Origin of the sequence: Peribacillus sp. Bi96, assembly GCF_918698115.1 — a bacterium.
In the GTDB taxonomy this organism is placed as follows: Bacteria; Bacillota; Bacilli; order Bacillales; family DSM-1321; genus Peribacillus.
Genome location: NZ_CAKKLV010000001.1, coordinates 346,029 through 514,296, shown reverse-complemented (window position 1 = coordinate 514,296; position 168,268 = coordinate 346,029). Strand labels below are relative to the sequence as shown.

At 38.5% G+C, this 168,268-nt stretch carries 167 protein-coding genes, 2 pseudogenes, 1 riboswitch and 1 other annotated feature (1 of these 171 running past the window's edge); of the genes and pseudogenes, 37 read left to right on the top strand and 132 right to left on the bottom strand.

Annotation, left to right across the window (positions count from 1 at the left end; all coding sequences use genetic code 11):
- Window positions 1-251, bottom strand: a 251-nt coding sequence (locus LQ203_RS02495; protein ID WP_230155323.1) for a transposase, incomplete at its 3' end; no start/stop codon positions are given.
- A 207-nt stretch (window positions 252-458) separates the two neighbouring features.
- Between LQ203_RS02495 and LQ203_RS02490 the strand changes: the two genes are divergently transcribed.
- From LQ203_RS02490 to ispG, 3 genes are all read left to right on the top strand, one after another.
- Window positions 459-611, top strand: coding sequence for an anti-repressor SinI family protein (locus LQ203_RS02490; RefSeq protein ID WP_356713726.1), 153 nt, complete (start codon window positions 459-461; stop codon window positions 609-611).
- A gap of 104 nt (window positions 612-715) precedes the next feature.
- Window positions 716-1,048 carry a hypothetical protein gene (locus LQ203_RS02485; protein WP_230155322.1) on the top strand — a complete coding sequence of 111 codons (333 nt, stop codon included), beginning with the start codon at window positions 716-718 and terminating at the stop codon, window positions 1,046-1,048.
- A 212-nt stretch (window positions 1,049-1,260) separates the two neighbouring features.
- Window positions 1,261-2,373, top strand: coding sequence for a flavodoxin-dependent (E)-4-hydroxy-3-methylbut-2-enyl-diphosphate synthase (gene ispG / locus LQ203_RS02480; protein ID WP_230155393.1), 1,113 nt, complete (start codon window positions 1,261-1,263; stop codon window positions 2,371-2,373).
- 106 nt (window positions 2,374-2,479) lie between these two features.
- Here the strand turns inward: ispG and LQ203_RS02475 are convergent, their stop codons facing one another.
- Window positions 2,480-2,947, bottom strand: a complete 468-nt coding sequence (locus tag LQ203_RS02475; RefSeq protein ID WP_230155321.1) for a DUF308 domain-containing protein — start codon at window positions 2,945-2,947, stop codon at window positions 2,480-2,482.
- A gap of 169 nt (window positions 2,948-3,116) precedes the next feature.
- On the opposite strand from LQ203_RS02475, the gene LQ203_RS02470 reads away from it, so the two are divergent.
- A complete protein-coding gene (locus LQ203_RS02470; protein WP_230155320.1) occupies window positions 3,117-3,701 on the top strand; it encodes a hypothetical protein in 585 nt (194 codons plus the stop codon).
- A gap of 36 nt (window positions 3,702-3,737) precedes the next feature.
- Here the strand turns inward: LQ203_RS02470 and LQ203_RS02465 are convergent, their stop codons facing one another.
- Genes LQ203_RS02465 through LQ203_RS02455 form a run of 3 tightly spaced genes read right to left on the bottom strand, consistent with a single transcriptional unit; the run spans window position 3,738 to window position 5,798 of the window.
- Complete coding sequence (locus LQ203_RS02465; RefSeq protein ID WP_230155319.1) at window positions 3,738-4,163, bottom strand: Fur family transcriptional regulator; 426 nt, start codon at window positions 4,161-4,163, stop codon at window positions 3,738-3,740.
- A 15-nt stretch (window positions 4,164-4,178) separates the two neighbouring features.
- Complete coding sequence (locus LQ203_RS02460; RefSeq protein ID WP_230155318.1) at window positions 4,179-5,012, bottom strand: metal ABC transporter permease; 834 nt, start codon at window positions 5,010-5,012, stop codon at window positions 4,179-4,181.
- A gap of 21 nt (window positions 5,013-5,033) precedes the next feature.
- Window positions 5,034-5,798: a metal ABC transporter ATP-binding protein gene (locus LQ203_RS02455; protein ID WP_230155317.1), complete on the bottom strand. Its 765-nt coding sequence runs from the start codon at window positions 5,796-5,798 to the stop codon at window positions 5,034-5,036.
- Window positions 5,799-6,012: 214 nt separating this feature from the next.
- Here LQ203_RS02455 and LQ203_RS02450 point away from each other — a divergent pair, with 214 nt between their 5' ends.
- The gene (locus tag LQ203_RS02450; protein ID WP_230155315.1) at window positions 6,013-6,273 is read left to right on the top strand and encodes a DUF2624 family protein; all 261 of its coding nucleotides are present in this window, start codon (window positions 6,013-6,015) and stop codon (window positions 6,271-6,273) included.
- Between the two features lie 79 nt (window positions 6,274-6,352).
- Here LQ203_RS02450 and LQ203_RS02445 read toward each other — a convergent pair whose 3' ends face one another.
- Window positions 6,353-7,249, bottom strand: coding sequence for a deoxyribonuclease IV (locus LQ203_RS02445; RefSeq protein ID WP_230155313.1), 897 nt, complete (start codon window positions 7,247-7,249; stop codon window positions 6,353-6,355).
- Window positions 7,250-7,261: 12 nt separating this feature from the next.
- A complete protein-coding gene (locus LQ203_RS02440; protein ID WP_230155311.1) occupies window positions 7,262-8,575 on the bottom strand; it encodes a DEAD/DEAH box helicase in 1,314 nt (437 codons plus the stop codon).
- Window positions 8,576-9,013: 438 nt separating this feature from the next.
- Between LQ203_RS02440 and LQ203_RS02435 the strand changes: the two genes are divergently transcribed.
- Together LQ203_RS02435 and LQ203_RS02430 are read left to right on the top strand one after the other, a co-directional pair.
- Window positions 9,014-9,700, top strand: coding sequence for a YqfQ family protein (locus LQ203_RS02435; RefSeq protein ID WP_230155310.1), 687 nt, complete (start codon window positions 9,014-9,016; stop codon window positions 9,698-9,700).
- Between the two features lie 128 nt (window positions 9,701-9,828).
- Window positions 9,829-10,773, top strand: coding sequence for a 4-hydroxy-3-methylbut-2-enyl diphosphate reductase (locus LQ203_RS02430; RefSeq protein ID WP_230155308.1), 945 nt, complete (start codon window positions 9,829-9,831; stop codon window positions 10,771-10,773).
- A 48-nt stretch (window positions 10,774-10,821) separates the two neighbouring features.
- Here the strand turns inward: LQ203_RS02430 and LQ203_RS02425 are convergent, their stop codons facing one another.
- From LQ203_RS02425 to rpsU, 26 genes are all read right to left on the bottom strand, one after another.
- Window positions 10,822-11,940 carry a Nif3-like dinuclear metal center hexameric protein gene (locus tag LQ203_RS02425; RefSeq protein ID WP_290370509.1) on the bottom strand — a complete coding sequence of 373 codons (1,119 nt, stop codon included), beginning with the start codon at window positions 11,938-11,940 and terminating at the stop codon, window positions 10,822-10,824.
- The gene (locus LQ203_RS02420; protein WP_230155306.1) at window positions 11,937-12,644 is read right to left on the bottom strand and encodes a tRNA (adenine(22)-N(1))-methyltransferase TrmK; all 708 of its coding nucleotides are present in this window, start codon (window positions 12,642-12,644) and stop codon (window positions 11,937-11,939) included. Before LQ203_RS02420 ends, LQ203_RS02425 begins: the two co-directional genes overlap by 4 nt.
- Before the next feature lie 216 nt (window positions 12,645-12,860).
- Window positions 12,861-13,229, bottom strand: a complete 369-nt coding sequence (gene cccA / locus LQ203_RS02415) for a cytochrome c550 (RefSeq protein ID WP_230155304.1) — start codon at window positions 13,227-13,229, stop codon at window positions 12,861-12,863.
- Between the two features lie 238 nt (window positions 13,230-13,467).
- Complete coding sequence (locus tag LQ203_RS02410; protein WP_230155302.1) at window positions 13,468-13,995, bottom strand: hypothetical protein; 528 nt, start codon at window positions 13,993-13,995, stop codon at window positions 13,468-13,470.
- Between the two features lie 232 nt (window positions 13,996-14,227).
- Entirely contained in the window at window positions 14,228-15,361 is a 1,134-nt protein-coding gene (rpoD, locus tag LQ203_RS02405; protein WP_230155300.1) for an RNA polymerase sigma factor RpoD, read from the bottom strand.
- Between the two features lie 35 nt (window positions 15,362-15,396).
- The gene (gene dnaG, locus LQ203_RS02400) at window positions 15,397-17,202 is read right to left on the bottom strand and encodes a DNA primase (RefSeq protein ID WP_230155390.1); all 1,806 of its coding nucleotides are present in this window, start codon (window positions 17,200-17,202) and stop codon (window positions 15,397-15,399) included.
- Window positions 17,203-17,253: 51 nt separating this feature from the next.
- A complete protein-coding gene (locus LQ203_RS02395) occupies window positions 17,254-17,733 on the bottom strand; it encodes a YaiI/YqxD family protein (protein ID WP_230155299.1) in 480 nt (159 codons plus the stop codon).
- A gap of 504 nt (window positions 17,734-18,237) precedes the next feature.
- A complete protein-coding gene (locus LQ203_RS02390) occupies window positions 18,238-19,047 on the bottom strand; it encodes a pyruvate, water dikinase regulatory protein (RefSeq protein WP_230155386.1) in 810 nt (269 codons plus the stop codon).
- Window positions 19,048-19,075: 28 nt separating this feature from the next.
- Window positions 19,076-19,714 carry a helix-turn-helix transcriptional regulator gene (locus LQ203_RS02385; RefSeq protein WP_290370508.1) on the bottom strand — a complete coding sequence of 213 codons (639 nt, stop codon included), beginning with the start codon at window positions 19,712-19,714 and terminating at the stop codon, window positions 19,076-19,078.
- Window positions 19,715-19,878: 164 nt separating this feature from the next.
- A complete protein-coding gene (gene glyS / locus LQ203_RS02380; protein WP_230155295.1) occupies window positions 19,879-21,945 on the bottom strand; it encodes a glycine--tRNA ligase subunit beta in 2,067 nt (688 codons plus the stop codon).
- Window positions 21,932-22,828 carry a glycine--tRNA ligase subunit alpha gene (gene glyQ, locus LQ203_RS02375; protein ID WP_230155294.1) on the bottom strand — a complete coding sequence of 299 codons (897 nt, stop codon included), beginning with the start codon at window positions 22,826-22,828 and terminating at the stop codon, window positions 21,932-21,934. Before glyQ ends, glyS begins: the two co-directional genes overlap by 14 nt.
- Before the next feature lie 100 nt (window positions 22,829-22,928).
- Window positions 22,929-23,106: a binding site (T-box leader), on the bottom strand.
- A 57-nt stretch (window positions 23,107-23,163) separates the two neighbouring features.
- Entirely contained in the window at window positions 23,164-23,916 is a 753-nt protein-coding gene (gene recO, locus LQ203_RS02370; RefSeq protein WP_230155293.1) for a DNA repair protein RecO, read from the bottom strand.
- 31 nt (window positions 23,917-23,947) lie between these two features.
- Complete coding sequence (locus LQ203_RS02365; RefSeq protein WP_230155292.1) at window positions 23,948-24,091, bottom strand: YqzL family protein; 144 nt, start codon at window positions 24,089-24,091, stop codon at window positions 23,948-23,950.
- A gap of 99 nt (window positions 24,092-24,190) precedes the next feature.
- Window positions 24,191-25,120 (bottom strand): GTPase Era, encoded by a 930-nt coding sequence (gene era / locus LQ203_RS02360; RefSeq protein ID WP_230155291.1) that lies wholly within the window; start codon window positions 25,118-25,120, stop codon window positions 24,191-24,193.
- Window positions 25,113-25,511 carry a cytidine deaminase gene (cdd, locus tag LQ203_RS02355; protein ID WP_230155384.1) on the bottom strand — a complete coding sequence of 133 codons (399 nt, stop codon included), beginning with the start codon at window positions 25,509-25,511 and terminating at the stop codon, window positions 25,113-25,115. Before cdd ends, era begins: the two co-directional genes overlap by 8 nt.
- A 39-nt stretch (window positions 25,512-25,550) precedes the next feature.
- Entirely contained in the window at window positions 25,551-25,928 is a 378-nt protein-coding gene (locus LQ203_RS02350) for a diacylglycerol kinase family protein (RefSeq protein ID WP_063233011.1), read from the bottom strand.
- A complete protein-coding gene (ybeY, locus tag LQ203_RS02345) occupies window positions 25,906-26,382 on the bottom strand; it encodes an rRNA maturation RNase YbeY (protein WP_230155382.1) in 477 nt (158 codons plus the stop codon). Before ybeY ends, LQ203_RS02350 begins: the two co-directional genes overlap by 23 nt.
- A gap of 14 nt (window positions 26,383-26,396) precedes the next feature.
- Window positions 26,397-28,553 carry an HD family phosphohydrolase gene (locus tag LQ203_RS02340; RefSeq protein ID WP_230155290.1) on the bottom strand — a complete coding sequence of 719 codons (2,157 nt, stop codon included), beginning with the start codon at window positions 28,551-28,553 and terminating at the stop codon, window positions 26,397-26,399.
- 192 nt (window positions 28,554-28,745) lie between these two features.
- Complete coding sequence (locus tag LQ203_RS02335; protein ID WP_230155289.1) at window positions 28,746-29,708, bottom strand: PhoH family protein; 963 nt, start codon at window positions 29,706-29,708, stop codon at window positions 28,746-28,748.
- Window positions 29,709-29,711: 3 nt separating this feature from the next.
- A complete protein-coding gene (gene yqfD / locus LQ203_RS02330) occupies window positions 29,712-30,899 on the bottom strand; it encodes a sporulation protein YqfD (RefSeq protein ID WP_230155287.1) in 1,188 nt (395 codons plus the stop codon).
- A 15-nt stretch (window positions 30,900-30,914) separates the two neighbouring features.
- Window positions 30,915-31,199, bottom strand: coding sequence for a sporulation protein YqfC (gene yqfC / locus LQ203_RS02325; RefSeq protein ID WP_230155285.1), 285 nt, complete (start codon window positions 31,197-31,199; stop codon window positions 30,915-30,917).
- Between the two features lie 122 nt (window positions 31,200-31,321).
- Window positions 31,322-31,822, bottom strand: a complete 501-nt coding sequence (locus tag LQ203_RS02320) for a hypothetical protein (protein WP_230155283.1) — start codon at window positions 31,820-31,822, stop codon at window positions 31,322-31,324.
- Between the two features lie 22 nt (window positions 31,823-31,844).
- Window positions 31,845-32,864, bottom strand: coding sequence for a flotillin-like protein FloA (gene floA / locus LQ203_RS02315; protein WP_230155281.1), 1,020 nt, complete (start codon window positions 32,862-32,864; stop codon window positions 31,845-31,847).
- A gap of 27 nt (window positions 32,865-32,891) precedes the next feature.
- Window positions 32,892-34,166, bottom strand: coding sequence for a nodulation protein NfeD (locus LQ203_RS02310; protein ID WP_230155279.1), 1,275 nt, complete (start codon window positions 34,164-34,166; stop codon window positions 32,892-32,894).
- Between the two features lie 349 nt (window positions 34,167-34,515).
- Complete coding sequence (locus LQ203_RS02305; RefSeq protein ID WP_230155278.1) at window positions 34,516-34,959, bottom strand: GatB/YqeY domain-containing protein; 444 nt, start codon at window positions 34,957-34,959, stop codon at window positions 34,516-34,518.
- Between the two features lie 14 nt (window positions 34,960-34,973).
- The gene (rpsU, locus tag LQ203_RS02300) at window positions 34,974-35,147 is read right to left on the bottom strand and encodes a 30S ribosomal protein S21 (RefSeq protein ID WP_028391853.1); all 174 of its coding nucleotides are present in this window, start codon (window positions 35,145-35,147) and stop codon (window positions 34,974-34,976) included.
- A 224-nt stretch (window positions 35,148-35,371) separates the two neighbouring features.
- On the opposite strand from rpsU, the gene LQ203_RS02295 reads away from it, so the two are divergent.
- The 3 genes from LQ203_RS02295 to LQ203_RS02285 all read left to right on the top strand — a co-directional run bounded on the left by LQ203_RS02295 (window position 35,372) and on the right by LQ203_RS02285 (window position 36,910).
- Complete coding sequence (locus LQ203_RS02295; protein WP_230155277.1) at window positions 35,372-36,304, top strand: Na/Pi symporter; 933 nt, start codon at window positions 35,372-35,374, stop codon at window positions 36,302-36,304.
- A 162-nt stretch (window positions 36,305-36,466) separates the two neighbouring features.
- The gene (locus LQ203_RS02290) at window positions 36,467-36,694 is read left to right on the top strand and encodes a hypothetical protein (protein ID WP_230155269.1); all 228 of its coding nucleotides are present in this window, start codon (window positions 36,467-36,469) and stop codon (window positions 36,692-36,694) included.
- 39 nt (window positions 36,695-36,733) lie between these two features.
- On the top strand, window positions 36,734-36,910 hold the full coding sequence (locus LQ203_RS02285) for a hypothetical protein (protein ID WP_230155267.1): 177 nt from the start codon (window positions 36,734-36,736) through the stop codon (window positions 36,908-36,910).
- 126 nt (window positions 36,911-37,036) lie between these two features.
- Here LQ203_RS02285 and deoC read toward each other — a convergent pair whose 3' ends face one another.
- From deoC to gpr, 13 genes are all read right to left on the bottom strand, one after another.
- Window positions 37,037-37,708, bottom strand: a complete 672-nt coding sequence (deoC, locus tag LQ203_RS02280) for a deoxyribose-phosphate aldolase (RefSeq protein WP_230155265.1) — start codon at window positions 37,706-37,708, stop codon at window positions 37,037-37,039.
- 157 nt (window positions 37,709-37,865) lie between these two features.
- Window positions 37,866-39,203: a tRNA (N(6)-L-threonylcarbamoyladenosine(37)-C(2))-methylthiotransferase MtaB gene (gene mtaB, locus LQ203_RS02275; RefSeq protein ID WP_230155263.1), complete on the bottom strand. Its 1,338-nt coding sequence runs from the start codon at window positions 39,201-39,203 to the stop codon at window positions 37,866-37,868.
- A 6-nt stretch (window positions 39,204-39,209) separates the two neighbouring features.
- On the bottom strand, window positions 39,210-39,962 hold the full coding sequence (locus LQ203_RS02270) for a 16S rRNA (uracil(1498)-N(3))-methyltransferase (RefSeq protein ID WP_230155261.1): 753 nt from the start codon (window positions 39,960-39,962) through the stop codon (window positions 39,210-39,212).
- Between the two features lie 139 nt (window positions 39,963-40,101).
- Window positions 40,102-41,043 (bottom strand): 50S ribosomal protein L11 methyltransferase, encoded by a 942-nt coding sequence (gene prmA / locus LQ203_RS02265; protein WP_230155259.1) that lies wholly within the window; start codon window positions 41,041-41,043, stop codon window positions 40,102-40,104.
- 36 nt (window positions 41,044-41,079) lie between these two features.
- On the bottom strand, window positions 41,080-42,195 hold the full coding sequence (gene dnaJ, locus LQ203_RS02260; RefSeq protein WP_230155257.1) for a molecular chaperone DnaJ: 1,116 nt from the start codon (window positions 42,193-42,195) through the stop codon (window positions 41,080-41,082).
- 306 nt (window positions 42,196-42,501) lie between these two features.
- Entirely contained in the window at window positions 42,502-44,337 is a 1,836-nt protein-coding gene (gene dnaK / locus LQ203_RS02255) for a molecular chaperone DnaK (RefSeq protein ID WP_230155255.1), read from the bottom strand.
- Window positions 44,338-44,374: 37 nt separating this feature from the next.
- Window positions 44,375-44,959 carry a nucleotide exchange factor GrpE gene (gene grpE / locus LQ203_RS02250; protein WP_290370507.1) on the bottom strand — a complete coding sequence of 195 codons (585 nt, stop codon included), beginning with the start codon at window positions 44,957-44,959 and terminating at the stop codon, window positions 44,375-44,377.
- 98 nt (window positions 44,960-45,057) lie between these two features.
- Window positions 45,058-46,086, bottom strand: coding sequence for a heat-inducible transcriptional repressor HrcA (gene hrcA / locus LQ203_RS02245; RefSeq protein WP_230155253.1), 1,029 nt, complete (start codon window positions 46,084-46,086; stop codon window positions 45,058-45,060).
- 123 nt (window positions 46,087-46,209) lie between these two features.
- Complete coding sequence (hemW, locus tag LQ203_RS02240) at window positions 46,210-47,361, bottom strand: radical SAM family heme chaperone HemW (RefSeq protein ID WP_230155245.1); 1,152 nt, start codon at window positions 47,359-47,361, stop codon at window positions 46,210-46,212.
- A gap of 88 nt (window positions 47,362-47,449) precedes the next feature.
- On the bottom strand, window positions 47,450-49,285 hold the full coding sequence (gene lepA / locus LQ203_RS02235) for a translation elongation factor 4 (RefSeq protein ID WP_230155243.1): 1,836 nt from the start codon (window positions 49,283-49,285) through the stop codon (window positions 47,450-47,452).
- A gap of 164 nt (window positions 49,286-49,449) precedes the next feature.
- Window positions 49,450-49,773, bottom strand: coding sequence for a YqxA family protein (locus LQ203_RS02230; RefSeq protein WP_230155240.1), 324 nt, complete (start codon window positions 49,771-49,773; stop codon window positions 49,450-49,452).
- 20 nt (window positions 49,774-49,793) lie between these two features.
- On the bottom strand, window positions 49,794-50,993 hold the full coding sequence (locus LQ203_RS02225) for a stage II sporulation protein P (RefSeq protein ID WP_230155238.1): 1,200 nt from the start codon (window positions 50,991-50,993) through the stop codon (window positions 49,794-49,796).
- A gap of 86 nt (window positions 50,994-51,079) precedes the next feature.
- Window positions 51,080-52,198 (bottom strand): GPR endopeptidase, encoded by a 1,119-nt coding sequence (gene gpr, locus LQ203_RS02220; protein WP_230155236.1) that lies wholly within the window; start codon window positions 52,196-52,198, stop codon window positions 51,080-51,082.
- 274 nt (window positions 52,199-52,472) lie between these two features.
- Between gpr and rpsT the strand changes: the two genes are divergently transcribed.
- Window positions 52,473-52,739 carry a 30S ribosomal protein S20 gene (gene rpsT, locus LQ203_RS02215; protein ID WP_034308554.1) on the top strand — a complete coding sequence of 89 codons (267 nt, stop codon included), beginning with the start codon at window positions 52,473-52,475 and terminating at the stop codon, window positions 52,737-52,739.
- A 91-nt stretch (window positions 52,740-52,830) separates the two neighbouring features.
- On the opposite strand, the gene holA is transcribed toward rpsT, so the two are convergent.
- Window positions 52,831-53,844, bottom strand: a complete 1,014-nt coding sequence (gene holA / locus LQ203_RS02210) for a DNA polymerase III subunit delta (RefSeq protein WP_230155234.1) — start codon at window positions 53,842-53,844, stop codon at window positions 52,831-52,833.
- A 342-nt stretch (window positions 53,845-54,186) separates the two neighbouring features.
- Here holA and LQ203_RS02205 point away from each other — a divergent pair, with 342 nt between their 5' ends.
- A complete protein-coding gene (locus tag LQ203_RS02205) occupies window positions 54,187-54,321 on the top strand; it encodes a YqzM family protein (protein ID WP_081108861.1) in 135 nt (44 codons plus the stop codon).
- 76 nt (window positions 54,322-54,397) lie between these two features.
- Here the strand turns inward: LQ203_RS02205 and LQ203_RS02200 are convergent, their stop codons facing one another.
- The 3 genes from LQ203_RS02200 to LQ203_RS02190 form a co-directional block, all read right to left on the bottom strand.
- Window positions 54,398-56,704: a DNA internalization-related competence protein ComEC/Rec2 gene (locus LQ203_RS02200; protein ID WP_230155232.1), complete on the bottom strand. Its 2,307-nt coding sequence runs from the start codon at window positions 56,702-56,704 to the stop codon at window positions 54,398-54,400.
- A gap of 19 nt (window positions 56,705-56,723) precedes the next feature.
- A complete protein-coding gene (locus tag LQ203_RS02195; protein ID WP_230155230.1) occupies window positions 56,724-57,284 on the bottom strand; it encodes a ComE operon protein 2 in 561 nt (186 codons plus the stop codon).
- 87 nt (window positions 57,285-57,371) lie between these two features.
- Window positions 57,372-58,010: a helix-hairpin-helix domain-containing protein gene (locus LQ203_RS02190; RefSeq protein ID WP_230155228.1), complete on the bottom strand. Its 639-nt coding sequence runs from the start codon at window positions 58,008-58,010 to the stop codon at window positions 57,372-57,374.
- A gap of 110 nt (window positions 58,011-58,120) precedes the next feature.
- Here LQ203_RS02190 and comER point away from each other — a divergent pair, with 110 nt between their 5' ends.
- The gene (comER, locus tag LQ203_RS02185; RefSeq protein WP_290370506.1) at window positions 58,121-58,951 is read left to right on the top strand and encodes a late competence protein ComER; all 831 of its coding nucleotides are present in this window, start codon (window positions 58,121-58,123) and stop codon (window positions 58,949-58,951) included.
- Between the two features lie 103 nt (window positions 58,952-59,054).
- Here comER and LQ203_RS02180 read toward each other — a convergent pair whose 3' ends face one another.
- Genes LQ203_RS02180 through LQ203_RS02145 form a run of 8 tightly spaced genes read right to left on the bottom strand, consistent with a single transcriptional unit; the run spans window position 59,055 to window position 64,070 of the window.
- The gene (locus LQ203_RS02180) at window positions 59,055-59,798 is read right to left on the bottom strand and encodes a class I SAM-dependent methyltransferase (RefSeq protein WP_230155226.1); all 744 of its coding nucleotides are present in this window, start codon (window positions 59,796-59,798) and stop codon (window positions 59,055-59,057) included.
- On the bottom strand, window positions 59,795-60,151 hold the full coding sequence (rsfS, locus tag LQ203_RS02175; RefSeq protein ID WP_101222622.1) for a ribosome silencing factor: 357 nt from the start codon (window positions 60,149-60,151) through the stop codon (window positions 59,795-59,797). The genes LQ203_RS02180 and rsfS overlap by 4 nt, the downstream gene beginning before the upstream one ends.
- Complete coding sequence (gene yqeK, locus LQ203_RS02170; RefSeq protein ID WP_230155224.1) at window positions 60,151-60,723, bottom strand: bis(5'-nucleosyl)-tetraphosphatase (symmetrical) YqeK; 573 nt, start codon at window positions 60,721-60,723, stop codon at window positions 60,151-60,153. The genes rsfS and yqeK overlap by 1 nt, the downstream gene beginning before the upstream one ends.
- Complete coding sequence (locus LQ203_RS02165) at window positions 60,713-61,282, bottom strand: nicotinate-nucleotide adenylyltransferase (RefSeq protein ID WP_230155222.1); 570 nt, start codon at window positions 61,280-61,282, stop codon at window positions 60,713-60,715. Before LQ203_RS02165 ends, yqeK begins: the two co-directional genes overlap by 11 nt.
- An 11-nt stretch (window positions 61,283-61,293) precedes the next feature.
- On the bottom strand, window positions 61,294-61,584 hold the full coding sequence (yhbY, locus tag LQ203_RS02160) for a ribosome assembly RNA-binding protein YhbY (protein ID WP_230155220.1): 291 nt from the start codon (window positions 61,582-61,584) through the stop codon (window positions 61,294-61,296).
- The gene (gene aroE / locus LQ203_RS02155; protein WP_230155217.1) at window positions 61,578-62,420 is read right to left on the bottom strand and encodes a shikimate dehydrogenase; all 843 of its coding nucleotides are present in this window, start codon (window positions 62,418-62,420) and stop codon (window positions 61,578-61,580) included. The genes yhbY and aroE overlap by 7 nt, the downstream gene beginning before the upstream one ends.
- Before the next feature lie 22 nt (window positions 62,421-62,442).
- Entirely contained in the window at window positions 62,443-63,567 is a 1,125-nt protein-coding gene (yqeH, locus tag LQ203_RS02150) for a ribosome biogenesis GTPase YqeH (RefSeq protein ID WP_230155216.1), read from the bottom strand.
- Window positions 63,549-64,070, bottom strand: coding sequence for a YqeG family HAD IIIA-type phosphatase (locus LQ203_RS02145; RefSeq protein ID WP_230155214.1), 522 nt, complete (start codon window positions 64,068-64,070; stop codon window positions 63,549-63,551). Before LQ203_RS02145 ends, yqeH begins: the two co-directional genes overlap by 19 nt.
- 465 nt (window positions 64,071-64,535) lie before the next feature.
- Here LQ203_RS02145 and LQ203_RS02140 point away from each other — a divergent pair, with 465 nt between their 5' ends.
- Window positions 64,536-64,676 carry a sporulation histidine kinase inhibitor Sda gene (locus tag LQ203_RS02140; protein ID WP_034311351.1) on the top strand — a complete coding sequence of 47 codons (141 nt, stop codon included), beginning with the start codon at window positions 64,536-64,538 and terminating at the stop codon, window positions 64,674-64,676.
- Window positions 64,677-64,744: 68 nt separating this feature from the next.
- Here the strand turns inward: LQ203_RS02140 and LQ203_RS02135 are convergent, their stop codons facing one another.
- Entirely contained in the window at window positions 64,745-65,530 is a 786-nt protein-coding gene (locus LQ203_RS02135) for a phosphatidylserine decarboxylase (protein WP_230155212.1), read from the bottom strand.
- Window positions 65,531-65,666: 136 nt separating this feature from the next.
- Here LQ203_RS02135 and pssA point away from each other — a divergent pair, with 136 nt between their 5' ends.
- Entirely contained in the window at window positions 65,667-66,206 is a 540-nt protein-coding gene (gene pssA / locus LQ203_RS02130) for a CDP-diacylglycerol--serine O-phosphatidyltransferase (RefSeq protein WP_230155210.1), read from the top strand.
- Window positions 66,207-66,485: 279 nt separating this feature from the next.
- Window positions 66,486-67,447, top strand: a pseudogene (locus LQ203_RS02125) (transposase).
- 168 nt (window positions 67,448-67,615) lie between these two features.
- Here LQ203_RS02125 and LQ203_RS02120 read toward each other — a convergent pair.
- Entirely contained in the window at window positions 67,616-69,406 is a 1,791-nt protein-coding gene (locus LQ203_RS02120) for a M3 family oligoendopeptidase (protein WP_230155208.1), read from the bottom strand.
- Between the two features lie 161 nt (window positions 69,407-69,567).
- On the opposite strand from LQ203_RS02120, the gene LQ203_RS02115 reads away from it, so the two are divergent.
- Window positions 69,568-69,870, top strand: a complete 303-nt coding sequence (locus LQ203_RS02115; protein ID WP_230155206.1) for a hypothetical protein — start codon at window positions 69,568-69,570, stop codon at window positions 69,868-69,870.
- A 192-nt stretch (window positions 69,871-70,062) separates the two neighbouring features.
- Here the strand turns inward: LQ203_RS02115 and sigK are convergent, their stop codons facing one another.
- Window positions 70,063-70,785: an RNA polymerase sporulation sigma factor SigK gene (gene sigK, locus LQ203_RS02110; RefSeq protein ID WP_230155204.1), complete on the bottom strand. Its 723-nt coding sequence runs from the start codon at window positions 70,783-70,785 to the stop codon at window positions 70,063-70,065.
- Window positions 70,786-70,973: 188 nt separating this feature from the next.
- On the opposite strand from sigK, the gene LQ203_RS02105 reads away from it, so the two are divergent.
- A complete protein-coding gene (locus LQ203_RS02105) occupies window positions 70,974-71,162 on the top strand; it encodes a hypothetical protein (RefSeq protein ID WP_230155202.1) in 189 nt (62 codons plus the stop codon).
- 220 nt (window positions 71,163-71,382) lie between these two features.
- Here LQ203_RS02105 and LQ203_RS02100 read toward each other — a convergent pair whose 3' ends face one another.
- From LQ203_RS02100 to LQ203_RS02075, 6 genes are all read right to left on the bottom strand, one after another.
- Entirely contained in the window at window positions 71,383-71,523 is a 141-nt protein-coding gene (locus tag LQ203_RS02100; RefSeq protein WP_072273247.1) for a YrzI family small protein, read from the bottom strand.
- Between the two features lie 499 nt (window positions 71,524-72,022).
- On the bottom strand, window positions 72,023-72,289 hold the full coding sequence (locus tag LQ203_RS02095) for a YrhC family protein (protein WP_230155200.1): 267 nt from the start codon (window positions 72,287-72,289) through the stop codon (window positions 72,023-72,025).
- A 115-nt stretch (window positions 72,290-72,404) separates the two neighbouring features.
- On the bottom strand, window positions 72,405-73,541 hold the full coding sequence (locus tag LQ203_RS02090; RefSeq protein ID WP_230155198.1) for a bifunctional cystathionine gamma-lyase/homocysteine desulfhydrase: 1,137 nt from the start codon (window positions 73,539-73,541) through the stop codon (window positions 72,405-72,407).
- A 2-nt stretch (window positions 73,542-73,543) separates the two neighbouring features.
- A complete protein-coding gene (locus LQ203_RS02085; RefSeq protein ID WP_230155195.1) occupies window positions 73,544-74,467 on the bottom strand; it encodes a cysteine synthase family protein in 924 nt (307 codons plus the stop codon).
- 92 nt (window positions 74,468-74,559) lie between these two features.
- The gene (mtnN, locus tag LQ203_RS02080) at window positions 74,560-75,255 is read right to left on the bottom strand and encodes a 5'-methylthioadenosine/S-adenosylhomocysteine nucleosidase (RefSeq protein ID WP_230155193.1); all 696 of its coding nucleotides are present in this window, start codon (window positions 75,253-75,255) and stop codon (window positions 74,560-74,562) included.
- A gap of 16 nt (window positions 75,256-75,271) precedes the next feature.
- The gene (locus tag LQ203_RS02075; protein WP_230155190.1) at window positions 75,272-75,910 is read right to left on the bottom strand and encodes a class I SAM-dependent methyltransferase; all 639 of its coding nucleotides are present in this window, start codon (window positions 75,908-75,910) and stop codon (window positions 75,272-75,274) included.
- Window positions 75,911-76,517: 607 nt separating this feature from the next.
- Here LQ203_RS02075 and LQ203_RS02070 point away from each other — a divergent pair.
- Window positions 76,518-76,730 carry a DUF2536 family protein gene (locus LQ203_RS02070; protein ID WP_230155188.1) on the top strand — a complete coding sequence of 71 codons (213 nt, stop codon included), beginning with the start codon at window positions 76,518-76,520 and terminating at the stop codon, window positions 76,728-76,730.
- 67 nt (window positions 76,731-76,797) lie between these two features.
- Here LQ203_RS02070 and LQ203_RS02065 read toward each other — a convergent pair whose 3' ends face one another.
- The 8 genes from LQ203_RS02065 to mltG form a co-directional block, all read right to left on the bottom strand.
- The gene (locus LQ203_RS02065) at window positions 76,798-77,550 is read right to left on the bottom strand and encodes a YrrS family protein (RefSeq protein WP_230155186.1); all 753 of its coding nucleotides are present in this window, start codon (window positions 77,548-77,550) and stop codon (window positions 76,798-76,800) included.
- Between the two features lie 87 nt (window positions 77,551-77,637).
- Window positions 77,638-79,389: a penicillin-binding transpeptidase domain-containing protein gene (locus tag LQ203_RS02060; RefSeq protein WP_230155181.1), complete on the bottom strand. Its 1,752-nt coding sequence runs from the start codon at window positions 79,387-79,389 to the stop codon at window positions 77,638-77,640.
- 122 nt (window positions 79,390-79,511) lie between these two features.
- Window positions 79,512-79,988: a transcription elongation factor GreA gene (greA, locus tag LQ203_RS02055; protein WP_230155180.1), complete on the bottom strand. Its 477-nt coding sequence runs from the start codon at window positions 79,986-79,988 to the stop codon at window positions 79,512-79,514.
- A gap of 305 nt (window positions 79,989-80,293) precedes the next feature.
- Complete coding sequence (udk, locus tag LQ203_RS02050) at window positions 80,294-80,932, bottom strand: uridine kinase (protein WP_230155175.1); 639 nt, start codon at window positions 80,930-80,932, stop codon at window positions 80,294-80,296.
- A gap of 1 nt (window position 80,933) precedes the next feature.
- The gene (locus LQ203_RS02045) at window positions 80,934-82,205 is read right to left on the bottom strand and encodes a U32 family peptidase (protein WP_230155173.1); all 1,272 of its coding nucleotides are present in this window, start codon (window positions 82,203-82,205) and stop codon (window positions 80,934-80,936) included.
- Between the two features lie 32 nt (window positions 82,206-82,237).
- On the bottom strand, window positions 82,238-83,167 hold the full coding sequence (locus LQ203_RS02040) for a peptidase U32 family protein (protein WP_230155171.1): 930 nt from the start codon (window positions 83,165-83,167) through the stop codon (window positions 82,238-82,240).
- On the bottom strand, window positions 83,154-83,819 hold the full coding sequence (locus tag LQ203_RS02035) for an O-methyltransferase (RefSeq protein WP_230155169.1): 666 nt from the start codon (window positions 83,817-83,819) through the stop codon (window positions 83,154-83,156). The genes LQ203_RS02040 and LQ203_RS02035 overlap by 14 nt, the downstream gene beginning before the upstream one ends.
- Before the next feature lie 265 nt (window positions 83,820-84,084).
- The gene (mltG, locus tag LQ203_RS02030; RefSeq protein WP_230155167.1) at window positions 84,085-85,221 is read right to left on the bottom strand and encodes an endolytic transglycosylase MltG; all 1,137 of its coding nucleotides are present in this window, start codon (window positions 85,219-85,221) and stop codon (window positions 84,085-84,087) included.
- A gap of 661 nt (window positions 85,222-85,882) precedes the next feature.
- Here mltG and LQ203_RS02025 point away from each other — a divergent pair.
- Window positions 85,883-86,038 (top strand): hypothetical protein, encoded by a 156-nt coding sequence (locus tag LQ203_RS02025; protein WP_230155165.1) that lies wholly within the window; start codon window positions 85,883-85,885, stop codon window positions 86,036-86,038.
- Between the two features lie 175 nt (window positions 86,039-86,213).
- Here LQ203_RS02025 and LQ203_RS02020 read toward each other — a convergent pair whose 3' ends face one another.
- From LQ203_RS02020 to LQ203_RS01955, 14 genes are all read right to left on the bottom strand, one after another.
- Entirely contained in the window at window positions 86,214-86,504 is a 291-nt protein-coding gene (locus tag LQ203_RS02020; protein WP_063232962.1) for a DUF1292 domain-containing protein, read from the bottom strand.
- A gap of 11 nt (window positions 86,505-86,515) precedes the next feature.
- Window positions 86,516-86,941: a Holliday junction resolvase RuvX gene (gene ruvX, locus LQ203_RS02015; RefSeq protein ID WP_230155163.1), complete on the bottom strand. Its 426-nt coding sequence runs from the start codon at window positions 86,939-86,941 to the stop codon at window positions 86,516-86,518.
- Entirely contained in the window at window positions 86,941-87,210 is a 270-nt protein-coding gene (locus tag LQ203_RS02010; protein WP_034311358.1) for an IreB family regulatory phosphoprotein, read from the bottom strand. The genes ruvX and LQ203_RS02010 overlap by 1 nt, the downstream gene beginning before the upstream one ends.
- 66 nt (window positions 87,211-87,276) lie before the next feature.
- Window positions 87,277-89,913, bottom strand: coding sequence for an alanine--tRNA ligase (gene alaS, locus LQ203_RS02005; protein ID WP_230155160.1), 2,637 nt, complete (start codon window positions 89,911-89,913; stop codon window positions 87,277-87,279).
- Window positions 89,914-90,220: 307 nt separating this feature from the next.
- Window positions 90,221-91,297 (bottom strand): AI-2E family transporter, encoded by a 1,077-nt coding sequence (locus LQ203_RS02000; RefSeq protein WP_230155158.1) that lies wholly within the window; start codon window positions 91,295-91,297, stop codon window positions 90,221-90,223.
- 225 nt (window positions 91,298-91,522) lie between these two features.
- Window positions 91,523-91,717: a hypothetical protein gene (locus tag LQ203_RS01995; protein ID WP_230155157.1), complete on the bottom strand. Its 195-nt coding sequence runs from the start codon at window positions 91,715-91,717 to the stop codon at window positions 91,523-91,525.
- Window positions 91,718-91,728: 11 nt separating this feature from the next.
- Entirely contained in the window at window positions 91,729-92,187 is a 459-nt protein-coding gene (locus tag LQ203_RS01990) for a PRC-barrel domain-containing protein (protein ID WP_230155156.1), read from the bottom strand.
- A gap of 131 nt (window positions 92,188-92,318) precedes the next feature.
- Window positions 92,319-93,095: a TPM domain-containing protein gene (locus LQ203_RS01985; protein WP_230155155.1), complete on the bottom strand. Its 777-nt coding sequence runs from the start codon at window positions 93,093-93,095 to the stop codon at window positions 92,319-92,321.
- Window positions 93,095-93,661 (bottom strand): LemA family protein, encoded by a 567-nt coding sequence (locus LQ203_RS01980; RefSeq protein WP_230155151.1) that lies wholly within the window; start codon window positions 93,659-93,661, stop codon window positions 93,095-93,097. Before LQ203_RS01980 ends, LQ203_RS01985 begins: the two co-directional genes overlap by 1 nt.
- Before the next feature lie 100 nt (window positions 93,662-93,761).
- Window positions 93,762-96,191, bottom strand: a complete 2,430-nt coding sequence (locus LQ203_RS01975) for an ATP-dependent RecD-like DNA helicase (protein WP_230155150.1) — start codon at window positions 96,189-96,191, stop codon at window positions 93,762-93,764.
- Between the two features lie 15 nt (window positions 96,192-96,206).
- Window positions 96,207-96,872: a tetratricopeptide repeat protein gene (locus tag LQ203_RS01970; RefSeq protein ID WP_230155149.1), complete on the bottom strand. Its 666-nt coding sequence runs from the start codon at window positions 96,870-96,872 to the stop codon at window positions 96,207-96,209.
- 120 nt (window positions 96,873-96,992) lie between these two features.
- Window positions 96,993-98,108: a tRNA 2-thiouridine(34) synthase MnmA gene (gene mnmA / locus LQ203_RS01965; RefSeq protein ID WP_230155148.1), complete on the bottom strand. Its 1,116-nt coding sequence runs from the start codon at window positions 98,106-98,108 to the stop codon at window positions 96,993-96,995.
- Window positions 98,109-98,137: 29 nt separating this feature from the next.
- The gene (locus tag LQ203_RS01960; RefSeq protein ID WP_230155141.1) at window positions 98,138-99,283 is read right to left on the bottom strand and encodes a cysteine desulfurase family protein; all 1,146 of its coding nucleotides are present in this window, start codon (window positions 99,281-99,283) and stop codon (window positions 98,138-98,140) included.
- A 60-nt stretch (window positions 99,284-99,343) separates the two neighbouring features.
- Complete coding sequence (locus tag LQ203_RS01955; protein WP_034308657.1) at window positions 99,344-99,763, bottom strand: Rrf2 family transcriptional regulator; 420 nt, start codon at window positions 99,761-99,763, stop codon at window positions 99,344-99,346.
- A 1,043-nt stretch (window positions 99,764-100,806) separates the two neighbouring features.
- Between LQ203_RS01955 and LQ203_RS01950 the strand changes: the two genes are divergently transcribed.
- Window positions 100,807-102,078, top strand: coding sequence for a replication-associated recombination protein A (locus tag LQ203_RS01950; protein WP_230155139.1), 1,272 nt, complete (start codon window positions 100,807-100,809; stop codon window positions 102,076-102,078).
- 29 nt (window positions 102,079-102,107) lie between these two features.
- Here LQ203_RS01950 and LQ203_RS01945 read toward each other — a convergent pair whose 3' ends face one another.
- Both LQ203_RS01945 and LQ203_RS01940 read right to left on the bottom strand, forming a co-directional pair.
- Window positions 102,108-102,755 carry a DUF2642 domain-containing protein gene (locus LQ203_RS01945; RefSeq protein ID WP_230155137.1) on the bottom strand — a complete coding sequence of 216 codons (648 nt, stop codon included), beginning with the start codon at window positions 102,753-102,755 and terminating at the stop codon, window positions 102,108-102,110.
- A 242-nt stretch (window positions 102,756-102,997) separates the two neighbouring features.
- Complete coding sequence (locus tag LQ203_RS01940) at window positions 102,998-103,951, bottom strand: hypothetical protein (protein ID WP_230155135.1); 954 nt, start codon at window positions 103,949-103,951, stop codon at window positions 102,998-103,000.
- A 384-nt stretch (window positions 103,952-104,335) separates the two neighbouring features.
- On the opposite strand from LQ203_RS01940, the gene LQ203_RS01935 reads away from it, so the two are divergent.
- Complete coding sequence (locus tag LQ203_RS01935; protein ID WP_356713694.1) at window positions 104,336-104,719, top strand: hypothetical protein; 384 nt, start codon at window positions 104,336-104,338, stop codon at window positions 104,717-104,719.
- A gap of 573 nt (window positions 104,720-105,292) precedes the next feature.
- Window positions 105,293-106,222, top strand: a complete 930-nt coding sequence (locus LQ203_RS01930) for a LytR family transcriptional regulator (RefSeq protein WP_230155133.1) — start codon at window positions 105,293-105,295, stop codon at window positions 106,220-106,222.
- Between the two features lie 463 nt (window positions 106,223-106,685).
- Here the strand turns inward: LQ203_RS01930 and LQ203_RS01925 are convergent, their stop codons facing one another.
- From LQ203_RS01925 to LQ203_RS01920, 3 genes are all read right to left on the bottom strand, one after another.
- The gene (locus LQ203_RS01925) at window positions 106,686-106,934 is read right to left on the bottom strand and encodes a hypothetical protein (protein ID WP_230155131.1); all 249 of its coding nucleotides are present in this window, start codon (window positions 106,932-106,934) and stop codon (window positions 106,686-106,688) included.
- Window positions 106,935-107,306: 372 nt separating this feature from the next.
- Window positions 107,307-107,438, bottom strand: coding sequence for a hypothetical protein (locus LQ203_RS27420; RefSeq protein WP_290370505.1), 132 nt, complete (start codon window positions 107,436-107,438; stop codon window positions 107,307-107,309).
- 884 nt (window positions 107,439-108,322) lie between these two features.
- The gene (locus LQ203_RS01920) at window positions 108,323-108,427 is read right to left on the bottom strand and encodes an anti-repressor SinI family protein (protein ID WP_230155129.1); all 105 of its coding nucleotides are present in this window, start codon (window positions 108,425-108,427) and stop codon (window positions 108,323-108,325) included.
- An 18-nt stretch (window positions 108,428-108,445) separates the two neighbouring features.
- A riboswitch (cyclic di-GMP riboswitch) is annotated at window positions 108,446-108,529 on the bottom strand.
- 1,023 nt (window positions 108,530-109,552) lie between these two features.
- On the opposite strand from LQ203_RS01920, the gene purF reads away from it, so the two are divergent.
- A complete protein-coding gene (gene purF / locus LQ203_RS01915; protein ID WP_230155127.1) occupies window positions 109,553-110,923 on the top strand; it encodes an amidophosphoribosyltransferase in 1,371 nt (456 codons plus the stop codon).
- Window positions 110,924-112,040: 1,117 nt separating this feature from the next.
- Here purF and LQ203_RS01910 read toward each other — a convergent pair.
- The 25 genes from LQ203_RS01910 to LQ203_RS01790 all read right to left on the bottom strand — a co-directional run bounded on the left by LQ203_RS01910 (window position 112,041) and on the right by LQ203_RS01790 (window position 142,553).
- Window positions 112,041-113,840: an ABC transporter ATP-binding protein gene (locus LQ203_RS01910; RefSeq protein ID WP_230155126.1), complete on the bottom strand. Its 1,800-nt coding sequence runs from the start codon at window positions 113,838-113,840 to the stop codon at window positions 112,041-112,043.
- A gap of 267 nt (window positions 113,841-114,107) precedes the next feature.
- Entirely contained in the window at window positions 114,108-114,590 is a 483-nt protein-coding gene (locus tag LQ203_RS01905; protein WP_230155125.1) for a lasso peptide biosynthesis B2 protein, read from the bottom strand.
- Between the two features lie 31 nt (window positions 114,591-114,621).
- Entirely contained in the window at window positions 114,622-114,927 is a 306-nt protein-coding gene (locus LQ203_RS01900) for a lasso peptide biosynthesis PqqD family chaperone (RefSeq protein ID WP_230155368.1), read from the bottom strand.
- A complete protein-coding gene (locus LQ203_RS01895) occupies window positions 114,921-115,859 on the bottom strand; it encodes an aldolase (protein WP_230155117.1) in 939 nt (312 codons plus the stop codon). Before LQ203_RS01895 ends, LQ203_RS01900 begins: the two co-directional genes overlap by 7 nt.
- A 99-nt stretch (window positions 115,860-115,958) precedes the next feature.
- Entirely contained in the window at window positions 115,959-116,084 is a 126-nt protein-coding gene (locus tag LQ203_RS01890) for a paeninodin family lasso peptide (protein WP_141521422.1), read from the bottom strand.
- A gap of 78 nt (window positions 116,085-116,162) precedes the next feature.
- The gene (locus LQ203_RS01885; protein WP_230155110.1) at window positions 116,163-118,100 is read right to left on the bottom strand and encodes an asparagine synthase-related protein; all 1,938 of its coding nucleotides are present in this window, start codon (window positions 118,098-118,100) and stop codon (window positions 116,163-116,165) included.
- A 2,205-nt stretch (window positions 118,101-120,305) separates the two neighbouring features.
- Window positions 120,306-122,204, bottom strand: a complete 1,899-nt coding sequence (locus LQ203_RS01880) for a right-handed parallel beta-helix repeat-containing protein (protein ID WP_230155109.1) — start codon at window positions 122,202-122,204, stop codon at window positions 120,306-120,308.
- 969 nt (window positions 122,205-123,173) lie between these two features.
- Window positions 123,174-124,400, bottom strand: a complete 1,227-nt coding sequence (locus tag LQ203_RS01875; RefSeq protein ID WP_230155108.1) for a nucleotidyltransferase family protein — start codon at window positions 124,398-124,400, stop codon at window positions 123,174-123,176.
- 166 nt (window positions 124,401-124,566) lie between these two features.
- Complete coding sequence (locus tag LQ203_RS01870; protein WP_230155107.1) at window positions 124,567-125,901, bottom strand: oligosaccharide flippase family protein; 1,335 nt, start codon at window positions 125,899-125,901, stop codon at window positions 124,567-124,569.
- Between the two features lie 6 nt (window positions 125,902-125,907).
- On the bottom strand, window positions 125,908-126,405 hold the full coding sequence (locus LQ203_RS01865) for a DapH/DapD/GlmU-related protein (protein WP_230155106.1): 498 nt from the start codon (window positions 126,403-126,405) through the stop codon (window positions 125,908-125,910).
- Between the two features lie 134 nt (window positions 126,406-126,539).
- Window positions 126,540-127,880: an O-antigen ligase family protein gene (locus LQ203_RS01860; RefSeq protein WP_230155105.1), complete on the bottom strand. Its 1,341-nt coding sequence runs from the start codon at window positions 127,878-127,880 to the stop codon at window positions 126,540-126,542.
- 4 nt (window positions 127,881-127,884) lie between these two features.
- Window positions 127,885-129,009 carry a glycosyltransferase family 4 protein gene (locus LQ203_RS01855; protein WP_230155104.1) on the bottom strand — a complete coding sequence of 375 codons (1,125 nt, stop codon included), beginning with the start codon at window positions 129,007-129,009 and terminating at the stop codon, window positions 127,885-127,887.
- 12 nt (window positions 129,010-129,021) lie between these two features.
- Window positions 129,022-130,185, bottom strand: coding sequence for a glycosyltransferase family 4 protein (locus tag LQ203_RS01850; RefSeq protein ID WP_230155102.1), 1,164 nt, complete (start codon window positions 130,183-130,185; stop codon window positions 129,022-129,024).
- A 71-nt stretch (window positions 130,186-130,256) separates the two neighbouring features.
- Complete coding sequence (locus tag LQ203_RS01845; RefSeq protein ID WP_230155100.1) at window positions 130,257-131,630, bottom strand: nucleotide sugar dehydrogenase; 1,374 nt, start codon at window positions 131,628-131,630, stop codon at window positions 130,257-130,259.
- A 23-nt stretch (window positions 131,631-131,653) separates the two neighbouring features.
- Window positions 131,654-132,781, bottom strand: coding sequence for a UDP-N-acetylglucosamine 2-epimerase (non-hydrolyzing) (gene wecB / locus LQ203_RS01840; protein ID WP_230155097.1), 1,128 nt, complete (start codon window positions 132,779-132,781; stop codon window positions 131,654-131,656).
- A gap of 5 nt (window positions 132,782-132,786) precedes the next feature.
- Window positions 132,787-133,896 (bottom strand): NAD-dependent epimerase/dehydratase family protein, encoded by a 1,110-nt coding sequence (locus LQ203_RS01835; RefSeq protein ID WP_230155095.1) that lies wholly within the window; start codon window positions 133,894-133,896, stop codon window positions 132,787-132,789.
- A gap of 102 nt (window positions 133,897-133,998) precedes the next feature.
- Window positions 133,999-135,030: a nucleoside-diphosphate sugar epimerase/dehydratase gene (locus LQ203_RS01830; RefSeq protein ID WP_230155093.1), complete on the bottom strand. Its 1,032-nt coding sequence runs from the start codon at window positions 135,028-135,030 to the stop codon at window positions 133,999-134,001.
- Window positions 135,023-136,267 (bottom strand): glycosyltransferase family 4 protein, encoded by a 1,245-nt coding sequence (locus LQ203_RS01825; RefSeq protein ID WP_230155091.1) that lies wholly within the window; start codon window positions 136,265-136,267, stop codon window positions 135,023-135,025. Before LQ203_RS01825 ends, LQ203_RS01830 begins: the two co-directional genes overlap by 8 nt.
- 20 nt (window positions 136,268-136,287) lie before the next feature.
- A complete protein-coding gene (locus tag LQ203_RS01820; protein ID WP_230155090.1) occupies window positions 136,288-137,145 on the bottom strand; it encodes an NAD-dependent epimerase/dehydratase family protein in 858 nt (285 codons plus the stop codon).
- The gene (locus tag LQ203_RS01815; RefSeq protein ID WP_230155088.1) at window positions 137,142-137,777 is read right to left on the bottom strand and encodes a sugar transferase; all 636 of its coding nucleotides are present in this window, start codon (window positions 137,775-137,777) and stop codon (window positions 137,142-137,144) included. Before LQ203_RS01815 ends, LQ203_RS01820 begins: the two co-directional genes overlap by 4 nt.
- Window positions 137,778-137,981: 204 nt before the next feature.
- Window positions 137,982-139,802 carry a nucleoside-diphosphate sugar epimerase/dehydratase gene (locus tag LQ203_RS01810; protein ID WP_230155086.1) on the bottom strand — a complete coding sequence of 607 codons (1,821 nt, stop codon included), beginning with the start codon at window positions 139,800-139,802 and terminating at the stop codon, window positions 137,982-137,984.
- 160 nt (window positions 139,803-139,962) lie between these two features.
- Window positions 139,963-140,121 carry a hypothetical protein gene (locus LQ203_RS01805; RefSeq protein WP_230155084.1) on the bottom strand — a complete coding sequence of 53 codons (159 nt, stop codon included), beginning with the start codon at window positions 140,119-140,121 and terminating at the stop codon, window positions 139,963-139,965.
- A 124-nt stretch (window positions 140,122-140,245) separates the two neighbouring features.
- Window positions 140,246-141,010 carry a CpsB/CapC family capsule biosynthesis tyrosine phosphatase gene (locus tag LQ203_RS01800; RefSeq protein WP_230155082.1) on the bottom strand — a complete coding sequence of 255 codons (765 nt, stop codon included), beginning with the start codon at window positions 141,008-141,010 and terminating at the stop codon, window positions 140,246-140,248.
- 146 nt (window positions 141,011-141,156) lie between these two features.
- Window positions 141,157-141,834 carry a CpsD/CapB family tyrosine-protein kinase gene (locus LQ203_RS01795; RefSeq protein ID WP_230155080.1) on the bottom strand — a complete coding sequence of 226 codons (678 nt, stop codon included), beginning with the start codon at window positions 141,832-141,834 and terminating at the stop codon, window positions 141,157-141,159.
- Between the two features lie 38 nt (window positions 141,835-141,872).
- On the bottom strand, window positions 141,873-142,553 hold the full coding sequence (locus tag LQ203_RS01790; protein WP_230155078.1) for a Wzz/FepE/Etk N-terminal domain-containing protein: 681 nt from the start codon (window positions 142,551-142,553) through the stop codon (window positions 141,873-141,875).
- Between the two features lie 518 nt (window positions 142,554-143,071).
- Between LQ203_RS01790 and LQ203_RS01785 the strand changes: the two genes are divergently transcribed.
- The 3 genes from LQ203_RS01785 to LQ203_RS01775 all read left to right on the top strand — a co-directional run bounded on the left by LQ203_RS01785 (window position 143,072) and on the right by LQ203_RS01775 (window position 148,759).
- Window positions 143,072-143,371 (top strand): helix-turn-helix domain-containing protein, encoded by a 300-nt coding sequence (locus LQ203_RS01785; protein ID WP_230155076.1) that lies wholly within the window; start codon window positions 143,072-143,074, stop codon window positions 143,369-143,371.
- A 1,835-nt stretch (window positions 143,372-145,206) separates the two neighbouring features.
- Window positions 145,207-146,418, top strand: coding sequence for an acyltransferase (locus LQ203_RS01780; protein WP_230155075.1), 1,212 nt, complete (start codon window positions 145,207-145,209; stop codon window positions 146,416-146,418).
- A 1,018-nt stretch (window positions 146,419-147,436) separates the two neighbouring features.
- Window positions 147,437-148,759 (top strand): hypothetical protein, encoded by a 1,323-nt coding sequence (locus tag LQ203_RS01775; protein ID WP_230155072.1) that lies wholly within the window; start codon window positions 147,437-147,439, stop codon window positions 148,757-148,759.
- Between the two features lie 229 nt (window positions 148,760-148,988).
- Here the strand turns inward: LQ203_RS01775 and LQ203_RS01770 are convergent, their stop codons facing one another.
- The 3 genes from LQ203_RS01770 to LQ203_RS01760 all read right to left on the bottom strand — a co-directional run bounded on the left by LQ203_RS01770 (window position 148,989) and on the right by LQ203_RS01760 (window position 149,835).
- Complete coding sequence (locus LQ203_RS01770) at window positions 148,989-149,336, bottom strand: Ig-like domain-containing protein (protein WP_230155071.1); 348 nt, start codon at window positions 149,334-149,336, stop codon at window positions 148,989-148,991.
- Entirely contained in the window at window positions 149,333-149,473 is a 141-nt protein-coding gene (locus LQ203_RS01765) for an Ig-like domain-containing protein (protein WP_230155069.1), read from the bottom strand. Before LQ203_RS01765 ends, LQ203_RS01770 begins: the two co-directional genes overlap by 4 nt.
- Window positions 149,474-149,586: 113 nt before the next feature.
- Window positions 149,587-149,835 carry a hypothetical protein gene (locus LQ203_RS01760; RefSeq protein ID WP_230155067.1) on the bottom strand — a complete coding sequence of 83 codons (249 nt, stop codon included), beginning with the start codon at window positions 149,833-149,835 and terminating at the stop codon, window positions 149,587-149,589.
- Between the two features lie 651 nt (window positions 149,836-150,486).
- On the opposite strand from LQ203_RS01760, the pseudogene LQ203_RS01755 reads away from it, so the two are divergent.
- The 3 genes and pseudogenes from LQ203_RS01755 to LQ203_RS01745 all read left to right on the top strand — a co-directional run bounded on the left by LQ203_RS01755 (window position 150,487) and on the right by LQ203_RS01745 (window position 152,223).
- Window positions 150,487-151,664 (top strand): annotated as a pseudogene (locus tag LQ203_RS01755) (MFS transporter).
- Between the two features lie 207 nt (window positions 151,665-151,871).
- Window positions 151,872-152,063, top strand: a complete 192-nt coding sequence (locus tag LQ203_RS01750) for a hypothetical protein (protein ID WP_034308728.1) — start codon at window positions 151,872-151,874, stop codon at window positions 152,061-152,063.
- A complete protein-coding gene (locus LQ203_RS01745; protein WP_230155065.1) occupies window positions 152,053-152,223 on the top strand; it encodes a hypothetical protein in 171 nt (56 codons plus the stop codon). The genes LQ203_RS01750 and LQ203_RS01745 overlap by 11 nt, the downstream gene beginning before the upstream one ends.
- A gap of 516 nt (window positions 152,224-152,739) precedes the next feature.
- Here LQ203_RS01745 and LQ203_RS01740 read toward each other — a convergent pair.
- The 3 genes from LQ203_RS01740 to LQ203_RS01730 are packed head-to-tail and all read right to left on the bottom strand — an operon-like array spanning window position 152,740 to window position 157,438.
- Window positions 152,740-154,662, bottom strand: coding sequence for a fructose-specific PTS transporter subunit EIIC (locus tag LQ203_RS01740; protein ID WP_230155063.1), 1,923 nt, complete (start codon window positions 154,660-154,662; stop codon window positions 152,740-152,742).
- Between the two features lie 14 nt (window positions 154,663-154,676).
- The gene (locus LQ203_RS01735; protein WP_230155062.1) at window positions 154,677-155,555 is read right to left on the bottom strand and encodes a ketose-bisphosphate aldolase; all 879 of its coding nucleotides are present in this window, start codon (window positions 155,553-155,555) and stop codon (window positions 154,677-154,679) included.
- Between the two features lie 17 nt (window positions 155,556-155,572).
- Window positions 155,573-157,438 (bottom strand): HTH domain-containing protein, encoded by a 1,866-nt coding sequence (locus tag LQ203_RS01730; protein ID WP_230155060.1) that lies wholly within the window; start codon window positions 157,436-157,438, stop codon window positions 155,573-155,575.
- A 438-nt stretch (window positions 157,439-157,876) separates the two neighbouring features.
- On the opposite strand from LQ203_RS01730, the gene LQ203_RS01725 reads away from it, so the two are divergent.
- On the top strand, window positions 157,877-158,260 hold the full coding sequence (locus tag LQ203_RS01725) for a hypothetical protein (protein ID WP_356713672.1): 384 nt from the start codon (window positions 157,877-157,879) through the stop codon (window positions 158,258-158,260).
- Between the two features lie 342 nt (window positions 158,261-158,602).
- Here LQ203_RS01725 and LQ203_RS27415 read toward each other — a convergent pair whose 3' ends face one another.
- The 3 genes from LQ203_RS27415 to LQ203_RS01715 all read right to left on the bottom strand — a co-directional run bounded on the left by LQ203_RS27415 (window position 158,603) and on the right by LQ203_RS01715 (window position 161,329).
- A complete protein-coding gene (locus LQ203_RS27415) occupies window positions 158,603-158,737 on the bottom strand; it encodes a hypothetical protein (protein WP_290370504.1) in 135 nt (44 codons plus the stop codon).
- A gap of 315 nt (window positions 158,738-159,052) precedes the next feature.
- The gene (locus LQ203_RS01720) at window positions 159,053-160,957 is read right to left on the bottom strand and encodes an EAL domain-containing protein (protein WP_230155058.1); all 1,905 of its coding nucleotides are present in this window, start codon (window positions 160,955-160,957) and stop codon (window positions 159,053-159,055) included.
- Between the two features lie 195 nt (window positions 160,958-161,152).
- On the bottom strand, window positions 161,153-161,329 hold the full coding sequence (locus LQ203_RS01715) for a hypothetical protein (RefSeq protein WP_230155056.1): 177 nt from the start codon (window positions 161,327-161,329) through the stop codon (window positions 161,153-161,155).
- A gap of 702 nt (window positions 161,330-162,031) precedes the next feature.
- Here LQ203_RS01715 and LQ203_RS01710 point away from each other — a divergent pair.
- Window positions 162,032-162,592: an HD domain-containing protein gene (locus tag LQ203_RS01710; protein WP_230155054.1), complete on the top strand. Its 561-nt coding sequence runs from the start codon at window positions 162,032-162,034 to the stop codon at window positions 162,590-162,592.
- A gap of 89 nt (window positions 162,593-162,681) precedes the next feature.
- Here LQ203_RS01710 and LQ203_RS01705 read toward each other — a convergent pair whose 3' ends face one another.
- Window positions 162,682-163,269, bottom strand: a complete 588-nt coding sequence (locus LQ203_RS01705) for a hypothetical protein (RefSeq protein WP_230155052.1) — start codon at window positions 163,267-163,269, stop codon at window positions 162,682-162,684.
- Window positions 163,270-163,828: 559 nt separating this feature from the next.
- Window positions 163,829-164,134 carry a hypothetical protein gene (locus LQ203_RS01700; protein WP_230155050.1) on the bottom strand — a complete coding sequence of 102 codons (306 nt, stop codon included), beginning with the start codon at window positions 164,132-164,134 and terminating at the stop codon, window positions 163,829-163,831.
- Between the two features lie 497 nt (window positions 164,135-164,631).
- On the opposite strand from LQ203_RS01700, the gene LQ203_RS01695 reads away from it, so the two are divergent.
- Complete coding sequence (locus LQ203_RS01695; RefSeq protein WP_230155047.1) at window positions 164,632-164,823, top strand: hypothetical protein; 192 nt, start codon at window positions 164,632-164,634, stop codon at window positions 164,821-164,823.
- Window positions 164,824-165,088: 265 nt separating this feature from the next.
- On the opposite strand, the gene LQ203_RS01690 is transcribed toward LQ203_RS01695, so the two are convergent.
- Window positions 165,089-165,322 carry a hypothetical protein gene (locus LQ203_RS01690; RefSeq protein WP_230155045.1) on the bottom strand — a complete coding sequence of 78 codons (234 nt, stop codon included), beginning with the start codon at window positions 165,320-165,322 and terminating at the stop codon, window positions 165,089-165,091.
- A gap of 255 nt (window positions 165,323-165,577) precedes the next feature.
- Between LQ203_RS01690 and LQ203_RS01685 the strand changes: the two genes are divergently transcribed.
- The 4 genes from LQ203_RS01685 (at window position 165,578) to LQ203_RS01670 (ending at window position 167,653) form a co-directional block, all read left to right on the top strand.
- Window positions 165,578-166,756, top strand: a complete 1,179-nt coding sequence (locus tag LQ203_RS01685) for an MFS transporter (protein ID WP_230155043.1) — start codon at window positions 165,578-165,580, stop codon at window positions 166,754-166,756.
- Between the two features lie 219 nt (window positions 166,757-166,975).
- Window positions 166,976-167,167: a hypothetical protein gene (locus LQ203_RS01680; protein ID WP_230155041.1), complete on the top strand. Its 192-nt coding sequence runs from the start codon at window positions 166,976-166,978 to the stop codon at window positions 167,165-167,167.
- A 150-nt stretch (window positions 167,168-167,317) separates the two neighbouring features.
- On the top strand, window positions 167,318-167,440 hold the full coding sequence (locus LQ203_RS01675; protein ID WP_230155039.1) for a VOC family protein: 123 nt from the start codon (window positions 167,318-167,320) through the stop codon (window positions 167,438-167,440).
- A 9-nt stretch (window positions 167,441-167,449) separates the two neighbouring features.
- The gene (locus LQ203_RS01670; RefSeq protein ID WP_230155037.1) at window positions 167,450-167,653 is read left to right on the top strand and encodes a hypothetical protein; all 204 of its coding nucleotides are present in this window, start codon (window positions 167,450-167,452) and stop codon (window positions 167,651-167,653) included.
- 67 nt (window positions 167,654-167,720) lie between these two features.
- On the opposite strand, the gene LQ203_RS01665 is transcribed toward LQ203_RS01670, so the two are convergent.
- A protein-coding gene (locus tag LQ203_RS01665; protein WP_230155036.1) for a S8 family serine peptidase crosses the window boundary here: on the bottom strand, window positions 167,721-168,268 show its 3' portion. The gene runs 1,336 nt beyond the window's last position; 548 of the gene's 1,884 nt are visible here — the last part of the coding sequence; its start codon lies beyond the right edge, outside the window; its stop codon occupies window positions 167,721-167,723.

Below are 168,268 nucleotides of genomic sequence, written 5' to 3'. Positions count from 1 at the left end.
TGTACAGCGGTCTCGTTGATTGATGCCCCATATTCGTTCATATATTTAAGTACCTCTAGTTTAAAGGGCAGAGTGTAATTTGTATAGGATGAAGCAAGTCCTTCCATCCCATGTTTTAGATAGCGAGCGACCCATCTTTTCAGAGGGGATAAACCTACATTTCTTTCTTGTGCAATGGATTTATAGGATTTTTTCCCTTCTAAGTACTCTAAAACTGCATGTAATTTTTCGTCTATCGTATATTTAGTCAAAAAAACTGCACCTCCAATTGTTAGATGTTGTCTAACAATTGGGGTGCAGTTCAATTCGTTCGGATCTTTTTGTTTTTCAAAATTATCGGGGATAATCCATGTTTTTCCTGGCATATGACTGTAGTCATCATTTTTTTACATCTCCTTAATTCGACAAAATACTCACCAAGTTATTCCTATACTGATAGTTGAATTAGTATTTAAGAGGTGATAGACGTGAAGAAGAGTAATCTTGATGTACAGTGGCTGTTACTTATAATGGAGGCAAAAGAGATAGGTCTGACTCCAAAGGAAATCAGATGCTTTCTTAACTCCAACTCAAATAACAAGGATTTTATACAACTAAAAAAGCAAAATTGAATGATGACACTTCATTTCCATTTGAAAAAGCGCCCATTTTTAGGCATAACTTTAGACCCTTCCAAGTATATATATGTTAAAGACAAGCTTGGGAGGATGGAAAATTGAAACGGCTACTGCTTTTTATCTCATTTTGTTTCACTTTATTTATCATTTATTTCGATCTGACGACGGGTACCCTGCCGACTCCCCATCCACCGGCCTCTTCAGGTGAAACGGCTGTCCCGGCAAGTAAGCCGCAATCCGCCCCAACTGCTGATTACAAAGAAATCGTCATGAAACCCGGGGATACCTTACTCTCCATCGTTGAAACGGAAAAAAGCGGATCAAATCAGGAAATTGAAACAATTATATCTGACTTTCAAAGTTTGAATGAAGGTTTAAAGCCAGAAAATATGCAGATTGGCAAAACATATAAGATTCCTGTTTATAAATAGTTTCCAAATGGGAGGGGCGCTTTTCCAAGAATCATCAAGATAGGTTTCTAAGCATCGATTATATCCAGGAATAGGGAATCATTCTTGTTGAAAAAAGATAAAACATCCTATTTCCTTGTCAAGAGGTAAGTACATTGATACAATATTTCAGAGAAGTAAATTAAAAATCAAAACTGATTTTTTCCTAAAGGAGAGAATTCCACTTGAGTGAAATCATACATCGCACCAAGACGCGGCCAATTAAAGTCGGAAACTTAACGATTGGCGGCAATAATGAAGTTATTGTACAAAGCATGACAACTACCAAAACACATGATGTTGAAGCAACTGTTGCAGAGATCCTTCGTCTTGAAGAAGCGGGATGTCAAATCGTACGTGTCGCATGTCCGGATGAAAGAGCTGCTGAAGCAATCCCTGAAATAAAAAAACGGATTAATATCCCTCTTGTAGTCGATATTCATTTCGATTATAAACTGGCACTAAAGGCAATTGAAGGTGGAGCGGATAAAATCAGGATAAATCCTGGTAATATTGGACGTCGTGAAAAGGTAGAAGCAGTTGTTAAAGCTGCGAAAGAAAAAGGAATCCCTATCCGTATCGGGGTCAATGCCGGTTCTCTTGAGAAGAAGATCCTTGATAAATACGGATACCCAACTGCCGATGGCATGGTTGAAAGTGCCTTACACCATATCAAAATCCTGGAAGATCACGATTTTCATGACATCATTGTTTCCATGAAGGCTTCTGATGTGAATTTAGCCATCGAAGCGTATGAAAAAGCTTCAAAAGCATTCGATTATCCTTTACATCTGGGGATTACGGAATCAGGTACTCTGTTCTCCGGCACCGTAAAAAGTGCTGCCGGACTTGGTGCCATCCTAAGCCAAGGAATCGGAAGTACAATGCGTGTTTCCTTAAGTGCTGACCCTGTCGAAGAGGTGAAAGTGGCAAGAGAGCTTCTAAAAGTATTTGGACTTGCTTCTAACATGGCCACTTTAATTTCCTGCCCAACGTGCGGTCGAATCGAGATTGATTTAATCTCCATCGCAAATGAGGTTGAAGAGTACATTCAGACAATTAAAGCACCAATCAAGGTTTCTGTGCTTGGTTGTGCGGTAAATGGGCCTGGAGAAGCTCGTGAGGCTGATATCGGCATAGCAGGAGCTCGTGGCGAAGGGTTATTGTTTAGAAAAGGGCAAATTGTACGTAAAGTGCCTGAAGAGACGATGGTCGAGGAACTGAAAAAGGAAATCGATAAGATTGCTGAAGAGTACTATGAAAAACAAAGAACGGAAGCTGCTGCTGCAGCTTTACTAAATAAATAAAACAAAAAAATCCCGAGAACATTATCGGGATTTTTTTGTTGTTTTCCATCATAGAAAAACCTTTTGATGTCATTTGGGAGAATGACATCAAAAGGCCTCATAAAGCTTAAAAGAACGGCAGGATGAATATGCCAACAATGATGGAGACTGCACCAATGACGATGGCCCATGTACCCATGTGCGACCCTCGGCTTCGTGCAAATATCCCTACAATGATCCCAACAATCCCTAAGATGAAGGGCATCATGAATAACGATACAATGGAGATGATCAAAGCTATGACACCAATGGCTCTACCTCTTGATGCCACATCCCCAGAATCAACAGCCCCTACTGTCTCATCATCCTTATATCTCCTGTTTTGCAGAGGTGGCGAGATTTCAGCAGACGTTTCTTCATGATACCGGTTATCCATCTGTGTAACCGTTTCACGATTATCGAAACGTCTATCATCAGCAGGTGTATCTTCATTATAATACCTCTCATGATGCTCATCATCCACAATGGATGGGTCACTGCCCTCTTTAGTCAATCGCATCTCATCGTCAATACTGGAGTATTGATCTTTTTCCATTCTTGCATCCCTCACTTTCGTTTGTAGGAGCATTTATAGTGTATGTAAATCCGCGGGAATCCACCGTGAAAATGGTTTCATATCTTGGAAATAAATACGTGTTTTTACCATAGCTATGATTGTATATGTTACACTATTACAAGTACCTGAAAATGAGGAGAGATTCATCATGAAAAAACGTTTTGGCATTGATATTGACGGGACTGTTACAAGACCGGATTCCATGGTCCCTTTTTTAAATAAAGCTTTTCAGCTGAATTTAGCTTATGAAGATATTACAGAGTATGACTTATTCCCATTCGTGAATGTTCCAAAGGAAGATTTCACTAACTGGTTCATTGAGACCGAGCCGCTCATTTATACCGAATCTTTGATGGCTGAAGGAGCGAAAGTTGTACTGGAAAAATGGACAGAACAAGCAGACCTCTATTTCATCAGTGCCAGAAGCAATCGTTTATTAGATGTAACGAAAAATTGGTTCGCGACGAATCAGGTCCTGTATGACCATATAGAGCTTGTTGGTTCACACGATAAAGTGGCTGCAGCCAAGAAGTTTGCTGTCGATCTCTTTTTAGAGGACAAGCATGATAATGCAGTCGCCATTTCGGAAGAGTGTAATATACCAGTAATTTTATTTAATACCCCTTATAACCAAGATCCGGTGCCCAAAAAGGTTATCCGGGTCAACAATTGGCAAGAGGCATCTATTTGGGTGAATAATTGGATGTCCGGAAAACCAGTACCTATAAAATGATAAAAGAAAAAACCATTGACAAAGGGTCAATGGTTTTTATACTTCTACAGAAACGCTACATGCGGGACAGCGTCCGTAAATTTCGAATTTATGCCCTGAAACATCGTAGTCCTTCAAACTTTCCTGAAGCTCCTGCATCGGGCACAATTCGATTTCTTTCGTTTTTCCACAACTCAAACAGATGAAGTGGTGATGGTGGGAAGAATGGCCGCATGTAAAACGAAAATGCTTCTCCCCCTCCAACTCGGTCGTTTCAAAAATCCCTAGTTCTACAAACAAGGAAAGATTCCGGTAAATCGTATCGAAGCTCAATCCGGGATAGTCCTGTTTCATATTCTCCAATACGTCTTTTGCCGTTAAATATTTATCGCTGGAAGAGAAAAGCTGAAGCATTTCCTCCCTCTTTCCTGTATGTTTAAAACCTTTATCTTTTAGTAATTGCATGGCAGTAGTTACGTTCAAAAAACATCACCCCATCTATCGATTTTTCCACTTATCAAACAAAATTGACAAGATGAGAATTAGCACAGCGATTATTACAATGGTCCCACCTGGAGCGAGATCGAGGTTGTATGATAAAAATAATCCCCCTATGACGGACACTTCGCCGAATAATACCGCTAGAGCGATCATCTGCTTAAAGCCCTTCGCAAAGCGGAGGCTTGCTGCTACCGGCAGCGTCATGAGCGAAGAGACCAGTAATATTCCAATGATTTTCATTGAAGCCGCAATAACCAATGCAACCATGACAATAAAAATAAAATGAATCGCTTTATAAGGTATTCCGGACGCTTTCGCATGCTCTTCATCAAATGATAACAAAAATAATTCTTTATACAATAGGGTTAGTGTCAAGGCAACGACTACCCCCACTGCCAATATAACATATAAGTCCGCCCGGCTGACTGCACTGACACTTCCGAATAAATAACTATATAAATCCGAATTGAAACCATCTGCAATGGAAATGAAAATGACACTAAGACCCATTCCGCCGGACATTATAATCGGGATTGCAAGCTCTTGGTAATGCTTGTACACCCCTCTTAATTTTTCAATGAATAATGACCCACCTACCGAAAAAGCCATCCCTATATAAAGCGGATTCAATCCAGCAAGTGAAAGAAAGCTCTTCTGAAGCAATAAACTAAACGCTATACCTGCAAGCGCTACATGACTAAGCGCATCGGAAATCATCGACATCCGCCTTACCACGACAAAAACGCCCACCAATGGCGCAATCGCTCCGATGATGATTCCGGTCAAGAATGCGTTCTGCAAAAATTCAAATTGCAATATCCCCGATATCATTGGGCTATCCTCCAAAACATTTTAATGATCATGATTTAATAATTGGACGTCATGTCCGTATATGGACGAGAGCTCGCCTTCATTCAATTCATTATATTCACAGGCATCCCCGTGAAAATGAAGCTTTTTATTTAAGCAAGCGACATGTGTGACTTTATCGGTCACAGTACCAACATCATGGGTAACTAAAATCAGGGTTATTCCTAATTTTTTATTCAACATTTCAAGCATTTCATAAAATTGGTGGACGTTCTTTGAATCAACACCGACTGTAGGCTCATCCAAGATCATCAATTCCGGCTCGCTGACAAGTGAACGAGCAATGAATACCCTCTGCTGCTGCCCTCCGGACAATTCACCAATATTTCGGTTCTGATATTCAAGCATGTCCACGGACTCCAAAGCCTTTATGACCTTTTGCCTATCCTCTTTGCTTGCAAACTTAAATAATCCAATTTTTTTGGTCATACCGCTTTGAACCACCTCAAATACAGTGGCAGGGAATCCTGAGTTGAAGGAGTTCGCCTTTTGGGAAACGAATCCGACCTTTTGCCAATCTTTAAAGCGCCTTATATCTTCCCCGAAAATCTCAATTTTTCCTTTTTGGAGCTTGAACAGACCAAGCAGCAACTTCAAAAGTGTCGACTTTCCGGATCCATTCGGCCCGACGATAGCTAAGAATGCCCCTTTAGGGATTTCAAGCGAAACATGTTCCAGCACTAGATCTTTTGTATATTTGTAAGATATATCTTCTAATTTAACTATGGGGTTTACTGCATTATCCAAAGAGATCACCTATTTTTTAAGAATCATTACGATTAACATTCGTTAGTATAAATCAAACAAGACCAGATGTAAAGAATCCTGACCTCAAAAACAAGTGCTCATAAGCATTGATCTGCTAAAATCGGCAGCAAAATCAAATTTGCGCAATTCAAAACAAAGTTAATGTTCACATACGTCGACCTCCTTCATATGTTTTAAAAAAGGAGGAGATCGTTTGAAATTATTTGAAATGATGGTCAATCATAAAATCAACAAAATACGCCCTGATGAGCTGCTTTCCCTTGCAAAGCAGCATGGAGTTGCACTCACACAACAACAAGCACAGGATATTACTGCCCTTCTAGCAGGTAAAAATATTAACATTTTTGATATACGTCAAAGACAAAATGTTCTAGGTCAAATCACAAAAGTTGCTGGAGCAAGTACAGCCAGGGAAATAGAAACACTCTTTAACAACCTTACATCCAATTTTTAAAGAATTTGAAAGACATACTTTTTACCATAAAATGAAAGGACGATTCATCCTTATCTCGATGAATCGTCCCTTTCTATGATTATTGCTGGTTCATGATCTTTTCCAGTACATCTTCTTCGAATTGATTGTTCTTGAACATATCAATTTCAAATTTATAAGGTGCCTTTTTATCTTTCTTGTCTTCCCCAACATAAGGTGTTTCCAGTATTTTTGAAACAGTGCTTAACTGTGGATGATGGACAATATCATTCAACGCTTTAAAACCAATATGACCAAATCCAATGTTTTCATGGCGGTCTTTACGCATGCCGCGTTCGTTTTTGCTATCATTAACATGTAGGACCTTGATGCGATCCACACCGATCAATTTATCAAATTCATTGAGAACACCATCAAAATCTTCGATGATATTATAACCAGCATCGTGAGTATGGCAAGTATCGAAGCATACCGATAATTTTTCATTATGGGTCACACCATCAATAATCATGGCCAACTCCTCGAAAGACCTGCCACATTCGGTACCTTTACCTGCCATCGTTTCAAGGGCAATCTGGACTTTATCGTCAGCAGTCAACACTTCATTCAAACCTTCGATGATTCTCTTGATTCCCAGTTCACTGCCTGCACCAACATGTGCACCTGGATGAAGTACGATCTGCCTTGCACCAAGCGCTTCTGTCCGATCGATTTCGCTTCGTAAGAAGTTGACTCCTAGTTCGTATGTGGCTGGATTCGTTGTATTTGCTATGTTGATGATATACGGGGCATGGACTACGATATCACTAATTCCATTTTCCTCCATATGCAATAATCCAGCTTCGATATTTAGATCTTCGATTTTTTTACGTCTTGTATTTTGTGGGGCTCCCGTATAGATCATGAATGTGTTGGAGCCATATGAAACCGCTTCTTGACTCGCAGCAAGAAGCATATTTTTCCCGCTCATTGAAACATGCGATCCAATCTTCAGCATCTGATTACTCCCTTATTTCTTTCTCTGTATACGACGTTCGCGTTTTTTAAAGTTTTCCACATCGCGTTGGATTTTTTTCTTGTAACCTGGCTTGACTTTAGTTGGCTTCTTAACATGCCTGGTCGCTTTAACATCAATATCAGATTTTTGTTTTTTACGGTTTTTTCGTTTATTACGTTCGTCTATATCAACCCAATCACCGTTTTGGATATCCGCATCACGGAATTCGATGCCCATTTTTTCAAGGCGGTTCAAAGAGTCTTCATCGGAAGTATTATAAATTGTAGCGGCAATGCCTGAATATCCTGCACGAGCCGTTCTTCCCGTCCTATGAATGTAAAAATCAAGGTCTGAAGGCAATTCATAGTTAATAATATGACTAACGCCTTCAATATCGATTCCACGGGAAGCCAAATCTGTCGCTACGATGAATTGATACTCCAAATCATTGATTTGCTTCATCATTTTTTTACGTTCACGAGGCGTTAAATCCCCATGAATACGACCGACATTCAACCCTTTTTCAATCAAGGAATTAGCCACATGATCCGCCATTTTTTTGGTGTTCGTGAAAATAATCGCTAAATATGGATTATAACGAACGATGATATCATGAAGTAACTGCTCTTTGTTCCGATGGCGAAGCGGTACCAAAACATGTTCAATTTTAGCGGCAGTCGCCTGCTTGGGATTCACTTGAACATATTTCGGATTTTCCATATATTTATTCAAAAACGGCTTTAATTTTTCCGGAATGGTTGCCGAGAAGACAAGCATTTGAATTTTTTCAGCCATACGTGATGCAAATAAATCGACATCTTCAAGGAATCCCATGTCTAGCATAAGGTCCGCTTCATCGACAACAAGCATTTTTGCTGTATACACCTGAAGCGCTTGAGCCTCAACCAAATCCTTGATTCGGCCTGGCGTTCCAATTACCAGTTGTGGCTGTGTCTTCAACTTATCGATCATACGCTGTTTATCCGTACCACCGATATAACAACGGACAGAAATCTGCTCATCTTCAGGAAAATGGTCAGCAATTTTCAAAGCTTCTTTATAGATTTGGTTCGCTAACTCACGGGTTGGTGCGGAAATAATCGCTTGAACTTCATTTTTACCAGCATCAAGCTTGTTCATAATCGGCAGCAAATAGGAATGTGTCTTTCCTGTACCTGTCTGCGACTGTCCAATTAAGCTACTTCCCTTTAAAAGCGACGGAAGCACACGTTCTTGAATTTCCGTCGGCTTATCGAACCCTAAAGTACGAACCGCATCTAGAATGTAGCTTTTCAAATTAAATCGTTCAAATTGGTTTTGTTTCATCAAAAAACTCCTTTATCCTTGTCAGTCATTAGACATGTCCTACTATTATAATAAATTTTATACAAAAAGCGCAAGCACCTTGGTCGTGCTGAAACTGGATTATACAAAAAGCGCAAGCACCTTGGTCAGCTCGTGAAGAAAATAGGGATTGACCCTTAAGGCGCTTTTTGCCTTAGGTGGTCCATCATCTTTTTCACAGCGAGCTTAAGCGCTAAGGCTAGTTCTCTTAAAATGGACTTCTGCAAACGAAAAGCCCCTGTCCTGGTCATAGCGTATCCCCCGCAGACATGGAGCTAAAAGACTTACCGTAACCATCTTACCTTCTTTCCGGTCACTTCACAACAGCGCAGTCACTCTTTGCTCAAACCTTTTTTGTCGAGCTGCATAATTTATATAGAAGAATAACACCAGCATATAAAATCAGAGGAGGTGAAACCAATGTTCCCAAATAGAAGTCATCAACCCGGACCCGGTTTTCAGCCACCCAATGGTCGAAGGATGCAGCACCCGCAAGCTCCATTCAGGCAGCCGCAGCAAAACCCCCACTCTTTTCAGCAGATGAGGCGGCCGATGGCACAAGGTAGACCCCCGGGACCACAGGGACCTCAAGGTTTCCGAGGCCCGTTCAACCAGCAGCAGCGTCAGGAATTTCCACCTGCAAAGAAAGAGGGGCTGTTGTCGAAGATACTCGGTAAGTCGAAACAAAATCCAGATTCTCGCAACTTGTTTGCACCTGCCGCTTCCCCTAACAAAAGTTCTTCAAGAAGCAGCGGAGGGGGGATTTTAGAAACACTAAAAAATCCGGATTCTCTAAACAATATGCTTACCAACACGCAAAAAGTGTTGCAGGCAGCCGAACAATTCACTCCCATGGTGGAACAATACGGACCTGTGATTAAAAATTTGCCGTCGATGTGGAAAGTTTTCCAGAGTATATCATCATCTGATGCTAGCGAAAATTCGGAAGCATCCGTTGATAGCGAGCCTAATGTAGAGGCACAAAACAATCATGAGGTAAAGCCTGAGTCGAATGAACAAGAAAAAGCTATGAAAGCTAACCCCACAGCTCAAGTTCGTACCAATACGAAAAGGCAAAGGTCATCCGGTCCCAAACTATATATTTAAAGATCAAAAAAATTTTTACCAGTTAATGATTTTAGGCAAATAGGATGTTTTGTAATATCATCTATGGTCTTATATAATAGAAAGGTATAAATAGTGAGAGTTTCTTGCCTTTGAAGGAGGACACATAGATGAAAGTGATTAAAATTTCCCCGCGCGGCTATTGTTATGGCGTTGTCGATGCCATGGTCATCGCCCGAAATGCGGCTTTAGATAAAACCTTGCCACGCCCTATTTACATTTTAGGGATGATTGTGCACAACAAACATGTGACCGATGCGTTTGAAGATGAAGGCATCATCACGTTGGACGGAAGCAACCGCAACGATATCATCGAACAAGTGGACAGCGGAACCGTCATCTTTACGGCTCATGGCGTCTCTCCTGAGATTAGGAAGATCGCTGCAGAAAAAGGGCTAGTCACCCTCGATGCAACGTGTCCCGATGTTACTGCAACTCATGACCTAATTCGGGAAAAAGAAGCGGAAGGCTTTCAAATCATTTATATTGGTAAAAAAGGCCATCCGGAACCAGAGGGTGCAGTCGGAGTAGCTCCCGATGTCGTTCACCTGGTTCAAAAGGATGAAGATGTTGAAGCTTTGACCCTGAATAGTGATAAGATCATCGTCACAAATCAAACAACGATGAGCCAATGGGATGTTTTGGATATCATGGATAAGGTCAAGGAAAAATTCCCACATGCAGAAGTCCATAAGGAAATTTGTTTAGCGACACAGGTACGTCAGGAAGCGGTTGCCAAGCAAGCTGGCGAAGCTGATGTTTTAATTGTTGTCGGTGATCCAAAGAGTAATAATTCAAACCGCCTTGCACAGGTATCCGAAGAAATAGCGAGCACGAAAGCTTATCGCATCGCTGACATTTCCGAGCTTAACCTTGAATGGCTAAAAGATGCAGAAACGGTTGCGGTTACGTCCGGGGCTTCTACACCAACACCAATCACAAAAGAAGTTATCACATTTCTAGAACAGTATGATCCAAATGTTGAATTGACCTGGAATACCGAAAAGAAAACGCCATTGAATAAAATTCTACCTAAGATTAAAGTGAAAAAATGAATGCACATACAAAAAGGGCAACCGCTTTGGCTGCCCTTTTTTGTGCTATCAAATAAATCGGAAAGGGTCCGTATTTAACTGGGATGGGATGAATTCCACATCGAAGTTCTTATCGCGGCACTTTTCTTCAAGGATTCGCGCCACGCCTTTTTTCATCACTTTTTCAACATTGTGCCCTGGATCCACAATATTCAAACCAATCATCATCGCGTCATGGGCCGTATGGTAATACATATCACCAGTAACATATACATCCGCGCCCTTGAATTTTGCAGTCGTGAAGTATTTGTTTCCATCTCCGCCCAGCACAGCCACTTTTTTTATCGGGCTTTGCAAATCACCAACGACACGTACCTTTTCAACATCAAGTGTCTGTTTCACATGTTCGCAAAATTGTTCAAGGGTCATTTCTTCAGCAAGCACACCAATCTTTCCTAATCCAAGTGACTCCCCTTTATTCTCCAGTTTATATATATCATAAGCGACTTCCTCATACGGATGGGCTTTAATCATCGCAGAAAGGACTTTCTTCTCAATATTTTCGGGGAATATCGTTTCAACCCGCATTTCAGTAACGGATTCAAGATTTCCTCTGGAGCCAATCACCGGTTCACTGCCTTCGCCTGGCAAGAAGCGTCCTGTGCCTTCCCCCGAAAACGAACAATGGCTGTAATTTCCGATTGCTCCTGCCCCTGCGCTACCAAGGGCTTCCCTCACTTTTTGTTCATCGGCCTTTGGAACAAATACGACCAATTTCTTTAGAGCTGCTTCGTAAGTTGGAATCAATACTTCTGTATCCTGTAATTGAAGCGCTTCGGCAAGTAGATCATTTACTCCGCCCTTCGCGACATCTAAATTGGTATGTGCAGCATAGACAGCGATATCATGTTTGATCAGCTTTTCGATGATACGGCCTCCGGCAACCATTGTATCGATTCTTTTCAATGGTCGATAAATAAGCGGATGATGGGCAATGATTAATTCCGCCCCAAGTTCTATCGCTTCGTCTACAACTTCTTCCAATACATCAAGGGCAATCAAGACTTTAGTAACTGGCTTATTCAGTTGTCCTACATGTAGCCCGATTGGGTCTCCCTCCATTGCATATTGCTTAGGAGAGAATTGTTCAAACATTTCAATGATTTGCTGGCCATTTAGTGTTTTCAACCTCTAAGCACCTCCTCAATTACTGAAATTTGGGATTTTAATTCATTGCGCTTTGTTTCCAACCCGCCTCGTCCGCTTTCATCCAGTTGTTCGATGATTCTTTCCAAATGTTTTTTCTCAAGCTGCCATTTTTTAATGAAAGTGTCACTGAATTGCTCCATTAAATATGGACCGAACATAAGGCCAGTTTGCATATTTGCACGATAAGGGCGAAGTGGAGCCCCTTTTTCAGCAATTAAGATTTCGTAGATCTTCTCATCTTCCTCAAGAACTTCTTCTCCACAAAGTTCCCAGCCGTTATCGATTAACCAACTACGAACATTCGCTGCACCAACATTTGGCTGAAGGATTAGCCTTTCTGCCTTGCCGAGCTTTCCTTTTCCACTTTCCAGGATACTTGATATTAAAGTCCCTCCCATGCCACAAATCGTAATGCACGTCGCTTCATCAGGATTCAATACTTCAAGTCCATCTCCTTTACGGACCTCTATCTTGCCCTCTAGTCCCGTTATCGCCACTTGCCTGCGGGCTGACTGATAAGGACCTTCTACAACCTCGCCTGCTATGGCATGGTCACACAGGCCATTATTCACCGCATAGCATGGCAAGTAAGCATGGTCGGAACCTATATCTGCAAGGATGCTTCCTTTTTGTATATGTATGGCAACATGTTCTAATCTCTTCGATAGTTTTTCATGGTTCATATTTATCAACTCTCTTATTTCAAATAATGTCTTCCTTTTAATTAGTTTCCCATTCGATTATAACAAGTTCAATCGAAAAATTACAGAAAGGAGAAATATGCTCTCCCTATCACTATACAAAAGGAAACTTCCATCTGGAACCTTTCCTTTTCCGAATAAAAGAAAAACTGACTCAAAAGCTCGCCTTCCAACGATTACTTGAGTCAGTTTTCATCATTATTTCAGTCCATGAATATATTCTGCCATGGCGTCAATGTTTTGTTCTTCGACTAAGCCAGATGGCATGGCGCCTCGTCCATTCGTGATCACGTTTTTAACCTCGTCCACCGACAGTCGATCGCCAACTCCCTTCAGAGCTGGTCCGACACCGCCTTGATAGGCGTTACCGTGACAGGAGATACAGTTTTGCTTATAGATGTCCTCAGGTGAAGCAGAGGCACTTTCCGTTTCCTCTGTTTTTCCGCCACCCTCTTTTTCCTTAGCAAGATCCTTGGCATCACCCAAACCTTTAAACGAAAGTAAAAACATAAGTCCAATACCAAAAACCATGATAATAATAAAAGGCATTACTGGATTTCGATTCATAGAATTTCCTCCCCTATGTAGAACCTAAACTTACCATATTTAATATTATATACAAACAGCTATATATTATTTTACTTGAAAAGAGTTTCAAGTAAAAGCCCAAAAATAGAAGATATTATATAATTTCTTAAAATTGTCAAAAATTTAAGTATATTTCCAAATGATTTTACTTTTTATTACATATTTTTAATAATACCCTAAATCTTCTATTTAAAACCGCTAGAGTGACCATTGATTACTATAAAAAAAAGTAGACAGTGACAACAGCTCCCAGGGCTCCTGCTATGGAAAAATGGAGCAACTTAAGTTTTTTGCCGATCAAAATCCATAGACCGCAATTAATAAACAAGAAAACATAAAGGATATTTAAGTTTCCGGGTGCTATTATTTCAGCCAAACTGACTGTTAATAAAAGCAATGATAGCGCCATTCCCATCAAGGCCATTTGAAAGATGACTTTCCTGCCCATTAAGCTGCGGGCCGCTAGCCCAAAGACAATGATTGAAATAGTTGTCACAAGCATTTGCATTCTTATGGGTATTTCAGTAAAATAATTCAAAAATACAATAAATGCAAAAAGGGCTCCAATTAACAGCCCGGTAAGAATATCTTTTTTATCATTTCCGGTTTTAGGCGAACTTGTTGGCGGTAATTCGCCTTGACAGTATAATGCAAGCAGGTAATTACAATATTGCTCAGGAAGCATACGACTTTCCTTCCAGGCGTTTATTTCTTGAATGATAATTTTCTTTCGCATCTCATCCATGAATTTCACATCCTCATGCCGATCTGTTCTTATGAGTAACGGCTTTTAGCCGCTTTTTACGGTTGGTTGGTGGTTAACAGAGAAACTTAGTTACAGTGATCTACATCTCCATTAAATAGATATCTGTATAAATATTGTTGTAACAAGGATATTTTTACATCCAAGTGTAAAAAAAAAAGCCGCTCCCGAACGCTGGGCATTCAAAGAGGGCTCTGTGAAGGGCATATATATTTTATTCTAAGAAATCTTTCAAGCGCTTGCTGCGGCTTGGGTGTCTTAGCTTCCGCAACGCTTTCGCTTCGATTTGACGGATACGCTCGCGGGTTACCCCAAACACTTTACCGACCTCTTCAAGCGTCCGTGTACGGCCATCATCAAGTCCAAAGCGGAGTCTCAAGACGTTTTCTTCACGGTCTGTCAGTGTATCCAATACGTCTTCAAGCTGTTCTTTCAATAGTTCATATGCTGCATGTTCTGATGGGGAAGTAGCATCCTGATCTTCAATGAAATCACCTAAATGGGAATCATCTTCTTCACCTATTGGCGTTTCCAAGGAAACAGGCTCCTGAGCTATTTTCAGAATTTCACGAACTTTTTCAGGAGTTAAGTCCATATCTTCTGCAATCTCTTCTGGCGAAGGTTCACGTCCTAAATCCTGAAGAAGCTGTCTTTGGACACGGATCAATTTATTGATGGTTTCCACCATATGCACCGGTATCCTTATCGTTCTTGCTTGGTCGGCAATGGCACGGGTTATGGCTTGGCGAATCCACCATGTTGCATAGGTACTAAATTTGAACCCTTTACGGTAATCGAATTTTTCTACCGCTTTGATCAGACCCATATTACCTTCTTGAATCAAATCAAGGAAAAGCATACCCCGTCCGACATAGCGTTTGGCAATACTGACAACTAGACGTAGATTGGCTTCAGCTAAACGGCGTTTCGCTTCTTCATCTCCATCTTCAATTCGCGTCGCCAGAGAGATTTCTTCCTCTGCCGATAATAGGTCAACGCGACCTATTTCCTTTAAATACATACGGACAGGATCATTAATCTTAACACCAGGAGGAACACTTAAATCATTTAAGTCAAACTCTTCTTCTTTTGCAAGTTTCTTTTCATCTGGATCATCTTCATCATCGTCTTCCTCACCATCCGTGAGAATTTCGACTCCGTTTTCTGCTAACACCTCATAGAACTCATCCATTTGATCGGAATCTAACTCAAAACCGCCAATCATTTCAGCGATTTTTTCTAAAGTTAAAGAGCCTCGTTTTTTACCTAGCTCTATTAATTTTTCTTTCACCTGTTCAAGGCTAAATTCATTATCAACTTGTTTGGAACGTGCTGGTTTTTCAGCCATTAGTTCCCCTCCTTCCAGGACTTACACCTAAACAACTACAACATTTTACGCAATTTAATGATTTCCATGGCAATTTTTGCAGCAGTGACATAATCACTTCGTCTCACTGCATCTTTTTCTTCGACTTGTTTTTCTTTTATCTTTAACAATTTTTCATATTTCAACACTTGATTTATACAATCGGTCAGTTCTTTATCGGTAACTTCCTCATTCACTGACATCATTTCTATTTCCGAAACGATCCTTCTCAAGTTTGGATCCGGTAAATAAGTAAGGAAAAAGCTTGTATCCGGTTCGTGTCCATCTTCATAGAACGCATATAAATAGGTGATGATTGCCTGATGTTCGTCTACATGAAAGACCGTTTGCCCAAGCAACTGCTGAATCTTGAAAGTCATGTCCCTGCTTTTAAGCATATGGGCAATCAACTTCGTTTCAGCATTATGATGAGCAGGCTTTAATTTATGCTCATATTGCAGTTCCATTTTCTTTTGGGCTGCAGGCTGCGGCAGTGTTCCCTTCTTACGTTCTGTAAAGAACACTTGTCGCTGCTGCTGCTCCAGCGCATCCAATGACAGGGAAAATTCAGATGATAACTGCCGCAGATAATGGTCCCTCTCCACTGCATTGGGCAATCGCGAAATTTCTTTAAGGACTTCTTCGATATATTGAATTCGATCTCCTTCATTATTTACATTTTTCCCTCGGCGCAAATAATGCATTTTGAATGCCATGTAGGTTAAACTGGCCCCTATTACTTCAGAAACAAAGCTTTTTTCACCGAATTCCTTTATGTAGTCATCGGGGTCCAAGTTATCAGGCATGAGAGCGACCTTCACTGAAAAGTCGTGGTCCTGCAACATATTAACAGCACGATTGGCAGCGTTCAATCCCGCAGAGTCCGAATCGTAGCAAATAAGTATCTGGTCAGTATTTCTTTTTAATAGCTGGATATGCTGATCCGTCAAGGCAGTCCCCATCGTAGCGACTGAATTCTCAACACCGGCACGCACAGCTGAAATACAATCGGCAAAGCCTTCAAAAATGACGACTTGTTCTTTCTTACGTATGTGAGGTCTTGCATGATGAAAATTATATAGAGTTTTACTTTTATTAAAGATTGGCGTTTCAGGACTATTCAAATATTTGGGCTCATCGTCCCCCATCGCTCTGCCTGAGAACGCAATCGTATTTCCTTGATGATCCATAATTGGAAACATGACTCTATTTCTGAAACGGTCAAAATATGACTCGTCTTTTTCCCTGAAAATTATAAGCCCTGCCTGCTCCATATATTCCGGTGGAAAACCACGTTTTAAAAGAAACTTGGAAACGAAGTCCCATGAATCCAACGAATAACCAATTTGGAACTTTTCTATCGTCTCTTCAGTAAACCCTCGTTTAAGTAAATATTCGAGAGCATCCTGACCTTCCTTCGTATTAACGAGGAGGTGATGATAAAATTTCCGCAGCAGGTCGTGGGCTTCAACCATTTGCTGCGAGCCAGCAGGCATGTTAGAACGCTTGGAATCTTTATTAATTTCAACATCCAAAGGAACATTTCCTTTTTCAGCTAAAACTTTTGCAGATTCCACAAAATTATAGCCTTCTATATCCATTAAGAAGGTAAAAATATTTCCGCCTGCCCCACAACCAAAACAGTGAAAGATTTGTTTTTCCGTTGAAACGGAAAATGAGGGCGAGTTTTCACCATGAAAAGGACAAAGGCCAAAGTAATTGCGCCCTTGTTTCTTCAGCTGGACATACTCTCCAATTAAATCAACAATGTCTACAGCTTCGCGAATTTGGTTAATTTTTTCATCTTCTATACGGCCATTTATCATTTTTCCACCTTGCTATATTGGTGATAGTTTCTAATTCGATACAGATTCCTAATTCCCTGCAATGTTCGACAAAGTTTTCAAAAGTTTATTTGTAAAACATGTACGATCTTCCTTTGTGAATGCTTTCGGCCCCTTCGTATGTTTACCCTGTCTGCGGAGTTTCGCCGATTGATAACGCATATCCAAGAGCATGAAAATATTCTCGTCAGTGTATTCTTTTCCCCTTGGTGAAAGAACATAAACGCTTTTTGGAAGTAGGGTTCCAGCCAACCCAATATCTGCAGTAACGACAATATCACCCTTTTTTACTGAATTAACTATATAAAGATCAGCCGCTTCTTTGTCTGCATCGACATACACCCATTTTCCTTCAGGGTTATTCATCATATTTTTGTATGATGCAACAAAACAGACTTCGACATCGTGTATTCGTGCACAATGAAGGATCTCGTCTTTCACCGGACATGCATCGGCATCGACATGTATGGTAGGTTTATTCATACCTTTAAATTCTACATCTTTCTGCATAATCCTTTTTCTCCCCTAAATTTTATGAAGATATCATGAATTTTAAGCATTGGTTCAGAGAACTTTTCAAAAAGAGCCAACATTATTCTTCAAAGAATATATCTCATATTTAAGTGAAATTGCTGCTTTTTCTTGAATCAGATGCGGCTCATTTAAAATTATACGGAACATGTCGAATTATTTTTATGATAAAAACCTTGACATCTCATTAACCTTTAGTTTATTCCTTATTAATTAAGTCTAAACCTTAAGATTACTTTTTTCTCACAATTTTTTATTATAGTCTATTTGATTAGAAGATGCCAACATTTAAATTCCGATGGTGTTTTCATGCAAATCAATGGGTTTTCATTTGGAAATGAGGTGGAATCATATGTAATTATTTCTAATTTTGTTCGCTATTTACCAAAAGGACCTTAGCATTAAAATGTGAGCTGACACATAAAGTGTCTAGCTCACATTTTTGTTTGCCTTAATTGTAAGAATAAAATAAAAAAACATCCATCAACGATCTTTGTTTTGAAGGATATTGATGATCAAATTGGCTGTTTCTTCCACAGCTTTATTCGTTACATCAATAATAGGACAGTTCAATCTAGATATGATTGTATCAAAGTATGTCAATTCTTCCTTAATTCGCTCCACATTTGCGTAAATCGCATGATCATTAAGCCCCAGTGACTTTAACCGTTCTTTGCGAATATGGTTCAACTTTTCCGGACTGATCTTTAAACCAATGCATTTTTCAGGAGGAACAAGGAAAAGCTCTTCTGGCGGTTCCACCTCAGGCACTAAAGGTACATTGGCCACTTTATAACGTTTGTGGGCTAAATACTGTGAAAGAGGTGTTTTTGAAGTGCGCGAAACACCCACAAGGACGATATCTGCACGTAAAATCCCTCTAGGGTCCCGTCCATCATCATATTTTACAGCAAATTCAATGGCTTCAACTCGTTTGAAATAATCATCATCCAGCTTTCTTACCAGACCAGGTTCATTAAGCGGTCCTTTTGGTGCTCTTTCCTGAAGGATGTCCATGAGCGGCCCTAAAATGTCATAAGCAGACAGGTTTTCTTTTTCCACCTGTGCTTTCATATACGCTCTAATAGCTGGCTTAACAAGGGTATACGCAATGATTGCCCCATCTAATTTAGCCAGTGAAATCACTTCATCCACGTTTTGTTCATCTTCAATATACGGTATTCGCTTTATGGAAAAAGCAGACCCCGAGAACTGGCTTGCAGCCGCTTTTGTAACCAATTCCGCTGTTTCCCCTACTGAATCCGATACAACATATATAATAGAACCGTTCATATTCTCCGTCATTCCTTTTGCAAGCCCCCTAATAGCCTTCATCAGCCAAAGCTACGAATGCTTTCGTTATATTGGTTTTTGTAATTCTTCCGATCACTTCATAGCCCTTTTCTGTTTCTTTTACGACCGGTAATGAGTCGATTTGTTTATCGATCAATTTTTTGGCAACATCAATCAAAAGGTCTTCTTTTGAACACATTGTAATATTGGGCATTCTAGTCATGATGATATTGACTGGAATGGAGTTAAGCTCTTGCTTCCCGATGCTCGCACGTAACAAGTCTTTCCTTGATAAGACACCAACGAGCAAGGCATGCTTATCGACAACAAACATGGTCCCTACATCTTCTAAAAACATCATGACGATCGCATCATATACGGAAATGCCCTCGTCAACAACGACAGGAATAGATTGGTAGTCACGTACATAAAGATGGTTTAGGCTGTCCGTCAAAAGCTGAGTTCCTGACCTGCCTGTATAAAAATATCCCACACGGGGTCTTGCATCCAGAAAACCTGCCATCGTTAAAATGGCTAGATCAGGACGAAGAGTCGCCCTTGTAAGATTCAATCTATCGGCAATATGTTCTCCAGTAATCGGACCGTTCTCTTTAACAATTTGTAAAATGAGTTCCTGACGCTTATTTAATTGGATTATAATCACCACCCCACTGCTTTCGCAGAGTAAAGTAACAAAAGTTTTTCATTTAATAATTATATACTAAATATGTAATAAAGGCATGTTTGTCCTATTGATTAACGATTTTATCTGTTTAAGAAATCGGAAACCCTTATTTAGAGGGTTTCCGATTTTCAGACACCCTTCAATTATTAAAGGATGATTTTGTTCATGGCTGCAAAACCTGCAACCAAATCACTTATTTCCTTCATAAGGGATAAACGGTTATTACGGATTGCTTCATCATCTGCCATGACCATTGTATTCTCGAAATAGGACTCGATTTCCGATTGGAGTGAAATAAGCAGTTCAAACCGTTCATTCTCAATTTTAGTTTCAGTATAACGCTTTGCTATATCTTGATATTTTTCGTATAGCGCTTTTTCTTGATCATTTTCAAAAGCATTTGAATCCACTGACACTTTATTGTCACACTTTACGGCAATGTTCATGACCCGACTTAAAGCTTCCAGGCTTTCTTTAAAACCTGCTTCGTCTTTTTTCGCATCCAAGACGTGTGCACGTTCTACGATAGAGTGAATAAAACCGATCTCATTGAACAGAACTGCGTCAATCAAATCGTAACGGATCTGCTGTTCTTGTAGTAAATGCTTGACCCGGGCTTTAAAGAAAGTGAACATATCCGCTTTAACTTCCTCAAGATCGCGTTTTAAGATGTTCTTTGATTCAAGTCCCTTAAGGCCTAAAACAATAAGCTCTTCTAAAGAAATATTCCATTTCTTCTCGGCTAGAATTTGAACGACACCACTCGCCTGCCTTCTTAAAGCATATGGATCCTGGGAACCTGTCGGTATGACACCAATAGCAAAGAATGACGCCAAAGTATCCATTTTTTCAGCTAAACTAACAACCGCTCCAATGACTGAAGGCGGCACATCGTCATCCGCATGTCTTGGCATATAGTGTTCATTGATTGCCGCGGCCACTTCTTTGGCTTCTCCTTTTAGGAGTGCATACTTCTCACCCATGTAACCTTGCAATTCAGGGAATTCATAAACCATATTACTCACCAAATCAAATTTGGCAATTTCTGCTGCACGCAGCGCCATTTCTTTTTCAGCCTTTAAATTCAGAGCATCCGCAAGGTCACCGGTCATTGCAGTAACTCGGGCAGTTTTCTCGGCCAACGTACCGATTTCTTCATGATAAACGATGCTGTCAAGCTTTTTCAAAGCATCTGAAATCTCTTTTTTCTGATCTTCTTTATAGAAGAATCCTGCATCCGAGAGGCGGGCGCGCAAAACTTTTTCATTTCCTTTAGAAACCTTATCCAAATGACGATCATCCCCGTTACGCACCGTTACAAAGAAAGCAAGTAATTTGCCGTCTTGATCTTTAACCGGGAAATAACGTTGGTGTTCCTTCATCGAAGTGATCAGTACCTCTGCAGGAAGCTCAAGGAATTCTTCTTCAAAATGTCCAAATAACGCCGTTGGATACTCTACCAAATTATTGACTTCTTCAAGCAGTTCTTCATCAACTGGGATGATCCAGCCTTTTTCCTGCTCAAGCTTTTTAATTTGATCTAAAATAACTTGTCGGCGTTTATCAGGATCCGCCATGACAAATTGTTTTCTTAATGTTTCTTCGTACTGTGCCGGCTCTTCGATGATTGCGTTATCGCCCAAGAAACGATGTCCCTTCGTTTCACGGCCCGTTTCCACATCAGCGATGGTAAATGGCACTACCTCATTACCGAACAAGGCAATCAGCCATTTAATCGGCCGGACGAAGCGGAGCTCTTGATTGGCCCAACGCATATTTTTCGGGAACGTCATGCCGCTGATGATTTCAGCAAGCTGAGACAAAAGCTGAACTGTCGGCTGTCCTTTAATGAATTTATTCACATGGACATATTCAACACCCTTAAGTTCTTTAAAATAAATATCCTCTGAAGTCATCCCTTGACCCCTGACGAATCCCAATGCTGCTTTAGACCAGTTGCCTTCGCTATCCAAAGCGATTTTCTTAGCCGGTCCTTTTGCTTCTTCTTCGATATCCTTTTGCGATGCTTCCACGTCTTTCACCAATATGGCCAAACGTCTTGGTGTGGAAAAAGCTTCAACCGTTCCGAATTCAATCGCTTTTTCCGTTAGCCATTTCTGCACTTTATCTGACAACTGTTTCATGGATGCTGTCACAAAACGAGCCGGCAACTCTTCCAATCCAATTTCCAATAACAAATCACGCTTGCTCATTTGTATTCTCCCCTTTCAATTTTAGTATCGGGAAGCCTAATTTTTCCCGCTCCTCATAGAAGGTTTTAGCAACCTTACGCGCTAAGTTACGGCACCGGGCAATATATCCGGTTCTTTCCGTCACCGAGATGGCCCCTTTGGCATCCAAAAGGTTAAAAGTATGTGAGCATTTCAAAACATAATCATAGGCTGGATGTACAAGCCCTTCTTCCATTTGGCGATGTGCCTCCTTTTCATACATTGTGAAAAGTTGAAACAGCATATCAAGGTCCGATGTTTCAAAGGTATATTTTGAGTGCTCATATTCCGGCTGTCCAAAAATATCACGTACTGTGAATCCTTCTGTCCATTCGAGGTCAAATACGTTTTCCTTATCTTGAATGTAAGAAGCAAGACGTTCGATCCCGTATGTAATCTCCACGGAAACCGGCTTACACTCAAGACCGCCTACTTGTTGGAAATATGTAAATTGTGTAATTTCCATACCATCAAGCCAAACTTCCCAACCGAGACCAGCACATCCTAGAGATGGATTTTCCCAATTGTCCTCTACAAAGCGAATATCATGTTCAAGCGGATTAATCCCTAATGATCGCAGTGAATCCAGATATAATTCTTGGATATTGTCTGGTGACGGCTTCATGATCACTTGGAATTGATGATGCTGATACAGCCGATTAGGATTCTCACCATAACGGCCGTCTGCCGGACGGCGTGACGGCTCCACGTAAGCAACGCTCCAAGGCTCAGGTCCAATGGCTCTAAGGAACGTATATGGGCTCATCGTTCCAGCCCCTTTCTCGACATCATAAGCATTCATTAAGATGCAGCCCTGTTCTGACCAATGCTTTTGTAACGTTAAAATCATATTTTGAATATTCATCGTACACCTCCAGGTTATTTAAAACGGCTCTTTGAAAAATTCGGGAACGGAATTCATACACTTTTTTGCAAACAAAAAACTCCCGTCCCTATGCGAAATGCATAGGGACGAGAGTTTACCCGCGGTTCCACCCTAATTGCCGTTTATTAAAACGGCCTCTTTTCAAAGCAATATGCTCCGGAAACGCCCTTCCCTGTAAATCCATATCCCGGCTTCCACTATCCCAGGTTCGCTTTTTATGGAGAATGACAGATACTCTTTTCCATCAACGCAATCTTCTTATTTTGATGATTAGAATTTTATACAAACTAGCTTGGAATGTCAATAGGCCAGAACTAAAACATATCTTTCATCGTATCAATCTGTTTTAGGAACTTTTTTGATTTCAAATGAAGGCCAGAATATTCCTCATAGTAAGCATCAATGATTTTCCGCAGTTCTTTTTTCGTTTCAGGCTTAACGGAAATGTTTCCGAGCCTTGATAAATCCAAATAATAAAATATCCGCAGCAATTTGACGGCTGCCGGTGAAATTTTATAATGATAGGGGTCTTTTCCCAGACAGCGGTGGCAAATAAAACCCGCCTCCCGAAGCGAGAATGAGAATTCCCCTTCCGTTTCGCCACAAACAGCACATTGATCAAGCACCGGGTTAATCCCGTTGACGGGCAGCATTTTCATTTCAAAAATGAATTTCAAAACTTCTGCATCATATTCTTCGTTTATGTAATGCAAGGTTTGCGAAAGCAATTCAAACAAATATGGATTCGGTTTTTTATCATCGACGCTTTTATCAAGCAATTCAACAATGTAAGAAGCATAGGCAGTGGCAAAAAGATCCTCCCTAATAAAACGAAGCGAGTCGACCATTTCCCCCTGCTGAAGACTTCCGAGTCCGGTTGATGTTGTTACAAGAAAATACCCGGAGCAAAAAAGCTGGGTGACGGCAGCAAGCCTACTGTTAGGTTTACTGGCTCCTCTAGCCATAACACCAATTTTTCCTAGCTCTCGGGTATATATAGTAATGATTTTGTTATTTTCTCCATATGCAGTTCGCCTTATGACAATGCCTTCACATTTTTGGAGCACCAAGACACCACCCATGCTCGCCAAGACTAACCTATGAAACAGGAAAATCAAATTCTGCTAGCTCTTCATTCAATACCAAGGGTCTCTCCTGTCTTTCGACTTCTATCTCCTTAAACAGCAAATAGGTGTCCACATTACCTGTTTCACTAAATAATTCCCAGGTAAAATCCAACATATAAAGCCCACCTTTCATTTTTAACTAGCAATATGAATATCCGACCATATGATTAGCTTGACCGTTTTCCAAACTTTCATGAAGCGTAAATTTTGCTAATTAATACTCGCTCTCATTGAAACCATAATCGCGAAGCTGGCTGGCTTTGTTACGCCAATCCTTCTGTACCTTGACCCACAGTTCCAAGAATACCTTTGAGCCCAGTAAGTTCTCTATGTCCACTCTCGCACGGCTCCCGACTTCTTTAAGCATTTTCCCTTGCTTTCCGATGACGATGCCTTTTTGTGAATCACGCTCGACAACAATCGTCGCCATGACATTAATGGTATCGCTGTTGTCCATTTTTTTAATTGAATCGATGACAACGGCCACTGAATGCGGAATTTCTTCACGTGTCAGGTGAAGTACCTTTTCACGGACCAATTCGGAAATGATAAAACGTTCCGGATGGTCGGTCACTTGGTCAGCTGGATAAAACTGTGGCCCTTCTGGCAGGTGGTCCTTTATCTGGGCAAGCAGTGTATCGACATTATTTCCTTCAAGCGCAGAAATCGGAACGACTGCCGCAAAAGGGTATAGTTGTTGGTATTTTTCAATGATCGGAAGCAATTCATCCGGGTGCATCGCATCGATTTTGTTTACTACAAGGAAAACAGGCGTTTTTACGGTTTGAAGTTTTTCAATGATAAACTCGTCACCACGTCCGTATCCTTCGGTCGCATTGATCATGAAGAGAATCAAATCGACTTCTTTCAATGTATTCGTCGCCACTTTCATCATAAAGTCGCCAAGTTTATGCTTTGGTTTATGGATGCCTGGTGTATCAATGAAAATCATTTGTGAATCGTTTTGTGTTAGGACACCCTGAACCTTATTTCTAGTAGTTTGCGGTTTATCACTCATGATGGCAATTTTTTGACCGATAACCCGGTTCAGAAACGTGCTTTTTCCGACATTAGGTCGGCCAATAATCGAAATGAAACCTGATTTGTAACCTTTTACTTGTGTTTCGTCAAATAATTTATCCATTTAAATCCTCCGGTGAAAAAGCTCCTGGAAGCAATTCCTGTACTGTTAGTTCTTTTATATCCCCATTTAAGTTGGTCAAAACAACCGGCATATCCTGTTCGCACAGTTCTGAAATAACCTGCCTGCACGCCCCGCATGGAGAGACGGGACCATCGGTATCTGCCACGACTGCAAGTTTGGTGAATGTTTTATCGTTATGGGCATAAGCGCTGAATAAAGCGGTCCTTTCGGCGCAATTACACATGCTGTATGCAGCATTTTCTATATTACAACCATGATAGACCTTGCCATCCGCGGTTAAAAGGGCTGCACCCACTTTAAATTTGGAATAAGGCACATAAGCTTTTTCCCTTGCTTTTTTAGCTTCCTCAATCAATTCATTCGTATTCAATTCACATCGTCCTTTCAAATTGAGTACCATTTTCGCCACCTACAGGCCAAACTTAGGCAAAAAGATAATCAAACCAACTATTATAGAAAATATAGCATATATGAATACAGCTCCGGCTGCAATATCTTTTGCCTGCTTGGCGAGTGGATGGATTTGATCCGTTACTAGGTCTACTACCCTTTCAATCGCTGAATTAACTAGCTCTAGCGTAATAGTCCCGGCAATGGCTGCCAAAATGAAGAGCCATTCCATCCCATTCAATGAAAAGTACCAGCCAAAGAATACGACGATTGCCGTTAACGCGAAATGAATCTTAATATTGCGCTCCGTTCGTACTGCCTCCAAAATCCCCTGACAGGCAAAAGAGAAACTTTTTAATAAAGGATACCGTTTTTTATCCTTCTCTTGAAAGTCCATATTCTTCCAAGATCTCCTTTTGTTTAGTGAACATCTCTTTTTCCTCTTCTTCATTCATGTGATCGAAGCCTAATAAATGCAGAAAACCATGCAGCGCTAAAAATCCAAGTTCACGGTCAAAAGAATGACCATATTCTTCAGCCTGCTCTTTCGTGCGCTCAATGGAAATGATGATATCGCCTAACATGCGAGGCATTTCCGCGCCGACAATTTCCACTTCATCTTCACCCATTTCTTCAAGTGCAAAAGAAATGACATCTGTAGCTGAATCTTTATGACGATATTCTTTATTGATTTCCCGAATTCTCTCATTGTTTACAAATGTGACAGACAACTCGGTATCTAATTCAATGTTTTCTTTTTTTGCTGCAAATTGCAGAATGCTTTCAACAAGCTGCTGAGCTTCTTCCGTTACTTCGTTCGTTTCATCCAATAAATCGATTTCTAAAATCATTCTTTCACCTTCTGTCATAATTTATCCGGCTCCGGATATTCAATCCTGGAGTGGAAGATACCGTTCAGCGATTCACATAAGGAATGCTTCACGATACTCAATTCTCTCATAGTAATGTCACATTCATCAAATTGACCATCTTGAATCCTGTCCTGAATAATGAAACTTACCAATTCTTCAATCTTATCCGGAGTTGGGTGCTGCATAGATCTCACTGCAGCTTCCACACTATCGGCTATGCCTATGACGGCTACTTCCTTCATTATCGCCCTCGGCCCAGGATAGCGGTAAGCTGCCTCCAGTGTGGCTTCATCCTCTTTTTTTGCCTTATGGTAGAAAAATTTCAATAATGTGGTCCCATGATGCTGCTCTGCAATATCCACAATCTCTTTCGGGAATTTATGACTGCGCAACATCTCCCCGCCATCGACGGCATGGGCAATGATGATATCCTTGCTCGTTTCCGGGAGCAGTCGATCATGAGGATTCTCCGCATTCATCTGGTTTTCGATGAAAAAATGCGGCCGCTTCGTTTTACCGATATCATGATAATAACTGCCGACCCTTGCCAGCAATCCATTTGAACCGATGGCTTCACAAGCAGATTCCGCCAAATTGGCGACCATTACACTATGATGGTAAGTCCCAGGAGCCTCAATCAAGATTTTCCGCAGTAATGGATGATTAGGATTTGCAAGTTCAATTAGCTTCATGGATGATAAGATCCCAAAACCTGCCTCGAAAAACGGTAACAAGCCCATTGTCAAAACCGCTGAACCCACTCCAGAGCCAATGGCAGCAAGAGCATAATACAAATACTCCATTCTAGTATAATGGCCGTCCATAATAAAGATGAGTGAATAGACAAAGGCCATATTTATTAAAGACAATAGCAACCCTGCAACAAGTACCTTTGATTTGAAATTAGGCCTCGATAAGATGATGATTGCCGACAATCCACCGAAAATGATAAAAAGCCCCATCGAGAAATCCAAATTGCCAGGTGTATCACCATTAAATATAATCGTACCATACGAACCTAACAAGATGATCATGGCTACCGCCAACTTATCATTCAATAATATCTTGATGAGCATCGCCGCCATCGCACCCGGGAAGACGTATTCCAAATTCGAGTTTTTCAGGTCTGCAAGAATGCTGACCGTTTTCATCGTAGCCATGGAAAGGATAAAGACAAGACTGAAGATCAATAGTTGATTATACTTGTTATCCTTATTGGAAATGGAATAGTAGAAAAAGTAATAAAATGCGGTAAATGTTAGAAAGATGAATAGCAGCAAGCCAATATATGGGTAAATCGTAGACTCCGTATTTAAAAACCCTGCAAGTTCAAGCTGCCGGTATACATCCCTATCCACTAACTGATTTTCTTCAACAATGATCTGTCCTTGGAGGATCCTGATGGGCTCCACGCTTTCGATGGCTTTCCTGCGCTGTTCCTCGGTTTTATCCTTATCGAAAAACACATTCTGGATGATTGCCGTACGGGCAAGGGAATTAGAGGCTTTTTTCATATCGCTGCTTATGCTCATATAGCCCAATTCCTCTACTACCTTTTTCTTGGCATTTTCGACGTCACTAGCTGCGATCCTGGAGCTCATCACATTATTCACGGCAGTAATGGTTGAATCCTTCGCTATTTCCAACTCATCTTCATCCGCCTGCACTAAAGCAAGGAAGACGGATTCCTCAATATTTTTATTGACTTCATCTGTCAATTTTTCTTTTAAAATGGAAACCTTTTGAGCATCCGTCTTTATGGTCTCCTTTTTATTTTCCTTACCCTCATCTTTTTTATGATCTTTATCGGGGTCCGTTTCTTTATTCACCTCGATCGCTGAATCGAAAATGGATGAGATCAGATCGACTTTATTTTTCGCATATTCTTTTTTTAAAGTATATACATCCGCCACTTGTTTTGAAATCTCTTCTTTTTCTTGTTCCGTCTTATAGGTATCCTCCACCGTCTTGGTTGAGCGAATGGTTTGTTCCGCAGGCTTGAAAAGCTCTACCTGGACCCTTTCTGGTTTAACGTTTGAAAACATTAATGCATAAGCAAACAAACCAAGTATGATAAACAAAAGCACTTGAAAAAAGCGATGGACCAATAGCCCTTTTATTTTAGTGAAAAATTTCTGGATTCGATTCAAGGAAGGTCCTCCTAAAAAAATGATGTTTATTATTCTAGATATGTAAAATCATAACAGTTTTTATGTAAATTTTCACCTTCGTATTGATAAATGTAAAGCTTCTTTCGTTCCATTACCACTTTTCCCTAAAAAAGGTATGTCATTTTAGACACATCGCGAAAAATCCGCCGATTGAAAATGGCGGATTTTTTCTTATTCCTTCGCTTGCTCGTAAGCAGTAATGATTTTGGCAACAAGCGGATGTCTTACTACATCACTTTGTTCAAAATAAACAAAGGCAAGTCCTTTAACATTCTTCAAGATCTCTTCTACCCGTACCAAACCTGACTTTATGCCTTTCGGAAGGTCAATCTGGGTCCGATCTCCCGTAATGACCATTTTCGAACCGAAACCAAGCCGGGTCAAGAACATTTTCATTTGGGCTTCCGTCGTATTTTGGGCCTCGTCCAAAATGACAAAGGCATCTTCAAGCGTACGGCCCCTCATATAAGCCAGAGGAGCTATTTCGATCGTTCCACGTTCTATCATCCTTAGGGTCTGTTCCATCCCAAGAAGGTCATGGAGAGCGTCATACAGCGGCCTTAGATACGGATCTACCTTTTCCTTCAGATCACCCGGCAGAAAACCTAGGCTTTCGCCCGCTTCTACAGCAGGGCGTGTCAGGATGATTCGTTTAACATGTCCATTTTTCAATGCATTGATCGCCATCACTACAGCCAGATAGGTCTTCCCGGTTCCAGCAGGTCCAATCCCAAATACCAGGTCTTGTTTCTTTATAGCTTGGATATAGTATCTCTGCCCGATTGTTTTGACCTTAATGGATTTTCCCTTAGCAGTTTTTGCGATTTCCTCATCATACAATTCACCGAAATACTCCAAGGTACCTTTTCTAGCCAATTCAATCGCATAAAGCACATCTCTCGAGCTGATTGCAATTCCTTTTCTAATCACTGTCAATAGAGCCTTCAGGATTTCCTGCCCCATCGTTGCCCGCTCGATATCCCCGGCAACACTCACCGCTTCACCTCGGGTAATGACGGAAATTCCAAGTTCCTCTTCAAGCACCTTTACATTTGAATCCCCATTGCCCAATAAAGCGATAGCTTCATTAGGTGATTCTATTTCCAGCTTAATTACCTTCACATCATCTGTCATTCGTTAGTCTCCTTGAATGATTGGCTGTCCAATCGCTATATCTTCAATAACTTGGTAATGTATAGATAATTTAACTTTACCATTCTCCATGCTTTCGTGCAAAATTTTTTCTCCGGCGATTTCATCTTCCTCGTCCAGATGCTTTTCCAATTCCGCTTTAGCCATTTTTCTTCCTTCCTTCACCGCTTCTTCCTTCGTGTAACTTCGAACAATATCTTCCTTGCTCCTTAAGGTCACCTGCTTATAGGAAATGGGCAATTCCCATTGAAGAAAATGAAACGGCCTCACTGTCGTTTCTTCTTCCTGTTTTTCATATCCCGGATCCTTGAATCCCCATACAGGCAAGGAAAAGTCCCCCATTTTCAAATAGTGCCTGCTCGTTTCATTTCCGTTAAAAACAGAAAACTTGGTTTTTAACGGAACTTCCACTTTCGCCTTATACCACGTTTTCCCTTTTATTACTCCCTGTGCGGATACAATTTCCTGTTTATCCTCTTTTCCAATCAAACCTGAAACAAGAAGCTGTCCTTTTCCTACATAATCATTTACATTTACTATAGATTGTCCTTTTTCAACGAACATTTCTGTGATGATCGCTTTTTTGGAAGCTACCAAATTCTGTGGAGATGTTTTCTCGACTTCTTTCGGCTGCCTTTTTTCAACGACGCGGAAATGGTACGTCGTTCCCTTGAGCTCGACCCCTACCCATGTCAATGCACCAATCCGGTCCGAAAGCTTACGCTGGATTGTATCCACATCATCAACAAAGAATTGCACTTTACCGATCTTCACACCCATCTTGTCCAATTCTTTTCGGATGGCATGCTCGGTTGCGGGCTTTGCATCTTGCACCTCGATCCCCCAAACCATATTGGAAAGGACAAAAATGCAAAGCAGGAAGGCAATGAGACCCACTAAAAACCCGCTATTTTTCATCACTCTCTTCATTAGGAAAGGGACACCCTTTCCCTGCATGAATTTCACTTTACAATCGCTCTTACGCATGACCTGACGGAGTTTCGGGATATCCCTGACCTCCATATGAAAAATTAGGGCTTCGCTGCCGACGCGCTTCACATCCCAGACATGAAGCCCTCTTCTCGTCAGCATATTAATCAGCCGTTCTGCACCTTTACCATAAGCCTTCACTTTAACATAGCCTGTATAATAGTTTGTCCATTGGTTTTTCATGGAGACCTCCCGGGATCATTCATTGATAAAATAAACCTTGTCAATTTTGCCTTCGAGCATGATTTCTTCAGGCAAGATGGTCTTTATGACAAAGGCGTTTCCCTTTATCAGCAACTGACCAGTTTTCAGCATCAATCGTACTTCGCTGTCAGTAAAAGCCAATAAGCCACGATGGTTTTCAATATAAATATGTAATTGTCCAATCATTGTAATTCGCGGCAGGTCCATCATGACATCTTGCGGAAGGTCCATTGTTTTAGTCATAAGCTGTTTCATTTTTTTTCCCCAATTCCGTGCCATAAAAAAGAACCCCCTTTCATCTCAATGTATGAAATGAAAGAGGGTTCTAGCACAAAATTATATTTGAACGGAAGTCTATTTTTTTAAGCGTAAAATAGGAGTTGAGAAAGCCCGCTGGCGAATTATCTTCTAGACCTCTGAAGACTTCGCTTCGCCCGTGGCGGTCCCAACACTTCAGACATGATGATGCCATCAATCAGCTGCTTTTTGCCAAAAGAAGGCCCCTTCCGATAAACCGGACTGCTATTATCAGATATCGCTGATGTGATTTTATCTGCCTTCGCTTTTTGATATAAACGCTCTTGGTCGTACTTCTGCTGAAGCCGTCTAAGCTCCGCAATCCTTTTGTTCGCTTCGTTCTTCGTTTCATCCATTACTTCAACAGCCTGCGTTGCCTGCGGTTCAGGTTTCCTGACAGGAGCAGGTGCAGGCCTTTGCTGCTGATTCCCTTGCCCCATTTCACCTTGAAGCTCCCGCATGACCTCCTGCCATTTCTTTTTCGGAGGTGTGTTAGGATCATTTTGCTGTTGCTGCTTTTTTTTACCTAATATGGACGATAAAATACCGATCAAGACAATGATAAGGAATGGGTTTTTGAGAAAGAAATCAATAAAATCTCCCATTTAGAGACCTCCCTTCCCCAATCTAATTATTATGGTTATTATTGTTGTTATCTTTTGGATTATCGGATATTTTACTGATGGAATCACGCATATCCGTATCAGCCGTTATATTTTGGATATTCATATAATCCATCACTCCAAGGTTTCCGCTTTTCAGCGCATCGGCCATCGCCAATGGAACTTCCGCTTCGGATTGGACAACCTTTGCTCTCATTTCCTGGACACGGGCAACCATTTCCTGTTCAAGGGCAACAGCCATGGCACGGCGTTCTTCAGCCTTTGCCTGGGCAATTTTCTTATCAGCCTCGGCTTGGTCCGTCTGTAGGATGGCCCCGATGTTTTTCCCGATATCCACTTCGGCGATATCAATGGAAAGAATTTCGAATGCCGTTCCTGAATCCAATCCTTTTGATAAAACCGTTCTTGAAATCAAATCAGGGTTTTCCAGGACATCCGTGTGCATTTTCGAAGCACCGATTGTTGATACGATCCCTTCCCCTACACGGGCAATGATTGTCTCTTCACCAGCACCACCGACTAGACGTTCAATATTGGCACGGACCGTAATCCTGGCCTTCGCTTTCACTTCGATCCCATTCATCGCCACACCAGAGATGAACGGAGTTTCAATCACTTTTGGGTTAACGCTCATTTGAACGGCTTGCAGAACATCACGACCGGCAAGGTCAATAGCCGCACCCCGTTCGAAAGGTAACACGATATTGGCACGTTCTGCCGCAATTAATGCATTCACGACGCGATCGACATTACCACCTGCAAGGTAATGACTCTCCAATTGATTCGTTGAAACATTGATGCCAGCCTTATGGGCCTTAATAAGAGGATTGACAACCCTGCTTGGTATAACTCGGCGAAGCCTCATCCCCACTAATGTAAATATACTGATTTTGACTCCTGCCGCTAAGGCGGAAATCCATAACATTACTGGTACGAATGTGAAAAACACTGCCAATACGATGATAGCAGCAATCACTGCCAGTACAATAAAGATCGTTCCTGAAGTTATCACTAAATGATTCATCCTTCCTGTATCCATTTAATTTTAAATTTAATTTGAATCCGGAATTTCCCGGACGACTACCCTAGATCCTTCAACTTTAACGATTATGATTGACGAACCTTTGGAAATGAAGCTTCCTTCAGTCACGACATCCACTCTTTCATCATTCATCAAAGCTGTTCCTGAAGGCCTTAAATCTGTGAGGGCCTTCCCGCTTACACCTAATAAATCCACGCGATTCGGATTGCTCACATATCCTTGTTCCGTTTTTGTAGCATCGGTTAAAATCATTTTCCTGAAAAATTTCATTTGTTTTCCAAACACCTTTACAAGTAGGATGAATACCAAAATGGATACGGTGATCGCAATGAGCAAGGATATGGTCATATGAACCGGATCACCTGATGCAAGGAATAAACTCCCTACAATCGCCGTGAATCCAAGCAGACCGATAATCCCCCCGGGGATAAAAAATTCAACTAGTACGAGAATGACCCCGATGATGAACATCGCTAACGATTCGTACCCGGTGATACCTGCAACAAGATGACCATAAAAGAACAATACAAGACTAGAGATCCCAATAACTCCTGGAATTCCAAAACCAGGCGAAAACAATTCAATCACAATCCCGATTCCCGCTATCGTTAATAAAATGGGAATCACAATCGGATTGGTCAAAAAGCGGGCAAGTTTCTCAGGAAAGCTTTCTTCGATGGACCGAATATCGGCATCCTCAACCCCAAGTATACTATACAGCTCCTCTTTCCCCGAGACCGTGCCTTCACTATAGCCAGCCTTTTTTGCCTGTTCAGCTGTAAATGTCAGCAGTTTTCCCCGTTCGGCACCATATTCGGGAAGGTTGATGTCATCATCCGCCATCGCCTGCGCGAATATAGGGTCGCGCCCATTTTGTTCTGCTGCAGTCTTCATGGCAGCAAGCCAATAAGACTGCGCTTTCTTACCTGCAGCGTTCCCTGCTGAATCAATTACCGCTGCCGATCCCATAGTAGCGCTTGGAACCATATAGATCTCATCTGCGCTTAGAGAAATATAGGCACCTGCAGATAATGCCCTGTTATTGACGTAGGCAACTGTCTTAATGGGTGAATCGGACAGTAACTTTGCAATTTCCCCTGCTGCATCCACAGCACCGCCAGGGGTATTCACCTCGAAAATGACAAGATCTGCATCAGCTGCTTCAGCAGTGGTCAGCGCACGCTCCAAAAAAGCCGAGAGTCCCTTTTCCACCGTTTCTTCAATCGGAACATGGTAAACGATCTTCTCTTTTGCAGAAGCCGATGATCCCCATAATGAAGACACGGTGAACAGCAATCCAAATAAGAGTACAGATAAATAACGCCAAATTTTCAGGCAGAACGCCCCCTTTCCCGTATTAAACGCTGTAAGTGCCACCAATTCCAGGAGGATACTTACCAGAAAAAATTCAGCCCGCAACTAAAATTCGAATAAGGGCAAGCGAAGCAACCCTTCACTCTGTTCTTTAGTTATTACGTATGTATATGAAAAAAGTTTCAAAAAAAGCAAATAAATTTGAGAGGTCCCTATTATCTCGGGCTTGGTTCCCATAATATACGCATAAATATCGTGAAATACACAAAAACCACAGGCAATTTGCCTGCGGTTAGGTTTCGAGTTTTAAGTTTCGAGTTTAAGATAGATGTTGTTGTACTAATTTGTTTACTAGAGAACCATCCGCTTTACCTTTAACTTTAGGCATTAAAGCTCCCATAACTCTCCCCATATCTGCTTTGGATGTTGCATTGACTTCTTCCATCGTTTGTTTAACAATGTTAGAAATCTCTTCTTCTGAAAGTTGCTCAGGCATATATGCCTCTACGTATACTAGTTCGGTGCGGACTTTATCCACGAGATCGGAACGACCTGCGTTTTCAAACTCCTGGAGGGAGTCTTTGCGTTGTTTTAATTCGCGAGAGAGCACTGTCAATTCTTCATCATCTGTTAAATCTTGTCTCTGCTTCAGAGCTTCGTTTTGAATAGAAGCTTTCAGCATCCGGATAACAGATAGTTTGTCCTTTTCCTTGTTCTTCATCGCTTGTTTCATATCATTATTTAAACGCTCGAGAAGACTCATCTTTCCACCCTCTCTTAGAATTTACGTTTTCTAGCAGCTTCAGACTTTTTCTTACGTTTTACGCTTGGTTTTTCATAAAATTCACGCTTCCTAGCTTCCTGAAGCGATCCTGCTTTAGATACAGTACGTTTGAAACGACGAAGAGCATCTTCAAGCGATTCGTTTTTACGAACGACGGTTTTAGACATCTCTTTCCCTCCCTCCGAAAACAACACACTAACTCAAGTTGTCAACATGTTATACATGTACTAAACAATTATAATATATCATCTTTAGCAGGTCAACCAATAAAACCAAACTTATTTTGAATATTATCATGTTATTATCATAATTTTTCACTAAACGATCAAGAAATCCTGTTTATAGCATGTCTCACCTAAATGGACCATAAGCTTATTATGAGGTGAGAGTCATGTATGAGCTATTTTTATTCCTTTTATTCATTGGGATATTTCTTGCAGGTATGTCGGTTTTACGAATCGGACTGTTCAATATGTCAGGTGCCGCATTAAAAACTTTCCTCTCAAAGGTAACGGATAAGCCTTGGAAAGGTTTTATCGCCGGAACCCTATTTACGGGCATCCTGCAGAGCAGCTCGGCTGTCATGGTTATGACTGTCGGCCTCGTTTCTGCAGGAAGTTTATCATTCCCTCAAACAATCGGTATTATTCTTGGAACGAATATCGGCTCCACACTTACAGCAGAGTTCATGACCTTCTCTTTGGATCGTTGGATCATTCCCGGAGTCATCAGCGGCGCTTTCCTTTGCTTCATGCCAAAAGTATTATCGAGAAGCTTAGGGATGTCCTTGATCGGCATCTCAGCGATTTTCGCGGCGATGAGTGGTTTTAAAATGCTTTCCACACCGATTGCAGCCTATCCTTCCATTCAAACGCTCATCCATTACATAGAGGGCCATATGAGTTATGCCCTATTGGCCGGGATTTTAATAACGGCACTTATTCACTCAAGTTCAGCAACCATCGGGATAGCCATGAGCTTCTTAATGAATGGGGAGTTATCCGTCGCTTCTGCCATCATCATCATGCTTGGTTCCAATATAGGCACCTGCATCACCGGATACATGGCCAGCATCGGTTCTGGCAGACAAGCTGCATTTACGGCTTATGCGCATATTTGGCTAAACGTCATCGGGGTTTGTGCATTCCTTCCTTTTGTGGACATACTGGAACGAACGGCTGCCTTTTTCACCGAAAACAAGGGGATACAACTCGCCCATGCAAGTGTCATTTTCAATATCTTGACTTCTTTGGCAGTCTTGCCTTTAGCACGCCAATTCTCAAACTTCATTCTTTTATTGCATCGTCCTCATAGAAGAAAATAAAGAGGTATCAAAAACTGATTTTTGGGACAGCCCGTAGCGACAAAAGGTGCAACCGATTATTATAATTGCTTATATAGCTTAAAAAGATCAAACCACTCAATATAAGAAATTTTACCTTCAATTCGTGAGTGAGGTCCACACCTTAATATTGTGCTTTCACTCGTGAGTTTCGCCGGTTTACTCGTGAGTTTCGATTTACCCCTCAAAATTGAGCTTTTCTTCGTAATTTTGGGGCATTTCCTTACTCAAAACCTGCGCCTTACTCGTGAGTTTTGCGCTTTACTCGTGAGTTTTGCGCTTTTACTCGTGAGTTTCGGCCGTTTACTCGTGAGTTTCGGCCGTTTACTCGTGAGTTTCGATTTACCCTCAAAATTGAGCTTTTCTTCGTAATTTTGGGGCATTTCCTCACTCAATACCTGCGCCTTACTCGTGAGTTTTGTGCTTTTACTCGTGAGTTTCGGCCGCTTACTCGCGAGTTTTGTGCTTTTACTCGTGAATTTCGGCTGTTTACTCGTGAGTTTCGATTTACCCCTCAAAATTGAGCTTTTCTTCGTAATTTCGGGGCATTTCCTTACTCGTGAGTTTTGCTCATTTCCGGGACAATAAGTACTAAAATAGCATTTTTAATGAAGGTCAATACGTAGGATGACATCATAGCAATATCTCAAGCATTTAAGGAATAAAAAAAAGGCGGAGAAAATTTATTCTCCGCCTTTTTTTTCACTTGAAAAATTAATAATCTGAGTCAGCAGTTAAGCCTTTTAAGATGGACACACCTGCACTCGCACCAATTCTCGTTGCACCCGCTTCAATCACTTTCTGGGCATCACTCGTGTTGCGGACCCCACCTGAAGCTTTGACACCGATATCCGGGCCGACCGTTTTTCTCATAAGCGCGACATCTTCAACAGTTGCACCGCCAGTTGAAAAACCAGTTGATGTTTTTACGAAATCCGTTCCCGCTTTTACGGCAAGTTCACAAGCACGGACTTTTTCTTCCTCAGTCAATAATGAGGTTTCAATGATTACTTTTGAAAGAGCCTTACCAGTAGCTGCCGCTACTACAGCACGAATATCCCGCTCTACCAACTCATCATCCTTGTCCTTCAATGCGCCGATATTGATCACCATATCGACTTCGTGAGCGCCATTGCAGATGGCATCTTTTGTTTCAAATGCTTTGGTTTCCGGTGTAGTTGCACCAAGAGGGAACCCGATAACCGTACAAACTTTTACTTCTGAACCTTCCAAAAGTTCGCTTGCATACTTCACCCAAGTTGGGTTTACGCATACGGAAGCAAAGTTATACTCTCTCGCTTCTTCGCATAATACCTTTATTTGCTCTTTCGTTGCATCTGCTTTTAATAACGTGTGGTCAATTAAACCTGCTACATTTTGTGACATTAATAATCCTCCTCAAAAAACAATCTATACCTAGTTGTACGTACCTCTCATCATACCATAGTTTCTCCACTTTGACGATATATATAGTCTTTACCCTAATGTTCCAAGATAACACATCAAATAGTGGATAAAAAAAAAGACAGCGAAAAACGCTGTCTTAAATATTAATGGCTTGTTGCAACGGAAAATCTTTGACAACCGTCACGAACTGACCTTCACTAAAAGGATAGCCAGACTTTATAATCTTCACTTTTACGATTTCACCAACCATGTCATCCGAGGCCGGGAAAACGATTTTCATGTAATTATCGGAATAGCCTTCATAAAGACCATTTTCAAGCTTCGTCTCAGGAATGACTTCAAGAACTTCCCCCTCGAATCGGGAGGCATACTCTTTTGCCAGCTGATCAGACAAAGCGATAAGTCGGTGGACGCGTTCGTTTTTAACATCTTCATCCACTTGATCTTCCATACGCGCAGCCGGAGTCCCAGTCCGTTTTGAATAAGGGAAGACATGGAGTTCGGAGAATTTATATTTTTCTATAAAGTTATATGTCTCCATGAATTCTTCTTCCGTTTCACCTGGAAAACCTACAATGACATCAGAGGTAACGGCAAGACCTGGGAGTGCAATTTTCAACTTTTCAATGCGATCACCGAAGAAATCCATCGTATATTTTCGTCTCATCCGTTTTAAAACCGTATCTGACCCCGATTGGATCGGAATATGCAAATGACGTACCACTTTTTTCGATTTGGTAAGCACTTCAATGATTTCATCCGTAATTTGACTGGCTTCAATGGACGAAATACGGATACGCTTCAACCCATCGATCTTTTCCAAGTCACGCAGCAGCATAGCCAAATTATAGTCCTTCAGGTCGTCTCCGTATCCCCCAGTATGAATTCCTGTCAAGACTAGCTCTTTATACCCTGCCTCGACAAGCTGCTCTGCTTGATGAACGACTTCCTTTGGATCGCGGGAACGCATTAAGCCACGAGCCCATGGAATGATACAGAAAGTGCAGAAATTATTGCAGCCTTCCTGAATCTTAAGTGAAGCGCGGGTACGGTCTGTAAAAGCAGGTACATCCAGCTCTTCGTAAACACGGTTTTTCATGATATTTCCGACAGCATTGATTGGTTCACGTTCAACCTTGAACTGCTCGATGTAATCAAGAAGTTTAACCCTGTCCTGTGTTCCTACAACAATATCCACACCTGGTATGGCCATGATTTCAGCTGGCGATGTCTGAGCGTAGCATCCCGTTACCGCTATGACGGCATTCGGATTTTTACGAATGGCACGACGGATGACCTGACGGCTCTTCTTATCGCCAGTATTGGTCACCGTGCATGTGTTGATGACATATACATCTGATGTGTTTTCAAACTCAACACGATCATATCCTCCAGTTTTGAATAATTGCCAAATAGCCTCTGTTTCATAATGATTTACTTTACAGCCTAATGTATGGAAAGCGACCGTTGCCATTTTTCATCACCTCAAAAGTTCTACATGATAAGAAACAGCGGAAAGTGCATATAAAGGTGCTGTTTCAGTTCTTAATATTCTTGGTCCAAGACCGCAAGCTACAAAACCGGCATCGGACAGTTTTTCGATTTCCTTCTCTGCTAAGCCACCTTCAGGACCAAACACGAACAGAATCGATTGCCCAGCGGTGATATCTTTCAAGACAGAAGCAAGAACGGAAGTTTCCCCCCGTTTTGCCTCTTCTTCAAAAGCGACTAATTTATGATCAAAACCGGAAGCATACCCAGCTATCTGATCTGCCGTCATCGGATCCTTGATGGCAGGGACAACCGTGCGGTGAGACTGCTCAGCCGCCTCTTTTGCAATCTTCTGGAGCCTCTCCAATTTCTTACCTACCTTTTTGTGGTCCCATTTTACCACCGAACGAGCAGCAATAAAAGGGATAAATTCATTGGCACCCAGTTCAGTGCCCTTTTGAACGATATATTCCAATTTATCCCCTTTAGGCAGACCGCTCGCTATTACAACCTTTACAGGAAGTTCCTTTTCTTCATTCTTCCATTCGATCACGGTTCCTATAACAGAATGATCCGTAATTTCCGAAATTTCCGTGACAGCAGCCATGCCGCTAGCTTTCACTGTAATGATCCGCTCTCCTGGTCCCATTCTCATCACCCTGGCGATATGGTGAAAATCATCGCCAGATATCGTCACCGTGTTTCCAATGATGTCTTCATCGTTAAGAAAATACCGTTGCACACTGCCACCTACTTCGTCTAGTCTAAAAAACTTACAGGCTAACAGTCCGGTTTCCCGAGTGCAAGCCGTGCAAAGATTCAAGCTAAAAAAAGGTACCCTGACTATCAAAAGACCCGATAACCAGAGTAACTTTTTTCATTTAATCATTTCTTTTCGCGATTATTGCTACCCAATCTTCCATCAAGATCGTTTCCTCAACAGTGAAGCCAGATGCTATAATCGCATCCTTCACATCTTGTTTCTTTGGTTGAATGATCCCAGAAGCTATAAAATATCCGCCAGGTTTAACCACCTTCGCCACATCATCCGTAAAACGCATGATGACTTCGGCAAGAATATTCGCCACGACGACATCCGCTTGTTCATTCACACCATCCAACAAGTTGCCTTGTGAAACGGTCACTCTATCCTGCACATTATTAAGCTCTACATTCTGTATAGCTGACTGTACAGCCACTTCATCCAAATCAAGGGACTGGATTTTTTTTGCGTCCAATAATGCAGCCGCAATGCTTAGAACGCCTGAACCCGTTCCTACATCAACAACTAAATCCCCAGAGCGTACTGTACGTTCCAGCGCTTGGATGCACATGACGGTTGTCGGATGTGTACCCGTTCCAAAGGCCATGCCGGGATCAAGTTCAATGATCAATTCGTCACTGCTAACTGGAGTGTAATCTTCCCATGTTGGCACGATGGTGAAACGCTCGGAAATCTTGACAGGATTATAATATTTTTTCCAAGCGGTCGCCCACTCTTCTTCATTCACTTCACTAATTGAAACAACATTCTTCCCAAGGTCTATATCGAAAAGAAGGAGATTATTGATTGATTCCTTAATGGCATCAACCGTTTCACCAAGGAAGCTGTTAACTGGCAAATATGCCTTAATCAATACACCTTCATCCGGATAATCATCTGGGTTCAAGTGGTAGATTTCGCCAAAAACATTTTCGCGTTCCTTGACTAATTCTAGAGGATCCTCAATGACAACACCGCTGGCACCTGCCTCATGAAGAATATTCGAAACAGGTTCAACCGCTTCATTCGTTGTTTGGATTGCAAATTCAGACCACTTCATAATCTACCAACTCCCAATTTGTTCTTTTACTTTTATTCACCTATCTTTAAAAGCACGCTTTACTTTTGAGAAAAAGCCATCATCTTGTTCATCTATATCTTGTCCGCTTATATCGCTGAACTCACGAAGCAGTTCCTTTTGTTTATCCGTTAATTTTTTAGGTGTGACCACTAACACGACGACATGCTGATCTCCTTGGCCATATCCTCTAACATTCGGAACACCTTTTCCTTTTAAACGGAAACGAGTGCTAGTTTGTGTACCAGCAGGAATTTTCAGCTTCACTTTTCCATGCAGCGTCGGTACTTCGATTTCGTCCCCTAATGCCGCTTGAGCATAAGTAACTGGCATTTCACAATAAATATCATCGCCATCACGTTCAAAGAACTCATGGCTACGCACATGGAAGACTACATACAGGTCTCCAGCTGGTCCGCCATTGATTCCTGGCTCACCTTGGCCAGTTACACGCAATTGCTGACCATCATCAATTCCGGCTGGCACCTTGACTTGGATCTTTTTACGTTTTTGTACTTTCCCGTCACCGCCGCATGTTGAACATTTACTAGGAATGATTTTTCCTGTTCCTTGGCAATGATGACATGCTCTCCGGTTCACAATCCTTCCGAACGCTGTGTTTTGTTCAACATTCAATTGACCGGTTCCATGACAATGGGAACAGTTTTCCACTTTTGTACCTGGTTTAGCGCCAGATCCTTTACATGTATCACAATTCTCTTCACGCGGAATTTCGATTTCAGTATCTTTTCCAAATGCTGCCTCTTCAAAAGAAAGCGTCATCGTATACTGTAAATCTGCCCCTTGACGAGGTGCATTAGGATCTCTCCTGCGCCCGCCGCCTCCAAAGAAGCTGCTGAAAATATCTTCAAAGCCGCCAAAACCACCAAAGTCCTGACCGCCAAAGCCCTGATTTGGATCTGTATGTCCGAATTGGTCATAATGGGCCTTTTTCTGTTCGTCACTCAATACTTCGTAAGCTTCCTTAATTTCCTTGAATTTATCCGCAGCATCGTCCGCTTTATTAATATCAGGGTGATATTGTTTGGAGAGCTTTCGATACGCTTTTTTGATTTCATCCTTCGAAGCACTCTTCGAAAGGCCTAACACCTCATAATAATCGCGTTTACTCATATCTAAAATCCACTCCCGATTCGTTTCACATAAAGGTAATATTATCACTGAACGAAGATAATAATCAACTAGAAAAGCACAAACGGCCTGAACACTTTTTTGTATCTGATCCTGCCAACATCATTTTGTACACTTTTTTCTCAGGAATCCTTTCCCCATCAGCAACTGTTGATGTCGACACTTCCTGACAATGATTCCATCCATTGTAAAAAAAAGCCAAAGTCAAGATAACCTGACTTTGACTTTTCTGTAATGGCAGGCAGAAATTCACTGCCCAATATATCAGTGTCCCACTTGGGTCACTTTTTATTTTTTCTCTTCTTCGTTAACTTCCGTGTATTCTGCATCTACTACATTATCGTCTTTTGCACCGGCTTCGCCAGCACCAGCTTCGCTAGCTTGCTGAGCTTTTGCCGCTTCTTCATAAAGCTTCATTGTCAAAGCTTGAACGATTTCGTTAAGTGCATCTTTTTTCACGCGGATTTCTTCCAGCTCATTTTTCTCGATGGCAGCTTTCAGTTCATCCTTCGCTTCGTTTGCTTTTGTTACTTCCGCTTCATCCACTTTTCCTTCTAGATCTTTAAGCGTTTTTTCCGTTTGGAAGACTAGTTGATCTGCTTCGTTACGAAGTTCAACTTCTTCTTTACGTTGTTTGTCGCTATCAGCATTTTCTTCCGCTTCACGTACCATGCGGTCGATTTCTTCATCAGAAAGACCTGAAGATGATTTGATGGTGATCGCTTGTTCTTTGTTTGTGCCAAGATCCTTCGCACGAACGTTTACGATACCATTTTTATCAATGTCGAAAGTTACTTCGACTTGTGGAATTCCGCGCGGTGCCGGTGGAATGTCACTCAATTGGAAACGGCCAAGCGTTTTGTTATCTGCTGACATCGGACGCTCACCTTGAAGAACATGGATATCAACTGCTGTTTGATTATCAGCCGCTGTTGAGAATACTTGTGATTTACTTGTTGGAATCGTTGTATTACGGTCGATTAATTTCGTGAATACTCCGCCCATCGTTTCAATTCCAAGTGAAAGTGGAGTTACGTCAAGAAGAACAACGTCTTTAACATCTCCAGTTAATACGCCACCTTGAATCGCAGCACCCATGGCCACTACTTCATCAGGGTTAACACCTTTGCTTGGTTCTTGACCGATTTCCTTTTTGATTGCTTCAACAACCGCAGGAATACGCGTTGAACCACCAACAAGGATGACTTTATCAATTTCAGATGCTGAAAGACCTGCATCTTTCATTGCTTGACGAGTAGGTCCCATTGTACGTTCCACAAGACCAGAAGAAAGCTCATCGAATTTAGCTCTAGTCATCGTTACGTCCAAGTGAAGCGGGCCAGCGTCTCCAGCAGTGATGAATGGTAATGAAATTTGTGTAGAAGTTACACCTGAAAGATCTTTTTTCGCTTTTTCAGCAGCATCTTTCAAACGTTGAACGGCCATTTTGTCTTTAGAAAGATCGATTCCATTTTCTTTCTTGAATGCTTCTACTAGATAGTCAATGATGACTTGGTCGAAATCATCTCCACCTAGACGGTTGTCACCGGCAGTGGACTTAACTTCGAATACGCCATCTCCAAGTTCCATGACCGATACGTCAAATGTACCGCCGCCAAGGTCGAATACAAGAATCGTTTGATCTTCTTCCGTTTTATCCAAACCGTATGCAAGTGCTGCAGCTGTCGGTTCGTTGATGATACGTTCCACTTCAAGACCAGCAATTTGTCCAGCATCCTTAGTCGCTTGACGTTCTGCATCATTGAAGTAAGCCGGTACAGTGATGACCGCTTTTGTCACTTTTTCGCCTAGATACTCTTCAGCGTAAGTTTTTAAGTATTGAAGGATGATGGCAGAAACTTCCTGCGGAGAGTATTCTTTTCCTTCAATGACTTCTTTATGGTTTGTACCCATATGACGTTTAATGGAAATGATCGTATTAGGGTTTGTAATCGCTTGGCGTTTTGCCACTTCCCCAACTTGTCTTTCTCCATTTTTGAATGCAACTACGGATGGTGTTGTACGGTTTCCTTCTGGATTCGGGATTACTTTTGGTTCCCCGCCTTCAAGTACAGATACACAAGAGTTTGTTGTACCTAAGTCAATACCAATAATCTTGCTCATAGTTTCACTACCTCCCAATTATTTATATGTAAAATCTTTATTCGTTCACTTTTACCATTGCAGGTCGAATGACTCGGTCTTTAAGAAGGTATCCTTTTTGGAATTCCTCGACGATGATGTTAGAACCGAAGTTTTCATCTTGAACTTGCATGACCGCTTGATGCAAACGCGGATCGAACTCTTCACCAACCGAACTGATCGGCTCGATGCCTTCTTTAGTCAATGCATCTATAATCGCTTTGTAGACCATTTCCATGCCGGATAGCAGGGATTTTGTCTGTTCATTTTCCGCTTCGATTTTTGTAGCTCTTTCAAAATTATCAAGAGCCTCCACTAAATCAATCGCAATACTTTGAACTCTATATTTTTGAGCCGCCTCCATATCAAGCTTGGCACGGCGTCTTGAATTATCAAAATCGGCCTGCAGACGAAGATAACGGTTATCCATTTCTTCGATTTTTGCCTGAAGCTCAACAATCTTATCATGAGCCAATTGAAGTTCATCTTTTTCAACCGGAGTTTCCTCCTGGTTTTGTTCCGCTTCAGCGAAAACTGCTTCTGCAGCGCTTTCCTCGATTGTTTCATTTTCCAATGTTTGTTCTTCGTTTTTATTTTCTGTCACAATCTCACCTCCCTAAAAGGGTTATACAATTTATGCTAAAGTAATATGCCAGGCTGCGGAATCTGCACTCCGCCACCTTAACAATATTACCTTTGCTCCTATTTTTGATACAGTTTTGTCATCAGGGCCGTTAAATCTTTCGAGAAAAACGAAAGCAAACTGATCACTCTCGAATATTCCATTCTCGTAGGACCCAAGATGGCCAATGTGCCCACTTGCTCCTGTCCGATTGAGTAGGTTGCGGTAATCAAGCTGCAGTCATCGAGCACTGTATTTTGATTTTCACGACCAATCTTGACGTGGATGCCAGAAGGATTTTGGGTAATGAGTTCATAAAACCCTTGTTCCTGCTCAATCATTGATAACAGTGTGCTCACTTTAGCAATATCATGGAACTCCGGCTGCCTCAGCATATTCGTTTTCCCGCCGAAAAAGATTTTTTCGGGCTTAGTATCAGTCAGCGTCTCCGCCAGGACCGATACCATCGATCCATAGTTATGAATGTGGCGGCTCAAAAGAACAGCCACTTCCTTATAAATCTTATCCTTTAGATCTATAAGCGGAACATCGACCAATCGGGCATTTAATATGTTCACCATCTTTTCGATTTCGTTTATATCAAACGAAGGAGGTAAGGAAATCATTCGATTTTCTACATGACCTGTATCAGTAATAATAATGGCGATAGCCGTTTCAGGACTCAACGGAATGATCTGAATCTTTTTCAGCTTATGTTCATTCACTTTTGGCCCTAGTACAATCGCCGTATAATTTGTCAGTTCCGAAAGGATTTTCGCTGACTTCTGAACGATTTTTTCCAATTCATAAATTCGTTCCACAAAAACGGATTTTAATAACTTCATTTCATTCTTTTTCGGAGCTTGAGGAGAAAGTAAATGATCCACATAATATCTATACCCTTTTTCAGAAGGAATTCTACCGGAAGATGTATGGGTTTTTTCTAAAAAGCCCATTTCTTCCAGATCGGACATTTCATTGCGGATTGTGGCAGAGCTGAACGTAATTTCATCTTTCTTCGACAAGCTTCGTGACCCGACTGGCTGGGCAGAATGGATAAAATCCTCGATTATCACTTGCAGAATCAATAATTGACGATCAGTTAGCATGTATGATCACCTCTGTTAGCACTCTATCTCTCCGAGTGCTAATATACTAATAAATTATCAAATGAAGCTTATGATGTCAACAATGAAAACCGCTAATTCATCGTTAAATAACAAGAGATTTTCTTATTCTGATTCAATAACGCCTAAAAACGATTGGAACACCTCATTCCCAAGCAGTTTCCCCTGCTCGGTCAAGCGTACGAACCCACCTTCAATCAATAGCAGACCTTTTGCAGATTCTTCTTCGAGCGGTTTCCTGAAAATCTCCGTCATTTCAACAAAAAATTTATTCTTGAAGTTCTCCAATGAAACTCCTTCTGTTTTCCGGAGTCCCAAAAACATCTCCTCTTCCATTTGTTCATGAAGCGGAACTGGATGTTCCTCCAATACCGGCAGCTGGTTTTCCATCAATGGTGCGATATATTTCTTCACCGGTCCATGATTGGCCACTCTTTTTCCACCAGTATAGCCATGAGCTCCGGCACCAATCCCATAATACTCCACATTATCCCAATATGTCAGATTGTGCCGGCTTTCAAACCCTGCCCGGGCAAAATTACTGATTTCATATTGGTGATTACCATGCTTCTCCATCTCTTCCATCAGCCGCTCATACATTGAAGCCTCGAGCTCCAGAGGCGGCAGATTTAATTTACCTCTTCGCATTTGATTATAAAAAACCGTCTTCGGCTCAACAATCAATGAGTAACTGGAATAGTGCGGCAATTGAAGGGCGATGGCTTTATCTAGCGTGTCCTTGAAATCTTCCATCGTTTGCCCCGGCAGCCCGTAAATCAAATCGATGCTGATATTCGTAAAGCCCACCTCTTGAGCCAAATGAATCGTTTCATATACCTCAGAAGCCCGGTGAGTCCGACCAATTCGTTTCAATAATTCATCATTGAAGCTTTGCACTCCAAAGCTAAGTCTGTTGACACCTGAACGATAAAGGATCTCGAGTTTTTCTTTCGAAAGATCTCCTGGATTGGCTTCGAAAGTATATTCAGCTTTTTTCGGATCAAATGGGAGCGTTTCATTTATTGCTTCACATAAGAATGCCAGCTGCTTTTCATCCAAAGAGGTCGGTGTCCCTCCACCGACGAAAACCGTGTCCAATCCTGTTGTCGGGTACTTGGAAAGCTGCATCACCATTTCTCTTTTCATCATCTGTAAATATTCGTCGACCGGCTGTCCCTGTAAAAACACTTTATTAAAATCACAATAGTGACAGATATGTTCACAAAATGGTATATGGAGGTAGGCGCTTTTAATCATTGTGTTCACAACCTTTAATCGTATGAGTCGATAGAAAAAGAGGCTAGATTTCCTCTACCCTCTTTTTTCTTTCTATCGTTTATTTTCATTATTTTTTTGGTGTCGTATCATCCATTTTCAAAACAGCCATGAAAGCTTCTTGCGGCACTTCAACGGAACCTACCTGTTTCATCCGCTTTTTACCTTCTTTCTGTTTTTCGAGCAACTTACGTTTACGGGATATATCGCCGCCGTAACATTTAGCCAATACGTTTTTGCGCATTGCACTAATCGAAGAACGGGCCACGATTTTTTGCCCGATAGCTGCTTGGATCGGCACTTCAAATTGTTGTCTTGGAATCAATTTCTTCAATTTTTCAACGATGACTTTACCTCGTTCATAGGCGAAATCCTTATGAACGATGAAACTTAAGGCATCGACAGTTTCAGCATTCAGCAAGATATCCATCTTCACAAGCTTGGACGGCTGGTAACCGATTAACTCATAGTCAAATGAAGCATAGCCTCTTGTATTAGATTTCAGTTGATCGAAGAAATCATACACGATTTCGGATAATGGTATTTCATAATGAATGCTTACACGAGTCTCATCGATATATTCCATATCAATGAAGTTACCGCGTTTATTTTGACAGATTTCCATGATCGTTCCGACGAACTCCGTCGGTGCCATCATCGTTGCTTTTACATATGGCTCCTCAACTCGTTCTATCTTTTGAGCATCAGGCATATTAGACGGGTTATCCACTTTCAGGACCGTTCCGTCAGTCTGGATAACATCATAAATAACACTCGGGGCTGTTGTAATCAGATCAATCTTGAATTCGCGTTCAATCCGTTCCTGGATTATTTCCATATGAAGGAGTCCAAGGAAGCCGCAACGGAAACCGAAGCCCAATGCTTGGGATGATTCCGCTTCAAACTGTAGCGCCGAATCGTTCAATTCCAATTTCTCCAAAGCATCCCGTAGATCATTGAATTTCGATGCGTCAATTGGATATAAACCGCAATATACCATCGGATTCATCTTCCGGTAACCCGGCAACGGTTCTACCGCACTATTCACGGCACCTGTGATCGTATCACCAACAGTCGTGTCACTGACGTTTTTAATGGCTGCAGTAAGGAAACCTACATCACCGACGTTCAGTTCATCCAACTGTTGGGTTTTTGGATTGAAGACACCCAATTCGGTTACATCAAATTCCTTGCCAGTGGACATCATTTTGATTTTGTCGCCCACTTTAATGGAACCTTCAACAACACGGATATAGGCAACCACACCACGATATGCATCAAACAGCGAATCGAAAATAAGTGCCTTGAATGGGGCATCAGGGTCTCCCTGCGGTGCCGGCACTAATTCTACGACCTGCTCCAAAATCTCCTCGATTCCGATTCCCGCCTTAGCCGAAGCCAAAACTGCATCAGAAGCATCCAATCCGATTACTTCCTCGATTTCTCCACGTACTCGTTCCGGATCGGCACTCGGCAAGTCAATTTTATTGATGACAGGAATGATTTCCAGGTTGTTGTCCAATGCCAAATAAACGTTTGCAAGCGTTTGGGCCTCAATGCCTTGTGCCGCATCGACAACAAGGACAGCACCTTCACACGCCGCAAGGCTTCTTGAAACCTCATAAGTAAAATCGACATGTCCCGGTGTATCAATAAGATGGAAAATATATTCTTCGCCATCTTTCGCATTATATTTCAATTGAATGGCATTCAATTTAATCGTAATTCCACGCTCACGCTCTAAATCCATGGAATCCAACAGTTGACTCTTCATTTCACGCTGAGTCATGGCGTTCGTTTTTTCAATGATACGATCCGCCAATGTTGATTTACCATGATCAATATGAGCGATGATGGAAAAGTTACGAATCTTTGATTGTCTTTTTAATTTTTCTTCTCTATTCATGACGTTCACTCCCACTAGTCGACACAATACACTATTTTTCATTATATCAATAGAAAATGCAAGATTCAACAGAATAGTTACAAAAGAAGCATCATTGTAAGGTAAAGCATCAAAAAAGGCTGCATGCCGGATTCGGATGCAACCTTTTGATAGAGCCCACTCAACTAGATCATATCTATAAGTGCTTGAAAGGCTCCTGATATGGTATCACCAAGCGTTTTGCCGATCGATGAGAAAAAGTTGAAGGCCTTCATTTCTTCAAGCTTTTCTTTTTTCGTCTCCAAATCATGACTCGTTACTTTTTGGCCAAGAATATCCGCTTCCATCTCCCCTTGGTCCGATTGGTTGATAATGAATGCACTATTCAAGGAGGGATCTTCATACCCCTTCATTTTTTTCATCCCATCGTTCGCCTGCTGCATCCCAATTAGAACACCTAAAAATAACACGAGCACAATCCCTGTACATTTCAACCAAAATCGAACCATGATCGAGAACTCCTTTCAAATTACTTCGCTTCCGATTCCCCAGTCGTTTTATCCACCGCCTTGGCATCCCAATAGAATTCACTGAAAACATCGGAAAAGGCATCGACTGTCAAGTACATTTCTTCGAAAGTATTATCGACTCCGCCAATTTCAATGAGCATGGCATTGCCTGATAAATCTTGATTATATATACCATTATGGCTAGATCCGCCCTGTTTCATAACACCGCGTGAAATACCTGGGTATTTTTTTTCCAATGCTTTATGAAGCTTATTGGCAAGCGCGGCATTTTTTTCAAAGTTCGGGTTATTGCCACCGATCACGAAGGCGATCTTGGCATACTCTTTACCATTGATTGTAATGGTCGTATTTTTTTTCCGTTTTGAATCGCGATGGATATCAATGAGATATTCCAAATCTTTATTATTGGCCATTGCAGTCTGCACGGATTTTCGGGATTCTTGATAGGATTTAGTATAATTCAATCCTTTATTATTCAGACTACCCATGATATCCGTTCTATCGAGCGAGGAACCAATCCCCTTATCAGCTAGATCTTCCACCATCCGTTCCCCGAGTTTCGTAATATTGATCTTAGAGTGGTAGGCAAGGTCCGGATTGGTCACACCTTTTAAATAAGGAAGATACGATTCCCGGTTATGGCTATGATAAATCTCAACCACTTTCCGCCCATTGGTCGTTTGTTTAGGCTGATTGGCCACTCCTTTTTCCGGTTCTTCAATCTCATCCAGGTTTTGCAGGGATGCATCCCTTTCTTCATTCAGGACGTCTAGAGGCGGCGACGATTCATACGGCATATTCGTATAATTCGTTCCTTCCCCAGCGACGAGGATCTCATTATCAAAAATTGAAAAGCCAGGAAGTTCCCGGCCAAGTAAACTTCGCGGGTCCTCCAATGAAATGTTGGTCGATACCTTTATCAACTGTTTCGTGATCACCGATTCTTGTTTCCCTTCTGGCAGGGCATTAAAAAAATAATGGTTTTCATTGGCCAGCATCGAGAACAGCATTTTCCCTGAAAATTGGTTGGCTACAGTATGTACGGAATCCGAAGATATCCGATACTCAGGTCTTAGGGAAGTCATGACCCCACTGACTGAAAAAACAAAAAGAAGCAAGGCGAGAATACCTAGAAAAGTTTTTATAATTGTTGATCCGTGAATGGCTGTTATGATCCCTGGGGAATATCTTCTTTTCATCCTTCCACCCTCTCTACAGCTTGTCTATTAATACCTATGACTTTGCTAGAAAGGGTAGAACACCATTTTTGGGCACTAAAAAGGATTTAACGGGTGTAGTAGCCAGTATTTTCTTGATTTATTGAGTTATGCAACGCTGCATTCAACCCATTAGCTATCAAATTGGCCATATCCTCAATGAAAACATCCACTTCTTTCGGTGTAACCATTAAATTTTGACCGAGCGGTGACAGCACCTCATAAATCAATTTCCGCTTCTCTTCATCAGGGAGGACACCTATCATTCCCATGAAGGTTTGGCGTTCCTTCTCCCCTGGCATATCTTCATCGGTCAGCTTTGTACGCTTTCCAAAACTGAATCCGGCGGGAGCCAACGAACGTGATGGTCTGTCCCCTTCATTCATTTCCTTGCCAAAATGCTTCAAAATATAATCAATCGTATCGCTAGCAATCGCTACAGCATCAACGACGGTAGGTATCCCAATGGCTATTACAGGAACTCCCAGTGTATCCTGACTTATTTCCTTTCGTTTATTACCTACACCAGAGCCAGGATGAATGCCTGTATCCGTAATTTGAATCGTTGAGTTTACACGATCGATCGAACGGGCAGCCAAAGCATCAACGACGATCAGGAAATCGGGGTTACTTTTCTCAATGACACCTTTTATGATGTCACTCGTTTCAATTCCTGTAATTCCCATCACGCCTGGAGAAATAGCACTGACTGGCCGATACCCTTCCTTAACGGACTCCGGCTGCAACTCGAACAAATGCCTCGTGACTACAAGGTTCTCAACGACTGCAGGCCCCAGGGCATCAGGAGTAACATTCCAATTACCCAGTCCGACAACTAAACAACTGCTTTCCTTGGTGATTTTATTCCGTTTTAAGAAATAAGCCAGTTCATCGGCAAACACCTTTTCTACCCTCTGCTGCGTATCCGTATCCTGCTGACGGATCCCCTGGACTTCGATAGTTAAATAACTGCCCTGTTTTTTACCAATTTCTTTTTCCCCCTCCGCCGTGACTTCGACTAAGGATACCTTCAGATCATCCACATCTTTTTCCTTAATGATGACCCCTTCAATATGGGATACATCCACTTCCTCAACAACACCTTTATGTTCAAGGGCAATTTCCTTTGCTTCAATCGCCAAATCTGTTCGAATTCCGTATTTACTAAGATCCAAATGTTTTTCCATAGCGCCCTCCTGCTGTTTGAATTGTATCTAATCTAGTAATTTCACTAGTCTCTCTTAAACATTCTGTCGTTTTTGCTTTTTTATTATTCATTTTTTTGGTACAATCAATTATGACGAGATGAATTTATTCCAGAAATTATAATTCCTTTTCGATTCTCAATCTGAAGTATTGCATATTCATGAGCAGTCTGATAGAATATCACTTGTGCTATTTGATATGGATTTGAAAAGTCGAGTTCATATAATCTCGATTTCTTTGTAGGAGGTGAACGGAATGCCAAACATTAAATCTGCTATTAAACGTGTGAAAATCAACGACAAAAAACGCGTTCATAACATTACTGTTAGATCAACTATGCGTACTACAGTGAAAAACGCTGAAGTTGCATTAGCTGGTGAAAACGTTGAAGCTGCTAAAGAAGCTCTTTTAACAGCTGCTGTAAAATTAGACAAAGCTGCATCTAAAGGATTAATCCATAAAAATGCGGCAGCCCGTAAAAAATCTCGTTTAGCGAAAAGACTTAACGCTCTTAACGCATAATGACAAAAAAATAAACGATCCAATAGGATCGTTTTTTTTGTGCGTGTTTTTTCGTGTAAAAAAAGGTGACAGTGTATCTGTCACCTTTTTTTTATCTAATTTTTAAGAGCAGCAACTCAAGCGTTATCGCCTTATCGGCTTGCCCAGTCTTCATTTTATAATCTGCCTCCGCTAAGTCATTCATGATGCTCAACAGCTCGCGTTCCTGGAATTTCCCCGTCTTTTCAAGTGCCAGCTTTACCCTGTATGGGTGCACCTTTAATTGTCCTGCAATTTTTTGCTGGCTATATCCTTGTCGAGAAAGCTCCTTCACTTGATACATTAACCTGACCTGTCCCGCCATAACGCTCAATATCTTAATCGGCTCTTCATTCTGGCGGAGAAGATCATGTAAAATCGTCATGGCGCTCTCCATCTTCCGCTGTAATACATGATCAACAAGCGTGAATATATTTTGCTCCAGGGATTTAGCGACTAGCTTTTCCACAACATCGACTGTTATGTGTTTATCAGCTTCTACATAAAGCACCATTTTATCCAGTTCATTCGTCAGCATCATCAAATTCGTTCCTGCAAGTTCAAGTAAAAGCTCTGTGGCCTGTTCATCTATTTGGACCGAAGAAGCTTCAACCCGCTCCTTCACCCACCCCTTTAACTCATGGTCCCCAAGCTTCTTCGCTTCAACGAGAACCGCTTTACGCTTCAGTTCCTTGGTGATTTTTTTCCGTTCATCCAGTTTTTCATAAGGAGCGGTTAATACAACAATAGAATAAGGAACAGGATCAGCCAAATATGCTTCAAGTCTTTTCACATTATGTTCAACTCTCGACTTCGTTTTTTCAGCTGTCAAAAAAAATGGGTTTTGCATGAATACAAGACGTCTTTCCCCGATAAATGGAAGGGTCTCGACATCTTCAAGCGCTGTTTCAACAGGCGTCTCTTCTAAATCAAATTGTGAAAAGTTAAAATCCATCTCATCCTCGTGAAGGATATTCTCAATCAATAGCTGCTTCGTTTCATTAATTAGATAGGCTTCCGTTCCATACAACAAGTATACTGGCGCGAATTGCCCTTTTTTTATGCTTTTCCATACGTCTAATACCAATAGAATCCGCCTCTTTTTTATGTATTCTTCTCTAATGGTATAGGTGGATGGACCATTTGACAAGCTATAAAGGGAACTAGCCCCCTAAAGGACTAGTTCCGGATCTATATGAACACTTTCAAGGAAGGCCCGGGTAATCTCCCTTGAAAGCGGGTAAAGTATTCATGTAGAACATAAATTGAGCTTTTCTTTTTTGCTTGCTTTGTTTGTACCTTTATTTTGACCTCAAAGTCCCAAACTATTTGTGACAACTCTTGTCAGTAAAGGAAATGAAGTAATGCAGCCGGTAGATTTTTTTTTGGTAATGTTTTATACTATTAGCAGAAATAGGAGGGGTAAATAATGAACGAATTCGAAAAGAATGTCCAATCAAAGACAGATGACGTCGCTGATTCCGCTATGGGATTCATCGGTTCTTTTGTATTCTTCGCTGCCATGTTCACCATAGCTGTCGTCATTAAAGCTGTCGGATCCTGATTTCATTTTAAACATGCACTTATTTTTCCGGAAGGAGGCTGCCGTTGCAGTCTCTTTCTTTTTGATTTTCTACATACTATGGAAGAGTCTTTCGAAAGGTTCCTTTCCTTTTGTAAAACTTGTAAATAATAGAACCATCTTCATCCGTCCTGAACACCCGTGTGCCATTTTCCTCCAGATTCCTGATTACGTCTCCGTGAGGGTGCCCGTATCTATTATCTTTTCCAACTGAAATAAGCGCAGCTCTTGGCTTTACCTGTTCAAGAAAGGAGGAGGAAGAAGATGTCTTGCTCCCATGGTGACCAACCTTCAAGATATCCGCCTGTATCTGTGGAAAAGTGTCCAAAAATCCCCTTTCCCCCTCTTCCTCCATATCTCCCGTTAATAACCATGACAATCCCCCAAGCTCTGCGTATATGACTATGGACGAATCATTTTTATTTTCTTCTTTTTCATGAGGATCTAGAACGGAAAACCGCGCTCCGCCCATTACCCATTGGTCTCCCCTTTTCATGACCGTTATCTTCATCTTTTTCTCTCTTGCCCTTGACACAAAATCCAAGTCTCGAAAATGCTCTTCATTCCAGCCTCCAATCACGATTTCCTCCACTTTGAAATGATCAATTAATTCTTTTGCACTGCCCACATGATCTGCATCCGCATGAGTTAAAATCAGTTTGTCCAATTGGTGAATTCCCTTACTTTTCAATAAAGGAATAATGATATCTTCCGCCGTATTGAACTTCTTTCGCTTTTTTGCCCATGTTTCGATGGGGAATGTAATTTGACCGCCCGTATCGATCAAATAATTTCCGCGGTTGAACGGCAGGATAATCAAAATGGAGTCACCTTGTCCGACATCGATCATTTGTACTTCACCAAAGGGAGAAAGCTTTTGCAAATTATATTGAAAAAGTAAAAGAACCATCATAATTCCCCACCAGATTTTACTTTTATCAAAAGATTCTTCCCAATTCAGATATAATCCTAAAAGGGTAATAACAAGAAATATCATCATGATGAAATGTGGTTTTCCAAATGAAATGGAGGATAGGGGCAAGTTCGCTGCTGCATCTGCGGCTTTATTAGAGAGTATGAAGGTGAAGTTCAATATCGATAGAAGGGGCTGTCCGATGGAAGGCATCAATAAATGAATAAAGAGGGAAATCAGTGACAAAGGAAGCAAAATGATGGAATAAAGCGGCACATACAATACGTTCAAGAACACTCCAAGAAAAGATACTTCAAAAAAGTGAAAAAGCAAAATTGGAAGTGCTGACAATTGGCAGATTGAACTGATGATGAAAAGCTGCATCGTTTTTTGGGAATAATATGAGAAAATGCGTGAAGACATGATGATTGAAAAAGTGACCGCAAATGAAAGTTGAAAACCTATATCATAGAGCATATTAGGTTGAAAAAATATCAATGCCATATAAACCGCTCCGATTGCGGCACCAGCCGAGACTCGTTTCTTGAATAGCAGGAGTAAAAACAATAGCATGGCCATTAAACATGATCTCACCACTGATGGGCTAGCTCCTGTAAGTATCATGTAAACCGGAAGGAAGATTAGGATGGCCACCGTCATCCTTTCCCGTGTAATTCCAATCCGGATGCCAAGATAAAATAACAACCCCGTTAAAAAACTGACATGAAGGCCAGAGATCGCCAGTAAATGCACCAGACTAAGTTGCTGATAATTAGTAAGGTCATTTGCATCAATATATGTCTGGTCACCGAAAACGAGAGCTGTGACGAAACCACTCGATTCTTCCGGAAAGTGTTCTCTAATATAAGCAATTCCCTTCATGCGCAGATTACGAATCGAAACGACCATCGAATTTCCATCCACAACGCATTCTTGAAATGAAATGGAATCAGCTTTAAATATCCAATGGGTGCCTTGCCGCAAAAGATAACGCTGATAATCGAATCCGTTTTCATTCCTGTGTTTGTCGGGAATTTGCAAGTTCCCTTCGGCCCGACAGGATAAGCCGATTTGCAGTAGCCTGCTCAGATTTTCCTTTTCTTGTTCGGTGGTAATTTTATAACGAAGCATTAGCCGTTCGCCTCGCTCACTTTCGATGAATCCTTTCAATGCATTTCCATCTATATTCGGTTGGTGGGTAAATGTGATGATAAAGTCGCTTTCCGATCCAGTATAGACGGTGTTGTTTCGATGATCAGCTAAGGTGGCGGCACCTAAAAAAATTGCCATGACCACTAAATGCAGGCTAAGTGCCTTCACACTCAACCCGACCGTATAATAAAGGAAACAAAGAAAAATAAGGATAACGATTAGAAACCTTACATTAAAAAATGAATGGGCCGAAACTCCAAATGTTGCCGAAATGGCTAGTAAGAGAAGGTGTCTGGCCATGCCTGCCCTCCCGTCCAATTTAATTACCGAATATCTGCTTTGCCTGCCTTTCCAGCTCCAATACTGCTTCACTTTCCATTCCTGAATGTTTAAGTTGGGCTAGCAATGAATGCACAAAGTCCAGTTTTTCTTTTCCGTTAACATCGATGGCCCCTTTCGATTCAACCTTTTCGGTCTTGACACCAGCCTGCTTGAATAATTCAAGAGCATATGGATGATTTTTGTAATCCTCCGCATAATAAACAGCTTTGATTCCAGCTTGGATGAGTGATTTACAGCATTGAAGGCATGGAAAATGCGTTACATATATTTCTGCCTTATCAGTAGGCACCCCGAATTTCGCACATTGCAATAGTGCATTCATTTCGGCATGTATCGTTCTGACACAATGGTTATCAATGACATAACACCCCTCATCAATACAGTGCGTCCCTCCTGCAATGGATCCATTATATCCTCCAGCAATGATTCGGTTATCCCTGACGATCGTCGCGCCGACAGTGAGGCGTGTGCATGTGCTCCTTAAAGCTAATAAATGGCTTTGCGCCATAAAATATTGATCCCAACTAATTCTGTTCATGTTGTTATCCCCAATCCCCTATTTCGGTTGAATGATTTTCTTCAATTTTACCCTCTTCTTGTCCTTTTGTGTAGCCTATTCAATCATTCATTTCACCGAAATGGAAGCCTGTAACCTTTCAAATGTTTTATCGCCGATCCCCGATACCTTCTTCAAGTCATCAACCTGCTCGAATTTCCCTACCGTTTCCCTATACTCCAAGATCGCGGCCGCTTTGGATGGTCCAATTCCCGTCAGGGTCTCCAGCTCTTCCTGGGTAGCCGTGTTCAAGTTCACCTGCCCACTTGACGTCCCTAGTGAAGCAGAGCCAGATGAAGCGACTTGTATATTCTCCGTTATTCCCCCGTCTTCTTCACCTACTTCCGGTACATAAATGACCATTTGGTCCTCGACAATTTGGGCAAAATTCACTTTATTCTTATCGGCCCTGTCCGTAAAACTGCCCGCAGCCGAAATCAAATCGATTACCCTGTCACCCGCCTGGGCAGTAAATACGCCTGGGGCCAGTACCGCTCCTTTTACATCGACTTTAATGATAGGAGGTTCTTCATCGATTTCACTTTCACTTTGTTCCATTCCATCCTTTTTTGCAGAAACGGCAAATATATCTTCCGGCTGCGGATTAACCGGATCCTTTCCTGGTTGCAAAAAAAAGTAAATCGCCGCTACTACAGTTGCCATTGCAGCGGCTGTCATCACCATTTTCTTTTTTGAAATTCCATCCATTTCTTTGCCTCCTTGCTAGATATCGGATAATACATTGTCATAGGACAGATTAAAAATACATAGTGTTTTTAGGAGAATCAATCGCTTTAAGAGAGAGGAGTTGATCGGCATTGAAGAAAATCGGTGTAATTGGAACCGGCAATATGGGTACCATCTTAATTGAGGCTTGGCTGGAGGCAAAAAAATTGAATCCGGCAGATTTATTGATAACGAACCGAACACTTTCCAAAGCATTAATGCTGAAAGAAAAGCACCCAGGTATCGAGGTTGCAAAAAGCGCAGTCGAAATAGCCCAACAAGCGGACTTTATTTTTATCTGTGTAAAACCATTACAAATTGATAGCCTATTACAGGGCATCAAACATCATATAAAAAAAGAACAACTACTTATCTCCATTACAAGTCCGCTTTCAGTCTCTCAGCTTGAATCGGCAGTGAGTGCCCCTTGTGCCCGTTTTATCCCTAGCATAACGAACCGTGTGGGTTCAGGGGTATCATTACTAAGCTTTGGAAAAAGCTGCAGTGTGGAGACAAAGTCTTCTTTATATGATTTGGCATCCGCCATATCGGCACCGGTCATCATTGAAAATGATATCACCCGGGTCTCTTCCGACATCGTCAGCTGCGGTCCGGCTTTCTTTAGCTATTTAGCACAAGCTTTTATTGACGCGGCCTGCCAAACGACGAAGATAGACAAGGAAACCGCTACGACTTTGACTGAGAACATGCTGATAGGCTTAGGGGAACTACTTGGGAAGGGAGTTTATACATTGCCGGCCTTACAGGAAAAGGTGTGTGTAAAGGGTGGAATAACAGGTGAGGGGATCAAGGTTTTAGAAGCTGAAACCGGGGAAATGTTCCATCATCTTTTTCAAGCGACACATGAAAAGTTTGCTGAAGATCTTCACGAAGTTGAAAAGCAGTTCGGCCATCCTTATTAATATTCGTAATCTATATCTATTTTCCTTCTTAATATAAAAAAAAGAAGAGGTCAGACCTCCACTCGTACGCGTGATGTACGAACGGAGATTCTTGACCTCTTCATTATTTACTGGCTACAAACAAGATTCTTTCGGTTTCCGTTACAAGCGGTGCTTCTTCAAGATCCGCCAGTAGTTCAGAAACCGTAAAACCTGCTTGCTGCAGCCACTTTTTATATTGTTCAACTGGATAGGTCCGTTGATAATGCAACTCATCAAAACGGTCATACAGACCACTTTCATCGTCCCTTACAAAAAAACTTAAATCATGTTCCACACTGTAAGGTTCTTCACCCGGGAAACAGTCCCAGATATAAGATACTTCTTCATCATTGACCGCAAACGTATGATTTTGAAAGACTTTTTCCATTTTATAAATGGAATGGACATCAAACAAAAATAATCCGCCATCCTTCAAATGCTCATGAACCCGGTTAAACGTTTTAACTATATCCGCTTCGTCACGAAGGTAGTTCAACGAATCACAAAAAATCGTGACACAGTCAAATTGACCAAGTCCCTCGAGTTCTGCCATATTCTGTTGGAAAAGAGGAATCGATAATCCAAGCTTGACCGCTTTTTCATTGGCAACCAGAAGCATTTCATCCGATAAATCCACGCCCGTGACTTCAAATCCGTGTTGCGCCAATTCAACGGTCATTTCCCCGGTTCCACACGCTAAATCCAGGACCTTCCTTCCGTCAATTCCGTACTGCTCCAGCTTCGCCGTAAGGATCACCAGCCATTTTTCATAGGGAGCGTCCTTCATCAATTCATCGTATACATAGGCAAAGCGTTCGTAGGTCATGTAGTCAGTTCACTCTCTAGATCCTCAAAAGGTGCATCTCCCCATAAACGTTCGAGGTTATAATAGTTTCTTTCATCCTTATGGAAAATGTGGGCCACTACATCGCCAAGATCCACTAGCACCCATTTCGCTTCGTCAAAACCTTCAAGGCGTTTTACATTGATTCCTGATTCATCAGCTTTGCTCTTCATTTCACGAGCTATGGCTTGAACTTGTTTTTCAGAATTACCGTGACAGATTAAAAAGTAATCCGCGACAAGGGATATCCCTTGCATGTTCAGTGCTACGATATCTTCGGCCCTTTTATCATCCGCCGCTTTTGCTGCAATTACAAGAAGTTCACGTTCAGTCATTACATCTTCTCCTTCAAATTCATGATCAAATCATTATATGTCTTAAATGTGTCAGGGTAAATTGCCTGATTTCTTTTCATTAAAAAAACAACTGTATTCCTTAAAGCCTGGATGACAGCATGGTCCAAATTTTGCTTGGCAGTCTGCCTGACTTCATCGACTCCGGGAAAAGAACGTCCGGGCTCAATATAGTCAGCAAGATATACGACCTTATCCAATAGGCTCATGCCAACCCTGCCGGACGTATGATAGGCAATCGCATCCAATATTTCAACGTCGGTGATACCTGCTTCCTTTTTCACGAGATAAGCCCCGACAGGAGCATGCCACAACTCCATATTATATTGGAGTAAATCCGGCGCCATGTTTTCAGAGATTATAATTTGCTCCATTTCCTCTTTCGGACGAAATTTTGCATAATCATGGAAAATTGCTGCCAGTTCCGCTTTTTTGACGTCAGCTCCATACATTTCGGCAAGTTCAATGGCTGATTCTACAACACCTAAAGTATGAATGTACCTGCGCTCGGTTATTTGCTCCTTGACCAGCGCCAATGCTTTCTCACGATTCATATAAACCATTCCCTTTAATATACTTCACCACTGGATCTGCTATTAAATATTTCACGGTTTTTCCCGTTCTTAACTTCCTGCGTATCATGGAAGATGATATGAACATCTGCGGGACTTTTACCATCGTGATTGGGTATACGGTCTTTTCATTATAGCCAGGGCGCTTCACCCCGACGAAATTGACCAGGTCCATCAGTTCTTCAATACGGTGCCAATTAGGTAAATACTCAATCATATCTGCGCCAATTATGAAATAGAACTCATTGGTTGGCTCAAGTTCTTTCAGCAATTTTATCGTATCATACGTATAAGATGTGCCTTTTCTTTCTATTTCAATACCCTCAATATAAAAAGATGGGTTTCCGGCTATCGCGTTTTCCAACATTGCCAGCCTGTCCATATCAGTTACTTCCTCCGATTTTTCCTTGTGAGGAGGAACATGATTTGGCATGAATCTAATTTCATCTAGCTCAAGAGCGTCCAGCACTTCATTCGCTATAATTAAATGACCGATATGTGGGGGATTGAATGTACCGCCAAGAATTCCAATTTTTTTCATAGATAGGTTCCTTAAGGTAATTTAAGTTGTTTGTTTTCTTTTGATTCTTTATACAGCACAATTGTGTTGCCGATAATCTGAACCAATTCCGCCCTTGCTCCTTTTGATAAAGAAAGTCCCACATCATTGCGGTCCTCTTCACAGTTTTGCAGGATGCTGACCTTGATTATTTCACGTACTTCAAGCGCCTCACCAATTTGCTTGATGAGATTATCATTGACTCCGCCTTTACCAACTTGAAAAATTGGATTCAGGTGATGGGCCTTTGATCGTAAGAATCTTTTTTGTTTTCCTGTTAACATGTGTTACCTCCTAGTTTGTTCAAGACAATATCTGTCATTCTTGCTGTATCCGGCATAATGCCTGTCCATATCTCAAAAGCGAGCGCAGCCTGGTTGATGAACATCCCCAAACCATTTTGCGTTTCCGCCCCTTTTTCCTCCGCTTCACGCAGCAGCTTGGTCTGCAGAGGGTTATAGATGATATCGCTGACGATTGCACCGGTTTTGAGCTGGTCGATCTTCAACGGTGAATGATCCACTTCCGGACTCATCCCAGAAGAAGTCGTTTGGATGATTAAATCATATTGTGATAAGCTTTCTTCCGCTTCGATAATCGAGAGTGCCTTCGATACTTTATCATATGGGCAATCAGAAACAAGTCCGGCCGCTTTTTCCTTTGTCCGATTTGCAATATCAACTTGCTTTACCCCTTCTTTTACAAGGGTAAAATAAATCGCACGCGCAGCACCGCCCGCTCCGATCACTAACGTATTTTTAGCCTTAATGTCACCTGATATTTCATCGCATAAAGATTTGAAAAATCCTTTTCCGTCTGTATTATACCCTATAAATCGACCATTTTTGTTAACAACCGTATTTACAGCCCCAATTGCAAGGGCCAGTTCATCCACTTCATCAAGGAGCGGAATGATGGAAGTCTTATGAGGAATCGTGATGTTAAACCCTTCTATACCAAGGGCTTTCATGCCTTTTACAGCATCGCCCAAACCTTCTTTCGTCACATGAAAATGGTGATAAACCGCTTCTATATTTTCTTTTTCAAATGCATCATTATGAATGTCTGGTGACATTGAATGTGCAATTGGATCTCCCATTACCCCATATATCTTTTTCATAGACTAGACGACCCCTATATATTTAGATTAATGATTTACGAACGATCACATTGACGCCTTTCGGGACATGCGCAACGATTTTCGCTCCCGGCTCATTGACCGTAACCCAGCCAAGACCAGAAAACACAATATCCATTTTACCATCTTTTAAGGAGAATTCATGTGGAATCAACTTCGGAAACTCCTCGATTTGATCAGGACGTGGGGGCGTCAATAATTCCCCGGCATGATTTTCATACAATTCATCGGCATTTTCCAATTTCGTACGGTGGATGTTCAATTCATTTGAAAGGTAGCAAGTCAGTGAACGTCTTCCCCCGGAAACATAATCCAGCCGAGCCAATCCTCCGAAAAATAACGTCTGCCCTTCATTCAATTGATACACCCTCGGTTTGATTTCCTTCTTAGGCATAATCACCTTGAAATCCCGTTTGTCCACATAATGAGCCATTTGATGATGATTAATGATTCCTGGTGTATCGATCAATGCCTGTCCATCATCCAAAGGAATCTCAATCATATCCAAAGTTGTGCCTGGGAAGTGGGATGTCGTAATGATATCACCTTCTCCACTCACTGCTTTTATAAGTCGGTTTATGAAAGTCGATTTACCTACATTCGTACAGCCCACGACATAGACATCCTTTCCTCTGCGATACCGTTCAATCGCATCAGCCGCTTCCAGTACGTGCTTTCCCTTTTCTGCACTGACAAGCAGGACATCAACCGGGTTTAGCCCCAGCTCCTTCGACGATTTCTTCATCCAATTAATCAATTTGTTCGGTTTTACTGATTTAGGCAATAAGTCGACCTTATTACCAATGAGAAGAACATCATTTCTTCCAACAAATCGATGTAGGCCCGGAAGCCAGCTTCCATTGAAATCAAAAATATCGACGATTTTGACGATTAAGGAATCGGTTTCGCCTACTTTATTCAAGATTTTCAAGAAGTCATCGTCTGTTAAGGATACATCTTGAACTTCGTTATAATGTTTCAATTTAAAGCAGCGCTGACAAACGATGCTCTCTTTTTCCAGAGCTGATTGAGGCGCAAAGCCCAACTCCTTCGGATCTTCCGTCTGGACCTTCACGCCACACCCGATGCATACTAATTCTTGATGATTGTTCAATTGTGATCCTCCCATTTTATCATTCCTTTTCGTTTAAAAAACGCCATGATCTTTCTTTCAAAATAACGATTGATTTTCGTTCTGAATTCGTCGGTTTGGGCGACAGGGACCACTAAAATCGTATGAAACCCGCCTCTGTTCCCTCCCAATACATCCGTCAATAACTGATCGCCGATTACCACTGTTTCTTCTAACTTCAGTCCCATCGTCTTACGGGCTTTATGAAAAGCTTTTGCCATCGGTTTCCTAGCCTGATGAATGAACGGAATTTGAAGCGGATCGGAAAATGACCGAACCCGTTTTTCATTATTATTGGACACAATCGTCACTAAAATCCCATGGTCCCGCATATTGTCGAACCATTTGATTAAATCAGGGGTAGCCGTTGGCCTGTCCCATTCAACGAGAGTATTATCCAAATCGGTAATGACTCCCTTAATCCCTCTTTTTTTCAATTCTTGAGGATCTATATTAAAAATGCTTTTAACATGTTCACTCGGCAAAAATAATTTAAGCATAATTGCACCTCTATATTTTCATTAAAATTTACCGTCTCCATCATATCGAATTTCCGGCTTACTTTCAAAAAAAATTAGAAAAGAATGGCTGACGGTAAAAAAACATCATAATGTAAGTTTTCTGATATGGGAAGGCATTTTTTATTAAAGAAGGAGAAATTAGTGGGTCGAACAGAACAAAAGAACTAATTATTCCCAAAAGATTTCGACAAAAAATTCATTTACCCAACCTGTGGATAACTTTACTAACATTTCCCATACTGATGTGCATCATTTCATTCACTTTGTAAACAACTTAACCACAGGTTATCCACTTTCAACTGTGGATAACAGAACGATTGTTCTCCACGTTTATTTCTGATACAGTAGGGGTACATCAAGGATGACTTATCAATATATGCAAGGAAACACCAAACTATTCCTCGCAATTTCTACTGGAGGTGAGCAGCCGTAAGTGGCGTTCTAATGCAAAAACTATCTGATGACCTGTTGCTGGAATCCTATTTTAAAGCGCAGAATTTAAAGTTAAGTACCGATTTCATCCGCCTCATAGAAACGGAAATTCATCGAAGATCCTTAACACATAAAATCCGATCAATATTTTAATATGAAATACATAGGCTGACATCATATGTCAGCCTTCTTATTTTTACTATGTGGTTAAGGTTAAACGGTTAAACGGCTCTCATGTATCCGATTGTTTCACCGACACGGACATCGGCGGGAATGGATAAATTCCCTTCCAGTTCAAAACTGCCTTTTTCAAAAAGAAGGACGACTGTCGAGCCAAAACTGAAATAGGAAAATTCCTGTCCTTTTTCCAATTTATCCGATTCATCAGTAATGACGATCGAATTGATACACATGGCACCAACTTTCACCATTGCCAAATTTCCCGCTTCATTTTGAAGCTCAGTTATTGTGCGATAATTTTTTGACAAAGGCTCTTTTCCATATTTCATCCCCCATTTATTAACGGGGTACGATTTCCTTCCAAGCGTCCAACGTTTGACCACTGAACCCTTGATTGGTGCGTGGATCCTATGGTAATGACTCGGGCTTAAGTATAACACGAGATATTTGCCGCCTAAGTACTTTTCCAAAAATAGCTCATCCCCGACCATTTCCTCCATTGAATATACTTTTCCTTTAACGACGATCTTTTTATCCGTGCGTATTTCCCCTGAATCCTCAAGAACACCATCCACGGGACATGCCACCGCAGACGGGACTGCCGTAATCGGCCTGGCTTCTGCCTTTAATTGCCTTGTAAATAGCTCGTGCAAATTGCTATACGCTTTTATATCCTTTCCAAATTCTTGTTGATTAAGGTTGAATGTTTTTACATATAGTAAAATTAAGTGCCTGCTCCAGCGCGATTGGCTAAAATGCTTTAATAAACCTGATGAATACCTTCCATTCGTCAGTTCAATAAGAATGCGATACAAAGACTGATACAAATAAAACCACTCCAAATTGTAAAATTATTCAAAAATACCTTGCATAAATTGTGTTAAATAAAATATTATTATATAATAAATACTTATGTTTACTATATTTTGTTATTATTTTGTTTCATTTGAAAGGAGTGAGAAGATGTTTTTACTACACGCCCTCGACCAAACCATTAAAAAGTTAAAAGCCCAAACAGCAAATATACTTACGTTAATGAATTTATCCCTTGGTGGATTTGCGATAATTGCCGTGATGCACGGCCAATTGAATTTAAGCCTGCTTTTAATCTTCCTGGCTGCCCTTGCAGATCGCTTTGACGGTATGGTTGCACGGAAGTTCAACATTGAATCGGAATTGGGTAAGCAACTTGATTCCATGTGTGACATCATATCTTTCGGCGTCGCACCAGCTCTATTATTATACCAAGGAATATTAATAGAATTCGGGGCACCTGGCACAATCTTCACCGTTTTCTATATTGGCTGTGGCGCATTTCGCCTTGCCCGCTTCAATATTAGTGAAAACAATGGATATTTTACAGGCGTTCCCATTACGGTTGCCGGCTGCATCGCAACGTTGAGTTATTTGGCCATCCCATATTTCCATCCGGTCTTTTTCTTATCCCTCATGATTATATTATCATTACTTATGGTCAGTCCAATTAAAATGAAGAAAGTTTAAATGGGAAAGCAGATGTCCTAAATGGACATCCGCTCAGACTGTAGCAAACTCGATGAAAATCGAGTTCGCTACAGTCTTTTTTTGCTTTTACAATTTGAACGTTGATTTCCACTCCAGGCACTCGCTTTCCGCGAGCGGTCCGGGAGCCTCCTCGGCTTACGCCTGCGGGGTCTCCCGTAGACGCGCTTATCCCGCTGGAGTCTCGTACCTTCCGTTCCAATCAACTTTGTTATAACTTTAGATAAAACCTCTTTTGCCGACAGTCTTTTTTGTTTTAAAATGGAAGTAATAAAACTTGAAGTGATTATTTTAGATCAATTGGTGCCAGCGAATCATTTGGTTCGTATAATGGAGGCTGCCATTGACTTCTCTTTCATTTATGATTTGGTGAAAAATATGTATTCAGAGGTAGGACGCCTTCAAGATGAAATAAATCAAGATCGTGAAAACCATGAAAAAAAGCCTTTTCCACCGGATAAATTTGATAAGGAAGAAACCAAAGAGATTAAAGAAAGTACAACAGATCCTGAGAGTGGCTATTATGTGAAAGATGAACGAACAAAACAGTTTGCCTATTCATTCCACGCGGCCGCAGACCGCAACGGTTTTGCATTAGGAACGATTGTAACACCTGGAAATACACATGACTGTCATATCTTAGAGCCAATTGTTGAACAAGTGATTGAGAAGGTTGGAAAACCGGAAGCAGTTGCCGCAGATGCAGCTTATAAAACGCCAGCGATTACTAACTACCTATTAAGCAAAGAAATCACACCTGCTTTACCCTATACACATCCTCGTACAAAAGAAGGATTCTTTCGCAAACATGACCATGTTTACTATGAACACTTTGATTGTTACCTTTGCCCTTCGGGCGAAATTTTAAAGTACTCAACAACAAATAAAGAGGGCTATCACGAAAACAAAGTTGTGCAACATGCTCATCTTTATCACGGTGTACAGAAAGCCAAGACCATAAAAAAGTGGTGACACGGCATATCTGGCAAGCTTATGTGGAAGCAGCAGATCATCTGCGTCATCATGAAGATGTAAAACCTATATATGCGAAACGCAAAGAAACAATTGAGCGTGTATTCGCAGATGCAAAAGAAAAGCATGGTATGCGTTGGACTACTTTAAGGGAACTTAAAAAATTGCCGATGCAGGCGATGCTTACTTTCGCTGCCATTAATTTAAAGAAGATGCCCAATTGGACTTGGCAAGGTCCAAAAATGGTCTAAAATATAGAGCTCGAAGAGCCCTCATCTCTCAACCTTTGGCGAAAATTCGCAGGAAATTTCAAAAGGGGTTCGGAATTTTTAATTCCGAACCCCTTTTGTCTACAAACTGAGCGGATGTCCTAAATGGACATCCGCTTTTTTGTTCATATTTACAGCCTGAAACGTATCTTATGCTTTTCGGACAAGGGGATCTGTCAAACGCATGAATTCTTCGACATCCTCCATGCAGGCGTGAACCGCTTCTTCCCAAAAATCCCTGGTCGTCAAATCGACGCCCAAATGTTTCTCCGCCAAATCCTCGACCTTCATTGAGCCTGTATCCTTTAAAAGGGCGATATATTTTTCCTCGAAACCAGCAGGTTCTTTCAGGGCGTTCGCGTATATGCCCAATGAGAATAAGTATCCAAATGTGTACGGAAAATTATAAAATGGGACACCAGTAATATAGAAATGGAGCTTTGAAGCCCAAAACGTTGGATGATAATCACTTAACGCATCACCATAAGCTTCTTTTTGTGCATCCATCATCAGTTCATTCAATCGTTCGGCACTGACATATCCTAGTTTCCTTTCATCATAAAATCTTGTCTCAAATAAAAATCGGGCATGGATATTCATCAATAAGGCTACGGAACGCTGGATTTTATCTTCTAAAAGAACCAGCTTTTCTTCCTCACTCGCCGCTTCCTTCACAGCTGCATCTGAAACGACCATCTCGGCAAACGTAGAAGCAGTTTCAGCCACGTTCATCGCATATGACCGATTCAATGGATGGATTTCCCTCATCGCATAAGAATGGAACGCATGCCCCAATTCATGAGCCAATGTGGACACATTCGAAGGAGTCCCCGAATACGTCATGAAGATTCTGGACTGCTTATTTAATGGGAAGCCCGTGCAAAAACCGCCTGGTCTCTTACCTGGCCTGTCCTCCGCTTCAATCCAGCGGTCTTCAAAAGCTTTTTGAGTGAAGTTTGCTAATTGAGTGCCGAATTTCGAGAATTGCTGCACGATGAAGTCTGCACCTTCTTGATAATCCATTACTTTGGACTCTGCTGTAACAGCGAGCGGTGCATCCAAATCCGCCCAACTTAATTTATCCACATCCAGTAACTCCGCCTTCCTTTGTAAAAATCTTACTAGCGGCTCCTTATGATCGGCTATTACATTCCACATGCTCTCCAGGGTTTCTTTTTTCATCCTCCCGATCTCAAGCGGTTCTTTCAGAATATCATCCCAGCCCCTTTTTTCATTCACACTTAGGCGAAATCCAGCTAAATGATTCAAAGTCCGGGCAAAAAGGTCACTTTTTTCCTCCCATGCCTGTTCCCAAGCAGTAAGCAATTCTTTACGGTCCCTTTTATCGGGTTCAGAAAATTTATTAGCCGCTTGTCCTACAGAAAGCTTTTCACCTTTATAGGAGATGGACATTGAGCCGACGATCGCATCATACATTTGGCTCCAACCCTCGAAACCATCCAATGACAATTGAGTGATTAAAGATTCTTCCTTCACGGATAGCTTTTCCTTTGCTCTATCTCGACGTTCGTTCAATACGAATTTCAATTCATTCAACGGTTCTTTATCGAGGATTTTTTGAAAAAACGCATCATCAAGCTGCAACAACTTTTCATCCAGCTTACTTAACACCATTTTTAGCGAAGCCACAATCTTCATTTGTTTAATTCGCAGCTGACCTGCCTTTTTATCCTGCGCATTTTGAGCTTCCAGGCATCCGATGAAAGCGCTCGCCTGTCTCGATTTCATATTTGTATTTTTAAAAAGATCAAAAGCAGAAATCAAACTGCTTTCATCATTTTCTTCTGAATTAATATGGCTTACAATTCGGTCGAATTCTTGTACCTCTTCATTGATTTCATCTAAAAAAAGCAGGAACTCACTTGAAGAGCTTCCTCCTTTAAAAAAGATATCCAAATCCCATGTCAAAGAATATTTCATCCTGCATTGCCCCCTTTTTATCAATAAACTTATTATAGAGGTTTTTCCAATATTTTTCTAATTAAAAGGAATTTTCAGTATTTTTTAAACATTTTTCTTTTATCCCGCATTAAAAGCATGCTATGATAAATATAATCTTGGGAAAGGGGTGGTCGATTCATATGAAATACTTTATCCACCTGGCTGCCATCATCCTTCTCCTTTGGACTCTGCCCATGCAGTTTCATCATCATGCACAGCAGCTGACCCTTGAAGAACATACCGATGTTCATCACTGGGAAAAGGCCGACAAGAAATTACCTTTGGTCCCTTTCTTCAGTTCCTGGCAGACCATTATCCTTTTTGTTATTTTCGAATTATCCATTTTAAGTTTTCTTTATTTTCACTCAAATCTTCGCCAGCGTTATCTCAGTCCAGTGTTTTTTCAGGCGAATTACGTAGCTACACACTCTGACATTTTATAAAAAATAAAATCGAGGAGTGATTCATATGTGGTTCCGACTAATTATGATAGGGGTCTTTTCTTTAACGGCTTCACGCCTGTTCCTTTTTCAGGGAATCGAGATCTATCACGCATTGGCAGATATGTTCCGAAATAAATATTAAAAAAAAGAGTGCGGGGAAATTTCCCCGCACTCTCTTTGACTGTATCATCCCTATCCTTTTGCTTTCTTTTCCTTTTCTTTTTCTGCCCTGTAAAATTCATGGAACATCTTCATCAAAGCACGTTTTTCAATTCTTGATACATAACTGCGGGAAATCCCAAGTTCTTTAGCGATTTCCCGCTGTGTTTTCTCCTTTTTTAAATCCAGTCCGAACCTGCCTACAATGACTTCCTTTTCCCGTTCATCCAAAATATCAATATACTTTTTCACTTTTTCAATTTCCATATTAAGCTGAATCGTATCGATGACATCTTCTGATTCCGATTTCAGTACATCGATTAAACTGATTTCATTTCCTTCTTTATCCTGACCAATTGGATCATGCAGGGAAATATCCTTCTTCGTTTTCTTTGTCGCCCGTAAATGCATCAAGATTTCATTCTCAATGCATCGCGCCGCATATGTTGCCAACTTCGTACCCTTTCCATCCGAATAACTTTCAATGGCTTTTATCAGACCAATCGTCCCAATCGAAATCAAATCCTCTGTATCTTCGCCCGTATTCTCGAATTTCTTGACGATATGGGCAACAAGCCTTAGGTTATGCTCGATCAAGATATTACGGGCATCACCATCACCCTCACTCATCAGTTTCAGATATCTCTTTTCATCCTGAGCGGACAAGGGCTGGGGAAAAGCATTATTTTTCACATAGGAAACTAATAAGTAAAATTCTTTAATAATATAGCCGACAGCTGTAAGTATTCCGGGCATTGGTTTCATCCCCCGTTTCTTTGGCTTCCCTATTAATACCTATGCAGCAGTGGGCTTGTTCGTGTCTGTCCCACTAAAAGAAATCAAGAAAGTATTGAAAGTTTAAAACCAGAATGGATGAATTCCCAATCGGACAAAGACAAACGGTCATAATGAAGTGAATTTTTAAGGAAAGGAGGTTTTTTAAGATGGGTTATAACTATGGACCATACGGATGCAACTATGGTTATCCGCCTCCAGTGCCATGTTATGCCAGATCCAGTTACGGATTTGGTTATGGCCTGTTTATTGTCCTCTTGATTTTATTGCTCATTTTCGGGTTTTGGTGGTTCCCGGGATGTGGGTTTGGTTTTGGCGATCCAGGTTCATGCTGTTGATGCAAAGAAAAAAACTCGGCCGAGTGCCGAGTTTTCCCTATACATATTCCTTTCGAACTTCATCATATCCCAATGACCCTGCTTCTGAATGTGCCAGTCCGTTAGCCCGTATCCTTCTCCTGCCAATAGCAACGCTTTTCTCCTCTTACGCAAACCAATTTCATCATGTTAACCTCCACCTTTCCTAAAATTTATGAATGGGATACCTACCTCGCCTATCTTAGAAAAAAGGACGATGCTTCATTGCTTTGTCTAGATGTTCTTCTCGAATCTTGTGGATTCTCTCCTGCTGCAAACATTCCTCGGCAGTCATTTTTTTCATTTTTATCGTGATAGTGAAAAAAAGCATATTCAGTGTCATAATATCACCTCCTTTTAAGGGAGCGGCCCACAAAAAGGCATAAAAAGGCCGCAGAAAGTTACGTCCTCCTGCGGGATTTTTAAGAAAATATAAAAAGGCCGCAGGATAAAAGACTTCTCCCTGCGGCCGCAATGTCCGAATGATTAATAAAGCCAAATTGCTTTAGAAATATTCCGCTTGGCACAGGTCGAATGGTATATGATTGTTATTTGAAACGGACCGGTTAATCTGATTAGAGACGACTCCATATAAATACAATTTCATTTTCTTCGACCTCCTTTGGAATATTTTTTATTACTTGGTAAGTATATCCATAAAAACGATATTTGTAAACGGCTTTTGCCCATTTTTTTGAAATTTCTTTCTTTTTCCCTAATTTTAATAGCGATTATCCACTGAAGGAGGCAATAAGAATGATGAACCTACCCAAATTACAGGCAACAACGTTAGAGATAAGAAAAAACCTGATTCTTTAAAGAATCAGGTTTGCTTCGTGCCTCTATTGTTGTAAAGAGTCCTGGTCATCCATTTCTGCCAGTGTCTTTTTATATTTATTAGATAATCGGAAAAATAGTATGGATATGCCAAGAAACATGATTGTCGCTCCCATATAGACATATGTGTCCATCATCGCTTTGTCGCCTGAGGGGAGGATGGTTCCTAAATAAAAGAACGTGCCTACACATAACAAGGTGATCGCAAATTGTTTAAAATCGACCATTTTCGAACGCAGCATTGCCGCCGATTGTTTTTTGCCGTTTTTCATGACATTCCACCTTCTTTCAAGCTAATAAGTTATCGATATCTCATTCTACCATATTTATTCCAAATGACAGGGTGTAAATAATGGCAGTTAGCTTTAAAGCGGTCCCTCTTCCAATTTACCCTTTTAGCGCTTGTTCCAAGTCTTCCAATAGGTCTTCAACGTCTTCAAGACCAACGGAAATACGAATCAACCCATCTGTTATCCCAAGCTCTGCACGGCGCTCTGCTGGAATCGAGGCATGTGTCATCATGGCTGGAACCGAAATTAAGCTCTCCACTGCCCCTAGACTTTCAGCCAGCGTGAAGTATTTCACTTTATTCAAAACGGATTCGGCCTTTTCGGCACTGCCGACATCGAATGAAACCATACCGCCGAAGCCACGCGATTGTTTTTTAGCAATATCATGGTTTGGATGGTCTTCAAGACCTGGGTAATAGATTTTCGAAACGGCTTTATGCCCGGATAAGAAACGAACGATCTGAGAGGTATTCTTTTCATGTTCCTCCATCCGGATTCCCAGCGTTTTAATACCACGCATCAGCAACCATGAATCTTGGGGCCCCAGCACGCCTCCTGTGGAGTTTTGGATGAAATGAAGGTCCTCGCCAAGTTTTTCATCATTCACCACGACAAGACCCGCTACAACATCGCTGTGCCCCCCTAAGTACTTCGTAGCGCTATGAAGCACGATATCAGCACCAAGTGTAAGTGGATTTTGCCAGTATGGCGTACTGAAGGTATTATCCACAATAGTGAGGATACCGTTTTCTTTAGCGATTTTTGAAACGGCCTCTAGATCAGTGATCTTCAATAATGGATTCGTCGGGGTTTCAATGAACAGTGCCTTCGTATTGTCTTTGATCTCGTTTTGGATCGAATGTATGTCACTCGTATTGATGAACGTAGCTTCCACTCCGAAGCGGTTCAGCACTTTTGTCATCACTCGGAAAGAGCCTCCATAAACGTCATCCGTCAGTAAAACGTGATCACCTTGACTCAACAGCATCATAACCGCCGTTATTGCTGCCATTCCTGAACCGAAAGCGAATCCTCTTTTTCCTTCTTCAAGATCCTTGATCAATTCCTCAAGGGCATGGCGGGTTGGGTTTCCTGTACGTGAATATTCATATCCTCGATCTTTCCCCAGACCATCCTGTTTATAGGTGCTCACTTGATAAATCGGCACCGACACCGCTCCCGTTTTTTCATCACCGAAAATACCGCCATGGATCATTTGTGTTTTTTTCCTCATTTTCAAAGACCTCCCTGATAAATGTTTTTGCTTAAGTAACGTTCACTGGAATCCGGAAATATCACAACGATATTCGAACCCCGGGTAGCCTTGGCTGCTTCTTTCAAGGCCGCTGCAAAAGCCGAGCCGGAAGAACTTCCAACAAGAAGTCCTTCTTTAAGCGCCAATTCCTTCACCATTTGGAACGCCTCATCGTCGCTTATCGTATGAATCTGATCAAAGTACGTTTCATCCATATAGCTTGGTAAAAATTCCATCCCGATCCCTTCTGTTTTATGGGGACCAGCTTTGCCTCCATTTATAATTGATCCTTCCGGTTCGACAATGACCGTTTTGACCGCAGGATTTTTTTCTTTTAAATAACGCGATGTACCCATGAAAGTACCCCCCGTTCCCGCACCGGCAACAAACATATCCACATTGCCAGCCAACTGCTCCCAAATTTCAGGTCCCAATGTTTTATAATAGGCATCCGGATTGGATGGGTTGGAAAACTGCTCTGGACAATAGGATCCTGGAATTTCACCAAGCAGCGCCTTCGCTTTGCGGATTGCACCTAGCATCCCTTCCTCTGTCGGGGTCTGGACCACTTTTGCTCCAAGGGCACGCATCAGTTCCTGTTTCTCGGCGCTGAATTTCTCAGGTACACAAAATATTACATTAACACCACTGTTTATCGCAGCAAGGGCTAGGCCAATCCCAGTATTCCCTGCAGTCGGTTCAATGATGGTTCCTCCCTTTTTCACATTCCCTGCCTGCAATGCTTGCGCTAAAAGTTCCTGGCCAAGCCGATCTTTCACGCTGCCGCCAGGGTTAAAGTATTCCAGCTTGGCAAAGATACGGACTTGATCCGGAAGAGGGAAGTGGGTGATTTCCATTAGTGGGGTCTCCCCAATCAACTCATGAATATTTTGATAGAACTTCATAATCGGACATCCTTTCATAGTTATCCTACCAATTTAGTATGTTATATGCAAGAAATAATCAGCGGAAAAGATTCCCGCTGATCACTGGGCACTTATTTCATTTTTTCAACCATTTTCAAAATCAGTGCCGCTGAATGAAGCGCAGCCGTTTCCAGGAATTTATCAAAGGAAATATTGGATTCCTTACCTGCTATATCAGAAAGGGAACGAATGATGACGAACGGTGTTTTGAATTGAAAGGCTACCTGAGCTATGGCTGCCGCTTCCATTTCCACCGCGTATAAGTCCGTAAACTTCCCTCTGACGAATTCAACCCGAACAGGATCATTCATGAAAGAATCCCCCGTCACGATTAACCCTTTCGCCACTTGTATATCTTCGATTTCTTTAGCCGCGTCTTCTGCGATGGCGAAAAGCTTTTCATCCGGGATGAAAGCAGCTGGCAATTGAGGGACTTGACCGTACTCATACCCAAAAATCGTCACGTCGACATCATGGTGGCGAACCTCCGTGGAAATGACCACATCCCCAACATTAAGGGCTGGATGATAACCACCGGCAGACCCAGTGTTGATCACCGCATCCGGTTTGAATTTTTCTAATAGGATCGTAGTGGACATCGCCGCATTCACTTTCCCGATTCCCGATTTAAGCAAAATCACTTCGACACCGTTCAGTGTTCCTGTATTAAACTCGGAACCGGCAATGGTCACCTGCTCCAAACCTTCCAATTTATCACGTAAAATCGTAACTTCTTCTTCCATTGCTCCGATTATGGCTACTTTCATTAGTAAAAACCTCTTCCTATAATTTTTCCGCCTCCATAATCCAGACAAATTGATTGCAGCGCTCGAAGTTCACTTTATATCCATGTGCTTCAAGTGCTTTTTCCAAAAAAGGAATGGTGGTATAATATTCCGTTTGCAAATCGTTTGCCAAATTATGAAAGCCAGCCTGCCTTGCATCAGAAATCGCTCGTTCATGCGCTTCCTTTGATTGATACATCGTATCCGCAAACACTATTTTACCACCAGTATTCAGTAACTTTCCATAGTTGGCTATCGCTTTTTCTTTTTCTTCATCGGTTAAATGATGAAACGCGTACGTACTCACGATCGAATCAACCTTTTCCGGCTTCGGAAAATCCATGAAATCGCCATCCACAATTTCTGTTTTTCCGCGCAACTTGCTTACCGCTATTTCCCTCATGGCAGGTGACGGCTCGATTCCCGATACCTTAAGGCCTTTTTTCAATAGCCTTTCCGTTAAATTCCCGGTGCCTACTCCGAACTCCAGCACATGACCATAAACCCGATTCGTGACGCTATCCAAGATCCTGTCATAATGTTTAAAAACCTCTTGATACTCTATATCGTGTCCACCTACCGTATCATCATACGATTTCGACCATTCTTCAAATAAATCTATAAATTCTCTGCCCATTTTATATACCACCCTGATAATTTTTTTTGCTAAAGTATCGTTCACTGAATCCGGGAATATCATAACGATGTTCGCCCCCGGATTATAATATTCCAGTTAGACAAAGATTCAGACTTCATAAAGAAGAAGGAAATGGGTGAATTCCATCATCGGCGTCTCCCCAATTAACTATTGGATGTTTATCAAATTTGAACACCACAACTGAGTTCTCCTACCCATTTAATGCGATTTGTGCAATATAAAATAATCGACGGAAAGGCCCTCTGTTCATTAAGATTCCCGGAACTACGACGAACTCATCACCTGACCATTAAACCCGATCCGTGACGCTGTCCAGTATCCAATCAGAATGTTTAAAAAACCTCCTGATGCTCAATATTGGGGCAACCTACCGTATCATCATTCCATTTCGACCATTCATCAAATTAATCTATAAATTCCCTGGCCATATCAATCACCTTTTTATAATTTGATAATAAAACCTATAAGCATAATATGAAATAAACACACAAACTGTTCTTGTTTTTTAGGCAAATCACTCATTCGGTTCAGATTCGGCCAAAATGGTGTTAAACTAACAGTATCTAAATGTTGGAGGGGAACAGTCATGGGTTTTCAACTAGACTTAAACTTATTCGAAGATAAAATAGAATTTTTTGAGGCAGAAAGCATTAAGAATCTTGAAGAGAAAATTCAATCACAAATTGAAATCAATAAAGCGATCATGCTGCAGGTTCACTCCGTATCACATCAAATGTATGTTAGTGAGGAAGGCAGACGTTTTTACAGTGCAGTCGTCCACTTTAAAGCAAAAAAGTGACCACCATGAAAAACCCCCGAAAAGTGGAATTCCTTTCGGGGGTTTTTCGTTACTATTTTTTTATCCATTACCTTTTATCGTTCGTCTTCAGCTCTTCGACTTTCACAGGCTTCCATCCTGATCCGTCCACCCATTCAATATGGACCCGGAAGGTTTTAGGATTGTCTCCTTCTGATACGGTACCGATTGCTGTGTTTGGCGAACCGCCGTTTTGAAGCCACCACATTCTCATGCTGCCTTCGTCGATTCCTGCTCCAGTGGCAATGGCTTTACTCATTTCATTCCAATCGACAGAGTCCTTTTGAAAGCTTGTAGTGTGTTCCCCGGATTGTTCAGTTCCAACTGGCTTCCAGCTCTCACTTGTATATGTAGCCGCGACATTGCCATCTCCGCTGCCTTCCACTTCCACAAGTTCCGCTTTCCCAGCTTTTTCTGAGTCTGTACCCTCTTCAGCCTTCTTATCGTCTGTGTCTTCCTCTGTTGCTTTATTATCTTCGTCTGTTGCTTTATTATCTTCGTCTGTTGCTTTATTATCTTCGTCTGTTGCTTTACTATCTTCGTCTGTTGCTTTACTATCTTCGTCTTCAACTTCCTTCTCTGAATCTTCTTCCCCTTTACCAGCAGGTTTGTCCACTTTGCCCTGATCTTTATCGGCAATTTGCTTTGGTTCAGTCGTGGTTTTTACTGATTCAGTGTCATCATCACTTAAGAAAATGGTGATAGCGACGATAACGATTAAAATGGAAACGATGGTGATTGCAATATTATATATTTTATTTACTTTTCTTTTTTGATCTCGCTGATTGAAACGTGAGCCCAAGGTCCATTCCTCCCTTACCATTTCTTACTGCCTCATTTTAACATGATTTCGCTGGAGATAGAAGGGAAGGGTTTCCTACACTTTTCGTCAATTCTCGCTATCCTCCTGGTTCTTCGAGTACAAGACTTTTACAATATCTGAGAAAAGTGGCGTCATGCTGGTACTGTTTTCCTTCGTTTCAAAACTTACGGTAACAAGAGCATATTTGGGATCTTTATAAGGGAAGTAGCCCGCAAACCATTTATTCAGCTCCCCTTTTTCAATATTCGTCTGAGCCGTTCCAGACTTGCCAGCGACCTCCACAGGCAAGTCTCTCAACGACGCACCAGTCCCTTTTTCCTCCGTAACGACCTTCCGTAGAAGTTGCTGCATCTTCATCGTTGTATATGGAGACAGCGTCTCCCCTTCCATGTTTTGATTAGGAAAATCGACTACGGTCGTACTATTGTTGAATTCGACCTTGGAAACCGCTTTGACCTGTTCCTTCTTACCACCGCGTGCAATCGTAGCCATCATATTTGCTATCGCAAGCGGTGTCGTTTGGACATCCTGCTGACCAATTGCGGTTTTGGCAACCATTTTAGGATCCTTTTTCAAATCATCATCGTGCCAGACCTTCCCGCTTTGTTCATGATGCAACTGAGTAACGTTCGTGTGATATACGTCCCCATTCCAGCCCGTTTCGCCAATCAACCCTAACATTTTTGCATATTTATCCAAAAAGTCAGGATCCTTCTCAGCCATTTCCTGTGACAATTCAGCAAACGTCCTGTTACAGCTTTGGGCAAAGCTATTTTCAAAATTAAGCATGCCGAGTTCCCTCTGTTTATCCGTCTTTCCGTCAATCGTCAAATTACAATTAAACGTCCTGGAAGGACTAGCCGCTTTATAATCAATGGCCGCAGCTGCCGTGACCGTTTTAAAGACGGAGCCTGGAGTTTTTTGAGTCAGCATCATATTGACGGCTCCTTCGCCATTCGGGTCTTTTATATTAAGTGCTGGACGTGATACCATGGCAACGATTTCACTTTTTTCGATATCGATCAGTACGAGGCCGCCCTTTTTTATGCCGCGTTCATCGACGAGCTTCTCCGCTTTTTCCTGAATTCCTTTATCAATCGTCGTTACGACCTTCACTGGGTAAAGAGGGTTCGCTGGTTCGACGTATTTAACATCGACACCGAACATGGGGCCTCCACTGGCGTCTACGTGAAACACGAGCTTCGATTCTCCAGAGGAAAGCAAGAACTCATCAAAGGTCCTTTGCAGTCCTGTATTGCCTATTTTCGTTTCAGGAGATAAATTCAAGTCGGGATAACGTTTTTTCTTTTCCGCATCTGATATATTCGTCGTGCCGATCAATTGTGCTGCAGGGGTTTGATCGTGATATAATTTTTCGTTCACGGCAAAGACCCCTGGGATTTTCAATTGATTGATAGCCTTCGATTGGCTGGCCGTCAATTCTATCGGTTCATCCCCGCCAAATACGAATGGTTCATCCGCTTGTTCAATTGCCCTTTTCAGCTCACTTTCCGATCTGCCGATTATCGAGGCAATTTCATCTATAGGCCATGTCATTTTGTTCAAAAATGGAAACAGGACGAGCGTCGGAATTTCTTCATGGGCTAGTGGTTCCCCATTTCGGTCATAAAACTTTCCACGTCCATCATCAATCTTTAATATTTGTGAACGCTGTTTCACGCTTGCTTCTATTAGGTTCACATCATGTTTTGAAAAAGATTCTGTCGATACAAGTTGGATGTAGGCAAGTCTGCCTATGAGCATCAGCATAAAAGTGGTCAATAAAATAGCCAGCAACCTCATTCGTTTCTTTTTCATAAAATACACCTCGTAACCATTGTTGACGAGTTGCGAATTTTTAAACAATTACGAACAAATTTCAAGCAACATTTTTCCAAAAAAAAGAGGATGCCCCTAAGGACACCCTCTTAAACCGTTGATTAGCTGATGGATACAATCTTGACGCTCATTTCGCCGCCAGGTGTTTGGATCGATACTTTGTCGCCGACCCTTTTCCCTATCAGGCTTTTCGCGATTGGAGAATCATTGGAAATTTTCCCTTCGAATGGGTCCGCTTCAACGCTTCCAACGATGGAATATGTTTCTTCGTCACCGTTTGGAAGTTCTACGAATGTTACCGACTTTCCAAGTGAAACTGTATCTGTATTCGAATCATTGCCTTCAATGATTTTTGCATTACGGATCATGTTTTCGATTGTTGTAATACGTCCTTCAACGAATGCCTGCTCTTCTTTTGCGGAATCGTACTCTGAGTTTTCGGAAAGGTCTCCAAAACTGCGGGCGATTTTAATTCTTTCCACTACTTCTTTCCGTTTAACCGTTTTTAATTGTTCCAGTTCCTGTTCAAGCTTTAACTTACCTTCTTTAGTCATTGGATATTCTTTTTCAATTGCCAAAACCCTTCACTCCTTCTAATTCTTTACAGCAAGCATTCGCTGTGACAAGTTTATGTACTATATAGTGCTTAACCCTAAAATTGAGTCAAAATATATAAGTGCGCGACTTAAAAAGTACGCGCAATCGATACCAAGAAACAATCCGTTCCTTAGTATATAAACCGACTGCGGTGAGCAGCCGGTTCATTCTGTATCAAGAATAGAGTATTGCGTTTTCCAACATTTGTCCAGTCTTTCCCAATAAATAAACGGGATTATTTAAAAAACGGAGGAAAATGGCACCTATCATTATTTATGCTATGTTATTACAAAAAAGACTTTTGTTCAAGGATTGTTTGAATTTTTGTCACCATAAGGTCAATCGCCACATGGTTCTGACCACCTTCAGGAATGATGATGTCGGCATAACGTTTCGTCGGCTCAATGAACTGATTATGCATTGGGCGGACGACACTGATGTATTGGTCAATGACAGAATCCAAGGAACGGCCGCGTTCTTGAATATCACGCGTCATCCGTCTGAGTATCCGCAAGTCTGCGTCCGTATCAACATATAGCTTCATATCCATCAAGTCTCGAAGGCGCTCATCCTCCAGCACAAGAATCCCTTCAAGGATTATGACATCCTGCGGCTCAACAGTGACGACTTCTGCTGAACGCGTATGAATCGAATAATCATAAACGGGTTTTTCTATCGTTTCATAACGAAGTAATGCGTTAAGGTGATCAATCAACAAATCATTATCAAACGCAAGCGGATGATCATAATTCGTTTTCAACCGCTCTTCAAACGGCAGATGACTTTGATCTTTATAATAATAATCCTGTTCGATCATCAAGATCGAATGTCCTTGAAAGAATTCAAAAATGGAACGGGTAACACTTGTTTTACCTGAACCCGACCCTCCTGTAACTCCGATGACCATTGGTTTTTTCCTTGTCATGTCAATTCTCCTTCCGCATCATATTGTTCACATATACTTGATTATCTACTTGAATGCGGACAATTTGAAGCGGATGGCGAGCGGCCTCCAGCTCTTTGCCTGACTCATCCCAGATCGTACCGATTTTTTGAGTGAAGTTTTCGATTTCCGGTCCAAAAAACTCCACTTCATCTCCAGGCTTGAAGAAGTTACGTTGTTGCATGGTTACCATTTGAGTTTCTTCGTTGTAATCCAGCACCAATCCTGCGAAGTCGAAGCGAGTCTTTACGGTATGATTCCCGAACATTTGCTGTTTATACCCAGGAATTTCCCCTTCCATGAACGATGATGCCGTCTCACGGTTCGCGCACTTATCAAGCTCTTCCAGCCATTCTTGTTTGATTTTGAAATTGTCCGGATCGGCACAATACGCATCGATCACTTTACGATAGACGCTGACTACTGTAGCAATATAATGTATGGACTTCATTCGTCCTTCGACTTTTAAACTATCTATGCCAATTTCGATCATGCGTGGCAAAGATTCAATCAATTTCAAGTCTTTTGGACTCATTGCAAATGGAGCATCTTCTTTCTCGAACAAGGCTTTTTCCCCATCTTGATCCAACTCATATAAATCGTAATCCCACCGGCAAGACTGACAACAGCCGCCGCGGTTTGAATCACGCGCAGTCATATGATTCGAAAGGGTGCAGCGTCCTGAATAGGCAATGCACATAGCCCCGTGAACGAAAGCTTCGATTTCGATATCGACTTTCTCCTTCATTTCACGGATTTCATCAGCACTGGTCTCACGCGCCAAAACAACACGCTCCAACCCTTCCTCTTTCCAATACTGAACGGCCTTCCAGTTCGAAAGCGATTGCTGCGTGCTTAAATGGATTTCGACGTTTGGAGCGACCCGTTTACAAGTTTCTATGATTAATGGATCGGCAACGATGATTCCATGAACACCGGCCTCCTGAAGCCCTTCGAGATATTCATCAAGGCCATCGATATTTTCATTATGTGCGAAAATATTAGTGGTTACATATACTTTAGCACCATACTTTTTGGCGAATTCGACGCCTTCCTTCATTTCCTCAAACGTGAAGTTACCGGCATTGGACCGAAGACCATATTCCTGCCCGCCAATAAACACGGCATCTGCTCCGTAATGAACGGCGATTTTTAATTTTTCCAGGTTTCCAGCCGGAGCCAGCAATTCCGGTTTTTTTACAATGACTCTCTTTCCATCAATGATCTTGGAAATTTTATCAGCAATAGCATTCAAGGCTATTCCTCCTCTTTCTCTTACCCTTTTCTTTAATAAACCGATTCTTTAAAGAAGAACCCTGTATCCAGCTCACGGCTATCCGGCTGAACTGCTTTGACTTTTTCATATAGTTCCGCTTTCATATCATCATAACGATCAGGATCTTCTGCACATACGTCAATGGCTTCCCGATATAACTTTGTCATTTCCGTGATATATTCCGGTGTTTGTAATAGCCCTTCGATTTTCAGGGAATCTATTTCCGCCTCAATCAATTCCTGAAGTTCATCAATCATGCACATGTCATTGGGACTCATGATATGTGTACCATTTTCATCCTCATAAATCGGGTATTTATTTTCACGTTCCTTATCATGCAGAAACAAATTTCTATGTTCCTTCCGATTTTCCACTTCCAATGCCTTACCCTGGTATTCAAAATAATTCCCCAGGAGTGTGCGCTTCGATTGGAACATGCACGTCATGCCGTGCACTTGCACTTCAATCTCGACTTCGGCATTTTCCTTCATTTCAACGATCTCGTCCAAACTGATTTCACGGGCAGCTAAGGCACGGACAGCACCCCGTTTTCCCCAATAATTACATGTGTACCAGTTCGTTACCGTCATCTCTGTGTTCCAGTGCAAGGGCATATCCGGCGCAACGGCACGGACAGCCATTAAGACTGCGGGATCACCGAAAATGATCCGGTCAGCACCAGCATCGGCAAGGAATGCTACATACTCTTCAAGCTCGTCCACCTTTTCATTATGAAAAATGGCGTTCATGGACACGTAGACTTTCTTGCCTGAGGCATGTGCAAGCTCAATCGCCTTCTTGACATCTTCACGGTTGAACTCCCCTGCCAGCCTTAGCGCATAACGTTGTTCGCCAATAACGAAGGCGTCAGCGCCAGTATCGATGAGTTCTGTTATATGATCGACACTTGTCGGAGTCACGAGTAATTCAGGCTTTTTCATTTTTGTCACCTCTATGTTTACTAATGGCCACACCATCACCAATCGGCAAAATCACGGTATCGAAATTTGGATGGTCATGTAACCAGATGTTAAAATCTCTGATTTTTTTGATGAGAGCTCGCTTTCTTCTCGTCATTTCCATTTCTTCAATGTTTTCAGCAACCAAGCCTTTAAATAATACATTATCAGTAATGATAATGCCAGCCTCGGCAAGGAATGGTTCAAACAGCTCAAAGAAGCGCTTGTACTGCCCTTTAGCTGCATCAACGAAGATGATATCAAACGGACCATGTTCCATGACTTTCGGTCCTGCTTCAAGGGCATCTCCTTCAATGAGGGTGATCCTGTCCGACAGGCCAGCCTTCTTGATGTTAGCTCTTGCCTGCTCAATTCGGGCTTCATTCCGTTCAAGTGTCACGATTTGAGCTTCCGGAAGGGTCTCAGCCATCCTAATGGCCGAATAGCCAATAGCCGAGCCAACCTCCAATATCGCCTTCGGCTGATGAAGCCTCAAAATCTGAAGCAGTACCTCTATCCCTTCCGGCTCCATGATCGGCACATTGTTTTCCATCGCAAAATCTTCCAACTCCTTAATCAAACCCGTACGCTCCGGAATTAAGGAATGAAGATATTGTTCTATTTTTCCGTTCAAGACGTTTCCTCCAATTATAAGAAAACCGAAAGCGCTTGATCAGTTCATGAAAAAAAGTAGACAAAAGATTTTCATCTTTTTTTATTTTACAAAGAGCTGAAACAAGTATGCTTTTTCGATCTACATTTCCTTATCTTTCAAAATAAAACCCGGCATTCGCCGAGTTACAGTCACCGATAAAAATCGGATCCAATAAATTCACTTGTACTATTCTATCATAAAAACAAGGGGAAAGTAATATCTCTCCCCCCGCAGTGGCTAAGCATTATTTATTGGAAATATGCTCTGCCTTTTTATTATTGTGGTCCTCCAATGTTTTGGAGTAAAGCACTTCCCCTTCAGGTGTCGCCAAGAAGTATAGGAAATCCGTTTTCTCGGGTTTCAATACCGCTTCGATCGATGTCGTTCCAGCATTGGCAATCGGCCCTGGAGGTAGCCCCTTGTTCTTGTACGTATTATATGGGGACTTCACCTCAAGGTCTTTGTAAAACACCTTACTTTTATGTGAACCCTTTGCATACAAGACGGTTGGATCCGTTTGAAGCGGCATATCTTCCTCGATACGATTGTAAAAGACGGAAGCTATTTTACCGCGATCGACTTGTGCCGTTGCTTCTTCTTCAACTAGCGAAGCGAAGGTCAGCATCTTGTGTACGGAATAATCGTTCTTTTTCATTTGGGGTTCGTATGCCTGTAAGGTCTCATCCGATTTCTTCAGCATCTCGATGACTATGGATTCCAATGTTGGTTTTTCCTCATAAAAATCATAAGTCGCTGGGAAAAGGTACCCTTCAAGCGGATATAAAATCTTTTCATTTTCAATTTCCGACGTCAATAGCTCCGGATAATGCTCTTGCATGGACTTTACGAATTTCTTATCATTCAATTCCTTGAAAACTTTTTTCGGATCTTGGCCCGTCTTCACTGCAATGATATCGGCGATTTGGATAAGCTGTTTCCCTTCAGGAATCGTGATCTTCAATGCCGCTTCTTTCATGAGTTTCCCGGTTTTGATGCTTGTTACAATATCTTTAATTGGCATCGAAGGTGATAATTTATACTCACCTGCCTGGAAACCGGATTCATTGCGGAATTTAATATAATATTTGAATACGCGTGCGTCCTTTATTATCCCCTGCTCTTCAAGCAGTGTCGAAATTCCGTTCACGGATGAACCGATGGGGATTTTCACTTTCTTGATGGTGTCATCATCTGGATCGACTGGTTTCATGGCAGAGTTGATATATAAAAAACCTACCAGACTAACTATACCGATTAGTAAAATAAGCGAAGCTATCGTAATCATGATAATTTTACGTACAAGCTTTGCTTCTCCTTGCCGTTCTAACAATTTCATTTGGATATGTTCCTTTTTAGATAAATTTTTATCTTTTTCATCCATTTTCATTCCCCCTGCAAACTCACACCAACTACAGAATGGTTTCTTGATGATGCTTTCTCTAATTAATCTTTGCTTCGAACATTATACTAAAATCAACAAATAATTACATGTTTTTTGCAAAACTACATTCTTCACTACTCTATTTATGGCAAAAATGCACTAGTTTTGTCAATATACAGCCGTAATTTTATAGGAAAATAGTGATATCTTTGTCTACAGTTTTTTTGAGGGGTGTAGTTAATTTACACTTCAGGCACTCACTTCCGCGGATTGTCCGCCCTCAGCGTTCTATGCTCCTGCGGGGGTCTCCCTTAAACGCGTATTTCCCGCAGGTCTCGTAGACCTGTTCCAATCAAATTTGTTTTGACATTTAGATGGAACCTCTTTTGTAACTGTCTTGAAATTCGAACGTTAATTTCCACTCCAGGCACTCGCTTTCCGCGGGAGGTCCGCCCACGGCGCTTTTGCGCCTGCGGGGGTCTCTCTTGGACGCGTATTCCCGCAGTCTCGTACACCTGTTCCAATCAGCTTAGTTTTATTTACTCAGCTTAAAAAATGCACTCAATTTGTTTCCTGTATGTACTAGGCATTTCATGAAATGACCAGGAATATTCATATACGTATGCTACTATTGATTCAATGAGAGAAAGGTGTGAATGAGATGGATAATTCTTTTTTTGTAGGTTGGGGAACGTTGGCACTCATAAACGCCGGACTTGCTCAAGGTAAAAATAGAACGGCCTTAAATTGGTTCATGCTATCATTATTCTTAGGTCCGCTTGCAACTTTTATTCTTTTATTCGTAGAGAAAAGATAAGGGGTTACTGGTACATACATGACCGCCCTTGATGGAGGTGGGTTACTGTAGTGAGGGGTTATCAATTTCGAACGTTGATTTCCCGCAGGAGGCTCCCACACCGGTTCCAAATAGAATCCCTTTTGTCTACAAACTAAAAAACTGACCTCGATGGAGGTCAGTTTTTTTCTGGTGATTATTCTTCTTCAGCTTCTTCTTGGTCAAGGAATGTATTTAGCATTTCTTCTACTAAATCCCATTCTTCTTCCGTTTCGATCGGTGTTAGTTCACCATCTTTATTATCTTCGCTTGGTACGAAAGATGAAGCGTGGATTTCAATTTCTTCCTCATCATCTTCTGCAGACATCGGATAATAAAGTACATAAGATTTGTTGAATTTATCTGAATCGAAAGTGAAAAGGATTTCGCAAAGCTGCTCATTTCCGTTTTCATCTACTACTGTAATGTTGTTTTCACCGTGTTCCATTTGCATTCACCTCATATTGAATTTGTTTGTCTGTCCAAGAAACCTTGCAGAATCATGACAGCTGCCATTTTATCAATGACTTTCTTACGTTTGCTTCGGCTCACGTCCGCCTCAAGAAGGACACGTTCAGCCGCCATGGTTGTCAACCGTTCATCCCAGAGAAACACTGGCAGCTTGAATTTATTTTCTAAGCGTTTGGCGAATTCTTGACTGATCTCGCCGCGCGGTCCTACAGTTCCATTCATATTTTTAGGTAAACCGAGGACAATCTTAGAAACTTCATGTTCTTTTATGATTTCATTGAGACGTTTTAAGCCGAAGTCATTTCCAGCTTCGTTAATTTTGATCGTTTCCAATCCTTGTGCAGTCCAGCCCATCGCGTCACTCAAGGCAACGCCGATGGTTTTTGAACCTAAATCAAGTCCCATTGTGCGCATTAGTATTCCTCTCGATGATTCTTAAGATACGACTTAACCAATTCTTCGATGATTTCATCGCGTTCAAGCTTACGAATAATGTTTCGAGCATCCATATGGCGCGGGATGTAGGCCGGGTCACCAGATAATAGATAACCGACAATCTGGTTAATCGGGTTATAACCTTTTTCCTGAAGTGCAACATAAACTTGAGACAATACTTCTTGTACATCTCTTTCGAATGGTTCTTCGGGAAAATTAAATTTCATCGTTTTATCAAAGGAACTCATTAACATGCACCTCTCCTCAGCGTCCAGAATCCACTATTACCTACATTGTACAACACTTTTCATGGATTATGAAATCGATAAGACCCATTCTTCAACAAAATTAAGTGCTGCGTCCAATTTTTCAGGGTCTTTTCCGCCGGCTTGGGCCATATCTGGACGTCCGCCGCCGCCGCCGCCGCAACGGGAAGCAACTTCTTTGATCAATTTGCCTGCATGGAAACCGCGATCGATATAATCTTTCGTCACACCGGCAATTAAATTAACTTTATCGCCTTGAGCCGATCCCAATACGATAATGACAGAATCTAGCTTTTGTTTCAAATCATCCGCCATTGCACGCAGATTATTCATGTCGGTAGCTTGAACCTTTGCCACCAATACTTGTACTCCATTTATTTCTTTTACGTTAGAAACGAGGCTTCCCGCTTCAATATTACTTAATTTTGCAGTCAGGCTTTCATTCTCACGATGAAGGTCCTTCACCTCGGCTAAGACCGTTTCAATTCTTGAAGGTACATCTTTCAAGTTCGTTTTCAATTTAGCAGCAGCGTCCTTTAATACGCCGATCTGGTCAGTCATCAATTTGTATGCGCCAGCACCCGTTACTGCTTCTATCCGGCGAGTCCCAGCTCCGATGCCGCTTTCGGAAACGATTTTGAACAAGCCGATTACCGCTGTATTCGGGACATGGACACCACCGCAAAGTTCAAGACTATAATCGCCTATTTGAACGACACGGACAATCTTGCCGTATTTTTCGCCGAACAAGGCCATTGCGCCCATCGCTTTCGCTTCTTCAATATTTTTATAATCCGTATTCACTTGCAGACTTTGCCAAATTTTTTCATTTACAATCGTTTCGATCCGCTCAATCTCCTCTGCCGTTATCTGGCCAAAATGAGAGAAATCGAAGCGAAGACGCTCAGCTTGTACGAGTGAACCGGCCTGATTGACATGTGTACCCAATACATCTTTTAATGCCTGATGCAGAAGATGCGTCGCTGTATGATTTTTCGTGATATGGATGCGGTTTTCTTGATTGACCGCAGCAACGATATCGGAATCTGACGTTAATGTTCCGGCAACCACAGTTACACGGTGCAGATTTTGGCCATTTGGCGCTTTTTGAACATCATGGACATCCACTTTCACGGATTCACTGGCCATCGTTCCTTTATCAGCGATTTGCCCGCCGCTTTCCGCGTAGAATGGAGTTTTGTTCAGAATCACCTGAACATCTTCACCTTCTTGTGCTTCCGTTACAAGCTCGCCATTTTTTATGATTGCAGCTACTTTTGCCTCAACCGCAACTTGATCATAGCCAACAAATTCACTTTCAACTTTAATATCGCCCAGTACTCCGCCTTGGATTTGCATGGAATCCACATCTTGACGAGCTGAACGGGCACGTTCACGCTGTGCATCCATTTCCTTTTCAAATCCAGCCTGATCGATCATCATGCCTTCTTCTTCTGCATATTCTTCCGTTAACTCGATTGGGAAGCCATATGTGTCATATAAACGGAATGCGTCACTGCCAGGAATGGTTGTGCTGCCTTTTTCTTTTTCCTTTTTGATGACTTCAGAAAGGATGGCAAGTCCATCATGAAGCGTTTCATGGAAACGTTCCTCTTCATTTTTGATGACTTTCGCAATGAAATCTTTATTTTTAAGTACTTCAGGGTAGAAGTCTTTCATGATTTCACCGACAACTGTCACAAGCTCGAACATGAATGGACGATTGATGTTGATTTGCTTAGCATATCGAACCGCTCTGCGAAGTAAACGGCGTAACACATAACCACGGCCTTCGTTGGATGGAAGTGCTCCGTCCCCTACTGCAAATGCTACAGTACGTATATGGTCGGCAATGACCTTGAATGCAACATCTTTTTCTGTATCGACACCATATTTCACATCGGAGATTTCTTCGACCGCCCGGATGATTGGCATGAATAGATCGGTATCATAGTTCGTCGCCACATCTTGAACGACGGATGCCATGCGTTCAAGCCCCATGCCCGTATCAATATTTTTCTTTGGAAGCGGTGTGTAAGAACCGTCCGGATTATGGTTGAATTGAGAAAACACAAGATTCCAGACTTCTAGATGCCGTTCATTTTCCCCGCCTGGATATAGTTCCGGATCATTCGGATCATCACCATATGCTGGTCCGCGGTCATAGAAAATCTCTGTATTCGGACCACTAGGGCCTTCACCGATATCCCAGAAATTTTCTTCCAGACGAATGATTCTTTCAGCAGGAACACCGATCTTTTTATTCCAAAGCTCGAATGCTTCGTCATCTTCAGGATGGATTGTCACAGCTAATTTCTCTTTGTCAAACCCTATCCATTTTTCATCCGTCAAAAACTCCCATGCCCATGTGATGGCTTCTTCTTTAAAATATTCACCAATGGAAAAGTTACCTAGCATTTCGAAAAACGTATGATGACGTGCTGTTTTCCCCACGTTTTCAATATCGTTCGTACGAATGGCCTTTTGTGCATTTGTAATCCTTGGATTTTCTGGAATCACCCGGCCATCAAAATATTTCTTTAACGTCGCAACCCCGGAATTGATCCAAAGCAAAGATGGATCTTCATGAGGAACCAATGACGCACTTGGTTCGATGGTATGGCCTTTCTCACTAAAAAAATCTAAGTACATTTGGCGGATTTGAGCACCAGTTAAATACTTCATATATATCCTCCTTCTAATAATTATGTAATTTTGAGCACACAAAAAACTCCCATCCCAAAAACAGGGACGAGAGTTAACTCGCGGTACCACCCTGATTATGGACGCAGGAAAATCCTCTGTCCATCACCTTCATAAAAGCCTTAACGCGGCATGACGGCAGGTATTAGCTGCTCTCAGGACTAGCTTTCTGCTGCTCTTCATCTGGCAATCCCTCTCAGCCTAGGGGACCCCTCTCTTCTAGATGGACTTCAGCATACTTCATCCTTCAACGAATTATCTTATGTAATGGATTATATTCACAAGGCTTTTATTTGTCAATAAGCGGCGGCTTCTTTCTGAAGTGAACACGGGCATGAAGCACAAAAACTTTCAGCACAGCCAAAATGGGAATCGAAAGGACCATTCCCGTGATACCGCCTATTTCACCTCCGGCCAATAATGCTAGCATGATGAAAAGCGGATGCATATGGAGGCTTTTACCGACTATTAACGGCGACAAGATATTCCCCTCAAGAAATTGAAGGACAAGCACGATCACCACGATGATCAACACCATTTTCACTGATATTGTCGCGGCGATTATCACGGCAGGAATGGCCCCGATAATCGGCCCGAAATACGGAATGACATTCGTTATTCCGATTATCGCCCCCAAAAGCAGCGGATATTGCATGTCGACTATCCAAAAAAGCAGCGAGGAAATCAACCCGATCACGACACAGACAATGATTTGACCGCGAATATAACCGCCAAGCGACGCATCAACATCACGAACGAATGCCCGTCCCTGTTTGCGCCATTTTTTCGGGGTCATATACCAAGCCATTTTTTTTAAAGCCGTGAAATCTTTCAGGATATAAAAAGCAATGAATGGAATCAACGCAATCAGAACGATGAAATCAATCATCTTCATGGCATACTCCATCGCTTTTTCAGACATACGATTCAACCAACCTTCAAAAAGGGTGACACCGTCTTCAAACCTTTCATGAATACCGAACGGCCATGTAGCTGTTTGATGATTGAGCTTATCTATCCTGCTCCGGTACTGTTCAACTAGTTCCGGTACGCTTTCCGACAGCTCGCGAACCTGACTGACCATCACCGGTATGCCTTTATAAACGGCAAAGCCAATCCCTCCGAAAAATAACAAATAGATGATCATAATCGAAAGCCACCGACGCATTCCTTTCTCATTTAAATATTCCACTACCGGATGCAGCAAGTAACTGATGAACGCACCAACCAAAAAAGGTAAAAGTACCGTCACACATACAGTTACAACAGGTCCCCACATAGGCTTAAGTTTCATAAAAATATAAATAACGAAAAATAAGAGCAATAAAAAACCCAGGCGATAAAACCATTTTAGACGAATACTCACACTAAACACCTCCCGCTCATTTATTCTTCGAAAGGCGGAAGGATTTCATACATAAAAAAGAGTGTCCCACGATCAGGACACCCAAACGCATTAAAATAATGACTTTAATCTTTTGCGTATCTTCTTCATACTACGTTTGATCATCTTTGAGTTCATCATGTCCGAACCCATGTTCATAAGACTATTGCGTGAACGTCTAGCCATTGTAAACACCTCTTCCGTTAATTACATACTGAAGCGGCGGTCATTTTCCTCAAACAAATCGTCCAATGAGCTTAAACTTCCATCTTCCTCGACCTGGTGCGTATTAATGATTCCTTCCGATAAGGTCATTTCAATAAAACAACTCCAACAATAATATTGATTCACGCCAATTTTCCCGACATCTTTACTGCGGCAATTCGGACATTGTATTTCCAAAATTGGACACCTCACTGTTCATAAACTGAAACAATGATGGTATCCTTCCCTAATGTAGGTGGCTGTTTTGATTCGACCACTGTCGACTCCGAGAAAAACCCATCCGTTGTTTCATACGCTATAATCGTGCCCAATTTTTCCTTGAAATATACATCCTGCAGTAAACCAAGCTCTTCGCCCATTTCTGAAAAAATCATGCGTCCCAATAATTCGTCCTTTGTTAGACAGATGGAACCGTCAGGCACTTTCCTTGGAGTTGAATCCTGTTGCATGATGACGATCCCATCTGGACCGAAAGAAGTAATATCGTCCAGTTTCAAATGGAAGGCTCTCTTGAACAATGCTTGTTGATGAATGACCAAGCCTGTTACTTGGCCCGATTCAGAAATCGATAAATCGTGGACCGTGCCGATCCTTTGTCCTTTGCTTGTAAAAACCGGCATCCCTTTCAATAAAGAAAACGTCCGCAAGGTCATCCCGCCTTTCCGAACATTTTTATTATTTCATTCATCCTGTAAATAGATGTGCTGAAAGGTTTTCCATTGTTCATCATTACGAAAAACATGGCATAAAAAAAGACCGGTTTCCCGGTCACCTCATCTTACCATCCTCTGCTGGAACCTCCGCCACCGGAACTTCCTCCGCCACCGCCTCGTGGGCCTCCACCGCCGCCACGGCCTCCGCCACCTCCGCGACTAATGAACATCAAAAGGATATTAAGTAATGTTTGAAGTAAAAATCCTTTGAAGAACTTGGCATCAAGGATGAACACAATGATGACACCGATGATGATGAGAAAAATCTGTAAACGTGATGGCTGAAAGGTATCTGACTCTGATCCTTGCTGAACGGAGAGATCTTGATGAAAATCGTCACCTAGGTCGTATTCTTTCGTGACATCGTTATACACGGCCTTATAGGTTTCCGTCAGGGCAGCATCATATTTACCCTCTTTCAGCGCAGGGATAGCCACATTATCCAAAATCTGTCCAGATTTTATATCGGTAATGGCCCCTTCCAAACCGTACCCCACTTCAATACGGATTTTCTGTTCTTCCATGGCCAGCACAATGAGGACTCCATTGTTCAGCTCGGCATCACCAAGCTTGAATGATCTAAATGCCTCGACCGAGTATTCCTCGATCTCGGATCCTTCCATCGAATCAACCGTCAAAACGGAAATCTGTGCTTTTGTGGCATCATCCAACCGTTTTCCAAGTTCGATGAGTTCGGATTTCTCCTGATCATCGAGTACTCCAGCGAAGTCCTGGACATAGATATCCCCAACAGGCTTAGGAATGTTAGGTTGTGCTGCGACTACGTTTGCTAAATTGAACATGAGAATGAAGAATAGCGCAAACACAGCGAGTTTTTTCATTATTTATCGCTCCCGAAATCAACCTTAGGAGTTTCTTTTTCTTGATCGGTCACTTCAAAATATGGTTTAGCCTCGAACCCGAACGCGCCTGCCATCATATTTTTCGGAAAGCGTTTAATGGCCTTATTATATGTGGTAACTTCATCATTATAGTCTTTTCGGGCTACCGTCAGACGATTTTCCGTTCCTTCCAAACTATCCATGAGGCCCTTAAAGTTCTCATTAGCCTTTAAATCCGGATAGTTCTCGACAACCACCAAAAGACGGCTTAAGGCCCCACTCATTTCTTGATCGGCCGCTATCGCATCTTCAGTCGAACTGGCACCAGCTAACTTCGATCGTGCATCACTCACCGCTTTAATGGCTTCCGTTTCATGCTTTGCATAGCCCTTTACCGTTTCGACAAGATTCGGAATCAAATCCGCTCTTCGCTTCAATTGATTATCCACCTGTGACCACTTATTGTCGACGTCTTCATTGGCACTAACAAGGCCGTTGTACGAAGATACCCCATAAATGATCAGTAAAACGACAACGACTAACCCTATTATCCATCCTTTTTTCATTCAAATCCCCCTACTCTTTCACATATAAGTTATATTTTATAATGGTTCCACCAAAACTATGAGTTTAAAACAAAATTTATGAAGGAACGAAACAGTCACCCTATATGAAATCATAAGGCGTGACATTTTCCATCCCGATCATCGGGTCTGCATGCATGAGGATATCAAGATAACTTGCCTGTTCCTCATGTACCTCTCCCTTTTCCACTGGCAGATCTTCTTCACTCAGAGCCTCTCGCAGCTTTTCACGCAAAGTCGTTTTCCGGCGCATCTCATCATTACGTTCGATTCCTAAACGGAATGCATCTTCTTCACCACAAAGAATCAAGAAATTTTTACTGCGGGTAATCGCCGTATACAATAAATTACGACGGAGCATCCGATAATAACTTTTCACTACTGGTAAAATGACAATAGGGAACTCGCTACCCTGCGACTTATGGATGGAGCAGCAATATGCATGTGTAATCTGGTTCAAATCCTGTTTCGTGTATGTTACTTCTATCCCCTCAAACGATATGATTACTTTATCGACATGATCGGTATTTTCTTTAGCGAACAATATGGACACGATTTCGCCCATATCCCCATTAAAGACACCCTCCTCCGGCTGATTCACCAGTTGAAGGACTTTATCTCCCGTTCTGTAGATCACGTCACCAAATTTAATTTCCCGCCGTTTTTCATTCACATTGCTATTGAAAACTTCCTGAAGCATTTTATTCAATGCATCAATCCCGGCAGGACCTCTATACATGGGAGCCAGCACCTGTATATCTTTTGCCGTAAAACCCTTCGTCCTCGCATTCGCAACCACTTTCTCAATGACTTGGGGGATTTGGCCAGTCTGGCAGCGAATGAATGATCGATCCTCTTGCTGCTTCGTGACATCATCCGGAAGTCTTCCTTTTTTGATATCATGGGCCAATTCAATGATCGATGAACCATCAGCTTGACGATAAATATGCTCAAGACTGACAGTCGGTACACAATTCGATGCAAGCAAATCCTTTAATACCTGTCCAGGGCCGACTGATGGGAGCTGATCTTCATCACCAACCAATATCACTTGGACATTTTCCGGCAAAGCTTTAAACAATTGATGGGCAAGCCATGTATCCACCATCGAAACCTCATCGATGATTACGATACGGCCATCCAACTGATTATCCTCATCATGGGAAAACCCTTCACTCCCGTTCCACCCCAGTAGACGGTGAATCGTAACGGCGGGGAGTCCTGTCGATTCAGCCATGCGTTTCGCTGCACGGCCAGTAGGAGCCGCAAGTACGAATGGAAATGGATCGCTGCCCTCTTTTTTATAATCGTGAATGTCCATCGATACGCCATGCAGCTCTGCATAGAGCTCAACGATCCCTTTGATTACTGTTGTCTTACCGGTACCCGGCCCCCCCGTCAAGATTAACATGGGTGACTGCAGGGCTGTTTGGATCGCTTCCTTTTGAGCTGGAGCATAGGATACATCTAGCCGCTCTTCCAGCTTGCCAAGTGCCAGCAAAAACTCCGATTCCGGGAACTGATCTTCATACTCGGTTTGAGAAAGCAATCTCTTGATGTTCATTATGATTCCTTTTTCGGAATAAAATAAGGAGGGCGGATAAATTCGTTGATCCTCGACAACGATTTTCCCCGCTTGCGTCAATTCGATTATTTCCGAGGAAATGTTCGTGAACTCAATCCGATCCCGTTTATTTTCCTCAAGCAGGCGCTTGACCGCTTCCAAAAGCTGCTCAGCTTCTATGTAGATATTTCCGTCCTGGAGGCATTGTGATTCAAGGGTGTACAAGCAGGCTGCCTTGATTCGGTCGGGATGACTGCCGGAAATGCCAAGCTGATTCCCAAGCTCATCCGCCCGTCCAAAACCAATCCCTTCAATATCCTCTACAAGCTTATAAGGATTTCCCTGAACCATCGAGATCGTATCCTGTTTATACATTTGATAAATCTTCATCGACAGCTGAGGACCAAAACCATATTGATTCAGGGCGATCATCACCTGCTCCAGACCTTGATGCTCCACTAATGTATCATAGAGACCCTTTGCCTTTTCCCCAGATAACTTCGGGATATCATCAAGTAACGAAGGCTGAGCCAGAATTTTGGAAATTGCCTTTTCCCCTAGTGTCTCAACAATGCTCTCGGCTGTTTTTTTCCCAATGCCTTTGAACAGGTCACCGGATAAATAGCTGACGATGCCTTCCTTGGATTGGGGTAAATCCTTGCGAAAATGCTCAACATGATATTGAAGGCCAAAACGCGGATGTTCCTTCATCGCTCCATAAAAAATATAAATCTCGTCCTCATGCATCTTTGGAAAATATCCGGTTACGACAGCTTCCTTCTCTTCATAATTCAGATTCGTTTCATGCACACGAATTCTTACAACCGAGTACATATTTTCTTCATTATGAAAGATCGTCACTAAATGACTTCCTTTCATGAACATTTTCTCTTCTGAAAACAAATCCAACGAATCTTGCTGGCTCAACGCTTCTCCCCACCTTTCCATGCATATGCCTTCTATTTACTCTGCATTCATTTCTTCCATCAGTTTCTTACCGTGCGCAGCCAGCATATGGTCAGGCTGTGCCTCCAATGCTTTATCAAAATAAGCCATCGCCGCTTGCGCATCTTCACGATACCCGGCAAACGCTACACCTAAATTATAATAGGCGTCTGCATGGCCCGGATCCTGTTCCACCACTAAATTCAGTTGATTGATCAATTCATCATACAATTCCGCATTAGCTAGACATAGCGCATATTGGAATCGCGCATCTACATCCTCAGGGCTCAACTCCACGGTTCTCTGTAAATAAGGCATCGCCAATTTCGGTTGATCCAACGCCATCAATGTCAATCCAAGCATAAAGTAAGCATCGCTGTTCTCCAGTCCCAAACGGATCGCTTTTTCAAACATATCCTTCGCTTCGACTAATTTTGCATCGGACTCATAGTATAGGTTCCCTAATGAATAGTAAGCCGCTGCTGCATTTTCATCCAGCTCAATCGCCTTTTTGTAAAACTTTACGGCTTTATCCGTTTCACCCACTGCAGTCAGTACATTCCCAAAATTTATGTAGGCAACAGGCTCATTCGGATTTTCCTCGATCGCCTCATTGAAAACTTTCGCCGCTTCTTCGTATTTCCCTTGTTGCATTAATTCAATTCCTTGTTGATTCTTATCCATGTTCATTCACACTCCATTTTTATAATAAAAAGTATAGCACAAGCCAGTGGTCTAATTCAGACCGAACCCGCAATCAAAAAGAAGTCCCCAACCGCAAACACAGCTGGGGACATGCTCATTTTACCCTACGTAAGTCAGTTTTTCACCTTTTTTAAATACTTCATCAATCGTACCGCCACCAAGGCATACTTCTCCATCATAGAATACGACTGCTTGTCCAGGTGTGATTGCGCGGACTGCTTCGTCAAAAATGACTTCGACATCACCATTTTCCATGACCTTCACTTTTACGCCGCTATCCTCTTGACGGTACCTGAACTTTGCCGTGCATACAAATTCCCCTGCAGGTATATGTTCCGCTACCCAGCTGACATTCACTGCAAGAAGGGAATTGGAATACAACACATCATTATCAAAGCCTTGACACACATATAAAACATTACGCTTCAAGTCTTTTCCCGCAACAAACCAAGGTTCGCCGCTTCCGCCTATCCCTAGACCGTGGCGCTGACCGATTGTGTAATACATCAATCCATCATGCTTGCCCATCACTTTGCCATCCATCGTGACCATATCTCCAGGCTGAGCTGGAAGGTAATTACTTAAAAACTCTTTGAAATTGCGTTCACCGATAAAACAGATGCCTGTTGAATCTTTTTTCGTTGCTGTTGCAAGACCCGCTTCTTTCGCAATTTCACGGACTTCCTTCTTATCGATGTGTCCAAGTGGAAACATGACTTTTTCCAATTGCTCTTGAGTAAGCTGATTCAAGAAGTACGTTTGATCTTTATTGTTATCGACACCGCGAAGCATTTTGTATTCGCCATCCCGGTATTCAACTTGTGCGTAATGTCCAGTTGCCACATAATCCGCACCAAGACTTACCGCATGTTCAAGAAATGCCTTGAACTTGATTTCCTTATTGCACATAACATCCGGATTTGGAGTGCGGCCCGCTTTATACTCTTCCAAGAAATATGTGAACACTTTATCCCAATATTGCTTTTCGAAATTGACCGCATAATAAGGGATGCCGATTTGATTACAAACCGCTATTACATCATTGTAATCTTCCGTTGCTGTACAGACTCCGTTTTCATCTGTATCGTCCCAGTTCTTCATGAAAATCCCGACCACATCATAGCCTTGATTCTTCAACAGCAGGGCTGACACAGAGGAATCAACGCCTCCTGACATACCCACGACGACGCGGGTATCCTGTGGTGCTTTATTCATCCTGTCACCTCATTTATTTAAAGCAAGAATTATTTTCTCACTAATCTATTAACGATTTTCACGGTTGTTTCAGCCGCTTGCCTGACTTCCTGTTCCGTGTTGTTCAAACCGAAGCTGAAACGAATCGAATTCTTCGTTCGCTCCGAATCTTTTCCAAACATCGCAACAAGCACATGCGAAGGATCGATTGACCCTGCCGTACATGCAGACCCACTTGATACCGCAACACCGGCCAAGTCCAGATTAACCAGCATCGATTCCACATTCGTACCCGGAAAACTAACATTCAGCACATGTGGCAGTGACTGCTCCATAGATCCGTTAATTTCATATTGTACATCCGCCTCGTCAAAGACGGCAAGCAATACGTCTTTAAATTGCAAGTATTGCTCCGTTTTCTTATCCATCATGCTTTGAGCAATCAAAACCGCTTCGGCAAAACCAGCAATTGCCGGCACACTCTCCGTGCCCGCACGGCGTTTTCGTTCTTGTTCCCCGCCATATAAATGTGGATTCAGCTTCAAGCCTTCACGCATATATAGGAAGCCGATTCCTTTGGGACCGTTGATTTTATGTGCTGAAACACTTAGCAAATCCACACCCAGCCCACGAACGTCGATAGAGATCAAACCATATGCCTGAACCGCATCCGTATGGAAAATGGCTTGATGACCTTTAAGGAGTTGTCCAATTTCAGCAATCGGCTGAATGGTCCCCACCTCGTTATTGCCATACATGACCGAAACCATAATCGTATCGTCCCTCAATGCCGCCTTTAAATCGTCAATTGAAATAAGCCCCGCTTCATTCACAGGTAAATATGTGACTTCAAAGCCAGACTTCTCAAGGAATTGACATGTATGCAAAACAGCATGATGCTCAATCTCCGTCGTAATGATGTGCTTGCCTTTTTCTTTATTCGCATTCGCAACGCCGATAATCGCCATATTATCCGCTTCTGTTCCACCGCTCGTGAAAATGATTTCATTCCGTCCGGCACCGACACTTGTTGCAATGCTCGAACGCGCCTCATCTAAAACATGGCGCGCCTCCCGCCCGAAAGCATGAATGCTCGATGGATTACCAAAGTCATGGCTCATGACTGTCATCATTCTATCGATCACATTCGGATGCATCGGAGAAGTCGCAGCATGATCTAAATATATTCTTTCCACTTTATTGTCGCCTCCATTAAAAAACGCAAGCGCCTACATAATAGGCGCATTGCTAATCACTTAAATATAGTACATATAAGAATCGATTTCTCCCGTATCCTTGTAGCTCGCCAAATCCATCAGCGTCGTATTATCCAATACATCCTTCACCGCATCGCGAATGCGAATCCAAAGCTGGCGCTTAACCGGCTCTTCATCCTCAATCCCTTCAACGGGGGTAATCGGACCTTCCAATACACGGATGACATCACCCGAAGTAATCTCCTGAGGATCCTTAGACAAGACATACCCGCCATACGCACCGCGGACACTCTTCACCAACCCCGCATTACGAAGTGGCGCAATCAACTGCTCCAAATAATGCTCGGACAGATTATGCGTCTGGGCAATCGATTTCAAACTTTTCGGGCCTTCTCCATAATGTTTAGCAAGCTCGATCATAATCGTTAAACCATAACGGCCTTTAGTAGATATCTTCATACATATACACCTCAAATTATTTATCCGTTTCTAAATTCTTTTGAAATTATAGCATATTCCCGCCAGAAATGCATTCACCCACCCTCCATTTGTCAAATTATCCTAATTGGAGAGATAGGAAAAATGAAATCACTAGTGTTATGGCGGACGGATTAAACGAAAGTTCGATTCTTTGATTCAGTTAGCTTCACCAAATTACAGGAAGCCAATTTATTAAAGGAGAATACTCTACTTAAATCTTTAAGGAGTGATTACCATGATCATTAAAGATTGCTAGATGCCATTAAAAATCGACATGCTAGAGGCTCTCATGAACGAAGATATCAAAAAAATCAGGGCAGGATTCAATGGTGAATACAGAGTCTTCCAATCTCTTAAAGCCCTTCCTAAAAAAGAGTATCTACTCTTTCATAACCTCCGTCTTTTCTCGACCACGCATTTAATCAACTGATCCGCACAAATCCAGATGGAAAAATCGAAGCTTTTGACGATCCAATATTGCAAGTGAACGGCAGCGCGAGCATCTGTTAGACTGGTTAAAAACAAAAAAATGAACAACCTTCCAGTTGAAACACTAGTTGTCAGTGCTAATTCTTCCACTATCATTCGGGCGGAGAAAAAGGAGGTTAATAGAAAAATAATACGCAAGGGCCGGTGTTTTCTGCCATAAATGTCATGCATATACCATAGAACGGCAAAGAAAGTGGATTTGCCATACATGTTTGGGTACTTCCATGATGCTCATATTTCGGCACTTTTAGATTATGTATATCTCGTTAAGCCTTCCATTACCAACAGCGAATTTCGAAACTCCCTCCAACTCCAATCCCCTTCCAGCGCAAAAAAATTATTACCTTCAATGAAACTGGATCATTCCGGCCAAACCAAAGGCAGAGTCTATCTACTAAGTTCACTCATAGAAAGCTAGGACGAATTATCAAGCTTGAAGGTCGGATTGAATACGAATTCACCGTCATTCACAGCATAATCAGCGCATTTCCCCCACAACTTGTGATACCTTATATAAAAAGGAGAGGTGCGCAATGAATATTAAACCGCTTGCTTTCCGGATGCGGCCTCGATCGATTGATGAGATCATCGGGCAGGAGCATCTGGTCGGTGAAGGGAAAATTATCGCGAGGATGGTTAAAGCCAAGCAGCTATCCTCCATGATTCTGTATGGACCGCCTGGAATTGGCAAGACATCGATTGCAAGTGCGATTGCCGGAAGTACGAAGTTTGCTTTCCGGACGCTGAATGCGGTGACCAATAATAAAAAAGATATGGAAATCGTCGCAGCTGAGGCGAAAATGTCTGGTAAAGTGATACTGCTACTCGATGAGGTTCATCGTCTCGATAAAGCGAAGCAGGATTTCCTATTGCCTTATCTCGAAAACGGAATGATTACTTTGATCGGTGCAACGACAAGCAACCCTTATCATGCAATCAATCCGGCAATCCGAAGCAGGTGCCAGATATTCGAGCTCAAATCATTGGAAACCACTGATATAATCAAAGCCCTGGAACGGGCACTTCTTGATGAAGAGCGAGGACTTGGTGCATATAAAACGGATGTCAGCTTTGATGCCCTTACCCATTTCGCGACTGCTTCGAACGGAGATGTCCGCAGTGCCCTTAACGCTCTAGAGCTCGCCGTCATTTCGACCGAACCTGATGAATCCGAAACGATCAACATCGATCTGCAAATTGCCGAGGAATGCATGCAGAAAAAAAGCTTTTCACATGACAAGGACGGTGATGCTCACTATGACGTCCTGTCGGCATTTCAAAAATCAATTCGAGGAAGTGATGTGAATGCAGCCCTTCATTACTTGGGTCGCTTGGTCGAAGCGGGCGATCTTGTCAGCATCGCACGCCGCTTGGTCGTCATCGCCTACGAAGATGTCGGTCTTGCCAATCCACAGGCCGGTCCCAGGGCACTCGCTGCAGTCGAAGCCGCAGAACGACTCGGTTTTCCTGAAGCCCGGATTCCACTTGCCAACTCAGTGGTCGAATTATGCCTATCACCTAAATCGAATACAGCCATTTCCGCAATTGATGCAGCCCTTGCTGACATTCGCAGCGGCCATAGTGGAGACGTACCGGACCATCTTAAGGATGCCCATTACAAAGGAGCCACGGATCTCGGACGCGGTATCGGCTACCTATATCCGCATGACTACGAAAATGGCTGGGTAAAGCAGCAATACTTACCGAACAAACTTCGCAGCAAAAAATATTACAAACCAAAAAAGAGCGGGAAATTCGAACAAGCCCTTACCTTGGTCTACGAAAATATCGAGAAAAAGAAATAACTCCGGATCGCTTCAGACCCGGAGTTTTTTTATTGTGGGAAATGAAAGCTTTTTACATGCCTCATATTGACAAAAATCTCCTCCCCATGAGCATCCGCCATCTCAATGATGCCGTTTTTCACCGTACTGATCTTCCCAATATTCTTCGGATGCATCCCTAAGTCCAGCACCACCAGCTTATTGGCTAACTTTTTTACCTGTTCCTCCAAAGTCCTTGCCCAGCTTATAGTAGAGACCTGTGCAAGTTGCTCTGCTTTGTTCAAACCGTAAGGCCCGTTTACATCATCACACACCGAAAGCCACTTCAAATGATCCATCGAGATGAACATCGTTTTGAATACAGGCGAATAAAAGACAAAATAGTTATTCATGATGCCAACGATATAACCATGGACCGAATCTTTTTTAGTGAGCATGATTTCTACAAACATCCCCTTCGCGTTCATCAACAACTTTCGGAACGATGTCTCGTCGATTTCCGGCACCTCCCCCGAACCAATCTCCTCATCGATCATGGGAAAGGAAAAATTTTTAATGTGCTTAAAAGGAATGTAGCGGTACACTTTTCCCGTGTACAAGACTATGATGTCCGAGTTAGCTTCAATTAATATCCCCGCTTCATAGATATTTCCAGTGAGCTCCAGTTCCATATACTGGTCAATATGATTTGATAACAAGTGTTGTCCTCCTTTCTATTTAAATCAATCATATCCAAAAAGCAAATAATGTTTTGTCCCATTTTTGATACTGCAGCCTTACCTATCTTTTAAAACAATTGTCTCGTTAGTTCCAATAGTAAAAAGCTGTTATGGAATGAAAGTATTAAACTCAAGAACTATATCAGTCTACAACTGCATGTCCATTCTCCATAAGAAGGCACAACAACTCTTTTTGGTTGCTGTACCTGTAGGTATTTCTTTTAACGTGTGTTTTGAGATGATGCTTTGATTAGGTTCTCAATCCATATTTGCTTGAATGCATTTGAACGAGTACGTCTGCCTCTCCCTAATCCATTTGATGCAGAGCCTTCAAATGAAGAACTACTTTCGTCTGATGAGCTGCTTTCGTCTGATGAGCTGCTTTCTTGTGTTGATCCGTTTGACGCGCCTCCATTTGCAGAACCTTCAGATTTAGCGTTTTCCCCTCCGCTCTCTTCTTTTTCCTCTTTCTCTTCCTCTCTCTTCACAGATAATCCTACGAATTGGACATGGTCAGTTGGCACATAAAATAATTCTTCATTATGCACGACGATAAGGTACGTGTCAGCCACTTCCATCAGAATGCCCTCAACCTTCTCAGGTCCTCCACCACTAACTGATACCCAGTTGTGGACTAACCGAGTTAATAGGCCATTAAGTGTATCTGTACCGTTATATACAAATTCAGGCAAGAATTCAGTGAACGATTGTTCCACCAATGTTACACTTTTAATATGGGAAATCGGGTATAAAACAAGACCTTCTTTCTCCGTGGATAACACTAAAAATTCCTCTTTCACATCAATAACCCGGCCAATTTTTGATGCCGGACCGCCGCCATTCACTTGAATGCAGCTAGTTTGAAGTGATTTTAGCACTGCTAAAAAATTTGCTGGATATACAAGTTCTTCGTCGTTGATCGGCAAAAAATCAACCTGAGCTTTCTTCGCATTCGCGACAACGATTTTCAAATGCTCGATGGCGAAATACACGATTTGATTTTGTTCTTGATTTTGTTCTTGATTTTTTTCTTGATTTTGTCCTGTTTGAATGACGATATAATCGCTTAACACTGCTAAAAGCTTGCCTTCTCTAGATTCAGGCCCGCCTTTAAACACCTTCACAAATTTCCCTGTTAAAGCTTCAAGGTACGGTAAACCAACAGTCTCTTCCATTTTTCCTTTAGCCTCCAATAGTTATTTATACTTTAGTGATATCCGTACTGCATATATATGCGCCTTCTTTCTAATACGGACTCTGCTAATCACCCATTTTGTAGTAAATCGTCGTACGCCTAGAAAACTCATTTGGAGAATCACTTTTTCCAGTCTATTCAAATTGTGAAAAAAGGCCTTACTTTTTGATGAAAAAACTCCGGAATTTTTTCCGAAGTTCCGTTCTTCATTTTGAAATGGGCATTCGGGCACTCGTTTTACCGTTCAAGGCTGTCTGTAGGGGTGAAGCATCATAATGAAAAACGCATAAACCCAACACATTTCAGATTGACTCCTTATAGATTTTGTTAGTTTAACGAATGATAAGTCAAAGGAGTGATAAATTTGAAAGTGGAAGGTATTTATACATATTTATGTGAAAATTGTTCAACACTGTTTGGAGTAGTATCTCGGTTTTCTGTTTTGGAAGATAAAATTGAGACACTGACATGCCCCAAGTGTTCTAAGAAAGAAGCAGCTTGTATTGGAGAAGGGCATATAAATTACTTGAATTATGAAAAAAGGGATGAAATAATAACGAACGATACCGATGAGTCACAACTACCTGAACTATTAACAGTAGAGCATGTGGCAGATTATTTAAATGTAAGTGAAAGAACTGCTGATGAATACATGGGAAATCCCGATTTTCCTTTAATTCGTTTAAAAAGGTCCAAGAGGGTTTTTAGGGATGACTTTTTCGACTGGGTACAGTCAAAGAAGAAATAAAACATGAAGAAGTCGTTAGGAATTTGTAAGACTAATTTGAATGGGTATTAAAAAGAGTGAGATAGACGAATTAGCTGAAATCATGATTTAAAGTACACAACGATTCCTAGAAATTAATTCAGACTTTGATTAAATAAACCCAGCTGCTTTATGAATAGCATTTGCAACACGTTAATTTATTATAGCCTGCACAGGTACTTGTTTTATTGGTTATATCAAGCAAAGTATAAGGAGGATTCATGATATGCGGCTGTATCATTATGATAACCGATGTACTAAGATAAAAACGACCAGCCGCTTCATATATCTCGCCGCTAAAAAGGAAATGAATAATATACCTACATGTTCAATTATAATCAGGTAAGCATGGATTTTCCATTTATCCACTCCTTTAGCACTAAACATCTAAACGATTTTAATTTCCCACCCTCATCGCCACTGTTCTAGTTACATAGAATAAAATTACACTAAAAAATGTCAAAGGTATTATAAAATAACAAAATATACTATTCTTTTAAAGGAAAATTAAATATAATAGAGTAAGTGGTAACAAAAAGAGGAAGGAAGTATTATATGAGACATGAAAAAAAGAAGAAAAAGAAACGGACATGGCTGAAAGTAGCTGGGATAATTGTCCTACTTTTTATACTAGCAGGGGGAGCTTTTGCCTACTCCGTTTGGAATTCTCTAACAAAAACCGTTGACACGATGCATACACCAATAGACCGGACCACGGATAAACGAACGAAAGACCTTGCACTATCAGATCAAGAGCCCTTCTCGATGCTCATGCTCGGTGTCGATGAACGTGATGGCGATAAAGGCCGTTCAGATACAATGATCGTCCTGACCGTCAATCCACAAAAGAAATCGGTCAAAATGCTAAGCATTCCGCGTGATACACGGACCGAGATCGTCGGTCATGGTACACAGGATAAAATCAACCATGCATTTGCCTTCGGCGGCGCGAAAATGTCCATGGATACCGTTGAAAACTTCCTTGATATCCCAATCGACTATTATATGAAGATCAATATGGAAGGCTTTAAGGATATCGTTGACGCAGTCGGCGGTGTGACTGTGCAAAACGATTTGGACTTCACATCTGATGGCATTCATTTTGCAAAAGGTACGCATACTCTTACTGGGAAAGAAGCCCTTGCCTATTCAAGAATGAGACATGATGATCCGAGTGGTGATTTCGGCCGTCAATCTAGACAACGTTCCATCATCGAAGCCGTCATTAAAAAAGGAGCGAGCGTTTCCTCTCTGACGAAATACGATGAAGTCTTCGATGCACTCGGTAATAATATCCAGACGAATTTGACGTTTGATGACATGATGGACATCCAAAAGAACTATCGGGATGCAAGCAAAAGCATTACCCAATCATCCATAAATGGCAACGGAACGAAAATCGACGGAATCTACTATTATATTGTGTCGGATGAAGAAAAAGAAAAGGTTCATTCCGAATTAAAAGAACAATTATCCATAAAATAAGAAAAAATGAAAAAGCTGTCCGGACCCGCATCCTGACAGCTTTTTCATTTTCCCCGTCCAATATTCTGACAAAAAACGAACACCAATTGTAGAGATTTGTTGGAATTTTTGTTGTTTATTAGGCATAAAAAGACGGTATAATCTAATATGAGCTCAAAATTCCATCTTCCCCTTGCCCCTTTCATCACTTGTCACTATTATTCTTTGGACCCGGAATTCCATCAACCATCATTCATCAACTATAATAAATAATCCTAAACAAAAGGAGTGGATTTAAATGAAAATCAAAGCAGGCAGCTGGGCTATGCTAAGCACACAGGACAAAATGTTTATTCTGAAAGCCATCAGTGATCGTTCAAGAATGAAATATGTTTCATGAGAAGTAGATCTTTGTATCATTACATGAGAGCATCACCTCTCCCTTTTCAATAAAACGAACTTGAGCCTGAAAAAGGAGAGGAATCTATTCAAACTGATAATCCCATAATATACGCCATTCGCCTTTTTCTTTGACGACATAGCAATTTTGTTTCAAAGTAAACATTCCAAAGCGAGAATTGAAGACCTGTGTAACTGGAATTTCATAGGCCGTTTTATGCAGCCTTCCACTCTTATCCAACTTCCAGTTCTTCACTTTCTTAGAACGGCCTACATCATACTGAAAGGACTCCACATCCATATGCTGTAAAAATACATGTGACCTATTTTGCACATTATCTGCCCGATTCTGAAATCTCAGTTTTGAAACGATTTTTCAACCGCTAGTCCAATGAAAAATGATACAAGCATTGGTACCAGGAGAATACTCACCAAAAACGCCTATTAGATTCTTACTTTTTCTCTTCACCTTCACAGGTTATCATTCATAAAAGACAAAAAAGAAGCATATTGTAGACATGCTCCTTCATGATATGTACCATATGAGTTCTGCAGATTCAATGGCGCCTTCTTCATCAAAACAAGAAAAGAAGATTCCTAGCAAACCGCCAGACGTGTCCAGGATGACATCCTGCCATTAAGGGGACGGCCACCGGTTAGTTTCCAAACCCCAACGTCAATAAGCCCGGGACGAAGTATCTACGGTTCATATTCTTTCAGGTTCTTCAATGATCCCACTTAATTTCTCCTTAATATCCTCCATAAGTTCATTTACAGTAACATCTTGTCCAGACTCACCCTTGGCAAAAGTGTCTTTTAAAATATCAAAAAAATCCATTAGAAATTCCCACTCCAATATTATCGAGCCGCTTCTTCATACTGTTGTCCTATTCCCTTTTTTTAAAAAAATGAGGAATATAGCTCTTTATTTGATAATCACATATATAGTAAAGAATGGCAAGTGGAAATCTACTATTTTTTCAGAAAAGTAACTAAAAATTAACATTTCCTTCATATTCAAAGTGGAAAGAAATACTACTAGTCAATATGTGTGTATAAAAAAAGGCCGATTCCTCAGCCCCTTCGATATCCCATATTATGCTTGTCCCATAAAATAAGTCATTAATGAAATCAAAACTAAAACAATAGTAATATAAGTCCCAATAAAAATTTTCTTGCTTCTTTGTTTCTTTTCATAAACTTCCTCGAACGTAATAAATTTGTGTTTTGTCATCAAATAATCTCCTTTTATTTTGATGCCAGCTATCTGACATCGCCTTCTGCGAAGTCCCTTTGCTTTAGCTCTATATGTAGTATCGGCACATTACCAAAAATATTAAGTATAAATAACTATTTTTTTATAGGCTATATTTCTTACATATGTAGTAGGTTACGACTAAAGCATTATGTACAGTAACTAAATTCTATGATTATCATGTTAAATCCTGCCTAGGTAAAATTTTAATTAAGCGCTTACTTTATAAAATTCATGATTATTTTTATCCAACCGAAAAATGACAACCATAGCGGTATACTGAATAATGTTCCCCATATTAACCCCTTCATAAAAGCATTAAGTCCATCCATAATAAAAATCCCTCTCATTTAGGTAGTATTTTTATTATTGTCCCCATGTTCTTTATTCTAGATACCTATACGGTAATTTCGTGTAATGAAAATAAAAAAAGAAGACTGTATAACAGCCTTCCCTAAGATAATTTTTCATTTTCCTTTTATGAACTCCCGCACTTCTTCAATAGATAATCCTAAACTTTTAGCCTCTGAAATTAGATAAACCCATTCTTCCCGTTCATTGTTAGCTTCCATGATAAATCCCACCCTACTTGTGGTAACACAGCCGTCTTAGCATATAGCCTTAGACCTGTAATTTTGCGTCCCTACTTTTCAATAGGTTTGCCTTTCTCAAGAATATTTCACATTAATTATTCTCCAAGATTAATAAATCCCTTGAAAAAGTCTTTCGATTCCCTAGTTCCATGGTGCTAAGTAAACCATCATGCCCTCAAAAAATACACCCTTAATTAAAACTATATTAATGTTAATTATACTTAAAAACGTAATAATAGCTCATAATACTATTCGTTTTTTTATGTCATTTTTCAACATCATTCATCAAAAAGTGACATTACAATGGAAAAACATTGGTATAATACGTTTTATATAAAACACTTTTATTAAAAATAGAGATATAATCGCTATTTAATTTTCATATTTGCTATTTCACAAAAATAATATTTTGAACTATTAATTCAGTTTTAATTAATTTCCCCTAAGAAAAAAAGCCAGCATTACAAACCATAACATGGCTGTAACCTGACTGTTCGTGAACTTCCTTCTTAACACAAAAAAAGGACTGATTTCCCAGCCCTATTAAACACCCGTTATGATTTACCAAGAAAAAAAGTCAATAATGAAATCAAGATTAAAATAATAGTAATATAAGACCCAATAAAAATTTTCTTACTTCTTTCTTTCTTTTCATAAGCTTCCTCGAACGTAATAAATTTGTTTTTTGTCATCAAATATTCTCCTTATATTTTGATGTCAGCTATCTGATAGCGCTTTCTGCGAAGTCCCTTTACTTGATCTTCATATTAAAGTATCGTCAAATCGGCAAAAATATTAACTGTATTATTCACTATTTTTATAATGGGCTAGTTCTTATAAATTAATATCTGTTCTTTACTATATAGTTTACTATAAATCATACAAATTACTTAAATTCAAAATATTCCATTATACCCAAATGTCTTTTATAGCAAGGTTTTATTCATTGATGCTAAGCAATTATCCCTATCTGTTCCATAGAACTGTTTTTATGGCTGCAATTTGTTTAATCCCATATCCATTTTCCGATTAGTAAATAAAAAGGATAGAAATTCACCTTTTGCCAAAAATAACAAAAAGGATATCAACGAGAGGAAGAGAAAAATGGATTCAGAAATGCAGGAGAAATGCGGGGTATTTGGAGTGTTTAATCACCCCAAAGCAGCCGAATTAACTTATTACGGACTTCATGCACTTCAACACCGTGGTCAGGAGAGTGCAGGCATTGTGGCTAGTGATGGGAAATCATTCAGGAATCACAGGGGAATGGGATTAGTTACCCAAGTATTTACACGGGACATCCTTGATGGACTAAGCGGAAATATGGCCATTGGTCATGTACGATATTCAACTTCTGGTGAAAGTTTACTGCAAAACGCACAACCCCTCGTTTTTAAATATAGCGAGGGGGACCTGGCTGTTGCTCATAATGGCAACCTCGTAAATGCAAGGATAGAACGGGATGTGTTACAACAGCAGGGAAGCATATTTCAAACAACAACCGATACTGAAATTATTGCTCACTTAATAGCTCGTTCAAGTAAACAGCACTTCGCAGAAAGCGCACCTGATATGCTTAAACGTATCGACGGTTCATTTGCCTTGATTATAATGACTGAAAAACAAATGCTAATTGCCCTGGATAGTCATGGGTTACGTCCGCTTAGCCTTGGAAAAATTGGTGAATCAATCGTCGCCTCCTCAGAAACATGCGCTTTAAATGCGGTTGATGCTAAGTTCTGGCGGGAAGTTGAACCGGGTGAATGGCTTCTTATAGATGAAAATGGAATTCAAACTGGAAGATTTGCGGAAAAAGGTAAGGTTTCCCTTTGTTCCTTTGAATTTGTCTATTTTGCCCGTCCGGATAGCGTTATTCAAGGAAGAAGTGTCTTAACAATCCGGAAGGAATTAGGTGAAATTCTGTCAAAAGAACATCCGACACAAGCTGATGTTGTCGTTGCAGTTCCCGAATCAAGCGTCCCTGCCGCCATTGGTTTTTCCCACCAATCAGGAATTCCATATGAAATGGGGATTATTAAAAACCCTTATGCTGGTCGTTCATTTATTGAGCCCACGCAAGAATTGCGCGACTTAGCTGTTCGACTGAAATTAAGCGCTGTTCAAGAAATTTTGGAAGGAAAAAGAGTGGTATTAGTCGATGATTCGATTGTTAGGGGAACGACAAGCAAGCGTATTGTCGAATTGATTCGGCAAGCAGGTGCCAAGGAAGTCCATGTAAGAATTAGTTCACCCATGGTTAGAAATCCATGTTTTTATGGAGTGGATATGCCAACTAAGGAAGAACTGTTTGCCAACAAACACGAACACGAACGGGCTATGGGACAGGTTATCGGGGCAGATTCATTAGCCTTTTTAAGCACCGAAGGGTTATTAGAGGTTGTAGATGTGGATCTTGGAGAAACTAGCAGCCGCTGTATAGCCTGTTTTAGTGGTGCTTACCCAACTAATATTTGAAATGATACAGCTTAAGTAGGATAAAAATGGCAGGCACCACACAAAAACAACTGTCTTTGTGTGATGCCTGTCATTTTCCTACTATTAAACCTTGGATTTTGTCACTGTTTTCTCATACCACTTACAATTACTTACCTCTCTCTTTCTTTCTCTTTCCAAATGGATACCTACACTTAACTAGACAACTTTTTTAAGGTGTTCTAGTTTAGGCTGAACCGGGATTTATGAGATTCGTGTTACTAGGAGCGGAATTAAAAAGGGTGAAGGTTTTATGCTTCTTCACCCTAATCCGAAACCAATTCTGATCAGCATTAAGATTCGTCTATAACCGATGAGCAATTACAATAATGGTCAAGGTTCCTTTGAGTCTTTCGGGCACTTGTTGTTTCATCTAGAACAAGGATCGATGGTTTATGTAAAATTCCTCGGGCTAGTACATGATGGATCTTTAAAACCACACATACTAAGGAGCCTAAATCTTTTTTATTTTAGTCTCTCAATAAACAAACTAATGACTTTTATTTAACACGCTAGATGTTCTGCTAAAGTGGTTCTCCTAACACTTTGGAGGTACATTTAGGTTAATACTCCTTATATCGAAACATATTACTTTAACCTTTTTCGATGTTGGTTAAAAACCTTGATGAAAATACTATTATCATCGGATTTAAAAAACTTAACTCCAACTAATTTTAAGGGTGTCCATATTTCTCTCATTTGGTATAAAGGCATTTTAAAAAAATTCATCCTTTCTTAATTAACCCAGTCAATAGAGCAACCGCTCTCTAGATATGAATCATAGCTTTTTAAAGTTACTATTTCTTTAATTACTTTTAACAACACCCATTATTTGATTGATTAATCTACATAATAAAAATTCATTTTTTTATTTCTATTCTTATTTAACTATGCATTGTTATGTCATATATCCCTATGTTAAACCTATTCATAAGAAAAAAGCTTGTTACTTCATAACATTCAAAGAACCTTTCGTTCTTTATAACAATAAAAAATGCTGGAAATACCATTTTTTATTGTAATGTTAATTAAATTCAAGTCCATAAGTGTCTACCCAATGTTTTAAAGAAAGGTCAGCAAATCCGCTTTATTTAGAGAATCACACACTTGATTCTATTTGGATACCTAGTAAATTGCTAAACATCCCTCTTTTTTCACTCGCTAGTTGGTTATATTCACCGACTTGAATAATTTCTCCCTGATCCATTACCAATACTTGATCCACATTACGAATTGTCGATAACCGATGAGCAATTACGATAATGGTCATCGATCCTTTTAACCTTTCGATAGCGGCTTGAATCTTCGCTTCATTTTCCGTATCTAAAGCACTTGTTGCCTCATCTAAGACAAGGATAGAGGGTTTACGTAAAATAGCTCGAGCTAGTACAAGTCGTTGTCTTTCTCCTCCTGACAGTCGAATTCCCCGATCACCAATGAGTGTATCAAGACCTTGTGGAAGCTTACTGACAAAATCATCTGCAGCGGCGAACTCTAAAGACTCCCAAATGGATTCATCGCTTGCATTAGGGTCAATAATCATCAAATTTTCCCGTATAGTCGCATTAAAGAGAAACGGATCCTGCGGTATATAACTAATTGATTTCCTTAGTGATAATAAGTGATCACTAGTAAGTGGGATATCATCTATTCTGACCTCGCCCGAATCAGGTTGATTTAATCCCATTAATAGATCAATTAAAGTACTTTTTCCCGCCCCTGATCGGCCTACAATAGCCGTCATACGGTTAGATGGTATGTTCACATTTATATTTTTAAGTGCATACGTACCTTCATTTGAATTATACCTAAAGTAGACATTACGACAATCTAGCCCATGTTTAATTTCAATAGATTTACTATTTTCATAATCTGAATTATATAACTCTCTTGCTTTCCTACATTCATTTTGTAAATCTAACAATGCCTTAAAAGATGGAAGAGTAGATCCTATTTGTTCTAAATTAGATTGGATACTTGTAAACCTTGGCCATAATCTTGAAAAAATAACCATTATCAACATTAATTGTGCTGGCTGGGCCATGAACATCTTTATCGAAAAAAAGACAAAAATCGCAATTAAAAGTGAAGAAACAATTTTGAAGATCATTTGAGAAGTTGTATTTAATGTAATTAACATAATTCTGTTTTTTTCCATTTTTTCAGTTAAGGAAAGAAACCAACTTAAATGAGAATCTTCTAATGAATTACTTTTGATATCCTTCATTCCATTAAGGTGATCCGTAATACCCGCTAAATATGTTTGTGTTAGTTGAAAATTTTCTTTTCCTAAAGACTGAGACTTTTTGATGAATTTCCTGGAGAAGAAGATTAGAATCAATCCAAAAACTATGATAAAACTAGTCATTGTAACAGATAGATAAAGTGCTATAACGATTTGAATGAAAGTAAAGATAAGAGAAGATAAGAACTGTAAGAATAAATTAATACCTGCACTCACATTAAAAGTTTCATTTGTCATAATGTTGATAATATCAGTTTTCCTCTTTTTCAGGTAAAATCCCCAATTTACTTGCAGCAAACCTCCATAGGCCTCATCTCTTAAATGTCTAATAAAACCTTGTTGGATTTTCACTCCTAATATTGTTTGATTCCTCTTAAAAATACTTTGTCCAACCATTAATAACACGTAAACTCCCAGTATCAATAAAAGACTAATCGTTTCAGGAATTCCTGTGAATAATTCATTAACCCAACTTAAAAAAGGAACTTCCTCTGTACTAATATCTAAAATACCGGTCAATCCAATCAACGGGATTAATAAGAAAATTCCTACACCCTCAAATAAACCTACTAAAATCATACAAATAAGATTGATATATAGAATTTTCCCCGAATAATCATGTATCCGCTTGGTAAAATGCAAGAGATGCTTCAAAATCATATCCTCCTATCACAGAGCTTGTTTCTTTGTTATCCCGAATGTCTACATAGCATTTTGCAATATTGCTGAATTACGACATTTGAAGGAAAGGTATTGGGGCACATTGTAGGTTTATAAGAACTTCTACTTAATGGATATAATAAACGAATGGGGTTGGTGATTCGAAGAACTAGGGATTTGTTTCGATATATACTTATAAACAATCGTTTCTGGAGGAAATCGTGTTAAACGTTCCCCCTGTTATAATATGTATCGAGAACGTTAACTAGATTCTTGTTCTTCTAGATTTTCATCACTGTTCTCTTTAGCGAATTTAGAAACGACCGTGAACCTATCCTTCACTTCAGCACCGGTTATATAAAAAGGACCGCTACGTAGCCAAGCATGTGCAATGAGTTCTCCATTCTCATCTTTAGCTGTACCTAAATAAAGAGTACTACCAATATTTCTGTTCTCAAGCATTTTCATTCCAGCCATTGCTTTTACAAGGCATTGGCTTTCCCAAAAAGTATAGCGACTCATAATATGGATAGCTCGCGATATACTGACTAAAACCTCTTTATTCGATGAATTGCAGGTATATGATGTCTCTTTCATTTGTTCACCTAGTGAAGGAGCAACTTTTGAAAATGAGATGCTCTTAAGAAAACGGGCTCTACCTAAATGTAAAAAGGCCTCAATAAGCAGCAGCTTTGTTTTATAATTCAATCGAAGAAAATTACGAGCTTTCTTTGTGATATTCATTGTTTCCTCCTAGAGCTAGAAATTCATGATACTAGGAATTGATTCTATCTTCTATTCTTACTAGGCCTTGCTCTAACAATTGATTTATAAAGTCCGTAACTTGTTCCTCACACTCGGTTTGAGCTACATCATATTGAGACTGTAATGTTGTAACTAACTCATGAATCGTAATGGGCTCCTTCAGTAGATCCCATATCTCTCCACCCAATTCACCTAAATTATAATACTTTCCTTTTTGAACACTTAACATCACTTTTTCTCCATCCATGTCACTTGCGATGTTACCCTCACTTTGTACAATCGTTTTTTCTAACGTAATTTGTTGTGTTTTCAAAATAAAGAATCCTCCTCGTTTATATTTTCTAATATTTGAGATACAAGATTATTGACTGTAAATCCTGTGTTAGGCCGATGCAATTGATACATATGGATTTTATTTAAAATATTTACCGACTCCATAAAATGCCACTCCATTAAGCCTAATCGTGGGACTAAAAAATTACGATATGTATGACAGAATAAAGTTCGGAAACGTTCTAGTTGATTTATTTTTTGTAGTGTAACTTCTCCATGCTCTGTTTTTACTAATTCAAATACAGAGCTTAATGGTAAAGGTTTATTTGAAAAACTAGACGTAACTGGTACAGAAAATTTTGTTTCCCTTTCAAATAAAGGCTGGTAATCTTTCTTTTCTATTCCAAAAGCCTGTAAACTTTCTTGCCATAGTTTTTGTTGTGGATATGAGGGAGTTATAAAGGGTTTATTGTCTTTTGATAGAGAAACAGGGATAACATCATCACTTAAAAGTTGAAATCCTTCTTTTAAAAAGGCAGCAGCAAGTGTTGATTTCCCCGCCCCTGAATCACCAATAAATGCATATGCCTTCCCATTTATATCTATTGCACTTCCATGCAAAGGTAATACTTTTTTCTGAAGTAAGATAATCCCCATACATGTTCCAAGAATATATAGTCGAATATGATCCTCATCAGAATTTGATATAGGTGAAACGGTAATTTTCTTTCCTTCTTGAATCTTAAATATGGCAATGCCAGGAACTTGAAACATAACCATATGATCCTCAACAACATATTTTTGTTTTGGCAAAAGAACTTGCTTCTCCCAAAGCTCTGATAAATCCCCGTATTCAATTTCCACATCGGTCATGTCCTTGGAAATTCCGAGTCTGGGTACTTCAGGAAGGGGTATTTCACTAAAAAGGTTCAATCCGAAAGCTCTATAACCTAAATTTTGTACAATCTCTACCATCTCTTTCACTCCAAATACTAGAAAAATTAATCAAAGCCCTTATACCTTAAAAATTGTATAAGAGCAGTTATTACTAGGGGAAAACAATCAAATCTTTAATTAACTATGGTGAACCATTTCATCTGGATCATTCTGCACACCATCAGGGATGGTTATACCAGGACCTCCCATAGTCATGTTAATGTTAAGTACTTCTAATTTTGGAGTTTGCCATTCTTTTTTCATTTTTGTCACCTCCCTTCAATGAGGTTATTTAATAGGCTCTGTTAAACTATATGGTTGATTCTCTTTTTTCACCCATCATCATAAACATTGCCTTTTAAGAAAACGATAAACAATTAAACCTCTCATTAAAATTCTAAATTCAGAATCAAAGGCAACATTAGGCTGGGGTTCTGTGCGAAACTTGTTAAGTGCCTTCTTAATTGCTCCCATATTCAAAAAATTAGCTATAAACGGATCCTGACTAAGCTGTTCCACTTCACCAATAAATGCATTCCAGTTTGGGAGCATTCTAGCAATGGTATCTGCACCCTGAACTCCCCGAGTTTTCTGGTTTAATCTAATGTCATCAGGCAAATACCCTTTTGTGGATCGTCTAATGAGTGATCGATCTAAACCATTCTGCACAAATTGTTCCAAAGGAAGGGATAAACAAAATTGAATAACTCGTAAATCATTCGTAGGGTCATGTCCCTGTAATGAATACAGCAAAGATAATTTAGTTCCACTTGTTCCCGTTGTATTCCACATATTCAGATAACCAAAGTGATTTTTCCTAATCTCATTAATCTTTGTAGGATTAACGCCCATTATATTGATTCCTTGTTCCTCTAGTTTAGAAAAAACTTTAGTTCTCCGAGCAAAATCATCATTAATTAATAATGGCGAATCATCTTGATTATTTGCTTTGATATTAGGATGAAAAGGATAAGCCTTTTTTCCAATCACTTTCATTACTCTCGATCTTTTTACTCCCAAATTTTCGCTATAAGAATTTACTTCATGATAAAGGCGGATCCATCTCATTTTTCTTAATAATAAGGCATAGTAATCAAAAGTCGGTCCCCAAGAAATTGTAAAATTTCCCCTTGCACCGTTTAACAATACTCCTATTCCAAGCTTGTTAGCCTCTTCATATATCCCCTTCACCCAGACAGAGTTTTCAAAAAACTTATAGGGCATTTCCATTATTTCTAGCCAATCATCTAGTACTGATAATGAGCTTTGGCCTTCAAACTTTAAATACTTAGCATTGATATTTCCAACATGATTAACTGTAGATTTAATAAGTGGTCTCTCATCTGCTAATCGTTGTTTTGGGGTCCAATCATCAAATTCACCAATAGGGATAGAGCTAAAGGTATATAATTTTTTGTTTTGGTTTCGGAGGGTATTTGCAGCAAAGCTGACAACCGATCCTGAATCCAATCCACCGCTTAAATTGGCTCCCACTTTACGGTGTGTACGTAATCTCGAAGTAGCTGCTCTTTGAAAAACATCTCTAAAAGCCTCTTCGTATTCGTTATTTGATTTCAAGTGCAACTTCTCACTATCTACTACGGAGCAATATCTCGTAAGCATTACTTTATTTTCTACTATTGATATTGTATGGGAGGGAGGTATTTGATCTATATTTTTATAGACTGTTGAAAAAGCATCTACAGTATCATTCATCCCTGGAATTGCTAAAAACTCCGCTAACCAGTGCTCATTCAGTTTTTTTTCGATATATGGTAATTTAAGAAGAGGTTCAATAGTTGTACAAAAAGCAAATTTCTCATGATTTTTATGATAATAAAGCGTTCTACTCCCTGCGAAATCTCTTGCCCCAAATAACTTTCTTTTCTTCTGATCCCAAATCATAAATGCAAAGTCACCGATTAAATGCTTAGGAGTTTCTTCTCCCCATTTTTGATAACTTAATAGAATAAGTTGACTATCAGTTAGAATACTTCTATCAATTTTACTAATATGTAGTTTGTCGAATAATTCTTCACGATTATCAATAATAGCGTCAGCTGTGATTGTACACTGCCTTTCAGAATCGTGGTACGGAAGCTGTTCACCTACAGATTCAGGAGTAATCCATTGAGCGTGGCAACCGAGAAAAACCTTTTCTGAATGCCATATTTGGATAGAATCAGCAGGGTATTTCTGTAAAGCCGTCATTAAATTACGACCATACTGGAGATTTACAGGCTCTTCATTTAAATGATAAATACCGGTTATAGCACTCATATTTTCCCCCTGCTTACTTTGTTAAGTATATAAATTTCATAGCGTACTAATATATTCTACTCATTCTAGAATTCTAGTAATTTAAAGTAGTAGTTTTAAATGGCCATAACCACCTACTTATCAATGACCCATATTATTTGAAATATATAATGATAGTTCAATCTAACCGGTAACTTATCGCTAATTATTATCCACTCTATTCTACCCAAGACAGTCACCATAGCTTAGAATTGTAAATTTGGGTCCCGTACTTCCCAATAGATTTTTGTTTCTTAAGTATTTGATACAGATTACTTTATTTTCCTTCGGTGTTGGTTAAAAAACTTAATGAAAATACATCTATCATCCGACCTAAAAAACTTAACCCCTACTAATTTTAAAGGTGTCCATATTTCTCTCATTTGAAATAGAGGCATAAAATTCATCCTTTTTTCATCAACTAAGTAACTGCTTTGTACTTGTGTCTTTACTCCAGTAATTTATATATCTCTCTTTATTATTTATTAGTAATCTCATTTTAGTTTAAAATATCTAAATGTTCGATTGGCTATCTGTCGAATAAACTCTAAAATTTATACATCAATTAATTTTTGCCTTTGCACTATTAGAGTTTATATATCCTAAGTGGCATCTATTTATGAACTAATCTTGTAATTTTGTACTATTTTACGAACTTTTCGTTCTTTATAGCGAATTACACAAGCTAAATTTACCATCCTTTTATACCTATGTCAATGACTTTTATAAATAACGCCTAACCTAGCCTTTGTTAATCTTCTCTGATTACTAGAATAACAATCATTCATAAATCATATAAAAAGAGTGAATTGTTACAATATCCAACTATAATATTTTTTTTCGAATATTAAATGTATATGGTCTTTTTTTGAATTATGAATTTTGCTTATTTTTGAGCCCTCATAATCTATGTTCTCCATCATTATTCATTTTCCCTCCATAAAAAGTTCAATACTATTTACTTTTTTTAATACTAATTGACATCATAAATCTTAACAGGAGAATCCTTAGAACTAAAACAACAATCAATATCATTAAACCATAAGCATATTCATCGTAGACTTAGCTATTAATGTACTTTGTATATAAACATTAGCACTTTATTATCTAGTTTGATGTCGCAATACAGGGACTCCCCTATTCCATAAATTAAATTATCCTGTACCGTAGTTCCTTACTATAAGCCTAGAATTATTTATCAAATAGGTAATGCTTTTTTCAGACTTGTTTTAGGAAAGGGTTTCCAAACTTTCACTCAGCAAAGATGTTGAACTGTTCATCTATGTTAACCTTGATATTTGGTTTATTAATTTCTTAAACTGCCCTTCCAGCTTTACACCAAATAGTTAACCTTCTCGCATGTGGCAATAGAAAATACTTCCGCAGAAGTCTTGAATAAATATCCTCTAGCCATTGATACATAATCTGAATAACCCGTTTTGTCTATAAAGAATACTCTTCCGCCCCATATAATATTTTGCATAGGGCTGTTGAAGCTGTTTTTTCCTAAAGAAAAATTTACCTTGCAGTGGGAAAACCAAATATCGGGGTAATTTACTTTTAAGATAATCCTTCTTCCTATCTATCATAAGAGCTGATTTTAGAAGAAGATATCATGTAGCTCATTTTTTGTGTGGTCTTTTCATATTTTAGTTAAATTCCCTTCTCAATATCCCCGGATGATTATAGGGAAAAATAAAGAAAAATTAGACTAATAAAGAATTTGTAGTTAAATGCCTAGAACGAGTTTGTTGTGGACAGTATTCTAGAAATAAAGGATAAAGATAATAAGTGGAGTGGTAGAGACAAGCTTCAAAAAATTTATGCATTCATCATAATTTTGAGTTATTCTAGAATGAAATAGGTGACGTTTACAACGGATATGTATTTAGAAACAGTGATGAAATGTCATATGAATGCAATTACATGGACTACTAGAATGAATACTCTATCACAATATGAAAAAAGTCCAGTTAAGATTTCTTAAAACTGAACCTTTGTGCAAACCTCATCGACCTCAAAACAAAAGAATTGGAAAGAAAAGTTCTTTTTGTAAAAAATAATTTCTTCCAAGAAAACGACATTAAACCCGCTTTATTGGAAAGACTATGATAAAATGTGAGGGTTAAGTGTTAGAAAGTGGATGTTTAAAGTCCCCTCATTTTAATGTTCCCAATTCATGTAACGTTACATCGATATAACCACATTATTTAAATTTTGCCTAATGTTAACTTGACCCGAGACTATCGTTGATTGATTAGTTATATTTCCAATAGCATTTTTTATAGAAGTTTTAGTTGATGCTAATAATAACTGTCCATTAATAACTTTGTTACCTTGAATTAAATTAATAGTTGAGGATCCCCCCAACACATGTATGGCAAATGCGATATTGGAAAAATTGTTATCAGTAATAACAATATCGGGATTTATTCCATCTAAAGCAATAACTGCGGATTTATATACTAGACCAATAGGGCCTTCCCTGTGATTATGTGAAACAGTAATCTTATCAAAATTTGAAAGCTGTAAGTTATGCTGCATTCCTGTACCGATAAATCTATTATTGTTAATAATTGCAACCTTATCACTACTTACTATCGATTTAATAATTATTGAGCCATCATTTATTGGTAAAGATGTTATTGTGTTATCTGCAAATATTATCAATCCTCTTACAAATAATCTAGATGTGTTACAAAGTCCTATAATTGTATTTTGTGATACATCCGATACTGACATATCTTGGCTGTAACAATATTCAGGGAAAGGTTCATTCAGATAGAAAACGTTTGCTCTATTATCGGGTGTACTAACATCAAACACATTATGTTTTATCAATAATGTGTGGTGTGAACCGTTTCCAGTAATTGCAGGTCCTATACTTGTTTTAAAATGACATCCTGAAACAGTTAATTCAGCAGCACGTGATGTTACTCCTAATCCCCCCAAAACTTGGCAGTCTATAACTCTCATATCCCATGCACCCTCGTGTGCAGAGAAACCAAAAGCATCTTTATGAATTACACAATCCTGATAAATAACAACAGTTTGACCTCTGGCAACATCAAACCCATGCCAACCCGAAAATGAATGACAATTAATAATATGGGTTAAATAGTTATGTGCTACTATAATCCCGTATCCAAAGCTTAGACTATTGGGTGAAAAAAGGGTATTAACATATCCTTGGTCTTTCGTAACATATCCATGATCTTTCAATCTACAATCTTTAACAAGACCGCTTCCTGAATATTGTATGTATATTCCGTTACGTTTTGAATGTTGTACTTCAATATCTTCTATAAGATACCCATCTTGACCTCTTATAGATAGTAACGTTCCTTCATCATCCCGATTAGAAGATTTTAATGTACCGTTTTTAACAGTTAATCTTTTTGCTAATTTAAAAAAAGAAACAATAATATCCCCTTTAACAGACGCAGATACTTTCTGTTCTTCTGAAATGTCTCCAACTATTAAACCATTTACGTATATAGTATTTCCATCAATATCTCCGATTGTATAATATTGAATTAAAGGTATCCCTTTAACCCAATTCACAGGTGACTGAATGGAAACCAAATCACCCTTCTTTACCCCTGTTACATCTCTTACTGTGAAGTTAGTTTTCTTTCTTTTTAAATCGCTAGCCAGTGTAGTTGTTTTAAAAGGTGTACTGCTTTTTGATCCAAGAATAATACTCCCACCACTACCAAAGTCTATAGTCGAACCCATCATATTCCAATGTAGGTGCTTTACACCTGTTGTATCAATATTAATTAATCTTTTTACAAGATATGTTTTTTGGGGATCACTAACCAATTTCCCGTTAATATTTTTCACATAATTTAATGCAGCTTCAATAGCATCGCTATCATCTACTTTACCATCACCTACTGCTCCAAATCTACTTAATGAAATACCTCTATCGGAAACTTCGTTCAGCATTTCCTTTCTATTATTAACATTATTCGATTCAACCTTTTGTAAAACCATATTTTCATCATCTTTTTTTACTGTATACCCAAAAATGAAAGCAAAAATGAAAATTATAAAATTCTGTAAGAACATTCTTCGTTTCACTGTATGACACCCCTAGTAATAATTAACGTTACACATTTGTTCACTAAATAAATGGTACGTTAATCCTGAATTTTTCCAGTGCTAATTTTGCACTTAGCATCCTGCTCACTCAATTCGAATATATAATAATATGTGCAGCACGACCACGACGTAAATATATTTCAATGATTCTAAATTGTATTCTTAACCAAATTATATTCGGAAGAAGGAATTCGGTAGAAATGGGATCAAAATAAGTAGAAAGACATAATAATCCTTTGATTCCTCGAGAAAATTGAAGGTATTAAACTTTCATCCAAGAATAACACCTTATACAAACATGAGGGATAAAAGAAACTGTTAATAGAAAATTGCCCTTTTCTTTCTACTATAAAGTCCATCAAGCTTTCTGTACTAAAAGAATATAAATTTTCTATCATTTTTCTTGTTGAAATTCAAACAATTGAAAGAATATTAATAGAAAGAGAATCAAGGAATATCCTCTTTAATTTAACACTTTATGAAGATCTACAATATTTTAAACTATGAATAAAATCAACTCAAGTTACTTATGCTCTTAATTGATTAGAATTGCTTACAGCTTTTCCTAAATTGAATGGTTAATGAACTAGGTCTATAAAATAATCTTGATTGATTGATTGATTGATTGATTTAACTTCTAACAAATATAAGTTGAGGGAAAAATATCCTTCAAGAATTAGTAAAGCCAATCACTGACAAGTAACTAAACAAGTTGGAATACAACCAATGATAGCCAGCTATAAAGGATTGGCAAATTGTGAGTATGGGCTTCAATACAGTCATCTAAAAAAACGCTTATGAAAATATGAATAGTCATAGTCCTGCAAACAGAAAAATCTGATAATTATAACGTTTATTTCACCAAATATTTTTTCACATTTCACTCTTAAAGGATTCTCTCCTACGATTAGACCATGAAAATTTTCTATATGCCCTAAGGAAAAAAAATTAAGATTTCTTTATCTTTCTCCAACCAAATAAAAATGGGCGCAGCGGAAAATATAAAAAATGAAGTGGTTTAGGCAACCACAAAGTATGTGCATCTGCAGAACTAGGATAAAATACTTTAACGATATAGAAAAGTATTTCTGAATTAGTCTGTGATGATAAAAGATATCTATTAACAAATAGAGACTTCTGAATATTAGACTTCACACGGCGAAAACGGTTATAGCACTGATTTCCAAAAAAATCTTTAGGAACGATTTTATGTAAATGCTCCGAATCATTCATATAAAATATTGCCATTTGTGCTAATCTTTTCGCGCGATTAGATTCCATTAAATTTTTCATATCTTCATTGATGGGTGTATTTAAAAGTTGAGATGCCAAAATTAGTACTTGCCCAGTAATATATTGTTTTTGGTATGCTGACGTTAATAAGTTATTGATTCTAATTGTTTTACATTTTCTTAACATCTTATCAATATCAACTAACCATCTGAGACGAAACCAAAGATGACGTGAACCATGTGAAACAAGGTACAAAAATAAATCCTCTTCTCCCAAGAAATAAATTGGATAGTTCGTAAGTTCACTTATCCTATTCCTATCCCATAAATCGTCAAATGACGGTTCCTTAGATGGATATGGTTGTAGCCTCCAATGAATCTCAAGTTGGATTTTTCTTTCAGGATGGAAATAAGATACGTGATGTTCCCTCCATTTCCGCTCGTTTAATATTGTTGCACCCTCTTCTCTTTCGTAACCATCATTCAAAAGAAGTTCTTCCGCTCTTTCTAGATTATATTTAGGAATTAGAATATCTAAGTCTTTGGAGGTGCGTAGGGATATTGCTCCATAAAGGTCAGCAGCAATTACTGGGCCTTTCAAAAAAAGTGGACGAATCTGATTTTCAGTAAATAATCTACTTATTTTTTCCATTTCTCCACTTAAAAGAAGCATTTGAAGGGTGTTCTTTTTATATTCTTGATACAAAGTTTGTATAACTTGTGAAGGAATCAAGTTTCCATCAATCATTTTTAATTTAGTATAAATTAACGGATAAACACGATGGTGTCTCGCTAAATGAAGAAATCGTCCCCAATTAATATCTATAAATAATTCCTTCTTGTTTAGAAGAAAAATTTCATTACTTTCTGTTTTTAGAATTTCAAGTAATACTCTCAATTCCTTAGGGAATAAATTTAAATTTAGTTTAAAATTGTCATTCATGTCTTATTCCTTTCATTTTATGATTTCAAAAGAAGAATTTATCTTAATATTTCAATAAATAACAACACCCTTTTAATTAGAAGTTTTAATATTTTAGGATAAACTACAAAATCTGCATTAAAATATATATTTAATGCAGATTTTAGACTATCCATTCTAAAAATAACTAAGATTTAGTAAAGTACCTAATCGTATAAATAGGTAATATAATACCAGGAACCACCAATGAAAAAATAGTTCCAAGAATAATAGCAACTACGCCTAAATCCGTGTGTTGAACAAAGTATATAGATATTGGAATATTAATAACTGCAGCTATCCCATAACATATCATTTGAATATTTAACTTACTTAGTCCATTTAAAATTACCTGGAATATATTACACCACATATGAATAATTGTAAAAATCACCATGAAAATTGTTAATTTATTTGAAACTAAAATATTAGACCCTGTCCAAACTTTTAATATTAATGGTGATAAAAAGCCTATAATTAGGACTCCTATTACTAGTAAAAAGAAAACTATTAATAGCTTAAAAAGTGTTTTTCTATTTTCATTAATATTATTTTCAGCTGTATCTCTTATAACTTTAGTCCATATAGGAGTAAGGACAATACCTAGTATTATCGTGTTTACACTTAGTAATTTATTTACCAGTTGATAAGATGTCACCTTATCAACTCCTAAATATCTACTTATTAGAAAATTATCAGTATTAAATAGGACGATAATAGCTAATTGTAATATTAAAAACTTAAGTCCTACATTGGCTATATCTTTAATTAAGGATCCATTAAAATACTTAAAACTTAAAGTTAAGTTTTGCTTGTTAAATTTAAATATCCATATTGTAGTAATTAATAATACAATAACAGACGTTCCGATATAAATTCCACCTAATAGTATTAAATCATTAACCTTCATTAAATATAGGACTGAAATAAAAATAATATTTATTACGTTAACTAATGCTTGTATGCCAGATATTAAATATGATTTAAACATGGCATGTAAAATCGCAAATATTATTGAAAAATAAAAGTTTAAAGCATATAAAATAAATACAACACAAATAAATAGAGTCAAGTATTCATTAGAAACCAAATCACCATTAACGCTAAATATTTTATTCCAATCAATAAAATCAGCAGATATTGTAGCTCCAATAATAATTATTATAGTTGGTACTATCATTAAAATATAAGTAGTACTTATATACATGTTTGATAATGTACTATCATTTTTTGATATAGATTCAGTAAGTTTATTCCTTAAACTGTTCCCCATTCCAAAATCAAAAAAGGTTATCCATGTTAGTATTGAAAAAATAGTTAACCATATTCCATTTAGAACTTCATTTGAAAAATACCTATAGATTAGTCCCACCAACAGAAAATTTGTTATTACTCCTAGAGCTCGAAAAAACCCCATTCCAAAAATATTTCTTATGACAGGACTATTTATTAAGTGATGTCTTAACTTATGCTTTAATTTCATAAAAATCTAACTCAATACTTTCTTTATTTTTGCTGGTACCCCAGCTACCAAAGAGTTTTTTTTAATATCGTTTATAACTACAGATCCAGCTGCAACAACTACCGACTCTCCTATATCAGCTCCATTAACAATTGTTACTCTAGTCCCTATCCAGGTGCCACTTTCTATTTTTGTATTACACCTTAATCCTGAACCAGCTCTTCTATGGCTATCACCAATATGATGACCCCCAGTATTTATTGTAATATGCGGAGCTAAATCGCATCTGTCTCCAATAATAACACTTCCATTACCATCAATAGTAAAATTTTTTCCTATCCAACATTCATTTCCTATCTTTATATTACTAACATAATTAATATAAAGTGGCCCAACTATTTTAGTTCCTTTTCCAACCTCTATTCCTATTATTCTAAGAAGAAAATTTTTTATTCTAAAAAATCTACTACCTTTAAGAAAGTTATTAAGGATAGCTAGAAAAGCATAAAATACTAACTTTTTCATGGTTTACTTCCTCACCTTTTTATATGTAATTATTCATAACTACTATTTTATTCAAACTCTCCACTACAAGAAGCTATTCCATAAAATTAAAAATAACCAAATTTTAATTGGTTATTTTTATAAAATGACTTTATTCAACGCTCATTAACCACCGGTTTTCTAGCGTCTATTAATACATATAGCGCAATAAACATATAACACCATATACCTATATTATTACTGCTAAAAAATACCATTTCACCCATACTAATAAGAATAGTTGCGAGTGGCAAAAAACAACTGTATTTGAAGTTGCTCTTATTTACCAAAAAGACTCTAGTTATATAGGATAAAAATAACAAAAATCCAAAAATTCCACTATATGAAAGTACTGATAATACTAAATTTCCTGGTTCAACTATAAATTCAGCACTAAATATATATGATTTATAAGGTAACACTGGAACTGCAAACCCATTACCAAACCAAGGATTATCCATAAAGTTCGAAAGAGAGTTTTCTATTTGATTAGTTCGAGAATATAGAATATTTCCTTTTTCTTGTCCTTTATACAAAAATTCAGTTAGAAAATTAATTACATTAGTACCTAAGATTATTAAAATTACTGCTATTCCTGAAAAATTGACAATAATTATTTTCAATAATTTATTGCAATTAACAAAAATTATGTAGATGAATAATAATACTAAACATGATATTAATGCAGTCCTCGATTTACTTAGAAATATCATTAGCAAAGTAACTAAAGATAGGAATAGAGATATTAATGAATATAATTTTTGTTTGTTTTTATTAATTTGAAAATACGAAAGAAATATAGCAATAAATAAAACAGCTAAGACTCCAAACATATTTGGATTATTTGTAATTCCTTGAAAAGAAGAACCATTCCTCAAGTAGCTAACTGGAAAAGGGATGATAAGGAAAGAAAAAATAATTATTAGTTTAAACATTGTTACCATCCATTTTAACCAATCATAACTTTTAAATGTATATCCCACTCCAATTAAAATACCTGAAAAAATCACTGCATAGCTAAGTAGTTTAAAAATAGAAACAATTGGTAAAGAACTGAAAACTAACGCAACAAAAATATTATATACGACAAACAAAAATAAAGGAGATAAAATCCATTTTATCTTTTTAATTTCATTTTTTTCTAATTTATTAAAAGAAAGCAATAAATAAAGTGAACAACCAAATAAGATAATCCATTTAAGATATTGTAAATTTCCAATATCGACTGCAATTCCTGGATTAATTATGGTTCGCAAAGTTATTATGTTAACTATCTTTATTGCTCCTATTTCTCTTTGTCTTAAGAATATTAATAAAATAAATAATGATACTAATAGAGTGCTAGTGCTAAGAAAACTAAATAAAGTTAAAAATACAATGAATACCCACTCAAGTGTATTTTTTTTAATTCTAAAATTACCATGTTCTATTTTAGAGATAGGTTTCTTAATTTTCATATTTTTATCCTTTATTTACTATAGATTTAAAAATATTAATATGTTTAACTGCCATTTTTTCAATTGTGTATCCTTTTATTTTCTTCAAATTTTCTATTGACATTTTTTCTGCATTTATTTCATTTTCTAGAATTTCAACTATCCGCCTTTTAAGTATACCACTATCATTGGCTGGTATTATAAACCCATTTTCATCATTATTTATTAGTTCAATCCCAGCAACACATTGATCAGTAGTAATGACTGGTAACCCGTGAGCCATAGCTTCATTTATAACTAATCCCCAAACGTCCCCTCGAGTTGGCAATACAAAAAGGTCACTTGCCTTATAATATTTTATTAATTCATCTTTAGATTTAAAATTTATAAAATGCACATTTGTTAGGTCCATTTCTTTTTTTAATCTAATATATTCTTCAGTAGGTTCTCCACCAATAATATAAACTCCAATGTTCTTAGGAAATGCTCTACAAGATTCTAAAAGGACATCGAATCCCTTTTGGTGAATAAACCGCCCAACAGAAAGTATACACTTATCTTCAGAAATATTTAGTTGCTGCTTTAATTCATTCTTCATATTTTTTTTCGTTATATTTTTCAGCACATCTTTCTCTAGTATCGATGTGAACGGGTAAGTGAAGATATTTTTTTCATGAGCGCCATAGTATAACAAATACTTTTTAGTTTCCTCCCCTGTACATAACCAGTACGTTGCACTGCTAATAAAGTATTTTTTTATGGCATATTTTATTTTAGTATCATCTTTTATAAGCCCACCATCAGTATTTAAAATAAAGGGGATTTTTCTTTGTTTTAAAATTTTTATGGCAAGCATACCTGTAGGTGTACTATAGCCACCTACAATTATTATATCAAATAGCTCTTTTTTAAGATAACTAGCAACATTAAAACAAATAGCCATATTCTTTTTAAATTTAACACCATTTAAAAATATTGCCTTGAAATTATTAAAATCATTATCATACCAAGACATATCTCTTTCTTGAGAAGTTTCTCTTTCAAATAAAACAGTTAATTCACAAGATTTACCTAATTCTTTAAAAAAATTCACTCTATAAGGTGAGGGGATGTTTACTAAAAATAGTACTCTAGGTTTTTTTCTGTCCACATTAATGTACTCCTATTTATTCATTTCATTATCGAACATTTCTATATGTTCCTTGATAGACCCTTGATTTCTAACCTTTTCCATCCCATATTCAATAGCTTTAAGAGATGCGTTTTTATAATCATTACTATCCATTAATAAGTAATGTTTGATTGCACTAAAATACTCATCTTGTTGTTCTAATGGAATATCAAAACCCACTTGAAGTTCCTTTAACCCTATCCACGGAGTCTTATTACTTATAATGACAGGACAGCCAGCTAAAAAAGCTTCCTGTATAACATGGCCAAAATTCTCACCTTGTGTTGGTAATAAAAATATATGATATTTGGAAAGTACATTGATTACATCATTATAATCAATTGGTCCTTTATAATTAATTGATATTGTGTTTCCTATTTTGTTAATTAGCGAAGAGCATTCTTTCCAGTATTCTCCATCTTCTATAGGGCCATATATATCAAAAGAAATTTCATTAGGTAGCTTATACGATTCAGCTATTTTTTTTAGAATGTTTAGAGAATAATCTAAGTTTTTTATTTTAGAAATACGAGACAAAGTAACTATCTTTAAATGTCCTATTTTTTTTTCTCTTGAAATGCCCTTTAATTCCGCTTCATTATTAACAATATTTCCTGCTGTCCATACTTTTATACTTCCGCCAAAAACATTGTTTATATCTTTTTTATCTAATAAAGAGGTGCTTGTATAAGTTACCTTCTTATGAATACCTAGTATTTTATATATCATTAAAAATATTTTCTTTTTTTTATCTTTAATCGATAAAGCTCCAGGTGAAAATTCTCCCCTAGGGGCTATTATTAGTGGCTTTTTAATGACATTAAAAAACTTCAGAAATTGAATTATTACAGAATGTTTTGAGAAGAAGCTACTGGTATACACTAAATCATAATCTAAATTTTTAATTATATTTCTAATATAATTAAAATCTTTTCCTTTTGGAATATAAAATACATTTGCTTTTCCAACTGTATTCCATGACCCGATTTCAACAGTTTTATAAGTCTCTGTAGCGTTCAAATCCCTATCTCCTGTAATTATATAAAAATTATAATAGGTGCTCAATGCTTCTACTATATTAAGAATTGATTTTACAGGTCCTCCATACAATTTACCTGGTATATACGGACCTATTATTATAATGTTTTTTTTCACTTATGCATCATCCTTCAATAAAAAACATATGAACTTTATAAAGAGAAATATATAAACATTAAAAGATTATTTTACAATCTCCAATAAGAAAAATTTGAATTCTCTGCAGTCTTCCGATTAAATATCCCTTTTATATCTATCAATACTAAGTTATTATTTTCATAACTATCTGATATAGCATTCAACTCTATTCCGGATGTTCCAACCGGGATTTTTTCTTTCCTATACATTGCTTTTAAATTTTCTAAAGAAATATCTAAAAACTCTTCATGAGGTACTGCAAATATAATTGCATCTGCATTATTGATCTCATTTTTTCGATGTAATTCAATATTGTACTCTTTAAAAACCTCATCCTTATCTGCTACAGGATCAACCACTATAATATTAACTCCATAGTCTTCTAATTCGTTAATAATATCTATCACTTTGGTATTTCTACTATCCGGACAATTTTCTTTAAATGTAATTCCAAAAATAGCAACGTTGGCCCCTTTAACTTGTTTTCCATTTTTAATAAGCTTTTTAATAGTATTTTCAGCGACGTATTTCCCCATTTCGTCATTTATTCTTCTTCCTGAAAGAATAATTTGAGAATGGTATCCTAAGGCCTCTGCTCTATATACAAAATAATATGGATCAATTCCAATACAGTGACCACCTACAAGACCTGGAGTGAAATTCAAGAAATTCCATTTAGTACCTGCAGCTTCTAAAACGGATTTAGTATCGATGCCCATTTTATTAAAAACGATAGAAAGCTCATTCATAAATGCAATATTTATATCTCTTTGGGAGTTTTCTATTACTTTTGCTGCTTCTGCTACTTTTATACTCTCGGCGCGATGAACGCCTGCTTCAATAATCATTTCGTATACTCTAGCAATTAAATCTAATGTTTCTTCATCCATACCAGATACTACTTTTACTATAGTCTCTAGTCTATGAATTTTATCTCCTGGATTAATCCTTTCAGGTGAATACCCTACTTTAAAATCCACTCCACAAATTAAACCTGATTCCTTTTCTAGAATAGGAACACATATATCTTCCGTAACTCCTGGATATACTGTAGATTCAAAAACCACCACAGATCCTTTAGTAAGATTTCTCCCCAATGTTTTACTAGCTTCTGTAACGGGTTTTAAATCAGGAGTTTTATCGTTATTTATTGGAGTAGGCACAGCAACAATATGAAACTTAGCATCTCTTAAAAACTCTTCATCCCACGTAAAAAGAGCCGTTGTTTCTTTTATCGCGTTATCCCCGACTTCTTTAGTAACATCTACTCCGCTAATATACTGCTGCACTTTTTCTTTAGATATATCAAAACCTATTACATCTGCAACTTTAGAAAAAGCCACAGCTATCGGCATACCGACATAACCTAGTCCTATTACAGAGATTTTTTCTTTTCTATAAGCAATGTCTTCATAATATACCATCTTAATTTCCCCTTAGTTGAAATCTATTTTTTTCTCCAAACTGATTCATTAATTATTTTCACATAGCTCTGAATAATCTTTATTACTTTAATTGAAACGTTCTTATCTTGATAATCATTAGCAAGAAGTGTTTCTTCTTCATTTCTCCACATAGCTCTACTTAATTCTACAGCTTGGACAATATCCTCTTCAGTAATCCCCCCGACAATAACTGTTCCTTTATCTAACACTTCTGGTCGTTCCGTAGAAGTTCTAATTAAAACACCGGGAAAGTTAAGCATAGCTGACTCTTCAGAAAGTGTACCGCTATCAGATAAAACACAAAATGAATTTAATTGTAAGTGGTTAAAATCGAAAAATCCAAATGGCTTTAGTTGTCTTACTAGTGGATGAAATTTAAACCCTCTTTCTTCTATCCTCTTCCAACTTCTAGGATGGGTAGAGTAAATAATGGGTAATTGATAGACTTCAGCAATATTATTAAGTGCATTCATTAATGAGAAAAAGTTCTTCTCATCATCAATATTTTCTTCTCTATGAGCAGAAACTAAAATATATTTACCTGACTCTAGTTCTAGATCTTTTAAAACTATACTATTCTCTATCTTATTCATATTCTTATGCAACACTTCTGCCATTGGAGAACCTGTAACAAATATATGTTCTTTCCTTACCCCCTCAGATAATAAATACCTTCTGCTGTGCTCTGTGTAGGCCATATTAACATCTGATATATGGTCTACGATTTTTCTATTTATTTCTTCAGGTACATTTTGGTCAAAACACCGATTCCCAGCTTCCATATGAAAAATTGGTATCTTCAAACGTTTTGCTGCAACGGCACTTAAACAGCTGTTTGTATCACCTAGAATCAATAATGCATCCGGCTGTTCTTGTTTTAAAATTTTGTATGATGCTGCAATGATATTCCCCATCGTTTCACCAAGATCTTCACCAACTACACCTAAAAAATGATCTGGCTGTTTTAATCCTAATTCTTCAAAAAAGATATCATTAAGACTATAATCCCAATTTTGTCCAGTGTGGACTAAAATATGGTTAAAGTATCTATCACAAGCTTTAATAACTTCTGATAATCTAATAATCTCTGGTCTTGTTCCTACTATTGTCATTATTTTCATCTTTTCCATTACATTTATACCTCCAAATATATTGTATCTGGTTTTTCTGGATCAAAACATTCATTAACCCACATTACTGTTACAAGATCGCTTTCTCCTACATTTACAATGGAATGTGTATATCCAGTAGGTATATCTACTACTTGTAATTTTTCGCCGCTTACTCTATATTCAATAATTTCATCTGAATCTATCTTTCTAAATCTAATAAGCCCTTCTCCACTTACTACTAAAAATTTTTCATTTTTAGTATGATGCCAGTGGTTTCCTTTGGTAATGCCAGGCTTTGATACATTTACTGACACTTGTCCTCTTTCAGGAGTTCTAATAAACTCTGTAAAAGAGCCTCTGTTATCACAATTCATTTTTAAATCATAGGAAAAGTTGTCTTCTGATAAAAAGCTTAAATATGTACTGTAAAGCTTCTTCGTTAAGGCGTCTTCCATATTAGGAATGCTTAACTCTACTCTACTTTCTTTAAAGCTGTTTATACGTTCAGCTAAATCCCCTAATGTAATAGTATGTGTTGTTTTCACAAAGCAATATTGATTCTTTTTAGTTGGATTTCCTTCTAATGCGTTTAAAAACTCTTCTAGAACATCATCAATATAACAGAGCGTTAATTCTGCATTTCGATTGTTAATTTGAATATCTATATTTCTAGCGATATTATAACAATACGTAGCTACAACCGTGTTGTAGTTAGGTTTGCTCCACTTTCCAAATAAATTAGGAAGTCTGTATATCATTGCTTCAGCTCCTGTTTGATGACTATATTCAAACAGGACATCCTCACCGGCTTTTTTACTTCTACCATATGAATTATCTTTTTCTGCCTGTATGGAAGAAGTAATAAGGACAGGTGACCTATTATTATGTTTTTTTAATAGTTCTAGTAATTCAAGTGTGAAATGGAAGTTACCTTCCATAAATTCTTTTTCATCACCAGGACGGTTTACTCCCGCCAAATGAAAAACAAAATCGCATTCTTTTGTATAAGTATCCAATAAAGATGATTCAGTTTCTCTCGTAACCTTAAGAATATCTTCATAGCCTTTATTTTTTAATTCCGCAATTAAATTTTGCCCTACAAATCCATTTGCTCCAGTAACGAGTATTTTCACTTTATAAACCAACCTTTCTAAGTACCTAAAAAGAAAATATAATAGATGAAGCTAATGCCTGAATACGGAGAAGGCGAAATAATTGCTTCATTCGTATTATTTTTATTTTGAAGAAAGTACCTTCATATACTTGAGTTCATTTTGTACATACTCTAATTCAAGAAGTTTTTCTTTAATCTGTTCAACACTTAAGATTTGCGTATTATGAGAGTTATATTCTTCTTCATTAGATAACTTTTTATCACCTTCAGCAAAATATTTATCATAATTTAAATCTCTTTTATCTGCTGGAACTCTAAAAAAACCACCTAAATCTTCCGCTACCACATATTCTTCTCTTGTAAGCAGGGTTTCGTATAACTTTTCTCCATGTCTTGTACCAATAACCTTAATCTCATTATCTGCCTTAAATAATTCTTTAATAGCTTGAGCTAAATCTCCAATGTAACTTGCAGGTGATTTTTGTACCATGATGTCTCCACCTACTGCATTTTGGAAAGCAAATATCACTAGCTCTACTGCTTCTTCCAGACTCATTAGATACCTTGTCATATTGGGATCTGTAATTGTTAATGGTTTACCACTTTTTATCTGTTCAATAAATAACGGTATTACAGAACCACGTGAGGCCATTACATTACCATACCTAGTTCCACAAATAAGCGTTCTTTCTGGATCAACAGTTTTTGCTTTAGCAACAAAAACCTTTTCCATCATTGCTTTTGAAATCCCCATTGCATTAATTGGATAGGCTGCTTTGTCAGTTGAAAGGCATATGACCTTTTTGACTCCATAATCTATAGCCGCTGTTAAAACATTATCCGTCCCTAAAATATTAGTTTTAACAGCTTCTAATGGAAAGAATTCACAAGAAGGCACTTGTTTAAGAGCAGCAGCATGGAAAACATAATCTACCCCATGCATTGCATTTTTTACACTCGCAAGGTCTCTAACATCCCCTAGATAAAACTTAAGTTTATCGTTATTAAATAATTTTCTCATATCGTCTTGCTTCTTTTCATCCCGTGAAAAAATCCTAATTTCTTTTATATCAGTATCTAGGAATCTTTTCATTACTGCATTTCCAAACGACCCTGTACCACCTGTAATTAGTAGTGTCTTATTCTTAAACAATTTGTTTTCCCTCCAAATTCAAGTTATCTCTAAAGTGTTTATCCATTCTGTTCAATAGTTCTTCTTTATTAAAGTTTTTATCATAGTAGTTTTTAGCATTAAAACCAATTTGCATTAATTCTTTGCTAGATTTAGAAGAAATTTCAATTATAATTTCAGAAAGCTTTTGTACATCTCCAGCAGGACTAGATAATCCGGCATTAGACTCTTTAATTATTTGACTTGTTTCACCATCAGCAGATGCAATAATTGGAATTCCACATGCCATATATGATTGGAGTTTTGCTGGAATTGTCATTGCAAATAATGGACTATTTGTCAAGCACAAAAAAGCCGAATTGCAAGCTGCCATAAATTCTGGAATTCTATTTGCCGGTTGTTTTGGTATAAAATTAAACATATCATCGACATTATTAGATTTAACCATTTCAACTAAGGTTTCCTTATACCTGCCATCTCCGACAATGTTAAAACGAATATTTCTATTTAGTTGTTTCCTTTTTATCAAAACAGCTACTTTTGGTAAAATATCTAAACCTTGTGCGTTACCAATATTACCAGCAAATATTAAATTAAAAGCATCATCATTTGGAATTTCAGCGATACTCTCTTTATCTAATGGCCTATAGAAGTCTTCAGCATATTGCGGCCAATATTCTATTAGTTCTCTAGGAACATTACGTTTTTCTATTGATTCTACAAAACTATTTGAAGTTGTAAAAATTTTAGTACACCGTGCATATATATAATCAACCATTTTTCCAATAGCACCAATAATATGCTTATTAGTGATTCCCGTTATTATTTCAACATTTTCAGGCCAGAGATCCTGCACGTATAAGTAACACGGTATTTTTTCTTTTTTCGCATACCATACACCAGGCAAGGCTTGTGTCATCGGTGATACTTCAAAAATAAAGACATAATCAGCTTTTATTTTAGTGAATAACTTCCAAAAGAAACCCGATAATACAAAAGATAGATAATTCAAAGCGAGCATAATCGAAGTATTTCCCCTAGGTATAAGGGGAATTCTAATAATCTCAATTCCGTTATACATTTCTTTTCTTTTCTTAAACATCCCATATCCATCATAATATTTACCCTGTGGGTAGTTTGGAATTCCTGTTATAACTGTTACTTTATATCCTCTATTAACCCATTCAGTACAAATATCATTAATACGAAATTGCTCAGGATAGAAGTATTGCGCAATAACTAAAATATGTTTTTTCAATTCCTTCCGTCCCTTCAACTTTATTTTTCTGTCAACTCAATGGTTTTCCGTAAATCCCCTATTTGGTAATTCTCTTTATAGAGACTCATACTTTGATCATAACTGAAGTTACCAAATACTTTATTAATAAGTTCAGACTTAAAACCTATAACCTTCAGTATTGGATTGAACAACTCTGTGAGTATGATTTTCTTACCGTGCACATCTGCAATCAATTTCACCATCTCACTTGTCTTAACATATTCTCTATTTTGCGGAAAGAACAGTCCACTTTCTTTATTATCTATCATGAATCTAATAAATTCACAAAGATTATCAATATAGAGCATACTTCTCTGATTATCGATGTCAGGAAATACAGGTAGTTTTTGAGCTGCTTTTGCAAGCTTGGGAAAATTACCTTTAGAACCTTTTCCATAAATCATTGGCGGTCTAAGAATAGCAACTTTAAAATTATCACTTTCTAAATGTTTTATTCCTTTTTCTGCCTGAAGTTTACTATTACCATAAAAATTACTCGGCGTAGGTTCTGTGTTTTTATCAATAACTCTTTTTTCACTGGTACTATCACCATACACAATCATACTGCTCATAAAAATGAACTGCTTTACTCCTTCTACTTTAGACTTTTCAGCAGTTTCAATTGTGAGATCACGGTTTACTTTATAATACATCTCTTCCATCTTTGGATCAGACGAAACATGCGCTATTCCTGCCATATGCAATACAACATCATACTCCGAAAAGTCTTGTTTCTTCCATAAATCGTTTCTTAAACTTATCGAATCTATTGAATATTTACCAGGATAGTTTCTAAGCCATTTCTTAAGACTTGTTCCTACATAGCTGCTTGATCCTGTTATCAATATTTTTTTCATTTTGATGTAGTCTCCTTAGTACTCGCTACTTCCTTTTTTCCCTTTCTTCCTGTTCCACCTTCGATAACCCCATCACTCTTAATAACACTCACTATGGTTCCAAAGAAACATTTAATATCCATCCAAAAACCTAACTTTTCAACGTATGTCCCATCAAGCTTCGCCTTTATATCAATAGGCAACTCATCCCTACCATTAATCTGCGCCCAACCTGTCAATCCAGGTGGTACATCATTGGCACCATATTTATCTCTTTCTTTTATAAGACTATATTGATTCCAAAGCGCAGGTCTTGGTCCAATGATACTCATCTCCCCAACAAAAATATTCCAAATTTGCGGGAGTTCATCCAGTGAAGTCTTTCTAAGAAACTTCCCCACCTTGGTAATGTATTGCTCAGGATTTTGTAATAAATGGGTAGGAGTGTCTTTAGGTGTATCAATACTCATTGTACGGAACTTCAAAATATTAAAATGAGTCTTATGAATACCGACGCGCTTTTGTTTAAATAATACCGGTCCTTTTGAGTCGAGTTTAATAGCTAAAATTAGCAACAAAAAAATGGACGATAAAATAATAAGTCCCAGTAAAGAAAGAATGATGTCTATCAATCTTTTTATCTTCAAATACATGCCCGTTACACTCCTTAATTGTTATATAGTAAATTAGCACTTAAGTGTCCCTCTATGGTTTATCCAATTAATTACTAATCAACTAAATATAAATTCCATATACTCCTCATACCAGCGTCAAATCATATAAAGGAAGGTCCTAGTTAAAACAGTGACGTGCCTCTAACGGCCCTTTTCTTGGTTAAAATCTAAGATAAGTTAATCCTATTTTACTTCTGAGAAAGTTTTGTTCTTTCTCCTATTAGCTAAATTTATAACGAATTCTTTAAGTTCTATAGAAGATAGAGTATCATGTGAGCTTAAAAGATACTGTATTTCCTCTTCCTGTTCCAAGACTGCTTTTCCAATAAAGATCTTAGGGAACACAGCTTCACTATGAACTTCTTTCTCCCCTAATAGTTCTTCATACATCTTCTCACCGGGCCTGATCCCAGAATATTCAATTCCAATGTCCTCAATTGAATAACCTGATAACTGAATAAGATTTGTCGCTAAATCTACAATCTTGACTGGTTCACCCATATCAAGTACGAAGATCTCTCCACCCCGCGCTAAAGAGCTAGCTTGAACAACCAACCTAGATGCTTCCGGTATAGTCATAAAATATCTCGTCATATCTGGATGGGTGACTGTTACTGGTCCACCTGCTTGAATTTGTTTCTTAAATAACGGGATAACACTCCCTCTGCTACCTAAGACATTTCCGAAACGAACGGCAACAAATTTCGTTGTGCTATATTTTGCCAACTGCTGTATGATCATTTCAGCAATTCGTTTTGTCGATCCCATTACATTTGTTGGATTAACAGCCTTATCGGATGAAATCATCACAAACGCCCCTACACCAAACGTATCTGCTGCTTCAGCAACATTCTTTGTACCTAAGATATTATTTTTCAGAGCTTCCCGTGGATTATATTCCATAAGTGGAACATGTTTGTGTGCAGCAGCATGATATACGACATTTGGTCTGTGGAAGTCCACCACTTCAAAGATTCTTTCTCGATCCTGTATATCTGCTATAACAGGTATTATTTCAATATGATCAGCATGTAATTTTTTCAGTTCCATATCTATTTGATAAATACTATTTTCACCATGTCCTAGTAAAATAAGTTTTCCAGGAGAGAATCTGCATATTTGACGACAGATTTCCGAACCAATAGACCCACCAGCCCCAGTTACTAGAATGGTCTTACCGGTTACGTATTTCGATATACTATTAATATCTAACTCAATGGGTTCTCTTCCTAATAAATCCTCTACTTCCACTTCTTTAAATTGATTAACAGCTACTTTTCCTAACATAATATCTTCAATCATCGGCATGATCTGTGTTTTGGCATTTGTTTTCACACATTCATCAAAGATGACCTTTAATTCTTTTTTACTTAAGGAAGGAATCGCAATGACAATATTATCAATATGATATTTTTCAACCATTTCAGGAATATGTTTAGAGTTACCAACAACAGGTATTCCTAAGATGTCTAATTTGTCTTTTTTCGGATCATCATCGATGAAAGCAACTGGTTTAAGTGCAGTATCATAATTATTACGAAGTTGACGAACAACCATGGTTCCTGCCGATCCCGCCCCAATTACCAATGTGTTTTTGATTTCCATTTGATTATTTACTAAGCGGTCACGCAGCATTCTCCATGAAAAACGGGAACCACCAATAAGAATGACATGCATCATCCAAGTTAACGCCATAGCTCTTACATACACATCTTGAAAAACCAAAATTTGAATGATGACTACACTGATGACTGATAAGGTTACGGCTTTTACTATGGATATTAACTCTCCAATACTTGCATACTCCCAGGCCTTTTTATACAGCTTATAAATAGAAGCAAAAATATGATGGCTAATTAATAGAGAGACTGAGCTGACTAAGAGTGCTGTTAGCTTAAATATTTCTAAATATGGATGTAGGACTAAATAACTTACATAAATCGCCGATAATACGATTAAAGAATCTAATAGCGCCAGTAGTGTTAGTCGATTTCGGTAGGCCAACCAAATTTCCCCCTTAAATAAAGTATCCAGGATACTCACTTTTAAATTCAGCAAAAAGCAGAATCCTTCAATGTTCTAAGCCTTTACTTTTCGATGAAACAGGTATTAATTTTATTCAAAAACATAACCTTGTAATTGCCAATAATATTTTAAATGACTCTCATATTTCCTTTTCCTTCTTTTGTAGAGCTTCTTTTCTTTTCTTAATAGACTTTGTCAGGCTAGTCTCTAATTGATTTAATAAGACTAAAGGAGCGTCTTGTTGTATGTAACGCAGTGCTTTCTTTATAGATTTCGGATAATCATCAAACCTTTTCAAACGAATCTATCTCCTTATTTAATACCGTTTACACTGATCCAATATTTTAAATTACCCCTACAAACTTTACACATTAACGAATATTATTTATAATAATGAAAGCGTTTCCTGATTAACTATAATACTAAAAGATTCCTAAGATCTTCTTTTTAAACTTTACTGGTTTTACAATTGAAGGACTTTGTCCTTTTATAAGCTGTTCAGCATTTTCTTTGAAATAAAATGTACGTTCGTTTCCAAATGTTTTTGTGATGGTTTCATATGCTTCTTGTAAAGAGAATCCCCTAGAGCCTACATTATGGGCATCTGTTGCGATAAAATGGGCTAAATTATGTTCCAAAATTTTTTTTGAAAATGACTTAATATTCTTTCCAAAGAGACCGATAATACTACCAGAGGTAAGTTGTGTTAAGGCCCCTTCTTGAACCAATTTAAATAATAGATCATGATTTTTTATCAATTCCTTATTTCTCTCCGGATGTACAATAATTGGTGTTATCCCTTTTAACAACAGCTCATAGATCAGTTCTTGTGTGTATGAAGGCACATGTCCTGACGGGAGTTCTAATAATAAATATTTGTAAGTATTATCAAGCGTTAGCACTTCTCCCTTTTCAAGTGATACAAATAATTCTCGATGTATTCTCAATTCTTGTCCAGGATGAACAGAAATAGGGATTTTCTCTTGCTGCAAGCACTCATTTAACTCAAATACCCGATCAATAATGTCATCCTTCACATTTACATATCTCTCATTTAAGTGATGTGGTGTGGCAAATAAATGGGTTATCCCTGCTTCTACCGCTTTCTTTGCCATGGCCATGCTTTCCTGCATATCCAGGGACCCATCATCAACTCCAGGGATAATGTGGCAATGCAAGTCAATCAAATTTCACACACTTCCTTTATATAAATGGGATAAAAGTCTCGATCACCCAGAAAACAGATAGGAATTAATACCCTGTTAATAGTAGCATAAAAAATTGCTATAAAATAGGGTATTAATTTGTATTAATTTGTCGAAAAATATTTTATTTAAGATTGATAGTAATAATAATTGCTGGTATCTGATTCCGTTCCATTCAAAACGACCCCAAGTAATGCCGTATTAGCTTTTTCTAAAAGTTCTTTTGCTTTTACTGCACTTTGTTTGTTTGTCTTACCGCTTGCCACTACCATGATCACGCCATCAGATTTATTAGCTACAATTTGAGAGTCAGTGACTACAAGAACTGGCGGTGTATCTAAAATGATATAATCATAGAAACCTTTTAGTTCATTAATAGCTGTTTCAATTGCTTTAGAATTTAATAACTCTGAAGGATTAGGTGGTATCGGGCCACTTGTTAAAATGTCTAGATTTGAAACATTTGAATTCAAGATAGTTTTTCTTAAGTTCATTTTCTTTGTCAATACGCTAGTAAGTCCATGTATATTACTAAGATTAAAAGCATAATGAATGGATGGCTTCCTTAAGTCCGCATCCACAAGTAATACTTTTTTCTCTTCTTGAGCCAGCACAATCGCTAGGTTGGCAGCTGTAGTCGATTTCCCATCATTAGGCTCCGCGGAAGTAACCACAATGGTTTTAATTTCTTTATCAACTGAAGAGAATTGTATATTTGTCCTAATTAATCGATATTGTTCAGTAATAGGCGATTTAGGATTAGTCTGCGCAATTAAATTTACTTGTTTTTCATTTTTACTTCTCATAAATCCCACTTCCTTTCTTAATGTCACTAAATGGTTCTTTATTTATGTTGCGATATTTTTTGGATGGATCCAAGTAATGGCAAGTCAAGGAGCGTCTCAATATCCTTCTCGTCTCTAATCGTATTATCCATGTACTCTAGTAGGAATGCCAAGCCTATTCCAGCCATCAACCCAACTACCACCGCAATAGCGATATTCAATAATGGAGATGGTTTTACGGGAGTAGGATTTTCCTTTACTTCTGCCTTCGCAAGAATGCTAACATTATCGACATTCATTATATCTTTGATTTCCTTTTGGAATGTACCAGACACTGAGTTTGCAATTTCAACGGCCTTCAATGGATTACTATCTTGAACCGTTAAAGAGAAGACTTGAGAATTTTCCTGGCTGTTAATCGTAATTTTTTGACTAAGTTGATCCACGCTTTGTGGAAGTTCAAGATCATCAATGACCTTCTCTAATATAGCAGGGCTTTTTATGATCACACTGTATGTATTAATCATATCAATATTAGATTGTATTTGAGTAGAATCCAATTGGTTTTCTGATTGTTTCTGATTTACTAAAATCTGTGTGGATGATTGGTAAACAGGTGTTAATAAAAAATAAGATATTGAACCACTAATCAACGCTGCAATTAATGTCAGGAGCGTTATTAACTTCCAACGTTTCTTTAATGTTTGAAAAATATCTTTAATACTAATAGTTTCTTCCATATTATCCTCCCAAAATGTTAAAAATGACCTATTGCATTATACCATAATATTACCTACATTAATGTTTTTTTTAGGAAATTTACATGAAATTTACATTGATTGATACTTTTCTAATGGCTAGATAATTTTATAAGGAAATACATGATTTCACAAAGGGAATATTCACAATTTTCCGTGTAACCATTTCACATAACCCCCCGCCTAAAAACCCATTCAGAGAATGGGTTTTTAGGCGGGGGGTTATGTAAATATTAGTAAACACTATATCCACCTTGTGTACTAATAATATTAGAAGCACTTTTGAAAAGCAAGACCTAACTAAATGCCTATAGAAACAAGAAAATCTGTTTATACATATGATTAGGTCAAGTATTTTAGTGCGTATTTATCATTAAAAATGGTAAAAAACTGTGTAGACTAAAAGAGATAGTTTCACAATAAAATTAGTAATTATTAAAGGATTTTATTGGAAATATTATATAATTAATAATACATATCAATGGTTAGGTGTGATGTAAATGATAGGTTACCGAGTTAAAATGCTTAGAGAAGAAAAAAAAATGTCAATTAGTGAACTCTCAACAAAATCCGGAGTGGCAAAATCATATATAAGCTCACTGGAAAGAAACCTTCAAACTAATCCTACTATTTTAGTTTTAGAAAAATTCGCTAGTATCCTTTGTATAACTGTTGATGCCCTCCTGTATGAACAAGTAGACCACAGTATGGATGATGAGTGGAAGGAAATCATGAAAGATATTATTGGTTCAGGAATATCGAAAGAAGAAATGCGCGAATTTATCGAGGATAGGAAATGAACTGCTCGTTAAACATGAGAAATTTTGTTTTTCTTTTTTGATTCTTTAACATCGAAAGCCCACTTTTCATTCTTATTTCAAACTAATTTCAGAGAGGGAAAAGTGATTATTACCACTTTTCTCCTATTTCACCTTTTTTGACTACTAATGGAAGCATACAAGCTATTAGCTTATTCTCCATTATCTGTATTTTTGATTTCTATACTGGAGATACAAACATATTTGTGATAGTACTCCCCTTACGTACAACACCTCGAACCATATGTAATGCCCATTCTCTTCTTTAAGTTTTTTTCAATCCCATTCATGCTATTTATATAAGTCCATTTATTTATTTATTTAATAACCCTTTTCAGAAGCTTTAATATTATCCAAATAATTTAGCACTACACCAGTTCCTGAAGTACCCTTACTGCAATAAGGGATACAAGAACCTTTTCTTGTGTAAGCAATTTGTAACCCAATTAATCTTACTCTATTAGTGGCTGCTGTTTATTACTTCCTGATATTAAACTTTGTTTCAAAGCTTACCTATCTTCTTTTTCCTTTTCTTTTATTCTTTCTTCAGCTTTTTTTCCTCTATCCCCGCTGCTTGAATCATGTTTGCCAATGAAGATGACCAAAAACCAATACTACTAAACAAATTCCAGCCATAAATAATAAACCATATTTCTTCATCTTTAACCCCCAATTTTTAAACCTTACGGACTGACATGGAAGTCCTAACATTAGAATGCTTTCTATGAGCACTCTTAAATAAACACTATTATTCTTTAGCAGGCTTGTGATTTTCTCTTTCTATCTGTTCTTCTCTTATTAATTATAAATATCGAAACAACTGAATAAAGGATAATATTCCATCTAATTACGGCATCACTCGACTTTGATAATCACCAAATCTCATTAATATAGCTATATTTAGGATTTTAAAAAACTAGCATTTCTACAGGTTACTCCAAAGCACCAATCACTTAACCGAATTCAATACTTCTAGAAATCTACCACCTAAATTATAGTTAAAAGTGACCGTCTTATCATCATGAATGTCTCCGGCATTGAGAAATATTTAGATAAAATTGTCAAGTTGTTCAGAATTTAGTTTATCATCCATAGGTTTCTTTCTACTATTTAGAGTATCTTTTTCCCTCTTCATTAATATCTTTGACCCATAATTAATTACTTTACTCTCTCTTATTCGACTGTAACATTATACCTTATTTGGTAAATGAAATGCACTTAATTAAATTTCACATTAATGATACTAACTCTTAACAATTCTTCCGAATATCCGACAGATTATTACCATTGGGCTGCACGGTAAAGATGCATTTACAACTATATTTCTTTCCTGACCCACTAAAACGTCAAAACATTAGATTCTACTTTCAACACTTCAATTAGTTCAGCCACTTTTTCCAAAATCTTTTTTCGTATTTTTGTTCTTGTTTTTTCATTAAGGTATCTTTTGGTGAGATTGCCGCTATTTTTACGGCATTGGATTCAGTGCTGTCCAATCGGCTCTTAGAGCGTGGTCTATGGAGAATAACGGTTAGTAAAGGTTAATAAATCCCAATAGAAAATACAAAGTTAGAGAGTTTAAATCTGTTACCATTACTAAAGGTAACACGCCGCCATTATTGATATAGGGGCATAGAATAATTGGTACCTTCACAAAAACAATATTAATATCTATGATTGGGTAGATAGCACAGACACAACAACCTAAGTCAAAGTGTTATGAGTGAGGCTTCCCTACAATTACTTAATATGTGTTTATTTTTATAGAATAAATGATATGATAAGCTGAGTAAAAATTTCAAAGAAAGGTCTGTTATATGAATAATTCTATAAAAAATAACATTAAAATAAACAATGGATTATTGAAGGGAAGCTCATCTTATCATTTAGATTTTATAAGAGGCGTTGCGGCAATTTTAGTACTTGTAAATCATTTTAGAAACATATTTTTTGTGAAATTTGAGGACATCGATTTTCCTAACGCAATTTTGTTGTTGCTTTATTCTATTGCGGGTTTAGGGCATCAAGCTGTAATCGTATTTTTTGTTCTTAGTGGGTTTTTCATCTCAAACAGTGTTTTAACGAAAGTCTATAATAATACCTGGTCGTGGAAATATTATTTAATAAATCGACTAACAAGGCTTTATGTAGTTTTAATTCCAGTATTAGTTATTGGTTTTATTATTGATTTGATTGGATCAAATTTCCTTGATTACAGTTTCTTTCCAAAGAATATGGATAACGGCTTAAGTTTTAGTGTTCTGGTTGGCAATTTGTTTTTTCTTCAAGAAATATTTGTCCCAGTTTTAGGTGCTAATGATCCGTTATGGAGTCTGAGTTATGAGTTTTGGTACTATATTTTATTCCCGTGTATCTTATTTATTTTTGTCAAAAAGAAAAGTGGTTTTATGGTTGGCTTATATAGCATCTTAACTATTTTATTAATGACAGTCTTAGGTGTGAAAATTCTACAATATTTCATTATCTGGTTATTAGGTGTTTTGATATTAGTATCACCGGCAATAAAAATAAAGAGTAATTTTTACAAAATTATGATTAAATCTGTAGTGTTATTTTCCTTTATTGCAGTTTTAGGGATTAGTAGACTTGGACTTTTGCCATCTGCTTTTGTCGGAGATTTATTTGTAGCAATCACTTTTTCTTCTTTTATTTATACGATTGTACATTTTGAAACGAAATTTATCACGTTCTCAAACTTAAAACTTCTTTATTATAGTTTTTCAAAAAAAATCGCAAGTTTTTCATTCACATTATACTTAGTGCATTTTCCTGTACTAATTTTCTTATTTGCTTTTATCAATAATCTTGGATTCGACCGGATGCAACCGACTTACAGTAACATGCTTATTGGGGTTGGTATTTGTTTAGGTATTATTCTTATAACGTATGTAATGTCGCTATTTACAGAAGGAAAAACAAGTCAGGTACGTGCCATTGTTATTCGTAAACTCAATCATGAAAAGGGTGATAGTAATAAACAAATATCTAAGAAAGATAAAGTTAGCTAATGATAAAATTCAATTTATTCATTTACCATTAAGGTAGGAACAAACAACGCGTTAAAAAAAAATGAAGTAATTATATATAAATGGGACATCTTTGAGGATGTTCTTTTTTTTATGTAAAAAAAGAAGTTCACTTGTTGCACATTTGTCAGATACAAAAAAAAGATTTATAACACCATATTTTATCTTGCTTCCTCCAGTAATCGGTTTGTGAACACATACTGGAATCTATAATTAAACTATCGTAAGCTATGTTCTAATTGTCAAGGGGTAAGGTTTGGACTCCCCCCTTTTATTATGAATTTCCAAAGACTCTATTAATGTGAAATGGATTATCATCGATATAAAAAGATCTAGATAGCTATTCCAATGTTATCGGAGGAGGCTCTAGGTGTTGATGGCAGTAATGTTTTTCCTTGATACCGTTGTATTGGACACTAAATCTGTTAATCGATAAGTGATCGAAATATCTTCCTTTATAAAAAAGCAAACTAGGAAAAGTTAATTAGCGTATTAGGTAATTCGTTTATATCTACAATGGCAAAGTGACTTGATTCTAACTTAAAAATACTCCCAAGATAAAATAATTGAACCAACCAAAAAAGTTAATTGTACCTGTGATAGCTGGGTAGCATTTCACAATAAGGCAACTACTAGAGTAAGCAAGAATTACTTAGTCTTACGCAAACAGGTGCCCGTACGCCTACTTTTAAACCTTTTTAAAAGAAGTAACACATCTACCTATGCAAAAACTTGGTTTGATGAATATATTATGTTAAACAGACAGATATCAAATTCATTGAGTATTTAACTAATACTCTATAATAAGCCTTATTCAGTACGGAGATTAACAACGCGATTAGCAGTGAAACAAACCTGTGTCAATCCAGCCTGCTTCTACAAACTAGGTGTCACAAGTTAAAAACAAAATAAGACATTCTCTTATTCCTCAACTACAAAATTCGGAAAGCCGTTACAAAATTTGATGGAAGCAACGAAATGAGAATGGTGGTGATAATTAATGAAAAAAGTAAATATAAATTCTTACATTCACCTTGTCAGAGATTATATGGGAATACAAGATTGGACAGTAGCAATAAAGCAAGCTATTTCTGAAGCAGAACAAGGAGATATATTACTTCTTCCAAATAATGTACTCTATAATACCTTTAGCACAATTACTGTAGATAAGGCTATTTCAATAAAGGGTGGAGCGATAATTGTTTCACATCATAATGGAGTTGCCCTTTTATTTAAGCCTACACTTTCTAGTTTCGGTAATGGTTTAGGAATTTGGGGAGCTGATTCCAATAGATTAGATGTTGATATTTCTGTAGAAAAAAAGATAAAAGACTGGAGTGATAATAGTGTAGGTGTACAGATTTTCAATAGTTACTTTGGGATTTTTAGATTTCCTAGAATCACAGGTTTTACTACCGGATTGATTGTAACAGCTGAAAAAGTATTAATAAACGCAGAAGGTTCTTCCTACAATACCTTTTATATCGGAAGAATGGAGAATCACCGATTTGGAATAGTTATGAAATCTCGTAACAATTCAGGTTGGTGTACAGAAAACACATTTTATGGAGGTTCGCTTGGAAATGGTTTTGGCGTTCCTGAAGACAATTTCCAAGTGTCTTTTGATAGTGATGAAGCAGGTTGGAACAATAGTAACAAGTTCTATAATGTAAGTTTTGAAGGGTTCTATACCAAGTGTATTATTGGCAATTTCACACTTAATAATGATTTTTATTCTTGTAGATACGAAATGCCTCATCTCACAGAATTAGTAAACTGGGGAGCAATCACACAAAATAATGGTCTGTACAACGGAATTGGTTTGGGAAGTAATTTAGAAAAAATAATCGACAAGGGTAGATATAATCGAATTAGTTCAACCTCTGGATATTATACAGGTTATGTTGAGTATTTTGATAATGAATTCTTCAGTTTTATAAAAAGTGGCTCACCAATGAAAACAATAGCTGGAAAGAAAGTTACTCCCGTTGGAAATTTACCCCAAAAAACAATTTATGTAATTGATGGTATTGTTAATTTAGACTTAACAATCGCTAGGGATTTTTATGTGCTCGCTCAATCCGACATAAGGTCTATAAATCTTATTAATGTACCGCTGAATTCAAAAGGATTGGAGTTTCAAGTTACCTTTTCTCAAGATAGTTCTATTGGATATAGTATATCAGGATTCTCGAATGCATTTAAATTTGGTAAAAGATCTGAAAAACCAACGAAACGAGCATGGGGGATGGATGGATATTCATTAAAAAACATATCTAATACGGACCCTAGTTTTATAGTTTTAAGTCAGTATACATCCTGAGATATGATTCTTTCCTCATCTGCTGTTAAAAAGGTTGGATATCACCGCCAATGTTTCACGTATAAATTTCCACTATGTTTGCAAATAATAAAGAATAAACTCGTCATGCTTCCCCCACTTCCATCCCACTCTCAATGTTTAATTCACTAGAACACTCGACAGCCAATAGATAAAAAAAGCCTCCAAGTTTTACTCATAGGCTTCGCATATTCAAAACATAATATTCTCGTCACTTTTTAACAATAACTTTTTTCAGGCACTCACATTTTTCCGCTTTATCTTCAAAGTTGTACAGGTTTTTTCCGGCTTTTTGCTTAGAAATTTTGACCGTGAAATTGCCTTTTCTCGAAGCTTTGGTAGCGCCGATGAATTTTCCAGATAGTTTAACATATACAGTAGAGCCGGCTTCTACTTTGCCGGTTACCTTTGTCGTTTTTGTTGTTAACGTATTGACTACCGGTTTAATTGGTGCTTTTTTGTCTGCAACTGTGACTGTAACTGTTTTGACCGAGCTCGTATTTCCTGACTTGTCGGTTGCTGCTACGGATAGAACTTTACCGGCCTTTTGTTTCGTCATCGTACGGCGAACGAACCATTGGACTTTGCTTTTCCGAGCGCAGTGCTGCCCATTTTGACAGTAACGGTAGAGCCTGCTTCCGCTTTGCCAGTTACTTTTGTCGAATTGTCACCTACTCCATTTACTGTGAGTTTCATAGATGCTGTTTTATCTTCTAATATCTCGACTTTGATAATAACCAAACCTCATTAATATACCTATATATAAAATCAAAAAAACCAGCATTTCTTCTGGATACTCCAAAATACAATTACTTAACCAAATTCAATACTTCTAGAACTCTACCATCCGAATTATCGTTAAAAGTGACTGTATTATCATCATGAATGTTATATGTTAAACAAAAAAACTCTCCGGTATTTGGAAATCTTTGAATAAAATCATCAAGTTGTTCAGAATTTAGTTTAACAACCATAGGTTTATTTCTACTTTTTAGAGAATCTACTTCCTCTCCATTAATTTCTCTGTACCAATAATTAACTCCTTTAATCTCTCTCATTTCCCCAACATAATATACCTTATTAAATGGAAAAAAAGGTCCTTAATTAAAATTTCACATTAATAATATGAACTCTTAATAACACTGCCTAATTTCTTACAAAGTCACCATACTTATCAAGGAAAATAATTGATTTCCATTGGGGCTGCACGGTAAAGATAGTATATTTCAACTACGTTTGTTTCGTGCATAGTGTTCTGTATAGGCAGGAACATGACCTGCGGGCAATACAATAAAAAATTGATAAGAGATTCCTGGGAATTCTTGTGTCCTTACTCACTAAAACGTTCAATCCAACAGATTCCACTTTCAACACTTCATTTCTTATTTTCAAAGAGCACCTTCATATAAGGTAATATATTGAACGAATATCCATAACTTAAAAAATCCACTTTTCACCTCATCAGTCTATTTTACTTATTTAATTTACATAAATATAAAATTTTTTTAAATTATCACAAATTAAATTTTCTGTATTCTGAATATAAAGTGACCTCCATCCTAGTTTTTTACTTCTATAATAATTTTACGGACTAACTATTAGTCAATATTACTTAGATTTATAGTGATCACTTAATTTTTATAGATTGTTCTCTATTACTTTAGTAAAGTGAGAATGATAATTACTATCAATTAAGGAGAATAACTATTATGGGTGTACCCTTGTTAAAAGAAGAACTTCCGGTTGTGAATAAAATCTGGTCGCGTGATTTTATTATGATTTTCTTGGCTAACTTTTTTGTTTTTTTATCTTTTCAGATGACTTCCCCTACCCTTCCGCTTTTTGTAAAAGAGCTTGGCGGAAATGAACGGTATATTGGGTTAGTTGCTGGCATGTTTTTATTTTCCGCCCTGATTGTCCGCCCTTTTGCTGGACAGGCTCTGGAAACAAAAGGTAGACGCTTTGTTTTCTTGTTCGGTCTAGCCCTTTTGGCTGTAGCGATTGGTTCGTTTGGATTTATGATGAGTATTTTCCTTCTATGCGCCATAAGGATTGTACAAGGGATTGGCTGGGGATATATGACCACGGCATCAGGTACGATCGCCTCCGATTTTATCCCAGCAAGGCGTCGGGGTGAGGGAATGGGATACTTCACTTTATCGGGGAATTTGGCGATGGCTTTTGGTCCTTCATTCGGGCTTTTCTTAGCGGATGTTTTACCCTTTCAACATTTGTTTTTATTTTGCGGTGTATTAAGCCTGGCAGCTTGGATCATGGCCTCAACAATTACTTATAAAAAAGTAGATCTTGCTTCTGTCCCAGTAAAAACTAATAGGTTTGACATTTATGAAAAAAGCGCTGTTGCTCCGTCCGTTCTTGTTTTTTTCATACGGTAACTTTTGGCGGGACTGCCACCTTCTTACCGCTTTATACAATCGAAAAAGGTCTGACTGGTATTCAAGGATACTTTTTTCTTTACGCTTTAGCGCTTATTTTCACACGTATGTTTGCTGGAAAGATCTATGATCAAAATGGACATCAAGCTGTCTTCATTCCGTCCACTCTTTTTATCGTAATGGCGATGCTATTGCTAGCCTGGATGCCAAGTAACATGATTCTGTATTTGGCAGCTATTTTTTATGGCATTGGATTCGGTGCTGTCCAACCGGCTCTTCAAGCGTGGTCTCTTGAACACGCGGCCCGAAATCGAAAAGGCATGGCCAATGCCACTTTCTATTCCTTCTTTGATCTTGGAATCGGTTTCGGGGCCATCCTCTTCGGACAAATCGGCTATCTTTTCGGGTATATAATTATTTACATAATGGCAGCAGTCTCTGTGGGGATTTCAATATTGGCTTACCTATGGATTTTAAGAAAAATGAAGTAATTACACATTAAAGGACATCTTTATGGATGTTCTTTTTTTCTGAAAACACAAGTGATTTTGCAGAACAGTTTATCGCATCTGCATCAGCACATTTTTTAACCCTATGTAAACTATGTTATGTTTTTATTTGTTTTAAGTAATGTTATTGTATTCCCTGTTTCCTTCTCTCTTTTTCGTTGTATGATAGAAAAAAAAGGAGTTTTGGGAATGATTATTCTGCAGTATATTGGAAAAGCTTTTTCATTCATGCATAAGGATATACCGGAAACTCATGTTAAATGCCATGTTTGTGCAGGTACAGGTGCCTACGATATTTATACAGATTGTCTTACCTGTAATGCAAAGGGATTAATTAGTAAAGTTGAGTATAATAGGAGGCTTGAAGAGGGTGAGATTTAAAAAATTTCATGAGGTCGATATATGTAAAAAAGAAGCAATATTGGCTATTGCTTCTTTTTTTGTCCAAACGGTGCCGTTTACCCCCGCCTTTAAAGGGTATTTTATTATCAGGGGGGATACATATGATAGCAATTACTCACATTGGATTGGCTGTACCTGATTTGGATGCGGCGATTAAGTTGTATGAGTAGGTGTTGGGATTCAAAGGGGAGTCCGGCGAGTAAACGAGCATTCGTAATAATTAATGAATGAGATCATCAAGAAAGCAACAACACTTGTTAACAGAGCTTAAAATAAAAAAACTTTCAAAAATGAACTGTGCCCCATTTTTCGGACAGTATAAAAAAGTAGCTATGAAAATAATAAGTGGTCCCGGTATTGTACCGGGGCCATTTTCTTTAGTCCCTATTGAAAACAAGACTCATTGTATTCTTCAATAACTCGAACAACTTCATCCTTCACATCCGTCAAATTAGTACATGTGAGGCCTTGATCAGAATGCAGGATTGCACTCGGATGGAATTCGTGATTCAGAGCCCGCCTTAGCTTATTTAAAAACGATATTCATATCTAATGACAGAATCTCTTGGGAATTTTCAAGGGTTCTACCTTTAGTTTTGTGCAAGGACTTTTCCGTAGCTTTGTAAAGTACCAATGTCATTTTCACTCGTATAAATTATACTGCTTTAATTGCTACTGTTTTATTTCCTGACTTCTCACTAGTATTATCTTGTGTCCTGTAAACAGGTTTTTTTAATACTCCAATTATACAAGCTGTAATAATTGAACCAATTAAAATACATACAATGTATAACAATGGACTGCTTGCAGCAATAGGAATTACAAAGATTCCACCATGAGGAGCCTGTAAAGAAATTCCTAATGCCATACAAATTCCTCCACCAATTGCTGAACCAACAATATTTGCTGGAATTATTCTTAATGGATCACTTGCAGCAAACGGAATTGCTGCCTCAGTAATAAAAGATGCCCCCATAATATAAGCAGCTTTTCCTGCGTTGCGTTCTTCAAGGGAGAACTTATTTTTAAATAGTGTTGTTGCTAATGCAATCCCTAATGGAGGAACCATCCCTCCAACCATTAGTGCAGCAGATGGTTCGTAAATATGATTTGCAAACATCGCTAAGCCAAATGCTGATGCTGTTTTATTGATAGGACCGCCCATATCAGATGCCATCATTCCTGCCAAAAGCGCTCCTAATAAAATTGCATTCGAACCAGTTAAACCATTTAACCAACCTTGTAACGACTCATTAATCCACGCCATCGGACTATTAATTACAAAGTGCATAATAAAGGCTGTTACAAACGTAGCTACTAAAGGAAGTATAAGTACCGGGGAAAGACTTTGTAATGAATCTGGAATGCCTTTTAATAATTTTTTCAATCCTAAGATAGTATAACCAGCAATAAAACCTGCAATCATACCACCTAAAAATCCTGAACCACCAAGGGTTGCCATCATACCACCAATCATACCTGGTGCTAAACCTGGCCGATCCGCAATACTATAAGCAATATATCCCGCTAGTACTGGAACCATTAGTGCGAAAGCTGCGCTGCCACCTGCTGTACCTAGAAAAGCAGCGAATGCATTATATTCTGAACTATTCGAGTCTGAAGCATGAATGCCAAACATAAAGGAGATTGCGATTAATATACCGCCAGCAACAACAAATGGAATCATAAAAGATACCCCATTCATTATATGGCTGTATATTTTAGGTTGTTTTAATCGTGTTTTTTCTTTTGCTTCCTTTAACTTGTTGTTCCCCTGATTTAAAACCGTACCTTTTCCAGAAACAGCATCTTCAATTAAATCCTTAGCATGATGTATCCCATTTTTAACAGACGTTTTAATAACCTTGCGATCACCGAAGACATCCATGTCCACTTTAACATCTGCAGCAACAATTATGCCATCTGCTTCATCAATATCTTCTTGAGTTAATCTGTTCTGTATTCCCGTCGATCCATTGGTTTGAACTTTTATTTGAACGCCAAGCTCCTCAGCAGCATTTTTTAATGCTTCTGCAGCCATAAATGTATGTGCTATTCCAGTAGGGCATCCAGTAATTCCGACCAATTTCTTACCAAAATACTTCTTATCATTCGTATCTACTTGTACCATTTTTTCTTCAGCATTTGCAAATAGCTGGACAACTTCATGACTATCTTTGGCAAGAATAAGCTTAGCTCTAAAGGTTTCATCCATTAGAAAAGTGGAGATTTTAGATAAAGTCTTTAAGTGCTCAGTTGAAGAATCTTTGCCGGCTGCTATCATGAAAAATAAATTACATGTTTCTGAACTATACTTAATTCCACTTAAAGATCTTCCCATAATAATAGCGGGCGATTTAACTCCAGCAGATTTTGCATGTGGAATAGCAATACCAAACCCTACTTCTGTTGGAACCTGATCTTCTCGTGCCCATATATCCTGTTTAAATTGTTCAAGATCATGTAAATAGCCGTTTGAATTTAATTTTTCTGCAAGCTCATTAATTAAGTCCTCTTTCGTTTCAGCAACTAAATCTAATATTATGTTTTCTGGCCTTAAGACACTAGAAGTCATCATATATATCCCTCCTATTAAATTTCTCCTAATTTATAGAGTGATGCTTTTCCAGTTGAACCAAATAGATCCATTTTCTTCTTTACTAATTCAATAGCTGCCTTCGTTGCTTCAGGCATTAATATATCTGGTTCGTAAGCATTTGGATTTTCATCCAGCGTAGCTCTTAATTGGTTATAAAACGCTCTCTTCATATCTGTTGATAAATTTATCTTGGCAATACCATGTTCCACAGCTTGTCTTATTTCTTCATCTGGGTTGTCTGATCCACCGTGGAGAACTAAAGGAATGTTTACTTTTTCATGAATCTTCATTAATCGATCAATTTTAATAGAGTGATCTTTCGTTTCTGGGTATAAGCCATGTGAAGTTCCAACAGCAACAGCAAGCGTATCAATCCCTGTTGTTTCAACAAAAATGGCTGCTTCATCAGGATTCGTATATAATATCTCATCTGCTCCGCCTTCTGAACTGCCCTCATTACTTCCAATAGTACCTAGTTCACCCTCTACAGACACACCTACCATATGAGCAAGTTCTACTGCTTTTTTTGTTAATGCCATATTTTCTTCAAAGGGTAAATGTGACGCATCCATCATCACAGACGTATAGCCATTTCTAATAGATCGAGTAATATCATCGATTGTTGCACCATGGTCTAAATGAATAACAAATGGAACTTTAGACTTTGACGCAGCTTCTCGTACATATGCCACAAACTCATCAGTCACTAAATTAATTTCATTCGGGTGAATTTGGAGTATAGCAGGAGATTTTTGCTCCTCTGCAGCACTTACTACAACTTTGACAAATTCGCTATTTGCTACATTAAATGACCCAACTGCAAATTTATTCTCATAAGCTACTAAAAGTAAATCTTTCATATTCATTAACATTTCTATTCCTCCTAATATTATTTGGAAGACCAAACTTCCAAAAACTCATCATAATTGGTTACATTTAATAATTTTTCTGTCATGTTTGTTTGCTTAAACACATCATGAATCTCTTCAAAAAACTTTGTATTATTTACTTTTTGATTTTTTGGAGGGATAAATAGAAAGATAATTTGAGCCATTTTGTCTCCCCACAAAATTTTTTGTTTATTTATTGCTACTAAAACCCGTAATTTTTTGTTATTTCCACAATCAAATGGATGCGGCATGGCGACTAAATTACCAATATTAGTACTCGACATCTTTTCTCTTTCATTAATGCTTGTATACAGATGTTGAATATCTCCAAACTGCGTAAGGGTTTTTAATACATCTATTTGATTCTCTTCATCTAAGAAATAAAGATCATTCGGAGATAAATAGTACTTTAGTAAGCCACGATTCAATTGAATAGAAATAGTCTTCATATCTTCATTTGTAATCATTTCACTAACACGAATATAATTTTTCACATTTAGGTGATACTCCTCAAGGATTACACTAGTAGTTACTATAGTTTCTATCTCTTCAGGAATTAAATGGATTTCATGATTTGCAAATAAACCATCAATTTTAATATTTGGGAAGTATAAATTTATTTTTCTTTCTATTAGCTTACCTACTAACGGATTTTTCCCATAAATAATTGCAATTCTTTTCCTTGTTTCTTGGGAATTTTCAATAATATTCATAATATGTAGTGTCAAGTAACCGATTTCATTTTCTGGTATCTTTATATTCAAGCAGAATTGTAATTCTTTCGCTAAAACCACTGCAATATTATAAGCATTCATATATTCCGACTTTATTTGAGAAATAAATGGATTCTCTAAAGGAAAGTAATATTTTAATGGATATAATGACTTTGTAATATGTACCAATAGCCGATTAAATAACTTTTCATTCTTTCGACTTGAAAAACCATATCGATCCCCAACATTTTTTATAACCGCTTTTACTTTTTCCTCTATTTCATCTGAGTGTTCATGCACAGTTACTTCATTTTTCTTCGGCAATATTTGTAAAGTAATTAACAGGTAGCATAAATACTGATATTCATATTCGTCAAACGGTACATTCATTTCCTTAGCTAATCGACTAAGGATTAACTTTGCTATTTTTAATTCTTCAAAGCAAGTATTATCTAACCTCATGTCTTTTTCAGCAATTTTTTGATGAAGGCCTACTCGTTTTAAACTAATAATTATGTTCACACATATTGAGAATAGTTCTTCCGAGCTTAGTAACAAATTGTACTTAGTGACTTCTTCTTCAATACAAGAATATACTAATTGAATGGAGGACTGACTAAACCAATCACCAAAATAGTATTGCAGCGCTTCATCAAGCGACATTCTCTTTAAACAATTTGTTGTTACTAATTTTTTTAGTAATAGACGTTTTTCTACTTCACTTCCCTTAAGCCTTACCCCCTGGAAGATAATTGCTTCAACCTCAATGTTCCATTTTTCGGCTTGGATTATTTGAAATAATTTTTGTACGTCTTTCCTAATTGTTTGAGTAGAAAAATAAAGTTTTTTTGCCAGTTCATCATAAGATATAAAATCAGTTTCAGATAAAAGTGTTTTTATTATATGAAAAGCTCGTTCTTCGTAATCATCTTCATTTTGCTGAATATTTGATAAATCCCCAACTAATTTATATCCTTTTTGAGTATTACCAGTAATTATTACTTTATCTAAAAAATTTTCATTTATTTCCCTAATGTCATTTCTAATTGTTCTTGTCGTTACATTAAATAGATTAGCAAGTTCGCTTCCACTTACAAAGTTGTTATCGGATTGTTCTAAATGTTCCAATAATTCAACGTAACGTTTTTTCATTAGTATTTCCTCCTCACACTTATATTAATGTAAGCGTTTTACCTTTACCAAGCTTATACATTTTCCTAATAGTTAGGAAGTTTTTAATATTAGGATGATGTTATAATAGACCAAAGAGTTTCTGCCAATGACTTAAGCCATGAACTCATCCTCCTTGATGTAATATAGAGATCATTCAGAATAATTATTTAATTTTATTTTTTAAATAATTACTGATATAAATAAATAAATTAGAGATACAAATGAATTTTTAATTTATACAAACAATAATTAAGCCCCTCTCAATTTAGAGAAGGGCTTTAACAATGGAGGAGTACCTTCGGGTAGCACAATAATAGAAGCTTGATTAGTGAAAAGCGCTTAAGCCTATCACATATCAGATTGGCTACTTATAGATTTTGTTAGTTTAACTAATGATAAGTCAATGGAGTGATAAATTTGAAAGTGGAAGGTATTTATTCTTATTTATGTGAAAATTGTTCAACACTGTTTGGAGTAGTATCGCGTTTTTCTGTTATGGAAGATAAAGTTGAGACACTTACATGTCCCAAATGTTCTAAGAAAGTAGCAGCATGTATTGGAGAAGGGCATATAAATTACGTAAATTACGTAAAAAGGGAAGAAATAATAACGAACGATACCGATGAGCTACAGCTACCTGAATTATTAACTGTAGAGCATTTGGCAGCTTATTTAAATGTTAGTGAAAGAACTGCTGATGAATATATGGGAAAACCCGATTTTCCTTTAATTCGTTTAAAAAGGTCCAAGAGGGTTTTCAGAGATGACTTTTTCGACTGGTTACAGTCAAAGAAAAAATGAAACAAAAAGAAGTCGTTTAGTTTTAATTGTATGGCTAATAGAAATTTCAAGCTGAGGTGCTACGTAATGGCAGCACCTTATTTATATTTTTCTATTAATACGAATAGCCATTTCGATAAGATCTGATTTATTGAATTTCTGTTGGTCTGCGAAGCTATCCAGCAAAGCCTAAACTTCCTGATTTATGACAATTGTTTTCCGTATCTTTTTGCCTTTAACTAAAGTCACTACCCTTTGATACAAGTCATGTCACATGAGATTATGCATCGAACAATTCTTTAATTGTAGCTTTACCTGCCTTCTTATCAGCAGTTATCTATTAGCTTTCTGAAACTTATAAAATCAGACTCTTTTGCTTCGAATCAAAAGAACCTGGGTTAAATCCTTGGTGTATAGTGCAGCTTGTAGAATCCAAGTAAGATTGCCTTTTGCACCTTTATCCAAAGTGACGATGGCAGCCTTTGTCTTAGCTCCCATTTTCCATCCACAACTAGTTTTTTATTGTATTGTTTATTTAGTTCGATTTATAGAGCTTTGATCAATTCAGTTTGAGTTTTAGGGCCATTAATTCCATTCGTTTCAAGACCAAATAAAAAAGCTCCCTACCGAAGTAGAGAACGTTGACGTCATCACTTTACTGCCGTTTAATGTTAATCTTTCTATTCTAGTATTAAAAGTTAAGTTATTATATCTCCTATACAATAAAAATCAATGAAATTGTTCTGATGCATTAGTAAAATATACGTCTTAAAATTCAAATAAATTTAAACAAAGTGAATCCTACTTTTCTATTCACATCATTTGAAGAAACCCTTTATTCCATTGATCAATCGGCAATTTCCTAATATCTTGCGGTATAGCAAATAAGTATCCCTGGACATACTTAATACCCACTTGAGTTAATTGCAAAAGATCCGATTTTTCTTCTACTTGTTCCACCATTAATTTCCTAATATACTCTCTATCTAAATTATTGGAAATCTCTTCATAGTAATGATCAACATACTTCATCTTCATCTTCACGAAGTCTGGCTTCAAGACTAAAATCTCTTCCAAATCTGTAGCGGTGTTATCACCGAAATCATCTATGGCAATACTCATCTGTTCTTCATCACAAATTTTTTTCCAAAGTTGCGGATCTTTCTTCACATGTTCTGTTATTTCAATCGTAACAGGAACAGGACATTTTTTGAGAATGCGTAGACATTCCCTTATTATTTTTTCCGGTAAATCTGCCTCCAGATTGAAAAAGACTCCGGATAAATTCAATCCCTCAAAATAACGGAAATCGCTCACTAGCTTTTGACAAGTAAGAATACTGAGTCTGTCTAATAGGTTATACCTTCTTGCTACATCAAACCATTCATCAGGTCTTTTTTTACTATCCAGAAATCTTGTTAACACCTCTACAAAATCCACTTTGCCTGTCCGAGTATTGATAATAGGTTGAGCAAACAAATCAAACTTCCCCTCTTCCAATAGTCGATTTAATTCCTGACCGTCTCGGTCAATGGGCCATTCCAAGGGCAGAGAAGACACAGTAGGAAGATCGATTTTAAGGCATCTCATTAACTCTCTGAGATTGTACGATGCATAAATAAAAGCAGCAAACCTTCTAGCTATATCTATTTTCTTCCTTCTAGCATACACCAAACCTGCGCAAAGCCCAGCAAGATAATAGGAAGGAAGGTAATCCTTAATGAACACGCTACCAACAGAATTAAGATATTCTTCACCAAAATGGGGCAGAATTTTGTCAAAAGGGGCAATACCCTCTGGTATTTCGACTTTTTGTTCAGTATCATCTTCTTTAGCAATGTCTCTCGTCAAATACTCGCATATTTGCATCCACTTATCTTGATTCTGAAAAGACTCTAACGGAAAACAATCTAATAACAGGTGGAGTTCTAAATAGCGACTATCATAATAAATATTTGTCTCGCCCTTTAATTCCGCAAAGTCTATTATGGCTAAATCCATAACTTCGTCCCGTTTATTTTTTACTATGATATTATTCCCGTGAAAATCCCCATGAACATGACCAAGATATATATCTAATTCTGTGTCTTTCCAAAGGTTTTCATTGTACAAATAAATTAAGGGATTAGGTAACACTACACCCCCAGCAAGTCCTATTAACCTACTATTTGTGTCAACGCCTAATTCCATTATCGGGGTTATGAGTTTGTCCCTCTCCCATCTTTCCTTTCCTAATGTTTCAATAATCGCGTCAAATGCACTTGTTTTTACAACCATATAATCTGTATCCCAATTGTCACGAAAACGAAGTACTTTGCACATAATTTTTTCATAATCTACGACCATTTGTCTGGTAATAGCTTCATTAAGGGTAAAACTTGAGCCACTTCCAGCAAATTCATACATCACCGCATGCATATTTTCAAATTCTTTTATATCTATAACTTTTGGAATAGAGTTAGCATATTTGTTTTCATCAGCCAATAATTTTGATGCTTTTTCGTACGCCTTTATTTCTTTAGTCCCTTCTTTGATTGACGAAATCTTGATAAGGGATGGTATTTTTTTTATTATATCATCATCTTTTTTGGTAATCTGCACTATATAAACTTCTGCGCCAGACTTTCCAGTACTTATTTTTCTATGTATTTTTGGATTTTGTTCTAATCCGAATTGATCAATACACTTCTGGTATTCTTTTTGTTCCTGACTGTTCATCTTCATCCCCCAGATTTCAAATGTAACTTTCATTTTACTTCAACTTATTCCATTACAACCTAGCAAAAAACAGTAATAGATAAATATACAAAAAATTACGAATCCTTTTCAATGCAAAAGAAACTTCTAATTCTCATAATTTAGAAGCCTCTTCTTTTTAGATATTCTTGTGTTTCATTTCATTTTTTTTTAGTATTACAATTCCAATTTCTTTATCCGGTCTTCAATGAAAACTATTTTTAATGCCATTTCACTACGATGTTCTTTTTGTTCAATAAAAATTCTTTCCACTATTTCTAATTCTTTTTTCAATTCTTCTAAATCAGTGTTCTTAGAAATTCGATTTTTAAAAACTTCCGATAATTGTTCCATTATACATTTCCCCTAGCATAATTATATTTTTCCTTTATCTTCATAGTAGTCCACTATTCATATAACTTTATACTCAACCTTTTCTATCTATACATAACATTGAGATAAAATCGTCAAAACAAGACAATCAGTGGGAATATTTTACTACACTAACATAAATTTGTCTATAACATCTACACATGTAAAAGTATTTTCTAAGGTTAACCTTCGGATTTAATTTATTCCCTCTCAAGCTTCATCCTTTTAATGCATTGAAATGGCTTAGACAGCTAACAAGTCGGTTTTGAAATAATCAAACCAACTCATGAATTACTTAGTATTGGAAAACATTATTGAAGTAAACAGGGAAATAGCATAATATTTGATAGAATATAGCCCTTTCAGAGCAGTGCAAATGGTTAGATAGCGAAGAAAATACATGTAGGTAGGAGTAACTTGAAGTAATAATAATTACCAAGATAATAGTGAATTATTGAAACCAATAATTTAAATTTGCGTGTTGTAAAATTATTGCATTAAAACCCCTCGTACTACTATACTATTCTTAGGTTAAGCCATGAGTCATCCTCTATTTATCAACAAGTTATAAATTATGGTATAAAGAAATAATAAATCGAATAAAACTATGACATGAAATAACCAGGCCTTAAGATTGTAAGAATTCATTCTCAACTTTTGGTTATTAAAAGGGATGTGGACTTAATGGATTTAATTTTTATAAATAAATTAACTGCAGTTATTGAAATGGCCGCAATAGCCCACCAAGACCAAGTACGAAAAGCAAATCAATCACCATATATCACTCATCCATATACAGTAGGAATATTATTATTAGGAGTAAACTGTTCTGAAGATACTATTATTGCAGGGATTTTACATGATGTGATAGAGGATACGAACATAGTATCCAAAGAAATAAGTGAAGTATTCGGTGAAAATGTAATGCGTTTGGTTGAAGGTTGTTCAGAACCATATAAAGAAAAGCCCTGGGAAGAAAGAAAAAAGCATACACTTAATTATCTAAAAAAGGACGCACCATTAGAAGTATGCCAAATAATTTGTGCTGATAAGTTACATAATATACTTTCCGTTAAAAAAGATCTTGATGTCCAAGGGGAAAAGGTGTGGAATATATTTAAAAGAGGAAAAGAACAACAACGATGGTATTATGAATCAATCGTAGACATACTCGGAGAAAGGATTCCAGACTTCCCTCTGTATCATCAACTTAAAATAACAGTTGTGAATACATTTAGCAATTAACTCAAGAAGGCAAACATGTATCCTTGTTTGCCTTCTTTACTGACTAGTCAATCTCTATGCCAATTATGTATAAAAAAATAATGGGTTTCTTAACCTTCTTTGTTTTTTTCTTCATACATTTTATATCCATCGACTACACGTTTACAGAATGAAACTGTATTCTGTCTCCAAGACCAATAAGATAAGTAGGAAAGCGTAGGACCTACTAGTATGATCAGGAATAAAATGATAAAAAAATGGGTAGAGTCGGTAAATTGGGTTAGTAAAAGGGCTAAAGAAAATATACTGATAATGGCAAAGTTAAAAGAAGTGGTTCTAGTAATTCGTATCTTTGTCCGAATAGAATCCAGTTGACTTGCTTGATTTTGGTCATTTGTCAGCATGATTAGCTGTCTAGAAGATTTTCCTTGTAAGATTTCATTCCTTATTTTAAATTCCCGCTTATTAAAGATTATGTCATCTACAAAGTGATCAATAATTATCCCTAACGTGTAAACAAATGGAAGAAATAAGATATAAATTGCCACCAATATATCTTTATTACTTCCTGTTAAAAATGTAAAAAAGGGCTTAAAAAATCCCACATCTAAAATACATAACAGTAACAAAACTAGTGCTACAAAAAAATGAAATCCATTTACAAGATGCTCAATAAGCATGTTTGTTGTATTACCCAAATTCTATTTCCCCCCTCTTCTTCTAAAAACTCAATCCGAGCACAAGTTCTAAGTCTTTTATAACGTACCAATAATAATATTATATACCCTTATATGTTCATTGATAAGAATTTGTTTCGACAATATTTCACATCTTTTGACCTATTCACATTATAAATTGTTACCCATTTTTTAACGCAAATCAAGAGAATTGGATCTATGTTTAAACATCACAAACCTAACTTAATGCCTATAGGAAGTAAAACTGTAAAAAGTTATGATTGAGTCAATATTTTAGTACCTTTTTATCATTAAAATGGGTGAAAATCTGGGTAAACTTTAAGGAGATAAGTGTTCAATGGCTTTGCTATATGAACAAGAAGACAAGGGCATGGATAAGAGTGGATGGAAATCATGCAGGATGTTATGGGATCAGGAATTTTGAAAGTTGAAATGAGCGAATTCATTCAAGAAAGAAAGTGTTTGTCTGTTTAAGTATTGAAAATATATGATAGCTCTCTCTTTTCAATAACTATATACGTGGATATACCCACTTTTCCCCTTTTTATTACTAAATGCACTACTTCTTCAACTTAAAATATTCGTGCATAACCTCGAAACATATGAAATGTCCTTGGTCATTGGGATGAATGTTATCATTCGTTAAAATATCAGCCAATCTCATATTCTTTGTCTTTAGCTTCTTTTCAATTCCCTCTTTACTTTTTATATTAGTCCAGTTATTCGTATTAATGACCTTCTCGGAAGCTTGAATATAATCAAAATAACTCAACCCTAAACTATTCTCTGCTTTACTATTTGCGACTGGGTTTGGTGAAATGATTAAAATCTTTGCATTCGGCAGCCCTTTCTGTAACTTCGTCATAATGTTTTCCAAATCTTCTTCGAATTTTCAAATATAATCAGATCAGGTTTATCTTGTATGACCGCTTCAATTTTCTTACCTTCAAGTAAATCCTTTGTTGAATACTCCTCATGTCCATGATTAAAAAAACTTAGTGTTTCTAGCACATCACGATCAGCGCTCAGACTCTTCTCTAAACAGTGGAAGAATTACTACTTAACTTGCGTAAGTGTTTTATAATGCAGGTAATCGATTAGCGGCTACTGTTTATTATTTTCTGGTTTTAACTTTGTATCAAAGCTTCCCTTTCTTCTTTCTCCTTATCTTTTAATTCTACTGCGGCTTCTTTAGTCTCTATCCCTGCATCACTCGACATTAACGCACTGAATCACCATCAGGCAAATCTTTAACCCCATGTAAACTATGTAATGGTTTTATTAGTTTTAAGTAATGTTCTTGTATTCCCTGTTTCCTTCGCGTTTTTTCGTTGTATGATTGAAAAAAAGGAGGTTTTGGGGATGATTTTTCTGCAGTATATTGCCAAGCTTTTTTCATTCATGCAAAAGGATATACCAGAAACTCATGTTAAATGCCATGTTTGCGCCGGAACTGGAGCCTACGATATTTATACGGATTGCCTTACCTGTAATGCAAAAGGATTGATAAGTAAAGTGGAGTATCGGAGGAGGCTTGAAGAAGGTGAAATTTAAAGGATTTCGTGCAGGACGATATTGCAGCGTAGATGAAACAACAGATGATCAAAGAAGCAATATTCGCTATTGCTTCTTTTTTTGTTCCAAAACATTATAGGGGGAACCTAATGACAGCAAATAATCAAATTCCGTTTATCTGTTCCCGATATGGATGCTGCGTTTAAGTGGTACGAGCAAGTGATGAGAAATAACTAAATATGACGAATGTCCATCAAAGTAACAGATAAAAACCAGCATTTCTGCTGGAAAGTCCAAAGTACATTCACTTAACCAAATTCAGTAATTCTAGATCTCTGCCGTTCGCATGATAGTTAAAGGTAACCGTCTTATCATCATGGATGTGATAGGTTAAACCAATAAACTCTCCGGTATTTGGAAATCTTTGAATAAAGTCATCAAGTTCTTCAGAATTCAGTTTAACAACCATCGGTTTCTTCCTACTATTTAGAGTATCTTCTTCTTCCTTCTCCATTACTGTCTCTGTAAATCTATACATAATTGACTCCTTCAATCTCTCATTTTCCCAAATGATATACCTTATGAATGGTAAATGAAAGGTCCTACATTAAAACTTCATATTAATGATAAGTTCTCTTAACAAATCTCCCAAATATTGTTTCCCTGGGGTACTAAGTAGGGAAAATCGTTCTGATGATTGTCAGACACTAATTCCTTTTGCTTATGGATTTATTCTCTATATCTTTAGTATAATGATAATGATTATCACTATCGATTAAGGAGATAAACTATTATGGGTGCACCCTTGTTAACGGAAGAACTTCCGGTTGTTAATAAAATCTGGACGCGTGATTTTATTATGATTTTCCTAGCTAACTTCTTTGTTTTTTTAACGTTTCAAATGACTTCCCCGACCCTTCCGCTTTTTGTAAAAGAGTTAGGCGGAAATGAACGGTATATTGGGTTAGTTGCTGGCATGTTTTTATTTTCCGCTCTGCTTGTCCGCCCCTTCGCTGGACAAGCCTTGGAAACAAAGGGAAGACGCTTTGTTTTCCTTTTCGGTCTAGCCTTTTTGGCTGTGGCGATTGGCTCGTTTGGATTTATGCTGAGTATTTTCCTGTTATGTGCAATGAGGGTTGCCCAAGGGGTTGGCTGGGGATATACGACCACCGCATCGGGTACGATTGCCTCCGATCTGATCCCAGCAAAGCGTCGGGGTGAGGGAATGGGATACTTCACTTTATCGGGTAATTTAGCGATGGCTTTTGGTCCGTCACTCGGACTTTTCTTAGCGGATGTTTTATCGTTTCAACAGTTGTTCTTGTTTTGCGGTGCATTAACTCTAGTCGCTTGGATCATGGCATCAACAATTACCTATAAAAAAGTAGCTCCGCCTTCTCCTAGCGCTAAAACGAATAGGTTTAACATTTATGAAAAAAGCGCTGTTGCTCCGTCGGTTCTTGTTTTTTTCATTACGGTAACTTTTGGCGGGACCGCTACCTTCTTACCGCTTTATACCATCGAAAAAGGTTTGACAGGTATTCAAGGTTACTTTTTTCTTTATGCTTTAGCTCTTATTTTCACACGAATGTTTGCTGGAAAAATCTATGATCAAAAGGGACATCAAGCTGTCTTCATTCCATCTACTCTTTTTATCGTAGCTGCTATGCTGCTGCTTGCCTGGATGCCAAGTAACACGATATTGTTTCTTGCAGCAATATTTTACGGCATTGGATTCGGTGCTGTCCAACCGGCTCTTCAAGCCTGGTCTCTCGAACAAGCTGCCCGAAATCGCAAAGGCATGGCCAATGCCACCTTCTACTCCTTCTTCGATCTTGGTATCGGCTTCGGCGCCATTGTCTTTGGACAAATCGGCTATCTGTATGGGTATAGAAGCATTTACATCATGGCCGCTGTCTCAGTGGGGATTTCTATTTTGACTTACTTATGGATCTTGAGAAAAATGAAGTAAATACACATGAATTGGACACCTTATGGGTGTTCTTTTTTATTAGAATAGAAATCGGTCGATTCTTCGAGAGCACACTAAACCTTGAATCCATAGCAGGTTCATTTAATTTTAATTCCATGTAAAGTATGTAATGGTTTTATGTGATTTAAGTAATATTATCGGATATCCTGTTTGTTTCTTCTTTTTTCGTTGTATGATAAAAAAAAAGGAGTTTTGGACATGAATTTTAAGAAGTTTATTGCAAAACTTTTTTCAATCATTCAAAAGGAAATACCAGAAACTCACGTGAAATGCCATGTTTGTGCAGGAACGGGTGCCTACGATATTTATACGGATTGTCTTACCTGTAATGCAAAAGGATTAATAAGTAAAGTGGAGTATTGGAGGAGGGTTGAAGAAGGTGAAATTTAAAGGATTTCGTGAAGGACGATATTGCGACGTAGATAAAACAACAGAAGATCAAAGAAGCAATATTCGCTATTGCTTCTTTTTTTTGTCCCGAAACAAAAGCCGTTTGTCCCCCGCCTTAAAAGGGTATTTTTATTATCAGGGGGGATACATATGACGACAATTACCCACATAGGTTTATCTGTACCTGATTTGGATGCTGCGATTAAGTGGTACGAGCAGGTGTTGGGATTCAAATTATTGGCGGGTCCCTCGTTTAATGCAGGTGATGAGTAAAAAACGAATATGACGAATGATCTTCTTGGCGATCATGTTAATAAAATGCGCAATGCTCATATTATTGAGGCTTCTGGTGGGAAGCGGCGAGGCGATGTATGGAATACATCGGAAAATAAACGCTATTATTTAATCTATTGTGAAGATCCATTCGGTAACATCATTGAGCTATACAGCCGAGGCACTGAAATGATGTATGGAAATAAAGAGTGATGCGGGCATCCATGATAAATAGGAACAGCCCCCAATTGAGTATGGAGGCTGTTGCTTAGCGGCTATATCACTTTTTAACCGTGACTTTCCTTGCTTCACTTACATTTTTCGCTTTGTCCTTGGCATAGATATATAGGTTCTTTCCGGCTTTTTGCTTAGGAATTCTAACCGAATAGGTACCTTTAGTCGTTGCTGTGGCAGAGCCGATCACTTTTCCTGATTGCTTGATGGATACAGTGGAGTTGGCTTCTGCCTTGCCTGTCACTATTGTCGTTTTTGTGTTGACTGTGTTGACGGACGGTTTACCTGGTGCTGTTTTGTCCGCGACTGTCACTTTAGTGATTGAGCTTGTAATTCCTGCTTTATCGGTGGCTGTAACGAACAGGACTTTTCCGGCTTTTTGTTTTTTTGATATCGTTACGGTAAATTTCCCTGAGCTATTCGCATTTGCTTTGCCAAGAACCGTGCTGCCAGCTTTGATAGTGACGCTAGTGCTCGCTTCCGCTTTGCCCGTTACTTTTACCGTGTTGTCACCTACAGTATTGACGGACGGTTTTGCAGGGGCCGTTTTATCTTGTACTTTAAATGATACAGGTACACTTCTATTTCCCGATT

What these genes read in the sequence shown, in the direction of transcription:
- LQ203_RS02475 (WP_230155321.1), bottom strand. Translation starts at nt 2,947, where the DNA reads ATGGAAAAAGATCAATACTCCAGTATTGACGATGAGATGCGATTGACT.
- LQ203_RS02470 (WP_230155320.1), top strand. Translation starts at nt 3,117, where the DNA reads ATGAAAAAACGTTTTGGCATTGATATTGACGGGACTGTTACAAGACCG.
- LQ203_RS02460 (WP_230155318.1), bottom strand. Translation starts at nt 5,012, where the DNA reads ATGATATCGGGGATATTGCAATTTGAATTTTTGCAGAACGCATTCTTG.
- LQ203_RS02445 (WP_230155313.1), bottom strand. Translation starts at nt 7,249, where the DNA reads ATGCTGAAGATTGGATCGCATGTTTCAATGAGCGGGAAAAATATGCTT.
- LQ203_RS02440 (WP_230155311.1), bottom strand. Translation starts at nt 8,575, where the DNA reads ATGAAACAAAACCAATTTGAACGATTTAATTTGAAAAGCTACATTCTA.
- LQ203_RS02435 (WP_230155310.1), top strand. Translation starts at nt 9,014, where the DNA reads ATGTTCCCAAATAGAAGTCATCAACCCGGACCCGGTTTTCAGCCACCC.
- LQ203_RS02430 (WP_230155308.1), top strand. Translation starts at nt 9,829, where the DNA reads ATGAAAGTGATTAAAATTTCCCCGCGCGGCTATTGTTATGGCGTTGTC.
- LQ203_RS02420 (WP_230155306.1), bottom strand. Translation starts at nt 12,644, where the DNA reads ATGAACCATGAAAAACTATCGAAGAGATTAGAACATGTTGCCATACAT.
- cccA (WP_230155304.1), bottom strand. Translation starts at nt 13,229, where the DNA reads ATGAATCGAAATCCAGTAATGCCTTTTATTATTATCATGGTTTTTGGT.
- LQ203_RS02410 (WP_230155302.1), bottom strand. Translation starts at nt 13,995, where the DNA reads ATGGATGAGATGCGAAAGAAAATTATCATTCAAGAAATAAACGCCTGG.
- rpoD (WP_230155300.1), bottom strand. Translation starts at nt 15,361, where the DNA reads ATGGCTGAAAAACCAGCACGTTCCAAACAAGTTGATAATGAATTTAGC.
- LQ203_RS02395 (WP_230155299.1), bottom strand. Translation starts at nt 17,733, where the DNA reads ATGCAGAAAGATGTAGAATTTAAAGGTATGAATAAACCTACCATACAT.
- LQ203_RS02390 (WP_230155386.1), bottom strand. Translation starts at nt 19,047, where the DNA reads ATGAACGGTTCTATTATATATGTTGTATCGGATTCAGTAGGGGAAACA.
- glyS (WP_230155295.1), bottom strand. Translation starts at nt 21,945, where the DNA reads ATGAGCAAGCGTGATTTGTTATTGGAAATTGGATTGGAAGAGTTGCCG.
- glyQ (WP_230155294.1), bottom strand. Translation starts at nt 22,828, where the DNA reads ATGAATATTCAAAATATGATTTTAACGTTACAAAAGCATTGGTCAGAA.
- LQ203_RS02365 (WP_230155292.1), bottom strand. Translation starts at nt 24,091, where the DNA reads ATGTTGGATTTTACCTGGGAATTATTTAGTGAAACAGGTAATGTGGAC.
- era (WP_230155291.1), bottom strand. Translation starts at nt 25,120, where the DNA reads ATGGATAAATTATTTGACGAAACACAAGTAAAAGGTTACAAATCAGGT.
- LQ203_RS02350 (WP_063233011.1), bottom strand. Translation starts at nt 25,928, where the DNA reads ATGGACTTTCAAGAGAAGGATAAAAAACGGTATCCTTTATTAAAAAGT.
- ybeY (WP_230155382.1), bottom strand. Translation starts at nt 26,382, where the DNA reads ATGATTTTAGAAATCGATTTATTGGATGAAACGAACGAAGTAACGGAA.
- LQ203_RS02335 (WP_230155289.1), bottom strand. Translation starts at nt 29,708, where the DNA reads ATGACAGATGATGTGAAGGTAATTAAGCTGGAAATAGAATCACCTAAT.
- yqfD (WP_230155287.1), bottom strand. Translation starts at nt 30,899, where the DNA reads ATGAAAAACCAATGGACAAACTATTATACAGGCTATGTTAAAGTGAAG.
- yqfC (WP_230155285.1), bottom strand. Translation starts at nt 31,199, where the DNA reads ATGGCACGGAATTGGGGAAAAAAAATGAAACAGCTTATGACTAAAACA.
- LQ203_RS02320 (WP_230155283.1), bottom strand. Translation starts at nt 31,822, where the DNA reads ATGGGAGATTTTATTGATTTCTTTCTCAAAAACCCATTCCTTATCATT.
- floA (WP_230155281.1), bottom strand. Translation starts at nt 32,864, where the DNA reads ATGAATCATTTAGTGATAACTTCAGGAACGATCTTTATTGTACTGGCA.
- LQ203_RS02305 (WP_230155278.1), bottom strand. Translation starts at nt 34,959, where the DNA reads ATGAGTCTTCTCGAGCGTTTAAATAATGATATGAAACAAGCGATGAAG.
- rpsU (WP_028391853.1), bottom strand. Translation starts at nt 35,147, where the DNA reads ATGTCTAAAACCGTCGTTCGTAAAAACGAATCGCTTGAAGATGCTCTT.
- LQ203_RS02295 (WP_230155277.1), top strand. Translation starts at nt 35,372, where the DNA reads ATGTATGAGCTATTTTTATTCCTTTTATTCATTGGGATATTTCTTGCA.
- deoC (WP_230155265.1), bottom strand. Translation starts at nt 37,708, where the DNA reads ATGTCACAAAATGTAGCAGGTTTAATTGACCACACGTTATTAAAAGCA.
- mtaB (WP_230155263.1), bottom strand. Translation starts at nt 39,203, where the DNA reads ATGGCAACGGTCGCTTTCCATACATTAGGCTGTAAAGTAAATCATTAT.
- prmA (WP_230155259.1), bottom strand. Translation starts at nt 41,043, where the DNA reads ATGAAGTGGTCTGAATTTGCAATCCAAACAACGAATGAAGCGGTTGAA.
- dnaJ (WP_230155257.1), bottom strand. Translation starts at nt 42,195, where the DNA reads ATGAGTAAACGCGATTATTATGAGGTGTTAGGCCTTTCGAAGAGTGCT.
- dnaK (WP_230155255.1), bottom strand. Translation starts at nt 44,337, where the DNA reads ATGAGCAAGATTATTGGTATTGACTTAGGTACAACAAACTCTTGTGTA.
- hrcA (WP_230155253.1), bottom strand. Translation starts at nt 46,086, where the DNA reads ATGCTAACTGATCGTCAATTATTGATTCTGCAAGTGATAATCGAGGAT.
- hemW (WP_230155245.1), bottom strand. Translation starts at nt 47,361, where the DNA reads ATGATTAAAAGCGCCTACCTCCATATACCATTTTGTGAACATATCTGT.
- lepA (WP_230155243.1), bottom strand. Translation starts at nt 49,285, where the DNA reads ATGAATAGAGAAGAAAAATTAAAAAGACAATCAAAGATTCGTAACTTT.
- LQ203_RS02230 (WP_230155240.1), bottom strand. Translation starts at nt 49,773, where the DNA reads ATGGTTCGATTTTGGTTGAAATGTACAGGGATTGTGCTCGTGTTATTT.
- LQ203_RS02225 (WP_230155238.1), bottom strand. Translation starts at nt 50,993, where the DNA reads ATGAAAAGAAGATATTCCCCAGGGATCATAACAGCCATTCACGGATCA.
- gpr (WP_230155236.1), bottom strand. Translation starts at nt 52,198, where the DNA reads ATGGAAAAACATTTGGATCTTAGTAAATACGGAATTCGAACAGATTTG.
- rpsT (WP_034308554.1), top strand. Translation starts at nt 52,473, where the DNA reads ATGCCAAACATTAAATCTGCTATTAAACGTGTGAAAATCAACGACAAA.
- LQ203_RS02205 (WP_081108861.1), top strand. Translation starts at nt 54,187, where the DNA reads ATGAACGAATTCGAAAAGAATGTCCAATCAAAGACAGATGACGTCGCT.
- LQ203_RS02200 (WP_230155232.1), bottom strand. Translation starts at nt 56,704, where the DNA reads ATGGCCAGACACCTTCTCTTACTAGCCATTTCGGCAACATTTGGAGTT.
- LQ203_RS02195 (WP_230155230.1), bottom strand. Translation starts at nt 57,284, where the DNA reads ATGAACAGAATTAGTTGGGATCAATATTTTATGGCGCAAAGCCATTTA.
- LQ203_RS02190 (WP_230155228.1), bottom strand. Translation starts at nt 58,010, where the DNA reads ATGGATGGAATTTCAAAAAAGAAAATGGTGATGACAGCCGCTGCAATG.
- LQ203_RS02180 (WP_230155226.1), bottom strand. Translation starts at nt 59,798, where the DNA reads ATGACCTACGAACGCTTTGCCTATGTATACGATGAATTGATGAAGGAC.
- rsfS (WP_101222622.1), bottom strand. Translation starts at nt 60,151, where the DNA reads ATGACTGAACGTGAACTTCTTGTAATTGCAGCAAAAGCGGCGGATGAT.
- yqeK (WP_230155224.1), bottom strand. Translation starts at nt 60,723, where the DNA reads ATGAATCGTGAGAAAGCATTGGCGCTGGTCAAGGAGCAAATAACCGAG.
- LQ203_RS02165 (WP_230155222.1), bottom strand. Translation starts at nt 61,282, where the DNA reads ATGAAAAAAATTGGAATTCTTGGCGGTACATTCAATCCCCCACATATC.
- yhbY (WP_230155220.1), bottom strand. Translation starts at nt 61,584, where the DNA reads ATGTTAACAGGAAAACAAAAAAGATTCTTACGATCAAAGGCCCATCAC.
- aroE (WP_230155217.1), bottom strand. Translation starts at nt 62,420, where the DNA reads ATGAAAAAGATATATGGGGTAATGGGAGATCCAATTGCACATTCAATG.
- yqeH (WP_230155216.1), bottom strand. Translation starts at nt 63,567, where the DNA reads ATGGGAGGATCACAATTGAACAATCATCAAGAATTAGTATGCATCGGG.
- LQ203_RS02145 (WP_230155214.1), bottom strand. Translation starts at nt 64,070, where the DNA reads ATGCTTAAATTATTTTTGCCGAGTGAACATGTTAAAAGCATTTTTAAT.
- LQ203_RS02140 (WP_034311351.1), top strand. Translation starts at nt 64,536, where the DNA reads ATGCAAAAACTATCTGATGACCTGTTGCTGGAATCCTATTTTAAAGCG.
- pssA (WP_230155210.1), top strand. Translation starts at nt 65,667, where the DNA reads ATGTTTTTACTACACGCCCTCGACCAAACCATTAAAAAGTTAAAAGCC.
- LQ203_RS02120 (WP_230155208.1), bottom strand. Translation starts at nt 69,406, where the DNA reads ATGAAATATTCTTTGACATGGGATTTGGATATCTTTTTTAAAGGAGGA.
- LQ203_RS02115 (WP_230155206.1), top strand. Translation starts at nt 69,568, where the DNA reads ATGAAATACTTTATCCACCTGGCTGCCATCATCCTTCTCCTTTGGACT.
- sigK (WP_230155204.1), bottom strand. Translation starts at nt 70,785, where the DNA reads ATGCCCGGAATACTTACAGCTGTCGGCTATATTATTAAAGAATTTTAC.
- LQ203_RS02105 (WP_230155202.1), top strand. Translation starts at nt 70,974, where the DNA reads ATGGGTTATAACTATGGACCATACGGATGCAACTATGGTTATCCGCCT.
- LQ203_RS02100 (WP_072273247.1), bottom strand. Translation starts at nt 71,523, where the DNA reads ATGACACTGAATATGCTTTTTTTCACTATCACGATAAAAATGAAAAAA.
- LQ203_RS02095 (WP_230155200.1), bottom strand. Translation starts at nt 72,289, where the DNA reads ATGAAAAACGGCAAAAAACAATCGGCGGCAATGCTGCGTTCGAAAATG.
- LQ203_RS02090 (WP_230155198.1), bottom strand. Translation starts at nt 73,541, where the DNA reads ATGAGGAAAAAAACACAAATGATCCATGGCGGTATTTTCGGTGATGAA.
- LQ203_RS02085 (WP_230155195.1), bottom strand. Translation starts at nt 74,467, where the DNA reads ATGAAGTTCTATCAAAATATTCATGAGTTGATTGGGGAGACCCCACTA.
- mtnN (WP_230155193.1), bottom strand. Translation starts at nt 75,255, where the DNA reads ATGAAAGTAGCCATAATCGGAGCAATGGAAGAAGAAGTTACGATTTTA.
- LQ203_RS02075 (WP_230155190.1), bottom strand. Translation starts at nt 75,910, where the DNA reads ATGGGCAGAGAATTTATAGATTTATTTGAAGAATGGTCGAAATCGTAT.
- LQ203_RS02070 (WP_230155188.1), top strand. Translation starts at nt 76,518, where the DNA reads ATGGGTTTTCAACTAGACTTAAACTTATTCGAAGATAAAATAGAATTT.
- LQ203_RS02060 (WP_230155181.1), bottom strand. Translation starts at nt 79,389, where the DNA reads ATGAAAAAGAAACGAATGAGGTTGCTGGCTATTTTATTGACCACTTTT.
- udk (WP_230155175.1), bottom strand. Translation starts at nt 80,932, where the DNA reads ATGACAAGGAAAAAACCAATGGTCATCGGAGTTACAGGAGGGTCGGGT.
- LQ203_RS02040 (WP_230155171.1), bottom strand. Translation starts at nt 83,167, where the DNA reads ATGAAAAAGCCTGAATTACTCGTGACTCCGACAAGTGTCGATCATATA.
- mltG (WP_230155167.1), bottom strand. Translation starts at nt 85,221, where the DNA reads ATGGATGAAAAAGATAAAAATTTATCTAAAAAGGAACATATCCAAATG.
- LQ203_RS02025 (WP_230155165.1), top strand. Translation starts at nt 85,883, where the DNA reads ATGGATAATTCTTTTTTTGTAGGTTGGGGAACGTTGGCACTCATAAAC.
- LQ203_RS02020 (WP_063232962.1), bottom strand. Translation starts at nt 86,504, where the DNA reads ATGGAACACGGTGAAAACAACATTACAGTAGTAGATGAAAACGGAAAT.
- ruvX (WP_230155163.1), bottom strand. Translation starts at nt 86,941, where the DNA reads ATGCGCACAATGGGACTTGATTTAGGTTCAAAAACCATCGGCGTTGCC.
- LQ203_RS02010 (WP_034311358.1), bottom strand. Translation starts at nt 87,210, where the DNA reads ATGAGTTCCTTTGATAAAACGATGAAATTTAATTTTCCCGAAGAACCA.
- alaS (WP_230155160.1), bottom strand. Translation starts at nt 89,913, where the DNA reads ATGAAGTATTTAACTGGTGCTCAAATCCGCCAAATGTACTTAGATTTT.
- LQ203_RS01985 (WP_230155155.1), bottom strand. Translation starts at nt 93,095, where the DNA reads ATGAAAAAACTCGCTGTGTTTGCGCTATTCTTCATTCTCATGTTCAAT.
- LQ203_RS01980 (WP_230155151.1), bottom strand. Translation starts at nt 93,661, where the DNA reads ATGAAAAAAGGATGGATAATAGGGTTAGTCGTTGTCGTTTTACTGATC.
- LQ203_RS01975 (WP_230155150.1), bottom strand. Translation starts at nt 96,191, where the DNA reads ATGGAAAGGTGGGGAGAAGCGTTGAGCCAGCAAGATTCGTTGGATTTG.
- LQ203_RS01970 (WP_230155149.1), bottom strand. Translation starts at nt 96,872, where the DNA reads ATGGATAAGAATCAACAAGGAATTGAATTAATGCAACAAGGGAAATAC.
- mnmA (WP_230155148.1), bottom strand. Translation starts at nt 98,108, where the DNA reads ATGAATAAAGCACCACAGGATACCCGCGTCGTCGTGGGTATGTCAGGA.
- LQ203_RS01955 (WP_034308657.1), bottom strand. Translation starts at nt 99,763, where the DNA reads ATGAAGATATCTACTAAAGGCCGTTATGGTTTAACGATTATGATCGAG.
- LQ203_RS01950 (WP_230155139.1), top strand. Translation starts at nt 100,807, where the DNA reads ATGAATATTAAACCGCTTGCTTTCCGGATGCGGCCTCGATCGATTGAT.
- LQ203_RS01940 (WP_230155135.1), bottom strand. Translation starts at nt 103,951, where the DNA reads ATGGAAGAGACTGTTGGTTTACCGTACCTTGAAGCTTTAACAGGGAAA.
- LQ203_RS01930 (WP_230155133.1), top strand. Translation starts at nt 105,293, where the DNA reads ATGAGACATGAAAAAAAGAAGAAAAAGAAACGGACATGGCTGAAAGTA.
- LQ203_RS27420 (WP_290370505.1), bottom strand. Translation starts at nt 107,438, where the DNA reads ATGGATTTTTTTGATATTTTAAAAGACACTTTTGCCAAGGGTGAGTCT.
- LQ203_RS01920 (WP_230155129.1), bottom strand. Translation starts at nt 108,427, where the DNA reads ATGGAAGCTAACAATGAACGGGAAGAATGGGTTTATCTAATTTCAGAG.
- purF (WP_230155127.1), top strand. Translation starts at nt 109,553, where the DNA reads ATGGATTCAGAAATGCAGGAGAAATGCGGGGTATTTGGAGTGTTTAAT.
- LQ203_RS01905 (WP_230155125.1), bottom strand. Translation starts at nt 114,590, where the DNA reads ATGAATATCACAAAGAAAGCTCGTAATTTTCTTCGATTGAATTATAAA.
- LQ203_RS01895 (WP_230155117.1), bottom strand. Translation starts at nt 115,859, where the DNA reads ATGGTAGAGATTGTACAAAATTTAGGTTATAGAGCTTTCGGATTGAAC.
- LQ203_RS01890 (WP_141521422.1), bottom strand. Translation starts at nt 116,084, where the DNA reads ATGAAAAAAGAATGGCAAACTCCAAAATTAGAAGTACTTAACATTAAC.
- LQ203_RS01885 (WP_230155110.1), bottom strand. Translation starts at nt 118,100, where the DNA reads ATGAGTGCTATAACCGGTATTTATCATTTAAATGAAGAGCCTGTAAAT.
- LQ203_RS01875 (WP_230155108.1), bottom strand. Translation starts at nt 124,400, where the DNA reads ATGAATGACAATTTTAAACTAAATTTAAATTTATTCCCTAAGGAATTG.
- LQ203_RS01870 (WP_230155107.1), bottom strand. Translation starts at nt 125,901, where the DNA reads ATGAAATTAAAGCATAAGTTAAGACATCACTTAATAAATAGTCCTGTC.
- LQ203_RS01865 (WP_230155106.1), bottom strand. Translation starts at nt 126,405, where the DNA reads ATGAAAAAGTTAGTATTTTATGCTTTTCTAGCTATCCTTAATAACTTT.
- LQ203_RS01860 (WP_230155105.1), bottom strand. Translation starts at nt 127,880, where the DNA reads ATGAAAATTAAGAAACCTATCTCTAAAATAGAACATGGTAATTTTAGA.
- LQ203_RS01845 (WP_230155100.1), bottom strand. Translation starts at nt 131,630, where the DNA reads ATGGTATATTATGAAGACATTGCTTATAGAAAAGAAAAAATCTCTGTA.
- wecB (WP_230155097.1), bottom strand. Translation starts at nt 132,781, where the DNA reads ATGGAAAAGATGAAAATAATGACAATAGTAGGAACAAGACCAGAGATT.
- LQ203_RS01820 (WP_230155090.1), bottom strand. Translation starts at nt 137,145, where the DNA reads ATGAAAAAAATATTGATAACAGGATCAAGCAGCTATGTAGGAACAAGT.
- LQ203_RS01815 (WP_230155088.1), bottom strand. Translation starts at nt 137,777, where the DNA reads ATGTATTTGAAGATAAAAAGATTGATAGACATCATTCTTTCTTTACTG.
- LQ203_RS01795 (WP_230155080.1), bottom strand. Translation starts at nt 141,834, where the DNA reads ATGAGAAGTAAAAATGAAAAACAAGTAAATTTAATTGCGCAGACTAAT.
- LQ203_RS01790 (WP_230155078.1), bottom strand. Translation starts at nt 142,553, where the DNA reads ATGGAAGAAACTATTAGTATTAAAGATATTTTTCAAACATTAAAGAAA.
- LQ203_RS01785 (WP_230155076.1), top strand. Translation starts at nt 143,072, where the DNA reads ATGATAGGTTACCGAGTTAAAATGCTTAGAGAAGAAAAAAAAATGTCA.
- LQ203_RS01780 (WP_230155075.1), top strand. Translation starts at nt 145,207, where the DNA reads ATGAATAATTCTATAAAAAATAACATTAAAATAAACAATGGATTATTG.
- LQ203_RS01775 (WP_230155072.1), top strand. Translation starts at nt 147,437, where the DNA reads ATGAAAAAAGTAAATATAAATTCTTACATTCACCTTGTCAGAGATTAT.
- LQ203_RS01770 (WP_230155071.1), bottom strand. Translation starts at nt 149,336, where the DNA reads ATGACGAAACAAAAGGCCGGTAAAGTTCTATCCGTAGCAGCAACCGAC.
- LQ203_RS01765 (WP_230155069.1), bottom strand. Translation starts at nt 149,473, where the DNA reads ATGAAACTCACAGTAAATGGAGTAGGTGACAATTCGACAAAAGTAACT.
- LQ203_RS01760 (WP_230155067.1), bottom strand. Translation starts at nt 149,835, where the DNA reads ATGAGAGAGATTAAAGGAGTTAATTATTGGTACAGAGAAATTAATGGA.
- LQ203_RS01750 (WP_034308728.1), top strand. Translation starts at nt 151,872, where the DNA reads ATGATTATTCTGCAGTATATTGGAAAAGCTTTTTCATTCATGCATAAG.
- LQ203_RS01740 (WP_230155063.1), bottom strand. Translation starts at nt 154,662, where the DNA reads ATGATGACTTCTAGTGTCTTAAGGCCAGAAAACATAATATTAGATTTA.
- LQ203_RS01735 (WP_230155062.1), bottom strand. Translation starts at nt 155,555, where the DNA reads ATGTTAATGAATATGAAAGATTTACTTTTAGTAGCTTATGAGAATAAA.
- LQ203_RS01730 (WP_230155060.1), bottom strand. Translation starts at nt 157,438, where the DNA reads ATGAAAAAACGTTACGTTGAATTATTGGAACATTTAGAACAATCCGAT.
- LQ203_RS27415 (WP_290370504.1), bottom strand. Translation starts at nt 158,737, where the DNA reads ATGGGAGCTAAGACAAAGGCTGCCATCGTCACTTTGGATAAAGGTGCA.
- LQ203_RS01720 (WP_230155058.1), bottom strand. Translation starts at nt 160,957, where the DNA reads ATGAACAGTCAGGAACAAAAAGAATACCAGAAGTGTATTGATCAATTC.
- LQ203_RS01715 (WP_230155056.1), bottom strand. Translation starts at nt 161,329, where the DNA reads ATGGAACAATTATCGGAAGTTTTTAAAAATCGAATTTCTAAGAACACT.
- LQ203_RS01710 (WP_230155054.1), top strand. Translation starts at nt 162,032, where the DNA reads ATGGATTTAATTTTTATAAATAAATTAACTGCAGTTATTGAAATGGCC.
- LQ203_RS01700 (WP_230155050.1), bottom strand. Translation starts at nt 164,134, where the DNA reads ATGACGAAGTTACAGAAAGGGCTGCCGAATGCAAAGATTTTAATCATT.
- LQ203_RS01695 (WP_230155047.1), top strand. Translation starts at nt 164,632, where the DNA reads ATGATTTTTCTGCAGTATATTGCCAAGCTTTTTTCATTCATGCAAAAG.
- LQ203_RS01690 (WP_230155045.1), bottom strand. Translation starts at nt 165,322, where the DNA reads ATGTATAGATTTACAGAGACAGTAATGGAGAAGGAAGAAGAAGATACT.
- LQ203_RS01685 (WP_230155043.1), top strand. Translation starts at nt 165,578, where the DNA reads ATGGGTGCACCCTTGTTAACGGAAGAACTTCCGGTTGTTAATAAAATC.
- LQ203_RS01680 (WP_230155041.1), top strand. Translation starts at nt 166,976, where the DNA reads ATGAATTTTAAGAAGTTTATTGCAAAACTTTTTTCAATCATTCAAAAG.
- LQ203_RS01675 (WP_230155039.1), top strand. Translation starts at nt 167,318, where the DNA reads ATGACGACAATTACCCACATAGGTTTATCTGTACCTGATTTGGATGCT.
- LQ203_RS01670 (WP_230155037.1), top strand. Translation starts at nt 167,450, where the DNA reads ATGACGAATGATCTTCTTGGCGATCATGTTAATAAAATGCGCAATGCT.